Here is a 163972-nt window from a genome sequence, read left to right on the forward strand (position 1 = left end):
GTGGTCTGCACGTCCGGATGGCGCCGCTTCAGCTCGCGGATCGACTCGATCGTGGCGATGCCGTCCTTGCGGGACTCCTCCTGACCCGTGCAGATGGTGAAGGTGAGGGTGTCGATGAGGATGTCCGACTCATGGATGCCCCAGTTGCCCGTGAGGTCGTCGATCAGCCGCTCGGCGATGGCGACCTTGTGCTCGACGCTGCGGGCCTGGCCCTCCTCGTCGATGGTCAGGGCGATCAGGGCGGCGCCGTGCTCCTGGGCCAGCCGGGTGACCTTCGCGAAGCGGGACTCCGGGCCGTCGCCGTCCTCGTAGTTCACCGAGTTGATGACCGCCCGGCCACCCAGCTTCTCCAGACCCGCCCGGATGACCTCCACCTCCGTGGAGTCGAGCACGATGGGCAGGGTGGAGGCGGTGGCGAACCGGCCCGCGAGTTCCTCCATGTCGGCCACGCCGTCCCGGCCGACGTAGTCCACGCACAGGTCCAGCATGTGCGCGCCCTCGCGGATCTGGTCCCGCACCATCTCGACGCAGTCGTCCCAGCGCCCGTCGAGCATCGCCTCACGGAACTTCTTCGAACCGTTCGCGTTCGTCCGCTCACCGATCGCCAGGTACGCCGTGTCCTGCCGGAACGGGACGGTCTGGTAGAGCGAGGCGGCGCCCGGTTCCGGGCGGGGTTCGCGCACACCCGGAGTGAGTCCCCGGACCCGCTCGACGACCTGCCGCAGGTGCTCCGGAGTCGTACCGCAGCAGCCGCCGATGAGGGAGAGCCCGTACTCGCGGACGAAGGTCTCCTGGGCGTCGGCGAGCTCGGTGGGGCCGAGCGGGTAGTGGGCGCCGTCGGAGGTGAGGACGGGCAGGCCCGCGTTGGGCATACAGGACAACGGGATACGGGAGTGGCGGGCGAGGTAGCGCAGGTGCTCGCTCATCTCGGCGGGGCCGGTGGCGCAGTTCAGGCCGATCATGTCGATGCCCAGCGGCTCCAGGGCCGTCAGCGCGGCCCCGATCTCCGAGCCGAGCAGCATCGTGCCGGTGGTCTCGACGGTGACGGAGACGATGAGCGGCACGTCCGCGCCGAGGGCGTCGAGTGCGCGGCGGGCGCCGATGACGGACGCCTTGGTCTGGAGGAGGTCCTGGGTGGTCTCGACGAGCAGCGCGTCCGCGCCCCCGGCCAGGAGGCCCTCGGCGTTCCGCTGGTAGGAATCGCGCAGCAGCGGGTAGGGGGCGTGGCCGAGGGTGGGCAGCTTGGTGCCGGGGCCGATGGAGCCGAGGACCCAGCGCTGGCGTCCGGTGGAGGCGGTGAACTCGTCGGCGACCTCGCGGGCGATGCGCGCACCGGCCTCGGACAGCTCGTGGACCCGCTCGGGGATGTCGTACTCGCCCAGGGCGGCGTGGTTGGCGCCGAAGGTGTTGGTCTCGACGCAGTCCACGCCCGCGGCGAAGTACTCCTCGTGCACCGAGCGGACGATGTCGGGCCGGGTGACGTTGAGGATCTCGTTGCAGCCCTCGAGGTTCTGGAAGTCGTCGAGGGTGGGGTCCTGGGCCTGGAGCATGGTGCCCATGGCTCCGTCGGCGACGACGACCCGGCTGGCGAGTGCCTCACGGAGGGCTGCGGCGCGGGTCCGGCTGTCAGCGGAAGGGGTCGGCAACGAGGCCATGGATGAGCTCCCTGGGATGCGACGGCTGTCGGCTTTGCGCTCCCGGTGGAGGGCGCACGGGGCCAGCCTAACCGCGCCGGGGCCGGGGCGGACACGGTGTCCCACGGGGCGGACGGCATCCTGTGTCCGGGGACTCCCGGTCCGGCCCGTTCTTGTCCGACACTGTCATGTGTGATGCAAGGTCGGCATGGACCGATAGTGTTCAGCATTGTCGAACAAGGTAAGAGGGAGAAGGGCCGGGCGATGGCGAAGAACATCCAGTCGCTTGAACGGGCGGCGGCCATGCTGCGACTGCTCGCGGGCGGCGAGCGCCGGCTCGGCCTGTCGGACATCGCGTCCTCGCTCGGGCTCGCCAAGGGGACGGCCCACGGCATCCTGCGCACCCTCCAGGCGGAGGGCTTCGTGGAGCAGGAGGCGGCCTCGGGCCGCTACCAGCTCGGCGCGGAGCTGCTGCGGCTCGGCAACAGCTATCTGGACGTCCACGAACTGCGGGCGCGCGCCCTGGTCTGGACGGACGACCTGGCCCGGTCCAGCGGCGAGAGCGTGCACCTGGGGGTGCTGCACCAGCGGGGCGTGCTGATCGTGCACCACGTGTTCCGGCCGGACGACAGCAGGCAGGTCCTGGAGGTGGGGGCCATGCAGCCGCTGCACTCCACGGCGCTGGGCAAGGTCCTCTCGGCGTACGACCCGGTGGCGCACAGCGAGGTCGTGGAGGTCGAACGGGAGGCGTTCACCCCCCGGACCACGACGGCGCTGGCCGATGTCGAGGCGCTCCTCGACCTGACGCGGGCCCGGGGCTGGGCGGCGGACGTGGAGGAGACCTGGGAGGGCGTGGCGTCGGTGGCGGCGCCGATCCACGACCGGCGGCGGATGCCGGTGGGGGCGGTGGCGGTGACGGGCGCGGTGGAGCGGCTGTGCCCGTCGGGCGAGCTGCGCCCCGAGCTGGTGGCGGCGGTGCGGGACTGCGCCCGCGCGGTCTCGCGCGATCTGGGGGCCCGCCGCTTCTGACGATCCCGGGGGCACCGCTCCTGACGATCCGGCGTCCCCTCGCTCCCGATGATCCGGGGCCCGCCGCTCTCCGCGGCGCGGCGGCCCGTCACTCCCCTCGGTACGGCGTCCCTCACTCCCCGCGGCGCGGCGGCCCGTCACTCCCCTCGGTACGGCGTCCCTCGCTCCCCGCGGCACGGTGGCCCACCGCTCCCCGTAGCCCGGCGTCCGGCCGCTTCCGACGACCGGCGGACCGTCGGCTCCCGACGCTCCGGGGCCCGCCGCTCGCGGTGCCCGGGGCGCCCCGGACTCGCTGTCCTTTCCCACCCGACCCGCCGGTAACGATCCCGCCATCGGCGGGTTTTTCCCGTCCGGGAACCTTGACGCGCTGTTGACCCGAGGGAAAACTTCCGTTCATCGGTCGGCATTGCCGAACAACTAACGGCAATAAGCGCTAGAGTGTGGCAATGCCAAGGGCCGGTGACGCCCTCATACGAGGGTGCGGACCACCGGAGGGACCCGGGGTCCGCCTTCCCCTGGACGAAGGACAAAGGAGTCGCGGGTGTCCAGCTCCGACATCTTCTTCGGCGAGACCATCGGTACCGCCGTACTCATTCTGCTCGGCGGCGGCGTGTGCGCCGCCGTGACGCTCAAGGGCTCCAAGGCCCGCAACGCGGGCTGGCTCGCGATCACCTTCGGGTGGGGCTTCGCCGTCATGACTGCCGTCTACATGACCGCTTCCCTCTCGGGAGCCCATCTGAACCCCGCCGTCACGGTGGGAATCGCCCTCAAGGACGGGGAGTGGGGCGACGTCCCCGTCTACTTCGCGGGGCAGCTGCTCGGCGCGATGATCGGCGCGACCCTCGTCTGGCTGGCCTACTACGGACAGTTCCAGGCCCACCTCACCGACCCCGAGGCCGCCGCCGGGAAGCCGATCGAGGGCCCCGGCCCGGTGCTCGGCATCTTCTCCACCGGCCCCGAGATCCGGAACACCTGGCAGAACCTCACCACCGAGATCATCGGCACCACCGTGCTCGTACTGGCCGTGCTCACCCAGGGCCTCAACGACAGCGGCAAGGGCCTCGGCGTCCTCGGCGCCCTGATCACCGCGTTCGTCGTGGTCTCCATCGGCCTCTCGCTGGGCGGCCCGACCGGCTACGCGATCAACCCGGCCCGCGACCTCGGCCCGCGCATCGTGCACGCCCTGCTCCCGCTGCCGAACAAGGGCGGCTCCGACTGGAGCTACGCCTGGATCCCGGTCGCCGGTCCCCTGATCGGTGGCGCCCTCGCCGCGGGTATCTACACCCTCGCGTTCGCCTGAGCCGTCCTCCCCCAGACTTCCCCAGGAGCACACCGTGACCGACGCACACACCTCCGGCCCCTTCATCGCGGCCATCGACCAGGGCACCACCTCCTCCCGCTGCATCGTCTTCGACAAGGACGGCCGGATCGTCTCGGTCGACCAGAAGGAGCACGAGCAGATCTTCCCGAAGCCGGGCTGGGTCGAGCACGACGCCGCCGAGATCTGGGCCAACGTCCAGGAGGTCGTCGCGGGCGCCCTCACCAAGGGCGGCATCGCCGCCGCCGACGTCAAGGCCATCGGCATCACCAACCAGCGCGAGACCACGCTGCTCTGGGACAAGAACACCGGCGAGCCCGTCCACAACGCCCTCGTCTGGCAGGACACCCGCACCGACGCCCTCTGCAAGGAACTCGGCCGCAACGTCGGGCAGGACCGTTTCCGCCGCGAGACCGGACTCCCCCTCGCCTCGTACTTCTCCGGCCCCAAGGTCCGCTGGCTGCTCGACCACGTCGAGGGGCTGCGCGAGCGCGCCGAGCGCGGCGACATCCTCTTCGGCACCATGGACTCCTGGGTCATCTGGAACCTGACCGGCGGCACCGACGGCGGCGTCCACGTCACCGACGTCACCAACGCCTCGCGCACCATGCTGATGAACCTGCACACCATGGAGTGGGACGACAAGATCCTCCAGTCCATGGACATCCCGGCGGCCCTGCTGCCCGAGATCCGGTCCTCCGCCGAGGTCTACGGACGGGTCAGCGGCGGCGTCCTCGACGGCATCCCGGTCGCCTCCGCGCTCGGCGACCAGCAGGCCGCCCTGTTCGGGCAGACCTGTTTCGCCGAGGGCGAGGCCAAGTCGACGTACGGCACCGGCACCTTCATGCTGATGAACACCGGCGACAAGATCATCAACTCCTACAGCGGCCTGCTGACCACCGTCGGCTACCAGATCGGCGAGCAGAAGCCGGTCTACGCCCTGGAGGGCTCGATCGCCGTCACCGGTTCGCTGGTGCAGTGGATGCGCGACCAGATGGGCCTGATCAAGTCCGCCGCCGAGATCGAGACCCTCGCCTCCTCCGTCGAGGACAACGGCGGCGCCTACTTCGTACCGGCCTTCTCCGGCCTGTTCGCCCCCTACTGGCGCTCGGACGCGCGCGGTGTCATCGCCGGTCTCACCCGGTACGTCACCAAGGCGCACATCGCCCGTGCCGTCCTGGAGGCCACCGCCTGGCAGACCCGCGAGATCACCGACGCCATGACGAAGGACTCCGGCGTCGAGCTGACCGCCCTCAAGGTCGACGGCGGCATGACCTCCAACAACCTGCTGATGCAGACCCTCTCCGACTTCGTGGACGCCCCCGTCGTGCGCCCGATGGTCGCCGAGACCACCTGCCTCGGCGCCGCCTACGCCGCCGGTCTCGCCGTCGGCTTCTGGCCGGACACCGACGCGCTGCGCGCCAACTGGCGCCGGGCCGCGGAATGGACCCCTCGCATGGACGCCGACAGGCGCGACCGCGAGTACAAGAGCTGGCTCAAGGCCGTGGAGCGGACCATGGGCTGGATCGAGGACGAGGAGTAATTCACATGACCACCCTGCAGAGCGTCCCTGCCCTCGGGACGCACCCGGCGTCCGGCTCCCTCCCGAGCCGCGCCGAGACCCGGGACCGGCTTTCCAAGGCGACGTACGACCTCCTGGTGATCGGCGGCGGCATCCTGGGCATCTCCACCGCCTGGCACGCCGCGCAGTCGGGCCTGCGGGTGGCCCTGGTGGACGCCGGCGACTTCGCCGGCGCCACCTCCTCCGCCTCCTCGAAGCTGCTCCACGGCGGTCTGCGCTATCTGCAGACCGGCGCGGTGAAGCTGGTCGCGGAGAACCACTTCGAGCGGCGTGCGGTCTCCCGACAGGTGGCACCGCACCTCGCCAACCCCCTCACCTTCTACCTGCCCGTCTACAAGGGCGGCCCGCACGGCGCCGCCAAGCTCGGCGCGGGCGTCTTCGCCTACAGCGCCCTGTCCGCCTTCGGCGACGGCGTCGGCCACCTGCTCTCCCCCGCCAAGGCCGCGCAGGACGTGCCGGAACTGCGCACGGACGACCTCAGGGCCGTGGCCGTCTACGGCGACGACCAGATGAACGACGCCCGCATGGCCCTGATGACGGTCCGCGCGGCCGCCGACGCCGGAGCCACCGTCCTCAACCACGCCGAGGTCACCGGGCTCCGCTTCACCCGGGGCCGGGTCACCGGCGCCGAGCTGAGGGACCGCACCAGCGACGACGAGTTCGGCGTCACCGCCCGCCTCGTCCTCAACGCGACCGGCCCGTGGGTCGACCACCTGCGGAAGATGGAGGACCCCAACGCGGCCCCCTCCATCCGCCTCTCCAAGGGCGCGCACCTGGTCCTCAAGCGGACCTCACCGTGGAAGGCGGCCCTGGCCACCCCGATCGACAAGTACCGGATCACCTTCGCCCTCCCCTGGGAGGACATGCTGCTCCTCGGCACCACCGACGAGGAGTACGAGGGCGACCCCGGCCAGGTCGAGGTCACCGAGAAGGACACCGCCCAGATCCTGGACGAGGCCGCCTTCTCCATCCGCGACCAGCAGCTGTCCCGCGATCTGATCACCTACGCCTTCGCCGGTCTCAGGGTGCTGCCCGGCGGCCCCGGCGACACCTCCAAGGCCAAGCGCGAGACGGTCGTCACCGAGGGCCGCGGCGGCATGTTGTCGGTGGCCGGCGGCAAGTGGACGACCTTCCGCCACATCGGCCGTACGGTGATGAGGAAGCTGGAGCAGCTCCCCGGCCACCCGCTCGGCGAGGATCACGAGCCGGTGTCGGCGCTCCCGAAGCGGCTCCCGCTGCCCGGCATAGCCAACCCGAACGCGGTCGCGCACCGGCTGCTCGTCGACGGTCCGGCCCCCGGCCCCCGGATGGCCGCCGACACCGCCCGCCACCTGGCGACCCACTACGGCTCGCTCTCCTTCGACATCGCCCGGATGGCGAACGAGAACCCGGACCTCGCCCGCCGCGTCCACCCGGACGCGCCGGAGATCTGGGCCCAGGTCGCCTACGCCCGCGACCACGAGTGGGCGGAGACGGCGGACGACGTGCTGCGCCGACGGACCACGCTGACCGTCCGCGGTCTCGCCACCGACGAGATCCGCGCCGAAGTCGAGGCGATGCTGCGGAAGTAGCCTCCGGCGGCAACTCCCGCACACCCAGGGGCGGTTCCTCGTCGAGGAGCCGCCCCTGCGGCACGCCACACGCCGTCCACACGCCCGCAACACTCCGCGCGCACAGTGGGAGCCATGAAATTCCAGGTGCTCACGATCGTCCACCACTCGCCGCACCCGCTGACCGGCGAACTCCTTTCCCCGGCCGACCGCGTCGAGCAGGTCGTCACGCTCGGCGAGGCCGCCGAGCGGCTCGGCTTCGACGCGTACGCGGTCGGCGAGCGGCACGCGGGCCCGTTCCTCTCCTCCGCCCCGACCGTGCTGCTCGCCGCGCTCGCCGCCCGCACCACCCGCATCAGGCTGCTCACCGGTGTCACGGTGGTCGCGATCCTCGATCCGGTCCGGGTCGCCGAGGACTACGCGACCCTGGACCAGCTCTCCCGGGGCAGGCTGGAACTCGTCGTCGGCAAGGGCGCGGAGGCCGGTCACTTCGACCTCTTCGGTCTCGACGAGGAGCGGCAGTGGGACCTCCAGAAGGAGAAGTACGAGCTGCTGCGCAGGCTCTGGTCGGAGGAGGGCGTCGACTGGGAGGGCGAGTTCCGGCCCGCGCTGAAGAACGTGACCACGGTCCCGCGTCCGTACGCGGGTCCGCCCCGGATCTGGCACGGCTCGGCCACCAGCCTCCACTCCCCCGAACTGGCCGCGAAGCACGGCGACCCGCTGTTCACCGCCAACGCGATCCAGCCCCGCGAGGCGTACGCGAAGCTCATCGCGCACTACCGCGAGAAGTTCGAGGAGTACGGCCACGACCCGGCCCACGCGCGCGTGGCGGCCGGTTCCGGGGGGCTGCTCATCGCCGACACCGCCGAGGGGGCGGTCACCCGCTACAAGGAACTGTACGAGGCGAAGGTCCGGCAGAGCTACCGGCCGCACCTCGCGGGGAAGACCGGGTACAACACCCCGTTCCGCACGATCGAGGAAGCCATCGCGGGCGGCCCGCAGCTGATCGGCTCGCCGCAGCAGATCATCGACAAGCTCCTCGGCTACCACGAGCACTACGGGCACGACCTGCAGTCCGTCACCGTCGACGCCTTCGGCCAGTCGACGGCCGAGCAGATCGAGACCCTCCAGCGCTTCGCCGAGGAGATCGCGCCCGTGGTCCGGAGGGAGGCGCCCAGCACTCTCTGGGAGGAGTGATCCCGCCGTGTGCGGAGCCGGGTTCCTGGGTAGTCGATCAAGGCCGCACGGGTTTTCGGGGGTGCCCCGGGGCTGCGGGCGGACCTCCGGAAAGCCGTAAGGTTGGTCCGTTACGACAGGAACTTCGAGAAGGAGGCGCTGGGTGATCGAGCTCGAGGGGGTACCCGAGCTGGTCGACCCGGTCATGGTGGCCGCGTTCGAAGGCTGGAACGACGCCGGCGACGCCGCCTCCACCGCGGTCGCCCATCTGCACCGGGAATGGAAGGGCGAGGTGTTCGCGGCGCTGGACGCCGAGGACTACTACGACTTCCAGGTCAACCGGCCCACGGTCTTCCTGGAGAACGGCGTACGGAAGATCACCTGGCCGACGACCCGCCTCTCCGTGGTCCGGGTCGGCGGCGACAAGCCCCGCGACCTGGTCCTGGTCCGAGGCATCGAGCCGTCGATGCGCTGGCGCTCCTTCTGCAACGAGCTGCTCGCCTTCGCGCACGAACTGGGCGTCGAGATGGTCGTCATCCTGGGCGCCCTGCTCGGGGACACCCCGCACACCCGGCCGGTGCCGGTCAGCGGTGTGACCTCCGACCCGGACCTGGCCCGGACGATGGACCTGGAGGAGACGCGGTACGAGGGGCCGACGGGCATCGTCGGCATCCTCCAGGAGGCGTGCACGCACGCGGGTGTGCCCGCCGTCAGCCTGTGGGCCGCGGTGCCGCACTACGTGTCGCAGCCGCCGAACCCGAAGGCCACGCTGGCGCTCCTCAACCGGCTGGAGGACCTGATCGGGATGCGCGTGCCGCTGGGCGAGCTGCCCGAGGACGCGCGGGCCTGGCAGGTCGGGGTGGACCAGCTGGCCGCCGAGGACAGCGAGGTCGCCGAGTACGTGCAGACCCTGGAGGAGGCCCGGGACACGGCGGAGCTGCCGGAGGCCTCGGGCGAGGCCATCGCCAGGGAGTTCGAGCGGTATCTGCGGCGGCGCGAGCCGGGCGCGGGGCCGGGGTCCGGTCCCGGAGTGGCCACGGACGGCGGCGACTCGGTGTTCCTGCGGGACAGCGGCGGTGGCCGGACGCGCCCGCCGAAGCCCGAGAAGCCGGAGCGGCCGGGCCCGGAGCCGGTGCCGGGCGCCGAGTCCGCGCCGGACGCGAACGCCGGGAACGGCGGCACGGACGCCGGGAACGCCGGGGACGGCCCGGCGGACGGTCCGGGCGGAGCCCCGGAGGGACCGGAGGCGACGGACGGGAGCCCCGGGGCTCCGGACGGAACCGGGGACTCCGGTGACGGGCCGCCGGACGTGCCGGACGGCGGGTCCGAGGAGAAGTAGCCGCCCCCGAGCGGCGGACGTGCGGGAGGGGTGCCCCGGTGGACCGGGGCACCCCTCCCGTCCGTTCGGGTCGGGCGCGTGGAACCGGGCCGCCGCCCGGTCACCGTGGCCGCCGCCCCTCGACGTGGTTCCGTCGGTACCGGCCGTCGCGTGGTGCCGGGTCCGGCGGAGGCCGTGAGGCGACCGCGGCTCTCGGGGTGGCGGGACGGGAAGCGACCGCCCCCGGACTTCGCACGGAAGTCCGGGGGCGGTCGCGCAAAAGGAGTCGAACCCTCCCGGCGGCTGTCGGCGGGGCTACAGGGCGACGCCGAGGAGCGCGTCGACGGCCCGGGAGACCAGGCCGGGGGCGGAATCGTCGGTGCCGCCCCCGGACTCCTGGAGCGCGGCCCAGCGGTCGACCGCGGCGAGCGCGGCCGGGGCGTCGAGGTCGTCGGAGAGCGCCTCGCGCAGCTCCTCGACGAGCGCGTCGGCGGACGGGCCGTCGGGCCGGGAGACGGCGGCGCGCCAGCGGCCGAGACGCTCCACGGCGTCCTGGAGGACCCGGTCGGTCCACTCCCAGTCGGCGCGGTAGTGGCGCGAGAGGAGCGCGAGGCGGATGGCGGCCGGGTCGACGCCGTCCCGGCGGAGCCGCGAGACGAAGACCAGGTTGCCCCGGGACTTGGACATCTTCTCGCCGTCGAGGCCGACCATGCCCGCGTGGACGTACGCCTTGGCCATGGGGAACTCGCCGGTGAGCGCCTGGGCGTGGGAGGCGCCCATCTCGTGGTGCGGGAAGATCAGGTCGGAGCCGCCGCCCTGCACGTCGAAGCCCATGCCGAGGTGGTCGAGGGCGATGGCGACGCACTCGATGTGCCAGCCGGGGCGTCCGGCGCCGAGGCTGGCGCCGTCCCAGCTGGGGTCGCCCTCGCGGGCGGCCATCCAGAGCATCGGGTCGAGCGGGTTCTTCTTGCCGGGGCGGTCGGGGTCGCCGCCGCGCTCGGCCGACAGGTGCCGCATCAGCTCGGTGCTGTAGTGCGAGACCCCGCCGAAGTGCGGGTCGGCGTCGACCGAGAAGTAGATGTCGCCGTCGAGCTCGTAGGCCGCTCCCGCGTCCCGCAGCCGCTCGACCAGCGGAACGATGCCGGGTATGGCCTCGACGGCCCCGACGTACTGCTTCGGCGGGAGCATCCGCAGGGCTGTCATGTCCTCGCGGAAGAGGGCGGTCTCGCGCTCGGCGAGGCCGACCCAGTCGACGCCGTCGCGGATCGCGCGCTCCAGGAGCGGGTCGTCCACGTCCGTCACGTTCTGGACATAGTGCACCTGCCGCTTGGTGTCGAGCCACACGCGCTGAACGAGGTCGAACGCGTTGTAGGTCGCCGCGTGACCCATATGGGTCGCGTCGTACGGCGTGATGCCGCAGACGTAGATACGGGCGACGGGGCCGGGGGCGAGGGTCACTCGTCCGCCGGTCGCGGTGTCGTGGATCTGGAGGTCGCGGCCCTTGCCAGGAAGGGCGGGGACCTCAGAAGCGGGCCAGGCATACATGACCCGAGCGTAACCGGACAGGTGTTCCGGATACGAACCGGATGCGGGATCTTGACCGATTAGGCGCTCTTGCGGGTCAGAGGCGCTCATGCATACCCCCCAGGGGTGCCGGACGCCTCCACGCGTGCTGGCTGAAACGTTTCGGTCGGCTCAGACCGGCGGCCAGGGGATCGCGGGCCACTCCCCGGAGGGCTCCGGGTGCCGCCCCGAGGCCCGCAGGGCCGCCACGCGCGCGCGTACGGCCGCCACCTCGGCGCCGGTCAGCAGTTCCGCCAGGCGGGTGGCGAGCGGCGCTCCCGGCGCGAGGGAGCCGTCGAGCCCCGCCAGTACCCCGGCCGTCTCGGCGGGCAGTTCCTCGCCCGCCCAGCCCCACAGCAGGGTGCGCAGCTTGTCGTCGACGTGGAAGGTGACCCCGTGGTCGATGCCGTAGAGGTGCCCGTCGGGGGCGGGCAGCAGATGTCCGCCCTTCCGGTCACTGTTGTTGATGACCGCGTCCAGGACGGCGAGCCGCCGCAGCCCGGGGGTGTCGGCGTGGACCAGGAGCGCGGTCCGGCCCTCGCCCACCTGGGCGGGTCCGACGCCCTTCCAGCCCTCGCCCGGCTCGTCGTCCTCGGTGAGGGCGAGCAACCGGGCCGCCGGGTCGGCCTCGATCCACAGCTGGACCATGCCCTCCCCGTAGGGCCCGTCACGGAGCACGGTCGGCGGGACCAGGCCCCAGCCGGTGGCCTCGGAGACCTCGTACGCGGCGACCTCCCGCTGCGCGAGGGTGCCGTCGGGGAAGTCCCACAGCGGGCGCTCCCCGGCGACCGGCTTGTAGACGCAGGCCGCCTCCCGGCCGCCGTACGCGACGGAGCAGTACAGGACGGCGTTGGACGCCTCGCGGACCCGGCCGCGCACGGTCAGCTCACCTCGGGCGAGCAGTTCGGCGTCGTCGGGCGGCGTCGGGGTGCTGCTCATGCTCCGCGGCGGTATCCGTTCTGGCGCGGGCAGACGTGGCCCTCGGGGTCGAGCGGGAGGCTGCACAGCGGGCACGGCGGGCGGCCCGCGTTGACGACGTCCAGGGCCCGCTTGGCGAAGGCCCGCGCCTGGCCGCCGCTGAGGCGGACGCGGAGCATCGGCGGGCCGTTCTCCTCGTCCTGGAGCAGCCGCTCCTCGGCCTCGGCGAGGTCCTCCTCGGACTCCACGTCCAGCTCGACGAGCGCCTGCGCCTCGACGATCATGCGCTGTTCCTCGCCGTCCCAGGCGAGGGCCATGGTGCCGACCCGGAACTCCTCGTCGACGGGTACGTCGAGGGGGGCGGTGTCCGTCACCTCGGCGGGGGCGACGGCCGGGACCGGGGCGTTGCCCCCGGTGCGGCGCACGACCTCGTCGAGGAGTTCGTCCATGCGCTCGGCGAGTGCGGCGACCTGTGTCTTCTCCAGGGCGACGCTGGTGACCCGACCGCCGGCCGAGGCCTGGAGGAAGAAGGTACGGCGGCCAGGCAGCCCGACCGTACCGGCCACGAAACGCTCCGGTGGGTCGTAGAGGAACACCTGACGGGACACGTTCCCGGCTCCCTTGCGGCTCGACGGTCGTAACGACAACGGCGCGTCCACCCTACTGCGCGGAAGGATCAGGGTGCGCCCGCACCGCCCCCGACGGCGGCCGTCCCGCTGTGATCCGTGTGCTCGCGGGGCCCGAATCCGGCGAAGTCGCCCGTGTCTCCGAGGCGGAGGAGGAAGGGGCGGGTCCGGGTCCAGCGGATCACCGTGACCGAGCAGGGGTCCACGTGGACGCGCTGGAAGAGGTCGAGGTGGAGGCCGAGGGCGTCCGCCACGACGGACTTGACGATGTCGCCGTGCGAGCACATCAGGTAGCAGGCGTCCTCGCCGTGCTCGGCGTCGATCCGCGCGTTCCAGTCGTGGACGGCGTCGACGGCCCTGGCCTGCATCGCGCGCATGGACTCACCGCCGGGGAAGGCGGCGGCGGAGGGGTGCGCCTGGACGATCTCCATCAGGGGTTCGTCGTTCAGCTCGGCCAGCTTGCGGCCCGACCAGTCGCCGTAGTCGCACTCGTTGATCCGGTCCTCGACGTGCAGGGGAAGGCCGGGGCGGGCTTCCAGGAGCGGCCGGACGGTCTCCCGGCAGCGCTGGAGGGGGCTGGAGACGACGGCGGCGAGCGGGACGTCCGCGAGGCGCCCGGGGAGCGCGGCGGCCTGCGCGGCCCCGCGCTCGTCGAGGGCGATCCCGGGCGTGCGCCCGGCGAGGAGCCCGGAGGTGTTGGCGGTGGAGCGTCCGTGCCGGACGAGGATCAGCGTGGCCATGACCGCCAGCCTAGGCGGTACCCGGCCGGACCGGAGGCGGGTGCCCGGAGGGCGGTTCCGGGGCCGTACGGGAAGGGGTACGGGTCCGGCCGGGGTGACCGCACGAGGGCCGCACCGGGCCGCCGTGACGGCGGCGCGGGTCCGGCCGCGCGTTCCGGGCGGGGCCCGTCCGTGCCGGGCACGCGCGCGGCGGAGACGACGGATCCGAGCGGGGCGGCGCGCGTATGCCCGGCGGAGACGGTTCCCCGATGTTCCGCATGTTCCGCTGGACCCGGGCCCGCGCGGGCCCGGGTCCAGCGGGCCGTCGTACGCGCGCGTGGCCGGGACCGCGTGAACTCCCCTCCCGGCTCGGAGAGGCGGTCGCACGCGCGCGGGGCGGGGGGCGTCCGTCGTACGCGTGCGTGGCGGGGACGTTTCGGGGGAGAATGCCCCGCGTGATCGTGGACTCAGCCATCTACCGCGACGGGCACCGCACGGACGGGCCCGCCGACCTCTCCGACGCCCTGGCGGAGGCGCGGGCCGCCGGGGACGCCTTCCTGTGGGTGGGGCTCCACGAGCCCACGGCGGCGGAGTTCGGCCATGTCGCCTCGGAGTTCGCGCTGCACCCGCTGGCCGTCGAGGACGCCCTCAAGGCCCATCAGCGGCCCAAGCTGGAGGTCTACGACGACTCGCTGTTCGCGGTCCTCAAGCCCGTCGTGTACGAGCCGGAGAGCGACCGGGTCACCTCCGGCGAGCTGATGCTGTTCATGGGCGACTCCTTCGTGGTGACCGTCCGGCACGGCTGCGGCGCGCCCCTCACGGAGGTCCGCCGTCGGCTGGAGGACGACCCCGGCGTCCTGAAGCACGGCCCGACGGCGGTGCTGTACGCGGTGAGCGACGCGATCGTGGACCACTACCTCGACGTGGCGACCGAGCTCCAGGTGGACCTGGAGGAGCTGGAGACGGACGTCTTCGCGCCCTCCGGGAACAGTCCGACGAACAACACCGCCGAGCGGATCTACACGGCGAAACGGCAGGTCCTGGAGTTCCGCCGGGCCGCCGGGCCGCTCGCGGGACCGATGGCCCGGCTGACGGCCGGTTCGGTGCCGTTCGTGAACGAGCCCGCGCGGCCCTTCTTCCGGGACGTCGACGACCACCTGCTGCGGGCCAACGAGCAGGTGGAGGGACTCGACCGGCTGCTCTCGGACATGCTGTCGGCGCATCTGGCGCAGATGGGGGTGCGGCAGAACGACGACATGCGGAAGATCTCGGCGTGGGCGGCCATGGCCGCCGTGCCGACGATGGTCGCGGGCGTCTACGGGATGAACTTCGACCACATGCCGGAGCTGCACTGGGTGTGGTCGTACCCGGCGGTGCTCTGTCTGATGGCGGGGATCGTCATGGGGCTGTACCGGACGTTCAAGCGGCGCGGCTGGATGTGAGGCGCCCGGCCCCGGGGTCTCAGCAGGCGGGCGCGGGGACGGCGGGACCGCCGAGGGCGTCGAGCCGCTCGGGCGTCCTCAGGCCGACCATCCGGTGCCATCCGGCCGCCCGCTCGTAGGCGTACATCGCGTGGATGCCCGCGGCGAGGACGGCCGCCTTGGGGCGGGACCAGCCCAGGACCCTGCCCATGTGGCCCATCACGGCGAGGCTCACGTCCCGGTAGACCCGGATCTCGACGAGCGCGGACTCGCGCAGGGTCCGCTGGATGAGGCGCCCGTGGCCCGCGCGCGCGAGCCGGAGCAGTTCCTCGTGGCAGTAGGCGAGGTGGTTCGCCTCGTCGTCGTCGATCATGCGGATGGCCCGGCCCAGTTCTGGGTGGTCGCCGAAGTACGCGACGAGCATGTCCATCTGGTCGGCGGCGCGCTGCTCGGTGACCCTGCTGTGCGCGAGGTAGACGATCACGTCCTCCTCGGTCAGCGGCTCGTCCCGGCGCAGCTTGTCGTGGGTGAGCCCGATGCCGCGCCGTTCGAGGAGCATCGTGTAGTCGGTGTCCGGCGGTACGGGGACGGGTTCGAGGCCGCGCTTGCGCATCAGCGCGCGGAAGATCCGGCCGTGCTTGTCCTCGTCGGCGCCGTGCCGGACGATCTTGGGCGTGAGTTCCGCCATGCCGGGGGCGACGAGGGCCGCGATCCGGGCGTTCTCCCAGCCGCCCTGCGACTCGCCGCTCGCCGCGATCGAGCAGAAGAGCCGGAACGACTCGTCGTTGCCGATGATTTCCTGGAACAGGCCCTTGGCCGTGAGCATCGCCGCCACCTCCGTGCGGACGTCCGCGTTCCGTACGTCCGGAGGACCGAGTCAAATGCGGTCGGCACCCACGGGCAACAGGAGGGTTCCCGGGCTCGGCCGAAAGAGTGAGGCCCGGGGGCCGTAACCGGGGGCGCCGTGGAGCGTTGTGCTGGATGACGGCCGTGGCGGGGAAGACCCCCCGAGCCCCCACCACGGCCGCGGACCTCTCCCGCGCTCCCCGGTGTACGCGTACGCCGGGGAGCGCGGTGTGCCGGGGCCCGGGTCCCGCCGGACCCGGCCGATCCGCACCCCCTACGCCAGGCCCGCTCGCTCCATCGCCGTCACGCCCGCCCGCAGCGCCGTCAGCCGCTCGTCGAGGGTGAATCCGGCGGGGGCGAGGGTGAGGGTGGTGACGCCCGCCTCGGCGTAGGCCGTCATCCGCTCCGCGATCCGCTCGACCGGGCCGAGCAGGGCGGTCTGGTCGATCAGGCTGCGGGGCACGGCCGCCGCCGCGCCCGCCTTGTCGCCGGCCAGGTACTTGTCCTGGATCTCGGCGGCCTCCTTCTCGTACCCCATGCGCCCGGCGAGCTGGTGGTAGAAGTTCTGCCGACGGCTGCCCATGCCTCCGACGTACAGCGCCGTGTACGGGCGGAACACGTCGGCGAGGGCGTCCACGTCGTCGCCGAGGGCCAGCGGCACGGTCGGGCAGACGTCGAAGCCGTCCATCGTCAGACCGGCCTTCTCGCGGCCCGCCCGCAGCGGTCGCAGGGCCGTCTCCTCCAGGTGCTCGGCCGACGGGAAGATCAGCAGGGCGCCGTCGGCGATCTCGCCGGTCTGCTCCAGGTTCTTCGGGCCGATGGCCGCGATGTACAGCGGGATGCGCTCCCGCTCCGGGTGCACGGTCAGCTTGATGGGCTTGCCGGGCCCGCCGGGCAGCGGAAGGGTCCAGTGCTCGCCCTCGTGGGTGAGGCGCTCGCGGGACATCGCCTTGCGGACGATCTCGACGTACTCACGGGTCCTGGCCAGCGGCTTGTCGAACTTGACGCCGTACCAGCCCTCGGAGACCTGGGGGCCGGAGACGCCGAGGCCGAGGCGGAACCGGCCGCCGCTGAGCGAGTCGAGGGTGGCCGCGGTCATCGCCGTCATGGCGGGCTGCCGGGCCGGGATCTGCATGATCGCCGAGCCCACGTCGATCCGCTCGGTCCGCGCGGCGACCCAGGCGAGGACGGTGGGGGCGTCGGAGCCGTACGCCTCGGCGGCCCAGCACACGTCCAGGCCGAGCCGGTCCGCCTCCTGCGCGACGGCGAGGTTGTCGCCGTCCATGCCCGCACCCCAGTAGCCGAGATTGATGCCGAGCCGCATGTACACGCACCCCTTACCCATCGGTAACGTACCTGTGCGCCGGACTCTAGCGCGCTGCCGGGGCATCCGTCAGGGCGCGTTGTCCACAGGCTCTCTCCGCGTGGTGCCCTGGCCAGTACTCTCGCGCCCATGGAGCAGAGGCATCTCGGACGTACCGGCCTGCGCGTGTCGCGCCTCGGACTCGGCACCCTCACCTGGGGCCGGGACACCGACGAGCACGACGCCGCCGAGCAGTTGAAGGCGTTCTGGGACGCGGGCGGCACGCTCGTCGACACCGCCGACGTGTACGGCGGGGGCGAGGCCGAGTACCTGCTCGGGCGGCTGATGGAACGGCTCGTGTCCCGGCAGGACCTCGTCCTGTCGACCAAGGCGGGCAGCGTGCCGGACCCCGACCGGCGCACCGACGGCTCCCGGGGCCATCTGCTCGCCGCTCTCGACGCCTCCCTCGCCCGGCTCGGCACCGACCACGTGGACCTGTGGCAACTGCACGCCTACGACCCGCACACGCCCCTGGAGGAGTCGCTCCAGGCCCTCGACATCGCCGTGCGCAGCGGGCGGGCGCGGTACGCGGGCGTGGCCAACTTCTGCGGCTGGCAGCTCGCCAAGGCGGGCACCTGGCAGCTCGGCGGCGACCGGACCCGGCTCGCCGGGGCGCAGCTGGAGTACTCGCTGCTGCAGCGGGGCGTGGAGCGCGAGGTGCTGCCCGCGGCCCAGGACCTGGGCATAGGGCTGCTGCCCTCGTCGCCGCTCGGGCGCGGGGTCCTCACCGGCAAGTACCGGGGCGGGACGCCGACGGACTCGCGGGGCGCGTCGGAGACGATGGGGCCGTTCGTGGAGCCGTACCTCGACGACCCGGCGAGCCGGATCGTGGACGCGGTCGCGACGGCCGCCGACGGGCTCGCCACCACCCCGCTGCACGTGGCGCTCGCCTGGGTCCGCGACCGGCCGGGGGTGACCGCCCCGATCGTCGGCGCGCGCACGGCACGCCAGCTCACGGCCGCGTTGTCGGTGGAGACCCTTAGTCTTCCTGACGAGATCTGTCGGGCGCTGGACGATGTGTCGGCGCCCGTGCACCGCTATCCGGATCACGACTGGAGCACCTTGTGACCGAGCCTTCCGGGGAGACCGCACCCGAGGCACCCGAGTCCCTCGACGACACGGCACCCGCCGAGCACGCGCGGGAGACCACCGGGACCGGGGACACGCCGTCGGAGACCGAAGCCGGGGACGGACCGGGGTCCGCGCCGCCGGAGGCCGGACCCGAGGACGCGTCCTCGGAGGCCGACGCCCTGGACGGGGACGTGTCCTCGGTCCCCTCGGCCGAGGAGCCCGCGCCCGCGGGGACCGACACGGCGCCGAGGGACGGGACCGAAGAGGCACCGCCCGGGGGCGGGGCCGGGAGCGGGGACGCCCCGCCGGAGGCCGGGAGCGAGGGCGACGCGGGGAACGGGACCGGCGCGGCGGACACCGTTCCCGCCGGGGAGTCCGTCGACGTTCCCGCCGGGGAGTCCGTCACCCCGTCCGAGGGCACGGGCCCGCCCGAGCTGAGCGAGGCGCAGGCCGAGCTGGCCGCCCAGCGTGAGCTGCGGGCCAGGATCGAGGCGCGGAAGGCGGGCAAGGAGGGGACGCTCACGAGCGGCACCGGCCTCAGCGGCACGGCGGCCGACCTCCTCGCCGCCGTACGGGCCGTCGAGGGCGGCAAGGCCTCGGGCAGTGCCTTCTACGAGTCCCCCGAGCCCGCCCCCCGGCGCCCCGCCGCCGGACCCGGACCGGGCCCCGGCCCCGGCCCGACGGCCGCCCGCCCGCCCGCGCCCGCCCGCCCGTCCGCACCGGCGCCCGGCACCACCGACGCCGTCCGGGAGGTCCTGGCCAGGGGCGGCGCCCCCGAGGCGCTGGCCGGGCAGATCGCCGGGGCGTTCGGCGAAGGAGCAGCCGCCGCGCTGCTCGACGACCCCTGGCAACTGCTCGCCGTGCCCGGGGTGCGCCCCGAGCAGGCCGACGGCTTCGCGCGGGCGCTGCTCGGCCCCGCGTGCGCCCCCGACGACCCGCGCCGCGCCGTCGCCCTGACGGTGTGGCTCCTGGAGCGGGCCGCGCTCCGGGGCGACACCGCGCTGGAGGCCGGAGCGGTGCGCGCCGGGCTCGCCGGGCACCGGGTGCCCGATCCGGACGCGGCGGTCGAGGAGGCGGTCTCGGCGGGCGCGGTCCTCCTCTTCCAGGAGGAACCCCCCGAGGAGCCGGAGGGGGACGAGGAGCACGAGGACGGGGAGGGCGAGGAGTCCGCCGCGCCCCCCACCGAGGAGCCCGCCCCGCCCGCGCTGCTCGGACTCGACCGGTACGCGCTCGCGGAGGAGAGCCTCGCGGAGGGCCTCGCCCGGCTCGTCCGGACCGCGACGGCCGCCCCCTGGGACGGCTCCGAGCTGGAGCGCGCCGCCGGGGCGCACGGCCTGGTCCTGCACACGGGTGGCGAGGCCGCCCGGACCGAGCCGGTGGCCCTCGCGGCGGCGGCCCGCGCGCGCGGGCTGCGCGCTCTGGTCGCCGTCCACTCCGACGGCGGGCGCCGGGCGCTCGGCGACGGGGCGGCGGACGCGGTGACGGTGGCCGCGCTGCTCTCGGGGACGGCGGGGCCCGGCCGGGACGAGGACGGCGCCCTCTCCCTGGACCTCCTGGTGGTCCTGGACGCCCCGCAGCTGGACGTGGAGACCGCCGCGCTGCTCGTGGAGTCCCTCCCGGACGGCTGCCGTCTGGTGCTGGGGGGCGACCCGGAGGTGCTGGGCGCGCCCGGTGCCGGGCGGGTCTTCGCCGATGTGCTCGCGGCCCGGGTGTGCCCCCGGGTCGCCTCGCGGCTGCCCGACCCGGGGCCGCTCGGGGAACTGGTGTCGGGCATCGGCGCGGGCGAGCTGAACCAGGTGGAGGCGCCCGGCAAGGAGATCGTCATCGTCCCGGTGCGGGACGCGGGCGAGGCCGTGCACCGCACGGTCCAGCTGGTGGCCGACTCGGTGCCCAGGGCGATCGGGGTGCCGACGGAGCAGACGCAGGTGGTCACGGTCGGCCACGGCGGCTCGGCCGGTACGCGCGCGCTGAACGCCGCCCTGAAGCAGCGGCTCAACCCCGGGCCCGGCCGGTTCGGCGGCTACGACCCGGGCGACCGGGTGGCGTACGCCCCGGCGCCCGGCCTGACGGTGACGGGCACGGTCGTGGGAGCCGAGCCGGAGGGCCTGCGTCTGCGGTGCGGGGACGGGACTCCGGTGGTCCCCCGGGACCGGCTGGAGTCGGAGCTGCGGCACGGCTGGGCGCTCACGGCGCACCAGGCGGCCGGGGCGCGCTGGCCCGCGGTGGTCGTGGTGCTGCCCGGGGACGCCACCGGGGGGCTGAGCCGCCCGTGGGTGTACACGGCGTTCGGCCGGGCGGAGCGCCATCTGTCGGTCGTGCACGGCGTGGAGCAGGCGCTGCCCCGCGCGGTGGCCGAGGGCGTGGCCCCGGAGCGTACGACTCGGCTGCGACCGCTCCTGGAAGCGCTGCTGGCCGTAACGGAGGAGTAGGCCGCTCTTCCGGCCGCTCTTCCCGATCCCGGCCGGTCCGGGGCCCGGCAGGACACCCCGGAGCCCGGACCGGACGGGATCCGGCACGACACCCCGGGGCGCCGCCTGAGCGGCCGGGCACGGTCCCTCCGCCTCGCCGGGCACCCCACCGGACCCCCGGGGCCTGACCGGCGGAAGCCGGAAGGGCCGGGGCGCGGAGCGGCGGAGGGCCGGGACACCATGATCGGTGTCCCGGCCCTCCGCCGTCTCCCCCGGTCGTCCCGGCTCGCTCCGTGTCAGCCCGTGTCGGTCCGTGCGGTCGGCGTACGGCCGACGGGCCCTGAGGCCGGTCAGACGCCGGAGCGGCGGGCGTCCACCACCTCGGCGCCGTCGTCGTGCTCGGCGCCGTGCTCCTCGGCGTCGCCGTCCTCTTCGTGCTCGGCGTCTTCTTCGTGCTCGTCTTCTTCGTGCTCGTCCTCGTCGTCCTCGGCGTCCTCGTCGAAGACGGCGCTGACGTCGAAGCGGCAGACGATCCGCTCCGGGTCGACGTGCTCGAAGGGCGCGTCGAGCCACTCCCCCGCTTCGGGAAGCTCCTCGGCGGCGGTGACCCAGAGAGTGGAGTCGCCCTCCTCCAGGCCGAACTCCTTGTGCCGCGAGGCGATCTCGTCGGGTTCGTACTCGCCGAAGAGCACGCCGAGCGCGGCGAGCGGCGAGACGCCCGCCCTGGCTCCCGGCCCCGTGGGGTCCGCGGGTCCGTCGGCCCCGGCGACGCGACGCGCCTGGGCGAGCAGCCGCTGGGGTTCCGCCACCGCGTAGTCGCGGCGGATCAGGAGGCTGAGGGCATGGGGTTCGTCAGGTCCGGAGTACGGCGGCAGGGCGCCGTCGGCTCCGGGGATCTCGAAGGGAGTGACCTCGTCGTAGCGGTCGTAGAGGAGTTCGTCGTAGGCCTCGGCCGCCGTGGCGAGGGCGTTGAAGGCTTCGTAGACGGCCGTGTCGTCGTCCCCCGAGCGGCGTTCGACCGCCGCGAGGTGACGGTCCAGTGCGGCTTTGACCGCCTCGGCGGCGGCGCGTACCTCGGCAGCGGTGGGCTGCGCAGCATCAGACATGGGACAGACGCTATCCGTACCAGGGCGGTGCCCGCACAATAGATGCGATGCCGGAATACGAATTTGTCGACGTGTACGTGCCGCGGGGTGTCTCCCGTGGGGAGGCCGCACGACTGCTGACGGACCACGCGGAGTACGGGCACTGGGAGTTGGACCGTCTCAGCCTGCACCGGGACGGGAGTCGCAGGGTGCGTCTGAAGCGGCGGATCATCCGCCAGGTCCGAGCGACCTGGTGAGAGGACGCGCAGGGGCCCCGCGGTGTGCGGGGCCCCTGCGCGTGGTGCGTCGGACGGGTCTTCCGGGGTTCCGGAGGGGTCAGGCGGCGCGGCGGGCGCGGCGGTAGATCAGCGAGCCCGCGAGCAGCAGTCCCGCTCCGGCGGGGACGATCACGCCGAGCGGTCCCGAGCCGGTCTCCGCCAGCGCCTCGAAGGCGCGGGGCGGGGTGGCGCCGGGCTCGCCGGGGGTGTCGGTCCCGCCCTCGCTCTTGGGCCCCTCGGGAGTGCCGGGGTTGCCCGGGGTACCGGGAGTGCCCGGGGTACCCGGATTCCCGGGGTTGCCGGGGTTGCCGGGGTTGCCGGGGTTGCCGGGGTTGCCGGGGTTGCCGGGGTTGCCGGGGCGCGTCGGCTCGGCGCCGTTGGCGCAACTGTTGCCCGCCGCCGGGTTGCCCAGACCGACTCCCGTGACGCTGTTGCCGCACACGTTCACCGGGACGTCGACCGGCACCTTGACGGTGTTGCCGGAGGCGATGCCCGGAGAGTGGTTCGCGGGGCCGTCGGCGGAGGAGCCGCCTCCCGGATTCCCCGCGGTCTTCCCGGGCTTGGAGGTGTTGGCGCACGTGTTGCCCATCGCCGGGTTGAGCAACCCGACGGCGTTGACGGTGTTTCCGCAGGCGTTCACCGGCACGTGCACCGGGACCTGGACGGAATTGCCGGACGCGATGCCCGGGGAGTTCGTGGCCGCGCCCTGCGCGCCGGAATCGGCGTGGGCGTAACCGCCGCCGATCGCGGCGAAGACTCCTCCGGCTGCCGCAACGGTGACGAGACCCTTGCGCGTGACCTGTCGCATAGCTGTTTTCCCTGCCTGCTCGGCTTCGAGGAGAGCCACCGGGCAGTGGACCCGGGGCGGAAATGACCACCGGCCCCGGAGTGCATGGCACGCACTCCGGGGCCGGACGGACTCACGCCCTCAGGGGGCGAAGCCCGATGTCAGGCGTTGACGCAGGTGTTGCCGAAGGCGGGGTTCAGCAGACCGATCACGGAGACCGTGTTGCCGCACAGGTTCACGGGAACGTGAACCGGCACCTGGACGACGTTGCCCGAGAGGACGCCGGGGGAACCGATGGCGGCACCCTGGGCACCGGCGTCGGCGACGGCCATGCCCGCGCCCGCGAGAACGAGACCGCCCGTGGCAGCCGCAGCGGCGACGACCTTCTTGATCATTATTCCTCCTAGTTGGCAATGCGGTCCCAGCCGCGGACCGCACACCTGTAACGAGGGGGAATGGTGAGGGCTACGAGCCCCTGTGTTCATTCACTCTTTCCGGTCACGTGCGAACGCACGGACGAATCGGGCGGCCGTACGTGAGGTGTCCTGCTCAGCAGGCGTCGATGAACCGGTCCAGGACCCGGACGCCGAACTTCAGACCGTCCACCGGTACCCGCTCGTCCACGCCGTGGAACATCCCGGCGAAGTCGAGCTCCGGCGGCAGCTGGAGCGGCGCGAAGCCGAAGCAGCGGATGCCGAGGTCGTCGAAGGACTTGGCGTCGGTGCCGCCGGAGAGCATGTACGGCACGGCGCGGGCGATCGGGTCCTCGGCGCGCAGCGCCAGCTGCATGGCGTCCACCAGGGCTCCGTCGAAGGTGGTCTCCAGGGCCTTGTCGCCGTGCACGTCCTCGCGCTTCACTCGGGGGCCGAGGATGCGGTCGAGGTCGGCCAGGAACTCCTGCTCGTAGCCGGGCAGGAACCGTCCGTCGACGTGCGCGGTGGCCTGGCCGGGGATCACGTTGACCTTGTACCCGGCGCCGAGCATGGTCGGGGCGGCCGAGTTGCGGAGGGTGGCGCCGACCATCTTGGCGATCCCGCCGAGCTTGGCGAGGGTGCCGTCCATGTCCTCGGGGTCGAGCGGGGTGCCGAGCGCGTCCGAGAGCTCGTCCAGGAAGGACCGTACGGTCTTGGTCACCCTGACCGGCCACTGGTGGCGGCCGAGGCGGCCGACGGCCTCGCACAGCTCGGTGATGGCGTTGTCGTCGTTGGTCATCGAACCGTGGCCGGCCGTGCCCTCGACGGTCAGGCGCATCCAGTGCATACCCTTCTGGGCCGTCTCGACCAGGTAGAGCCGCAGGTTCTCGTTGACGGTGAAGGAGAAGCCGCCCACCTCGCCGATGGCCTCGGTGACCCCGTCGAAGAGGCCCCGGTGCTTGTCGACGAGGTGCCGGGCGCCGTAGGTGCCGCCCGCCTCCTCGTCGGCGAGGAAGGCGAGGACGATGTCGCGCGGGGGCTTGCGGCCGCTGCGCAGCCGGTCCCGTACGACCGCGAGGGTCATCGCGTCCATGTCCTTCATGTCCACGGCGCCACGGCCCCAGACACAGCCGTCGGCGACCTCGCCGGAGAAGGGGTGGTGGGTCCAGTCCTCGGCGTTGGCCGGGACGACGTCGGTGTGGCCGTGGATGAGCAGGGCGGGGCGGGAGGGGTCCTCGCCCTCGATGCGGGCGACGGTGGAGGCCCGGCCCTTGTGCGACTCGATGATCTTCGGTTCGAGGCCCACTTCCGCGAGCTGCTCGGCGATGTACTCCGCCGCGGCCCGCTCCCCCGGCCCGGAGTGGTCGCCGTAGTTGCTGGTGTCGATGCGGATGAGGTCGCGGCAGAGGTCGACGACCTCGTTCTCCGCGGTGACGCTCCGGCCGGTGTTCGACTCGCTCACGCTGCTTCCTCCCACTAGGTGCCCCACGTGAATGCTTCGGTGCTCGCCCCCATCCTCCCGCGCACCCCCTCCCCCGCCCAAGGGCGGCCCTCCTCCGACATGCTCCCGTCACATGACGGGGGCCCACCGGGGGTGGTGATCGGCCACCTCGGATCCTGGTATTGTTTTCCACGTCGGAAGGGCCGAGCGGCCAGGAAGACAGACACCTTGTCCGGGTGGCGGAATGGCAGACGCGCTAGCTTGAGGTGCTAGTGCCCTTTATCGGGCGTGGGGGTTCAAGTCCCCCCTCGGACACCACATGAGGCTCCGGTCGAGTTCCTACTCGGCCGGAGCTTCTGCGTGCGTACGCACTGACCCGAGGCGGAGCGGTGAGAAGGAGAGCGAAGGCGCCTGTCTCGCCGCTGCCCCAGCGGGAGGGGGTCGATCCCGTCCGGGTGCGACTTCCCGAGGACTCCGCCGGTGCCTGGGGGACCGTACGGGACCATCTGGTCGAGCGGTACGGGGCCGCCGTCGGGGAGCGGCGGGTCGAGGAGATGCTGCGGGAGGGCCGGTTCGTCGGGACCGACGGGCCCGTCTCCGGGGACGAGCCGTACTCCGTGGGGCGCCACCTCTGGTTCCACCGGGACTTCCCCGTCGAGGAACCCGTGCCCTTCCCGGTCGGCGTCGTGCACCGGGACGAGCGGATCGTGGTCGCGGACAAGCCGCACTTCCTCGCGACGATGCCCCGGGGACGGCATGTGACCGAGACCGCGCTCGCACGGCTGCGGCGGGAGCTGGGGCTGCCCAGGCTCCAGCCCGCGCACCGGCTCGACCGGCTGACGGCGGGGCTCGTGCTCTTCGTGGTGCGGGAGGAGGACCGGGGGGCGTACCAGACGCTGTTCCGGGACCGGCTGGTGCGCAAGGAGTACGAGGCGGTGGCGCCGTACGACCCGGCGGTGGCGCTCCCCGCGACGGTGCGCAGCCGGATCGAGAAGGAGCGGGGGGTGATGGCCGCCCGGGAGGTGCCGGGCGAGCCGAACAGTCTGAGCCGGATCGCGCTGGTGGAGCGGCGGGGCGGGCTCGGTCGCTACCGGCTGGTGCCGGAGACCGGGCGGACGCATCAGCTGCGGGTGCACATGAACGCGCTGGGGCTGCCGATCCTGCACGACCCGGTCTATCCGGTGGTCCGCGCGGACGGGCCGGAGGACCACCGGCGTCCGCTGCAACTGCTCGCGCGGACGCTGGAGTTCACCGACCCGTTCACGGGTGTGCCGAGGAGTTTCGGGAGCCGTCTCGCCCTCAGTGGCCTCGGCTGATCCATTCCTGGAGGTGCGGGGCCTCGGCGCCGATGGTGGTGGTGTCGCCGTGACCGGTCCTCACCACCGTCTCCGGCGGCAGGGTGAGGAGCTTCTCGCGGATCGAGCCGACGATCGTCGGGAAGTCCGAGAAGGACCGGCCGGTGGCTCCGGGACCGCCCTGGAAGAGGGTGTCCCCGGTGAAGACCGTGCCGAGGTCGGGGGCGTACAGGCTGACCGCGCCGGGGGCGTGGCCCGGGGTGTGCAGGACCGTGAGGTCGATGCCCGCGATGGTGAGGACCTGGCCGTCGGCGAGGTCGCCGTCGGGGCTGTGGTCGGGGTGGGTCTGCTTCCACAGCGGCTGGTCGGCGGGATGGAGCAGGATGCGGGCGCCGGTGGCGGCGGCGAGCGCCGGGGCCGCGTCGACGTGGTCGTCGTGGGCGTGGGTGCAGACGATGGCGCGCAGGGCGCGGCCGTCGAGCGCGGCGAGGATGGCCCCGGCGTCGTGCGCGGCGTCGATGACGATCGCCTCGGTGTCGTCGCCGACGATCCAGACGTTGTTGTCGACGTCCCAGGTGCCGCCGTCGAGGCTGAAGGTGCCGGAGGTGACGAGGTGGTCGATGCGGGCGGCCATCACAGCACCACCACCGAGCGCAGGACGTCGCCCTCGTGCATCCGGGCGAAGGCCTTCTCGACCTCGTCGAGGGCGATGGTCTCGGTGACGAAGGCGGCGAGGTCGATGCGGCCCTGCTGGTGCAGGTCGATCAGCATCGGGAAGTCGCGGGAGGGCAGACAGTCGCCGTACCAGGAGGACTTGAGGGCGCCACCGCGGCCGAAGACGTCCAGGAGGGGCAGTTCGAGCTTCATCTCGGGGGTGGGGACGCCGACGAGGACGACGGTTCCGGCCAGGTCGCGGGCGTAGAAGGCCTGCTGGTAGGTCTCGGGGCGGCCGACGGCCTCGATGACGACGTCGGCGCCGAAGCCGCCGGTGAGCTCGCGGATCGCCTCGACGGGGTCGGTGGAGCGGGAGTTGACGGTGTGGGTGGCGCCCATCATCTTCGCCGTCTCCAGCTTCCGGTCGTCGATGTCCACGGCGATGATCTTCGCGGCTCCGGCGAGGCGGGAGCCGACGACGGCGGCGTCGCCGACGCCGCCGCAGCCGATGACGGCGACGGTGTCGCCCCGGCCGACGTTCCCGGTGTTGATCGCGGCGCCGATGCCGGCCATCACGCCGCAGCCGAGGAGGCCCGCGACCTCGGGGGCGACGGCGGGGTCGACCTTGGTGCACTGTCCTGCGGCGACCAGGGTCTTCTCGGCGAAGGCGCCGATGCCGAGGGCCGGGGAGAGTTCCGTCCCGTCCAGCAGGGTCATCCGCTGCTTCGCGTTGTGGGTGGCGAAGCAGTACCAGGGGCGGCCGCGCAGACAGGCGCGGCAGGTGCCGCAGACGGCGCGCCAGTTGAGGATCACGAAGTCGCCGGGGGTGACCTCGGTGACGCCCTCCCCGACCGACTCGACGATTCCGGCCGCCTCGTGGCCGAGGAGGAAGGGGAACTCGTCGTTGATGGCACCCTGTTTGTAGTGCAGGTCCGTGTGGCAGACGCCGCAGGCCTGGATCTTCACGACGGCCTCGCCGGGGCCTGGATCGGGGATGACGATCGTCTCGACCCGCACCGGTTCGTTCCTGCCGGGGGCGATGACCCCCTGTACGTGCTGCGGCATCGCGAACTTTCCTTCCTCCGAACGGATCTTGTAAGGCTCCTGCGTACCACTATCTCCTGACAAAAGGCGAGACCCCCACAGGACGTTCCTGCGGGGGCACGCACGGTGACCGGGGCGTTCGCCGGTTCCGGAGGTCAGTCGAGCAGCGCGGTCGCCTCGATCTCGACGAGCACGTCCGGCTCGAAGAGGTGCTCGACGCCGATGAGGGAGGAGGGCGGCAGGGGGAGGCCGAGCCCGATCTCGTCGGCGACGGCCGCCACGCCCGCCATGAGGTCGTCGGTCCTCTCCGGGCTCCACCGGGTCACGTAGAACGTCAGGCGGAGCACGTCCGCGAAGGAGGCGCCCGCGCCGGCGAGTCCGGTGGAGGTGTTGCGCAGGGCCTGGGCGACCTGTCCGGCCAGGTCGCCGGGGGCGACCGGGGTCCCGTCGGCGCGGCGGGCGATCTGCCCGGCGACATGGACGTGCCGCGTCCCGGTGCCGACGGCCACATGGCGGTACGGGACGGGACGCGGCAGACCTTCGGGGTCGAGATGGCGAACGGTCATGGTGTTCTCCTCGCACTAGGTATCCGTAAGCTACTTAGTGGCAGAAGGACACTTCAACGAGACCAGGTATCGCCATGGACACCGCCGACGAGCTCCGCATCGACCTTCCGCACCGCGAACTGCTCGACCAGGTCCTCGACAAGTGGTCGCTCAGCGTCCTCAACGAGCTCTGCGAACGCCCGTGCCGCTTCAACGAACTGCGCCGGGCCGTCCCCCGGGTCACGCAGAAGTCGCTGACGGCGACGCTCCGGCGGCTGGAAAGGAACGGCGTGGTCGAGCGCGAGGTCCTCGCGACCCGTCCGGTGGCGGTCAGGTACCGGATCACCCCGCTCGGCAAGACCCTCCGGGGGCCCGTCGACGTCCTGCTCGCGTGGGCGTCGGAGCACCTGCCCGCCGTCTCCCGCGCGCGGGAGACCTTCGACGCGCGGGAGGACGGGGAGGCCCGCTGAGCCCGGCGCGGGCGGTCAGGGGGCGAGGACGTCCAGCTCCTGGAGGGCGCCGACCGCGATCTGCCGGGTCAGCTCCTCGGCACGGACCGCGTCCCGCTCCCGTACCGCCTCGGCGACCTGCACGTGCAGGGTGACGGCCGCGGGATCGGGGTCCTCGAACATCACATGGTGGTGGGTGCGGCCGGTGAGGACCTCGGCGACGACGTCGCCGAGGCGGGCGAACATCTCGTTGCCCGAGGCGTTGAGCACGATCCGGTGGAAGGCGACGTCGTGGACGAGGTACTCGTCCAGGCGCCGCCCGCGTGAGGTCGCCACCATGCCGAGGGCCTGTTCGGTCAGCTCGCGGCACTGCTCGGGGGTGGCGTGCGCGGCGGCGAGCCCGGCGGCGACCGGCTCGACGGCCGACCGGAGCACGGTCAGCGAGCGGAGCTGACGGGGACGGTCGGCGCCCGCGAGCCGCCACCGGATGACCTGGGGGTCGTACACGTTCCAGCTGCCGGTGGGGAGCACGGTCACGCCGACGCGGCGGCGGGACTCCACGAGGTGCATGGACTCCAGGACGCGGACGACCTCGCGGACCACGGTGCGGGAGACGTCGAAGCGCTGGGCCAGCTCGTCGGTGCGCAGCACGGTGCCGGGGGGGTACTCCCCCGCCGTGATGGCGAGGCCCAGGACGGCCAGGACGTGCGAGTGGAGGCCCTGGGCCGGTGTCGTCATGACGGCAAGCCTATGCGGGGCACCGGAACGATCACATCTCCGGCCGCCTTCACCGTCACCTCTTCGATCTCGTCTCGATTAAAAGTACTACTTTTTCATCACAGACTCTTGAATACGTCGTACCCAATGGGTTTCATGAGCCCGACGGATCGATGTCGAAGAAGACAGCGAGGCACCACCTCATGAGCACCACCCCCCACCCCCAGGTCGTCGTCGTGATGGGCGTCTCGGGGACCGGCAAGACCACCATCGGTCCGCTGGTCGCCGAGGCGCTCGGCCTCCCCTACGCGGAGGGCGACGACTTCCACCCGGCGGCCAACGTGGCCAAGATGTCCGCCGGCACCCCTCTGGACGACACCGACCGGGCCCCCTGGCTGGACGCCATCGGGGCCTGGGCGCACGGCCGGGCCGGGCTCGGCGGGGTGGTGAGCAGTTCCGCGCTGAAGCGCAGCTACCGGGACCGGCTGCGCGCCGCCGCGCCCGGGGTCGTCTTCCTCCACCTCACCGGTGACCGGAAGCTCATCGAGGAGCGCATGGCCGGGCGCAAGGGGCACTTCATGCCGACCGCCCTCCTCGACTCCCAGTTCGCCACCCTGCAGCCCTTGCGGGACGACGAGGCCGGCGTCGCCGTCGACGTCTCCGGCACCCCCCAAGAGATCACCGACCGGGCCGCCGCCGCGCTGCGCCGGCTCACCCACTGACCCCCGAGGACCCCACCGTGACCAGTCTCAGCGTCGAGATCCTGGCAGCGGACGCCGCCGAACCGATCACCTCGGCAGGCAACGCCCAGCTCGGCATCGCCGTACTCGCCGGCATCGCCGTCATCGTTCTGCTCATCACCAAGTTCAAGCTGCACCCGTTCCTGGCGCTGACCATCGGGTCGCTCGGGCTCGGCGCGTTCGCCGGGGCTCCGTTCGCCGCGGCCATCAAGTCCTTCAGCACCGGACTCGGCAACACCGTCGCCGGGGTGGGCGTGCTGATCGCCCTCGGCGCGATCCTCGGCAAGCTGCTCGCCGACTCCGGCGGCGCCGACCAGATCGTCGACACGATCCTGGCCAGGGCGAGCGGCCGGGCCATGCCGTGGGCGATGGTGCTCATCGCGTCGGTGATCGGTCTGCCGCTGTTCTTCGAGGTCGGCATCGTGCTGCTGATCCCGGTCGTGCTGCTCGTCGCCAAGCGCGGCAACTACTCCCTGATGCGGATCGGCGTCCCGGCCCTCGCCGGTCTCTCCGTGATGCACGGGCTCATCCCGCCGCACCCCGGGCCGCTCGTCGCGATCGACGCGGTCGACGCCAACCTGGGTGTCACCCTCGCCCTCGGTCTCGTCGTGGCCGTGCCGACCGTGATCATCGCCGGTCCGCTCTTCTCCCGGTACGCGGCGCGCTGGGTGGACATCCCCGCCCCCGAGAACATGATCCCGGTGCGGCCCTCCGAGGACCTGGAGAAGCGTCCCGGCTTCGGCGTCACCGTCGCCACCGTGATGCTGCCGGTCGTCCTGATGCTGGTGAAGGCGCTCGTCGACATCGTCGTCGACGACCCGACGAACGGGGTGCAGAAGGTCACCGACGTCATCGGCTCGCCGATGATCGCGCTGCTCGCCGCCGTGATAGTCGCCCTCTTCACGCTGGGCCGCGCGGCCGGGTTCGGCAAGGAGCGGCTGTCGACGATCGTCGAGAAGTCCCTCGGCCCCATCGCGGGCGTGCTGATGATCGTCGGCGCGGGCGGCGGCTTCAAGCAGACCCTGATCGACATCGGCGTCGGCCAGATGATCCTGGAGTTCTCCGAGGACTGGGCCATCCCGACCCTGCTGCTGGCCTGGCTGATCGCGGTCGCGATCCGGCTCGCCACGGGTTCGGCGACGGTCGCGACGATCTCGGCGGCCGGACTGGTGGCCCCGCTCGCGGAGGGCATGTCGACCAGCCACACGGCGCTGCTCGTGCTCGCCATCGGCGCGGGTTCGCTCTTCTTCAGCCATGTCAACGACGCCGGGTTCTGGCTGGTCAAGGAGTACTTCGGGATGGACGTCGGCCAGACGATCAAGACCTGGTCGGTGATGGAGACGATCATCTCGGTCGTCGGCATCGTCTTCGTGCTGCTCCTGTCGCTGGTGTTGTGACCCGGGAGGACCCGGGGCACCGCTGAGGGCCGGTCATGGCTGACACACTGTCGGCCATGACCGGCCCTCACGCGCTCAAGCCCTTCCTCCTCGCCTTCCCCGGCCCCCTGCGGGACCGGCTGGTCGCGGCGGTCCTCTCCGGCGAGAAGGTCGCCACGACGGGGCTCCTCGTGGAGTACGAGATCGAGGACGAGGACCTGCCCGAGGTGGGCGAGCGGTCGGCGCTGATCGACTCGGACGGGCGCGAGGTCGCGGTGGTGGAGGTGACGGCGGTCCGGGTGCTGCCCCTCGGCGAGGCGGATCTGGCCCTCGCCCTGGACGAGGGCGAGGGGTATCTGTCCGTACCCCAGTGGCGCGCGGCGCACGAGCGCTTCTGGCACGGCGAGGAGATGCGGGAGGCCCTGGGCGACCCGGCCTTCACGGTGGACGACCGGACGATGCTGGTGGTGGAACGGTTCCGGGTGGTGGCGCGGACGGGGGACGCGGGCGGGGCGGCGGGGGCCCGGGGCCGTGAGCCGAGCGGGGTCTGAGGGCGGGGCACGGGCAGGGGCCCGGGGTGCGGCGGGTCAGACCCGTGCTCCCGGATCCGTACCCCCGGGCCTGGGTCTCGGCCCCGCGCCCTCGGATCCGCGCCCCTGACCTCGTCCCGGCCCCGCGCCCTCGGATCCGTACCGCTGGGGCCGCGCCCTCGACCCCGTACCTCTGGCGCCGCGCCCTCGGGCCCCGTGTCCCCGGGCCCCTTCTCGGACCAGCGCCCCGGCAGTACGCCTCAGCCCAGCGCCCTCGCCGCCGCTCGGCCCGCCGCCCGGCCCGAGAAGACGCAGCCGCCGAGGAAGGTGCCCTCCAGGGAGCGGTAGCCGTGGACGCCGCCGCCGCCGAACCCGGCCGCCTCGCCCGCCGCGTACACGCCCTCCAGGGGTGCGCCGCCGTCCGTCAGGACCCGGGAGTCCAGGTCGGTCTCCAGGCCGCCGAGGGACTTGCGGGTCAGGATGCTGAGGCGGACGGCGATCAGCGGGCCCGCCGCGGGGTCGAGGACGCGGTGCGGGGCCGCCGTACGGATGAGCTTGTCGCCCAGGTATCTGCGGGCGCCCCGGATCGCCGTGACCTGGAGGTCCTTGGTGAAGGGGTTGGCGATCTCCCGGTCGCGGGCGGTGATCTCGCGGCGCAGCGCGGTCTCGTCGATCAGGTCCTCGCCGGTGATCCGGTTCATGCCCCGGACGAGGGCGGAGAGGTCGTTCTCGACGACGAAGTCGACGCCCTTGTCCATGAACGCCTTCACGGGACCCGGCACGTCGGCGCGGGCCCGGCCCAGGACGTCACGGATCGACCTGCCGGTGAGGTCGGGGTTCTGTTCGGAGCCCGAGAGCGCGAACTCCTTGCCGATGATCTTCTTGTCCAGGACGAACCAGGTGTGGTCGTACCCGCTCCGCATGATGTGTTCGAGGGTGCCGAGGGTGTCGAAACCGGGGAAGAGCGGGACGGGAAGCCGTCTGCCGGTCGCGTCCAGCCAGAGGGAGGACGGTCCGGGCAGGATGCGGATGCCGTGCCGGGCCCAGATCGGGTTCCAGTTCTCGATGCCCTCGGTGTAGTGCCACATCCGGTCGCGGTTGATGTGCCGGGCGCCCGCCTTCTCCGCGACGCCGAGCATCAGCCCGTCGACATGGGCGGGGACCCCGGAGAGCAGCCGGGCGGGCGGGGTGCCGAGCCGCTCCGGCCACTGGGCGCGGACCAGGTCGTGGTTGCCGCCGATGCCGCCGGAGGTGACGATCACCGCCTGGGCGCGCAGCTCGAAGCTTCCGGTGACCGTGCGGGTGCTGGCGGTGCCCCGGGCGGTGTCGGAGGGTTCCAGGATCTCGCCGGAGACGGTGTCGACGGCTCCGGCGGTACGGCCGAGGGCGGTGACCCGGTGGCGGAAGCGGAAGCGGACGAGACCCCGGGCGGCGCCCTCGCGGACCGTGCGCTCGAAGGGGGCGACGAGGCCGGGGCCCGTACCCCAGGTGATGTGGAAGCGGGGGACGGAGTTGCCGTGGCCGTTGGCGTCGTAGCCGCCGCGCTCGGCCCAGCCGACGACGGGGAAGAAGCGCACCCCGCGCGCGTGGAGCCAGGCGCGCTTCTCGCCCGAGGCGAAGTCGACGTACGCCTCGGCCCACTTCCGGGGCCAGTGGTCCTCGGCACGGTCGAAGCCCGCGGTGCCGTACCAGTCCTGGAGGGCGAGGGCGTGGCTGTCCCTCACCCGCATCCGGCGCTGCTCGGGCGAGTCGACGAGGAAGAGGCCGCCGAAGGACCAGTGGGCCTGGCCGCCGAGGGACTGTTCGGGTTCCTGGTCGAGGAGGATCACGGTGCGGCCCGCGTCGACCAGTTCGGCGGTGGCGACGAGTCCGGCGAGACCGGCTCCGATCACGATCACATCAGCGTCGTAGGACATGGACCGCATCTTGGATACACGGATGTATCGAGTCAACCGTCCGGACCGACCCCGCCCCTCCCGCTTTCTAATGCCGAGCATTAATATGAACGTATGGCGAGAACATCCGGACCCGGGACCCGGGACAGACTGATCCGAGCGGCGGAGGAGATCTTCGCCGCCCAGGGGGTCCACGGCGCACAGCTGCGGGACGTGGTGGCGCTGGCCGGACAGGCCAATCCGTCCGCCGTGCAGTACCACTTCGGCTCCCGCGCCGGGCTCCTCGACACGGTGATGGCGGGCCGCCAGGCCCGTACGGAAGCTGTGCTCGCCCCGCTGCTGACGGCCGCCGACGACGAGACGCGCGCCCTGGTCGGGGCCCTCGTCACCGCCGAGGCGAGCGAGCTGCGGACCGAGCGGGGGCGGCGCTGCCTGCGGATCTCCGCGCAGCTCAGCCACGAGAGCGGAGTCCGTGCCCGCACCCCGCACCCCACCCTCGCGGGCACCGCCTACTGGCGTCTGATCGAGCGGATCGCCGACCGGCTGGCCGCCGACGGACTGCCGGGACCGCTGCTCCTGGAGCGCCTCGACCTGGCGCTGACCGTGGTGGGCGCGGCGCTCGCGGACCGGGCCCGGCAGTACCTCGACGGCGTCGAACCCCTCACCGGAGAGGCGCTCTTCCTGGCCGATCTGGTGGAGACCACCACCGCCCTGCTGCGCGCCGCACAGCCGGAGCAGGCGCACCACCGAAAGGAACTTCCATGAACGACCTCACCGGCAGGACCGTGCTCATCACCGGCGGAGCCCGTGGTCTTGGCGCCGAGGCCGCCCGTCAGGCGGTCGCGGCGGGGGCGAACGTCGTCGTCACCGACGTCCTGGACGAGGAGGGCCGGGCGACCGCCGAGGCGCTCGGCGACCGGGCCCGCTTCTTCCACCACGACGTGAGCTCCGAGGAGGAGTGGACGGCGGCCGTCGCGTACGCGGTGGCGGAGTTCGGCGGGCTGCACGGTCTGGTGAACAACGCGGGCATCTCCACCGGCACGCTCCTGGAGACCGAGTCCGTCGAGCACTTCCGCAAGGTCCTGGACATCAATCTGACCGGTGTCTTCATCGGTATGAAGGCCGCGGTCCCGGCGATGCGGGAGGCCGGTGGCGGTTCGATCGTCAACATCTCCTCGGCCGCGGGCCTCATGGGTCTGGCGCTGACCGCCGGGTACGGCGCCTCCAAGTGGGGCGTCCGGGGTCTGACGAAGATCGGCGCGGTGGAGCTGGGCACGTCGAAGATCCGGGTGAACTCCGTCCACCCGGGCATGACGTACACCCCGATGACCGCCGCCGTGGGCATCCAGCGGGGCGAGGGCAACTACCCGAACACGCCGATGGGCCGGGTCGGCGAGGCCGACGAGATCGCGGGCGCGGTCGTCTTCCTGCTCTCGGACGCCGCCTCGTACGTGACGGGCGCGGAGCTGGCGGTCGACGGCGGCTGGACCACCGGGCCGACGGTCAAGTACGTCATGGGCCAGTGAGGGCGGCCGGGCGCCTCGGGGGCCGGTGAGCCCGGCGGGTTTGCTTGGATGGCGGCATGAGCGCCGCTGAAGAGATCCTCGACGTCGTCGACGAGCACGACCGGGTGATCGGCCGGGCCCCGCGCGGTGAGGTGTACGCGCGGGGTCTGATCCACCGCTGTGTCTTCGTCCGGGTCAGGGACGCCGGGGGCCGGATCTTCGTGCACCGCAGGACACCGACGAAGCTGGTCTTCCCCTCCCTGTACGACATGTTCGTCGGCGGGGTCGTCGGAGCGGGCGAGTCCTACGACGAGGCCGCCCTGCGCGAGGCCGAGGAGGAACTCGGCGTCCGGGGTCTGCCCCGGCCCGAGCACGTCCTCACCTTCCTGTACGACTCCGGGGGCGTGGCCGGGAAGTGGTGGTCGGCGGTCTACGAGGTGCGGTGCGAGCTGCCGGTGGACCCGCAGGCCGAGGAGGTCGCCTGGCACGGCTTCCTCACCGACGAGGAGCTGTCCGCACGGCTCAGGACCTGGTCGTGGGTGCCGGACGGGCTCGCCGCGTACGAGCGCCTCCGGGCCCGCCGGGCGGGCTGAGAGCACCCGGGCGGGCCGGGCATCCGGCCGTTAGGGTGCACATGTGAGCGATTTTGTGCGAAGTCTGCGGCTGTGGTTCGCGCCGCAGCGCGTCCGGGACGAGGGGGAGACGCCCGACTACCGTTTCTCCCTCGCCAACGAACGGACCTTCCTGGCCTGGATAAGGACCGCGCTCGCCCTGGTCGGCGGCGGTTTCGCGGTGGACCAGTTCCTGCCGGACCTGCGGTGGGGCGTCCGGGTCGGGCTCGCGCTGGCGCTGCTCGCCGCCGGTGTGCTGTGCGCGCTGCGCGCGGTGAACCACTGGGTGCGCTGCGAGCGGGCCATGCGGCGCGGTGAGGACCTGCCCGGCTCCCGCTTCCCCGCGGTCCTGAGCCTGGTGGTGGCCGTGGTGGCGCTCACGATGGTGGTGGTCGTGCTCTTCGGCTGGGCGGGGCGGTGACGGCTGCCGGTGACGGGCGGCCCGCCGGGGACCCTCCCGATCCGGTGATCCCGCCCGCCGGGGGCCCGCGCGATGACGGGCTCCCGCCCGCCGGGGACCCTCACCGTCCGGCGCTCCGGCCGCCGGTCGGGTCCCTCCGTGATCCGGGGCTCCAGCCGGAGCGGACCCGGCTCGCCTGGCGGCGCACGACGCTGTCCTGCACCGTGGTCGCGGTGCTCGCGGTCAAACTGGGCGTCCAGGACGGGACCACCCCGCTGGGGGTGGCCGGTTTCGCGCTGTCGGCGCTGGTGTGGATCGCCTTCCTGGCCGTCGCCCACCGCCGCATCCGGTCCCTGAGCGAGGCCCGGCCGGAGCCGCTGTCGTACCGGGGGGCCTGGCTCACGGCGCTCATCACGGTCGCGCTCGCGGTGTTCGGCGCGGCGATGATCTGGTGAGGAGCGCGGGCGCGCGGGAGACGTGCGGACGGCCGGACACCCTCACCCGGTGTCCGGCCGTCCCCGTGTCCGCGCGTCCTCGTGTTCCCCGGGTCCGCGCGTCCTCGGGCGTCAGTCCTCTTCGTCGCCCTCGACGACTCCCATCAGGGCCTCGATCGCGTCGACCGCGCTGCCGTCGTGGTCGCTGCCGACGGTTCCGCTGCCGCCGTACTGGACGTTGGCCGCCCGGTCGACCTCGAGGATCGAGTCGGCCTCGGAGTTGTCGATGACGGTGATCAGGCTGCCGCCCGCGACGGCGGGCGCGGTGGCCGCCCCCAGCAGTACCACGGCGAGCCCGAGGGCCCTGAGCGGGACCACCGGATTCACACCCCCACCGACTGGGGGGTCTCGTGGTGGCGGGCGATGTTCCGCTCCAGGAGACGGGTCGACGCGGCCACCCCGATGCTGGCGGCGGGGTCGAAGGACGGCAGCCGCCCGTCCGCCCGCTTCAGCTCGGTGAGCGCCGAGTCCATGGCCTGGTGCGCGGCGAAGAGGCAGGGGGTGCTGTAGATCGCCACGTCCACGCCCAGCTCGGAGAGCTCCGCGAGCGAGAGCCGGGGGGACTTGCCGCCCGCGATCTGGTTGAAGAGCAGCGGCTTGTCGCCGACGACCTCACGGATGCGCTTGATCCACTCCACGTTCCGCACACCGTCGACCAGGACCACGTCGGCGTCGGTCGCGGCCAGGCACTTGGCGCGTTGGAGGATCTCCTCCTCGTCGGTCGCGTCCGTACGGGCCACGACGACCATGTCCCGCCGGGTCGCGAGGACCATCTCCAGCTTGGCCAGGTACTCGTCCAGCGGCAGCACCTGCTTGCCGTCCGCGTGCCCGCACCGACGCGGCCGCTTCTGGTCCTCCAGGATCACTCCCGAGGCCCCGATCCGCTCCAGCCCCTCCACGACGTGACAGGCCACCTCGGGGTCCACGTAGCCGTCGTCGATGTCCACGAGCAGGTGCTGCTTCGGGAACGCGCCCCGGAGCCGCTGCACGAACCCGATCATGTCCGGCCAGGCGATGAAGCCGACGTCCGGCAGCCCGTAGTACGAGGCGGAGAAGCCGAACCCGGAGACGAACATCCCGTCGTAGTGGTCGGCGGCGACGGACGCCGAGTACATGTCGAACACGCCGATCAGCGGGGTCGTGCCGGGCGCGGCGATCCGCTCGCGCAGTTTGGTTCCGTAGCTCTCGTGACGTGTGTCGCTCAACGTCTGACTCCTGGTCTTCTCGGGAACACAGAAAGGGCGTCGGGGCCGTCGCGACACGACGGCCTCTTGCCTAAACCTGATGTTTTCGTGGGAAGTCGTTGAACTTCCCCATACGAACGCTTTACTCACTCTCCAGGCTCAGCGCATTCACCACAGAAACGTCACTGCCGAGGGTGGACCCGGACTCCACGACGCCCTCGCCAACTGGCACTCTTCCTCTGTCCAGTTGGACTTCGAACGGGGGAACCCCTTGTCCGCGACCGACCCCTACGTGGTCACGCTCGCCCCGCACGTGCACGCCTTCGTCCAGCCCGACGGGGGCTGGTGCCTGAACAACGCCGGGTTCCTCGGCGACGCGCGGGAGTCGCTGCTCGTCGACACCGCCGCCACCGAGCGCCGGGCCCGGCTGCTCCGCGGGGCGGTCCTCGCCGAGGGCCTGCCGCTGCCCCGCACCGTCGTGTCGACCCACCACCACGGCGACCACACCTACGGCAACGGGGTGTTCATGCCGGAGGCGCGGATCGTGGGGCACGAGAACTGCCGGACCGAGCAGCTGGAGGCCGGGCACCAGCTGCATCTGCTCTGGCCCCGGACGGACTTCGGCGAGGTCGAGATCCTGCCGCCGTCGGTCACCTACCGGGACCGGATGACGCTGCACGTCGGAGGGACCGAGGTGCGGCTGATCCACCCGGGGCCCGCGCACACCACGGGCGATTCCGTCGTGCACCTGCCCGAGCAGGGCGTGGTGTTCACCGGCGACCTGGTCTTCCAGGGCGGGACGCCGTTCCTGCCGATGGGTTCGCTGGCGGGTTCGCTGCGCGCCCTCGACCTGCTGCGGTCCCTGGACGCGCCGACGGTGGTGCCGGGGCACGGCCCGGTGACCGACCCCTCCGCGTACGACTCGACCGAGCGGTATCTGCGCTGGGTGCGGGAGCTGGCGGCGGAGGGGTACGCGCGGGGGGCGGCGCCGCTGGAGACGGCCCGCCGCGCGGACCTGGGCGAGTTCGCCGCCTGGCGGGAGAGCGAGCGTCTGGTGGCGAACCTGCACCGGGCGCACGCGGAGCTGGAGGGCCTTCCGGAGGGCTCGCCACTGGACCCGGTGGCGGTCTTCGGCGACATGGCGACGATGAACGGCGGGGTGCCGGTGGCCTGCCACGCCTGAGCCGCGCCCGTGCCTCACGGGGAGCCCGTACGGGCCGACCCACCGAGTTCGCGTACGGGCTCCGCCCCGCGGGGAGCCCGTACGGGAGAGGGGGCGGCGGGCGCGGGACCTGCGGGGCTTCGGCTCCCTCCCGCGCCCGGAGGGCACCCCGCGGGTCCCTCTGGACGACATACCGACTGGTCGGTCATCATGGGCGGCGACCGCAGCCGATCCGGAGGTAGCCCATGAGTTCCGCCCCGCCGCCAGGTCTCGACCCCGAGCGGCTGCGCCGCTTCCTCGACGCGGAACGGCCCGGCCTGGTGACCGGCCCCCTCGAAGCCGGGCTGATCGAGGGCGGGCGCTCGAACCTGACGTACACCGTCACCGACGGCACCGGCCGCTGGGTCGTCCGCCGTCCGCCGCTCGGCCATGTCCTCGCCACCGCCCACGACATGCGGCGCGAGCACCGCGTCATCAGCGCCCTGCGCACCACGGACGTCCCCGTCCCCCGGACACTGCTGCTCTGCGAGGACGAGTCGGTGCTCGGAGCGCCGTTCTACGTCATGGAGTTCGTCGACGGGACCCCGTACCGCTCGGCCGACGAGCTCGCCCCGCTCGGCCCCGGGCGCACCCGCGCCACCGTCCTCGGTCTCGTCGACACCCTCGTCGACCTGCACTCCGTGGACCCCGGCACCGTCGGGCTCGGTGACTTCGGGCGTCCCGAGGGCTTCCTCGACCGGCAGCTGCGCCGCTGGGGCAAGCAGCTCGACGCCTCGCGCGGCCGTGAACTGCCCGGGATCGAGGAGCTGCACACCGCCCTCGGCCGGGGGCTGCCCGGCTCCCCGCCGCCCACCGTGATCCACGGCGACTACCGCCTCGACAACGTCCTCGTCGGCGCCGACGACCGCGTCCGGGCCGTCCTCGACTGGGAGATGTCCACCCTCGGCGACCCGCTCACCGACCTGGGCCTGCTGGTCATGTACAGCACCCCGCTCGACCTGCCGGACTCCCCCCTCTCCAGCACCGCCACGGCCCCCGGCCATCCGGGCGCCGCCGAGCTGGTCGAGCGCTACGCCGCCCGTTCCGGCCGCGACACCTCCGCCCTCTCCTGGTACACGGCCTTCGCCTGGTTCAAGCTGGCCGTGATCCTGGAGGGCATCCACTACCGCTGGACCCTCGGGCAGACGGTCGGCGCGGGCTTCGACCGCATCGGCGAACTCGTCCCCGTCTTCATCGAGCACGGCCTGACCACCCTCCAGGAAGGCTGACCCGCCATGGACTTCGCCCACGACGCGCGCACCGAGGAACTCCGCGCGAGGCTCCTCGCCTTCATGGACGCGTACGTGTACCCGGCCGAGCGGACCGCCGAGGAACAGCGCGCCCGGCTCGCCTCGCCCTGGGACACCCCGCCGGTCGTCGAGGAACTCAAGGCCGAGGCCAAGCGGCAGGGGCTCTGGAACCTCTTCCTCCCCGACAGCGCCTACGGAGCCGGTCTGACCAACCTCCAGTACGCGCCGCTCGCCGAGATCACCGGCCGCAGCCCGCAGCTGGCCCCCACCGCCCTCAACTGCGCCGCCCCGGACACCGGGAACATGGAGCTGCTCGCCCAGTTCGGCGACGAGGAGCAGAAGAAGCGGTGGCTGGAGCCGCTGCTCTCGGGCGAGATCCGCTCGGCCTTCGCGATGACCGAACCCGAGGTCGCCTCCTCGGACGCCACGAACATCGAGACCCGCATCCGGCGGGACGGCGACTCGTACGTCGTCGACGGCCGCAAGTGGTACATCTCCGGGGCGATGAACCCCGACTGCCGGATCTTCGTCGTCATGGGCAAGACCGACCCCGACGGCGCCGACCCGCGCCGCCAGCAGTCGATGGTCCTGGTGCCGCGCGACACCCCGGGCGTCGAGGTCCGGCGCGCGATGCGGGTGTACGGGTACGAGGACCACTCCCACGGCGGCCACGCCGAGGTGCTCTTCGACGGCGTCCGCGTCCCCGCCCCGTACCTCATCGGCGAGGAGGGCGGCGGTTTCGCCATCGCGCAGGCCAGGCTCGGCCCCGGCCGCGTCCACCACTGCATGAGGCTCATCGGCATGGCCGAGCGGGCCCTGGAACTGACCTGCCGGCGCGCACTCTCCCGTACCGCCTTCGGGAAGCCGCTGGCCCAGCAGGGTGTGGTGGGGAACTGGATCGCGGACGCCCGGGTGACGATCGAGCAGCTGCGGCTCCTCGTCCTGAAGACCGCCTGGCTCATGGACACCGTCGGCAACCGGGGTGCTCACACCGAGATCCAGGCCATCAAGATCGCGACTCCGCGCGCGGTCGTCGACATCATCGACAAGGCGGTGCAGGCGCACGGCGCGGGCGGGGTCTCGCAGGACTTCCCGCTGGCCGAGCTGTGGGCGGCGGCCCGGACGCTGCGGCTCGCGGACGGCCCGGACGAGGTGCACCAGCGGTCACTGGCACGGCGGGAGCTGAAGAAGTACCTGTAGGGACGGGCGGGACGGGGCTTTCGGCGGGCCCGTCCCGCCGGGGCCTGAGGGGCCTCGGGGGCTGAGGGGCCTCAGCGGGTGCGGGGCCTCGGGGCCCGAGAGCCCTCGGGGCGGGCGTGTCTCAGGGCCGGAGGGCCCTCAGCAGCAGGTCGGCGAGGTGGTCGGCGACCTGTCCGGGGCCGAGGGGGCCGTCGGGTCGGTACCAGGTGGACAGATGGTGCACGGAGCCGAAGTGGTAGTCGACCACGAGGTCGGCGGGGGTCGCGGCGGAGAACACCCCGGTGCGCTGGCCCTCCTCGACCAGCGCCCGGAAGCGCTCGTGGTAGCGGCGGCGCTCGGCCCGTACCTGCTTGTTCTTCTCGGGGCTGAGGTGGTGCATCGAGCGGAAGAAGATGGCGGCGTCGTCGAGGTTCTCGATGGTGGTGACGACGACGTCGGCGGCGGCGGTGCGCAGCCGGTCCTCGACGGGCGCGTCGGCGTCCGCGTGGGCGTCGAGCCGTTCCTGCTGGAGGCGCAGGACCCGGGCGTAGACCTCCTGGAGGAGGTCCTCCTTGGAACCGAAGTAGTGGTAGAGGGCGCCCTTGGTGACCCCGGCGGCCTCCACGATCTCCTGGACGGAGGTCCGGTCGTACCCCCGCTCCGCGAAGAGCCGGGTGGCGGCGGCGAGGAGCCTCTGGGGGACGGGCGTAGCGCTTTCGTCCGTCGTCCTGGCCATGCTCCGCCGCCTTTCCTGGTGATCGTTCTCGGCCGGGGACTTCTCCCCGCCCGGTAGATCTTCCCATCCGCCGGGCCCCGGGGCGTCCGCCGAGGCCCGGCGGGCGCCCGTGGGCGGTCAGCGGGGGCCGCTCTCCCAGGTGCGCTGGAGGTGGTTCATCGTGGTGAGCCAGCGCTCGGGGTCGGTGGCGCGGTTGCGGTAGTACCCGGCGACCTCGGGGTGGGGCAGGACGAGGAAGCGGTCGGCGGCGACGGCGTCGAGGAGGGCGTCGGCGACGGCTTCGGGCTCGATCGCGGTGGGCGCGAGGACGAGTTCCCCGGCCGATCCGGCGGCGGTGAGCATGTCGGTGCGGACGCCCTGGGGGCAGATGGCGTGCACGGAGATGCCCCGGTGCCGGTAGGTGAGCGAGAGCCATTCGGCGAAGGCGTACGCGCCGTGCTTGGAGACGCTGTAGGGGGCCGCGCCGATCATGGTGAGCAGCCCGGCGGCGGAGACCGTGGAGACGAACCGGCCGCTGCCGCGCTCCAGCCAGGCGGGGAGGAGGACGCGTGCGGCGCGGACGTGGGCCATGACGTTGACGTCCCAGGCGGCGGCCCAGACGTCCTCGTCGGCGAAGGCGTCGCCGGGCGAGGAGAGTCCGGCGTTGGCGCACCAGATGTCGACGGTGCCGCCGAGGGCCTCGCGGGCCTCCTCGACGACGGCGGAGGCGTCGCCGGGGACGGCGAGGGCGCCGGTCTCCTCCGCGACGGCCTTCAGCCGGACGGGATCGAGGTCGTTGACGACGACCCTGGCGCCCTCGGCGGCGAATCTGCGGGCGAGGGCGGCGCCGATGCCGCCGCCCGCTCCGGTGACGACGACTCCGGCGCCCCGGACGGCGTCGATGCCCGTGCTCCCGCTCGTGTCCGCGTTCATGTCCACCTCGTCGATGTGACGGTCCCGACCTTCCGGACGGCAGACTAACCGGTCGGTATGTCATGGGGGAAGAGGCGGGGCGGGAGCCGACGGGGGCCTGGCAGGACCGAGTCGACAGCGGGTCCGGGGCCGGGCACCAGCGGTCGGGCAGGGCCGAGCCGGGCCGGGGTCGGGTCGAGGGCCAGGGCCGGTCGGCGGTCGGCGGTCGGCGGTCGGGCCGGACGAAAGCCCCGTCCGGGTGGCGGCGGCGAACGGGAGCGCCCGGCCGAGCGGCGGTCGGGCACGGCGAAAGCCCCGGCCGAGCAGCGGCGGCGACCGGGAGGCCCCGCCCTCCCGATCCCGCCCTCCCGGTCCCGCACGCCTCGTTCCCCGGCAGCGCCAGGGGCGCTAGCGTGCGTGCCCATGTCACGCACCCCGGCCGGGGGCGGCGAACGAGGAGGTCTGCGCATGGGTCTGACGCGACGGAGTCTGCTGGCCGCCGGGGGCGCCCTCGGGGCGGTGGCGGCCACCGCCCCGGCCGCCACCGCGACGGGCCGCCCCCCGGGGCGCGGCCGGGTGCGGACGGGCTTCGACCGGCTGGCCGCCGACGGGTACGCGCTGCTCGCCGGGGAGCGCGTCGGCATCGTCACCAACCCCACCGGGATCACCGCCGACGCCCGGCACGTGGTGGACGTGATGCACGCCGACGACCGGGTGGAGCTGACCGCGGTCTTCGGCCCCGAGCACGGTTTCCGGGGCACGGCGCAGGCGGGCGGTTCGGAGGGCCGGTACGACGATCCGGCGACCGGACTGCCCGTACACGACACCTATCTGAAGAGCGGGCAGCCGCTCGCGGACGTCTTCACCGCCTCCGGCGTGGACACGGTCGTCTTCGACATCCAGGACGTCGGCGCCCGCTTCTACACCTACATCTGGACGCTGTACGACTGCATGGCCGCCGCCGCGCTCGCCGGGAAGCGGTTCGTGGTCCTCGACCGGCCGAACCCGGTGACCGGGCGGGCGGCGCTCGGCCCCGTACTGGACCGGGCGTTCGCCACCTTCGTGGGACGCGAGCCGATCGCGCAGGCGCACGGGATGACCGTGGCGGAGCTGGCCCGTCTCTTCGCCGCCGAGTTCCTGACCGCGCCGGTCGACCTGGAGACCGTACGGATGACGGGGTGGCGGCGCACGGACTTCTTCGACGCCTGCGGGCTGCCCTGGGTGCCCCCGAGCCCCAACATGCCGACCCCGGAGACCGCGCTCGTCTACTCCGGCACCTGTCTCTTCGAGGGGACGAACCTCTCGGAGGGCCGGGGCACCACCCGCCCGTTCGAACTGCTCGGCGCCGAGGGCGTGGACCGCCGGTGGGCGGAGGCGGCGAACGCCCTCGGGCTGCCAGGGGTCCACTTCCGGGAGGCGTACTTCGCGCCGACCTTCTCCAAGTTCCAGGGCAGGACCGTGGGCGGGGTCCAGCTGCACGTCCACGACCGGGAGTCGTTCGACCCGGTGCGGACCGGTGTCGGACTCCTCGTCACCGCTCGCCGGTCCTGGTCCGGCTTCGCCTGGCGGCCTGACCACTGGATCGACAAGCTGACCGGGTCGGCCCGGGTACGGACCCTGATCGACGCGGGGGCGGGCACCGACGAGGTGGTGGGCGCCTGGGAGACGGACCTGGGGGCGTTCCGGGCGGTGCGGGAGGAGCATCTGCTCTACCGCTGACGGGGGTTGTCCCCCGCCGACGGCCGGGGGACGGCTGGATGTCGCCCGGCCGGTGCGCCGACCAGGCTGGTCCCATGAAGCCCACCACCCTCCCCCTCCGCCGACGCCTCCCCCTCGTCGGGCTGCTGGTCGCCGCCTGCCTCGGCGCCCTGACACCCGCCGCCGGGGCGGCCGGTCCCCCGGCCGGTCCCGATCCCGCGCGCGAACTCGCCCGTACAGCGGTGCCGTTCACGGATCTGGCACCCCTCGACCGGATGATCGGCTCGGCCAGGGTCGTCGGTGTCGGCGAGGCCACGCACAGCTCGGCCGAGTTCTTCACCGCCAAGCACCGGATCTTCGAACACCTGGTGGAGCGACGGGGCTTCACCACCTTCGCCCTGGAGGCCAACTGGTCCACCGGACTGCTCGTCGACACATGGGTGCGCACCGGCCGGGGTGACATCCGGGCGATCATGCGGGACGAGTTCCAGGAGTCGTACCGCCTGTGGAACACCGAGGAGTACCTCGACCTGTTCCGCTGGATGCGGCGGCACAACCAGCTCCACCCCGGGCACCAGGTCCGCTTCATGGGCAACGACCTGGGGTACGCGGGCCCGAACCTCTTCGACGCCGTGACCTCCCACGTGGCCCGTACCGATCCGGCGCTCCTCCCCCGGCTCCGGGAGCTGTACCGGGCCTCGCGGCCCACCGGGAGCGTCGAGAGCTGGATGAAGGGGTACATGGCGAGGCCCCTTCCGGAACGGCGGCGGATGGCCGCCGAGGTGAACGGGGCCCTGGCTCTCCTGGAGCGCCACCGCCCGGCCACCGATCCCGGCGCGCGCGAGGCCGCCGCCTGGGCGGTCCAGCACGCGCGGGCCATCGCCCAGGTGGGCACCGAGATGGCGCACGACTTCGGGACCGACGAGGGGATCGCGGCGGCGATGCTCTACCGGGACCGGACCATGGCCGAGAACACCGTCTGGTGGCAGCGGCGGACCGGCGACCGCATGGTGCTCTCCGCGCACAACGGGCACGTCGGCTACGAGACCACCTCGCCGGAGCAGTACCCGAGGCTCCAGGGCGCCTTCCTCAGGGACGCCCTCGGCGACGACTACGTCAGCGTCGGCGCCTCCTTCGGACAGGGCTCCTTCAACGCGCACGAGATCGGGGTCCCCGGCGAACCCCTCCGGTCCTTCACCGTCGGCCCGCTGGGACCGGACAGCACCTCCGCCGTCCTGGACCGCGTCTCGCCCGGCGCCTTCTACCTGGACCTGCGGCGCGCGGGCCCGGCGGCGCGCGACTGGCTCGGCGTCCACCGGCCGACCCGGAACATCGGCACCGCGTACCCCTGGCCCGGCGACCTCGTCCCGGTCCGGCTCGCCACCTCGTACGACCTCCTGGTCCACTTCCCCCGGGTCACGGCGGCGCGACTGCGGTGAGGCGGGCCCGCCACCACCTCCCGACGCGCCTTCCGGCTCCGGCGGCGATTTCCGGACACCGTCCAGGTCTGACCGGGGCCCGGCACGGGAATGCTCGCCGGGGAAGCCGCCGCCCGCGCACCGCGCGCACCGGGCGCGACGGCCCCCTCGACGCGGAGGGACGGTCGGGCCGTGACCGGGATGAGTGTGGAGCCGTACCGGGAGCTCGTCTTCGACAAGGAGGGTGACGGTCCCGCCGGGCAGGCCGGCGCCCTCGCCTCGCTCGCCCGGCAGGGGGTCGGCGACCTGATCGTGTTCGCGCACGGGTGGAACAGCTCGCCGTCCGGCGCCACCCGGCTCTGCTCCGACTTCTTCGCCCCCTTCCCCGAGCTGCTCGCGCCGGGCGTGGAGGCGGGGTACGCGGGTCTGATCTGGCCGTCCATGATGTTCAGCGGCGAACCGGCCCCGGACTACCGGGCCCTGGTGACCGTCCTGCCGGAGAAGGAGCAGGTCCTCGACCGGATCACGGACCTGCTGGTGGCGGCGGCTCCGGAGGAGACCGCGTTCGCCCGGTTCGGGGCGCTGCTGCGGGAACTCGCGGACGTGCCGCCGGGGGAGGGCGCGGCCGGACCCGCGGCACGGGTCCCCGAGTTCCTGCTCGCGGATCCGGTGGAGACGTGCGCGCTGTTCACCGCCGCGCTCGACGCGTGCGGGCGGGGCGGGACGGGCCGGGCGCCGGAGGGTCTCCGGGTGGACCTCGGGGCGTACTGGCGGGGCGCGCGGGAGGCGCTGCGGCAGACCACGTACTACCTGATGCGGCAACGGGCCGGCCGGGTCGGCGAGTTCGGGCTCGGTCCGCTGCTCGGCGAGGTGGCCCGCGCCGCGCCCGGACTACGGGTGCACCTCGTCGGCCACAGCATGGGCGCCCGGCTCGTCGCGTACGCGCTGAAGGGGCTGCCGCCGGGGGCCCGGCCGGTGGCCTCGGTGACGCTCCTCCAGGGTGCCTTCTCCCACTACGCGTTCGCGGAGCGGCTCCCGCACGATCCCCGGCGCTCCGGCGCGCTGTGGGACGTCCGGTCGCGGGTGCGGGGGCCGGTGGTGGCCTGCTACTCGCGGCACGACACGGCGCTGGGGGTGATGTATCCGCTGGCGTCCCGGCTCGCGGACGAGTCCGCGTCGCTGGCCGCCGCCGTCGGGGTGCCCGGCCCTTCCCCGGCCGGGGTCGCCGCCGGAGCCGCCGCCGGGGTGCCCGGCGCGGCCCTCTCCGGCGCCGCCCGGCTGGCGGGCGTGGACGACCCGCGCTGGGGGGCGATCGGGCACGACGGTGTGCGGGCCGTCCCGGGGACGGCGGAGCGGACGCTGGCGCGGGTGCTGCGCGAGGGGGTGCCGGGGTCGGGGTGCGTGAGCGTGGACGCGGCGGAGGTGGTCCGCTCGCACGCGGACATCTGTCACGAGGAGCTGGCCCGGGTGGTGGTGTCGGCGGCGGGGGCGGGGCGGTAGGGGGTCGGTGTCGGCGGCCGGGAGCGGGGTCGGGGATCGGGGATCGGGAACAGGGGCCAGGGGCCGGAGCCAGGCCGGGGGCAGGAGTCAGGGCCAGGCCGGTCCCGGAGTCAAGGAGTCGGGGCCGGGGCGCCGGGGCCGGGGTCGGGCCGGGGCCGGAAGCACACCGGACGCCGTGGTTCCGGTGGTCGCTTTCGGCCTCTCCCGCCCCGCTGATGCCTGCCATCCGAATTCCGATGGAACACCCGGGGCCGCTCGTTCGTCCCTCTGATACCGCGGAAGGACCAGCGACGGAGGTGGCGGGAGATGGCCGGTTTCCGGAGTCTCGCGAGACAGGTGCGCGATCCGGGGTGCGACACCGCGCTGCGCAGGTACTCCCTGCGCAAGTGCCTGGAGCGGTTCGCGCCGTACGGGCACCGGGCCACGTGGGACCACTTGTGCCGCAGGCACGGGTTCGGTCCCGAGGACCGGGAGCTCGACCCTGGGCGGCTGACGGCCGCGCTCGACGAACTGGAGGAGGCGCGGGCCGTGTGGCTCGCGTACGAGGAGGGGTTCGCCGCCCGGCGGCGGCGCGAGAAGCAGGAGGGGCTCCGGCGGCTCGGGGCCCTGGACGACTGGCACCGGCGGGTCTGGGGCGGCAACGGGGTGGTCCGGTGCGGCGACCCGTCCGTGCACCCCTCGGCCCCGCTGCCCGAGGTGCTGCGGCGGCTCGTCACCGCCCTGGAGGGCGAGCCGGGCGAGGACTGTCCGGTGTGCGCGGGGCCCCGCGTCGCCTGGGCCGCCCCCGGTGACCCGTACGAGCCGAGGCTGGGCCCGGTGTGCGGGGACTGCGGGGTGGACGTGCCCCGCGCGGTGCTGACGCCGGGAGCGCTGGCACGGGCCAGGAGGCGGGACCACACGCTGGCCTCCGCCGCGTGAACCGGGCGGTGACGCGCCGCTCCAGGTCCGTCCGGACGGGGCACGGGGGAACGGGGGACCCGCCCACCGTGCCGAGGCCGTCGAGGCGCCCGCCGGGGCGGCGGCGCGGTCGATCACGGCCGGAGCGGGAAAACGCGGCCGTACGCCCGTACGTACCGGGGTGCCCCCGTCGCTCCCACCCCGCGCGCTCGACCCCTGCTCGACCGGGTCCGTACGGCGGTCGGCGCGGGGTGCGGATGCGGGCGGCGGACGCGGAGCTGGTCGGGGCCGCCCCGGGAGAGTCCGGGGAGGTCCGGGGAGGTCCGGGGAGGTCCGGGGAGGTCCGAGGAGCCGCTCGTCAGCAGGAGATGTCACCGCCGCCGACGTCGGTGCCCAGGACGCCGACGAACTGCCGGTACAGGTCGATGCGGTCGTTGCGCTCGTCCGGGTTCTTCCCGTCGCACTCCAGGGCACCGTTGATGCTGCGGATGGTCTGGCCGAAGCCCTTGCCGTCGACGATGGCGTTGTGCGGGGTCATCGATCCTGCTCCGGACTGGGTGTTCCAGAACCAGAGACCGGTCTTCCAGGAGGTGGCCGGGTTCTTCTCCGCCTGCCAGGGGTCGTTCAGCAGGTCGATGCCGAGGGAGTCCCCCGCGGCCTTGTAGTTGAAGTTCCAGCTCAGCTGGAGGGGCCCGCGACCGTAGTAGGCGGACTGTCCGGCGGGACAGCCGTACGGCTGTGAGGTGTCGCAGTAGTGCGGGTAGTTGGCGGTGTTCTGCTCGACGACGTAGCGGAGCCCGCCCGTCTCGTGGCTGACGTTGGCGAGGAACGCCGCGGCCTCCCGCTTGCGGACGGCGTCGCTGCCCGCGGCGGCGAACTGCGGGTAGGCGCCCAGGGCGTCGACCAGTCCCTGGTAGGTGTAGAAGGAGTTCCGGTTCGGGAACATCTGGTCGAACTGGCCCTCGCTGACCACGAAGGAGCCGGCGGCGGCGGCCGGGGCCGTCTGGCCCGCCAGGGAGAGGGAGCCGAGCAGAACGGCCGAGGCCGCGGTCGAAAGGGTGCGGAAGAGCTTCATGGTTTCCCCGGGGAATCGACGGGACGGGCGAGCCGGCGCTCGGGCGGGACGACCGCACCATCATGATCGACAAATCGGCACCCCTCGCGCGAAATCCCACAAAAGCACTCTTTCGTGTCAATTTGTGCTAATCGAGCAGGAAGAGACCGCTTCCCCCTCAGCGGTCCGGACCCTTCCCCGAATCCGGGACTCCGGGGCTTCCGGGACTCACGGAGCCTCCGGGGCGGGATGACTGACCCCGAAGAGGCGGGAACCCGCCATCCGCTCGCCGAAGGCGTCGCCGGGGTTGGACAGGACGCAGGTCTCCAGGGACAGACAGCCACAGCCGATGCAGTCCGTCAGATGGTCGCGGAGCCGCCCCAACTGCTTGATGCGATCGTCGAGTTCGGCGCGCCAAGCGACGGAGAGCCGGGCCCAGTCCTCGTTGGTGGGGGTGCGCTCCTCGGGGAGCCGGGCGAGCGCGTCACGGATCGTGGCGAGCGGGATGCCGACCCGCTGCGCGGCCCGTACGAAGGCGACCCTGCGGAGGGTGTCGCGGCCGTAGCGGCGCTGGTTGCCCGAGGTGCGGCGGCTGTTGATGAGCCCCTTCGCCTCGTAGAAGTGGAGGGCGGAGACGGCCGCCCCGCTGCGGGCGGAGAGCTGGCCGACCGTGAGCTCGTGGATCTTCTCTGGAATCTGCGGCACCCGGTGCACCCTACTGGTCCGTTGACACCGCATCCCGTGCCCCACATGCTGAGCAAGCGCTTGGACAGCGCGACCGGGAGCCGCCCCCGGGGAGCCGGGAGGGCGGTACGCGAGGTACGAGAGGGAGCAGGGACATGGCTGAGCCGAGGATCTTCACCTCCGCCGAGGAGCTGCGCGCGGGGGTCGGCGAGCAACTGGGCCACAGCGACTGGCTGGAGATCGACCAGAAGCGCATCGACCTCTTCGCCGAGGCCACCGGCGACCACCAGTGGATCCACGTGGACCCGGAGCGGGCCGCCGCGGGACCGTTCGGCGCGACCATCGCGCACGGCTATCTGACGCTCTCGCTGCTGCCCGCCCTCGTCCCGCAGGTGATGTCCGTGGAGGGCATGAGGATGGGCATCAACTACGGCACCGAGAAGGTGCGGTTCCCCTCCCCGGTGCCGGTCGGCTCACGGCTGCGCGCCACCGCCGTCCTGACGGAGGTCACGGAGGCGGGCGGCGGCGTCCAGGTGACGGCGCGGGTGACCGTGGAGCGCGAGGGCGCGCAGAAGCCGGTCTGTGTCGCCGAGTCGGTCTCGCGCTACTACTTCTGACCGCCGACCATCCGCAGCACGAGGTCGGCGTAGAGCGCGCCGACCTCGTCGGGCGTCCGGCGGCCCTGGGTGGTGAACCAGCGGGAGACGTCGATGCACAGCGACAGCACCGCGACCGTGGTGCCGGGCACGTCCGGCACGTCGAACTCGCCCGCCGCGACGCCCTCGGCGATGATCCCGCGCACCGCCGCGTCGGACTCCCGGCGCAGTTCCACGATCTCGGCGCGGTGTTCGGGGCCCAGGGCGTCCAGCTCGTACTGGACGACCCGCGCGGTGGCGTGCCGCTCGGCGTGCCAGCGGACGAAGGAGCGGACGGCACCGGCGAGCCGCTCGGCGGCGGTGCCCTCCCCGTCCGCGGCGGCCCGGAGGATCTCCAGGGCCTTGTCGTGCCCGATCCGGCTGATCCGGTGGAGCAGCTCTTCCTTCGTCTTGTAGTGGATGTAGAGCGCGGCGGGGCTCATCCCGGCGCGGCCCGCGATGTCCCGGGTGGTGGTGGCGTGGTAGCCGCGCTCGGCGAAGGCCTCGACGGCGGCCACGAGCAGCCGGCGGGCCGCCTCGGGCGTGACCTCGCCCCAGGGCACGTCCTCGCCCCCGGGCGTCTGCTCCGCCGTGCTCATCCCACTGCTCCTTCTCGGACCCCGTCAGGACGAACACCATACAACGAACCTGAGCAAGCGCTTAGAGGCGGTCCGTGAAGTGGGCACTTCAAAGGTGGCCTCCCCGGGGCCGGGGTCTCCGTGCGGGGCCGTGGATCAGAGCTTCTGGAAGGGGTCGTGCTCCGCGAGGAGCTTCTCCAGGCGCGCCTGGTCCACCCGGCTGACGATCTGCCCGGCCTCCTGCCGGTCCCGGACGACCTTGGCGAGCGTGAACGCCGAGGTCGTGAGGTAGAGGGCCGAGACGGCGAGGAAGGCCCGCACCCAGGCGCTCGCGTCGAGCTGGTAGACGCCGATCGCCACCGCCGCGACGGCGATCCCGAAGGAGATGACGGCCTGCGCGTAGTAGGCGGCGGTGTTCTGCTGCTTGACCGGTGTGTCGCTCATGCGGTCCAGCATCGGGCGGATGCGGCGGGCGTCATATCCGTCCGGCTACTCAGGCGGGCGCCCCCGGTACTCAGAAGGCCGAGACGCCCGTCAGGGCCCGTCCGATGATGAGCTTCTGGATCTGGCTGGTGCCCTCGTACAGGGTCATCACACGGGCGTCGCGCAGCAGTTTCCCGACCGGGTACTCGTCGATGTACCCGTAGCCGCCGAACACCTGGAGGGCGTTGTTCGCGGCGCGGACGGCCGCCTCGGAGGCGTACAGCTTCGCCTGGGAGGCGGCGGTGGCGAAGTCCTGGCCCCGGTCGATCAGATCGGCGACCCGCCAGGTCAGCAGCCGGGCCGCGGCCACGTCGACGGAGATGTCGCTGATCAGCTCCTGCACCAGCTGGTACGAGGCGATGGGCTTGCCGAACTGCTCGCGCTCCCCCGCGTACCGCACCGCGGCGTCGAGGGCCGCCTGCGCGATGCCGACACAGCCCGCCGCGACCGACATGCGCCCCTTGGCGAGGGCGGACATGGCGACGGAGAAGCCCTTCCCCTCGGGGCCGAGCAGCGCGGCGGCGGGGACCCGGACGCCCTCAAGGACCAGCTCGGCGGTGGCCTGGCCGCGCAGCCCGAGCTTGCCGTGGAGCGGGCGGCGGGTGAGTCCCGGGGTGTCCGTGGGGACCAGGAAGGCGGAGACGCCCTTGTGGCCGGGGGCGGCCCCGGTCCGCGCGAAGAGCAGGACGACATCGGCCCAGGTGCCGTTGGTGATGAACATCTTGGTGCCGTCGATGACGTAGTCGCCGCCGTCGCGGACCGCGCGGGTGGCGAGGTTCCCCGCGTCCGAGCCGGTGCCGGGTTCGGTGAGACCGAAGCAGCCGAGCGCCTCGCCGGAGGCGAGCCGGGGCAGCCACGCGCGCTTCTGCGCCTCGTCGCCCCAGGCCGCGATCGTCTTGGCGACCAGCCCGAGGGAGACGGAGACGATCCCGCGCACGGAGGAGTCGCCGCGCCCCAGCTCCTCGGTCACCAGGCAGTAGGCGAGGTGGTCGCCGCCCGAACCGCCGTACTCCTCGGGGACGGTGAGCCCGAGGAAGCCGACCGCGCCGAGCTTCCGCACGATCGCCCGGTCGACCTCCTCGGCACGGTCCCAGGCGACGGCGTGCGGGGCGATCTCGCGGGCGACGAACTCCTCGGCGAGCCGCCGCACGGCCTCCTGTTCCTCACTGAGTGCCAGATCCACCGCGCCCACCCCGCCCACCGTTAATTACCACTGCTAGTTTTCGATGTCCGGGCCTACTATGTGCGCCATGGCCCGACCGCGCAAGCCCCTGCTCAGCCGAGACCGCATCGTCGAGACGGCGGGCGCGCTGGTGGACGCGGAGGGTCTCGCCGCGCTCTCCACCCGGCGGCTCGCGGCCGGACTCGGGGTGAGCGGACCCTCGCTCTACAACCACTTCCGCACCAAGGACGAGATCCTCGACGCGGTCGCCGACGCGGTCAGCGCCAAGGTCGATCTGTCGATGTTCGACGAGGACGACGGGCGCGACTGGCTGACGGCACTGCGCGACTGGGCGGTGTCCTACCGCGCCGCCCTGGCCGACCACCCCCACATCGTGCCGGTGCTCGCCCGGGGGCCCGGCCGCCGCCCGGCGGGCCTGCGGGTGGCCGACGCGGTCTTCGGCGCGATGGTCCGGGCGGGCTGGCCACCGGCCCAGGCCACCTCGATCGGCGCGCTCATGCGGTACTTCGTCACCGGCTCCGCGCTCGGCTCCTTCGCGGGCGGGTTCGTCGACGACGAGACGGCGTACGACCCGGCGTCCTACCCCCACCTCGGCCGGGCCCACCTCCTCGCGGAACACCGCCAGAAGGTGGACCAGGGCGCCTTCGACACGGGCCTGCGGGCCCTGCTCGACGGCCTCAGGCTCCAGTACGAGGCCCGGGAGCCGCGCACACGACGGGACGGCACGGACACGGCTCCGGACGGTCCGGGGCGGAGCGCCGGTGCGGGCGGGGGTCCGGCACCGGCGGGTCCGGCGCGGGCGAGTGCCGGGGACGACGGTTCCGTACGGGATGTTCCGGCGCCGGACGGACCCCCCGCAGGTGTTCCGGCTCCGGGTGGTTCGGTTCCGGACCATTCCGGTCCCGACGGTTCCGGTCCCGACGGTTCCGGTCCCGACGGTTCCGGTCCCGACGTTTCGGCGGCGGCCGAAGCGTGAGTGCGGCAGCCTGGGAGCATGGCTGCCAGTGACCTCGCCGCCCTCGCGGCGCTCTTCGCGGACGAGACCCGTGCCGCGTTCCTCCTCGCGCTCCTCGACGGCCGGGCCTGGACGGCGGGCGAACTCGCCCGGCACGCGGGCGTGGCCCCCTCCACCACCAGCGAACACCTCGGCAGACTGGTCGGCGGCGGGGTGCTCACCGAGGAGCGCCAGGGCCGTCACCGGTACGTCCGCCTCGCCGACCCCGGGGTCGCGCACCTCGTCGAGGACCTCGCCGCCCGCTCCGAACCGGCCGTTCCCCCGCCGCCCCGTTCCTTGCGCGCGGCGAACGCCGGACGGGCGATGGCCAGGGGCCGGACCTGTTACGACCACCTCGCCGGGCGCCTCGGCATCACGATCACGGAGGCGATGACCGGGCGCGGACTCCTCCGCCAGGACACCGGGTTCGCCCTCACCGACCGTGGTCTGGCCTGGTACGACGGGCTCGGCGTCCCGCTGACGGGCCGGGGTCGCAGGCCCCTCGCGCGCGGCTGCCTCGACTGGACCGAGCGGCGGCCGCACCTGGCCGGGCTCGCGGGCGCCGCGCTGTGCGCGCACGCGCTCGACGCCGGGTGGTGCGTACGGATCGGGTCCGAGCGGGCCGTACGGGTGACCGAGGAGGGCGAGCAGGCGCTGTACGCGTCCCTGGGCATCGCCCCGGAATCCCTGCGCTGACGCGGGCCCGCACCTCACTCCCGGGGCCCGCACGTCACCCCGGACCCCCTGGCGGGCAGCGGCCCCGCCCGGAACTCCGCGCCGACTCCGCCTGTACCCGTGCCCGGGTCCGGGTCCGGGTCCGGGTCGATGCCCGGGGCCGTGTCCGTGTCCGTGTCCGTACGACATTGCGGCGGGCGCCGAAACGTCCGCCGCATAGCGTCGGGGACATGCAGAAGCCAACCTCGCGTCCGGCGGTCGCCGCCGCCTGCGTCACCGTCGTCCTGTGGGCGTCCGCCTTCGTCTCCATCCGCAGCGCGGGCACCGCCTACTCCCCCGGCGCGCTGGCGCTCGGGCGGCTGCTCACCGGCGCCCTGGTCCTCGGGGCCTTCCTCCTGATCCGCCGGGAGGGCCTCCCTCCCCGGGCCGCGTGGCCGGGGATCGTGACCTCGGGGCTGCTCTGGTTCGGGGTGTACATGGTGGCGCTCAACTGGGGTGAGCAGGAGGTCGACGCGGGCACGGCGGCGATGGTGGTCAACATCGGCCCGGTCCTGATCGCCCTGCTCGGCGCCCGCTTCCTGCGGGAGTCGCTGCCGCCCAGGCTGCTGGCGGGCATGGCGGTGTCCTTCGCGGGCGCGGTGACCGTGGGCCTGTCGACGTCCGGTTCCGCCGGGCACGCCTCGCCGCTCGGGGTGCTGCTGTGCCTGCTCGCCGCGGTGGCGTACGCGGGCGGGGTCGTGGCGCAGAAGCCCGCCCTCGCGCACGGCAGCGCGCTCCAGGTGACCGCGTTCGGGTGTCTGGTGGGCGCGGTGGCCTGTCTGCCGTTCACCGGACAGCTGGTCCGGGAGGCGGCGACGGCCCCTTGGACGGCGACCCTGAACATGGTCTACCTGGGGGTCTTCCCGACCGCTCTCGCGTTCACCACCTGGGCCTACGCCCTGGCCCGTACGACCGCGGGACGGATGGGCGCGACGACGTACGCCGTACCCGCTCTGGTCGTGCTGATGGCATGGGGGTTCCTGGGGGAGCTGCCGGGAGCGCTGACCCTTGTCGGGGGCGCGCTCTGCCTGGCGGGCGTGGCCGTTTCCCGGTCACGCCCGAAGTCCTCGCCGGACGCCGGAACGGCCGGATCCACCTGACAGGCCATACCCCCGGTTCCGGACACTTCGCCGCCGTACGGTGGCGAGGAAGCGTCCCTCGCCAGGAGGGGAGGAGCGCGTCAAGCCCCAGTTTCGGCCCGATCGCCGGGAGTCCACGTTTCGCGGCCTCCCGGCCGGATGGTTTCGAGGCGGTCACAGGCGCGGGCCGGAACATGACGCTCCGGCACCTTCTCGCAAGCCGACGGGGGAGCTCATGGCGATTCAGCAGCGGGCCGAGCGGACGGGACGGGAGATCCTGTCGGCGGCCGCGCGGGTCTTCGACGGACTGGGGTACGAGCGGGCCTCGCCAGCCCGGATCACGGGCAAGGCGCGGTTCACCACGGGAGCCCTGGTCTTCCGCTTCGCGGCGAGGGCGGACCTGGCGACGGAGGTACGGGGGTGCGGAGAGCCCGGCGTCCCCTGCGTGCGGGAGGGTCCGGCGGGGCCGGAAGGCTTCGAGGTGGAACCGCGCCGGAGCGGGCTGACCCTGCGGGTGGAGCCCGGCCGGACGCTCCTCGACGTGGTGCGGGAGGCGGTGCCCGGGGTGCCGCACCAGCCCTCCTGTGAGGAGGGCTGGTGCGGCACCTGTGAGACGAAGGTGCTCGCCGGGGCGCCCGCGCACCACGACTCGGTCCTCGGCGAGGACGAGAGGGTCTCGGGGACGACGACGATGATCTGCGTGGGCCGTGCGCACGGTCCCCGCCTCGTCCTGGACGGGTGAGACGCGGGGAGCCCGTACCGGCGGGGTGGCCGGTACGGGCTCCCCGCACGCGTCCGCGCGCCGGGTCCGCTCCCGTGCTCCTGGGGCGGTACGGGCTCCTCCCGGGGCCGGTCCGTCAGGTGGGGAAGACCACCAGGGCCCGTCCTCCCTTGCCCGCGAGCATGTCGGCGAAGGCGCCGGGGATGCCGTCCAGGGTGATGCGTTCGGTCACGAGGGCGCCGAGGTCGAGCCGTCCCGCCCTGATGTGCCCGGCGAGCACGGGCAGGTCCTCGGCGGGGTTCGCGTTGCCGTAGACGCAGCCGGAGAGGGTGCGGCCCCAGTGGAAGATCTCCAGGGCGTTGAAGGTGACCTGCTGGTCCTTGCCTCCGATGCCGACGACCGTGGTCCGGCCGCCGCGCCGGGAGGATTCCCAGGCGGTGCGGATGGTGACGGCACGGCCGACGCACTCGACCGCCACGTCGACGCCGTGGCCGCCGGTCAGCGCCCGGATCTCCCGGGCGGTGGTGCCGGAGGCGACGACGTACTCGGTCGCGCCCGCCGCTCGGGCCAGCGCCTCCTTCTGCGGGGAGACGTCCACGGCGACGATCGTCCCGGCGCCCGCGATCCGGGCCGCCTGGAGAGCGGCGAGGCCCACCCCGCCGACGCCGAACACCGCGACGGTCTCGCCCGCCCTCACCCGCGCGGAGTGGTGGACCGCGCCCCAGCCGGTGAGCACGGCGCAGCCGAGCAGCGCGGCTTCGGCGAGCGGCACTCCTTCGGGCAGCGGCAGGACACAGCCCGCCGGGACGACGGTCTCCTCCGCGAAGGCGCCGACGTTGAGGCCGGGGTGCAGCGCGGTGCCCTCGGCCGTGTGGGCGTGGATGTTCCCCGCTCCGGTCAGGGCCTCGGCGCAGAGCCAGACCTCGCCGAGCGAGCAGGCGTGGCAACGGCCGCAGGAAGGGGCCCAGTTGAGGACGACCCCGTCGCCGGGAGCGACGTGTGCGACGCCCTCGCCGACGGAGACGACCGTGCCGGAGCCCTCGTGGCCGAGGACGGCCGGGACCGGGACGCGCATGGTGCCGTCGGACAGGGAGAGGTCGGAGTGGCAGACCCCGGCGGCGGCGAGGCGGACCCTGACCTGTCCGGGGCCGGGCTCGGGAAGCTCGATGCCGGTGATCTCCAGGGGAGAGCCGACGGCGGGCAGGACTGCGGCGCGGATCACGCTCGTTGCTCCTTCTGCGTCCGGGACCGGGGGATCAGAACTGGAGGGACTTGGTCTGAAGGTACTCGGCGAGGCCGTGCGCGCCGAGTTCCCGGCCGACGCCGGACTGCTTGTAGCCGCCGAAGGGTGCGAGGGGGTTGAACCGGCCCCCGTTGATGTCGACCTGGCCGGTCTCCATCCGGCGGGCGAAGGCGACGGCCTCGCCGGGCTCGCCCCAGACGGCTCCGGCGAGACCGTAGACGGTGCCGTTGGCGATGCGGAGCGCCTCCTCCTCGTCCTCGTAGCGGAGGAGCGAGACGACCGGCCCGAAGATCTCCTCCTGGGCGACGGTCATCTCGGGGGTGACATCGGCGAGGACGGTCGGGGAGACGTAGTAGCCGGTCCCACGGGGGGCCTCGGGGCCGCCCGCGACCAGCCGGGCGCCCTCTTCGAGGCCCTTCTCGATGTAGCCGCGGACGCGTTCCAGCTGCTTGGCGCTGACCAGCGGGCCGAGGCGCTCGCCGGGGACGTACTTGGCGGCGGCCTCGGCGGCGAGCGCCACCGCCTCCTCGTACCGGTCTGCGGGGATCAGCATCCGGGTCCAGGCGCTGCACGTCTGGCCGGAGTTGGACATCACGTTGGCGACTCCGGCGGCGACGGCCTCGGCGAGATCGGCGCCCGGCAGGATCACGTTGGCGGACTTGCCGCCGAGTTCGAGGGCGACGCGCTTGACGGCGCCGCCCGCGAGGGCGCCGATGCGGCGGCCGACGGCGGTGGATCCCGTGAAGGAGACGAGGTCCACGTCGGGGTGCTCGGCGAGCGCCTGTCCCGCGACCGGGCCGACCCCGGTGACCAGGTTGAAGACTCCGGCGGGCAGGCCCGCGTCATGGACCGCCTCGGCGAAGAGCTGGGCGGTGAGCGGGGTGTCCTCGGCGGGCTTGAGGACGGTCGTGCAGCCTGCGGCGAGGGCCGGGGCGACCTTGGCGACGATCTGGTGGAGCGGGTAGTTCCAGGGGGTGATGGCCCCGACGACGCCGACCGGCTCGGCGTACACGGTGGAGTTGCCGATCCATTCCTCGAAGGGGTGGGTGGCGGCGAGTTCCGCGTACGAGCCCGCCACCGCGATCGGCAGTCCGGTGTGGACGGCGGCGGCGAGCCGCGGCGGGGCACCGAGTTCGGCGGTGACGGTGGCCGCGATCTCCTCCGCACGGGCGACGAGGGCGTCCCGCAGGGCGGCGATCCGGGCCGCGCGCTCGGCGGGCGGGGTCGCGGCCCAGCCGGGCAGCGCGGCGCGGGCGGCCCGTACGGCGGCGTCGACGTCCTCGGCGGTACCGGCGGGGACGTGGCCGATGACCTGTTCGTCCGCCGGATTGATCACGGCGATGGTGCCGGAGCCCAGGGCGGGACGCCACTCCCCGCCGATGTACATCGCGTCGTGCGCCTTCATCCGCTGTCTCCTCACACTGCCGGCAGGTCCGTCGTCGCCCCAAACTAGCGCCGTTAGTTTTTGGGCGCCAGAGCCTTCGGGGGTGCCCCCGGTCTCATGCGCCGAGGCCGCTCGCGCCGCGCCCGCGGGGGCCCGCCCGCGTCCGGCGGGAGTGCCGCACCCGCCCGGTGGGGGCTCTCGGTCCTCCGTCCGGCGGAGGTCCGCCCACATCCGGCGGAGGTCCGCCCACGTCCGGCGGGGGCTCTCGGTCCCGGGCCCGCGGGGGCTCCGTGCGCCTCCGGCGGGCACACGGCCGCGCCCGGCGGGCACGCACCGGACGGCGCGGCCCGCCGGGCGCGGCGGGAAGGGGCCGACGGAACGGCTGGAATCCGTCGGAACCGGGTCGCGTGGTGCGGGGTCGGCCTCCTGGGGGTTCGGCCCTTCCGGGGTCGGGTCTGCCGGGGTCGGGTCTGCCGGTTCGGCGCCTCGGGCTCGGGCCTTCTGGCTCGGGCCTTCCGCTTCAGACCTTCCGCTTCAGATCTTCTGGGCGATGTCGGTGAGATGGGCGAAGACGACGATGTTCGCCTCGTAGCCCGTTCTGCGGTCGAAGGATCCGCCGCAGGTCAGCAGGCGCAGTTCGGGGCGCCCGGTGGAGCCGTAGACCTCCTTGTCGGGGAACTCGGCCTTGGTGTACGTCTGGACGCGATCGACCGTGAAGACGGCGACCCGGCCGTCGGCGCGGGCGATCCGGACCGTGTTGCCGGGGCTGAGCGAGTTCAGGTTGAGGAAGACGGCGGGGCCGGTCCGGGTGTCCCGGTGGCCGACGACGACCGCGGTCCCGCGCTCCCCCGGTGTCGCTCCCTTCGCGTACCAGCCGACCGCCCGGGGGTTGTCGACCGGAGGGGTCGCGAGCCGCCCCTGACCGTCGAGGCCGAGTTCGACCACCGGTGCCTCGATGGTGATGGCCGGGACGGCGACGGCGGTGGGACGCGAACGCGCCAGCGGGGCGGGCGGGGGTCCCGGACGGGGCGGGGGTACGGTCTTCGCCCGTTGCGCGGGCACGCCGTTCGGGCCCTTCGCGCCGTCCGTGCCGTGCGGCGGGACCCCGAGGTGTTCCCTGGCCTTCGCCTTGTGGTCGAGCGCGGTCGCCGCACCGGCCGCCACGGCGTTCAGACCGGGGGCCGCCGGTCCGACGGCGAGCTGCGGCTCGGCCGGTTCCTCGCCCCCGGCCCACCAGGCGCCTCCGCCCACCAGGACCACCGTCACCGTCACGGTCCTCGCGAGCCGGAAGAGGCGCCGCCGTCGGCGCGAGAGCCGGGCGGGCCTACGCGACGCCATCGTCGCGGCGGCGGGAGCGGCGGATCAGGAGCAGTCCGGTCGTACCGGCGAGAGCGGCGGCCACGGCCGTCCCGATCCCGAAGAGGGAGGAGTCGCCATCGGCGGCGAGCTCCGCGCTGCCGCCGCCGCCCGCACCGACCGGGCCGTGCGGGGGCTTGCCGGGGCCGTTCCCGCCGGTCGTCGGAGAGCCGCTGGTGGCGCAGTCGACCTTGAAGACCTTCTGCTTGGCCGCCCCGGTCTCGCCCAGGAAGGTCCAGACGAGCTTGTACTGCCCGTCGGGCAGCGACAGCGGGGCGGTGTGTCCGGTCCCGATGCCCAGGTTGATGAGACCGCTGAGCTGCGGGACGGCGACCCTGGACGACTGGGCGGTGATCGCCCAGCTGACCTGCTGGAGCGTGTCGAAGTCGAAGGCCGCGAGGTAGAACCTGCAGACCTTCGGCTCGTCCTTCGAGTCGCCGAAAGGTGTGCCGACCGCGTGGATCTTCACGTCGCCGTTGTCGCCGGGGGCGGCGGACGCGGTCTGCGCCCCGGTCAGCGCGAGGCCGCCGACGGCGAGCACGGTGGCGGTGGCAGTGGCGGCGAGGGGCCGGACGGTACGAGGGGACATGCGGGGGTCCTCCGGAAGGGCAAAGTCAGATGGATGATCCGATAATCGGACTATCTGTCATGACATGACCACGGAGGGTGGCAACATGCCCGCACCGCCCCCCGATGTCGCCCGTCCGGCCGCAGGCCCGCCCCGAGGAGGGGCGGGCCTGGGTTCTTCCGGGGCCGGGGTGCTTCCAGGACCTGGGGCCTCCCGGGGCCTGGGTCTTCCGGGGCCGGGCGGGGGCCCGGCATCCGGGTCCGGATCAGATGATGCCGAAGACCATGCCCGCCGCGAGGACGACCAGCGAGGTCAGCGCGGCCCACTTCACGGTGAACCTGGTGTGGTCGCCGAACTCCACCTTCGCCATGCCGACGAGGACGTACACGGCGGGCACCAGCGGGCTCGACATGTGCAGCGCCTGGCCGACCAGCGACGCCCGCGCGATCTCCAGGGGCGAGACGCCGTGGGCCGCGCCCGCCTCCGCGAGCACCGGCAGCACGCCGAAGTAGAAGCCGTCGTTCGACATGAAGTAGGTGAGGGGGAGGCTCAGCAGACCGGTGACCAGCGCCATGTGCGGGCCCATGCCCTCGGGGATGGTGTTGACCAGCCAGTCGGCCATGTGCTTGACCATGCCCGTACCGGTGAGGACACCGGTGAAGACGGCGGCGGCGAAGACCATGCCGGAGACGTTGAGGACGTTCTCCGCGTGGGCGGCGATCCGCTCCCTCTGCTCGCTCATCTTCGGGTAGTTGACGGTGAGCGCGAGCGCGGCGCCGAGGAGGAAGAGGACCGGGATCGGCATCAGTTCGAGGATCATCGCGGTGAGCAGCGCGAGGGTCAGACCGGCGTTGAACCAGTACAGCTTCGGGCGGAGCGTCGGCCGGTTCGGGTCGAGCCCCTGGAAGCCCTCGTCGCCACCCAGGACGGCGACGGAACCGGCGGGACCGGCGGAGCCGGAATCGGAGGCGGCTGCGGAGCCGGAATCGGAGGAGCCGTGGGCGGCGGCGCCCGAGGGGGAAGCAGCGCCGGAACCGGCGGCCGACTTCCCGGCCTCACCCGTCTTGCCGGACTTCCCGGCCTTGCCCGACTTCGTGGAGGTGTCCGAGCCGCCGCCACCCGCGCCGACCAGCACGGTCTCGGTCTCCGGCGTGAGGGCCTCGTCGAGCGTGAGGTAGCCGACGCGCTTGCGCTCCCGCAGACCGAGGACGTACGCGAGGACGAAGACGAAGAGCAGGCCGACGCCGAGCGCGGGGATCATCGGGACGAAGATGTCTCCGGCGTCCAGCTTCAGCGCGGTCGCCGCGCGAGCGGTGGGGCCACCCCAGGGCAGGGTGTTCATGACGCCGTTGGCGGTCGCGGCGACACCGGTCATGACGACCAGGCTCATCCCGAGCCGCTTGTAGAGCGGATACATCGCCGAGACGGTGATCATGAAGGTGGTGGAGCCGTCGCCGTCCAGCGAGACGATCGCGGCGAGCACCGCCGTACCGACGACGACCCGCATCGGGTCGGCCTTGCAGAAGCGCAGGATGCCCCGGACGATCGGGTCGAAGAGACCGACGTCGATCATGACGCCGAAGTAGACGATGGCGAACATCAGCATCGCCGCCGTCGGAGCCAGCTTGCCGACCCCTTCGATCACGTAGTCGCCGAGCTGGGCCCCCTGGCCGACCGCGACACAGAAGATCGCGGGAATGAGTACGAGCGCTGCGATCGGCGACATCTTTTTCATCATGATCAGAACCAGGAAGGTTGCGATCATGGCGAAGCCGAGGACGGTCAGCATGGAGGACACCTCACGTTCACCCTTGAACTGCCGCCGAGCGGCGGTCCGGATGACCGTAGGTGCCCGCTTCCGTTGTTAACAAGATGTTGACGCGTGAGCAATACGAGCAAAACCCCAGGTCAAGGCAGGGGTGATAGCTCCACGGGGAAGCCGTTCAGGACGGCGGTCCCCGACAGGGGGTCGATCCGGGAGCCGTCGAGCAGCTGGTTGACGTTGACCCCGGGGCGCGCGGACGCGACGGACAGCCGGGTCCCGGGCCGGTCGTGGCCCCAGCCGTGCGGGATGCTCACGACCCCCGGCCGCACCCCGTCGCTGATCTCCACGGGGACCTCCAGCTCGCCGCCCTCGCCCTTCACCCGGGCGAGCCCGCCGTCGACCAGCCGCAGCCGGGCCGCGTCCTCGGGATGCACCTGGAGGGTGCACCGGTTCGAACCTCCGCCGAGCGCCGGGGTGTTGTGCAGCCAGCTGTTGTTCGAGCGCAGGTGGCGGCGCCCGACCAGCCGGAGGGTGCCCGGGTCGGGTACGGCGTGGAGCGCGGCCCGCAGCCGGGGCAGGTCGGCGGCGATCGGCTCGGGGAACAGCTCGATCCGGCCGCTCCGCGTCCTGAGGACCTGCGGGAGGCGCGGGCGCAGCGGGCCCAGGTCCAGGCCGTGCGGGTGCGCCCGGAGCTCGTCGAGGGTGAGCCCGTACGGGCCGAGCCGGAGCATGAGGTCGAGCCGGCGCTCGGGCCCGTCCTCCCCGTGGAGCCGGGCCGCGAACTCCCGGGGGTCGGCGCCGTGGGCGGGTGAGTGCTCCTGGGTCACGGCCCTGGCGAGGGTGGTCTCGACGGCCCGTTCATCGACGGCGGACGGCGGTGCGCCGTGCAGGCCCGACACGGCGAGGATCAGCCGGGCGTGGATCTCGCACTCGTCCATGCGGTCCGCTTCCAGGGGTACGGCCGCCGGGGTGTAGCGGACCTGGTTGCGGACGGCGAAGCCGTTCAGCGCGTAGTCGAAGTGGGCGCTGCGGGACGGCGGGGGCGGCGGCAGCAGCACGTCGGCGTGGCGGGTGGTCTCGTTGAGGTAGGGGTCGACGGCGACCATGAGGTCGAGGGTGGCGAGGGCCGCGTCGAGGCGGTCGCCGTCGGGGGCGGACAGGACGGGGTTGGCGGCGACAGTGATCAGGGCGCGGACGCGGCCCTCCCCGGGCGTCTCGATCTCCTCGGCGAGGGCGACGAGCGGCAACTCGCCCTTGACCTCGGGGTGGTGCGAGACCCGGCTGTGCCTGCGGCCGAGGACGAAACCCTTCCCGGGTCCGGCGGGACGCGGGGCGGGTGCGGTGGCGGAGAGCGGGAAGAGGGCGCCGCCGGGCCGGTCGAGGTTGCCGGTGAGGATGTTGAGCACGTCGACGAGCCAGTTGGCGAGGGTGCCGTACTCGACGGTGGAGCTGCCCATCCGCCCGTAGACGGCGGCGGTGGGCGCCGAGGCGAGTTCCCGGGCGAGGGCGCGGAGGGTGGCGGCGTCCACGTCGCAGACACCGGCGACCGCTTCGGGGCTGAACTCCCTGAGCGCGTCCCGGACTTCCTCCACCCCTTCCACCTGGGCGGCGAGCGGTCCGAGGCCGGTGAGCCCCTCCTCGAAGAGGGTGTGGGCGACGGCGGCGAGGAGGAGCGCGTCGGTGCCGGGGCGGACGGCGACGTGCCGGTCGGCGAGGCGTGCGGTGCGGGTCCGCCGGGGGTCGACGACGGTGAGGGTGCCGCCGCGTCGGCGCAGGGCCTTGAGCCTGCCGGGGAAGTCGGGGGCGGTGCACAGGCTGCCGTTGGAGTCCAGCGGGTTGGCTCCGAGGATCAGCAGATGGTCGGTGCGGTCGAGGTCCGGCACGGGGACGGCGAAGGGGTCACCGAACAGCAGACCGCTGGACACGTGCTTGGGCATCTGGTCGAGCGTGGACGCCGTGAACAGGTTGCGGGTGCGCAGCGCGCCGATCAGCAGGGGCGGGTAGAGGGCTCCGGCGACGGTGTGCACATTGGGGTTGCCCAGGACGATACCCACGGCATCCGGCCCGTACTCCTCGATCAGCGGACGGATTCGGGCGGCGATCGTGTCGAACGCCTCCGTCCAGGTGGCTTCCCTGAGCTGCCCGCCCGTGCGGACCAGCGGGCCGCGCAGCCGGTCCGGATCGGCGTCGATCTCGGGGAACGCGGCGCCCTTCGGGCAGATGAACCCGCGGCTGAGGACGTCCTCGCGGTCGCCCCGGGCCCCGGTCACCCGGGTTCCCTCGATGGTGAGGGCGAGTCCGCAGGTCGCTTCGCAGAGGGGGCAGATGCGCAGGGCGGTGGACATGGCGGCTCCCTGGGGCGTCGGGTGGCGCCGAGCATACCGACCGGTAGGCACGTACGGGAGGGGTGCGTGAGGGAACGTGCGGGGCCCGGGGTCCGCCTCGGAGGCACCCCGGAACCCGGGGGCCTTCCGGATGCGTCACGCCAGCGAGGGCGCCAGGTAGGCGTGGAGGAGCAGGCGGGTCTCGTCGACGAGCGCGGGGTCTCCGGCGGGATCGGTGCGGAAGGCGAGCCGGACGAGGGCGTCGGCGGTCTCGACGCCGACCAGGACCTTCCGGCGCAGATCGGTGTCGGCGGGCCGGTCCAGATGGGCGGCGAGCAGGACGCAGATCCGCTCGGCGACGAGCCGGTTGGGGTCGTCGACTTCGCCCCCGGTTCGGGCGGTTCCGGTTCCGGCGCTTCCGGCCCTGTCGCCCCCGGCACCTTCGCCCGCGACCCCTTCGGCTTCGGCGTCCTCGGCGCCTTCGCTTCCGGCGCCTTCGCTTCCGGTCCCGGCGCCCCCGCGGGTGCCAGCGCCTTCCGCCCCGGCTCCCTCGCGCTCGCCCTCCCCCTCCGCGTCGCCGCCCCCGCCGGGGCCCTCGTCGTGCTCGCCCGCGTGCTCGCCGGGGGCGGAGGCGGGGACGCCGAAGTCGACGAGGGCGAAGCCCGGGACGGTCCGCTTCATCGCGATGAACTCGTCGAGTACGCCGTCGATGGCCCCGTGCGCGTCGAGGGCCGGGGTCTCGGCGAGGCGGCGCGAGACCCGCCGGGCGTACTCGTCGAGGTTGCGGTGGGCCAGGGCGGCGACCATCGCCCGCTTGTTGCCGAAGAAGCGGTAGACGGAGCCGATGGGGACCCCGGCGCGGCCCGCGACGGCCCGGGTGCTCAGCTGCTCGTAGCCCGTCTCGTCGAGGAGCGCGGCGCAGGCGTCGAGGATGCGGGCGAGCCGCTCGGCGCTGCGCTGCTGCACGGGGGCGCGGCGGAGGGCGGGCGGGGTCTGGGGTCGCGTCTGGTGCACGGGGACCATGATGCCGCTCCGGTCGGGGGTCGGGCGAGGACCGCCCCTCAGGCGATCAGCAGGCCGATGCCGCCGAGGGTGTACGCGATCATCAGGACGAACAGCGGGAGTTGACCGGCGACGGCACGGTCGGGCGGGAACAGCCGGACCGCCCGGTCGTGCGCGGCGATCACGCCGAGGACGTGGCCGGTGACGATCGCGGAGACCTGGAGCGTGGCGAGGCCCGCGGGACCCAGGAGCGGGGCGGGTGGAAGGGCGTTGTCAGCGCCCCCTGCCATCATGACTGTGCGTGGTCCTTCGGTGACGAAGAGCGAGAAGTAGTGGGCGACGAGATAGCCGAGGGCGATGGGCAGGAGCGAGTGGGCGAAGGAGGTGAGGGGGGTGGTGACGGCGCGGTGCATCAGACGCAGGGCGCCCGCGCAGAGTCCGTAGCAGGCGGCGGCGAGGGCGACGGCGGCGAGGAAGCCGAGTGTGGCGGTGGGGGTGGGGCCGAGGGGCGAGGTCTGGAGGGTGGTGATCCAGCGGGGGTTGTCGGAGAGGCCGTCGTAGGCGGTGGAGCCGAGGAGGACGCAGACGGTGGCGACGAGTCCGGGGGTCTGCGGGGTGGCGTCGAGACCGTGGAAGGGGGAGCGCAGGACCAGTCGGCCGTCGGTGCGGCGGCCGAGCGGTGAGAGCCGGGCGAGAAGGGAGGAGTAGACCTCGAAGGGGTCGGCATGGGCGAACCACCGGTCGCCGTAGCGGGCGGCGCCCAGGAGCTGCACGCCGGTGTGGACGGCGAGGGCGACGAGGAGGGTGACGGAGGAGGTGTTGTCGGGGGCGACGAGTTCGAGCCAGGTGAAGAGGAGGAGCCCGGCGGCGGCCGGGCGGATGCCGACGGCGGCGGGAAGGGGGCGTGGCGTTCGGGGCGGGCGGAGGGAGTGGAGGGCGCGCAGGGGGTTGAGGAGGCGCCAGACGGGGCCGAGGAGGAGGGAGGCGGGGACGAGTCCGACCCAGAGGAGGACGTAGAGGGCGCCGGGGGCGGGGTTGTGGTCCGGGTCGTCGGGACCGAGGAGGAGGTGGAGGAGGACGACGAGAGCGGCGGCGCTGCCGAGGAGGCGGAGCGCGGTGCGGGTGGTGGGGGCGTCGGCGGCCCGTTGGAGGGCGGCGGGGAGCGGGCGGCCCGCGAGGTCGCCGCGGAAGCGGGAGGTGGACCAGAGCAGGCCGAGGGCGAGGAAGGAGACGAGCAGCGCGGCGAAGGCGCCCGCGTAGGCGTAGAACGGCGAGAGGGGGAGGTCGTGCTGTGAGCCCACGCCATGGGCGAGGGAGATCCCCGGGCTGAAGGGCGTTCCGGTGCCGAGGGGCGTTCCGGCGGTGAGGCCGGACGCGGGGGCCGGGGCCCAGACCGCTTGGGCGGTCTGGGCGGCCTGGGCGAGGGGGCCGGTCATCGGACGACGAGTTGGGTCAGCACGAGTCCGGACTCGTGGGTCTCCACCTCGAAGAGACCGGTGCGGTCGACGGTGAGGGTGAGGGTCGCGGGTGTGCCGGGGGCGAGGGTCAGTTCGCGGTCGTAGCCGTGTACGTGGACGGTGTCGGCGCGGTCGGCGGTGACCCGGAGGGTGAGGCGGTCGCCCTTCTTCAGTTCGATGCGGGACGGAGGTGGTGAGACGGTCTTGCCGGTGACGGTGAGGGTGACGGTCCGGCCGGGGTCGGGTGTGGCGGCGGTGGGGCGCGGGGTCCCCGAGGTGGTGGAGCCGGGGGTGGCGGCCGGGGGCTTGCCGGGGTCCGACGCGGCGGGCGCGGCGCCCAGGCGCAGGGTGGTCTGGACCGGGGCACCGGCGACGGCCCAGACGGTGTGGTCGTCCGCGTGGAGCCGGACGGTCAGGGTGTGGGCGCCCGGGGGCACGTACCCCCAGGGGCCGTAGAGGCGGCCGGTCTCCCGGCCGTCGACCAGCAGACGGGCATGGCCGCGGCCCGGGAGGGCCCCGCCGCCGGTGCTCTCGGGGGTGAAGCGGAACCTCTCCACCGTGAGGTGGACGTTCCAGCCGCCCTCGCTGTCGGGGACGGTCTCGGCCCGGACGGTCGGCGCGTCGGCCGCGGGCAGCTCCCGGAGCCGGTGTCCGCCCTCGTCGCGGGCCGGGAGCAGGGTGCCGTTGCTTCCGGTGGCCTCCTGGTGGCTGGTCCCCGGCTTGTGGTGGGTGGTGGCCCGGCCGCCGCAGCCCACCAGGGCCAGGGCGGCGACCAGGACGCCCATGACGAGCGCCCGGGGCGCCACGGGTGCCCGCCGCACCAGGGACCCGCGGGCGACCCCTCCGGTGGTGGGGAGGACAGGGGTACGGACAGCGGCACGGACGGGGTTGCGGACGGCTGTACGGGCTGCGGTGCGGATGGGGTTGCGGATCAAGGTCACGCCGTCCCCTCCTCGCCGGGCCGGGCCTGCGCGGTGCCGGTCGGGGGCACGGACCCGGACCCGGGGCCGGAAGTGGAGCCGGGGCTGGCGCCCATGCCCATGCCAGTACCGGGACCGTCCGCGAGGCCGGAGCTGTGCCGGGACACCGAAGCGCCCCCGGTGCCGGGGCCGGGGCGTGAGCCGCCCCCGGCTCCGACGACGCCCCCGCCACCGGCGGCGGCAACCGCGCCAGCGCCTGCGCCTGCGCCCTCGTCAGTGTCCTCACCGGGTCGTGCTCCGCCGGGGCCCGTGGGCGACGGCGGTTCCGGGGACGGGGAGGCGGAGCTGCGCCCGCCCGCCGCCACGACGGCCCAGAGGACCCAGATGACGCCGAGGAGCAGACGGAGCCAGGCCGGGCTCAGGGGGATGCCCGGGACCATCAGGATCGCCTTGTCGAAGGCGTCGAGGAGGGTGAGGGCGCCCAGGACCACGGTGGTCCAGGCGAAGACGGGGCGGGTGGGACGGAGGGCGAGGCCGAGCAGGGTCCACCAGGCACCGGTGAGGAGCAGCGCGAGGGCGGGGACGACGGTCGGCGTGAGGGCGAGGGTCGAGCCCGCCACGTCGAGGGCGAGGCCCGCGAGGCCGAGGAGGGAGGCGACGGCGGCGGGGCGGCTGCCGCGGAGGCGGCGCCACCAGACGGCGAGGCCCGCCAGGGCGAGGACGAGGGCGCTGGCGAGGGCGAGCTGGGTCTCGACGCGCTGGACGCCCCGGGCGCCGTACCAGTCGCAGCCGGCCGGGAGACGGCGGGCCTGGACGTTGTAGTCGGCGCAGACGAGGAGCTGGGCGAGTTTGACGGGTTCGCCGACGAGCCGGTCGGTGTCGCCGGAGACGTCGCCCCGGCGGGCTCCGCAGCCGGGGAGGGCGCCGGGGGTGGTGGCGCCGGTGTCGGTCTGCCAGCAGTTGCCGCTGCCCTGGCCGTCCCACCAGACGTCGGTGCGGTTGGGGCGGGAGACGCCCGCCCTGTCGACGCCGAGGCGGTTGCCCGCGTAACGGTTGCGGTGGGAGGTGTCGGCCTGCTTGGCCCAGGCGGACTCGCCCCGGATGAAGGCGGGGACGGCGTTGAGGAAGAAGGCGGTGCGCTGGTGGCCGTAGATCCAGTTGTCCTCGTAGAGGTTCCAGTTGCCGCCCGCGGTGATGATGCCGGTGCCGGGGGGCATGGAGATCTGGGGGCAGACGACGCCCTGTTCGTAGCCCCGGTCGACGGGCGGTCTGGCGCAGGTGCCGTCGGCGACGTACGGGTAGTAGTTCGCGTTGTTGTCGTGGATCAGGTTGCGTTCGAAGCGGGCGTGGTTCTGGGGCAGTCCGGGGTGGCCGGGGAAGGCGGAGTCCATGGAGGCGCCGCCCATGTTGTTGTCGAACTCGTTGTCGTGGACCCAGACGGAGTCTCCGGCGGTGCCGGAGTAGCCGACCATGTTGTGGTGGCTGCGGCAGCCGGTGATCTCGATGGAGTAGCGGGGGACGTCGTAGCCGCGCCCGTCGTTGATGTTCGAGGCCGAGCCGGGGTAGATGCCGGAGTCGCCGTTTCCGTAGGACTCGCAGTTCTTGTAGAGGCCGTGGTCGGAGGCGAAGGTGAGGAAGCCGTACTCGTCGTTCCAGCGCGTGAGCACGTCGTCGATGACGAAGCCGTCGGCGGCGAGGACGTACAGCGAGTTGAAGGTGGTGCGCTGGGCGGTGAAGTTGCGGAAGTAGATGCCGTCGGTGCCGTCGGCCCGCAGGGCGTTGAGCTTGCGGTACTTGGCGTCGATGACGACGTCGAGCCGGGAGGCGCCGGTGCCCTCGATCTGGAGGTCCTTCTTGCCGAGGATGGCGACGAGGTTCTGGTTGTGCGGGCACCGCAGCTGCTGTTCGTAGCTGAGGATCTGGTAGCCGAGGGAGGACTTGGGGGCCTTGAGGGTGGCGCAGGCTCCGGTGGGCGGGGGCTGCGAGGGCTCCTCCTCGTAGAGCCCGGGGAGGATCGCGATGGTGAGGCCGGGCCGGTCGACGGCGTCGACGGCCTGCTGGAGGTGGCGGTAGCCGTCACGGACGCAGCGCTCGAAGAGGGCCAGGTTGCGGGTCCTGAGGGTGGTGGGGAAACCGGAGACGCGGCGGGTGAAGTCGGTCCGGTCGGTCTTGCAGACGAGGAGGTCGGGTTCTCCGGTGCGGAGCTTCGGCACACTGCCGGAGCCGTCGGGGAAGGTGACGGGCCGCTCCTCGTGGGCCTGGGCCCCGGGTGCGGCGAGCAGGGTCGCGGCGAGTGCCGCGAGCACGGCCGAGAGCGTGAGGACGAACCTTCGGGTCCAGGACATGCGCGTGAGAGTAGAGCAATGTTCATCTTTTTTGACCCCCTCGTGCGGACATCCGGACGGACGGCCTTCGCCGGGCGCTCCGCCGACCGCGCGGGCATCCGGGCGGACGGCCCTCGCGGGGCGCCCCGTTGACGGGAGGGCGCGCGGAATCCTACGGTCATGCATAGGATTCCCTTGGGGACTCAGGACAGGAGCGGGCGATGACCACGGAGCAGGCCAGGAAGACGGCCGAGACGCTCGGCTACACCACGGGCTTCGGCAACGAGCACGGCTCGGAGGCGGTCCCCGGGGCACTGCCGGACGGCCGCAACTCGCCGCAGCGCGCCCCGCTGGGGCTCTACGCGGAGCAGTTGAGCGGCAGCGCCTTCACCGAGCCGCGGGCCCACAACCGCCGTTCCTGGCTCTACCGGATCCGCCCCTCGGCCGCGCACCCGCCGTTCACCCGCACCGACAACGGAGGACTGCGCGGCACGCCGTTCACCGAGACCGTGCCCGACCCCAACCGGCTGCGCTGGGACCCGCTGCCCGAGCCCGCCCCGGGCACCGACTGGCTGGCCGGCCTGTGGACGCTGGGCGGCAACGGCGACGCGACCCAGCGCACCGGTATGGCCGTGCACCTCTACCACGCCAACGCCACCATGGAACGGGTCTTCGGGAACGCGGACGGCGAGCTGCTGATCGTGCCGGAGCGGGGCGGTCTGCTGCTCCGCACCGAGCTGGGCCTGCTCTCGGTCCGTCCCGGCGAGATCGCGCTGGTCCCGCGCGGGGTCCGGTTCCGGGTGGAGCTGCTCGACGCGACCGCGCGCGGTTACGTCTGCGAGAACCACGGGGCGCCGTTCCAGCTCCCCGACCTCGGCCCGATCGGCGCCAACGGCCTGGCCAACGCGCGGGACTTCCGGGCGCCGGTCGCCGCGTACGAGGACGTCGAGGGCCCGGTGGAGGTGGTCAACAAGTACTGCGGCAACCTCTGGTCGGCGACGTACGGCCACTCCCCGCTGGATGTCGTCGCCTGGCACGGCAACCACACCCCGTACGTGTACGACCTGCGCCGCTTCAATGTCATCGGGACGATCTCGTACGACCACCCGGACCCGTCGATCTTCACCGTGCTCACCTCTCCGTCGGACACCCCGGGGCTCGCGGGCGTGGACTTCGTGGTCTTCGCACCGCGCTGGCTGGTCGGCGAGGACACCTTCCGGCCGCCGTACTTCCACCGCAATGTGATGAGCGAGTACATGGGCCTGATCGAGGGCGCGTACGACGCGAAGACCGCCGGGAAGGGCGGGTTCGTGCCGGGCGGCGGCTCGCTGCACAACATGATGTCGGCGCACGGTCCCGACCGGGAGACCTTCGACCGGGCCAGCGCCGCCGAGCTGCGTCCGCAGAAGATCGACGACGGTCTGGCCTTCATGTTCGAGACCCGCTGGCCGCTGGTCACGACCCCGCAGGCGGCGGAGAGCGACCATCTCCAGCGCGGGTACGACGACGTGTGGCAGGGTCTGCAGCGCCACTTTCGGCCGTAGTGTCCCGGCCGTGAGCCCGTAGCCCCGTACGGAGAAACCGTGACCGCCTTCGCTCCCGACTCCCTGGTCCTGAACCGCAAGCTGCCGCTCTGGTATCAGGTCTCGCAGTCGCTGCGCGCCTCGATACTGGGCCGCGTGCCCGACGCCCCGCTTCGGCTGCCCACCGAGGAGCAGCTCGCGGCCCACTACGGCGTGAGCGTGCTGACCATGCGCCAGGCCCTGAAGGAGCTGGAGGCGGAGGGCCTGATCAGCAGGCACCGGCGGCGCGGCACCTTCATCGAGCCGGGCGCCCGGCGCTCCACTCCGCGCAGGCTGCTGGGCTCGATCGACGCGATCGTGGCCCAGCAGTCGGGCGAGCTGACGACGGTCCTCGGGCACGGCGTCGAGCCGGTGCCCGGGGAACTGGCGGAGCACTTCCCCGGCGTGCCGGAGGTGATGGCGTACCGGCGGCTGCGCCGGGACGGCGAGAGCGGCGAGCCGACCAACTGGGCGCAGAACTCCGTGCTTCCGGAGCTGGGCGCCGCGATCGACCCGGCGGACCTGGAGCGCTGGCCGATGACGAAGGTCCTGCGGGACGTCGTCGGGGTGCGGATCAGCCGCATCACGGACACGGTCGAGGCGCGGCTCGCCGATCCGGAGACGGCGGGGCTGCTCCAGGTCCCGCTGCTCTCGCCGATCCTCCACTACACCGGCGTCACCTACGACGAGGACGGCCGGGTCGTGGACGTGGCCCGCATCCGCTACCGGGGCGACCGCTTCTCCTTCACGGTCACGGTCGAGGCCCGATGACGACCGACCGCGAGGCACCCGCCCCGGCTCCGGCCGGGCACCCGTGGCCGTGAGGGGTCCGGCGGGCGGACGGTGGAAGCGCACGGAACGCCCTCGTTAGCATACGGGGCGTGACGGAAGCCCCCGGAGCGCCCGACGACGACCTGCCCCTCCTCGACGACCTCATGCCGTGGTCCGTCGCGCCCCTGCGCCTCGGCCGCCCGTGGATCACGGCACCGGACGCGCGGACGCTGCGCGCCCGGTGGGACCGGCTGGCCTCGGCCGAGGGACCCGAGCGGGAGGCCCTGTTCCGGCCCAGCCGGGCGCGCACCCCGTCGAGCGCGGTCGCCGCCCTTCCCGGCCAGCGGACCGGAACCGCCCGCTGGTCCCGCGAGCCCGGCCCGTGCCCGGAGCCCGTGCGGGTCGCGCGGGAGCCGTTCGACGAGCAGTGGCTGCTGCCCGACCACCGGCTGATCGACACCGCGCGCCCGGAGCTGTGGCGGGTCGCCGGGCCGCCGCAGCTCTTCGTGGTGGAGCAGGGGTACGTGCCCGGGGCGGCGGGCCCGGCGCTCGTCGTGACGGGCGTGCTGCCCGAGGGCCGCTCACCCTCCGGGCGGCCGGGCCGCATCCGGCCGCTGTTCCGGCGCCCGGACGGCCGGGAGCCCAATCTGGCGCCGGGCCTCCTGGCCTTCCTCGGGGCGCGGTACGGGCCCGGGGCCGACGCCCACGCGTGGCTCGCGTGGACCGTGGCGGCGGCCCTGCCCTCCCCCGCCGGGTGCCGGGTGCCGCTGCCCGGGGACCCGGGAGTGTGGGCGGCGGGGGTGGCCCTGGGCCGGGAGCTCGTGGACGCGCAGACGCGGGGCGCCCTCAGCGGGACGAAGCCGCGGCTGCCGGGCGGGCGGCGGCCCTATGTGCGGGCGGCGGTCCCGGCACGGCCGGAGACGATGACGTACGGGGCGGGGGACGAGACGCTGTGCCTCGGCGAGGGGCGCGTCTCACCCGTCCCGGCGGAGGCGTGGGAGTTCCGGGTGGGCGGGGCGCGGGTCCTGGAGCGCTGGTTCGCGCACCGCACGGCCCGCCCGGAGCCCGGGTCGCTGGAGGCGATCGGCCCGGCGGAGTGGCCGCAGGAGTGGACCTCGGAGCTGCTCGACCTGATCACGGTGCTCGCGCTGCTCGGCGCCCGGGAAAGGGAGCGGGAACGCCTCGCGGAGGCGGCGGTCCTTACGGCGGGCACGGTGGGGCGGGCCGCGCTGCGGGCGGCGGGGGTCCTGCCGCCGCCGGACCGGACACGCCGCCCCGCTTCCGTACTGGACCATCAGGAGGAGGGCCCGGAGGGCCAGTTCATGCTGCTGTGACGGCCCGGCCCGAACGGCTCCCGACCGGACCGCCCCGGCCTGAACCGCCCCAGGTCGGAGCGTGCCCCACCGGGACCACGGGGACCACCGGGACCACCGGGACCACCGGGACCACCCTCACCCCGGCCACCCCGACCGCACCAGCCACCTCAGGCTGAACCGCCCCCGGCCCGAGCACCCCCACCTGAACCGCCCCCGCCGTGCGCGGGGTCGAAGGAGTCGAGGAGGCGTCGGATGGTCAGGTCGAAGATCTGCTCCGTGTCGGCCGGTACGGGCGACCCGGCGAGCAGGGCGGCCAGCCGCGGGTACCGCCCGCTCGCCATCTGCCCCTTGAGGTAGGTCCCGCGCACCGTCTGTTCCTCCTCCTCGGTCCAGGGCAGTCCCCTGGCCCGTTCGGCGACGGCGTGCTCGTCGCCGACGGTCGCCATGACCGTGCCGTTGACCATGGCGATCAGCTGCATCTTCACCCCGGCGGGGACGTCGAGGGGGGCGAGACAGCCCAGGCACCACTCCAGGAAGCGCAGGGCGTTGGGGGTGAAGCCGTAGGCCGTGGTCGTCATCCGGGGGAGCCAGGGGTGCCGGTGCATCATCGCGCGGGCCTGGTGGGCGACGGCGGTCATGTCGGCGCGCCAGTCACCGCTGGGCTCCTCGGGCAGTTCGTACTCGCCGCTGACCGCGTCGACCATCAGCTCGTGGAGGTCCTCCTTGCGGGGGACGTAGTTGTAGAGCGACATGGTGCCGCAGCCGAGTTCGGCGGCGACGCGGCGCATGGAGACCGCTTCGATGCCGTCACCGTCGGCGATGCGGACGGCCGCGTCGACCACGTCCCGCCTGCTGTACGCGGGTCTGGGGCCCCGGCCCGCGCGTTCGGGCCGGGTCCAGATCACTTCCGGTTCGGCCGCTCGGCCCGTCATGGATCATCACCTCGCCCCCCATCGTAGTTACGTACGGCGTACGTAATGGGGTACGGTCACGCCATGACAACTACGTACGCTGTACTTAGTGAAGGTCTGCGGAAGCGCTACGGCGACGTCCAGGCCCTGCGCGGGCTCGATCTCGCCGTACCCGAGGGCTCGGTCTGCGGCGTCCTCGGCCCCAACGGCGCGGGCAAGACCACCGCCGTCCGTGTCCTCACCACCCTCGTCAGGCCCGACGCGGGAAGCGCCCGGATCGCCGGGCACGACCTGGTGCGCGACCCGGCGGGGGTGCGGAGGGCGATCGCGGTCACCGGACAGCACACCTCCGTCGACGGCGATCTGACCGGCGCCGAGAACCTGCGGCTCTTCGCCCGGCTGCTGCGCGCCCCGCGCTCCCGCGCCGACGAACTCCTGGACCGGTTCGGCCTCACGGCGGCGGCCGGACGCCCGGCCCGTACGTACTCCGGCGGTATGCGACGGCGCCTCGACCTGGCCGCCAGCGTCCTCGTACCGCCCCGGGTCCTCTTCCTCGACGAGCCGACGACCGGGCTCGACCCGCACAGCCGCAACGGGATGTGGGACGCCGTACGGGAACTGGCGTCCGGCGGCACCACCGTCCTGCTGACCACCCAGTACCTGGAGGAGGCCGACCGGCTGGCCGACGACATCGTCCTGATCGACGGGGGACGGGTCGCCCAGCAGGGCACCCCGGCCCAGCTCAAGGCACTGGTCGGCGGCTACGCCGAGGTCGCCCTCGCCCCCTCGGCCCCGCTCGACGCGGCAGCCGCCGTCCTCGACCGGCTGACCGGCTCGGCGCCCGTCCTGGACCCGGAGCGGCGCACGGTCGGCGCGGTGACCACCGATCCCACGCTCACCCTCCCCCGGATCGTCCGCGAGATCGACGCGGCCGGGGTGCTCATCGTCGACGCCTCCCTGCGCCCGCCCACCCTCGACGAGGTGTTCCTGCGCCTCACCGACCGGAAGGAACCCGCCGCGTGAGCACCGCCCTCGTCCACGACGGTGCCGCCGTCCTCGGCCGCCACCTCCGGCGCGTCCGGAACGCGCCCGCCCTCACCGTGATGACCCAGACGATGCCGATCGTCATGCTGCTCTTCTTCGGGTACGTCTTCGGCAGCGCCCTCGCCCTCCCCGGCGCCGAATACCGCGCCCGGCTGGTCCCGGGACTCCTGGTGGCGACGGCCGCCGGCGGGCTCATGACCGGTATGTTCCAGGCCGCCCAGGACGCGCACCGGGGCGTCACGGACCGCTTCCGGACCATGCCGGTCAGCCGGGCCGCCGTCCCGCTCGGACAGGCCCTCGCCGACCTGGTGACCTGCGCGGTCGGCACGGTTCCGCTGGTCCTGGCCGGGCTCGCGATGGGCTGGCGGATCGAGGGGACGGCGGTGGAGGCGGCGGCGGCGTTCGGCCTGCTGCTCCTCTTCCGGTTCGCGGCGACCTGGGTCGGCATCCTGCTCGGTCTGGCCTCGAAGAGCGAGGAGGCGGCAGGACAGCTCGCCAGCGCCACGTTCGTGCTCCCGCTGCTGTCCAACGCGTACATCCCGACGGACAACCTGCCGGGATGGCTGCGGACCCTCGCCGAGTGGAACCCGATCTCGGCGGTCACCACGGCGGCCCGGCACCTCTTCGGCAACGCGCCGGTACCCGCCGACGGCGCCTGGCCGGTGACCCACCCGGTGACGGGGGCGCTCCTCTGGTCGTTCGTCCTGATCGCCGTCGCCGCCCCGCTCGCGGTGCGCCGCCACGCACGGGGCTGACCGCGCGGCCCCCGGGGCGACCCGGCCCCTGATGACAAGGGCGCCCCGGCACGGTAGGCAGGGCTGCCATGAGCACTCAGCCACTCCCCCTCGAAGGGATCACGGTCGTCGCCGTCGAGCAGGCCGTCGCCGCCCCCTTCGCCACCCGGCAGCTCGCCGACCTCGGCGCCCGGGTCGTCAAGATCGAGCGCCCGGACGGCGGGGACTTCGCCCGGGGGTACGACACCACCGCCCGTGGTCTCGCCTCGCACTTCGTGTGGTGCAACCGGGGCAAGGAGTCCGTGGCGATCGACCTCAAGGACCCCCGGGGCCTCGCGCTGGCCCGCCGCCTCGTGGCCGGGGCGGACGTCTTCGTACAGAACCTCGCCCGGGGCGCGGCGGCCCGGCTCGGGCTCGACGCCGTCACCCTGTGCGCCGCGCATCCGCGCCTGATCGCCGTGGACGTCTCGGGGTACGGGCCCGGGGGGCCGTACGCGGACCGGCGGGCGTACGACATGCTCGTGCAGTGCGAGGCGGGCCTCGTGTCGGTGACCGGCACCCCGGAGCGGCCGGTCAAGTCCGGGATCCCGGCGGCCGACATCGCGGCGGGCGTGTACGCCTTCTCCGGTGTCCTCGCCGCGCTCGTGCGGCGCGGCACGACCGGAGGGGGCGGTCCGGTGGAGGTCTCCCTGCTCGATTCGCTCGCCGAATGGATGGGGCATCCGCTGCACCACGGGATGCACGGGGGCACTCCCCCGGCGCGTACGGGGCTCGCGCACGCGGTGATCGCCCCGTACGACGCCTATCCGACCGCCGACGGGGGGCTGGTGCTGCTGTCGGTGCAGAACGACCGGGAGTGGCGGCGGCTCGCGGAGCAGGTCCTCGGGCGTCCGGAGCTGGCCGACGACCCCGGCTTCGCGACGAACACGGCACGGGTGGCCGGGCGGGCGGCGACGGACGCCGTGGTCGCGGCGGCGCTGACCCCGTTGTCGGCGCCCGAGGCGCTGGCGCGGCTCGACGCGGCGGGCATCGCCTGCGCCCGGCTCAACTCGGTCGCGGATCTGGCCGAGCATCCGCAGCTGACGGCCCGTGACCGGTGGCGGGAGGTGGAGTCACCGGTGGGACCGCTGCGCGCGCTGCTGCCGCCGATCGTCTTCCCGGACGGCCCGGAGCCCCGTATGGACCGGATTCCGGCGCTCGGACAGGACACGGACACGGTCCTCGCCGGTCTGGGCGTGTCGGAGACGGAGGTGCGGGAGCTGAGGGACGCGGGCGTGGTCGCCTGAGAACGCCCCGGCGGCGGGCGGCCGGGGACGGGCCGTCGGGTCCTTCCGGGGGAAGACCGCCGGAGGCCGCCCGGGGAAGGGCCGTCAGGGGAAGGGCCGTCAGGGGAAGGGCCGTCAGGGTCCTTCCGGGACGGGAAGGGACATCCCGCACGGAGGGGCCGGGCATCGAGCCGACGGCCCCGGCCCGGCGGCCTCCGGGCGGGCATGGCGAAACGCCGGACGGGCGGGGACACGTCCGGCGCTTTCACTGGCGTCTGCGGAGATACGGTGCCGGGGCGGCCGGGCGGGAGCGGGCGGGAACCTCGGGGTCTCGCCCGCCCGGCACGCCCGGTCGTCAGCGGCGCGTGCCGAAGAGGGAGCGGCGGAGACGGCGGAGCGGGGCGAAGAGCGAGACCCGCGCACTGCGGCTGCGGTGACCGTGCACCGGCGCCTCGTGCGTACGTGTCGTCAGTTCCCGCATCAGCAGGGTCGCCTCGGCCGCCTCGCGCTGCGGTATCGCCGGTCCGCCGAGGACCGCGAGATGGCGGTCGAGGCGCGAACTGGTCGCACCGCTCCCGCAGGTGATGGCAGGCACTCGCGGCCTGCCACGCATCGCTGTCTGTTCCATGTCACTCCCCACCCGTACAAGGGCACCCGACCCAGGGCAGGTTAACCCTATCGCCCCGCCATGACACCCGTGTATCCCGGCGGGAGGATCCGTCGAACGTGTACGGGGATTGACGCCCACTGTCCGAATCCATCTGATTTCAGGGCGACTTGGACAGGAGCGGGCAGGTTTCGAACACCTGCCGAACCGTCGCACACCATCCTGCCCCCGGTGTGCGCCCTTGCGGAGACCCCGGCGGGTGTGATCTCCGCCACCAAGATCGTTCGAGTGGCGCCGGACGGCCGGACGGGGTTTCGAACGGCCCCCTTCGGGCTACGTCTGGATCCATGACGGTGATCGCGGGCCGGTACCGGCTCCTGGACATCCTCGCCGAGGGGGCGACCGGCACCGTCTGGCGCGCCCTGGACGAGACGGACGGCCGGGAGGTGGCCCTCAAGGAGTTCCGGGTGCCGGACGGACTCCCCGCCGACGAGGCGCCCCTGTTCCACGCCCGGCGGGAGCGCGCGGCGCGCGCCGCCGCCCGGATCGCGCACCCCTCCGTCGTACGGACCCTCGGCGTGGCCACCGAGGACGGCCGGCCGTGGCTGGTGACGGAGCTGGTGCGCGGACTCACCCTCGCGGAGACGCTGGAGGCGGCCGGACCGCTGCCGCCGCGCGAGGCGGCGCGGATCGGGGCGGAGGTCCTCGGGGCGCTGCGGGCCGCGCGCGGGGAGGACGTCGCGCACCGGGGCGTGGAGCCGGGGCACGTCCTGCTCGCCAACGACGGACGGATCGTCGTGACGGGCTTCGGTACGGCACCGGAGGAGGCTCCCGGAGAGGCGGACGACCTGACGTCCGTGGCGGAACTCCTCGCCGGCGCCGGGGCGAAGACACCCCCGGAGGACGCGGAGGCGCTGCGCGCCCTGGTCGAAGAGGTGCGCCGACCGGCCCCCGGGCGGCCCCCGACGGCGGAACGGTTCGAGCGGGAACTGCGACGGCTGGCCACGGGCGGGGCCCGGGACCTCCCCGAGGAACAGGGGACGGGCGGGACCGCGCCGGGCGGGACCGCTCCCGGCGGCCGGACCCCGGAGGGCGGCGCCGACGGGACGCGGGGGCGGCGGGAGACGGACGGCGCCGGGAGCGGCGGCGCCCGTACGGCTCCGCGCGGAGGCGGACGAACGGGCCGAGGGACGGGGCCGCGCCGGGCGACCGTACTGCTGGCCGGTCTGGTCGGCGCCCTGCTGATCGCGGGGGCACTGGTGTACCACGCGGTACGGGGCTGACGCCCGGCCGGGACGGGAGGCGGGAGGCGCGGCGCGGGGCCGGACCGCGCGCCTCGGGGCCGGAGCTGACGGCCCGGGGGCCGGTGCTCCAGGCCTGCGGGCCACCGCCCCCTGCCGGAGTCCGGATCGATCCTCATGGCCCGCGGGCCGGGGCCTGTGGGCCGCTACTCGCGGGCTCCGGCCCGCGGACCGGTCCGCACGGTCGCGGGGTCGGCCCTCACCGTCGCGGGTCGGCTGTCGCCGGCGCGGGTCGGCACGCCGGGCCCGGTCCTCGGGGTGCGGGGCGCACCCGTCGGGCCGGGTCCGGCGCGGGGGACGAGCCGTCCGGTCAGGCCGCGTTCCTGAAGGTGGGGAGGTAGCCGCCGGACTGTCCGGCGGCCGTCGGGTGGTAGGACTCCCCGATGTTGAGCCAGTTGACGCTGTTCAGCCAGGGGGAGCTGGAGCAGATCTCATGGCCGGTGAAGGCCGGGACGACGCCGGCGAAGGTGAAGCCGTGGTCGGCCGCCCGCTTGGCGACGGCGGCGTTGAGGTAGTCGGAGGCTCCGTTGATGGCGCTGCGCTCGGCCTCGCTCAGCCCGGCGGCACAGCTGCCGCCCAGCTGGTAGAAGCGCGGGTAGCCGAGGACGACCACGCGGGCGGAGGGCGCCTTGCCGCGGATCGCGGTGTAGACGGCGTCGAGCTTGCCGGGCAGCGTGGTGTCCACGTACCCCTTGGCCTGATTCACACGGTTGATGCAGTTGGCTTCGGACTGGAGCACACAGGTGGTCATGACGTCCGAGAATCCGGCGTCATTTCCCCCGATCGTGAGGGAGACCAGGTCGGTGGCGGCCGAGAGCGGTCCGAGCTGGTTGGCGGTGACATCACCCGTTCGGGCGCCCGAGCAGGCGGTGAACGCGAACGAGGAGGGGGCGTTCGCGTTCTTCCACAGCACCGGATACGCCTTCGTGGAGCGCTTGCAGTCGCCGCTCGCGCTGTCGTAGCTGCCGGAGCCGACGCCGGAGGAGTACGAGTCCCCCAGCGCCACGTAGTCGATCGCGGCGGTTCCGGCGGCCTGGGCGGCACCCGCCCCGGTGAAGGCGAGGGCGGCGCCGAGCAGGAGCGAGGCGGAGAGGGCGGTGATTCTAGGCAGTCTCATGGAATCTCCCTTTAGCAGGATCTCTGCGTTACCAGGTAGTAGCAGCGGACACGCCAGACCGGAAGTGTTCATGTCAAAACTGGGGGTGAAGATCTTCCGGCCATCGGACAAAACGCATCACCTTTCGGCCAGTTGGGGAAGCGGAGGCTCCGCCCCCGTTCGATGCCCGGACGGGAACGCGACAAACCACCCGCGAAGACCACGGAAGCCCCTCGTCACCGACCGCCGCACACAACCGGATTGACCCGATCCGATCGGGGCCGTTGCCCAACTGACCATAGAAGCTTCGTCAAAGTTCGGAAAAGCGGACCATGCATCCGGTCCTTGCCCTACAGTCCCCCTCATCAATACCGTCGTACATATCACCCGCACCGGCCCATCGCGCGAAAGCGGCTCAGGGGAGGGCTCCGGCATCGCCGGTGGTTCCGTGGCGGGGCGCGGTAGGGGGGTGCCGTGACCGGTGTCCGCACATGTGCCGGGGCGCGGGTACCGCGCGGCCGGACACGCCAACTCGCTGATCCCGCAAGGAGATCGATCCCGCGCGGGCGGAGCGGGCACCCCCCTTTCGCACCGGACACACCGTCGGACCGCCCAAGGGGTGGGCGGTCCACCGGACGAGAGGGAGACCGGACCCATGAGCTCGTTCCCGCGCCCGACAGCCACGGATCAGGAACTGACCGAGCCGAGTCGAATAGCCGCCGAATACCGGGCGATCACCTCTCATCTGGCGATCACTCCGCCGGTGAGTGTCGTCATTCCCGCGATGAACGAGGCAGCGAATCTTCCGTACGTCTTCCGGACGCTTCCGGAATGGATTCACGAAGTCGTCCTCGTCGACGGAAATTCCACCGATGACACCGTGGACGTCGCACGGGCGCTGCGGCCTGACGTCAAGGTCGTCAAGCAGGTCGGCAAGGGCAAGGGCGACGCCCTGATCAGCGGTTTCGCCGCCTGTACCGGCGACATCATCGTCATGGTCGACGCGGACGGCTCGGCCGACGGCCAGGAGATCGTCTCCTACGTCTCGGCCCTCGTCGGGGGCGCCGACTTCGCCAAGGGCTCCCGCTTCGCCAACGGCGGCGGCACGGACGACATGACGACCGTCCGAAGACTCGGCAACTGGGCCCTGTGCACCCTCGTCAACCGCAAGTTCGGGGCCCGGTACACCGACCTCTGCTACGGATACAACGCCTTCTGGCGCCACTGCCTCGACAAGATCACCCTCGACTGCACCGGTTTCGAGATCGAGACCCTCATCAACATCCGGGTCGTCAAGGCCGGACTCAAGGTGCAGGAGGTGCCGAGTCACGAATACCTCCGCATCCACGGCGTCAGCAACCTCAACGCCGTCCGCGACGGGATACGGGTCCTCAAGGTCATCCTCAGGGAGAAGTCCCCCGGCAAGGCCGACCGCCGCCGCCCCGCCCCGTTCTCGGTGAACGTCCCCCGGGGAGAGACGTCTTGAACGACCGCACGACCCCGCCCGGCTTCTCGGTGGTGATCTGCGCCTACACGGAGGACCGCTGGGAGGACACCCTCGCCGCCGTCGCCTCCGTACGGAACCAGTCGCTGCCGCCGCTGGAGATCCTGCTCGTGGTCGACCACAACGAGCGGCTCCGCTCCCGGCTCGCCGGGGAGTACGCCCGGCGGCGGCTCACCGAGGAGGTGCGGGTGCTCGCCAACACGGGCCCCCGCGGTCTCTCCGCCGGACGCAACACCGGCATCGCCGCCGCCCTCGGCACGTTCGTCGCCTTCCTCGACGACGACGCCGTCGCCGAACGGGACTGGCTCCACCACTTCGCCGCCGCCTACGCCGACCCGCGCGTGCTGGCCGTCGGCGGCCGGACCCTGCCCGCCTGGGCGTCCGGCCGCCGCCCCGCCTGGTTCCCCGAGGAGTTCGACTGGGTCGTCGGCTGCACCTACCGGGGGCTGCCACCCGGCCGCGTCCGGGTACGGAACGTGCTCGGCGGCAACGCCTCCTTCCGCCGTACCGCCTTCGACGCGGCGGGCGGTTTCGCCACCGGCATCGGCCGGGACGGCGACCGGCGGCCCCTCGGCGGCGAGGAGACCGAACTGTGCATCCGGCTCGCCAGGGCTCTGCCCGACGCGGTCCTCCTCATCGACGACCGGGCCGTCATCCACCACAAGGTGCCCGCCGTCCGCGAGCGCTTCGGCTACTTCCGCACCCGGGTCTACGCCGAGGGCCTCTCCAAGGCCCTGGTCGCCCGCAGCGTCGGCGCGCAGAAGGGCCTGGAGTCCGAACGGCGCTACACCACGAGGGTGTTGCCCGCCGGGGTCCTGCGCGGGGTCCGGGACGCGCTGTACGGCCGTCCCGGCGGCGCGGGCCGGGCCGGGGCCATCGTCACCGGCGTCGCCCTGGCCGCGGGCGGCTACGTCCTGGGCGCCCTGCGGGCCCGGCGCGACGCGACGGCCTTCGCCTGGGGCCCGATCGGGGCCACCACGAACGCGGTCGCCGGAACCGTCCCGACCGGAGCCGCCGGAGCCACGGCGGCCGGGACCGAAGCCACCGGAGCCGGAGCCGTCCCGACCGGAACCAGCGAAGCCGGAGCCGTCCCGACCGAAGCCACCGCGACCGGACCGGGAGCCGGGACCCACGGGGCCCGGCCCGCCGGGGCTTCCACCGCCGAGGGGGCCTCCCGATGAGCGGATCCGCGACCACTCCCGGTACCGACCCCGCGCCCGGCCCCGCGCCCCGGACCACGACCGGCACCGGCACCTCCGCCAGGTCCTTCTCCGGCCCCGGCCCCGGCCCCCTCACCGACTCCGGCTCCGTCGCCGTGCCCATCCTCATGTACCACGCCGTCGGCCCCGACCCGGCGCCCGAGACCCTGGGGCTCTCCGTCACGCCCGAGGCCTTCGCCGCGCAGATGGAGATCGTCGCCGAGCGCGGATTCACCCCGCTGACCACCGCCGCCCTGGCCGCCGCCTGGCGCACCGGCGGCCCGCTGCCCGCCCGTCCCCTGCTCCTCACCTTCGACGACGGCTACGAGGGCGTGCACCGGTACGCCCTCCCGGTCCTGGCCCGGCACTCCTTCAGCAGTACCGTCTTCGTCTCCACCGGCTGGCTGCCCGGCCCGCACGGCACCGGCGGCGCGCCCGACACCATGCTCGACTGGGCCCAGGTGCGCGAACTCGCCGACGCGGGAACGGAGATCGGCGGACACAGCCACACCCATCCGCAGCTCGACCAGCTCGACGCGCGGCGGCTCCGCTTCGAGGCCCTGCGCTGCCGCGAGATCGTGGCCGAGGAGGTCGCCGCCGCCCCGGTCTCCTTCGCGTACCCCTACGGCTACTCCAGCCGCCGGGTCCGCCGCGCCGTCCGGGAGGCGGGCTTCACCCAGGCGGTCGCGGTCGGCAACGCGGAGGCCGGACGCCACCAGGGGCCGTACGCCCTCCAACGGGTCACCGTGCGCCGCTCCACCGGCACCGAGGAGTTCACCAGGCTCGTGGAGGGCCGGGCGATCGGACGGAACTTCGCCCTCGACCGGGCCATGACGAAGGGGTACGCGGTCGTCCGGCGCGCCCGGGGCGCGCTGCGGGGCCACTGGATCTGACGTCCCCGGCCGGGGGCGCGGCCCCGGCAAAACCCGGTGCGCGGCCCGACCCCTTGCCGGATCATGGACGCCATGGCTGACACCCCACCGGTCCCCTCGGCGCCGCAGCACGCGCTGCCGATCCGGCTCAACCTCGACGACAGCGACTCGCCCTCGGACGTCGTCGACGCGCTGTTCCTCGGCCGCTTCGCGACCGGGGAGCAGCCGCACGCGCACAGCACCACCCTGGACCGGGTCCGGCCCGAGGCGACGCTGCTCCCGGCCGGTGCCACCGTGCTGCGGGCCGCGAAGGACGACGGCCGCAGCGCCCTGCTCGCCGAGGGCGAGGGCTGGACGCTGCTGGTCACCCGCTGGAACCGGGGCGCGGACGTCACCGTGACGGCCGTCGACACCGACCTCGCCGAACGCGTCCTGAAGGAGGCCACCGACGGGGCCAAGGACGAGCCGGAACCCCAGCCGGAGAACGTGACGATGGGCTTCTGGTACATGTCGCCCCGGCGCGGCCCGCACCGGACGACCCGCCAGATCAGCGCCGGGACCTGGGACGAGGTCCGGCCGAACTACTCGGCGCCGGTGGCCGATTCCATGGACCGGCTGATGAAGGTCACGCCCGACTCCGTCAGCGGCCGTCTCCTGCTGCTGCACGGTCCGCCGGGCACCGGCAAGACCTCCGCGCTGCGGTCCCTCGCCCGGTCGTGGCGCGACTGGTGCCAGGTGGACTGCGTGCTCGACCCGGAGCGTCTCTTCAACGACGTCGGCTATCTGATGGACATCGCCATCGGCGAGGACGAGGGCACCGAGAAGGGACGCTGGCGGCTGCTGCTCCTGGAGGACTGCGACGAGCTGATCCGGGGCGAGGCCAAGCACACGGCGGGGCAGGCCCTGTCGCGGCTGCTCAACCTGACCGACGGGCTGCTCGGGCAGGGCCGGAACGTCCTGGTCGGGGTCACCACCAACGAGGACCTGGAGCGGATGCACCCGGCCGTGGTCCGGCCGGGCCGCTGCCTGGCCCGGATCGAGGTCGGGCCGCTGACCCGGGACGAGTCGGTGCGGTGGCTCGGCCGGGAGGAGGACGTGCCGCGCGAGGGCGCGACGCTCGCGGAGCTGTTCGCCCTGCGTCGCGGCACGCCCCCGGTGGAACTCCCGGAACCCCGCACGGCGGGGGCGGGCCTGTATCTGTAGGCCCTTTCCGTGCGGGGCCCGGTCCCGTGGAGCGGTCGGTGGGGCCGGGGAGGGGTCAGTCGTCGTAGGCCGCGCGCAGTGCCTCGCTGAGCGCCGCCTCCGCCGCCTCACGGCTGAGGCCGAGGCGGTGGGCCTCCTCGGCGTACTGGGCGGCGGCGGTGGCGGCCCGGCGGGTCGCCGCGTCCCCGGCGGCGGCGACGAAGGTGCCGTGACGCCCGCGCGTCTCGATCACCCCGTCCGCCTCCAGGGCCTTGTACGCCTTGGCGACCGTGTTCGCGGCGAGCCCCAGTTGCTCGGCGAGCCCGCGTACCGTCGGCAGCTTGTATCCGACCGGCAGTCCGCCCGACCGGGCCCGCTCCGAGATCTGGGCACGCAGTTGTTCGTAGGGCGCGGTGGTGGATGCGTGGTCCACGGCGATGGTGAGTGTCACCCCGCCGATTCTGCCCCCATGCCACCCGAAAATGGGAGGCGGCGGAGCGTCCCTCGCCCGTAGCGTCCGGCCACATGACTGTGATCGTCCGTGATGTGTGCTCCGAAGACGCCGAGGGGTTCGCCCGGGTCCGGCGCACCGCCCTCCCCTTCATGCTCACGACCGCCGCACAATGCGCCTTCGACTGGGCGCGCGCCCATCCCGATTCCCATGCCCGTCCGCTCGTCGCCGTGACGGAGGACGGCGAGGTCGTCGGCACGGCCCAGCAGGGCATCGCCCATGACTCCCCCGAGCCCGGCGTCGGCTTCGTCAACGTCTACGTCGACCCCGCGCACCTGGGCCGGGGAGCGGGCACGCTGCTGCTGCGGGCCGCCGAGGAGCACCTGGCCGAGCGGGGCGCGACGACCCTGTACAGCTGGGTCCTGGACGCGCCGGAGAACCTGGCCTGGGCCGGGCGCCGGGGCTACTCCCCCAGCCGGTCCGCGTACTTCCTCCGGCTCGACCTGGCCTCGGCCGGACTGCCGCCGCTCCAGGCGCCGCCCGCCGGGGTCGAACTGCTCACCGGCGAGGACTTCGCGGCCGATCCCCGGCCGCTGTTCGAGCTGGACGCGGTGACGACCGCCGACGAGCCGGGTGACGTGGGGACGGAGCTGGCCGACTTCGACCACTGGCGGGCGACCACGTGGGAGCATCCGCTGTTCGACCGGGCGCTGACGACGGTCGCGGTGGTGGACGGCGTGCCCGCCGCGTTCAGCGCGGCGCAGACGGACGGGCTCGGCCGCTTCGGCAGCGGGATGACGGGCACGGCACCCGGGTTCCGGGGGCGCGGACTCGCCAAGCTCGCGAAGAACGCCTCGCTGCACCGGGCCCGCGCGGCGGGCTGTACGGAGGCGTTCACCGGGAACGACACGGAGAACGGGCCGATGCTCGCGATCAACGAGTGGTTCGGCTACGAGGTCGTCGCGAGGGAGGTGCGCCATGTCCGGACGCTCGGTTGAGATCACCCTGACGAAGGGCGGCCGGACGAAGATCCGTTACCCGGCCGAGGTGCTCGGGGAGGACGGTGACCGGCTCTCGGTCCGTGCCCCGTGGGCCGCCGAGGGGATACGGGACTTCGGCTTCGTGCGGTTCGAGCCGGGCGACGTCTTCGTGGAGCACTACTGGCGCGACCGCTGGTTCACGGTCAAGGAGGTGTGGTCGGCCGACGGCACCCGCAAGGGCTGGTACTGCGACATCACCCGGCCCGCCGTGATCGGGGACGCGGGGGTGGTGGTCGAGGACCTGGACCTGGACCTGTGGGTGTCGGCGGACGGGAGCGAGGTGCTGCGGCTGGACGAGGACGAGTTCGCGGCGAGCGGGCTCGCCGCCTCCGACCCGGAGGCGGCGGAACGCGCCGTCGCCGCCCTGGACGCGCTGGCGTCCCTGGGACGCGAGGGCCTGACGGAACTCCTGAGCTGAGCGGGGGGGCAGGGCGGGACCCGTCGCCACGGCGGGGCGGATGCCGAGTGCCGTACGGCCTCCGGGACTCGCCGGGGGCGGGGCGGGGCGCGTACCAGCGCCGCCCCGGCCCCATCCCGGTCCCGCCCCGGTCCGGGGCTTCCGGCGTTCAGCCCAGCGTGACGGGGGCCTCCTGTACGGCCCTGATGGTGGGGACCGGGAGGCCGTCCGGGCCGGTGGCGATCTGGGTGAGCGTGGCGCGCACCCGGGCGGCGCCGGGCCGGTAGGCGGGGTCCTTCACGACCCCCGTGTTGGTCCATGGGTGCGGTCGGCCGTCGCAGATCGCCCGGGTGCCGCCGATCCCGGCGGAATGGCCCGCCTGTGTGAGGTTGGAGCCGACGAGGACGGGGCCCGCGCCGTCGTCGAGGCAGCGGTAGGTCCCGGACAGGGTCACCGTGGCGTCCGCGCCGAGGGTCCCGTGGCCGTCGACGGTGATCGCGTCGGCGGCGACGGACGCGTGGCCTCCGAGTCCGGCCGGGGCGGCGGGGACGACCGTGCCGGGGGCGAGAAGGCCCTGGGCCGTTCCCCGGCCGGGCGGACCGTCGTGGCCGGAGAGACGGTCGTGAACGGGAACGCCCTCCCGGACGGAGGGGCCGTCGTGGCCGGAGAGACCTTCCAGGACGGAAAGGCCCTCGTGGGCGGAAAGGCCGTCGGCCCCTCCCGCGTGGGCGAGAGGGGCGACGGCTGCGGAGGCGGCGAGCAGGGCGCCGGTGACGAGGACGCGTCGTACGCGCATGTGCGGGTCCCTTCGGGGGTGGGGGGTGGTGCTGCCCGCCAGGGATATCGGATCCGGCCGCCAGGTGTCTGAAACTCACCCCTTTGCGGGCGAGTTGGCCGTATCCGCCACACATACCGTCGTACGGTCAGCTCGCGGAGCGGCGGCTCACCAGCTTCCGCACCAGCGGCCAGGCGAGCAGCAGCACGACGACCGCGTACACGGTGATCGAGAACGGCGTGTTCACCAGGCCCGTCACGGCGCCGTCGCTGATCTGGAGCGCGCGGCGGAGCTGCTGCTCGGCGGCCGGGCCGAGGATGACCCCGATGACGGCCGGGAGCACCGGCAGCCCGTAGCGCCGCATCCCGAGCCCGATCAGACCGACGACCAGCAGGATGACCAGGTCGAGGGCCTCGCCGCCGACCGCGTACGCGCCGACCGCGGCGAAGAACAGGATGCCCGCGTAGAGGTACGGACGCGGGATCCGCAGCAGCTTCGCCCAGACCGGGGCCAGCGGCAGGTTGAGCGCGAGCAGCAGCACCATGCCGACGAACAGCGAGGCGATGAGGCCCCACACCAGCTCCGGCTCCCGCTCGAAGAGCAGCGGGCCCGGCTGGATGCCGTACTGCTGGAACGCGGCCAGCATCACGGCGGCGACGGCCGTCGTCGGCAGTCCGAGGGTCAGCATGGAGACGAGGGTGCCCGCCGCCGAGGCCGAGGCCGCCGCCTCCGGTCCCGCGACGCCCTCGATGGCGCCCTTGCCGAACTCCGCCTTGTGCTTCGACAGACGCTTCTCCGTGACGTACGAGAGGAACGTCGGGATCTCCGCGCCACCGGCCGGGATCGCGCCGAACGGGAAGCCGATGAGGGGACCGCGCAGCCAGGACTTCCAGGTGCGCCGGACGTCGTCCTTGCCCAGCCAGGGGCGGCCGACCGGGATGGCCTCCCCGGTGGAGCGGCGCAGGTGCGCGGCGACCCACAGGGCCTCGCCGATGGCGAAGAGACCGACCGCGACGATGACGACGTCGATGCCGTCGGCGAGCTGGAGCGAGCCGAAGGTGAGGCGCTGCTGGCCCGTCATCTGGTCGAGGCCGACCAGTCCGATGGTGAGGCCGATGAGCAGGGAGGCCAGGCCCCGGATGCGGGAGGAGCCGAGGACCGAGGTCACCGCGATGAAGGCGAGGACCATCAGGGCCAGGTAGTCGGGGGCACCGATGTCGACGGCGAGCGCGGCGACGGTCGGCGCGAGCACGACGAGCAGGATCGTGCCGATCATGCCACCGGCGAAGTGGCCGATGGCGGCGGCGGCGAGCGCCTGGGCGCCCCGGCCCGACTTGGCCATCGGATTGCCCTCGATGGCGGCGACGACCGCCGCGCTCTCCCCGGGGGTGTTGAGGAGGATCGAGGTGGTGGAGCCGCCGAACATGGCCCCGTAGTAGATGCCGGCGAACATGATGAACGCGCCGGTCGGGTCGAGCCCGTAGGTGACGGGGAGCAGCAGGGCCACGGCCATGGCGGGGCCGATGCCCGGGAGGACACCGATGGCGGTGCCGAGGAGCACGCCGAGGGCGGCCCACATCAGGTTCATCGGGCTCAGGGCGGTCCCGAAGCCGTCGATGAGGGAGTTGAGGGAATCCATGGGTCAGATCACTCCCATCAGCGGGCCGCCGGGCAGCGGTACGCCGAGCAGCTTGTCGAAGACGCCGTAGGCGAGGAGCGAGAGGCCGGCCGCGATCAGCGGGTCACGGTGGTAGTGACGGCTGCCGAGTGCGTAGGCCGAGCCCCAGAAGAGCAGTGCTCCGGCGACGGGGAAGCCGACGGGTCCGATGAGGACGGCGAAGGCGAGGAAGGCTCCGGCGAGGAGCAGGACGGTGCGCCAGTCGGCGGGTTCGGCCAGGTCGACGTCCTCGCCCGCCTCTGCCTCGCCCCGGCCGCCGCGCAGGACGTCCACGGAGAGCAGGACGGCGACGATCAGGAGTCCGAAGCCGACGACGAGGGGGACGGTGGCGGGGCCGACGGGGCCTCTGCCCGCGAGGTCGGAGTCGAGGGTGAGGGCGTCGACGAGGACGAGGACACCGAGGAGGAACAGGAGGACGCCGACGCCGAGTTCGGAGCGTTCGCGCAGCCAGGAGCCCTTGGCGGCCCCGGCCTTCGCGCTCCCGGCCCCGGAGGTCTCGTTCGCCGGGGTCTCCTTCGCCGAGGTCTCGCTCCCGGTCCCGTCCTCCGTGCGGACGGGCTCGTCGCGGACGGCCTCGGCCTTCGCGTGGCCGGTGGTCTCGCGGCCGGTCTCCGCGGTCTCGTTCTCCACGGCACCGCCGTTCGCGGGGTCGTTCTTCGCGGGGTCGTTCTTCGCGCTCACAGGCCCAGCTCCTTGAGGACGGAGCCGACGCGGCGGTCCTGCTCCGTGAGGAAGGCGCCGAACTCCTCGCCCGGCAGGAAGGCGTCGTTCCAGCCGTGGGTCTTCAGCGACTCCTTCCACTGCGGGGAGTCGCGCAGCTCGGTCACGAGGGTCACGAGCTTCTCGCGCTCGGCGTCGGAGAGTCCGGGCGGGGCGACGATGCCGCGCCAGTTGGTGAACTCGGTGTCGAGCCCGGCCTCGCGGAGGGTGGGGGCGTCGAGTCCGGGGACGCGCTGGGGGCCGGTGACGGCGAGGAGCCGCAGCTCCCCGGCCTTGATCTGGTCGAGGTACTCGCCGACGCCGGAGACGCCGAAGCCGACCTTGTTGCCGAGGATGGAGGCGAGGAGTTCGCCGCCGCCGTCGAAGGGGACGTAGTTGACGTCCTTCGGGGCGATCCCGGCGGCCTGCGCCATCAGCATCGGGGCGAGGTGGTCCGGGCCGCCGGGCGAGGAACCGCCGCCGACGGGCAGCTTGCCCGGGTCCTTCTTCCAGGCGGTGAGCAGTTCCTGGATGGTCTTGTACGGGGAGTCCTTGCCGACGACGACGATGTCCTGCTCTTCGGTGAGCCGGGCGATCGGGGTGGTGTCGGCGAGGGTACGGGGGGTGGCGTTGGTGTGGACGGCGCCGACGACGCCGAGCCCCATGGACATGGCGAGGCGGCCGTTGCCCCGTTCGCCGACGAGCCGGGTGAGGCCGACGGTGCCGCCCGCGCCCGGCAGGTTGAAGACCTCGATGTCGTCGGTGAGGCCCGCCTCCTCGGCGTTCTTGGCGGCGGTACGGGCGGTGATGTCGTAGCCGCCGCCGGGGGTGTTGGGAACCATGAAGCGCAGGCCGGGTATCCGGGTGCCGGAGTCGGAGCCACTGCCGATGCTGAGCAGTGGGGGACCCACCAGCACCAGGAGCGCGGCCCCGAGGAGGGCGAGGGGGGTGCGCAACCGCACGTGTGCCGCCTCTCAGGTAGAAGGGGAAGGGGGGTGTGAGGTGGCCCACATGTTGCCTGCGCGTTAAGAAGCTGTCTCTCTTCCGCAACCAACGGACGTTGTGGTCGTTGTGGTCGCGACCTAGCGTGGGTAGCTGTGACGAACGTGCTGGTGGTGGACGACGACTTCATGGTCGCCAAGCTGCACTGCCGCTATGTGTCGGTGGTGCCCGGATTCAGAGTGGCGGGGGTGGCGCACAGCGGGGCGGAGGCGCTGCGGGCGGCGGAGCGGCTGCGGCCCGACCTGGTGCTGCTCGACGTCTTCCTGCCCGACATGGACGGCATCCGGGTGCTGCGGGAGATGCGGGCCGCGGGCCTGGCCACGGACGCGCTGTTCATCACGGCGGCGCGGGACGTGGGCACGATCCGTGAGGCGCTGCGGGCGGGGGCGCTGCACTATCTGATCAAGCCGTTCAACCAGGCGGCGCTGCACGAGCAGCTGCGTCACGTGGCCTCGCTCCGCAACCGCCTCGACGAGCTCGACGAGGCGCGCCAGGAGGACGTGGACCAGATCTTCGGCACCCGGCCGCGCGGCTCCCGGGAGCTGCCGAAGGGCCTGGCCGCGCACACCGCCGACCTGGTCGACTCGATCCTCCGCGCCCACCCGGCGGGACTCTCGGCCACGGAGTGCGCGGAGGCGGGTTCCCTCTCCCGCGTCAGCGCCCGCCGCTACCTGGAGTACTTCGCGCAGACGGGCCGCGCGGAGATCACCCTGCGCTACGGCGGCACGGGCCGCCCGGAACGCCGGTACCGCCGCCTGGGGTGAGGGGGGGACCCGGGGGGGGGAGCGCGTTCCCTGCCGGGCCCGGGGACAGCCCGTGCTCCGGACGAGGGGCGGGCGGTGCTCCCCGGCCGTCTCCCACCGGCGAGCCGATCGGAGATCCGCCCGTACCGGGCGGGACAGCCACCACCTCATCCGCCGGGTCGGATCCCGGGCCGGACGCCCGGGACCCGACGCGCACCGCTCCCGGCACCGTGGCCCCGGGAGCGGCGAGGGTCAGCGCTTCTTCGTCTTCCGCCGCTGCGGCAACGTCCACTTCCCCCGATGCTTCTGGCACCGGGAGTAGCCGATCATCGCCGGGTTCTTGCACGGCTTGCCCGTCGCGGTCTCCGTGGATCCGCACTTGACCTGCTGGCCCACACACCCTCCCTGGAACTGGAGCGAACGGGGAGAGCGTCCCGTGGACCGGGCGGCCCCGGAGCGCCACTCCCCCGGACAGGCCGGATCCCGGGCGCATACGGCCGGATCCGGTCGTCGACGCCGAGGAGGCGGGGCGGAAGCGACCGACCGGCGAGCCGCCCCGTGCTCCCGCGCACGGGGCCTCAGCGGTCTTCTCTCAGTCCGGTCTTACCTGCGCCTTAAAGCGACCCTAAGGATCTCCTTGCGCCCCGTTCCCGGGGCTCCTTCGCGTGGTCGCGGGGCTAGCTTGCTGGTCAACCCCCCATGTCGTCCCCCTGAAGGAGCTGTCCCCCCATGACCTCTCGCCGTACCTCCGCCGCCGCCACCACGGTCGCGGTGTTCGCCCTGGCCGGGCTCTCGTCCGGGCTCTCGTCCGGGCCCGCGTTCGCGCACGGGTCGATGACCGATCCGGTGAGCCGGGTGTCGGCCTGCTACGCGGAGGGGCCCGAGTCCCCGAAGTCGGCGGCGTGCAAGGCGGCGGTGGCGGCCGGCGGGCCCCAGGCGCTTTACGACTGGAACGGGGTGAACATCGCGAACGCCGCCGGGAAGCACCGGGAGCTGATCCCGGACGGCAAGCTGTGCAGCGCCGGGAACGACAAGTACCGGGGGCTCGACCTGGCGCGGGCCGACTGGCCCGCCAGCCCGCTGACCTCGGGGGCGCACACCTTCCGCTACAAGGGCACGGCGCCGCACCGGGGTTCGTTCGCGCTGTACGTGACGAAGGACGGGTACGACCCGGCGAAGCCGCTGAAGTGGTCGGACCTGGAGGCGAAGCCGTTCGCGAAGGTGACGGACCCCCGGATGGAGAGCGGTGACTACGTCTTCCGGGGGACGGTGCCGAAGAAGTCCGGACGGCACCTGATCTACTCGGTCTGGCAGCGCTCGGACTCCCCCGAGGCGTTCTACACCTGCTCGGACGTCGTGTTCGGGAAGGACAGCGGCGGTACGGCCCCGGCGCCGACCGCCTCCGCGCCCACCGAGGAGCAGATCGAGGACGGCCAGGGCCAGTCCACGGTCGAGCACGGCGGGCACGGCGACGACGACGCGGCGACGGGCGCGGGCGCGACCGCCCCGCAGCGGACCGTTCCGGCGGGCGGGGAGGACGGCGGTCCGGCCACGTCCGCGCCCAACGCCCCCGCGCCCGCGGCCGGTTCGGGCACGGGCTCCGGCGAGGTGCTCGCCGAGACGGGCGGCGACGCCACCACCGCGTACCTGGCGGTGGGTGGCGCCGCCGTCCTGGCGAGCGGGGCGGCCCTGCTCTTCGCCGCCGCCCGCCGCCGCCGTTCGTAGCGGGTAGCGGCCGGTCGCGGCCGGTCGCCCTAGCCGACCACGGACAGGCAGGTCGTCGGTGTGGCGCGGGCCGGGTCGAGGGCGTTGGCCACCTCGTGGAAGGCGACCCGGTCCACCGTGCCGATGGCCACGTGCTCGGAGAGGTCGAGCGCGCACTTGTCCTGGATGAGGACGTTGGTGACGTTCGGGCCGCTCAGGAACTGTGAGCGGTAGGGCGTGACGACCTCGTCGTACCGGGTGGCGATGACGTGGTAGCGGACGCCGGGCACGGTGTCCCCGCCCTCGTTGAGCCGGGTGAGGAACGGCGAGCCCGCGATCTGGTCGGCGAGGCCAGGCGTGGCGGAGCTGATCAGGTCCTTCGCGCCGGGGAAGTACGGGAGCAGTCCGGTGAGGCCGAGCAGGGTGGTGCCGTGGTTGTCGGGCGCGATGCCGACGAGCGCGTTCACCTTCTCGGCCCCGCCGAGGAACTTGAGGTACCAGCGGGGCATCATCCCGCCCTGGGAGTGTCCGACGAGGTCGGCCTCGGGGGCGCCGGTGGCGGCGAGGACCCGGTCGACGTACGTCTTGAGCTGCCCCGCGGACGCGGCGATGGGCCCGAGTCCGTTGAAGAGGGGCACGCCCGGCAGCTGGCCGTAGTCGAGCGAGAAGACGCAGTAGCCCCGGTCGACCAGGTAGGGCGCGAGGCCCAGCCAGTTGTCGACGGAGTTGCCGAAGGTGCCGTGGACGAGGACGACCGGGCGCGGATGGGCGGCGGACGGCTTGCAGGAGAAGTCGTTCCAGCCCCGGCCGGTCGTCGCGGCAGCGGGCTGGGCGGAGGCGGCGGCGGTCGGCGCGAGCGTGGCGGCGGCGGCCAGGAGCAGGACGGACAGCGCTCTGACGGCCTGCTTCCAGGGAGTACGGGACAGCATCGGGCGTTCTCCTCGCGGCTCAAGGGGATGGTGGGGGTACGCCCTGCGGTCCGGACCACAAGTGGGGATGCGCGGTGGGGCCGCGCTCCCGCCAAGCTACGCACCGGTAGTCTCGACCGGAAGTTACGCGTCGGTAAAAAATGACGTGTCGTCATGAACGATCAGGACAAGGCCCGTTGGGCTCACCCCGGGGGCGGGCGTACGGGAGCCCCGCCGGGTGCGGACCCGCCCCCCGGGGGACACCCGCTCCCCTCCCCGTTCCTCTCCCCGCTCCCCTCGCCGCCGCCCCGCGCGACTCACCCGTTCGGGCCCTTCCCGACTGCGGGCGGGGGCATCGGGGCGGAGCCTGGGGGGCATGAGTCTCGTCGATGAGCTGAGAAGCGCCGTCACTCCCCGAGCCGCCCTCCTGGTGATCGGCGTCTTCGCCCTCCAGTTGCTGTTCATCACCTCTTACGTCGGGGCGCTGCACCATCCGAAACCGAGGGACGTGCCTTTCGGCGTGGTCGCGCCGCAGGCGGTCTCCGGGCGGCTCGTGACGCAGTTGGACGCGCTGCCCGGCGGGCCGCTGGACGCCCGTCCGGTCGCCGACGAGGCCACCGCGCGGGACCAGATCCTGAACCGGGAGATCGACGGCGCACTGCTCTTCGACCCGGTCGGCCGCACCGACACCCTGCTCGTCGCCTCGGGCGGCGGTACGGCGCTGTCCACGGCCCTGGACAGGATCGTCACCCGGGTGGAGGAGCTCCGGGACCGCTCGGTGCGGACGGTGGACGTGGCACCCGCCTCCCGGGAGGACTTCAACGGGCTCTCGTCCTTCTACCTGGTCGTCGGCTGGTGCGTCGGCGGCTACATCTGTGCCGCGATCCTGGCGATCAGCGCGGGTTCCCGGCCCGCGAACCGGGAGCGGGCGGTCATCCGGCTCGGGGTGCTCGCGCTCTACTCGGTCCTCGGCGGGCTCGGCGGCGCGCTCATCGTCGGTCCGGTCCTGGGCGCCCTGCCGGGCAGCGTCGCCGCCCTGTGGGGCCTGGGGGCCCTGGTGGTCTTCTCCGTCGGCGCGGCCACGCTCGCCCTGCAGTCGGTCTTCGGGATCGTCGGCATCGGTCTGGCGATCCTGATCGTGGTGGTCGCGGGCAATCCCAGCGCGGGCGGCGCCTTCCCGCTGCCGATGCTGCCGCCGTTCTGGAGCGCGATCGGGCCCGCCCTGCCACCCGGCGCGGGCACCTGGGCGGCGCGCTCGATCGCGTACTTCAAGGGCAACGACATGACCGCGTCGATGCTGGTGCTCTCGGCCTGGGCGGTGGTCGGCACGGTGGTGACGCTGGTGGTGACCTCGGTGAAGCCGCCGCCGGAGCCGGAGGCCATCGCGGACGAGGTGGCCGCCCCGGGCGGGGCCCGGCCCTGATCCCGGCGGGGCCCGGTCCCGCTCCCGTACGGGCCCGGCCCCGATCCCCGTACGGGAAGCGGGTCCGCACACCGCGAAGGGCCCCCGGCGCTCGTCAGCGCCGGGGGCCCTTCGCCATGGGGTGCTACTTGCCGTAGTACGCCCGGGTCATCAGTTCCTTCATGTCGTCGATCATCGGCATCCGCGGGTTGGCGGGCGCGCACTGGTCGGCGTAGGCGTTGACCGCCTGCTGGGGCAGGGCCTCCAGGAAGGCCGCCTCGTCGACGCCCTCCTCCTGGAAGGAGGCGGGGATGCCGCAGCGGGTCCGGAGGTCCTCCACCGCGCGGGCGTAGGACTCCACGCCCTCCTCCGGCGTCTCGGCCGGGAGGCCCAGCATCCGGGCGATCTCCTGGAAGCGCTCGGGCGCCCGGTAGACCTCGGCCTTCGGCCACGGCACGGCCTTGTGGGTGACGGTGCCGTTGTGGCGGATCACGTGCGGGAGCAGCAGCGCGTTGGTGCGGCCGTGGGCGACGTGGAAGGTGTTGCCGAGGGTGTGGGCCATGGCGTGGACCAGGCCGAGGAAGGCGTTGGCGAAGGCCATGCCCGCGATGGTGGAGGCGTTGTGCATCTTCTCGCGGGCCTCGGGCGCCTTGGCGCCCTCCGTCACGCAGGTCTCCAGGTTCTGGAAGATCAGCTTGATGGCCTGGAGGCACTGGCCGTCGGTGAAGTCGTTCGCGTAGGCGGAGACGTACGCCTCGGTGGCGTGGGTCAGGGCGTCGAAGCCGGAGTCGGCGGTGACCGTGGGCGGGAGGTTCATCGGCAGCACCGGGTCGACGATGGCGACGTCGGGGGTGAGCGCGTAGTCCGCGAGCGGGTACTTCTGCGCCGCCGCCGGGTCGGAGATGACCGCGAAGGGGGTGACCTCGCTGCCGGTGCCCGAGGTGGTCGGGATCGCGACCAGCTTGGCCTTCTCGCCGAGCTTCGGGAAGCGGTAGGCGCGCTTGCGGATGTCGAAGAACTTCTCCTTGGTGTCCGCGAACTCGACCTCGGGCCGCTCGTACATCAGCCACATGATCTTCGCCGCGTCCATCGGGGAGCCGCCGCCGAGGGCGATGACGGTGTCCGGGCCGAACGCGCGCATGGCGGCGGCTCCGGCCTGCACGGTGGCGAGCTCCGGGTTGGGCTCGACGGAGTCGATGACCTGGATGGTGACCGGCTCCTCGCGTCCGTTGAGGATGTCGGTGATCTTCTGGACGAAGCCGATGGCGCTCATCGTCCGGTCGGTGACGATGGTGACCCGGTGGATGTCCTCCATCTCGCCGAGGTAGCGGATCGCGTTGCGCTCGAAGTAGATCTTCGGCGGCACCTTGTACCACTGCATGTTGTTGTTGCGCCGTCCGATCCGCTTGACGTTGATCAGGTTGACCGCGGTCACGTTGTTCGACACGGAGTTGTGTCCGTACGAGCCGCAGCCGAGCGTGAGCGAGGGGAGGAAGGAGTTGTAGACGTCGCCGATGCCGCCGAAGGTGGAGGGCGCGTTGACGATCACGCGGATCGCCTTGACCCGCTTGCCGAACTCCTCGGCCAGTGCCTCGTCCTCGGTGTGGATGGCGGCGCTGTGGCCGAGGCCGTGGAACTCGACCATGCGGGCGGAGAGTTCGAGGCCGTGCTCGGTGGAGTCGGCCTTGAGGGCGGCCAGGATCGGGGAGAGCTTCTCGCGGGTGAGCGGTTCGGCCTCGCCGACCTCGGCGCACTCGGCGAGGAGGATGGAGGTGCCCTCGGGGACCTCGAAGCCCGCCTGCTCGGCGATCCACCGGGGGGACTTGCCGACGACGGCCGCGTTGAGCTTCGCGCCGCCGCAGTTGGTGGCGTGGGCGGTGGTGCCGAAGACGTACTCCTCCAGCTTGGTCTTCTCGGCGGCGCTGACGACGTGCGCGCCGAGCCGTTCGAATTCGGCGATGCCCTCCTCGTACACCTCCCGGTCGAGGACGACGGCCTGCTCGGAGGCGCAGATCATGCCGTTGTCGAAGGCCTTGGAGAGCACGATGTCGTGGATCGCGCGCTGGAGCTTGGCGCTGCGGGTGACATAGGCGGGGACGTTGCCCGCGCCGACGCCGAGGGCGGGCTTGCCGCACGAGTAGGCGGCCCTGACCATCGCGTTTCCGCCGGTGGCGAGGATGGTGGAGACGCCCTCGTGGTTCATGAGGAGGCCGGTGGCCTCCATGGAGGGCTCCTCGATCCACTGCACACAGCCCTCGGGGGCGCCCGCCGCGACGGCGGCGTCACGGACGATCCGGGCGGCCTCGGCCGAGCAGTGCTGGGCGGAGGGGTGGAAGGCGAAGACGATCGGGTTGCGGGTCTTGAGGGCGATGAGCGCCTTGAAGATGGTGGTCGAGGTGGGGTTGGTGACCGGGGTCATCGCGCAGACGACGCCGACGGGCTCGGCGATCTCGGTGATGCCGTTCAGTTCGTCGCGGCGGATGACTCCGGCGGTCTTCAGGCCGGCCATCGAGTGGGTGACGTGCTCGCAGGCGAACAGGTTCTTGACGGCCTTGTCCTCGAACAGGCCCCGGCCGGTCTCCTCGACGGCGAGCTTCGCCAGGTCGCCGTGCGCGCTCAGCGCGGCGAGCGAGGCCTTCTTGACGATGTGGTCGACCTGCTCCTGGTCGAAGGTCTCGAACCGGTCGAGCGCCCCGAGGGCGTCCCGTACCAGTCCGTCCACCATCTCCTTGGCCTCCATGGCAGGTACTCCTTCTTCGGTCCCTTTTCGCTGATGTCTCCATTCGACACCCGTTGACCTGCGAAAAGGGGCGGAAAAGGACCCCTGGGGAGGGGCCGGAAGTCCCTTTGTGAATGGATTCACAAGGATTTCCGGCCCCCGTTCACCCCTTCGCTCAGAAGACGCTGACCCCGTAGGCGCTCAGCGCCTCCGTCACGGGCTGGAAGTACGTCGTGCCGCCCGTGGAGCAGTTGCCGCTGCCGCCCGAGGTGAGGCCGACGGCCCGGCTGCCCGAGTAGAGCGGGCCGCCGGAGTCGCCGGGCTCGGCGCAGACGTTCGTACGGATCAGACCGGAGACGATGTCGCCGCCGCCGTAGTTCACGGTGGCGTTGAGACCGGTCACCGAGCCGCTGTGGATGCCGGTGGTGGAGCCCCGCCGGGTGACGGAGAGGCCGACCGTGGCGTTGACGGCACTGGTGATGTCCACGCTGCCGACCGATCCGGACTTGACGATCGACGCGTTGGTGTAGCGCACCAGACCGTAGTCGTCACCGGGGAAGCTCGATCCGGCGGTGGTCCCGAGCACGGTGGCGCGGGAGGAGTCGGCGTACCAGCTCCCGGCGCCGTCGGTGCAGTGCCCGGCGGTCAGGAAGAAGTAGTTCCCGGCGCCGTCGCGGACGTTGAAGCCCAGCGAGCAGCGCCAGCTGTCGGCGTAGGTCGCGTCGCCGCCGGAGATCAGCTTGCTGAGCTTCCCGGGGGTCCGTTCGACGCGGAGGGCGTCCGCGTTCGCCCCGGCGCGGCCCTTGATCCTCGCTATCTCCGCCGGGGTGACGGTGGAGTCGGCGGTGACCACCAGCCGGTCGGTGGCGGTGTCGACGTACCAGGCGGTGCCCGCCACGTCGGCGGCGCGGACGGCGTCACCGGTAGCGGCGAGCGCGGCGGCGCCGAAGGTACGGGGGCCGGTGTCCGCGGTGCCCGCGCTCGCGGTGGGGACGGCGAGTGCCGCGACGGCGGCGAGACCCGCCGTGACGGCGAGCAGCCGGATCGTTCTCGTGGGGGTGGTGCGCGTGGTCCTCACTTTTCGTTCCTCCAGAGGGGAATCGGGGGCCCGCCGTGGGGGGTCGGGCCCGTGAGGCGCGGCCGGGGGCCTGCGCTGTGGGGGAGTGTCGACGCGCACGACTTCACGTCGCAAGGGCGCATTCCAGCCGTGGACTTCTCAACTACCGCCGTTCACAACGGTGTTGGGGAGAAGAAAAGCCGACCGGGAGGAGATCCCCCCGGTCGGCCCCCGGTCGGCTCGCGTTCGGCCCTCGGTCGGCTCGCGGTCAGCCGGTGAGCTGTCGCCGCTCCCCCGCCGCCACGGCGGTGTCGAGCGTGTTCCCGGGCGGCGGGAACGGGCAGATGAAGTGGTCCGCGAAGGCGCACGGCGGCAGCAGCGCGCGGTTGAGGTCCACCGTCACCGAGCCGTCCGCCGCCGGGGCCGCCGGGCGCAGGAACCGGAAGCGGTAGCTGTCCCGTCCGCTGGTGGCGTCCGCGAAGACCGCCCACAGCGAGCCGTCCTCCTCGACGGCCACCTGAAGGGTGTGCTCACCGCCGTGCAGCTCGAAGACCAGTTCCCCGGCGAGCCCGAGACCGCGCTCGCGTCCGTCGGCGTTCTCCACCCGGACGCTGCGCTCCGCCCCGTACGGGCGGTAGACACCGGGCACCACCCAGCTCTCGTCGTACGGGGTGGCCTCGATGCCCCGGAAGGCGCTCCGGGCCTCGGAGCCGGGGTCGAAGTCGCGTACCGCCCACAGCCCCTCGCGGCGCAGCACCACGAGCCGCCTGCCGCCCGTGGCGACCCGCGAGGCGTGCACCGGGCCGTGGTCGGCGGTCAGCCGGACCGTGCCGCTGAGGGGCTTGTCGTCGACGGTGATCCCGTCCTCGGCGCGGGCGCTGAGGAGCACCTCGCCGCCGTCCTCCCGCCACTCCCCCGGAACGTCTGGAATTCGCCCCTCCGGGAAGTCCGAGAGCCAGTGGGTGCCGGTGAGGGAGAGCGGACCGTACGAGGAGGAGACCGCGGCCTCCCGCTGCTCGTGCCAGTGCCGCCACCGCTCCGCCGCGTCCGGCGGTGTCTCCGGCGCCGGGTCCCGCTGTCGATCCGTGCTCATGGTGCTCAACCTTTCCATACGGGCTCGGGAAGCCCGAGGTGCGACCGCAGCGTGGTGCCGGAGTACTCCGTACGGAAGACCCCGCGCTCCTGGAGCAGCGGGACGACCCGGTCGACGAAGCCGTCGAGGCCGCCGGGGGTGAGGTGGGGGACGAGGATGAAGCCGTCGGCGGCTTCCGACGCGACGAACTCCGTGAGGGCCGCGGCGACCGTCTCCGGGCTGCCGACGAAGGACTGCCTGCCGGACGCCTCGATGACGGTCTGCCGGATCGACAGGCCCTTGGCCTCGGAGAGCGCCCGCCACTTCCGGGCCACCGCCACCGGGTCGGCGACCCGCACCCGGCCCTGGACGAGCCCGGAGTCGGGGTCGGGGTCGATGTCGGGGAGCGGCCCGTCCGGGTCGAGGGCGGAGAGGTCGCGGCCCCAGATCTGTTCCAGGGCGAGGAGGGCGTTCTGCGGGGAGACCTGGCGGAGCCGGATCTCGGCGGCGTGCTCCTGCGCCTCGGCGTCGGTGTCGCCGAGGACGTACGTCACACCCGGCATGATCTTCAGATCGCCGGGCTCCCTCCCGTACCGGGCGAGCCGTCCCTTGACGTCGGCGTAGAACTCCCGGCCCGCCTCCAGGGTGGAGTGCCGGGTGAAGACCACGTCGGCGGCGGACGCGGCGAACTCCCGTCCCTCGGCGGAGTCCCCCGCCTGGATGACGACCGGGTGGCCCTGCGGGGAGCGCGGGACGGTGAACTCCCCCTCGATCCCGAACTGCGGGCCGTCGTGCGCGAAGGCGCGCGGGGTCCCGTCCGGGGACCAGGAGTTCCACAGCTCACGGGCGGTGGCGAGGAACTCGGCGGCCCTGGTGTACCGGTCGGCCCGGTCCAGGAAGCCGCCGCGCCGGAAGTTCTCCCCGGTGAAGGCGTCCGAGGAGGTGACGACGTTCCAGGCGGCCCGGCCCGCGCTGAGGTGGTCGAGCGAGGCGAACCTGCGGGCCAGCTCGAAGGGTTCGTTGAAGGTGGCGTTGACCGTGCCTGCCAGACCGAGGCGTTCGGTGACGGCGGCGAGCGCGGTCAGCACGGTGAGCGACTCGGGGCGGCCGACGACGTCGAGGTCGTGGACGCGTCCGTTGTGCTCGCGCAGCCGCAGCCCCTCGGCCAGGAAGAAGAAGTCGAAGAGCCCGCGCTCGGCGGTCCTGGCCAGGTGGACGAAGGAGGAGAAGTCGATCTGCGAGCCGGAGCGCGGATCGGCCCAGACAGTGGTGGAGTTGACGCCGGGGAAGTGCGCGGCGAGGTGGATCTGCCTGCGGCCGTTCGTGGTGCTCACGGGGTCGCTCCCGTCGTCGTGTACTGGCTGACCGGGCGGGGCAGCCCCAGGTGGTCGCGGAGGGTGGCGCCCTCGTGGGCGGTACGGAAGAGGCCCCGGGCCCTGAGCCGGGTCACCGTCTCGCCGGTGAACCGCGCGAGGTCCCGTTCGGGGACCTCCGGCACGAGGTGGAAGCCGTCGATCGCGCCGCCGCCGTGCCAGCCCGCGATCAGTTCGGCGAGCGCGCCGGGCCCGCCCTCGTGGGTGTCGGGGCCGACGGTGGCCGAGAGCAGGACGCGCAGCCGGTCCGGGTCGCGGCCGTGGGCGCGGGCGCCCTGCCGCAGTTCGGTGCGCAGGGCCGCCGCCTCCTCGGCGGACGTGGCCCTGACCAGGGCCACGTCGGCGTGCTGGGCGGCGGTGTCCCGGGCGGCGGGGAGGGTGGCGTCGACGACGGTCACCGGGTTGCCCTGCGGGGGCCGGGGGACGATCGAGGGGCCCTTGACGGAGAAGGCCGAGCCCTGGAAGTCCACGTGGTGCAGCTTGCGGCGGTCGACGAACCGGCCGGTCGCCACGTCCCGTATCTCGGCGTCGTCCTCCCAGCTGTCCCAGAGCTTCCGGGAGACCTCGGCGACCTCACCGGCCTCCTGCCACAGTTCGGCGGCGGGCGGGGCGGGACGGCGCCCGAAGAGCCGGGCCTCGGTCCCGGTCGGGGAGACCGCGATCCGCCAGCCCGCCCGGCCCCGGCTCACCCAGTCGAGGGTGGCGACGGCCGCCTGGACGTGGAAGGGCTCGGTGTGGGTGGTGGTCACGGTCGGCACCAGGCCGATGGAACGGGTTTCCGGGGCGACCCGGGCGAGGACGGCGAGCGCGTCGAGGCCGGGCCGGGTGAAGGAGTCGTCATGGGTGAGGAAGTCGAGCGCGGCGGCCTCGGCGAGCCGGGCGAGCGCGACGGTCCGGGCGGCGGCCGTCGCCGCACCGGCGGCGGTACCGGCGGCGGAGGTCCCGGCGGCCGGGGTGAGTTCGGCGGCGAGATGCAACGGCCGGACACGGGGCCCTGGACCGGGCCGGGAAGCGGAAGGAGGTGCTGTGGTCATGCGGTCTCTCTCGGTACGGGGCGGGCCTGGCGGTCGGGACGGGGGAGCGGCCCCCGGGGGGGTGGGTGTGGGCCCGGGGAGGGCCTCGGGGCCGGGGGCCCGGGACCCGAAGTGGTTCGGGTGATCCCGGGGGCCTGGTGGTCTGGAGTCCTGGTGGTCCGGAGTCCTGGTGGTCCGGAGTCCTGGTGGTCCGGGGGCCCAGGGACCGGGTGGTCCCTGAGTCCTGGTGGTCCCGGGGATCGGGGCCCGGGGATCGGGGCCCAGGGATCGGGGCCCGGGGTGGTCCCGGTGGTCCCGGTCCCCGAGCCCCGGTGGTCCCAGGTGTTCCGGAGTCCCGGAGGGTCGGGGCCCGGGGTGGTTCCGGAGTCCCGGGCGGGTCCGGGACCCCGGGGCCGGAGGTCGGGGGCCCGGGGCCGGAGGTCGGGGGCCCGGGGCCGGGGCCTAGCTCCGGACCAGGAGCGGAGTCCACATCGGGCTCGGGGTCCGGCCCCGGAGTCGGAACCTGACTCAGGGCCGGGCCGGGACCAGAGCCGGTCCCGGGACCAGAACCAGAACCGGAACCGGAACCGGAACCAAGGTCAGGTGCAAGATCCGGCCCGGGACCAAAGCCTGGGCTGGGGGGCTGGGACCCGGGCCTGGGCTCGGGCCCCGACCCGGGACCCTCAGGACTCGGGCTCATGCCCCGAGGTCCAAGGCCCCGGATCCAGGGCCCCGGGCTCGGACGGCCTGGCGCCGGGCGGGCGCCCAGGGGCGGGAGGCCCCCCGCCTCCCCGCTCCTGGGCGGGACGTGCCCGGGGCCTTGAGCCCGGCCCCGGACTGACCCGCGCCCGTCATTCCCCGGTCCCTGAGCCCGGCCCGGCCCGGCCCCACCGGCCCCCGGCACCGGCGGCGCGGAGCCCGACCGGCGCGGAGCCCCGGTCAGCGCCGGGCCCCGCCCCGCCCGGTGTCCACCGCTCCCCCGGGCCCCGCGCGCGGGTCAGTTCTTGGTGCGGGGCAGGCCCGGGGGGTTGATCTCCGACTTCGCCACGGCCTCGCTGTCCAGGCCCCAGCGCTTGAGGACCTGGGCGTAGGTGCCGTTCTCGATGAGGTGGTCGATCGCGGCGGCGTAGGCGGCGACGAGTCCGCTGTCCTTCTTCGTGGTCGCCGCGATCTTGCCCTGGAGTCCGGCGCCCGCGCCGGAGAACTTGCCGACGGCCTCGGTCTGTCCGGCGGTGGCCACGTGGTAGGCCACGGTGGGGTTGGGGCCGAGGTAGCCGTCGATGCGGCCGGACTGGAGGGCGAGGTAGTAGTCGGTGGTGTTGTCGTAGTACTTGATGTCGACGCCCTTGCGGCCGGCCTTCTCGTTCTGCTGCGACCAGTCGACGAGGATCTTCTCCTGGTTGGTGCCGGTGCCGACCGCGATCCGCTTGCCGGAGACGTCCTCAGGTCCCTTCACCTTCCAGCCGGACCCCTTCTTCGCCTCGAAGGCGAGGTCGTCGAGGCGGTAGGTGGCGAAGTCGTACTTGTCCTTGCGCTCCTCGGTGACGGTGACGTTGGACAGGACGCCGTCGTACTTCCCGCTGTCGAGGCCGACGAAGAGGTTCTCCCACGACACCGCGTTGAACTCGGGCTTCAGACCGAGGGCGTCGGCGATCAGGGTGGCGAGGTCGAGCTCGACGCCGATCAGCGTCGTGTCGTCGGTGGCGCGGAAGGCGAGCGGCGGGTTGCTCTTGGCGGAGACGCCGAGGATCAGGGTGCCTCTCTTGCGGACGGACTCCGGGAGCTTGGCGGCGAGGGCGTCCACCTTGGCGGTGTGGACGCGCTTCTGGTCCGGGCCCAGGTTGATGCCCCCGCCCTTGTGGCCCTCGGGCTTGACGGTCTCGATGGCGGCGTCTCCCGAGCCGCAGGCGGTGAGGACCCCGAGGGCGGTGAGCGAGGCGAGGGCGGTGAGAACGGTGCGACGGGTCTTCACGGCAGTGCTCCTGTACTGGGAAAAGGGAAACGCGGAGAGCGGGAGGGACAAGGGGGTGGAGAAGAGGAGGTCAGAGGACCTTGGAGAGGAAGGCGCGGGTGCGCTCGTGGCGCGGGCTTTCGAGGACCTCGGCGGGCGGGCCCTGCTCGACGATCCGGCCCTCGTCCATGAAGACCACCGTGTCGGCGACCTCGCGGGCGAAGCCGATCTCATGGGTGACGACGATCATGGTGGTGCCGGAGGCGGCGAGGTCCTTGATGACGTCGAGCACCTCACCGACCAGTTCGGGGTCGAGCGCGGAGGTCGGCTCGTCGAAGAGGAGCAGTCCGGGTTCGAGGGCGAGGGCGCGGGCGATGGCGACCCGCTGCTGCTGTCCGCCGGAGAGCTGCTTGGGGTACGCCCGCGCCTTGTCGGCGAGCCCGACGCGTTCGAGCAGGGCGAGGGCCGCCGCCTCGGCGTCCTTGCGGGGGCGCCCGAGGGCCGAGACGGGCGCCTCGACGATGTTCTCCAGGACGGTGAGGTGCGGGAAGAGGTGGAAGTTCTGGAAGACGAAGCCGATGCGGGTGCGCTGCTTGAGGATGTCCCGTTCCCGCAGCTCGTACAGCTTGTTCCCGGAGCGGCGGTAGCCGACGAGGGTGCCGTCGACGCTGACGGTGCCGCTGTCGACCTTCTCCAGGTGGTTGATGGTCCGCAGCAGGGTGGACTTGCCGGAGCCGGAGGGGCCGAGGACGACGGTGACCTCGCCCGCGCGGACGTCGAGGTCGATGCCCCGCAGGACGTGGAGGGCGCCGAAGCGCTTGTGGACGGAGCGGATCTCGACCTTGGCGGTGGTGCCGGGAACCGTGGTGCCGGGGGCGGTCCCGGTCGCCGGTCCCCCGGTGGTGGCGTCGGCTGTGGTGGCGTCGGCGGTGACGGAGCTCATCGGGTGCTCCCCTTCGCGTAGTGGCGTTCGACGTAGTGCTGGACGACGGAGAGCGCGGTGGTGAGCAGGACGTACCAGGCGGTGGCGACCATCAGCAGCGGGACGACCCGGCCGTTGCGGCCGTAGACGACCTGGACCTGGTAGAAGAGTTCGCCGATCGCCATGACGGAGACGATCGAGGTGCCCTTGAAGAGCGAGATGATCTCGTTGGCGGCGTTGGGCAGGATCGAGCGCATGGCCTGCGGGAGCACGATCCGGCGCAACTGCCGGAACCTGGGGATGCCGAGCGAGGCGGCCGCCTGGAGCTGGCCCTCCTCGACGGCGAGGACTCCGCCGCGGACGATCTCCGCCGCGTACGCCGCCTGGTGCAGGGCGAGTCCGAGGACGGCGGCGCTCATCTCGCCGACCAGGCCCATGGTGTCGAAGGAGAGGAAGCTCGGCCCGAAGGGGATGCCGATGCTCAGCTCCTTGTAGAGGTACGCCAGGTTGAACCAGAAGAGCAGCTGGACGATGAGCGGGATCGAGCGGAAGGCCCAGATGTAGCCGAAGGCGACGGTCCGCAGGAACGGGCTGGCCGACAGGCGCATGAAGGCGAGCACCATGCCGAGGGCGAAGCCGAGGGCGGTGCCGTAGAAGGTGAGCTGGAGGGTGACCCAGACGGCCCGCAGGATGGTCTCGGTGGTGAAGAACGCGGCGAAGACGTTCCACTCCCAGCCGGGGTTGGTGACCAGTCCGTGGACGAACTGGACGAGCAGGACGGCGGTGACGGTCACGGCCACCCAGCGCCAGGGGTGGCGGACGGGCACGACGACGAGTTCCCCGGGTGCGGAGGGCCCGGAGGGTGCCGACGGGTCCTCCGCACGGAGGTCGGTGGCGGGCGGATCGCTGGTGAGAGACATGGCGGTTCCTCGGAGGGATGGGGTGCGGGCGGCGCGGGATCAGGCGCTCAGCGGGACGGGGAGCCGGCGTTCCCGGTCGCGCAGGAGGGTCAGGGCGGCCCGTGCGGTGACGTCGTTCTGCCCGAAGGCGACCCCTCCGGTACGGGGGCGGCTGAAGGCGCTGCCGGTGCGGGCGGTGGTGTGCGGGCCGAGGGCGAAGCGGCGCGGGTGGGGGCGGCCGTCGCGTTCCAGGAGGCGGCCGTCGACGGGGTCGACGACGAGGAGGCCCGCTCCGGTGACACGTACCCCCTCCTCGTACAGGCCCCGGAGCAGCGGGCTGCCGGTGTGTTCGAGGGTGGGGTCGGGTATCCGGGCCTCGACGAGGGCGCGGGCTTCGGTCCACTCGCCCGGCAGGGCGCGGGACGTGGCGCGGAAGAGGCCGCGTTCCTCGTCGGCCTCGACGGTGACGCCGGGGCCGAGGAAGCGGACGAGTCCGGCGCGGGAGAGCGCGAGGAGCTGGTGGAGCCGGGGGCCGGGCGGGCCGGAGGCGAGGTAGCTGAAGAAGCCGTGCCACCAGGGGCCGGGGTCCAGCTGCTTGCCGAGCCGCAGGAGCTGTCCGTAGACGGAGAGGAGCCCGGCGAAGACGGCGGCGTCGGCGCTGTGGGCGGGGTCGTGGCGGCGGGTGACGTCCTGGGCGATGTAGGCGCGCAGACCGTCCTGGAGGGCTTCGTCGGAGTCGTAGCGCAGACCGGCGAGGGGGTGGTCGAGGGCGTCCGGGTCCAGTCGGTCGGCGGGGTCGGGGACGGCGGCGGCGACGAGCGCGGTGACCTCCGCGCCGCGCGGCGGGGCTTCGGCGTAGGCCCGTTCGAAGTCGCTCCAGGCGAGCGCGGTCCGCTCGGGGTGGGTGGAGAAGAGCCGGTGGTAGTGGGCCCAGCCGAGTTCCTTGGCGATGAGCGGCCACACATCGCGCCGGAAGTCGACGGGGCCGCCGCGCCGGAGGAGGGCGTCGGTCTGTTCGGGCCCGAAGAAGCGGGGCAGCGGGGGCCGTTCGCCGTCGAGGCGGTAGCCGATCTTGGAGTGGTACGGGACTCCGCGCCGGGAGCCGACGTGCAGGACGGGTTCCTTGCCGGAGGGCACGTAGACGAGCGCCTCGCCCTCGCCCTCGTAGCGTCCGCCGCGGCCCTCGGTGAGCAGCACCATCAGGTCGACGAAGGCGAGGCCGAAGCCCCGGACGAGGACGGGTTCGCCCGCGGGCAGGGCGGCGAGGTCGGTGTCGGCGGTGAAGTCCGGCGGCAGGTGGAGGAGCCGGTGCCGGGCGGCGAAGTCGGTCAGGGCGCGCTGTTCGGCGTCGGGCCGGGCGTCGAGGTGGCCGACGGTGAGGACGACGAGGTCGGCGAGGAGGGGGGCGGCGTGGCCGTCGAGCCAGACCCGCTGGCGGCCGTCGCGGGGGCCGCCGACGCGCAGCGCGGTGGTGCGGTGCTCGTGGACGGTGACGGAGGCGGGCAGGGCGGCGCGGGCCCGCTCGTACACCCAGCGCAGATAGGCGCCCTGCTGGGGGCGGCTGGCGAAGTGCCGGCCGTCGAGACCGGCCCATTCGGCCAGGGTGGGTCCGGGGCCGACGGGTCCTTCCATGGCGACGGTCTCGTCGGTGAACATCGTGACGTCCTCGGCCTGGGAGTTCATCCAGAGCAGCGGGGACTGCGCGGTGCGCCAGATGCGGCCGGGGCCCGGCGGGTGCGGGTCGACGAGGTGCACGTCGAGGGGGGTGTCGCCGTACAGCTCGGGCAGGTTGGCGGCGAGCCGTTCGAGGAAGCCGGTGCCGCGCGGCCCGGCGCCCACGATCACGATCGAGGCGCGGGGGCTCATCGGGCACCCGCCGTACCGCGGGCGTAGCGCTTCTCGACGTAGTGCTGGCCGATGCCGAGGACGGAGGTGACGGCGACGTACCAGAGGGTGGCGACGAGGAGCAGCGGGACGACCTCGTACGTGCGGTGGTAGATCAGCTGGGTGGAGTACAGCAGGTCCTGTACGGCGATGACGGAGACGATCGAGGTGCCCTTGAGGGTGCCGATCAGCATGTTCCCGGCGGGCGGGACGATGGCGGGCATGGCCTGCGGGAGCACGATCCGGCGGAGCCTGCGCCACCGGCCGAGGCCGAGGGACTGGGCGGCCTCCACCTGGCCCCGGTCGACGGAGAGGATGCCGCCGCGCACGACCTCGGCGGCGTAGGCGGCCTCGTGCAGGGTGAGGCCGATGACGGCGACGGAGACCGGACCGAGCAGGTTGACCGTGCTGACGCCGAGGATCTGCGGGTAGAGCGCCCCGATGTTGAACCAGAAGAGGAGCTGGACCAGGATCGGGGTGGACCGGAAGAACCAGACGTAGCCCCAGCTGACCGCGCGGAGCACGGGGTTGGCGGAGAGCCTGAGGACGGCGAGCAGGGTGCCGAGGGCGAAGCCGAGGGCCATCACGAGGGCGGTCAGCCACAGGGTGAGGCCGAGTCCGCGCAGGACGGAGGCCGAGGTGAAGTAGTCGGCGACGACGTCCCACTGGAAGGCCCTGTTGTTGACGACGGAGACGAGTCCGAGGGCGAGGAGGACGAGGACGGCTCCGGCGGCGGTCCACTGCCCGGCGCGGCGGGCGGGGACGATCCGCGGGGCCGGTTCGTCGGGGGGCGGTTCCCCGGCCGTCCCGGCGGGGGTGGTGAGCGTGGCGAGGGGTGTCGACATGCGAAGGCTCCGTGGATGCCAGGGGGCGGATCGAACACGGGAGTGCGAACGGGAACGCACGGTGGCGTTCGTCCGGAATCCGGATGGCGACGCACGACGGCGCCGGTCCGGGAGTGCGCCTTCACACGCACGGCGAGCGATGAGCGCGGAGCCGGGCCCCTCAGCCCGATGTCCGCCCTGTGAGGCTACGGCCGTCGAGCGGAGGCTTGTCAAGTCCGTCCGGAATATGAGCTGTTCGTCTCGCGCCGGTTGACGGGGAAACGGATGCCTGTTCCACTGGGCCCATGCACTCGCAGCAGCTCGTCACGCGCTCCCACATCGACTTCGGTCGCGTGTGGTCCTCTTCCTGTTGAGCCGTCCCGCTGCCCTGCCCTGCTGTTCCTCCTTCTCCGCGACGTCCTTCGTGACGCCTCTCGCGGCTCCTTCACCTGCGCGGCACTGAGCTCCGACTCCCCTCGCCCCACCTTTTCCGGCTCTCTTCAGCTGAAAGAGACCCATGCCTCTCACACCCCACCGTGAGTCCGCGCTGTCCGTGCGCAGGACCACGGCCGACGACCCCTTGGCGCGCCCGCTCCTCGACGAACTGGCGCACGAGTACCTGTCCCGGTACGGCTCCGCGCACGATCTGAGCCGTTATCCGGCGGCGGAGTTCGCCCCTCCGCACGGCGCCTTCCTGCTCCTCCTGGAGCGGGGCGGACCCGTGGCGGGCGGTGCGTACCGCCGTTACGACGACCGGACCGCCGAGCTGAAGCGGATCTGGACCCACTCGGCGCACCGCAGGCGCGGTCTCGCCCGCCGGGTCCTGACCGCGCTCGAACGGGACGCCGCCGACCGCGGCTACTCCCGTCTCTATCTGACGACCGGACCACGTCAGCCGGAGGCCAAGGGCCTCTATCTGGCGAGCGGCTACCGCCCGCTCTTCGACGTGTCCGCGGATCCCGAATCGATCGGCCCGCTGCCGTTCGAGAAATTCCTGGAGAACCCGAAGCCATGAGTACGCGTACGAGTTCCGGCACCACCCGCACCGCCCTCGCGTTCGGTCTGATCACCGCGGCCGCGCTCGGTCTCACGGCCTGCGCCGGCGGTGAGCCCGCGACGGCCCCCGCCGGGGCCGCGGGCGCTCCGGCCGCGGGGAAGGGCGCGCTCCCGACCGAGGACGTGGTGGCGGGGGTCCGGCGGAACGAGGCGGCGGCGAGGCTGCTCCCCGCCGATGTGCGCGGGCGGGGCAGCTTCACGCTGGCCTCCTCGGTGGCGACTCCGCCCAGCTCGACGTACCTGCCCGACGGGAGGACCGTGGTCGGGGTGGACGCCGACTTCGCGGCGGCCGTGGGGAAGGCGCTCGGCCTTGAGGTGAAGCGCGAGGTGGTCGGCTTCGAGGCGATCCTGCCCGCGCTGGGCAGCGGCAAGTACGACGTGGGGACCGGGAACTTCGGTGTGACGGAGGAGCGGCGCAAGGCCATCGACTTCGTGACGTACATCAACGACGGCCAGGGCTTCGCGAGCCGGGCGGACAGTCCTCTGAAGGCGGTCACCGACCTGACGCAGCTGTGCGGTCTGAAGGTGGCCGTGAACGCGGGCACCACCTTCGAACGGACCCTGGAGCAGAACAAGGGCCGGTGCGCGCGGGCCGGGAAACCGGCGTACGAGGTGAACGTCTACAGCGAGACGGGGGCGATCTGGATGTCGCTCCAGCAGGGCCGCAGCGATGTGGTGATGAACACGATCAACGGCGTGCGGTACGCGGTGACACAGCAGCGGAACGTGAAGTTCCTCAACGAGTACCGGCGGCTCGACGTCGGTTTCGCCTTCAAGAAGGGCACCCCGCTCGCGCCCGCCTTCCAGGCCGCGGTCAACGGCCTGAAGGCGGACGGGACGTACGACCGGATCCTGAGGAAGTGGGGGGTGACGGGGTCGGGCATCGAGACCTCGCGGATCTCCCCGCCGGAGATCCCGGCGCCGACGAAGTAGCCGGAGCACCCGGCCGGGGGGCGGCCCGGCCCTGGACCCCACCCGGTCCGGGACCCACCAGGCCCTGGACCCACCCGGTCCGGGACCCGCATGACCCCGCGCCCGCCCGGTCCGGACTTCACCTGCCCGGGACTCACCCGTCCGGGACCCGCCCGGTCCCGGACGTCCCGCCCGCGCCCGTCAGCAGCTGCAGCCGCAGTCGCAGCCGCCGCAGTCACCGCAGCAGCCGTCGCCCTCGCAGCACGAGGAGCAGTTGCTGCAGCAGTCACAGCAATCGCAGCAGCCGCTGGGGTCGCACTGACGGCAGAGCCCCTCGCGCCGCTGTCCGCTCCAGGGGTCCTCGAAGGCCCCGCAGCACATCTGGCAGGTGCAGGCCATGCCGATCCAGAGGGCGCACCCGGCTATGAGCCCGCGCCGGTCCGGCGGTCCGGGCGGCAGCGGCCCGCCGGGGCCACCGGGACCGCCGGGACCGGGCGCCCAGGGCCCGCCGGGGCCCTGGGGTGCGTACGGGTTGCCCGGGACGGGGCCGCCCGCCCCCGGGAAGGCGTACGGGTCCCCCGCGACCGGTCCGTGGGCGTGGCCGGGCCCCTGGGCGTGCCCGTGCTCCCGGCCCGCTCCCCGGGCGGTGTGGGAGCCGCTCGTGGTGCCGAAGGCGCGGTCGACGGAGGTGCGCAGTTCATGGGCGAGCAGGACGTGGACCAGCTTGCCGTCGGTGAACTCGGCGTCCCTCAGGGCGAGCCGGACGCCGCGCAGGGCGTCGTCGGCGAGCCTGCGGGCCTCCGCGCGGGAGGTGCCGGTCGCGGTGAGCGGGTTCCAGGCGCCGCGCGCCGCGTCGGCGCTCTGGTCCTCGACGGCGTCCAGGAGGTGGGCGAGGCGGCCGAAGAGCCGTCCCGCCTCGGCGAGCGGTCCGGCGTTCCCCGGCCGTCCGGCGAGGACGGCGGTGTGCGCGAAGGCGGCGGCGGTGGCGGTCTCGGTGGGTTCGGTGACGGCGAGGAGAGGGGTGCCGGGTCCGGCGAGGGTCTCGATGCCGGTCTGGCGGTCGACGGCGTCCACGAGGACGGCGGTGTCGAAGCCGAGGGTCCGGCCGGTCCGCGCGCCCGCCCGGTCCCAGGAGCGGGCGACCCGGCGCGCGGCGGCGGCGACCGGGCGGCGGGCCAACAGGCCGTCGCGGTCGGCGACGTGGTCCCGCACCTTCGCCGAGGCGAGGACGAGGGAGACGGCGGCGGCGAGCCGGGCGCCCTCGCCGCGGGCGACGGGCGCGGTGCGCATCCCGCGCAGCGGACAGGGTCCTGCGGTGCGGCGTCCGGCGTCCGTCGTACCGGTCTGAGCCTCCGTCAGGACCGAGACGATGAGCCCGTCGTAGTTGGTGACGATCCGCGCGAACTGCCCGTGATCCGCGCGCAGGGCGAGGCAGAGACCGCAGAGGTGGGCCATCCACTCGGTCCTGAGGCCGTCGGTGAGGCGGTGCGGGCAGGGTCTGACGATTCCGAACAAGGACTCCCCCGTGAGTCTTGGTCTGGCCGATTCCGAGTGGCCGGTGAGCGGCCACGCGGCATCGTAGCGAGCGGGCCGTTCACCCGTACGCGCCCACCGTCACCCTTCCGGACCGACTTTCATATTTTCATCTGCATGGCCCTCCCTCAGGGGTCGCATACCGTATGTTTTCTGACGATTCGCCAGCAAATGTCGCTCACGTTCTGCACCAGTACCGTCACGAATCCCCTGCGCGCCGACTATCCACTTGGCGCGCGATCCGCATCATGGACGACGATAGGGATTGCGGAACCACAAGTGACCGCGCTGAAAGGAGGCGTCCATGGGATCGGTGCGCAAGGCGAGTGCCTGGCTGGGACTCGTCGAGGACAACGACGAGCGTTACTACGACGACGAGTACGCCGACGGTGCCGAGAGCGGCGAGGCCTGGGTGACGGACCCGCGGGTCCGGGTGGCCACGGACACCGCCGAGGACCGGGGCCGCCGGATCGCCACCGTCTCCCCGGACGGCTTCCGGGACGCCCGGGGCATCGGCGAGCTCTTCCGGGACGGTGTCCCGGTGATCGTGAACCTGACCGCGATGGAGGGGAACGACGCCAAGCGCGTGGTCGACTTCGCCGCCGGTCTCGCCTTCGGCCTGCGCGGTTCCATCGAGCGGGTGGCGACGCGGGTCTTCCTGCTGACCCCGGCCGACACCCGGATCATCACCGGCGAATCCGGCCGCCGCCGCGAGGACGGCTTCTTCAACCAGAGCTGAACGGGTCCGCCGGACCGGCCGGACACCCCTTCGGGGTCAGTGTCCCGGACGCCCCGAGCCGGCGGGCTCGATCGCTTCCCGGGTCGCGGGCACCCGCGGCCCGGCGACACCGTCCACCACGCCCGTCGCAGCCGTCACCGCCGTCCCACCGGTCACGGCCTTCCCGCCCGGCACGGTCTTCCCGCCCTTCGCGTCGGCTCCGGCCGCCGCGTCCGTCCCGGAGTCCGGCGCCCACGCCGACTCCGGTTCCGCCCCGGCGGGCTCGGGTTCGGTCTCGGCCGGACACTCCATCGCCAGGGGCAGCCGCAGGGCCATCAGCGCGCCCAGGAGCAGCAGTCCCGCGCTCACGAAGAGCGTGACGTGCAGCCCGTCCACGAAGGCGTGCCGGGCCGCCTGGTGCAGGGCCCCGCCCGCCGTGCCGCCGAGCTGCCCGGCGACCTGGTAGGCCTCGCCGAGCGAGTTCGCGGCCGCCCTGCTCGCCTCCGCCGGGACCCCGGGGACCGAGGCAAGCCCGGGGGCGTAGGCCGCGTTCATCACACTGCCGAGCAGCGCGATGCCCATGCCCGCGCCGAGCTGGTACGAGGTCTCGCCGATCGCCGCGGCCCCGCCCGCGCTCCGCTGCGGCGCCTCGCTGAGCATCGACTCGTACGCCGAGAAGAGCGTGGTCTGCAGGCCGAAGCCGAGCAGCACGAAGCCGGTGGTGAGCAGCAGCGGCCGGTCGTGCTGTCCCATCAGGGTGAGCAGCAGCACGGCGACGGCGGTCAGGACGAAGCCCCAGCCGACCATCCGCCGGGGCCCGATCCTGCGCAGGGTGTACGAGCCGGTGGCACCGGCGGCCATGGCGGCGAAGGTCAGCGGGAGCAGCCGCAGCCCGGTCTCCAGGGGGCTGAGGCCGAGGACCAGCTGGAGGTACTGGACGGCGATGAGTTCCAGGCCGACCAGGGCCAGCATGGCGAGCACGATGCAGCCGACCGAGGTGGTGAAGGCCGACCGGGAGAAGAGCCGCATGTCGATGAGCGGGTGCGGGCGCCGCTTCTGCCGCCGGGCGAAGAGGATCAGGAGGGCGGCGCCGATCAGCAGTGGACCGGCGGTCGGCAGGGCCAGGACGGGGTCGCCCGCGCCCGCGCGCTTCACTCCGAGGACGCAGCCGAGGACGCCCGCGGCGGCCATGAGGGCGCCGAGGACGTCCCAGGGGCCGTCGGCGGAGCCCCGGGACTCGGGCAGGAGGCGGCGGCCGAGCGGCAGGATGAGGGCCATCAGCGGGATGTTGATGAGGAAGACGGAGCCCCACCAGTAGTGCTCGACGAGGAAGCCGCCGAGGACGGGCCCGGCGGCGGCGCCTATGGCGGCGACGGCGGTCCAGACGCCGATGGCGGTGGCACGTTCCCTGCGGTCGGGGAAGACCGCGCGGAGGATCGAGAGCGTGGCGGGCATGATCATGGCGCCGCCGACACCGAGCAGCGCGCGGGCCGCGATCAGCACCTCGGGGGTGGTCGCGAGCGCGGCGACCGCCGAGGCGATGCCGAACAGCCCGTAGCCGAGCAGGAGGACCCTGCGCCGTCCGACCCGGTCCCCGAGGGTGCCGAAGAGGATGAGGAGGGAGGCGCAGATCAGGGGGTAGGCGTCGACGATCCAGAGCAGCGCGGTGGAGCTGGGGCGCAGGTCCTCGGTGAGCGAGGGGACGGCGACATGGAGGATGGTCGCGTCGAGGGCGACCAGGAGGAGGCTGACGCAGAGGACGACGAGGACGACCCAGCGGTTGGCACCGCCGTCGGCGGCACGGGGTCGTGCTGGGGCCGTGTGCGTCCGCGACATGTACGTACCTCCCAGTGAAACTCTCGCACTCGGCGGGTCCTGACCAGGGCGTATGACCCGGGGGCGGCCCGGCATCGACGGGCGAGCGAGCCGTCAGCGTACGCGAGTTCAAGCCTCGGGCGCGTGGTGCAGCTCTCACCCCGGCGGGGCTCGTGGTGTGGCGTGCACCACTCGGACCCGCCCGCGCTTCGCATGGAATTCCGTACGGACATGCGTTTGAAGAGAATTCCGTACATTCAAACACCCTTCCGGATTCACCCCTCCGGCATTAGGGCGGAAGGTCATCCGATTTCCTGACGGACGCCAGGAATAGGCCGCCCGATGAGACCCGTTCCACATCACATCAACATCACGAAGGGAGCGGATCGACCGGGTCTGCTTCTCACTCCCTGTAACGTCGATTGGGTGCGTACCGACATCTTTGCCCGGCTGGACCGGGAGCCGGAACCGCCGAAGATAGAGGTCCCGGGGATGACCCGCACGCGTCTCGCCCTCTTCGGCGGGACGTCGGCGTTCTATCTCGCCATCGTCGTCGCCGTCCTGCTGTCGACCTGGCTGGTGACCCTGGACTGGAAGATCATGCTCTTCCGGCCCTACCAGCAGTGGCCCGAGCTGCACGGCTTCCTCGACTACTTCGTCGTCCTCGGCCAGCGCGGCCCCACGGCCGTCATGGTGGCCGCCTGGCTCGGCTGGCGCTCCTGGCGCCAGCACAGACTGCGCCCGCTGCTCTGCCTCGGCGCCGCCCTGCTGCTGCTCAACGTCTCTGTGGGCGCGGTCAAACTCGGACTCGGCCGCCTCGGCCCCCACTACGCGACGCAGATCGGCTCGGCCGAACTCTTCGCCGGCGGCGACATATTCCCCTCGGGTCACACCGCCAACGCGGTCGTGACCTGGGGCATCCTCGCCTATCTGGCCACCACCCCCCGGGCCAGGCGCTATCTGTCGGCGCTCTCCGCCGTGGTCGCGCTCGGCGTCGGCCTGACCACCGTCTACCTGGGCACCCACTGGCTGAGCGACGTCCTGCTCGGCTGGGCCGCCGGGCTGCTCGTCCTCCTCGCACTGCCCTGGTGCGAGCCGGTCATCGCGGTGGCGGAGTCGTGGATCCTGGCCGCGCGCGACCGGATCGGGGAGCGGCTGCGGGACCGCCGCCGTCTCGTCCCCTCGCTGCCGGTGGCCTCCGGCGGACCGCGTCCCGGGTTCTTCCCGCCGCGTCCGCAGGGTGCGGAGGAGCCGGTGGGAGTGGCCGGCGGGCGCCGCACCTCGGCGACCCGGGGCTGATCCCGCCCCTCGTACGCGGAAGGGCCCCGGCCGTCATCGGCCGGGGCCCTTCTCCGTGCCCGCCGGTCAGCCCGCCCAGCAGCGGGTGACGGCGCCGCCCTCGACCTCGAAGTTGAGGCGCCCCTTGAGGTACTCCATGGTGATGATCGAGCCGGGGGGCAGGGACCTGACCGTGGTCCACCCCCGGGACCTGGCGAGCCGCTCGGCTCGGTCGGCGTCGAGGCCCACATAGGACTCGGGGGCGTCGCCGGACGGACGGGGAGTGCGCGGTGTGGGTGCCATGACCCACACGTTAGTCCTTCGGCGGTCACGCTTGTGTCACAAGTTCTCGACATATGTTTGGTTCACCGCCGGTCACCGGGAAGGGCGGTTTCCAGCCGCTTCTCCGGCAATTCCGCGCACGGTCCGCCGGTACGCGCGAAGATCACGGAAAGCGGGCCCGAACACGTGTAATTCTCCGTTTCCGCGGGGCCCTCACCGAATTGCCCGACGGCTTCCCCCGCGAGGCGCTCACGCTTCCCTTACAGAATGCTTACGAGGAACGGGAGTTCACCGCGCGCGGACGAAGGCGGCTCACCCGTCCCCGGCGGGCCCGTCTCCGGACCGGCCGAAGGCGCCGCCGGACCGGTCGAGGGCGCGGGACAGCAGATCCCTGAGCGCCCGTACCCGGTCGGCCAGTTCCGGCGGATCGATCACCTCGAAGTCGAAGCCGATCATCGACACGTGGATCACCATCACGTCCAGGCTGTGGGCACCGGTCCGCAGCAGACAGCTGTTCCCGCCCTCCGCCGTGAGGACACCGTCGGCCGCGCCGACCGCCTCGGCGGCCACCGCGAGCGGCACGTGCAGCCGTACGGTCGCCGTGGTCGGGTACACGGCGGTGGACACGCCCTTCGCCACATAGGCGGCCAGGTCCTCGGCGGGCGGCTCGCGCGGCGGGAAACGGGGACCGTGCGGCGGGGTGGGCACGATCCGGTCGGCCCGGAAGGTCCGCCAGCCCTCCCGGTCCACGTCCCAGGCCACCAGGTACCAGCGGCGTTCGCTGCACACCAGGCGGTGCGGCTCGACGGTCCGGCGGGTGACCGTCCCGCCGTGGTCGCGGTACTCGAAGCGCAGCCGCTCCGCGTCCCGGCAGCCGTGGGCGAGTTCGGTGAGCACCGCCGGGTCGATCCGCTCGCGCGGGGTGCGCAGCATGGGCACGGTGAAGGTGTTGAGGGCGCTCACCCGGCGCCGCAGCCGCCCCGGCAGGACCTGCTCCAGCTTGGCCAGGGCCCGTACGGAGCTCTCGCCGATGCCCTCGACGCCCTGCCCCGCGGCGGCGCGCAGGCCCACCGCCACCGCCACGGCCTCTTCGTCGTCGAGGAGCAGCGGCGGCAGTTCGGCCCCGGCGCCGAGCTGGTAGCCGCCACCGGTGCCGGGACTGGCGTTGACCGGGTATCCGAGGGCGCGCAGCCGGTCGACGTCCCGCCGGACGGTCCGGGGCGTGACCCCGAGCCGTTCGGACAGCGCGGCCCCGGACCACTCCCGGTGGGCCTGGAGCAGCGAGAGCAGACGCAAGAGGCGTGCCGAGGTCTCCAACATGGCACCGAGTCTCCCAGCCCTCGCGGACAGATCCGGTCCGCGAGGAGCACGGGGCTGCCCCGGGACGGCAGGCGGCCGGGCACCGAGGTCCCACCGGGCGGGCACCGCCCAGGTTCCCGGTGGTCGCCCCCGGACGGGAACGGCCCCGGACGGGAACGGCCCCGGTCGGGACCGGTCCCCGGCGCACACGGACCCGGCGTACGGGCGGGACGTCCCCGGCTCCGAGTCGGCCGGTGGTCCCGGCACACCCCGGCCGGGACCCCTCCCCGGTCAGCGGAAGCGGCGGACCTGGCGGCCGGTCTTCGCCTTCAGGGTGTAGACGGCGTCCACGGCCCGGCCGGTCAGCCGGTGGGCCGCCGCCCGCCCCGGCCCGTGGGTGCGGGCTCTCGCGCCCCGCTCGACCAGTTCCGTCCACAGGGCCTCGTGCCGGGCGGCGATCCTGGCCGGGTCGAACCGCTCGGACGCGGCGAGCGCCGCGCGCGCGGTCCTGGCGCGCAGTTCCCCGTCCTCGACGAGCCCGCGCAGCGCCCGCGCGAAGGCGGCCGTGTCGTCCACCGGCACCAGGAAGCCGTCCACCCCGTCCTCGACGATCTCGCGCGGCCCGTGCGGGCAGTCGGTGGAGACCACCGGCAGTCCGCAGCGCATCGCCTCGACGATGGTCATGCCGAAGGACTCGCGCTGCGAGGTCACCGCGGCGATCGAGCCCTTGGCCAGCTCCGGTTCGAGCGGGGTCACCGAGCCCATGAGAAAGACCTGCCCGCCGAGGCCCCGGCTCTCGATCTGCCGGGTCAGCGGCCCTTTGAGGTCCTGCACGGCGTCCCCGGAACCGTAGATCCGCAGCTTCCAGTCGGGATGGTCGGCGGCCACCTCGGCGAAGGCGTCGATCAGCAGGTCGTACCGCTTGACGCGGGTCAGCCGTCCGGCGGCGACGACGGTCCTCGACGCCGGGTCGGCGGGCCCCGCCGAGGGCGCGGGCACGCTGTTGGGCACGGACTCGATCCGTACGCCGGGCAGCCCGAGCCGCCGGTACGCGCGGGCGTCCGCCTCGGTGACGGTCGTGACGGCGTCGAGGAGCCGGTACTCGTGGCGGATGTCCCGGCGCAGCCGGTGGCTGTGCCCGTCGAGGATCAGGTGTTCCTGGCCGACGAGGACAGGACCCCGCCGGGCCTGCCGGGTGAGGTGGACGTTCAGCCCGGGGCGGGTGGCGACGAGGACGTCGGCCTCGACCCCGCGCAGGTGCTCGCCGATCCGGGCGTCGGTGAGGGCGCTGTACTGCTTCCAGCGTCCGTCGCCGCGCGGGAAGACCTCGGCGGGACGGTGGAAGTCGGGGTGCTCGCCGTCGTACCCCGGGCTGTCCTTGCGGACGTCGACGAGGTGACGCAGGGTCACCCCCGAGGGGAGCCCGAGGAGCGGCCGGTCCCGGTGGCGGAACACCGAGACGATCTCTACCTCGTGACGCCCCGCCAGTTCCTCGGCGAGGGTGAAGGTCGTCCGGATGGTGCCGCCGTAGTGGTAGCCGTTGTGGAGCAGAAAGGAGATTCGCATCGCGCTGCCGGTTCCCCCCGGTCAGTTGATCGGTCGCCCGACTGTACTTGCCAGTGGCGGACGGCCGCCCGGGGCGGTGGCCGGAGCTCCTCCGTACGGCCCTGAGCGGGGGCCGGAAACGGCCCGGCGCCGTCAGAGGGGCGCGATCCGCAGCATGGCTCCGACGACGAGCCGGTCCGGATCGGCGCCGATCAGCTCCCGGTTCGCCGCGTAGAGGGCCTGCCAGCCGCCCTCGACGCCGAAGCGGCGGGCGATCGAGCTGAGGGTGTCGCCGCTCCGCACGGTGTGGACCCGCCCGCTCAGGCCGTACCTCTTCGAGCAGACGGACCACGCGCCCCAGCCCTGGGTACGGAGCACCTCCTCCGCGACGGTGATCTGCTGCGGGCGGGTCGCCAGGTCGGCGCGCCGGGCGTACGTCAGGCCGCCGTGCTCGACCCACGTCGGCTGCCAGAACTGGAGTCCGCCGTAGAAGCCGTTGCCGGTGTCGGCGTGCCAGTCGCCGCCGGACTCGCACTCGGCGACGCACCCCCAGGGCCACTGGTCGGCGGCGCAGGGGTAGGAGGGGGCGGGCCCGCGAAGCCCGTCGGAGACGTGCCGCGGCGCGCCGGGCGCCTCCCCGGCCGGGCCCCCGGCGCGGGCCGGAGCCGGGGCCAGGGCCAGCAGCGCGGCCACGGACGACACCACGAGGGAACCGGCTGCACACCATCGGATCTTCGACATCGAGGCAGGCTAGGCAGCCTTGGACGGCCCCGGTCCGTGGCGCGCGGAACACCGCGCGCGCCCCACCCGGTCGGAGTCACCCGCCCCGGCGCACGCGCCCCGGGCAAGTTCCCCGGCTTCCACGCGTGACCCCCGCCGAGCCTGACCCGTTGAACTCGGCATGGGACGCCCGGGATCGGCCCGGCGTCCCCCGTGTCTAGTCCAGGGAGTCCCCCGTGCCGCGCATGCTCGACGTCAGCGAGGACGTACGCGCCGAGATCGGCGACGAAGAAGCGGACCGGCTGCTCGCCGGTGACAACACCCCGGGCAGTTACGACTGCACCTCCTGCCGCACGCCGGGCGACTCCGACCAGGAGCGCACCAGCACGGTGCTGTTCGTCGGCGACGAGACCGCGGTCCTCGCGTTCGCCCACGCCAGCTGCATCCCGTCGCAGGTCGTCCGGGTCGCCGAGGAGCAGCTCCAGGGCGCCGTGGCCTCCATCACGGCGGCGGACACCGCCGACGCGCTGTCCGCCGCCCACCCCGAGCAGGCGGTGCTCGGGGTGACCAGCGGTCTCGTCCTGATCGATGGCGAGCTGCACCCGGCGCTGGTCGTGGAGCCGACCGCGCCGGTCGCCCGTCCGGGTGCGGACGGTCTGACCGACGAGTTCCTGCCGCTCCTGGCCCAGCAGGGCTTCCATCCCGTCATGGACCTGAACGAGAAGCCCGGGGTGCTGCCCGGCTGGTCGGTCCTGGTCGCCATGGGCCAGTTGCACTCCGTGCTCCAGCCCGGTCCCGGCGGCTCGGGGCAGGCCGCCTGGTGGCAGGCGCACCAGCCCCTCCAGGTCACCGAGGGCTGGCGCGCGGCGGCCAACAAGTCGCACACGGTGCTCGTCTTCGCCGCCCCGGTCGGTTCGATCGGCCAGCAGCCGCGCGAGGACCTGCTGCGTGACGCGCTGGAGAAGGCGGCGGCGAACGGGCGGCTGGTCGCCGCCGCGATGCCGCTGGCCGGTACCTGATGGAGGACGGCCGCCCCGGCATAGGGCGGGCAGGGGGTTCCGGGCCACCGCTCGATCCCGGACCCTCGGGACCGGCGGGACCCTCAGGACCGGCGGGCGAAGGCGCGGGCGGTGCGTCGGCCGGACGACGGGGAGGACCGGTGGGGGGCGGGACCCCGACCGTTCCGCGCCCTCGGCGTGCGCCCCTTTCGGAGAGCCGCCCGCATCCGACGGGCGGCGGGGTCGTTGGCACCTACGTGCACTCATACGACCCGTTCCGCCCCCCGTACCCGAATCCGATCCCCGCGATGCGCCCCGCGCGGGACGACGCCCCGGGCGGCTCTCCCACCCCGATCTACGACGCCCTGTACTCGGAGTACCGCAGATCGTTCCGCACCCTGCCGGGTGATCACAGCAACGAGGAGGAGCTGAGATTCCGGGCCTTCGGGACGCAGGTGAGCACGGGCCTGTACGGGACCGGGCAGCCGTACCACCGGTACGCGGCGCACCCTCCGGCGTGGTCCGCGCAGCCTCCCGCACAGGCGGCGCTGCCACCGGGGCCCCGCCGGGGTTACTGAGGGCACCGGGGGGACGACGGCCGAGGGCCGGGGCGTGTCGTACGCCCCGGCCCTCGGCCGTGTCCGGTTCCCCGCCGTCTACTTCTTGCGGCTGCGCTTCTCGCGCACCCGCACCGAGATGTGGATCGGGGTGCCCTCGAAACCGAACTCCTCGCGGAGACGGCGCTCGATGAAGCGGCGGTAGCCCGCCTCCAGGAAGCCGGAGGCGAAGAGCACGAAGCGGGGCGGCTTGGTGCCCGCCTGCGTACCGAAGAGGATGCGGGGCTGCTTGCCGCCGCGGACCGGGTGCGGGTGGGCCGCGACGATCTCACCGAGGAAGGCGTTGAGCCGGCCGGTGGGGACGCGGGTCTCCCAGCCCGCCAGCGCGGTCTCGATGGCCGGGACCAGCTTCTCCATGTGACGGCCGGTCTTGGCGGAGACGTTGACCCGGGGAGCCCAGGAGACCTGCTGCATCTCGGTCTCGATCTCGCGCTCGAGGTAGTAGCGGCGCTCCTCGTCCAGCTCGTCCCACTTGTTGTAGGCGATGACGATGGCACGGCCCGACTCGACCGCCGTCGTGATGATGCGCTGGTCCTGCACCGAGATGTTGTCGGTGGTGTCGATGAGGATGACGGCCACCTCCGCCTTCTCGATGGCGGCGGCCGTGCGCAGGGAGGCGTAGTAGTCCGCGCCCTCCTGGAGGTGGACCTTCTTGCGGATGCCCGCGGTGTCGACGAACTTCCACGTCACGCCGCCGAGCTCGATCAGCTCGTCGACCGGGTCGCGGGTGGTGCCCGCCAGCTCGTTGACGACGACCCGGTCCTCGTTCGCCACCTTGTTGAGGAGCGAGGACTTGCCGACGTTGGGGCGGCCGATCAGGGCGATGCGGCGGGGGCCGCCGACCGCGTCGCCGAAGCGCTGCTCGGGGGCCTCGGGCAGCTTCTTGAGGACCTCGTCGAGGAGGTCGCCGGTGCCGCGGCCGTGCAGCGAGGAGACGGGGAACGGCTCGCCGAGGCCCAGGGACCACAGCATGGTGGCGTCGGCCTCGCCGGACTGTCCGTCGACCTTGTTGGCGGCGAGGACGACCGGCTTCCCGGCGCGGCGCAGCAGCCTGACGACGGCCTCGTCGGTGTCGGTGGCGCCGACGGTGGCGTCCACGACGAAGAGACAGGCGTCGGCGGCCTCGATGGCGTACTCCGCCTGGGCGGCGACGGAGGCGTCGATGCCGAGGACGTCCTGCTCCCAGCCGCCGGTGTCGACGATCTTGAAGCGGCGGCCGGCCCATTCGGCCTCGTAGGTGACGCGGTCGCGGGTGACGCCCGGCTTGTCCTCGACGACGGCCTCACGGCGGCCGATGATGCGGTTCACCAGGGTCGACTTGCCGACGTTCGGCCGGCCGACGACGGCGAGGACGGGGAGCGGGCCGTGACCGGCCTCCTCGATCGCGCCCTCGACCTCGTCGATGTCGAAGCCCTCTTCGGAGGCGAGCTCCATGAACTCCGCGTACTCGGCGTCGCCAAGTGCCCCGTGGTCGTGCTGGTCGTTCATGAAGTCCGTTCCTTGATCATTCGTGGTCGGTGGGTCCCCGGGCCGCGGGGCCCACTACTGAGAGTCTCGCTCAGCGCCCGGTGAGGCGCCTGGCGTTTTCCAGGTGGCCGGTGAGCTTCCCCTGGATGCGTACGGTGGCCTCGTCCAGCGCCTTGCGGGTGCGGCGGCCGGAGCCGTCGCCCGCCTCGAAGGCGTCGCCGAAGACGACGTCGACGCGGCCGCGCAGCGGAGGCAGGGCCTTGACCAGCCGTCCTCTGCGGTCGGTGCTGCCGAGCACCGCGACCGGGACGATCGGCGCCCCGCCGCGGACGGCGAAGTACGCCAGGCCCGCGCGGAGCGAGGCGAAGTCGCCCTCGCCCCGGGTGCCCTCGGGGAAGATCCCGAGGACGCCGCCCTGCTCCAGGACGCCCAGGGCGCCCGCTATCGCGGTGCGGTCGGTGCTTTCACGGTCCACCTTGACCTGCCCGATGCCCTCCAGGAAGCCGCCGAGCGGGCCGACGAACGCCTCCTTCTTGATGAGGAAGTGCACGGGCCGGGGGGAGGTGCCCATGAGCATGGGGCCGTCGATGTTGTGCGCGTGGTTGACGGCGAGGATGACGGGGCCGGAGGCCGGTACCCGCCAGGCGCCGAGGACGCGCGGTCTCCAGAAGCCGTACATCAGCCCGATGCCGATGCGACGGCCGACGACGGCGCCCTTCTCCGAGGGCGGGGTCACTGGGCGGCCGCCCGCTTCCGCGCACCCGCGCGCCGCTCGTCCACCAGGGTGACGACGCACTCGACGACCTGGTCGAGGGTGAGCTCGGTGGTGTCCACCTCGACGGCGTCGTCGGCCTTGGCGAGCGGGGAGGTCTTCCGGCTGGAGTCGGCCGCGTCCCGCTTGGCCAGGGCTTCCCTGGTGGCGCTGACGTCGGCGCCCTTCAGCTCGCCGGAGCGGCGGGCTGCACGGGCCTCGGGCGAGGCGGTGAGGAAGATCTTCAGGTCGGCGTCGGGCAGGACGGTGGTGCCGATGTCCCGGCCCTCGACGACGATGCCGTGCGCGGCGCTCTTCGCGATGGAGCGCTGGAGCTCGGTGATGAGGGTCCGCACCTCGGGGACGGCGCTCACGGCGCTGACCTTGGAGGTGACCTCCTCGGTCCGGATGGGACCGGCGGCGTCGGCGCCGTCCACGGTGATGGTGGGCCGCGCCGGGTCCGTACCGGAGACGATGACGGGCTTGGCGGCGGCGTTGGCCACGGCGTCGGCGTCGTGGACGTCCACCCCGTTGCTGATCATCCACCAGGTGATCGCCCGGTACTGGGCGCCGGTGTCGAGGTAGCTCAGCCCCAGTTCGGCGGCGACCGCCTTCGAGGTGCTGGACTTGCCCGTGCCGGAGGGCCCGTCGATGGCGACGATCACGGATTCCACGGTGGGAACACCTTCCTGGGGTGAGCGGCGGGGCCCGGCGGAGTCGCGGGAGCCTCCACAAGGTTACCGAGTCCCACGCACCCGTTCGGCCCAGGCCGTGTCCGGCCGGGCCGGGGCCCGCCGACGGCGCCCGCCGTCCCGGCGGCGGGGCCGGTGGCCGGGCCCCGCCGGACCGTGCTCTCAGCCCGTCCGCAGGGCCCAGCCGCGCTCCTGGAGCGCCTTGCCGAGGACCGGGGCCTCCGAGGGCTCCACCATGAGCTGGACGAGACCCGCCTGCTGCCCGGTCGCGTGCTCGATGCGGACGTCCTCGACGTTGACCCCGGCGCGCCCCGCGTCGGCGAAGATCCGGGCCAGCTCGCCCGGCTGGTCGCTGATGAGGACGACGACGGTCTCGTAGAGGGTGGGGGCTGCGCCGTGCTTGCCGGGGACGCGGGCGCGTCCGGCGTTGCCCCGGCGCAGGACGTCCTCGACGCCCGAGGCGCCTTCCCTGCGCCGGTCCTCGTCGTCGGACTGGAGGGAGCGCAGGGCGCGGACGGTCTCGTCGAGGTCGGCGGCGACGCCGGAGAGGACGTCGGCGACCGGGCCCGGGTTGGCGGAGAGGACGTCGATCCACATGCGCGGGTCGGAGGCGGCGATCCGGGTGACGTCCCGGATGCCCTGTCCGCAGAGCCGTACGGCCGACTCCTCGGCCTCCTCCAGGCGCGCGGCGACCATCGAGGAGACCAGCTGAGGGGTGTGCGAGACGAGGGCGACCGCCCGGTCGTGGGCGTCGGCGTCCATGACGACGGGGACGGCCCGGCAGAGGGCGACGAGTTCCAGGGCGAGGTTGAGGACCTCGGTGTCGGTGTCCCGGGTGGGGGTGAGGACCCAGGGGCGGCCCTCGAAGAGGTCGGCGGTGCCCGCGAGGGGCCCGGAGCGCTCCTTGCCCGCCATGGGGTGGGTGCCGATGTACGAGGTGAGGTCGAGGCCCCGGGCCGCGAGCTCCCGCTGGGGGCCGCCCTTGACGCTGGCGACGTCGAGGTAGCCGCGGGCGAGCCCGGCGGTCATGGCCTCGGCGAGGCTGGTGGCGACGTGCGCGGGGGGCACGGCGACGACGACGAGGTCCACCGGGCCCTCGGGGGGCGCCTCGGTGCCCGCGCCGAGGGCGGCGGCCGTGCGGGCACGGGACGGGTCGTGGTCGCGGAGGTGGACGGTGACGCCCCGGCCCGCGAGGGCGAGGGCGGCGGAGGTGCCGATCAGTCCGGTGCCGATGACGAGCGCTGTTCTCACGGGGTGATGTCCTTGCGCAGGGCGGTCGCGGCGCCGGGGCGGGCGGGCGCGGTCCGGGGCTTCGGGAGGTCGGCCCCGACGCGGGCGAGGGGGCGGGCGGCCGGGGGCGTCAGGCGTTCGGCGCGGGGGGCTCGGGCGGGGACCGGAGGGGCTGCGCCGGTGGTCCGTACGCCTATGGTCCGTACGCCTATGGTCCGTACGCCTATGGTCCGTGCGGCGGCGGTCCGTGCGCCCGCGGCGCGCGCGGCGGCCGGACCCGCGCCTGTGGTGCGTACGGCGGCCGGACGGCCCCCTGGGCGCCCGGGAACGGCGGTGGGCAGGGGGCCGAGGGGGCCGCCGGTGACGGGCGCGCCGCGTACGGGGAGGCCCGCGAGCGGCTCCCCGCCCTGCTCACAAGGGTGTCCGGCACCGCCCAGGTCCCGCCGGACGGCTCCTCGGACCGCTCGTACCGCCACGTCGTGACTCCCTCGTCTGCGTCAGTGCTCCGTTCAGCCTAGTCAGGGCCCGGTCCGGGGTCGCGCGGTGCCCGTCCCGCGAGACACGGCGGACGGGCGGCCCTGTGGCGCCGCTGCCGCCGGACGGCGTCCTCCGGAGAGCTCTCGGGCAGCGGGCCGGTGGGGGCGGATCCCGTCGACGGTCCCGGGGCCTCCTGAGGGCCGGTCCCGGGGTCCCGGGCGGACCTGGCGCAAGATGGTCACCGGGCAGCGCCTCGGCGGTCCGGGCGCCGCCGACGGGCCGGTCCTCGCCGCCGACGGGCCGGGCGCGGGCCTGGCCGGTGTCGTCCGAACCGGTGTGCTCCGCCATCGGACGGCGGTGCGCCCGGCGGCTCGGCCGCGCGGTAGAACTGTCGACATGCTCCTGCACGTCGTACCCCTGGCCGACTGGTCGGCCGCCCCCGAGGGCCCGTACTCCCCCGCGTCCCTCACCGCCGAGGGCTTCGTCCACTGCTCGGCGGACGGACCGGCGGCCCTCGCGGTCGTGGACGCCCACTACCGGGAGGTGCCGGGGCCGCTGCTCGTCCTGGTGATCGACGAGGAGCTGCTGACCGCCGAGGTCCGCCGGGAGGGATCGGGCGGGACGCTGTTCCCCCATGTGTACGGGCCGGTGGAGCGGACGGCGGTCACCTCGGTCCTGGAGGTGCGGCGGGACGCGGACGGCCGCGCGCGGGAGCTGGTCCCCCGGACGTAGGCCGTCCCCTCCGGGCCGGGCAAGGGCCAGGCGAGGGCCGGGCAAGGGCCAAGGCCAGGGAAGGGGTCAGGGAAGGGGCCGCCCCTGGCCGGGCACGGGACCGGGCGGGGCCTTCCGGGCGCGCCCCGGGGCGTGTCGCCCGGTCCGCCGCCGGTCCGGCGCCAAGCTGGCCGTATGACTTCACACGCCACCGGCCGCCGTACCGTCCTGTTCACCGCCGCCGCGCTGACGACGGGCTGCGGCACGAGCGGCGGGGGCGGGGGCGGTACGGACGCCGGGACCCCGGAGGCCAGCGCCCCGGCCTCGACGGGCGGCGCGTCGGAGGCTCCCGGGGGCGCCGCCCTGGCCAGGACCTCCGAGATCCCGGTCGGCGGCGGCACGGTCTTCGCCGACCGGAAGGTGGTCGTCACCCAGCCGAAGGCTGGGGAGTTCAAGGCGTTCTCCGCGGTCTGCACCCATCAGGGCTGTCTCGTGGACAAGGTCGCGGACGGCACGATCGACTGCCCCTGTCACGGTTCCCGGTACCGGATCGCGGACGGTTCGGTGGCGGGAGGACCGGCGCCCCGGCCGCTCCCGGCGGAGCGGATCACCGTCTCCGGGGAGGAGATCACGCTCGCGTAGCCTGAGCCGCATGACCCCGGACGAACTGGTGCGCGACCACACGATCTACTCCTGCGTCATGGGCTCCCGCGCGTTCGGTCTCGCGACCGAGGACAGCGACACGGACCGCCGGGGCGTCTACCTCGCCCCGGCGCCGCTGTTCTGGCGCTTCGACAAGCCCCCGGCGCATGTGGAGGGGCCCGCCGAGGAGCAGTTCAGCTGGGAGCTGGAACGGTTCTGCGAGCTGGCCCTGCGCAACAACCCGAACGTCCTGGAGTGCCTCCACTCCCCCGTCGTCGAACACTCCGACGCCCTGGGCCGCGAGCTGCTCTCGCTGCGCGGCTCCTTCCTCTCCCGGCAGGCCCACACCACCTTCGTCCGGTACGCGCAGGGCCAGCGCCGCAAGCTGGAGGCGGACGTGCGCCAGTACGGCCGTCCGCGCTGGAAGCACGCCATGCACCTGCTGCGGCTCCTGGCGAGCTGCCGGGACCTGCTGCGCACCGGCGAGCTGCGGATCGACGTCGGCGAGGACCGCGAGGCACTGCTCGCGGTCAAGCGCGGCGAGGTGCCCTGGCCCGAGGTGGAGGCCCGGATGAACCGGCTCGTCGAGGAGGCCGACCGCGCCCGGGACACCACCCCGCTCCCGGCCGCCCCGGACCGCGCGAGGGTCGAGGACTTCCTGGTCCGCGCCCGCCGCGCCACGGTCTGAGGGACCGGGAGCCGCTCCGGGCGCGCCTCAGGAGGCCGCGAGCCGGGCCCGTACGACGAGGTCGTGCAGCAGGTCGTGGGCGTCCGGTGCCTCTTTCAGCGCGGACGCGTCCCGGGCCGCGTCGAGGACGGCGTGCAGGGCCTCCGTCTCGGCCCTGACCTCCTCGACGTCCACTCCGGCGGGCCCGTGTTCCGCCGCCGCCTTCGCGGCGACGAGGCCGGGCAGCCGGGCGGGCGCCTCGGGGACCTCCTCGACGAGGGTCGGCAGATGGGCCTGCACCTCCCCCGCGCGCATGAGGTGGATGCCGGTGAGCAACGCCCGGTAGGTGTGGAGCAGCGGCTTGAGTTCGCCGCCGCTCTCGAACAGCCGCCACTGCGTCCCGGCGAATCCCCGGTAGTGGTGGGCGTGGTGACGGGTGAGCACCCGGGGCACCAGGGAGACCAGTTCCGCGTGGACGTCCGTGGTGTGCGCGACGAGCGGGGAGGTGAGCTGTTCCAGGACGTAGCCGTTGCGGCGGAGCATCAGCCGGACGAACTTCCGCAGGTCGTGGGTGACCAGGTCCATCTCGACGCCGTCCCTGTCCCCCATGAGGCCCCGGGTCTCCTCGGGTTCGCGGAGCCCGATGAGGGCGTCCACCGGGAGCAGGTGGACGCCCCGCAGGTCCACGTCGGAGTCGTGGGACGGGAAGCCGTACAGATGGGCGCCGGAGACCGTCACGAAGAGCAGCGGATCGGGCTGTTCGGCCACGACGGCGGCGAGGTCGGTGTCGAGGGCCGTGCCCGCGATGCCCGCGGTGTCCAGGGTGAGCGTCATGGATCAAGCGTCCCAGAGCGCGCCGAAGCTCAGCAGGTCGCTCCGGTGCTCGATGTGCTCCTCCCACTCCTTCGGCCAGGCGTCGCCACCGAGGTGGGCTCCGGCGAAGGCCCCCGCGAGGGCGGCGATCGAGTCGGAGTCGCCCCGGGTGCAGGCGGCCCGGCGCAGGACGGTGAGGGGTTCGCCGGGGAAGAGGAGGAAGCAGAGGAGGCCGGTGGCGAGGGCCTCCTCGGCGATCCAGCCGTCACCGGTGTACGTACAGGGGTCGAGCTCCGGGTCCGCCGTGCGCTGGACGGCGTCCAGGCGTTCCAGGACGGCCAGGCACTCGTCCCAGCCGCGCCGGACGAAGGACTCGGCGGAGGCGTCGTGGGAGCGGGTCCACAGGTCGCCGAGCCAGTGCTCGTGGTAGCGGGAGCGGTTCTCGTAGGCGTACGAGCGGAGTTGTCCGACCAGTCCCGCCGGGTCGGCTCCCCGGGCGAGGAGGTGCACGGCGCGGGCGGTGAGGTCGGAGGCGGCGAGCGCGGTGGGGTGACCGTGGGTCAGTCCCGACTGGAGCTGCGCGGCACCGGCCCGCTGCTCGTCGCTGAGCCCGGGGACGAGCCCGACGGGCGCGACCCGCATGGTGGCGCCGCAGCCCTTGGAGCCGATCTGGCTGGCGTCCTGCCAGGGCCGGTCGCCGTCGAGGAGTTCACAGCCGCGGAGGCAGGTGTTGCCGGGGGCGCGGTTGTTCTCCGGCGAGTGGTACCAGGCGACGAACTCCTCCCGCAGGGGCCGGATCAGGCTCGACGGGGCCAGCACGCCGAGGTCCATGGCGGTGCGGACGGCCCGCGCGAAGGCGAGGGTCATCTGGGTGTCGTCGGTGATGTACGCCGTGCCGTTGCTGACGGGCAGGGCCATCTCCCGCCAGGGCCCGGTCTTCGCGAGGATCGCGGGCACGTCGTTGAACTCGGTCGGGAAGCCGAGCGCGTCGCCCAGCGCGAGGCCGATCAGGGCGCCGGTGGCGGCGCGCTTGGTCGCGGGGTGGGTGGGGTTCATTCGGTCGGTCCTTCCGGTCGCAGCAGTGGCGGGTGGAGGGCGGTGGCCCCGCCCGCCCGGTAGAGAGCGGCCGGTTTCCCCCGTCCGCCGGTGAGGCGCGGAGGTCCTTCGACGGCCCGGACGAAACCGGGCGTGGCGAGGACCTTGCGCCGGAAGTTGGGGCGGTCGAGCGGGACGCCCCAGACCGTCTCGTAGACCTGCCGCAGCTCGCCGAGGGTGAACTCGGGCGGGCAGAAGGCAGTGGCGAGACAGGTGTACTCCAGTCGGGCGCCGACCCGCTCGTGGGCGTCGGCGAGGATGCGGTCGTGGTCGAAGGCCAGCTCCCTGACCGTGTCGTACGGCATCCAGCGCGCCTGGGCCGCGTCGCCCCCGCCGCGCGGTTCGGGCGGGTCGGGGACGAGTGCGGTGAAGGCGACGGAGACGACCCGCATCCTCGGGTCGCGCTCCGGTGCGCTGTAGGTGCGGAGCTGTTCGAGGTGGAGTCCGGCGACGGTGGTGCCGGAGAGCCCGGTCTCCTCGGCGAGTTCACGGCGGGCGGCCAGCTCGGCGGACTCGCGGGGCAGGACGAAGCCGCCGGGCAGCGCCCAGGCTCCGGCGTACGGCTCCCGGCCGCGCTCGACGAGCAGGACGTGGAGGCGTTCCTCGCGGACGGTGAGGACGGCGAGGTCCACGGTGACGGCGAAGGGCTCGAAGGCGCGGGGGTCGTACCCCTGGGGTGTCAGGTGGCCGTTCATCGGGGTTCCTCCGGCGGTTCGGTCAGGCCCCAGCCCTCGGCGAGGAGGGCGTCGACGGCGGCGACCGCCGCCGCGAGCCGCTCCTCGTGCGGGCCGGTGAGGACGGCCGTACGGCGGCCGGTGCGGGTGAGCTGGGTGAGGAAGCGGGCGGTCATCCAGGGCCGCAGCCGGTCGCCGTCCCGGCGGGCCGTGTCCCCGGTGGGCTCGTACGGGACGCCCCGGTGGTCGGTGAGCAGCCAGAGGTGCTGGCGGCTCCGGGCGGCGATCTCGCCGACTGCGGGGCTGGTGGTGCCCGTGTGGCGCTCGTGCCAGATGGTGGTGGCGAAGGCGTCGGCGTCGCAGAAGAGGACGGGTGCGCCGTCGCGGGCGGCCTCCTCCTCCCGCTCGGCCCGGCACTGGGCGAGGACGGGGAAGTCGACGGAGCGCGGTGGGCCGTCGTGGTGGCGGGCGCCGGGGGTGTCGGGCTCGGCTACGTACCGAGTGCGGGCCCAGACCCCGCCGCGCCGCCGGTAGTGGCCGGTGAGGGCGAGGGTCATGGTGGTGGCGCCGGTGGACTCGGCGCCCAGGACGACGACCCGCCGGGTGAGGGCGGCGCGCACGGGTGGCGCGAGGTGGTCCCAGCAGCCCGCGGGGTCGGCGCGGACGGCCGCGGAGGCGGGGAGGCCGAGGTGTCCGGAGTCGACGCGGACGGTCGCGGCGCCGAGGCGGCGGCCCGGCTCCTCCGGGTGGGTCGCGGAGGTGAAGACGGCGTCGACGCGTTCGGGCACGGCGGCCCGGAGCGCGGCCCCGTCGTCGCCGTCGTCGACGAAAGTGCCGAGGACGAGGGCGTCGGGGTGCGTCTCGCGCATCCAGGCGACGCGCTCGTCGAGGGGCAGGGAGTCGGCGGCGGAGGCCCGGACGAGGACGGTGAGCCGTTCACAGCGCTCGCGGGCGGTGTCGACGAGGTGGTGGTGACCGGCGTGCGGCGGATGGAACCTGCCGACGACCAGCCCGTGCCCGTAACGCTTCACGCCTCGGCCCTCGCGGGGGCGGCCGGGCGGCGGCGGGGGCGGGTGACGGCCCGGCCGGACAGCGGGCCGGGGACGCGGGCGCGGTGGACCCCGGGGGCGGGGCACGGGCACTCGGCGGTACCGCCCCGGCGGGCGGCGCCCAGGAGGCCGGGGACGGTCCCGGTCCGCCGAGGGCCGGAGGCGGGCCCGGTCCGCCGGGGCCCGGCGGCGAGGGCGGCCCCACGGGTGGCGGCGGGGCCGAGGGCGCGTACGGCTTCGCGGGCGCGGGAACCTTCGAGCGTGCGTACGACTCCGAGCGCCCCTGCGCCTCCGGAGGTCCGTAGGTCTCCGGAGGTCCCTGCGCCTTCGAGCGCACGGGCGGCTGCCGGTGTCCTCACCGCTCCCGCCGCGCACGGCCGTGCCCTTCCGGGGCGCGTGGTGCGGCGCCCCGGAAGGGGGTCGGAGCCTGGTCCACCCCCGTGGGTCCAGGTCCACCGGCCGCGCGGGGCGGGGGCGGTGAAGACGGTCCGGGGGCGGGTGCCGACGCGGGACCCGGCCCGGTGAAGGAGCGGGGTCCGGGATTCCACCGTGTTCACGAGCCGCACACCCCCTCCTTAAGAGTCATGATGACTATAAAGGTGGGTGGAGCGCGGCCACAAGACCGGGAGCACCTGTGCCCCGGATCGGCCGACGACTCCCTCGCCTCCCATCGAGCGACCGGCTCCCACCCCCGGACCACCCGGCGGCCCCTCCCCTTCCGGATCTGCTGCCCGCCCGTCCCGCCGGACCGGCCGCCCGCTCACGCCCTCCGGAGCGGGCGGGCCGATCGGCCCGCCCGTGCGTTCGGATCAATCGGTCGGCCTCCGCTCGCCCGGACCGGCGGCAGGTACACCGTCGCCGGTGGGACGCCGACGCCGTTCGAGGACTGCGCGGGGCGGGCCGACGGCTTCGGCGGGCGGCGGCGCCGGGGGGCGCCTTCGTCACCGGAGCCGGGACGAAGTTCATGAGCGAGGGGTTCCCGCCCCGCCCGGTGACACCGTGGACGAGCGGGTGCCGGGGCCGTTGCGGCCCGACGGGCGGTGGACCGGATCGCCGGGCCCGGCGGACGGGTGAACGCACTCCTCGCCGAGGCGGTGGAGGTGGCAGCGGCAGCGGCAGCGGCAGCGGCAGCGGCAGCGGCAGCGCGGTCGAACGGCGTCCCCGTACGCGACGAGACGGGTCGGGCGGTGCTCGTGTCCGCGAGCTCCTGGAGGTCTTCGACGCCGAGGACGTCGGCAGCACCTCGTGTCCGCCTTCGCGCTCGCCGACCACGGGCGTCACCTGTCCGGGGCTGCCGTGGAGGCGGAGGAAGGCGTTCGCCGCCGTCGCGCGTAGCCGCGAGCACCGGGCCACGGCCCCGCGCGGAAGGCAGGGCCCCCGCACACGGGGGAAGCCCGTGACCGCCTGGCGGTCACGGGCTTCCCCATGTCGTTCCTGTCGTACGGGTCCTCCGTGCGACGGCACGGGTCCTACATGCCGACTTCCTTCATCAACATGCCGACCTCCGTGTTGGTGAGACGGCGCAGCCAGCCCGACTTCTGGTCGCCCAGGGCGATCGGGCCGAAGGCCGTACGGACCAGCTTCTCGACCGGGAAGCCCGCCTCGGCCAGCATTCGGCGCACGATGTGCTTGCGGCCCTCGTGCAGCGTGACCTCGACCAGGTAGTTCTTGCCGGTCTGCTCGACCACGCGGAAGTGGTCGGCTCGCGCGTAGCCGTCCTCCAGCTGGATGCCGTCCTTGAGCCGCTTGCCGACCTCGCGGGGCAGCGGGCCGGTGATGGCGGCCAGGTAGGTCTTCTTCACGCCGTACTTCGGGTGCGTGAGGCGGTGGGCCAGCTCGCCGTGGTTGGTGAGCAGGATGATGCCCTCGGTCTCCGTGTCGAGACGGCCGACGTGGAAGAGCCGGGTCTCACGGTTGTTGACGTAGTCGCCGAGGGACTGGCGGCCGTCCGGGTCCTCCATGGTGGAGACGACACCGGCGGGCTTGTTCAGGGCGAAGAACAGGTGCGACTGGGTGGCGACGGTCAGGCCGTCCACCTTGATCTCGTCCTTCGCCGGGTCGACGCGCTTGCCCTGCTCCAGGACGATCTCGCCGTTGACCTCGACACGGGCCTGCTCGATCAGCTCCTCGCAGGCGCGTCGCGAGCCCATGCCGGCGCGGGCGAGGATCTTCTGCAGGCGCTCGCCCTCCTGCTCGGCGCCGGGGAAGGTCTTCGGGGTACGGACCTCGGGGCGCCCCTCGTACCGCTCGCGGTTGCGCTGCTCGATCTTGGCCTCCAGCTCGCGCGAGCGCGCCGGGGCCTGCCGCTGCCCGTGCGGGCCACGACGGGGCGGGGTGCCGCCCTGGGGGGCCTTGGGGCCGCCCTTGGCGCCGCCTCGGGCCGCCGTGCCCCGGCCCTTCTTCGGGGGCTCGACGGGGGCGCTCACGTCGTAGGAGCGCTCCTCGGGGCGGGGTCGGCGCGGGTTGCTCGGGCGCTTCTGGTCGTCCCGGCCGCCACCCTGGTAGCCGCCACCGGAGCCGGAGCCACCCTGGTAGCCACCACGGGAGCCGGAGCCCCCACCGGAACCACCCTGGTACCCGCCACGAGAGCCGGAGCCGCCACCGGAGCCGGAACCACCCTGGTACCCGCCACGAGAGCCGGAGCCACCGCCGGAGCCGGAACCACCCTGGTAGCCACCACGAGAGCCGGAGCCACCGCCGGAGCCACCCTGGTAGCCACCGCCGCCGGAGCCGGAACCGCCCCGGCCGCCGCCACCACTGCCGCTGCCGGAGCCCCGGTAGCCGCCGCCCCCGCCGGAGCCGCCCCGGCCGGAGCCGCCGCTGCTGCCGCCGCGGCCGCCGCTGTTGCCACCACGGCTCCCGCCGTTGTTTCCGCTGCTGTTCCTGCCGCTGCTGCTTCGCATCAAACTTCCGTCTTGTCGTCGTCCTCACGATCCGGCATGTCCGGATCGAACGACGGGAGCCCTTCCAGCGAGTCCGGCTCCACCGCCTCCGCGTCGGGGAGGAAGGGCGCCAGCTCGGGGAGCTCGTCCAGGCCGCGCAGGCCCATCCGCTCCAGGAAGTAGTTCGTCGTCCTGTACAGGATCGCACCTGTTTCGGGTTCCGCGCCCGCCTCCTCCACCAGACCCCGCTGGAGAAGGGTGCGCATCACGCCGTCGCAGTTCACCCCGCGCACGGCGGAGACCCGGGAACGGCCCACCGGCTGGCGGTACGCGACGACCGCGAGCGTCTCCAGGGCCGGCCGGGTGAGCCGGGCCTGCCGGCCCTCCAGGACGAAGGCCTCGACCGCCGCCGCGTGCTCGGGGCGGGTGTAGAAGCGCCAGCCGCCGGCGACCCGCCGCAGCTCGAAGCCCCGGCCCTGCGCGGTGTACTCGTCGGCCAGCTCGCGCAGGGCGTCCGCCACCTCGGCGGGGGCGCGCTCCAGGACCTTGGCGAGGTGCTCCTCGGCGACGGGCTCGTCGACGACCATGAGGACGGCTTCGAGGGCGGGCTTGAGGTCGCTCATGCCGGTTCCTCCGGGACGGGGGTCGGGTGGTCGAATTCGTCCGTGACGCGGGCCTCGGCGTCGCCGCCGGTCCAGGAGACCGTGAGGTCCCCCAGGGCGGTCTCCTGGTCGAGGGCCACGGCCTTGTCCCGGTAGAGCTCCAGGAGGGCGAGGAAGCGGGCCACGACGGTCAGGGTGTCGTCGCCGACGTCCTCGATCAGCTCCCGGAAGAGCGCGGCGCCGCGCTCCCGCAGCAGGGCGACCACCACGGCGGCCTGCTCGCGGACGCTGACCAGCGGGGCGTGGACGTGCCCGATGTCCACCCGGGGCTCGGGCCGTGGGCGCATGGCCTCGGCGGCGAGGCGGGCGAGTCCTTCGGCGCCGAGGGAGAGGACGACCTCGGGGAGCAGCGCGGCGTGGTGCGGTTCGAGTCCGGCGGTACGGGGGTGGCGGCGGCCCCCGTCCTCCCAGCGGCCCGCCAGGATCGCCGCGACCTGTTTGTACGCGCGGTACTGGAGGAGCCGGGCGAAGAGCAGGTCGCGGGCTTCCAGGAGGGCGAGGTCGGCCTCGTCCTCCACCTCGGCGGCGGGCAGCAGCCGGGCGGCCTTGAGGTCGAGGAGGGTGGCGGCGACGACCAGGAACTCGGTGGTCCGGTCGAGGTCGCCGTCCGGTCCGAGGGCCCGCAGATGGGCCATGAAGTCGTCGGTGACCCGGGAGAGGGCGATCTCGGTGACGTCGAGCTTGTGCCGGGCGATGAGCTGGAGGAGCAGGTCGAAGGGCCCCTCGAAGTTCGTGAGCCGGACGGTGAACCGCCCGGCGCCGTCCTCCCCGGTCCCGGTCCTTCCCGCGGTCCCGGCGGGCCCCGCCGGGGCCGGGACGGCGGTGGGGGCCGGTGGCCGTGCGGGGCTGCCGGGAGGCGGCGGAACGGCCTCTCCCGGTCCCCCCGGGCCGCCGCCCGGGGGGCTGCGGCGCGGCGGGCGGGACGTTTCGTCAGGAGCGTGGTGCATGGAGGTCCAGGGGGAACGGTGAGCGCGGCAGCCCGCAGGCTACCGTCAGCGACCGCGCAGGCGGCGCACCAGGATGCTCGCGTCGCCCCGGGACTCCAGGTCCGCCAGGACGACCGCGACGGCCTCCCGGACGATCCGGCCCCGGTCCACGGCGAGACCGTGCTCGCCTCGGAGCACCAGCCGGGCGTGCTCCAGGTCCATCAGCTCCTCGGCGGAGACGTAGACCGTGATCTTCTCGTCGTGACGCTCACGGCCGCTGGGCCGCCGGTTCGGGGCCCTGCCCCCGCGCCGCCGCGCCGCCGGTGCGGGCACCGGGGCGGTGGTCGCGGTCCTGGGCCCGGTGGCCTCCTGCTCCGCCGTCCGGGCGCGCGGCTCGGCCGACTCGGATTCCGCGGCCGTGTGCTCCGAGGAGCCCTCGGCCGCCGCCGGGTCACCCCCGCCCGAGGGGGCCGGGACGGTCCGGCGGGGTGCGGACGCCTGGAGCGCCGTCCCCCCGGTCGTACGGAAGAGTTCGTCGGCCCCGGGCAGACTCACTCGGCGTGACACCGGGCGAGCACCTCCCTGGCGAGCTGGCGGTAGGCGGCGGCACCCACGGAGTTGGAGGCGTAGGTGGTGATGGGCTCGCCCGCGACGGTGGTCTCGGGGAAGCGCACGGTCCGCCCGATGACCGTGTGGTAGACGTGCTCGTCGAAGGCCTCGACGACGCGTGCGAGGACCTCGCGGCTGTGCACCGTGCGGGAGTCGTACATCGTGGCGAGGATGCCGTCGAGCTCCAGCTCGGGGTTGAGCCGCTCCTGGACCTTCTCGATGGTCTCGGTCAGCAGCGCCACTCCGCGCAGGGCGAAGAACTCGCACTCCAGCGGCACGATGACCTTGTGAGCCGCCGTCAGGGCGTTCACGGTCAGCAGGCCGAGCGAGGGCTGACAGTCGATCACGATGTAGTCGTAGTCGTTCATCAGGGGCTTCAGGGCCCGCTGGAGCGTCGACTCGCGCGCGACCTCGCTGACCAGCTGGACTTCGGCGGCCGAGAGGTCGATGTTGCTCGGCAGCAGGTCCATGTTGGGCACGGCGGTCTTGAGGAGGACCTCGTCGGCCGACATGCCCCGCTCCATGAGCAGGTTGTAGACGGTGAGGTCGAGCTCCATCGGGTTCACGCCGAGGCCGACCGACAGGGCTCCCTGCGGGTCGAAGTCGACGAGCAGCACCCGGCGGCCGTACTCGGCGAGCGCGGCACCCAGGTTGATGGTCGACGTGGTCTTGCCGACGCCGCCCTTCTGGTTGCACATCGCGATGATCTTCGCGGGGCCGTGGTCGGTCAGGGGACCGGGGATCGGGAAGTACGGCAGGGGCCGTCCGGTCGGGCCGATCCGCTCGCGGCGCTGGCGGGCAGCGTCGGGTGCGAGGGTGGCCGCGTACTCCGGGTCGGGCTCGTACTCGGCGTCGGGGTCGTAGAAGTGCCCCTCGGGCACCTCGTCGTAGGCGGCGAAGTGGGTGGACTCTCGGCCCATCTCGTTGCCGGCCGTGGCGTTCACGTGTAGGCCGTCCATCGTCTTCATCGTGTGGGCTGTCGTCATGGGCTGGTGCGTCGCGAAGGTCCGCACCGCGACGGAGCCGATCGGAGCACCTGGCGCACCGCTCCCGGGAGTAATTGTCGACTCATTCACAAGTCGTCTTACCTCCTTGGATGTCACCAGGAACATTTATCGATAGGTCAGCGTGGCACCATGCCGACGGTTGGCGACTCTATGGCGTGTCACCGCTCCGCAGCAACACAATCCGCCGGACCCGGCCCGATGTGTCGGCAACCGAACACGTCTCTGTCAAGGGTGCGCAGCCATGCATCCACACGTTTCGGGGATGCGCGAATCGGTTAAAGGGTCACGTTCGAGGCGAGTCGGCCGAACGTTCCGGCAGGTCCGCAGACACGACCGGCCGGACCTTGTCGAACAAGGTCCGGCCGGGTGCGTGGCATTGACGGCACGCGTTGACGGCGGCGCCGCGGGGGTCAGCCCAGGAGGCTGCTCAGCTCGACGTGGTCGAGGCCGTGCGCCTCGGCGACCTCCTTGTAAACCACCTTGCCGTCATGGGTGTTGAGGCCCAGAGCGAGGGCGGGGTCGCGGCGCAGCGCCTCGGCCCAGCCGTTGTTCGCCAGCGACACGATGTAGGGCATCGTGGCGTTGGTGAGGGCGTAGGTGGAGGTGTTCGGGACCGCGCCCGGCATGTTGGCGACGCAGTAGAAGACCGAGTTGTGGACCTGGAAGGTCGGCTCGGCGTGGGTGGTCGGGTGCGAGTCCTCGAAGCAGCCGCCCTGGTCGATCGCGATGTCGACAAGGACACTTCCGGGCTTCATCTTGGCGACGAGCTCGTTGGTGACCAGCTTCGGGGCCTTGGCGCCCGGGATGAGGACGGCGCCGATGACGAGGTCGGCCTCGACGACGGCCTTCTCCAGCTCGTAGGCGTTGGAGACGATCGTCTGCACCTTGGTGCCGAAGATCTTGTCGGCCTCGCGGAGCTTGTTGATGTCCTTGTCGAGCAGGGTCACGTGGAAGCCCATGCCGACGGCGATCTGGGTGGCGTTCCAGCCGGAGACGCCGCCGCCGATGACCACGGCCTTGCCCGCGTGGGTGCCGGGGACGCCGCCGGGGAGGACGCCTCGGCCGCCGGCCGAGCGCATCAGGTGGTACGCGCCGACCTGCGGGGCCAGCCGGCCCGCGACCTCGGACATCGGGGCCAGCAGCGGGAGCGCGCGGTTGGCGGTCTCGACGGTCTCGTACGCGATGGCGGTGGTGCCGGAGGCGAGCAGCGCGTCCGTGCACTCGCGGGAGGCGGCGAGGTGCAGGTAGGTGAAGAGGGTCTGGTCCTTGCGGAGGCGGTGGTACTCCTCGGCGATGGGCTCCTTGACCTTGAGCAGCAGGTCGGCGGTGGCCCAGACCTCGTCGGCGGTGGGGACGATCTCGGCGCCCGCGGCGACGTACTCCGCGTCCGTGATCGAGGAGCCGACACCGGCGTTCTGCTCGACGAGCACCTGGTGGCCGTGGCGGACGAGCTCGTGGACACCGGAGGGGGTGATGGCCACGCGGAACTCGTTGTTCTTGACCTCGCGGGGGATGCCGACCTTCATCGTCGATCACGGTCCTTGAATCAGGGGGATAACTGGGGCATGGCGACACATACCCGGAGGCGTCACGGCACACCGGGGCAGACCACGTTCACACGCGGCGGACCCAGTCTAATGAAGGACTTCCCGCTGTCTAGCCTTTCAAAGTACTAATCTTTCATGGACCCACTACGGATTTCGTAGGCAGGGGATTCCGTTTCCAGCAGTCTGTCCGCCGCGGCCCGGTGCAGCCGGGCCGCGGCCGGGTCGCCGAGCCGGTCGAGGGTGTCGGCCAGCCTCAGCCGGAGCGCGGCCTGGAGCCGGACGTCCTGCGCGCGCCGCGCCCACTCCACCGCCTCCTCGCAGGTCCGCAGCGACTCCTCGGGACGTCCCGCGTACTCCTGGACCCGGGCCGCCTCGCTCAACGCCCGTGCGTAGCCCGGGAGATCGTCGAGCCGCCGGTGTCCCGCCGCGGCGGCCCGCCAGTTGCGCAGGGCCTCGCCGTACCGGCCCGCGTAGGTCTGCACGGCGCCGAGGCGCCCGTACAGCCGGGCCTGGTCGGCGCGCTCCTCCCGGGCGAGCCGCTGGGCGAGCGCCCGCCCGTACCAGTCGGCGGCCCGATGCCAGTCGCCCAGCTCCTGGTAGGAGCCGCCTACGGATTCCATCGCGCGGCCGGTGGCGTACGGGTCGTTCGCGGCCCGCCCGGCGTCCAGCGCGGTCCGGTAGCGGGCCAGGGCGTCCCGGGTGCGGCCGGTGCGGGCGTCGAGATCGGCCAGGTTCAGCAGGGCGGCGGCCCGCTCGCGGTGCAGTCCCCGCCGCTCGGCCACGTCCAGGACCAGTCGGTGGAGCCCGTACAGCTCGGGTGCGGCGGCCTCGGCGCCCCGGTGCGCGGCGAGGGCCCTGACCAGGGAGGCGACCAGGCGGCGCGCCAAGGTGTCCAGCTCCCCGTCGGCGACGGCGAGCCGGGCGCAGGCGAGCAGGAAGGACTGCCGGGTGCGCAGCCAGACGGCCGCCTCGGCCGTGTTCGGGAAGCGCAGGGCGCGGGGCAGACCGGCCAGTTTCCGGCGGGCGGGCGAGTCCTCGGGCTCGGTGACCGCACGGCACGACTGGAGGAGCCGTACGGTCCGCTCCAGCATCCGGGCCCGCGCGAGCTGCACCTCGGCGGGCCGGTCGTGCTCCTCCAGCTGGGCACGGAGCAGGGGGACGAGGTGGCCGGGCACCTCGTACTGGCCGTCGCCGACGTCCCGGACCACGCCCAGGGCGGCGAAGTCGGCGAGGGTGGTCGCGGCGGCCGAGACCGAGCAGCCGGCCAGCGCGGAGGCGGTGTGGGCGTCGGCGCGGCCGAGCGGGGCGAGGACCAGGAATCGCAGTATCCGGGCGGCGGTCCCGGGCAGCGCCTCGTGGGCGAGGAGGAAGGCCCGGGTGAGCGGGTCGCCGTTGCGGGACCGGAGCCTCTTGGCCAGGTCGGCGACGGAGATCTTGGGGTGGGTGGCGAGCCAGCCACCGGCCAGGACGACGGCGGCGGGCAGTCCGCCGCACTCCTCCACGAGGGTCTCCGCGGCCTGCGGGTCGACGGTGACGCGTACGGAGCCGGTGTAGGCGGTGAGCAGTTCGATGGCCGACTTGGGATCGAGCCCGCCGAGGGTGCAGGGCCGTACGTCGGGGATGCCGGTGAGCGGGCCCCGGGCGACGCCGATCACCAGGCTGTCGGGGTTGTCGGGGATCAGCGGGTCGGCCTGCTCGGCGTCGACGGCGTCGTCGAGGACCAGGACGGCCCGGCGCCCGGCGAGGGCGCCGCGGACGAGTTCGGTCAGTTCGTCCTCGGCGGCTCCCGGGGGCTCGGCGACCGCGAGGGCGGCCAGCAGCTCCCGGGCGACCCGGGCGGTGGGGACGGGGTCGCCGCCGGGTTCGGTGAGCCGGGCCCGGAAGACCCCGTCCGGGTAGCGGTCCCCCAGCCCGGCGATCAGTTCCTCGGCGAGCGCGGTGCGTCCGGAGCCGGGGCGGCCCGCGATGAGCAGGACGCGGGCGCGGGGTGCCTTGCGGCCGGTGAGGGTGTCGAGGCCGGTCCGCCCGATGTCGGCGCGCAGGGCTTTCAACTCCCGCTGCCTGCCGAAGAACTGCCGGCTGCCGGCCGCTGCCACAGCCTGATCCGTCACGGGCCACGCTCCCGTCCACCTGCGCACGAGCCGATCCCGCGGGGGACTCCGCACGGGCGATTCCGAGCGTAGTTCAGGGGGTGGCACGGACCCGGCGGAGCAGGGCGGGCACATCGCCCGATCGGATCAGCGGATGGTCACACCGCACCGCCGTTCGACGGAGCCGGGGCGGGACCGGGGACCCGCACAGGGGGCCCGGTGCGACCGCCCGCCGCGAGGTGCCGGGCGCGGGGTGCGACCGCCCGCCGCGAGGTGCCGGGCGCGGGGTGCGATCGCCCACCGCGAGGTGCCGGGCGCCGGGGCCCGGCCGTACACGGTCGAGCGTCCACGCCCCCGGCGCGGAGGCATGGACGCTCACGGTTCAGGTACCGGAGGCCGGGCGTCAGCCGTTCACCGCCAGGCCCCGTACGCCGACACACCGTCCCCCAGGCCCAGGGAACGTACGCCGCGCCTCCCCCGTCCCCCGCCCCACCGGGGCGCTACGCCTCGAAGGGGCGGGCGGGCCACGGCGCGTCGGCCGGGCGGAGGGCGTCCAGGCCCTCGCCCGCCCGTGCGGCGGCCAGTGACAGGACGCCCACGGCCAGGCAGTTGTTGTGCAGCTCTCCGGCGAGGACGCCCCGGACGAGGTCCGTGAGCGGCACCCGGGCCAGCTCCATGTCGGCCTCCTCGTCGGAGACCTCGAAGCGCTCCCCCTCCGCCTCCGAGACGCCCCGGGCGAGGAAGATCCGCACGGCCTCGTCGGAGCCGCCCGGCGTGGTGTAGACGTCGGCCAGCACCCGCCAGTCCTCGGCCTTGACGTGCGCCTCCTCGTACAGCTCGCGCTCCGCCGCGCGCAGCGGGTTCTCCCCGGGCACGTCGAGGAGTCCGGCCGGGATCTCCCAGAGCTTGTGCCGCACGGGGTGGCGGTACTGACGGAGCACCAGCACCCGGTCCCGCTCGTCAAGGGCGAGCACGGCCACCGAGCCGGGGTGGACCTGGTAGTCGCGGCGCGCGACCGTGCCGTCCGGCATCTCGACGTCGTCCGTACGGACACTGGTCTTCTTGCCCGTGAAGGGGGTCGTGGTGGCCGTGACCCGCCACTCCTCCGGGGTGTCCTTCACCTGCATGAGCTGTCCTCCCACATACGAAAACCGGGGTACGGGCCCCCGAAGGGCCCGTACCCCGGCAACGGTAACGCCAGGAACCGACAGGTCGGTTACTTCGCCGGACGGCCCGTCTTGCGCTCGACGGCCGCCTTGACCAGGCCCGCGAAGAGCGGGTGCGGGCGGGTCGGGCGGGAGCGGAGCTCCGGGTGCGCCTGGGTGGCGACCAGGTAGGGGTGGATCTCGCGCGGGTACTCGACGTACTCGACGAGCTTGTTGTCCGGGGAGGTGCCGGAGAAGACCAGACCGGCCTTCTTCTCCAGCTCCGCGCGGTAGGAGTTGTTCACCTCGTAGCGGTGCCGGTGGCGCTCGTCCACGTAGGGCTGGTCGTCGTAGACCTCGCGGACGATCGAGCCCTCGGCGAGCTTCGCGGGGTAGAGGCCGAGGCGCATGGTGCCGCCCAGGTCGCCCGCGCCCTCGACGTACGCCAGCTGCTCCTCCATCGTCGAGACGACGGGGTGCGCGGTGGCCGGGTCGAACTCGGTGGAGTTGGCCTCGGGGATGCCCGCCAGGTTCCGGGCCGCCTCGATGACGATGCACTGGAGGCCCAGGCAGATGCCGAGCAGCGGCACCTTGTTCTCACGGGCGTACTGGATCGCGCCGACCTTGCCGCTCACACCGCGGTCGCCGAAGCCGCCGGGGATGAGGATCGCGTCGACGTCGCCGAGCTGCTTCTCGGCGTCGGCCAGGGTCTTGCAGTCGTCGGAGGTGACCCACTTGACCTTGACGCGCGCCTTGTTGGCGAAGCCGCCCGCCCGCATGGCCTCGGTGACCGAGAGGTAGGCGTCGGGCAGGTCGATGTACTTGCCGACGAGCGCGACGGTGACCTCGTGGTCGGGGTTGTGGACGCGGTCCAGGAGGTCCTCCCAGACGGTCCAGTCCACGTCACGGAAGGGCAGGTCGAGCTTGCGGACGACATAGGCGTCCAGGCCCTCGGAGTGCAGCACCTTCGGGATGTCGTAGATCGACTTGGCGTCGATCGCCGCGACCACGGCGGCTTCGTCGACGTCGCACATCAGCGAGATCTTGCGCTTGATGGCGGTCGGGACCTCGCGGTCGGCGCGCAGCACGATCGCGTCGGGCTGGATGCCGATGTTGCGCAGCGCGGCGACGGAGTGCTGGGTCGGCTTGGTCTTCAGCTCGCCGGAGGGGCCGATGTAGGGCAGCAGCGAGATGTGCACGACGAAGACGTTGTCCCGGCCGACCTCGTGGCGGACCTGGCGGACGGTCTCCAGGAACGGCAGCGACTCGATGTCGCCGACCGTGCCGCCGACCTCGGTGATGACGACGTCGACGTCGTCGGCGGCCATCCGGCGGATGCGGGACTTGATCTCGTTGGTGATGTGCGGGATGACCTGCACGGTGTCGCCGAGGTACTCGCCGCGCCGCTCCTTGGCGATGACCTGCGAGTAGACCTGGCCGGTGGTGACGTTGGCCGAGCCGTCGAGGTCGACGTCGAGGAAGCGCTCGTAGTGGCCGATGTCCAGGTCGGTCTCGGCGCCGTCGTTGGTGACGAACACCTCGCCGTGCTGGAAGGGGTTCATCGTGCCGGGGTCGACGTTCAGGTACGGGTCGAGCTTCTGCATCGTGACCCGCAGGCCGCGGGCCTTGAGGAGCGCACCCAGGCTGGAGGCGGTCAGGCCCTTGCCGAGGGAGGAGGCGACACCCCCGGTGACGAAGATGTGCTTGGTCGTCGTGGTTTTGGGCGGCATCGCCAAGAGGGGGCTCCCGTGGTCGCGTTTGGAGGTGCGTACCGGCGTGCCCTCCGGAAGAATCGGGGGGTGCCGTCGCTGCGGTTTCGGTGTCCTCGGCTCTCGCCGTTTCCCACCGGTCCACGGGGTACCAGGGTATCAGCGACATCGGGAGACCGCTTCCGGCCACACGGGGCAGTCGGGTGCACACGGACCGCGACACGGATAGCGGCTCGGGGCCCGTTCCGGAGGGGAGGATCGCATTCGTTCACCCGAACGGAGCAACGGCGTTACCGGTGTGATCACCAGGTCACTAGGGTGCGACGTATTCTGCTCGGACGTTCCCCACCGAGCCGACCGGCCAGCGGCACCACCCCGCCCGTCACCCGGACCAAGAGCTCGTCGAAGACCCCTTGACCGCTGACAAACGGCGCCGGCCGACATCCCCCGGCGCGATTCCAAGCAAGCGCCCCGTCGGGGCGGACATGGCCGTTCGACTGGAGTGAAGCACGTGGCCGGGCGCATCGAGGATTACGCACTCATCGGAGACATGCAGACAGCCGCGCTGGTCTGCCGGGACGGCAGCGTCGACTGGCTCTGCCTCCCCCGCTTCGACTCGCACGCGGTCTTCGCGGGACTGCTCGGCACCGAGGAACACGGGTTCTGGCGGGTGGGACCCGCCGGGCCTCCCGACGCCGACCCCGCCCCGGCCGACCGGCGCCGCTACGTGGGCGACTCGCTGGTCCTGGAGTCCGAGTGGGACACCCCGCGCGGCACGGTCCGGGTGACCGACTTCATGCCCCCGCGCGAAGGGGCCCCGCAGCTCGTCCGGATCGTGGAGGGCGTCTCCGGCCGGGTCCGGATGCGGTCCGCGCTGCGGATGCGGTTCAGCTACGGCCGGATCGTGCCCTGGGTCCACAAGGTCGGCGACCGCACCGTCGCCGTCGCCGGACCCGACTCGGTCTGGCTGGACACCGAGGCCGAGACCCACGGCAAGGAACTCACGACGTACTCCGACTTCACCGTGGGCCCCGGCGAGCGGATCGCGTTCACGCTGTCCTGGCAGCCCTCCCACCGGGAGCCCCCCGCGCTGCCCGACCCCGAGGGCGCCCTCACGGCGACCACCGACTTCTGGCGCGACTGGGTCGAGCACTGCACGTACCACGGCCCCTACCGGGAGGCGGTGGTCCGCTCCCTGATCACCCTGAAGGCGCTGACGTACGCGCCGACCGGCGGGATCGTGGCGGCACCGACGACCTCGCTGCCCGAGGAGATCGGCGGCGTCCGCAACTGGGACTACCGCTACACCTGGCTGCGGGACGCGGCGATCACCCTCTCCTCCATGCTGCGCACCGGTTACCGCGAGGAGGCCCGCGCCTGGCGGGACTGGCTGCTGCGCGCGGTCGCGGGCGACCCGGAGAACCTCCAGATCATGTACGGCATCGCGGGCGAGCGGGAGCTCGGCGAGGCGGAGCTGGACTGGCTGCCGGGGTACGAGAACTCCGGCCCGGTCCGGGTCGGCAACGGCGCCGCCAACCAGCTCCAGCTGGACGTGTACGGCGAGGTCACCGAGGCCCTCCACCTCGCGCACATGACGGGCCTCTCCCGCAACGACTACGCCTCGCTCCTCCAGATCAGGCTGATCAACTACCTGGAGAAGCACTGGAACCAGCCCGACGAGGGCATCTGGGAGGTGCGCGGCCCGCGCCGCCACTTCGTCCACTCCAAGGTGATGGCCTGGGTGGCCGTCGACCGCACGATCAAGCTCATCGAGTCCGGTGACGCGGACGGCCCGCTGGAGCGCTGGCGCGAGCTGCGCGACGAGATCCACCGGGACGTCTGCGAGAAGGGCTACGACCGGGAGCGGAACACCTTCACCCAGTCGTACGGCTCCAAGGAACTGGACGCCTCACTGCTGCTGATCCCGCAGATGGGCTTCCTGCCGCCGGACGACAAGCGGGTCATCGGCACGATCGAGGCGATCCAGCGGGAGCTGTCCACCGAGGACGGCTTCGTGCTCCGCTACCCGACGTCCGGCGAGGAGGCGGGGGTCGACGGTCTGGAGGGCGACGAGGGCGCGTTCCTGGCCTGCTCGTTCTGGCTGGCGGACGACCTGGCGATGATCGGCCGGGTCGACGAGGCCCGCACGCTCTTCGAGAAGCTCCTCGCGCTCCGCAACGACCTGGGGCTGCTCGCCGAGGAGTGGGACCCCGTGCTCCAGCGGCAGGTGGGCAACTTCCCGCAGGCCTTCAGCCATGTGCCGCTGATCGACACGGCCCTGCGGCTCACCGCGAGCGGTGCGTACGGCGGCTGATCCGAGGCCGCTGCCCGGGGTGGTCCGGGCAGCGGCACCACCCCGGGAGTGACGCAGGACACACTCGACAGAGGGTCGAGCAATTCCCCTCCCGGCTGGACGAGTTGCCACCCCCGTGCACGAAGGGTCCGGACCCGTGACCGTGGGGTGATGTCACCGGAACAGGGACGCGGGTAGCGTCCGGCCCCATGGACAATCAGGGCGGGATCACCGTGCAGCGGGCGCTCGAACTCCCGGGCCTGCGCGGCGGACTCCCGGAGGTGATGGCCGGGGCGGACCGGCTGCACCGTACGGTGCGCTGGGTGCACGCCGGTGAGGTGCCGAACATCGCGTCGCTGCTCAAGGGCGGCGAACTGCTGCTGACCACCGGACTCGGCCTCGGCACCAGGCCCGCCGAGCAGCGGGCCTTCGTCCGGCGGCTCGCCGACCGGGGCATCGCCGCCCTCGTCGTCGAGCTGGGACCGCGCTTCGCCCGGCTGCCCGCGACGATAGTGGAGACCGCGCGGACCACCGGCCTCCCGCTGGTGCAGCTGCACCGCGAGGTCCCCTTCGTGGCCGTCACCGAGGAGATCCACACCGAGATCGTCAACGGCCACTACGCCCTCCAGCGGCAGGCCGAGGAGGTCCACCGGCAGTGCACGGAGGCGCTGCTCGGCGGCGGCGGCATCCCGCAGGTGCTGCGCATCCTCTCCGACTTCGCCGCGAACCCCGTCTTCCTGGAGACCCCCGACGGACAGCTGCTCTACGCGGCGGGCACCGAGTCGGCACCCGCCGACCCGCTCCAGGTCTGGGACGGGCTGCGCGGCAGGCGGGCGGCCCGCGAGTCGGGCCCGCCGACCGGAACGGTCCTGGTCGACGTCCCCGGCGGCGGCCCCGGCACCTCGTCCGTACGGGCCCGGCTCGTCCTGCTCTCGGTCTCCGGCGCCCTCTCCCCCGTGCACCGGATGGCGGCCGAGCGGGCGGCCGGACTCCTCGCGGTCGTCCTCATGCAGGCACGGCAGGAGGAGGAGCTGGCCGCGCGGGGCCGGGGCGACTTCCTCACGGACCTCGCGGAGGGCCGGATCACGGCCGAGGACGCCCCGGCCCAGGCCCGCGTGCTCGGCTTCAAGCCGGGCGAGGGACCGCTCCTGCCGGTGGTGATGCGGCTGGCGGCGGAGTCCCCTTCGGGGAACTGGGCGCTGCTGGCCCGCGCCGTCCTGGAGGAGCTGGCGTCCGTCGGCGTCCCGGTCCTCCTCGGGGTCCGCCCGGTCGAGGGCCGGGTGCCGCTGCTGCTCGGCCTGCGTTCGGAGTCGGAGCGCACGGCGGTCGCCGACCGGGTCGCGGCGGCGCTCCGCGCGGGCGTGGAGCGGGCCGGTCTCGAACGGGCCGGGGCGCACCCGCCGGTGGTCGTCGTGGGCGTGGCGGGCAACTGGGCCGCCGCCTCGGCGGGCCTGCGGCACGCGGCGGAGACGGCGACGGCCGCGCAGGGCCTCTCGGACCGCCCCTGGTACGACGCCCGGCGGCTCGACATCGACCTGCTGCTGTGGCGGCTGCACTTCCACGGCGACACGGTCCTCGCGGCGTTCGTGGACCGGGCGATCGGGCCGCTGCGCGAGCACGACCGCACCTCCCGGCCACCGCTCCTGCCGACCCTGGAGACGTATCTGGCGCACGCGGGCCGCAAGGCGGAGACCGCCCGGGAACTGCACCTCAACCGCCAGACCCTCTACAACCGGCTGGCCCGGATCTCCGAACTCCTGGGCACCGACCTGGACGACCCCCAGACGGTCCTGGCCCTCTCCCTCGCGCTCAGGGCACGACGACACACCCCTTAGCCACCGGTGGGGGCGGAGCGGCTACCCGTGGGGGCTCGCTGCCCATGGGGGGGGCTCGCTACCCCTGGGGGCGGCTACCGGTGGAGCGGCTACCGCCCCGCCAGCTCGTCGTACACGCTCAGGACGTGCGCCACCGTCTCGTCCTCGGTGGGCCAGGTCCGCGCCTGCCGCAGGCCCGCCGCCGCCAGGTCCATCCGGCGGTCCACGTCGTCGAGCAGCCCGCGCACCGCCCCGGCCAAGGCCTCCGCGTCCCCGTACGGCACGAGTTCCGCCGCGTCCCCGACGAGTTCGGGCACACCGCCGACCGCCGTGGCGACCAGCGGGACGCCGAGCCTCAGCGCCTCCTGGGCCAGCAGGGACCGGGCCTCCCACCGGGACGGGAGCACCGCCACGTCCGCCGCGGCCAGGAGTTCGGCGACGTCCTCGCGCCGCCCGATCAGCCGCACCGGCAGGTCCTCGTCGACGATCCGCCGCTGGAGACGGGCCCGTTCGGGACCCTCCCCCGCGATCACCAGGAGGGGCTGCGGGTCGAGGTCCCGCCACACCCGCGCCGCGTCGAGCAGCGTCCCGTAGCCCCGCCCCGGTTCGAGCGCCCCGACCGCCATCAGGAGCGGGCGCGCCACGGCACCCAGCTCGGCGCGGGCCTTGCCGTCGTGGAGGCAGACCGGACCGCGCGCGGGCGGCACGGTCACGGGGGCCAGCCGGGCGTCCCGCGCACCGCGCCGGCGCGCCCGGTCGACGAGTTCGGAGGAGGTGCCGAGCACGACGGTCGCGGCCCGCGCGGCCCTCCGCTCCAGGAGGCGCAGCACCCCGCCGCGCGCCCCGGCGGTGTCGACACGGCTGTCCCAGGTCGTCACCAGCGGCACCCGCCCGGTCCCGCCGCCCGCCAGCGCCAGCGCGACCCTCACCGAGGCCTGGAAGCCGTGCGCGTGGACCACGTCCGCGCCGATGCAGGTGTTGCGGAGCAGGGCGACCGTCGAGGGGTCGCCGAGGCGCGGCAGCGGCACGAAGCGCGCGCCCGCGCCGAGGTAGTCGTAGACGCGGTCGAGCTCGGCGGGGGCGCACACGGTCACCCGCACGCCCCTCGCCACCAGCCCCGAGGCGAGTGAGCGCACGTGCGCGCTGCTGCCCGCGCTGCGGCCGCCCAGCACTTGGACCGTACGGAGCTGTGTCACGCGCCCAAGGATGCCAGTCCGGGGGGCCGTCCGTACGCACGTTCCGCCACCGAAGTGACGTGTCTCGCACCGCCGTTGCCCCGTACGAGCGGTCCCGGACACTCGGACCGACCCTCCCGGGGTTCACCCACCCGGGTGAGCGTACGGCGGGTTCGCGCCCTCCGCCCAGCAGGCGGCGGCGACGAGACCGGCGGCGTGGACGGCGAGTCCGAGCCGCCCGTTGCCCTCGGCGATCGCACTGCCGACGGCGGCCCCCAGGGCGTACGCGCCGGTGTCGCCGAGCATGGTGCGCTCTCCGAGATCGTCCCCGAGGACGGCCGCGACGGCCCCCATGGGGGCGGCGGCGAGGCTCCCGCGCAGCAGTCCGGGGGCGCCGAGCGCGAGCACGGTGAGGCCCGCCCGCCCCGGCCGGACGTCCACGAGGTTCACCAGGTGGGCGGTCCCCGCGACGACGACGGCGGCGAGGACCTTGTCCACCGGCCGCTCCTTGAGGAGCGCCCCGGCCACCAGCGAGGCGGCCCCGATCCCCAGGAGCTTGACGGTGCCGCTGGTCACCTGGCCGTCGCGGAGCGCCGCGAGGTGCGCCCGGAACCCGCGCCGGTGGCCGCCCCGGACGTCGTCGTACGCCCCGCAGGCCCCGGCGGCCAGGACGGCGAACGCGGCGGGCCCGCGTCCGGCGCCGACGGCGGCGCCGAGGGTCACGGCGGGCCCGGCCCACAGGCCGACGTCCCGCCCGGCATGGTTCGGCCGGACCCACCGGTCACCGCCGAGCGCCCGCAGCCCGGCGTACCCGGCCCGGCTCGCCCCGGCGGCAAGGACGAAGGCGCCGAGGCGCCCGCCGGTCCCCCGGGCGGGGCGGCTCATCCGTCGGCCCGCGCCGCCGCCAGGAGTTCCTCCGCGTGGGCCCTGGCCGTCTCGGAGTCCTCCTGTCCGGCGAGCATCCGGGAGAGTTCCCGGACGCGGTCCTCGCCCTCCAGGACCGTGACGCCGGAGCGGGTCACGGAACCGTCGCTGGTCTTCTCGACGAGCAGTTGCCGGTCGGCGAAGGCGGCGACCTGCGGGAGGTGGGTGACGACGACGACCTGCGCCGTCTTCGCGAGCTTGGCGAGCCTGCGGCCGATCTCGACCGCCGCCTTCCCGCCGACGCCCGCGTCGACCTCGTCGAAGAGGTACGTCGGCACCGGGTCCGTCCCCGCGAAGACGACCTCCACCGCGAGCATCACCCGGGACAGCTCACCGCCGGACGCGCCCTTGGCGATGGGCCTCGGCGGGGCGCCCGGGTGGGGGGCCAGCAGCAGCTCGACCTCGTCGGCGCCGGACGGGCCGTACGCGACCCGCCGCCCGCCGACCTCGACGCCGTCGGGGTCGGCGGTCTGCCGGATGTCGAAGGACACGCGCGCGTGGGGCATGGCGAGCGAGGCAAGTTCGGCGGTGACGGCGGCGGCGAACCGGTCCGCCGCCTCCGTACGGGCGTCGGTCAGGCCCTGGGCCAGCTCCGACAGCTCGTCGCGGAGCCGGTCCCGCTCGGCGGTGAGTTCCCCGACGCGCTCGTCGTCGCCGTCCAGCTCGCCGAGCCGTCCCGCGCTCTCCTCCGCCCACGCCAGGACGGCGGCGACGTCCTCGCCGTACTTCCGGGTGAGCTGGGTGAGCGCCGCCCGGCGCTCCTCCACGGCGGCGAGCCGTCGCGGATCGGCGTCCAGGGCGTCGGCGTACCCGGCCAGCTCGGTGGCCACGTCCCCGAGCAGGATGGAGATCTCGCCGGTCCGGTCGGCGAGCGCGGCCAGCACCGGATCGTGCGACCGTACGGCCTCCAGGGCGCGGCCCGCACCGGCGACGAGCGTGGTCGCGTCGATGGACTCCGGGTCCTCGGGGACACCCGCGAGCGCGGCGTGCGCGAGCGCGGCGGCGGACGCCAGGGCCTCGGCGTGACCGAGCCGCTCCGCCTCGGCGGCCAGTTCGGTGTCCTCTCCGGCGCGCGGGGCGACGGCCTCGATCTCGGTCAGCCCGAACCGCAGCAGATCCGCCTCCTGGGCCCGTTCCCGGGCCCGGGTGGTGATCTCGTCGAGTTCCGTCGCGACGGCCCGCAGCCGCCGGTAGGCCTCCCCGTAGGCGGCGAGCGGCCCGGAGACCGCCCCGCCCGCGTACCGGTCGAGCGCGCCGCGCTGCCGGGCGGGCTTGAGCAGCCCCTGCTGGTCGGTCTGGCCGTGGACGGCGACGAGCTCGTCGGCGAGTTCGGCGAGCAGCCCGACGGGCACCGAGCGCCCGCCGAGGTGGGCCCGTGAGCGCCCCTCCGCCGAGACGGTACGGCTGACGAGCAGCACGCCCTCGTCGAGCTCCGCGCCCGCCTCCTCGGCGCGCACGGCGGCGGGCGTGCCCGCGGGCACGCTGATCCGCCCCTCGACGACGGCCGACGCCGCGCCGATCCGCACCAGGGCCGGGTCGGCGCGACCCCCGAGCAGCAGCCCGAGGCTGGTCACCACCATGGTCTTGCCCGCACCGGTCTCACCGGTCACCGCGGTGAAGCCGGGCGACAGCTCGACCACCGCGTCGTCGATGACCCCGAGCGACCGTATCCGCATCTCCTCCAGCACGCCCCAGACCATACGAGGTTTCCCCGCCGCGATGCGACACGGGCCCCGGGCGTAACCCTCCGGCGCGCCGATCGTTCGACCCGCCGGAGCCGTGTCAGCGGGGTGCGCCCCGCCACCCCGACACGGGCAGGGCGAACTTGGCGACGAGCCGGTCGGTGAAGGAGGCGTGGTGCAGCCGGGCGAGCCGCACCGGTACGGCGCCCCGCCGCACCTCGACCCGCGCGCCCGCCGGAAGCTCCACCGTGCGCCGCCCGTCGCACCACAGCACCCCGTGCGGGGTGTGCGGCTCGATCTCGACGGCGAGGATGGACTCGGGGGTGGTGACCAACGGCTTGGCGAAGAGGGCGTGGGCGCCGATCGGCACCATGAGCAGCGCCTCGACCTCGGGCCAGATGACCGGGCCGCCCGCCGAGAAGGCGTAGGCCGTGGATCCGGTGGGTGTCGCGCAGATCACCCCGTCGCAGCCGAAGCCGGTCACCGGACGTCCGTCGATCGCGAGGACGACCTCCAGCATCCGTTCCGGGGAGACCTTCTGCACGGCCGCCTCGTTGAGCGCCCAGTCGCGGTGCAGGACGTCGCCGTTCTCGTACACGACGACGTCGAGGGTCATCCGCTCCTCGACCTCGTACGCCCTCGTCACGACCCGGTCGACGACCTTGTCGAGGTCGTCGCGCTCCGCCTCCGCGAGGAAGCCGACCCGGCCGAGGTTGACGCCGAGCATCGGGACGCCGGAGGCGCGGGAGAACTCGGCGCCGCGCAGCAGGGTGCCGTCACCGCCGAGGACGACGAGGAGTTCACAGCCGTCGAGCGCGTCCGAGCAGGCTTCGGGCACCTTCTCGACGGACGGCGGCAGCGGCAGGTCCTCCGCCTCCGCCTCCAGGACGCGGACGACGATGCCGCAGCGCAGCAGTCCGAGGACCACCAGCTCGGCGCTGCGCACAGCGGCCGGCCGGCCGGTGTGCGCGAGCAGGAAGACGGTACGTGGTGCGGTCTCTGGTGCTGCCTCTGGTGCGGTCTCTGGTGCTGTTGCCCTTGAGCTCAACGAGGTCCTTCCGCCACGGCGCGGTCGACATCCGCCGGATCCAGCGCGGGCGCGCCCGCCCGCAGCCACAGAAAGTACTCGACGTTGCCGGAGGGGCCGGGCAGCGGGCTGGCGGTGACGCCCAGGACACCGAGTCCGAGCTCCGCGGCCCGCCGGGCCACGTTCTTCACGCTGTCCGCGCGGAGTTCGGCGCTGCGGACGACCCCACCGCTGCCGAGCCGCTCCTTGCCCACCTCGAACTGCGGCTTCACCATGAGGACGAGGTCGGCGCCGGGCGCCGTGCAGGCGGCGAGGGCGGGCAGGACGAGGCCGAGCGGGATGAAGGACAGGTCGCCGACGACCAGGTCGACGGGGACGCCGTCGATCGCGTCGAGCGTCAACTCGCGTACGTTCGTACGGTCCTTCACGGTGACCCGCTCATCGCTCTGGAGCGACCAGGCGAGCTGTCCGTAGCCGACGTCGACGGCGACGACATGGGCGGCACCGGCCCGCAGCAGGACGTCGGTGAAGCCGCCGGTGGACGCCCCGGCGTCCAGGGCGCGCCGCCCCTCGACCGCCAGACCGAGGGGGACGAAGGCGGCGAGGGCCCCGGCGAGCTTGTGGCCGCCGCGCGACACGTAGTCGGGGTCGGAGCCGTCCTGGACCACGACGATGGCCGCGGCGGTCTCGACCTGGGTGGCGGGCTTGGTGGCGACGGTCTTGCCGACGGTCACCCGGCCCGCGGCGATCAGCTGGCTGGCGTGTTCGCGCGAGCGCGCCAGCTTGCGCCGGACCAGCTCGGCGTCGAGTCGGCGGCGTGCCACTCCTGCCACGGTGGGTTCAGCTCCTGTTGTCGTGCGGACGGGGGTCGGGACGCGTGTCGAGCGAGGTCAGCTCGGCGCGCAGTCCTCGGTGTACATCCTCGTACACCTGCGGGTGTCCGTCCGCCGGGAGGTCGTCCACCTCGGCGAGACGCGCCAGGTGCGCGTCGACGCCGGGGTGCCCGGTGGGCCGCCGTCCGACGCCGAGCGGGGCCGCTCCGGGGGGTTCGTGGGCGTCCCGCGGGCCCGTCTCGTCCAGGGGCTCCGGTGCGGGCGTCGCGTCGTTCATGGCCCCGACGCTACCGCGAACGTCTGGGGTACGGTCGTCCCGATGGCGACGATCACCGAGTGCCGCGGCGCACTGGACAGACTCTCGGACGGCCTCGCGCGGGCGGACGGCGACGTGCGCGGGGCCGCCGCGCTCGACCGCACGCTGAGCTGCCATGTCACCGACCTGGACACCACGTTCACGGGACGTCTGACCGGGGGCCGGATCGTGGTCGGGTCGACGGTGGCGGGCCCGCCGCCGTCGAAGGCCCAGATCCGCCTCGCGATGACCGGGGACGACCTGCTGGCGATGGTGGGCGGCGAGCTGAACTTCGCGAAGGCCTGGGCCTCGGGCCGGGTCAGGCTGGAGGCGGGCTTCCGCGACCTGCTCAAGCTCCGCGCGCTGCTGTAGGGCCGGAGCCCCGGGCGCGGCCGGGACCTGCTCACTTCCGCAGCGCGGGCTCCTGGGAGGCCTCGGGCTCCACCGGGGAGCCGGCCGGAGCCGCCTCGGGCGCGGTCCGGACCTGCCGGGGCGCACGGCCCCGGCGTCCGGCGGGGACGACCAGCGGTGTGCCCGTCTCCGGGTCCTCGATGACCTGGCAGCGCAGTCCGAAGACCCGCTCGACGAGTGCGGCGGTCACGACCTCGGCCGGCGGGCCCTCGGCGACGACCTGACCGTCGCGGACGGCGATGAGGTGGGTCGCGTACCGGGCCGCGTGGTTCAGGTCGTGCAGGACGGCGACGAGCGTACGGCCCTGGGTCTCGTGCAGCTCGGCGCAGAGGTCGAGCACGTCGATCTGGTGCTGGATGTCGAGGTACGTCGTCGGCTCGTCCAGCAGGAGCAGCGGGGTCTGCTGGGCGAGCGCCATGGCGATCCAGACGCGCTGGCGCTGGCCGCCGGAGAGCTCGTCCACGTACCGCCCGGCCAGTTCGGCGACACCGGTCGCCTCCATGGACTCCTGGGTGATCCGCTCGTCCTCGGGGGACCACTGGCGCAGCAGCCCCTGGTGGGGGTAGCGGCCACGGGCGACGAGGTCGGCGACGGTGATGCCGTCGGGGGCCACGGAGGTCTGCGGCAGCAGGCCGAGGGTCTTGGCGACCTTCTTGGCGGGCAGCGAGTGGATCGACTGCCCGTCGAGCAGGACGCGGCCCTCGCTGGGCTTCAGCATCCGGGAGAGGGCGCGCAGCAGGGTGGACTTGCCGCAGGCGTTGGGGCCGACGATGACGGTGAACGAGTGGTCGGGGATCTCGACGGACAGCTCACGGGCGATGACCCGCTGCTCGTACGCCAGAGTGACCGATTCCGCGCTCAGTCGCTGCTGCCGACCGTCCATGCCCGTGCTCCCGTATACCCTCGCCCCAACAAAGTTAGGTTAGCCTACCCAATTTACGTGCCGGGGCGTGCCAGGACGCACTCCGGCCAGGGGCGTACGGGCCCGCACCCGGCCGTCCGGGGGCGGGTCGGGTGCTGTCCGGAGCCCTGCCCCGGGCCGCTTCGACCCTGACGGCTCGGACGGCCAGGGCGACTCGGACGGTCTGATGACCTGACAACCCCGGGCCGGTGTCCCGCCCCGTCCCGAGGCCCGTGTGCGGGCCGACCCGAACCCCGACCCGAACCATTCCGAGCCTCCGCAGCCCCGACCGAAGCTCCCGCCCCCCCACCCGCTCGGAGAAACTCCCGTCCGGGCCTTTCAGAACCCCGGCCCGACCCGACCCGTTCCGGACCCCGCGCCCCTGGGACGGTCCCGAGGTCCCGCCCCGGACCGTCCCAGGTCGCTCCTGACCCGACGCCCCTGGCAGCCCTCACGGCCCTCACGGCCGACAGCCCCGGGCCGGTGTCCTGCCCTGACCCAGGCCCGGACTCCCCGTCCCAGGCTCACACCCCCGACCGACCAGGACCCGGCCAACCCGTCCCGAACCTCTCCGCCCCGGCATCCCGCCCGGACCTCCCGCCCGAGCACCCCGTCCGGGCCTCCCGAAACCCCGGCCCGACTCCTTCCGGACCTCGCGCACCCGACCGGCCGAGGTCCCGGGACCCCGGGACCCGGGACCGACCGGAGCCCCGGCCCGACTCCTCACCGAGGCCCCGCCCCGCACCCGCCCCTACAGGCCCAGCCGCGCCAGGGCCTTGCCCGCGTCCGGAACACCCTTCGAGCCACCGGTGGAGCGCCCCCGGGAAGCACCCGCATCGCCACCTCCGGAGGCGTCCCCGGAACCACCCGCGTCGGCCGCCGCCCAAGCGGCCCCGCAGAGCGCCCGCACCGCGTCCATCACGTCCGCCGCACCGCCGTCCGGCCCGTCGAGAACCAGCTCGCCCCCGCGCACCGAGGCCCGCCATTCCCCGCACGCGAAGCCGCCGTCCCCGTCCGCGACGACCTCCGGCTGCGGGACGAGCAGCCCCCGCAGATCGGCGGCGACGTACGTCGGCCGGTGCGCGGGCACGGCCCCGAGCAGTTGCGGAACGTCCGTCACCCCGGTGAGCACCAGCAGCGAGTCGACCCCGCCGTTGAACGCCCCCTCGATGTCCGTGTCCAGCCGGTCCCCGACGACCAGCGGCCGGAGCGCCCCGGTCCGCAGCACCGTCTCCCGGTGCATCGGCGGCAGCGGCTTGCCCGCCACCTTCGGCTCGAACCGGCCGCCGGTGGCGATCCGCACGACTTCCACCGCCGCCCCGTTGCCCGGCCCGATGCCCCGCGCCCCGGGGATCGTGAGGTCCGTGTTGGAGGCGTACCAGGGCAGCCCCCGCGCCACCGCGTAGCCCGCCTCCGCGAAGCGGCTCCAGGGCGTCTCCGGCCCGCCGAACCCCTGGACGACCGCCACCGGCCGGTCGTCGGCCGAGTCCACCGGTACGAGCCCCCGCTCGCGCAGCGCGACCCGCAGCCCCTCGCCGCCGACGACCAGGACCCGGGAGCCGGGGGGCACGTCGTCGGCGATCAGCCGGGCGACGGCCTGCGCGGAGGTGATCACGTCGCCGGGCTCGGCGGGCACCCCCAGCTCGGTGAGGTGGGCGGCGACCGCGTCCGGCGTCCGCAGCGCGTTGTTGGTGACGTACGCGAGCCGCATCCCGCCCGCCCGTGCCGTACCCAGCGCCCCGACGGCGTGCGGAACGGCCTCACCGCCCGCGTACACCACCCCGTCCAGGTCGAGCAGCGCCGTGTCGTACGCCTCGCTCAGCGGCAGCGCGCTGCTCCCCGGCAGCACTCCGCCGTCGTTCCGCCGTCCCTGGCCGTTCCGCACCGTCACCGCACGCTCCTCGTCTCACCGGGGTGTGAATGCCCCCGCTCCCCCGATCATCGCTCATGACTGCCCGCCACATAGGATGACGAGATGAACACCTCAGGTCACGCGGCCGACGCCGTCCGCGACGACACCGGAGGGCTGCGCCTCGCCCCGTTCCGCGGACTGAGATACGTCCCCGAGCGCGTCGGCAGCCTCGCCGCGGTGACGTCTCCTCCCTACGACGTCGTCGTACGACCTGACGGACTGCTGGAACTGGAATCCGCCGATCCGTACAACATCGTGCGGCTGATCCTCCCGCAGGCGATCACGGCGGGCACCCGTCACCGCAAGGCCGCCGTCACCCTCGACCGCTGGCTCGCCGACGGCGTCCTCGCCCCGGACCCCGAGCCCGCGCTCTACGTCTACGAGCAGCAGGGCGACGGCATCCTCCAGCGGGGTGTCATCGGGGCCCTGGAGCTGTCCACCCCCGCCGAGGGGGTCGTCCTCCCCCACGAGGACGTCATGCCGCACGTCGTCGAGGACCGCGCCGCCCTGATGCGGACCACCGCCGCGAACCTGGAGCCGCTGCTCCTGACGTACGTCGGGGAGGGCGACGGCGTGGACGCGGTCGTCGACCGCACGGTCCGCCGCGAGCCGCTCCTCGCCACCACGACGGAGGACGGGTTCCACCACCGTCTGTGGGCGGTGACCGACCCGGCCGAGCAGGCCGCGGTGGCGGCCGAGCTCGGCCGCCACCAGGCCCTCATCGCCGACGGCCACCACCGCTGGGCGACCTACCTCCGCCTTCGCGGGGAACACGTGTCGCCGGGCCCGTGGAACTACGGTCTGGTCCTGCTCGTGGACACCGCCCGCTACCCGCTGCGGGTCCGCGCCATCCACCGGCTCCTCAACCGGCTGCCGGTCGCGGAGGCCCTCGCCGCCCTGGACGGCTCCTTCCGCGTCCAGCGCCTCGACCGGCCGCTGCAGGCCGCCCTGGAGGCCCTGGCAGCGGCGGCGGCCGGGGGGAACGCCTTCCTCCTCGCGGGCGACGGCCCCTTCCACCTGGTGGACCGCCCCGATCCCGCGCTCCTCGACCGCACGGTCCGCGCGGACCGCCCGGAGGCCTGGCGGACCCTGGACGCGACGGTCCTGCACTCCACGCTCCTCGAACACGTCTGGGGCATCCCCGACGCCCCCGAGGACATCGCCTACATCCACGACGCGGCCGCCGCGGTCGACCAGGCGGAACGCCGTGGCGGTACGGCGGTCCTCATGCACCCGGTGCGCGAGGACGTCGTACGGGACCTGGCCCGCCAGGGTGTCACGATGCCCCGCAAGTCGACCTCGTTCGGCCCGAAGCCCGCGACGGGCCTCGTCCTCAGGAGTCTGGCGCTCGACTGAGCGTCCCGGAGACGACGAAGGGGCGGCACCCGGGTGGGTGCCGCCCCTCAGTTCATGCGAGAACCGCGTCAGTTCTTGTCGCCGACCTTGTCGTCGCCGTCGCTGTCCTCGTCGTCGTCCTCGTCGTCCTCGTCGAGGTCGAGATCGACGTCGTCCCCGGCCGCCTGCGCGTCCTTCGCGAGGTCCTCTTCGGCGTCCTCCTCGGAGTCGTCGAACGCGTCGACGAACTCGACGCCGTCCAGCTCGGCGAGCCGGTCCGAGGCGTCCGTGACGCCGTCCTTGTCGGCCTCCAGAGCCTTGGCGAACCACTCCCGCGCCTCGGTCTCACGCCCGGCGGCGAGCAGCGCGTCGGCGTAGGCGTACCGCAGGCGCGCGGTCCACGGGTGGTTGGCGCTGGACGCCAGCTCGGGGCTCTGCAGCGTCACGATCGCCGCGTCGAGCTGCCCGAGGTCACGGCGGGCACCGGCGGCCACCAGCCGCATCTCGACCTGCCCGGCCTTGTCGAGCTTCTGCACCTCGGACTCGCCGGCCATGGCCAGCGCGCGCTCGGGACGGCCGAGACCGCGCTCGCAGTCGGCCATGACGGGCCACAGCTCGACACCACCGCTCATCCGGCGGGCGGCACGGAACTCGGCCAGCGCCTCGGAGTACTTCTGCGTGGCGTACGCGGCGAAGCCGGCGGCCTCGCGCACCGCGGCGACACGGGAAGCGAGCCGCAGCGCGACCCTGGAGTAGCCGTACGCCTTCTCCGGGTCCTCGTCGATCAGCTGGGCGACCATGACGAGGTTGCGGGCGACTTCCTCGGCCAGCCCCTTGGGCAGGCTCATCAGCTCCTGGCGTACGTCCGGGTCGATCTCCTCACCGGTGACCTCCGGGGGGATCGGCAGGCGCTTGATGGGCGCGCGGTCGCTCCGCTCCCGGTCGTCACGGCCCTGGTACCCACCGCGGTCGCCACGGTCGTCGCGCCCCCGGTATCCACCCCGGCTGTCGCCACCCCGGTCGTCACGCCGGAAGCCGCCGCTGCCGCCACGGTCGTCACGCTGTCCGTAGGAGGGACGGTCACCACCCCGGTTGTCGTCACGACGGAACGACGAAGGACGCTCGCCACCCCGGTCGTCACGCCGGAAGCCACCGCCACCGCCACGGTTGTCGTCACGGCGGAAGGACGAGGGACGCTCGCCACCACGGCTGTCGTCACGACGGAACCCGCCGCCACGGTTGTCACCGCCACGGTCGTCACGCTGCCCGTACGAGGGACGGTCATCGCGCCGGAACCCGCCGCCACCGCCACGGCTGTCGCCGCCACGGTTGTCGTCACGACGGAAGGAGGAGGGACGGTCGCCACCGCGGTTGTCGTCACGGCGGAACCCGCCGCCACCACCTCGGTTGTCGCCGCCACGGTCGTCACGCTGTCCGTAGGAGGGACGGTCCCCACCCCGGTTGTCGTCACGACGGAAACCGCCACCACGGTTGTCCCCGCCACGGCTGTCGCCACCGCGGTTGTCATCACGACGGAAGGACGAGGGACGGTCACCACCGCGGCTGTCGTCACGACGGAAACCGCCACCACGGTTGTCGCCACCACGGTCGTCACGCTGCCCGTAGGAGGGACGGTCGTCACGACGGAACGAGGGACGGTCCCCACCCCGGTTGTCATCACGCCGGAAACCGCCACCACGGTTGTCCCCACCGCGATTGTCGTCACGGCGGAACCCGCCGCCACCACCACGGCTGTCGCCGCCACGGTTGTCGTCACGACGGAAGGAGGAGGGACGGTCACCACCACGGTCGTCACGCTGCCCGTACGAGGGACGGTCATCGCGCCGGAACCCGCCACCGCCACGGTTGTCGCCGCCACGGTTGTCGTCACGGCGGAAGGAGGAGGGACGGTCGCCACCGCGGTTGTCGTCACGGCGGAACCCGCCGCCACCACCTCGGTTGTCGCCGCCACGGTCGTCACGCTGCCCGTAGGAGGGACGGTCGTCACGACGGAACGAGGGACGGTCCCCACCCCGGTTGTCATCACGACGGAAACCGCCACCACGGTTGTCCCCGCCACGGCTGTCACCACCGCGATTGTCATCACGACGGAAACCGCCACCACCACGGCTGTCACCACCGCGATTGTCATCACGACGGAAACCGCCACCACCACGGCTGTCACCACCGCGATTGTCATCACGACGGAAACCGCCACCACCACGGCTGTCGCCACCGCGATTGTCGTCACGGCGGAAGGAGGAGGGACGGTCGCCACCGCGGTTGTCGTCACGGCGGAACCCGCCGCCACCGCCACGGTTGTCGTCACGTCGCGGGCCTCGGAAGCCGCCCCGGTCGCCACCGGCACCGTCCGTACGACGCGGCTCGCGCTCCGGACGGTCGTCGGGAGAGTTGGTGGACATCGGTGTGACTCCTGTCTTCGGGTACTGCAGTCATTCTCGCGCAGCCGGCACTCGGCCGCGCATCGGAAAAGTCAAGCAAAAAACAAAAGGACCCCTGGTCCCAGCGTGAACGCTGGGACCAGGGGTCCTGAAGAATTGTTCGGCGGTGTCCTACTCTCCCACAGGGTCCCCCCTGCAGTACCATCGGCGCTGAAAGGCTTAGCTTCCGGGTTCGGAATGTAACCGGGCG

General features: G+C 73.4%; 149 protein-coding genes, 1 tRNA gene, 1 rRNA gene and 1 pseudogene. 62 read left to right on the forward strand and 90 right to left on the reverse strand.

Annotated elements, in window-relative coordinates; all coding sequences use genetic code 11:
* Nucleotides 1–1655: homocysteine S-methyltransferase family protein (locus ACIO92_RS29035; protein ID WP_401241079.1), on the reverse strand; the 1655-nt coding region annotated here is incomplete at its 3' end.
* Nucleotides 1656–1898: 243 nt separating this feature from the next.
* Here ACIO92_RS29035 and ACIO92_RS29040 point away from each other — a divergent pair.
* The 6 genes from ACIO92_RS29040 (at nt 1899) to ACIO92_RS29065 (ending at nt 9628) form a co-directional block, all read left to right on the forward strand.
* A complete protein-coding gene (locus ACIO92_RS29040; RefSeq protein ID WP_351796588.1) occupies nt 1899–2663 on the forward strand; it encodes an IclR family transcriptional regulator in 765 nt (254 codons plus the stop codon).
* Nucleotides 2664–3204: 541 nt separating this feature from the next.
* The gene (locus tag ACIO92_RS29045) at nt 3205–3963 is read left to right on the forward strand and encodes an MIP/aquaporin family protein (RefSeq protein ID WP_366444155.1); all 759 of its coding nucleotides are present in this window, start codon (nt 3205–3207) and stop codon (nt 3961–3963) included.
* Between the two features lie 34 nt (nt 3964–3997).
* Nucleotides 3998–5524: a glycerol kinase GlpK gene (gene glpK / locus ACIO92_RS29050; RefSeq protein ID WP_366444154.1), complete on the forward strand. Its 1527-nt coding sequence runs from the start codon at nt 3998–4000 to the stop codon at nt 5522–5524.
* A gap of 5 nt (nt 5525–5529) precedes the next feature.
* On the forward strand, nt 5530–7134 hold the full coding sequence (locus ACIO92_RS29055; protein ID WP_402283370.1) for an FAD-dependent oxidoreductase: 1605 nt from the start codon (nt 5530–5532) through the stop codon (nt 7132–7134).
* Between the two features lie 114 nt (nt 7135–7248).
* Nucleotides 7249–8310, forward strand: a complete 1062-nt coding sequence (locus tag ACIO92_RS29060; protein WP_366444151.1) for an LLM class flavin-dependent oxidoreductase — start codon at nt 7249–7251, stop codon at nt 8308–8310.
* 142 nt (nt 8311–8452) lie between these two features.
* Nucleotides 8453–9628, forward strand: a complete 1176-nt coding sequence (locus ACIO92_RS29065) for a PAC2 family protein (RefSeq protein ID WP_402283372.1) — start codon at nt 8453–8455, stop codon at nt 9626–9628.
* Between the two features lie 294 nt (nt 9629–9922).
* Here ACIO92_RS29065 and mshC read toward each other — a convergent pair whose 3' ends face one another.
* The 4 genes from mshC to ACIO92_RS29085 form a co-directional block, all read right to left on the reverse strand.
* Nucleotides 9923–11152 carry a cysteine--1-D-myo-inosityl 2-amino-2-deoxy-alpha-D-glucopyranoside ligase gene (gene mshC / locus ACIO92_RS29070; RefSeq protein WP_402283374.1) on the reverse strand — a complete coding sequence of 410 codons (1230 nt, stop codon included), beginning with the start codon at nt 11150–11152 and terminating at the stop codon, nt 9923–9925.
* A 150-nt stretch (nt 11153–11302) separates the two neighbouring features.
* Nucleotides 11303–12109 (reverse strand): SCO1664 family protein, encoded by an 807-nt coding sequence (locus tag ACIO92_RS29075; protein ID WP_366444148.1) that lies wholly within the window; start codon nt 12107–12109, stop codon nt 11303–11305.
* Entirely contained in the window at nt 12106–12696 is a 591-nt protein-coding gene (locus ACIO92_RS29080) for a DUF3090 domain-containing protein (protein ID WP_366444147.1), read from the reverse strand. Before ACIO92_RS29080 ends, ACIO92_RS29075 begins: the two co-directional genes overlap by 4 nt.
* Nucleotides 12697–12764: 68 nt before the next feature.
* Entirely contained in the window at nt 12765–13454 is a 690-nt protein-coding gene (locus ACIO92_RS29085) for a histidine phosphatase family protein (RefSeq protein WP_366444146.1), read from the reverse strand.
* A gap of 425 nt (nt 13455–13879) precedes the next feature.
* Here ACIO92_RS29085 and ACIO92_RS29090 point away from each other — a divergent pair, with 425 nt between their 5' ends.
* Nucleotides 13880–14875 carry a magnesium and cobalt transport protein CorA gene (locus ACIO92_RS29090; protein WP_366444145.1) on the forward strand — a complete coding sequence of 332 codons (996 nt, stop codon included), beginning with the start codon at nt 13880–13882 and terminating at the stop codon, nt 14873–14875.
* 19 nt (nt 14876–14894) lie between these two features.
* On the opposite strand, the gene ACIO92_RS29095 is transcribed toward ACIO92_RS29090, so the two are convergent.
* Both ACIO92_RS29095 and ACIO92_RS29100 read right to left on the reverse strand, forming a co-directional pair.
* Complete coding sequence (locus ACIO92_RS29095) at nt 14895–15680, reverse strand: ferritin-like domain-containing protein (protein ID WP_366444144.1); 786 nt, start codon at nt 15678–15680, stop codon at nt 14895–14897.
* Between the two features lie 294 nt (nt 15681–15974).
* Nucleotides 15975–17024, reverse strand: a complete 1050-nt coding sequence (locus tag ACIO92_RS29100; RefSeq protein ID WP_351796622.1) for an LLM class F420-dependent oxidoreductase — start codon at nt 17022–17024, stop codon at nt 15975–15977.
* A gap of 129 nt (nt 17025–17153) precedes the next feature.
* Here ACIO92_RS29100 and ACIO92_RS29105 point away from each other — a divergent pair, with 129 nt between their 5' ends.
* Both ACIO92_RS29105 and ACIO92_RS29110 read left to right on the forward strand, forming a co-directional pair.
* Nucleotides 17154–18131 carry an aldo/keto reductase gene (locus tag ACIO92_RS29105; RefSeq protein ID WP_366444143.1) on the forward strand — a complete coding sequence of 326 codons (978 nt, stop codon included), beginning with the start codon at nt 17154–17156 and terminating at the stop codon, nt 18129–18131.
* On the forward strand, nt 18128–20563 hold the full coding sequence (locus ACIO92_RS29110) for a helix-hairpin-helix domain-containing protein (RefSeq protein WP_402283378.1): 2436 nt from the start codon (nt 18128–18130) through the stop codon (nt 20561–20563). Before ACIO92_RS29105 ends, ACIO92_RS29110 begins: the two co-directional genes overlap by 4 nt.
* A gap of 329 nt (nt 20564–20892) precedes the next feature.
* Here ACIO92_RS29110 and ACIO92_RS29115 read toward each other — a convergent pair whose 3' ends face one another.
* Nucleotides 20893–21648, reverse strand: a complete 756-nt coding sequence (locus ACIO92_RS29115) for a hypothetical protein (protein WP_402283380.1) — start codon at nt 21646–21648, stop codon at nt 20893–20895.
* Nucleotides 21649–21695: 47 nt separating this feature from the next.
* Between ACIO92_RS29115 and ACIO92_RS29120 the strand changes: the two genes are divergently transcribed.
* Nucleotides 21696–21884, forward strand: coding sequence for a DUF5703 family protein (locus ACIO92_RS29120; protein WP_366444140.1), 189 nt, complete (start codon nt 21696–21698; stop codon nt 21882–21884).
* A 79-nt stretch (nt 21885–21963) separates the two neighbouring features.
* On the opposite strand, the gene ACIO92_RS29125 is transcribed toward ACIO92_RS29120, so the two are convergent.
* The 3 genes from ACIO92_RS29125 to ACIO92_RS29135 form a co-directional block, all read right to left on the reverse strand.
* Nucleotides 21964–22713: a chaplin gene (locus ACIO92_RS29125; protein WP_402283382.1), complete on the reverse strand. Its 750-nt coding sequence runs from the start codon at nt 22711–22713 to the stop codon at nt 21964–21966.
* 140 nt (nt 22714–22853) lie between these two features.
* On the reverse strand, nt 22854–23087 hold the full coding sequence (chpH, locus tag ACIO92_RS29130; protein WP_030218232.1) for a chaplin ChpH: 234 nt from the start codon (nt 23085–23087) through the stop codon (nt 22854–22856).
* Nucleotides 23088–23241: 154 nt separating this feature from the next.
* Nucleotides 23242–24567 carry a M20/M25/M40 family metallo-hydrolase gene (locus ACIO92_RS29135; RefSeq protein WP_366444138.1) on the reverse strand — a complete coding sequence of 442 codons (1326 nt, stop codon included), beginning with the start codon at nt 24565–24567 and terminating at the stop codon, nt 23242–23244.
* Between the two features lie 209 nt (nt 24568–24776).
* On the opposite strand from ACIO92_RS29135, the gene ACIO92_RS29140 reads away from it, so the two are divergent.
* Together ACIO92_RS29140 and ACIO92_RS29145 are read left to right on the forward strand one after the other, a co-directional pair.
* Nucleotides 24777–24864 (forward strand) — tRNA-Leu (locus ACIO92_RS29140).
* A 71-nt stretch (nt 24865–24935) separates the two neighbouring features.
* Nucleotides 24936–25862: a pseudouridine synthase gene (locus ACIO92_RS29145; protein WP_366444137.1), complete on the forward strand. Its 927-nt coding sequence runs from the start codon at nt 24936–24938 to the stop codon at nt 25860–25862.
* Here the strand turns inward: ACIO92_RS29145 and ACIO92_RS29150 are convergent.
* The 3 genes from ACIO92_RS29150 to ACIO92_RS29160 form a co-directional block, all read right to left on the reverse strand.
* Nucleotides 25846–26475, reverse strand: a complete 630-nt coding sequence (locus ACIO92_RS29150) for an MBL fold metallo-hydrolase (RefSeq protein WP_366444136.1) — start codon at nt 26473–26475, stop codon at nt 25846–25848. The two genes, ACIO92_RS29145 and ACIO92_RS29150, sit on opposite strands and share 17 nt — an antisense overlap.
* The gene (locus ACIO92_RS29155; RefSeq protein WP_402283385.1) at nt 26475–27560 is read right to left on the reverse strand and encodes an S-(hydroxymethyl)mycothiol dehydrogenase; all 1086 of its coding nucleotides are present in this window, start codon (nt 27558–27560) and stop codon (nt 26475–26477) included. The genes ACIO92_RS29150 and ACIO92_RS29155 overlap by 1 nt, the downstream gene beginning before the upstream one ends.
* A 134-nt stretch (nt 27561–27694) precedes the next feature.
* Nucleotides 27695–28105, reverse strand: a complete 411-nt coding sequence (locus tag ACIO92_RS29160; RefSeq protein ID WP_401241049.1) for a RidA family protein — start codon at nt 28103–28105, stop codon at nt 27695–27697.
* 74 nt (nt 28106–28179) lie between these two features.
* Between ACIO92_RS29160 and ACIO92_RS29165 the strand changes: the two genes are divergently transcribed.
* Nucleotides 28180–28554 (forward strand): winged helix-turn-helix transcriptional regulator, encoded by a 375-nt coding sequence (locus ACIO92_RS29165; protein ID WP_401241046.1) that lies wholly within the window; start codon nt 28180–28182, stop codon nt 28552–28554.
* Nucleotides 28555–28569: 15 nt separating this feature from the next.
* Here the strand turns inward: ACIO92_RS29165 and ACIO92_RS29170 are convergent, their stop codons facing one another.
* Nucleotides 28570–29271, reverse strand: a complete 702-nt coding sequence (locus ACIO92_RS29170; protein WP_351788727.1) for an FCD domain-containing protein — start codon at nt 29269–29271, stop codon at nt 28570–28572.
* Nucleotides 29272–29453: 182 nt separating this feature from the next.
* Here ACIO92_RS29170 and ACIO92_RS29175 point away from each other — a divergent pair, with 182 nt between their 5' ends.
* The 3 genes from ACIO92_RS29175 to ACIO92_RS29185 are packed head-to-tail and all read left to right on the forward strand — an operon-like array spanning nt 29454 to nt 31917.
* The gene (locus tag ACIO92_RS29175; protein WP_366444132.1) at nt 29454–29972 is read left to right on the forward strand and encodes a gluconokinase; all 519 of its coding nucleotides are present in this window, start codon (nt 29454–29456) and stop codon (nt 29970–29972) included.
* Nucleotides 29973–29989: 17 nt separating this feature from the next.
* Nucleotides 29990–31387, forward strand: a complete 1398-nt coding sequence (locus ACIO92_RS29180) for a gluconate:H+ symporter (protein WP_366444131.1) — start codon at nt 29990–29992, stop codon at nt 31385–31387.
* A gap of 56 nt (nt 31388–31443) precedes the next feature.
* Nucleotides 31444–31917 (forward strand): ASCH domain-containing protein, encoded by a 474-nt coding sequence (locus ACIO92_RS29185; RefSeq protein ID WP_402059486.1) that lies wholly within the window; start codon nt 31444–31446, stop codon nt 31915–31917.
* Between the two features lie 239 nt (nt 31918–32156).
* Here the strand turns inward: ACIO92_RS29185 and ACIO92_RS29190 are convergent, their stop codons facing one another.
* A complete protein-coding gene (locus ACIO92_RS29190) occupies nt 32157–33812 on the reverse strand; it encodes an FAD-binding dehydrogenase (protein ID WP_402283389.1) in 1656 nt (551 codons plus the stop codon).
* Between the two features lie 93 nt (nt 33813–33905).
* Here ACIO92_RS29190 and ACIO92_RS29195 point away from each other — a divergent pair, with 93 nt between their 5' ends.
* The 5 genes from ACIO92_RS29195 to ACIO92_RS29215 are packed head-to-tail and all read left to right on the forward strand — an operon-like array spanning nt 33906 to nt 36762.
* On the forward strand, nt 33906–34556 hold the full coding sequence (locus tag ACIO92_RS29195) for a TetR/AcrR family transcriptional regulator (protein WP_401241035.1): 651 nt from the start codon (nt 33906–33908) through the stop codon (nt 34554–34556).
* Nucleotides 34553–35317 (forward strand): glucose 1-dehydrogenase, encoded by a 765-nt coding sequence (locus tag ACIO92_RS29200; RefSeq protein WP_366444127.1) that lies wholly within the window; start codon nt 34553–34555, stop codon nt 35315–35317. Before ACIO92_RS29195 ends, ACIO92_RS29200 begins: the two co-directional genes overlap by 4 nt.
* A 56-nt stretch (nt 35318–35373) precedes the next feature.
* Nucleotides 35374–35889 carry an NUDIX domain-containing protein gene (locus ACIO92_RS29205; RefSeq protein ID WP_366444126.1) on the forward strand — a complete coding sequence of 172 codons (516 nt, stop codon included), beginning with the start codon at nt 35374–35376 and terminating at the stop codon, nt 35887–35889.
* A gap of 43 nt (nt 35890–35932) precedes the next feature.
* Nucleotides 35933–36328 carry a DUF202 domain-containing protein gene (locus ACIO92_RS29210; RefSeq protein WP_351788746.1) on the forward strand — a complete coding sequence of 132 codons (396 nt, stop codon included), beginning with the start codon at nt 35933–35935 and terminating at the stop codon, nt 36326–36328.
* A gap of 44 nt (nt 36329–36372) precedes the next feature.
* The gene (locus tag ACIO92_RS29215; protein ID WP_366444125.1) at nt 36373–36762 is read left to right on the forward strand and encodes a DUF202 domain-containing protein; all 390 of its coding nucleotides are present in this window, start codon (nt 36373–36375) and stop codon (nt 36760–36762) included.
* Between the two features lie 111 nt (nt 36763–36873).
* Here ACIO92_RS29215 and ACIO92_RS29220 read toward each other — a convergent pair whose 3' ends face one another.
* Nucleotides 36874–37119, reverse strand: a complete 246-nt coding sequence (locus ACIO92_RS29220) for a hypothetical protein (RefSeq protein ID WP_366444124.1) — start codon at nt 37117–37119, stop codon at nt 36874–36876.
* A 5-nt stretch (nt 37120–37124) separates the two neighbouring features.
* A complete protein-coding gene (locus ACIO92_RS29225) occupies nt 37125–38006 on the reverse strand; it encodes an isocitrate lyase/PEP mutase family protein (protein WP_366444123.1) in 882 nt (293 codons plus the stop codon).
* A 250-nt stretch (nt 38007–38256) separates the two neighbouring features.
* On the opposite strand from ACIO92_RS29225, the gene ACIO92_RS29230 reads away from it, so the two are divergent.
* The 3 genes from ACIO92_RS29230 (at nt 38257) to ACIO92_RS29240 (ending at nt 41636) form a co-directional block, all read left to right on the forward strand.
* Complete coding sequence (locus tag ACIO92_RS29230; protein ID WP_402283393.1) at nt 38257–39168, forward strand: MBL fold metallo-hydrolase; 912 nt, start codon at nt 38257–38259, stop codon at nt 39166–39168.
* Between the two features lie 224 nt (nt 39169–39392).
* Complete coding sequence (locus ACIO92_RS29235; RefSeq protein ID WP_366444121.1) at nt 39393–40415, forward strand: phosphotransferase; 1023 nt, start codon at nt 39393–39395, stop codon at nt 40413–40415.
* A gap of 6 nt (nt 40416–40421) precedes the next feature.
* Nucleotides 40422–41636: an acyl-CoA dehydrogenase family protein gene (locus tag ACIO92_RS29240; protein WP_401241024.1), complete on the forward strand. Its 1215-nt coding sequence runs from the start codon at nt 40422–40424 to the stop codon at nt 41634–41636.
* Nucleotides 41637–41757: 121 nt separating this feature from the next.
* Here the strand turns inward: ACIO92_RS29240 and ACIO92_RS29245 are convergent, their stop codons facing one another.
* Together ACIO92_RS29245 and ACIO92_RS29250 are read right to left on the reverse strand one after the other, a co-directional pair.
* Nucleotides 41758–42351 carry a TetR/AcrR family transcriptional regulator gene (locus ACIO92_RS29245; RefSeq protein WP_402283396.1) on the reverse strand — a complete coding sequence of 198 codons (594 nt, stop codon included), beginning with the start codon at nt 42349–42351 and terminating at the stop codon, nt 41758–41760.
* Between the two features lie 117 nt (nt 42352–42468).
* Nucleotides 42469–43263 carry an SDR family oxidoreductase gene (locus ACIO92_RS29250; protein WP_401241020.1) on the reverse strand — a complete coding sequence of 265 codons (795 nt, stop codon included), beginning with the start codon at nt 43261–43263 and terminating at the stop codon, nt 42469–42471.
* A 447-nt stretch (nt 43264–43710) separates the two neighbouring features.
* Between ACIO92_RS29250 and ACIO92_RS29255 the strand changes: the two genes are divergently transcribed.
* The 4 genes from ACIO92_RS29255 (at nt 43711) to ACIO92_RS29270 (ending at nt 48776) form a co-directional block, all read left to right on the forward strand.
* A complete protein-coding gene (locus ACIO92_RS29255; RefSeq protein ID WP_402283398.1) occupies nt 43711–44961 on the forward strand; it encodes an exo-beta-N-acetylmuramidase NamZ domain-containing protein in 1251 nt (416 codons plus the stop codon).
* A gap of 74 nt (nt 44962–45035) precedes the next feature.
* Complete coding sequence (locus ACIO92_RS29260; protein WP_402283400.1) at nt 45036–46379, forward strand: erythromycin esterase family protein; 1344 nt, start codon at nt 45036–45038, stop codon at nt 46377–46379.
* 180 nt (nt 46380–46559) lie between these two features.
* The gene (locus ACIO92_RS29265; protein ID WP_402283463.1) at nt 46560–47858 is read left to right on the forward strand and encodes a serine-threonine protein kinase; all 1299 of its coding nucleotides are present in this window, start codon (nt 46560–46562) and stop codon (nt 47856–47858) included.
* A gap of 306 nt (nt 47859–48164) precedes the next feature.
* Nucleotides 48165–48776, forward strand: a complete 612-nt coding sequence (locus tag ACIO92_RS29270; protein WP_366444115.1) for a hypothetical protein — start codon at nt 48165–48167, stop codon at nt 48774–48776.
* Nucleotides 48777–49113: 337 nt separating this feature from the next.
* Here the strand turns inward: ACIO92_RS29270 and ACIO92_RS29275 are convergent, their stop codons facing one another.
* Both ACIO92_RS29275 and soxR read right to left on the reverse strand, forming a co-directional pair.
* Entirely contained in the window at nt 49114–49830 is a 717-nt protein-coding gene (locus ACIO92_RS29275; protein ID WP_402283402.1) for a chitinase, read from the reverse strand.
* A gap of 207 nt (nt 49831–50037) precedes the next feature.
* Entirely contained in the window at nt 50038–50514 is a 477-nt protein-coding gene (soxR, locus tag ACIO92_RS29280; RefSeq protein WP_366444113.1) for a redox-sensitive transcriptional activator SoxR, read from the reverse strand.
* Nucleotides 50515–50648: 134 nt separating this feature from the next.
* On the opposite strand from soxR, the gene ACIO92_RS29285 reads away from it, so the two are divergent.
* Nucleotides 50649–51110, forward strand: a complete 462-nt coding sequence (locus ACIO92_RS29285) for a MaoC family dehydratase (protein WP_351788782.1) — start codon at nt 50649–50651, stop codon at nt 51108–51110.
* Here the strand turns inward: ACIO92_RS29285 and ACIO92_RS29290 are convergent.
* The 3 genes from ACIO92_RS29290 to ACIO92_RS29300 form a co-directional block, all read right to left on the reverse strand.
* The gene (locus ACIO92_RS29290) at nt 51101–51727 is read right to left on the reverse strand and encodes a TetR/AcrR family transcriptional regulator (protein WP_366444112.1); all 627 of its coding nucleotides are present in this window, start codon (nt 51725–51727) and stop codon (nt 51101–51103) included. The genes ACIO92_RS29285 and ACIO92_RS29290 overlap by 10 nt on opposite strands.
* A gap of 135 nt (nt 51728–51862) precedes the next feature.
* Nucleotides 51863–52150, reverse strand: coding sequence for a YiaA/YiaB family inner membrane protein (locus ACIO92_RS29295; protein WP_366444111.1), 288 nt, complete (start codon nt 52148–52150; stop codon nt 51863–51865).
* 70 nt (nt 52151–52220) lie between these two features.
* Nucleotides 52221–53372 (reverse strand): acyl-CoA dehydrogenase family protein, encoded by a 1152-nt coding sequence (locus ACIO92_RS29300; protein WP_366444110.1) that lies wholly within the window; start codon nt 53370–53372, stop codon nt 52221–52223.
* A 67-nt stretch (nt 53373–53439) separates the two neighbouring features.
* Between ACIO92_RS29300 and ACIO92_RS29305 the strand changes: the two are divergent.
* From ACIO92_RS29305 to ACIO92_RS29320, 4 genes and pseudogenes are all read left to right on the forward strand, one after another.
* Nucleotides 53440–54099: pseudogene (locus tag ACIO92_RS29305) on the forward strand (TetR/AcrR family transcriptional regulator); the annotation flags it as partial.
* Nucleotides 54100–54366: 267 nt separating this feature from the next.
* Nucleotides 54367–55062 (forward strand): winged helix-turn-helix domain-containing protein, encoded by a 696-nt coding sequence (locus ACIO92_RS29310; RefSeq protein WP_366444109.1) that lies wholly within the window; start codon nt 54367–54369, stop codon nt 55060–55062.
* Nucleotides 55063–55271: 209 nt separating this feature from the next.
* Nucleotides 55272–56180: a DMT family transporter gene (locus ACIO92_RS29315; protein WP_366444108.1), complete on the forward strand. Its 909-nt coding sequence runs from the start codon at nt 55272–55274 to the stop codon at nt 56178–56180.
* 214 nt (nt 56181–56394) lie between these two features.
* Nucleotides 56395–56901 (forward strand): 2Fe-2S iron-sulfur cluster-binding protein, encoded by a 507-nt coding sequence (locus ACIO92_RS29320; protein ID WP_402283406.1) that lies wholly within the window; start codon nt 56395–56397, stop codon nt 56899–56901.
* 115 nt (nt 56902–57016) lie between these two features.
* Here the strand turns inward: ACIO92_RS29320 and ACIO92_RS29325 are convergent, their stop codons facing one another.
* The 10 genes from ACIO92_RS29325 to ACIO92_RS29370 form a co-directional block, all read right to left on the reverse strand.
* Nucleotides 57017–58102, reverse strand: coding sequence for a Zn-dependent alcohol dehydrogenase (locus ACIO92_RS29325; protein WP_366444106.1), 1086 nt, complete (start codon nt 58100–58102; stop codon nt 57017–57019).
* 34 nt (nt 58103–58136) lie between these two features.
* Nucleotides 58137–59528, reverse strand: a complete 1392-nt coding sequence (locus ACIO92_RS29330; protein WP_401241004.1) for an aldehyde dehydrogenase family protein — start codon at nt 59526–59528, stop codon at nt 58137–58139.
* Nucleotides 59529–60041: 513 nt separating this feature from the next.
* The gene (locus ACIO92_RS29335; RefSeq protein WP_401241001.1) at nt 60042–60845 is read right to left on the reverse strand and encodes a class F sortase; all 804 of its coding nucleotides are present in this window, start codon (nt 60843–60845) and stop codon (nt 60042–60044) included.
* The gene (locus ACIO92_RS29340) at nt 60832–61452 is read right to left on the reverse strand and encodes a hypothetical protein (protein ID WP_402283409.1); all 621 of its coding nucleotides are present in this window, start codon (nt 61450–61452) and stop codon (nt 60832–60834) included. The genes ACIO92_RS29335 and ACIO92_RS29340 overlap by 14 nt, the downstream gene beginning before the upstream one ends.
* A gap of 244 nt (nt 61453–61696) precedes the next feature.
* Complete coding sequence (locus ACIO92_RS29345) at nt 61697–63220, reverse strand: citrate:proton symporter (protein WP_366444102.1); 1524 nt, start codon at nt 63218–63220, stop codon at nt 61697–61699.
* 119 nt (nt 63221–63339) lie between these two features.
* On the reverse strand, nt 63340–65541 hold the full coding sequence (locus tag ACIO92_RS29350; protein ID WP_366444101.1) for a molybdopterin-dependent oxidoreductase: 2202 nt from the start codon (nt 65539–65541) through the stop codon (nt 63340–63342).
* A gap of 135 nt (nt 65542–65676) precedes the next feature.
* Nucleotides 65677–66534, reverse strand: a complete 858-nt coding sequence (locus ACIO92_RS29355) for a TetR family transcriptional regulator (RefSeq protein ID WP_402283411.1) — start codon at nt 66532–66534, stop codon at nt 65677–65679.
* 47 nt (nt 66535–66581) lie between these two features.
* Nucleotides 66582–67841 (reverse strand): hypothetical protein, encoded by a 1260-nt coding sequence (locus ACIO92_RS29360; RefSeq protein WP_402283465.1) that lies wholly within the window; start codon nt 67839–67841, stop codon nt 66582–66584.
* A gap of 113 nt (nt 67842–67954) precedes the next feature.
* On the reverse strand, nt 67955–68920 hold the full coding sequence (locus ACIO92_RS29365) for a hypothetical protein (RefSeq protein ID WP_402596793.1): 966 nt from the start codon (nt 68918–68920) through the stop codon (nt 67955–67957).
* On the reverse strand, nt 68917–71244 hold the full coding sequence (locus ACIO92_RS29370) for a right-handed parallel beta-helix repeat-containing protein (protein ID WP_402059507.1): 2328 nt from the start codon (nt 71242–71244) through the stop codon (nt 68917–68919). The genes ACIO92_RS29365 and ACIO92_RS29370 overlap by 4 nt, the downstream gene beginning before the upstream one ends.
* Before the next feature lie 200 nt (nt 71245–71444).
* On the opposite strand from ACIO92_RS29370, the gene hmgA reads away from it, so the two are divergent.
* The 3 genes from hmgA (at nt 71445) to ACIO92_RS29385 (ending at nt 74890) form a co-directional block, all read left to right on the forward strand.
* Nucleotides 71445–72767 carry a homogentisate 1,2-dioxygenase gene (gene hmgA / locus ACIO92_RS29375; RefSeq protein ID WP_401240987.1) on the forward strand — a complete coding sequence of 441 codons (1323 nt, stop codon included), beginning with the start codon at nt 71445–71447 and terminating at the stop codon, nt 72765–72767.
* Between the two features lie 39 nt (nt 72768–72806).
* Nucleotides 72807–73556, forward strand: a complete 750-nt coding sequence (locus ACIO92_RS29380) for a GntR family transcriptional regulator (RefSeq protein ID WP_366444097.1) — start codon at nt 72807–72809, stop codon at nt 73554–73556.
* A 101-nt stretch (nt 73557–73657) separates the two neighbouring features.
* On the forward strand, nt 73658–74890 hold the full coding sequence (locus ACIO92_RS29385; protein WP_402283469.1) for a type ISP restriction/modification enzyme: 1233 nt from the start codon (nt 73658–73660) through the stop codon (nt 74888–74890).
* A 149-nt stretch (nt 74891–75039) separates the two neighbouring features.
* Here ACIO92_RS29385 and ACIO92_RS29390 read toward each other — a convergent pair whose 3' ends face one another.
* Nucleotides 75040–75804: a TetR/AcrR family transcriptional regulator gene (locus tag ACIO92_RS29390; RefSeq protein ID WP_402283414.1), complete on the reverse strand. Its 765-nt coding sequence runs from the start codon at nt 75802–75804 to the stop codon at nt 75040–75042.
* A 63-nt stretch (nt 75805–75867) separates the two neighbouring features.
* Here ACIO92_RS29390 and ACIO92_RS29395 point away from each other — a divergent pair, with 63 nt between their 5' ends.
* From ACIO92_RS29395 to ACIO92_RS29405, 3 genes are all read left to right on the forward strand, one after another.
* Nucleotides 75868–76806, forward strand: a complete 939-nt coding sequence (locus ACIO92_RS29395) for an ATP-binding cassette domain-containing protein (protein ID WP_402283416.1) — start codon at nt 75868–75870, stop codon at nt 76804–76806.
* Nucleotides 76803–77582: an ABC transporter permease gene (locus tag ACIO92_RS29400; protein ID WP_366444094.1), complete on the forward strand. Its 780-nt coding sequence runs from the start codon at nt 76803–76805 to the stop codon at nt 77580–77582. The genes ACIO92_RS29395 and ACIO92_RS29400 overlap by 4 nt, the downstream gene beginning before the upstream one ends.
* A 68-nt stretch (nt 77583–77650) precedes the next feature.
* Nucleotides 77651–78847 (forward strand): CaiB/BaiF CoA transferase family protein, encoded by a 1197-nt coding sequence (locus tag ACIO92_RS29405; protein WP_402283418.1) that lies wholly within the window; start codon nt 77651–77653, stop codon nt 78845–78847.
* Between the two features lie 334 nt (nt 78848–79181).
* Here ACIO92_RS29405 and ACIO92_RS29410 read toward each other — a convergent pair whose 3' ends face one another.
* Entirely contained in the window at nt 79182–79454 is a 273-nt protein-coding gene (locus ACIO92_RS29410) for a hypothetical protein (RefSeq protein ID WP_366444092.1), read from the reverse strand.
* Between the two features lie 326 nt (nt 79455–79780).
* Here ACIO92_RS29410 and ACIO92_RS29415 point away from each other — a divergent pair, with 326 nt between their 5' ends.
* Nucleotides 79781–80716 carry a protein kinase gene (locus tag ACIO92_RS29415; RefSeq protein ID WP_401240976.1) on the forward strand — a complete coding sequence of 312 codons (936 nt, stop codon included), beginning with the start codon at nt 79781–79783 and terminating at the stop codon, nt 80714–80716.
* A 328-nt stretch (nt 80717–81044) separates the two neighbouring features.
* Here the strand turns inward: ACIO92_RS29415 and ACIO92_RS29420 are convergent, their stop codons facing one another.
* Complete coding sequence (locus ACIO92_RS29420) at nt 81045–81851, reverse strand: SGNH/GDSL hydrolase family protein (RefSeq protein WP_366444090.1); 807 nt, start codon at nt 81849–81851, stop codon at nt 81045–81047.
* A gap of 634 nt (nt 81852–82485) precedes the next feature.
* Between ACIO92_RS29420 and ACIO92_RS29425 the strand changes: the two genes are divergently transcribed.
* The 4 genes from ACIO92_RS29425 to ACIO92_RS29440 all read left to right on the forward strand — a co-directional run bounded on the left by ACIO92_RS29425 (nt 82486) and on the right by ACIO92_RS29440 (nt 86608).
* Complete coding sequence (locus ACIO92_RS29425; RefSeq protein ID WP_366444089.1) at nt 82486–83316, forward strand: glycosyltransferase family 2 protein; 831 nt, start codon at nt 82486–82488, stop codon at nt 83314–83316.
* Nucleotides 83313–84515 (forward strand): glycosyltransferase family 2 protein, encoded by a 1203-nt coding sequence (locus ACIO92_RS29430; protein ID WP_402283422.1) that lies wholly within the window; start codon nt 83313–83315, stop codon nt 84513–84515. The genes ACIO92_RS29425 and ACIO92_RS29430 overlap by 4 nt, the downstream gene beginning before the upstream one ends.
* A gap of 146 nt (nt 84516–84661) precedes the next feature.
* Nucleotides 84662–85426: a polysaccharide deacetylase family protein gene (locus tag ACIO92_RS29435; RefSeq protein WP_401241100.1), complete on the forward strand. Its 765-nt coding sequence runs from the start codon at nt 84662–84664 to the stop codon at nt 85424–85426.
* 63 nt (nt 85427–85489) lie between these two features.
* Complete coding sequence (locus ACIO92_RS29440) at nt 85490–86608, forward strand: DUF5925 domain-containing protein (RefSeq protein WP_401240966.1); 1119 nt, start codon at nt 85490–85492, stop codon at nt 86606–86608.
* Between the two features lie 55 nt (nt 86609–86663).
* On the opposite strand, the gene ACIO92_RS29445 is transcribed toward ACIO92_RS29440, so the two are convergent.
* On the reverse strand, nt 86664–87038 hold the full coding sequence (locus ACIO92_RS29445; RefSeq protein WP_366444086.1) for a GntR family transcriptional regulator: 375 nt from the start codon (nt 87036–87038) through the stop codon (nt 86664–86666).
* 74 nt (nt 87039–87112) lie between these two features.
* On the opposite strand from ACIO92_RS29445, the gene ACIO92_RS29450 reads away from it, so the two are divergent.
* On the forward strand, nt 87113–88036 hold the full coding sequence (locus ACIO92_RS29450; protein WP_366444085.1) for a GNAT family N-acetyltransferase: 924 nt from the start codon (nt 87113–87115) through the stop codon (nt 88034–88036).
* Nucleotides 88017–88496 (forward strand): DUF402 domain-containing protein, encoded by a 480-nt coding sequence (locus tag ACIO92_RS29455; protein ID WP_366444084.1) that lies wholly within the window; start codon nt 88017–88019, stop codon nt 88494–88496. Before ACIO92_RS29450 ends, ACIO92_RS29455 begins: the two co-directional genes overlap by 20 nt.
* Nucleotides 88497–88644: 148 nt before the next feature.
* Here the strand turns inward: ACIO92_RS29455 and ACIO92_RS29460 are convergent, their stop codons facing one another.
* The 4 genes from ACIO92_RS29460 to ACIO92_RS29475 form a co-directional block, all read right to left on the reverse strand.
* Complete coding sequence (locus ACIO92_RS29460) at nt 88645–89271, reverse strand: DUF6299 family protein (RefSeq protein WP_366444083.1); 627 nt, start codon at nt 89269–89271, stop codon at nt 88645–88647.
* 127 nt (nt 89272–89398) lie between these two features.
* A complete protein-coding gene (locus ACIO92_RS29465) occupies nt 89399–90889 on the reverse strand; it encodes a tripartite tricarboxylate transporter permease (RefSeq protein WP_366444082.1) in 1491 nt (496 codons plus the stop codon).
* 3 nt (nt 90890–90892) lie between these two features.
* Nucleotides 90893–91375, reverse strand: coding sequence for a tripartite tricarboxylate transporter TctB family protein (locus tag ACIO92_RS29470; protein WP_401241097.1), 483 nt, complete (start codon nt 91373–91375; stop codon nt 90893–90895).
* A gap of 230 nt (nt 91376–91605) precedes the next feature.
* The gene (locus ACIO92_RS29475) at nt 91606–92589 is read right to left on the reverse strand and encodes a tripartite tricarboxylate transporter substrate binding protein (RefSeq protein WP_351788896.1); all 984 of its coding nucleotides are present in this window, start codon (nt 92587–92589) and stop codon (nt 91606–91608) included.
* A gap of 135 nt (nt 92590–92724) precedes the next feature.
* On the opposite strand from ACIO92_RS29475, the gene ACIO92_RS29480 reads away from it, so the two are divergent.
* Nucleotides 92725–93393 carry a response regulator gene (locus tag ACIO92_RS29480; protein WP_351788899.1) on the forward strand — a complete coding sequence of 223 codons (669 nt, stop codon included), beginning with the start codon at nt 92725–92727 and terminating at the stop codon, nt 93391–93393.
* Between the two features lie 231 nt (nt 93394–93624).
* Here the strand turns inward: ACIO92_RS29480 and ACIO92_RS29485 are convergent, their stop codons facing one another.
* A complete protein-coding gene (locus tag ACIO92_RS29485; protein ID WP_366444081.1) occupies nt 93625–93768 on the reverse strand; it encodes a hypothetical protein in 144 nt (47 codons plus the stop codon).
* Between the two features lie 333 nt (nt 93769–94101).
* Here ACIO92_RS29485 and ACIO92_RS29490 point away from each other — a divergent pair, with 333 nt between their 5' ends.
* Entirely contained in the window at nt 94102–95097 is a 996-nt protein-coding gene (locus ACIO92_RS29490) for a lytic polysaccharide monooxygenase (protein ID WP_402283426.1), read from the forward strand.
* A 29-nt stretch (nt 95098–95126) separates the two neighbouring features.
* Here the strand turns inward: ACIO92_RS29490 and ACIO92_RS29495 are convergent, their stop codons facing one another.
* Nucleotides 95127–96005 carry an alpha/beta fold hydrolase gene (locus ACIO92_RS29495; RefSeq protein WP_366444079.1) on the reverse strand — a complete coding sequence of 293 codons (879 nt, stop codon included), beginning with the start codon at nt 96003–96005 and terminating at the stop codon, nt 95127–95129.
* A gap of 355 nt (nt 96006–96360) precedes the next feature.
* Between ACIO92_RS29495 and ACIO92_RS29500 the strand changes: the two genes are divergently transcribed.
* On the forward strand, nt 96361–97407 hold the full coding sequence (locus tag ACIO92_RS29500; protein ID WP_366444078.1) for a DUF3533 domain-containing protein: 1047 nt from the start codon (nt 96361–96363) through the stop codon (nt 97405–97407).
* Nucleotides 97408–97531: 124 nt separating this feature from the next.
* Here the strand turns inward: ACIO92_RS29500 and adhE are convergent, their stop codons facing one another.
* From adhE to ACIO92_RS29550, 10 genes are all read right to left on the reverse strand, one after another.
* Nucleotides 97532–100126, reverse strand: coding sequence for a bifunctional acetaldehyde-CoA/alcohol dehydrogenase (gene adhE / locus ACIO92_RS29505; RefSeq protein WP_366444077.1), 2595 nt, complete (start codon nt 100124–100126; stop codon nt 97532–97534).
* A 154-nt stretch (nt 100127–100280) separates the two neighbouring features.
* Nucleotides 100281–101183, reverse strand: a complete 903-nt coding sequence (locus tag ACIO92_RS29510; protein WP_366444076.1) for a S1 family peptidase — start codon at nt 101181–101183, stop codon at nt 100281–100283.
* Nucleotides 101184–101430: 247 nt separating this feature from the next.
* The gene (locus tag ACIO92_RS29515; protein WP_402283429.1) at nt 101431–102255 is read right to left on the reverse strand and encodes a DUF1684 domain-containing protein; all 825 of its coding nucleotides are present in this window, start codon (nt 102253–102255) and stop codon (nt 101431–101433) included.
* A 5-nt stretch (nt 102256–102260) separates the two neighbouring features.
* Complete coding sequence (locus ACIO92_RS29520; RefSeq protein ID WP_402283471.1) at nt 102261–103541, reverse strand: NtaA/DmoA family FMN-dependent monooxygenase; 1281 nt, start codon at nt 103539–103541, stop codon at nt 102261–102263.
* Between the two features lie 23 nt (nt 103542–103564).
* Nucleotides 103565–104641: an LLM class flavin-dependent oxidoreductase gene (locus ACIO92_RS29525; protein WP_402059527.1), complete on the reverse strand. Its 1077-nt coding sequence runs from the start codon at nt 104639–104641 to the stop codon at nt 103565–103567.
* A 976-nt stretch (nt 104642–105617) separates the two neighbouring features.
* Nucleotides 105618–106592 carry an ABC transporter substrate-binding protein gene (locus ACIO92_RS29530; protein ID WP_366444073.1) on the reverse strand — a complete coding sequence of 325 codons (975 nt, stop codon included), beginning with the start codon at nt 106590–106592 and terminating at the stop codon, nt 105618–105620.
* A gap of 70 nt (nt 106593–106662) precedes the next feature.
* Complete coding sequence (locus tag ACIO92_RS29535) at nt 106663–107514, reverse strand: amino acid ABC transporter ATP-binding protein (RefSeq protein WP_401240944.1); 852 nt, start codon at nt 107512–107514, stop codon at nt 106663–106665.
* The gene (locus ACIO92_RS29540) at nt 107511–108413 is read right to left on the reverse strand and encodes an amino acid ABC transporter permease (protein WP_366444071.1); all 903 of its coding nucleotides are present in this window, start codon (nt 108411–108413) and stop codon (nt 107511–107513) included. The genes ACIO92_RS29535 and ACIO92_RS29540 overlap by 4 nt, the downstream gene beginning before the upstream one ends.
* Nucleotides 108414–108452: 39 nt before the next feature.
* Nucleotides 108453–110258: an FAD/NAD(P)-binding protein gene (locus tag ACIO92_RS29545; protein ID WP_402283432.1), complete on the reverse strand. Its 1806-nt coding sequence runs from the start codon at nt 110256–110258 to the stop codon at nt 108453–108455.
* Complete coding sequence (locus tag ACIO92_RS29550) at nt 110255–111121, reverse strand: amino acid ABC transporter permease (protein WP_366444069.1); 867 nt, start codon at nt 111119–111121, stop codon at nt 110255–110257. The genes ACIO92_RS29545 and ACIO92_RS29550 overlap by 4 nt, the downstream gene beginning before the upstream one ends.
* 496 nt (nt 111122–111617) lie before the next feature.
* On the opposite strand from ACIO92_RS29550, the gene ACIO92_RS29555 reads away from it, so the two are divergent.
* Complete coding sequence (locus tag ACIO92_RS29555) at nt 111618–112115, forward strand: GNAT family N-acetyltransferase (protein ID WP_366444068.1); 498 nt, start codon at nt 111618–111620, stop codon at nt 112113–112115.
* Complete coding sequence (locus ACIO92_RS29560; RefSeq protein ID WP_366444067.1) at nt 112112–113089, forward strand: ABC transporter substrate-binding protein; 978 nt, start codon at nt 112112–112114, stop codon at nt 113087–113089. Before ACIO92_RS29555 ends, ACIO92_RS29560 begins: the two co-directional genes overlap by 4 nt.
* A gap of 180 nt (nt 113090–113269) precedes the next feature.
* On the opposite strand, the gene ACIO92_RS29565 is transcribed toward ACIO92_RS29560, so the two are convergent.
* Nucleotides 113270–114583 carry a DUF5685 family protein gene (locus ACIO92_RS29565; protein WP_402283435.1) on the reverse strand — a complete coding sequence of 438 codons (1314 nt, stop codon included), beginning with the start codon at nt 114581–114583 and terminating at the stop codon, nt 113270–113272.
* A gap of 322 nt (nt 114584–114905) precedes the next feature.
* Between ACIO92_RS29565 and ACIO92_RS29570 the strand changes: the two genes are divergently transcribed.
* Complete coding sequence (locus tag ACIO92_RS29570) at nt 114906–115340, forward strand: cell division protein SepF (protein ID WP_366444065.1); 435 nt, start codon at nt 114906–114908, stop codon at nt 115338–115340.
* A 36-nt stretch (nt 115341–115376) separates the two neighbouring features.
* Here the strand turns inward: ACIO92_RS29570 and ACIO92_RS29575 are convergent, their stop codons facing one another.
* On the reverse strand, nt 115377–117155 hold the full coding sequence (locus ACIO92_RS29575; RefSeq protein ID WP_401240937.1) for an MFS transporter: 1779 nt from the start codon (nt 117153–117155) through the stop codon (nt 115377–115379).
* A gap of 405 nt (nt 117156–117560) precedes the next feature.
* Between ACIO92_RS29575 and ACIO92_RS29580 the strand changes: the two genes are divergently transcribed.
* Complete coding sequence (locus tag ACIO92_RS29580; protein WP_366444063.1) at nt 117561–118433, forward strand: phosphatase PAP2 family protein; 873 nt, start codon at nt 117561–117563, stop codon at nt 118431–118433.
* 66 nt (nt 118434–118499) lie between these two features.
* Here ACIO92_RS29580 and ACIO92_RS29585 read toward each other — a convergent pair whose 3' ends face one another.
* From ACIO92_RS29585 to ACIO92_RS29600, 4 genes are all read right to left on the reverse strand, one after another.
* Complete coding sequence (locus ACIO92_RS29585; RefSeq protein ID WP_366444062.1) at nt 118500–118715, reverse strand: I78 family peptidase inhibitor; 216 nt, start codon at nt 118713–118715, stop codon at nt 118500–118502.
* A gap of 291 nt (nt 118716–119006) precedes the next feature.
* On the reverse strand, nt 119007–120014 hold the full coding sequence (locus ACIO92_RS29590) for a YafY family protein (protein WP_366444061.1): 1008 nt from the start codon (nt 120012–120014) through the stop codon (nt 119007–119009).
* 270 nt (nt 120015–120284) lie between these two features.
* Nucleotides 120285–121559 carry a glycosyltransferase family 4 protein gene (locus tag ACIO92_RS29595; RefSeq protein WP_366444060.1) on the reverse strand — a complete coding sequence of 425 codons (1275 nt, stop codon included), beginning with the start codon at nt 121557–121559 and terminating at the stop codon, nt 120285–120287.
* Nucleotides 121560–121691: 132 nt separating this feature from the next.
* Nucleotides 121692–122279 (reverse strand): transglycosylase family protein, encoded by a 588-nt coding sequence (locus ACIO92_RS29600; protein WP_366444059.1) that lies wholly within the window; start codon nt 122277–122279, stop codon nt 121692–121694.
* A gap of 215 nt (nt 122280–122494) precedes the next feature.
* Here ACIO92_RS29600 and ACIO92_RS29605 point away from each other — a divergent pair, with 215 nt between their 5' ends.
* Both ACIO92_RS29605 and ACIO92_RS29610 read left to right on the forward strand, forming a co-directional pair.
* Nucleotides 122495–123277, forward strand: a complete 783-nt coding sequence (locus ACIO92_RS29605) for a hypothetical protein (protein ID WP_366444058.1) — start codon at nt 122495–122497, stop codon at nt 123275–123277.
* Between the two features lie 287 nt (nt 123278–123564).
* Nucleotides 123565–123834 carry a hypothetical protein gene (locus ACIO92_RS29610; RefSeq protein ID WP_401240931.1) on the forward strand — a complete coding sequence of 90 codons (270 nt, stop codon included), beginning with the start codon at nt 123565–123567 and terminating at the stop codon, nt 123832–123834.
* A 78-nt stretch (nt 123835–123912) separates the two neighbouring features.
* Here the strand turns inward: ACIO92_RS29610 and der are convergent, their stop codons facing one another.
* The 5 genes from der to ACIO92_RS29635 all read right to left on the reverse strand — a co-directional run bounded on the left by der (nt 123913) and on the right by ACIO92_RS29635 (nt 128489).
* Nucleotides 123913–125361 (reverse strand): ribosome biogenesis GTPase Der, encoded by a 1449-nt coding sequence (der, locus tag ACIO92_RS29615; protein ID WP_351788969.1) that lies wholly within the window; start codon nt 125359–125361, stop codon nt 123913–123915.
* Nucleotides 125362–125431: 70 nt separating this feature from the next.
* Nucleotides 125432–126019, reverse strand: coding sequence for a lysophospholipid acyltransferase family protein (locus ACIO92_RS29620; protein WP_366444161.1), 588 nt, complete (start codon nt 126017–126019; stop codon nt 125432–125434).
* A 53-nt stretch (nt 126020–126072) separates the two neighbouring features.
* Nucleotides 126073–126756, reverse strand: coding sequence for a (d)CMP kinase (cmk, locus tag ACIO92_RS29625; protein WP_401241090.1), 684 nt, complete (start codon nt 126754–126756; stop codon nt 126073–126075).
* 189 nt (nt 126757–126945) lie between these two features.
* Nucleotides 126946–128034, reverse strand: coding sequence for a prephenate dehydrogenase (locus tag ACIO92_RS29630; RefSeq protein ID WP_366444056.1), 1089 nt, complete (start codon nt 128032–128034; stop codon nt 126946–126948).
* The gene (locus ACIO92_RS29635) at nt 128031–128489 is read right to left on the reverse strand and encodes a hypothetical protein (protein ID WP_402283439.1); all 459 of its coding nucleotides are present in this window, start codon (nt 128487–128489) and stop codon (nt 128031–128033) included. The genes ACIO92_RS29630 and ACIO92_RS29635 overlap by 4 nt, the downstream gene beginning before the upstream one ends.
* A gap of 397 nt (nt 128490–128886) precedes the next feature.
* Between ACIO92_RS29635 and ACIO92_RS29640 the strand changes: the two genes are divergently transcribed.
* The 3 genes from ACIO92_RS29640 (at nt 128887) to ACIO92_RS29650 (ending at nt 130531) form a co-directional block, all read left to right on the forward strand.
* A complete protein-coding gene (locus tag ACIO92_RS29640) occupies nt 128887–129222 on the forward strand; it encodes a DUF952 domain-containing protein (protein WP_401241087.1) in 336 nt (111 codons plus the stop codon).
* Between the two features lie 174 nt (nt 129223–129396).
* Nucleotides 129397–129843 (forward strand): Rieske (2Fe-2S) protein, encoded by a 447-nt coding sequence (locus tag ACIO92_RS29645; protein WP_402059542.1) that lies wholly within the window; start codon nt 129397–129399, stop codon nt 129841–129843.
* A gap of 10 nt (nt 129844–129853) precedes the next feature.
* The gene (locus ACIO92_RS29650; RefSeq protein ID WP_402059544.1) at nt 129854–130531 is read left to right on the forward strand and encodes a DNA polymerase beta superfamily protein; all 678 of its coding nucleotides are present in this window, start codon (nt 129854–129856) and stop codon (nt 130529–130531) included.
* 27 nt (nt 130532–130558) lie between these two features.
* Here ACIO92_RS29650 and ACIO92_RS29655 read toward each other — a convergent pair whose 3' ends face one another.
* From ACIO92_RS29655 to ACIO92_RS29715, 13 genes are all read right to left on the reverse strand, one after another.
* Nucleotides 130559–131344: a DNA polymerase beta superfamily protein gene (locus ACIO92_RS29655; protein ID WP_402283442.1), complete on the reverse strand. Its 786-nt coding sequence runs from the start codon at nt 131342–131344 to the stop codon at nt 130559–130561.
* 3 nt (nt 131345–131347) lie between these two features.
* Nucleotides 131348–132379: an ADP-ribosylglycohydrolase family protein gene (locus tag ACIO92_RS29660; protein WP_366444052.1), complete on the reverse strand. Its 1032-nt coding sequence runs from the start codon at nt 132377–132379 to the stop codon at nt 131348–131350.
* Nucleotides 132376–133113 carry an NUDIX domain-containing protein gene (locus ACIO92_RS29665; protein ID WP_366444050.1) on the reverse strand — a complete coding sequence of 246 codons (738 nt, stop codon included), beginning with the start codon at nt 133111–133113 and terminating at the stop codon, nt 132376–132378. Before ACIO92_RS29665 ends, ACIO92_RS29660 begins: the two co-directional genes overlap by 4 nt.
* Nucleotides 133110–134123, reverse strand: coding sequence for an AAA family ATPase (locus tag ACIO92_RS29670; protein WP_402283444.1), 1014 nt, complete (start codon nt 134121–134123; stop codon nt 133110–133112). The genes ACIO92_RS29665 and ACIO92_RS29670 overlap by 4 nt, the downstream gene beginning before the upstream one ends.
* A 1487-nt stretch (nt 134124–135610) precedes the next feature.
* On the reverse strand, nt 135611–137044 hold the full coding sequence (locus ACIO92_RS29675; protein WP_402283446.1) for a pseudouridine synthase: 1434 nt from the start codon (nt 137042–137044) through the stop codon (nt 135611–135613).
* Nucleotides 137044–137646 (reverse strand): SMC-Scp complex subunit ScpB, encoded by a 603-nt coding sequence (scpB, locus tag ACIO92_RS29680; RefSeq protein ID WP_366444047.1) that lies wholly within the window; start codon nt 137644–137646, stop codon nt 137044–137046. Before scpB ends, ACIO92_RS29675 begins: the two co-directional genes overlap by 1 nt.
* The gene (locus ACIO92_RS29685) at nt 137643–138632 is read right to left on the reverse strand and encodes a segregation and condensation protein A (protein WP_401240914.1); all 990 of its coding nucleotides are present in this window, start codon (nt 138630–138632) and stop codon (nt 137643–137645) included. Before ACIO92_RS29685 ends, scpB begins: the two co-directional genes overlap by 4 nt.
* Before the next feature lie 45 nt (nt 138633–138677).
* The gene (locus ACIO92_RS29690; RefSeq protein WP_402283474.1) at nt 138678–139166 is read right to left on the reverse strand and encodes a hypothetical protein; all 489 of its coding nucleotides are present in this window, start codon (nt 139164–139166) and stop codon (nt 138678–138680) included.
* Entirely contained in the window at nt 139163–140188 is a 1026-nt protein-coding gene (locus ACIO92_RS29695; RefSeq protein WP_351789048.1) for a ParA family protein, read from the reverse strand. The genes ACIO92_RS29690 and ACIO92_RS29695 overlap by 4 nt, the downstream gene beginning before the upstream one ends.
* 449 nt (nt 140189–140637) lie before the next feature.
* The gene (gene ald, locus ACIO92_RS29700; protein WP_366444044.1) at nt 140638–141753 is read right to left on the reverse strand and encodes an alanine dehydrogenase; all 1116 of its coding nucleotides are present in this window, start codon (nt 141751–141753) and stop codon (nt 140638–140640) included.
* A 146-nt stretch (nt 141754–141899) separates the two neighbouring features.
* Nucleotides 141900–143885, reverse strand: a complete 1986-nt coding sequence (locus ACIO92_RS29705; protein ID WP_402283448.1) for a tetratricopeptide repeat protein — start codon at nt 143883–143885, stop codon at nt 141900–141902.
* 479 nt (nt 143886–144364) lie between these two features.
* A complete protein-coding gene (locus tag ACIO92_RS29710; RefSeq protein ID WP_366444042.1) occupies nt 144365–144991 on the reverse strand; it encodes an NUDIX hydrolase in 627 nt (208 codons plus the stop codon).
* An 89-nt stretch (nt 144992–145080) separates the two neighbouring features.
* Nucleotides 145081–146739 (reverse strand): CTP synthase, encoded by a 1659-nt coding sequence (locus tag ACIO92_RS29715; protein ID WP_366444041.1) that lies wholly within the window; start codon nt 146737–146739, stop codon nt 145081–145083.
* Between the two features lie 490 nt (nt 146740–147229).
* Here ACIO92_RS29715 and ACIO92_RS29720 point away from each other — a divergent pair, with 490 nt between their 5' ends.
* Complete coding sequence (locus tag ACIO92_RS29720; RefSeq protein ID WP_366444040.1) at nt 147230–149032, forward strand: glycoside hydrolase family 15 protein; 1803 nt, start codon at nt 147230–147232, stop codon at nt 149030–149032.
* 188 nt (nt 149033–149220) lie between these two features.
* A complete protein-coding gene (locus ACIO92_RS29725; protein WP_366444039.1) occupies nt 149221–150846 on the forward strand; it encodes a PucR family transcriptional regulator in 1626 nt (541 codons plus the stop codon).
* Between the two features lie 89 nt (nt 150847–150935).
* On the opposite strand, the gene ACIO92_RS29730 is transcribed toward ACIO92_RS29725, so the two are convergent.
* The 6 genes from ACIO92_RS29730 to ACIO92_RS29755 form a co-directional block, all read right to left on the reverse strand.
* Nucleotides 150936–152021 (reverse strand): glycosyltransferase family 4 protein, encoded by a 1086-nt coding sequence (locus ACIO92_RS29730; protein WP_366444037.1) that lies wholly within the window; start codon nt 152019–152021, stop codon nt 150936–150938.
* A gap of 123 nt (nt 152022–152144) precedes the next feature.
* Nucleotides 152145–152885, reverse strand: a complete 741-nt coding sequence (locus ACIO92_RS29735) for a hypothetical protein (RefSeq protein WP_402283451.1) — start codon at nt 152883–152885, stop codon at nt 152145–152147.
* A complete protein-coding gene (gene recN / locus ACIO92_RS29740; protein WP_366444035.1) occupies nt 152882–154624 on the reverse strand; it encodes a DNA repair protein RecN in 1743 nt (580 codons plus the stop codon). Before recN ends, ACIO92_RS29735 begins: the two co-directional genes overlap by 4 nt.
* Before the next feature lie 82 nt (nt 154625–154706).
* Nucleotides 154707–155654 (reverse strand): NAD kinase, encoded by a 948-nt coding sequence (locus tag ACIO92_RS29745; RefSeq protein WP_402059557.1) that lies wholly within the window; start codon nt 155652–155654, stop codon nt 154707–154709.
* Complete coding sequence (locus ACIO92_RS29750) at nt 155651–156466, reverse strand: TlyA family RNA methyltransferase (RefSeq protein WP_402283454.1); 816 nt, start codon at nt 156464–156466, stop codon at nt 155651–155653. The genes ACIO92_RS29745 and ACIO92_RS29750 overlap by 4 nt, the downstream gene beginning before the upstream one ends.
* 7 nt (nt 156467–156473) lie before the next feature.
* Complete coding sequence (locus ACIO92_RS29755) at nt 156474–156743, reverse strand: hypothetical protein (protein WP_366444032.1); 270 nt, start codon at nt 156741–156743, stop codon at nt 156474–156476.
* 42 nt (nt 156744–156785) lie between these two features.
* Here ACIO92_RS29755 and ACIO92_RS29760 point away from each other — a divergent pair, with 42 nt between their 5' ends.
* Entirely contained in the window at nt 156786–157133 is a 348-nt protein-coding gene (locus tag ACIO92_RS29760; protein WP_402283456.1) for an SCP2 sterol-binding domain-containing protein, read from the forward strand.
* Between the two features lie 31 nt (nt 157134–157164).
* Here ACIO92_RS29760 and ACIO92_RS29765 read toward each other — a convergent pair whose 3' ends face one another.
* Entirely contained in the window at nt 157165–158055 is an 891-nt protein-coding gene (locus ACIO92_RS29765) for an ABC transporter ATP-binding protein (protein WP_366444030.1), read from the reverse strand.
* A gap of 769 nt (nt 158056–158824) precedes the next feature.
* A complete protein-coding gene (locus ACIO92_RS29770) occupies nt 158825–159958 on the reverse strand; it encodes an HAD hydrolase-like protein (RefSeq protein ID WP_401241084.1) in 1134 nt (377 codons plus the stop codon).
* A 90-nt stretch (nt 159959–160048) separates the two neighbouring features.
* Between ACIO92_RS29770 and ACIO92_RS29775 the strand changes: the two genes are divergently transcribed.
* Entirely contained in the window at nt 160049–161341 is a 1293-nt protein-coding gene (locus ACIO92_RS29775; RefSeq protein ID WP_366444029.1) for a DUF1015 domain-containing protein, read from the forward strand.
* A 68-nt stretch (nt 161342–161409) separates the two neighbouring features.
* Here ACIO92_RS29775 and ACIO92_RS29780 read toward each other — a convergent pair whose 3' ends face one another.
* The 3 genes from ACIO92_RS29780 to rrf all read right to left on the reverse strand — a co-directional run.
* The gene (locus ACIO92_RS29780; RefSeq protein ID WP_402059579.1) at nt 161410–162168 is read right to left on the reverse strand and encodes a hypothetical protein; all 759 of its coding nucleotides are present in this window, start codon (nt 162166–162168) and stop codon (nt 161410–161412) included.
* Nucleotides 162168–163682, reverse strand: a complete 1515-nt coding sequence (locus ACIO92_RS29785) for a hypothetical protein (RefSeq protein WP_402596796.1) — start codon at nt 163680–163682, stop codon at nt 162168–162170. Before ACIO92_RS29785 ends, ACIO92_RS29780 begins: the two co-directional genes overlap by 1 nt.
* Nucleotides 163683–163880: 198 nt before the next feature.
* Nucleotides 163881–163972 (reverse strand): 5S ribosomal RNA (gene rrf / locus ACIO92_RS29790); the annotation flags it as partial.

The sequence above is a fragment of the Streptomyces sp. NPDC087215 genome, from assembly GCF_044744885.1.
In the GTDB taxonomy this organism is placed as follows: domain Bacteria; phylum Actinomycetota; class Actinomycetes; order Streptomycetales; family Streptomycetaceae; genus Streptomyces.

Excerpts from the sequence above, each read along its gene's own strand:
- ACIO92_RS29040 (WP_351796588.1), top strand. The coding sequence starts at position 1,899 with ATGGCGAAGAACATCCAGTCGCTTGAACGGGCGGCGGCCATGCTGCGA.
- ACIO92_RS29055 (WP_402283370.1), top strand. The coding sequence starts at position 5,530 with ATGACCACCCTGCAGAGCGTCCCTGCCCTCGGGACGCACCCGGCGTCC.
- ACIO92_RS29060 (WP_366444151.1), top strand. The coding sequence starts at position 7,249 with ATGAAATTCCAGGTGCTCACGATCGTCCACCACTCGCCGCACCCGCTG.
- mshC (WP_402283374.1), bottom strand. The coding sequence starts at position 11,152 with ATGTATGCCTGGCCCGCTTCTGAGGTCCCCGCCCTTCCTGGCAAGGGC.
- ACIO92_RS29075 (WP_366444148.1), bottom strand. The coding sequence starts at position 12,109 with ATGAGCAGCACCCCGACGCCGCCCGACGACGCCGAACTGCTCGCCCGA.
- ACIO92_RS29085 (WP_366444146.1), bottom strand. The coding sequence starts at position 13,454 with ATGGCCACGCTGATCCTCGTCCGGCACGGACGCTCCACCGCCAACACC.
- ACIO92_RS29090 (WP_366444145.1), top strand. The coding sequence starts at position 13,880 with ATGCCCCGCGTGATCGTGGACTCAGCCATCTACCGCGACGGGCACCGC.
- ACIO92_RS29095 (WP_366444144.1), bottom strand. The coding sequence starts at position 15,680 with ATGCTCACGGCCAAGGGCCTGTTCCAGGAAATCATCGGCAACGACGAG.
- ACIO92_RS29100 (WP_351796622.1), bottom strand. The coding sequence starts at position 17,024 with ATGCGGCTCGGCATCAATCTCGGCTACTGGGGTGCGGGCATGGACGGC.
- ACIO92_RS29105 (WP_366444143.1), top strand. The coding sequence starts at position 17,154 with ATGGAGCAGAGGCATCTCGGACGTACCGGCCTGCGCGTGTCGCGCCTC.
- ACIO92_RS29115 (WP_402283380.1), bottom strand. The coding sequence starts at position 21,648 with ATGTCTGATGCTGCGCAGCCCACCGCTGCCGAGGTACGCGCCGCCGCC.
- ACIO92_RS29120 (WP_366444140.1), top strand. The coding sequence starts at position 21,696 with ATGCCGGAATACGAATTTGTCGACGTGTACGTGCCGCGGGGTGTCTCC.
- ACIO92_RS29125 (WP_402283382.1), bottom strand. The coding sequence starts at position 22,713 with ATGCGACAGGTCACGCGCAAGGGTCTCGTCACCGTTGCGGCAGCCGGA.
- chpH (WP_030218232.1), bottom strand. The coding sequence starts at position 23,087 with ATGATCAAGAAGGTCGTCGCCGCTGCGGCTGCCACGGGCGGTCTCGTT.
- ACIO92_RS29150 (WP_366444136.1), bottom strand. The coding sequence starts at position 26,475 with ATGGCCGCCCGCATCGACCACCTCGTCACCTCCGGCACCTTCAGCCTC.
- ACIO92_RS29155 (WP_402283385.1), bottom strand. The coding sequence starts at position 27,560 with ATGCCGCAGCACGTACAGGGGGTCATCGCCCCCGGCAGGAACGAACCG.
- ACIO92_RS29160 (WP_401241049.1), bottom strand. The coding sequence starts at position 28,105 with ATGACCGTTCGCCATCTCGACCCCGAAGGTCTGCCGCGTCCCGTCCCG.
- ACIO92_RS29165 (WP_401241046.1), top strand. The coding sequence starts at position 28,180 with ATGGACACCGCCGACGAGCTCCGCATCGACCTTCCGCACCGCGAACTG.
- ACIO92_RS29170 (WP_351788727.1), bottom strand. The coding sequence starts at position 29,271 with ATGACGACACCGGCCCAGGGCCTCCACTCGCACGTCCTGGCCGTCCTG.
- ACIO92_RS29175 (WP_366444132.1), top strand. The coding sequence starts at position 29,454 with ATGAGCACCACCCCCCACCCCCAGGTCGTCGTCGTGATGGGCGTCTCG.
- ACIO92_RS29185 (WP_402059486.1), top strand. The coding sequence starts at position 31,444 with ATGACCGGCCCTCACGCGCTCAAGCCCTTCCTCCTCGCCTTCCCCGGC.
- ACIO92_RS29190 (WP_402283389.1), bottom strand. The coding sequence starts at position 33,812 with ATGTCCTACGACGCTGATGTGATCGTGATCGGAGCCGGTCTCGCCGGA.
- ACIO92_RS29195 (WP_401241035.1), top strand. The coding sequence starts at position 33,906 with ATGGCGAGAACATCCGGACCCGGGACCCGGGACAGACTGATCCGAGCG.
- ACIO92_RS29200 (WP_366444127.1), top strand. The coding sequence starts at position 34,553 with ATGAACGACCTCACCGGCAGGACCGTGCTCATCACCGGCGGAGCCCGT.
- ACIO92_RS29205 (WP_366444126.1), top strand. The coding sequence starts at position 35,374 with ATGAGCGCCGCTGAAGAGATCCTCGACGTCGTCGACGAGCACGACCGG.
- ACIO92_RS29235 (WP_366444121.1), top strand. The coding sequence starts at position 39,393 with ATGAGTTCCGCCCCGCCGCCAGGTCTCGACCCCGAGCGGCTGCGCCGC.
- ACIO92_RS29240 (WP_401241024.1), top strand. The coding sequence starts at position 40,422 with ATGGACTTCGCCCACGACGCGCGCACCGAGGAACTCCGCGCGAGGCTC.
- ACIO92_RS29245 (WP_402283396.1), bottom strand. The coding sequence starts at position 42,351 with ATGGCCAGGACGACGGACGAAAGCGCTACGCCCGTCCCCCAGAGGCTC.
- ACIO92_RS29250 (WP_401241020.1), bottom strand. The coding sequence starts at position 43,263 with ATGAACGCGGACACGAGCGGGAGCACGGGCATCGACGCCGTCCGGGGC.
- ACIO92_RS29255 (WP_402283398.1), top strand. The coding sequence starts at position 43,711 with ATGGGTCTGACGCGACGGAGTCTGCTGGCCGCCGGGGGCGCCCTCGGG.
- ACIO92_RS29260 (WP_402283400.1), top strand. The coding sequence starts at position 45,036 with ATGAAGCCCACCACCCTCCCCCTCCGCCGACGCCTCCCCCTCGTCGGG.
- ACIO92_RS29265 (WP_402283463.1), top strand. The coding sequence starts at position 46,560 with ATGAGTGTGGAGCCGTACCGGGAGCTCGTCTTCGACAAGGAGGGTGAC.
- ACIO92_RS29270 (WP_366444115.1), top strand. The coding sequence starts at position 48,165 with ATGGCCGGTTTCCGGAGTCTCGCGAGACAGGTGCGCGATCCGGGGTGC.
- ACIO92_RS29275 (WP_402283402.1), bottom strand. The coding sequence starts at position 49,830 with ATGAAGCTCTTCCGCACCCTTTCGACCGCGGCCTCGGCCGTTCTGCTC.
- ACIO92_RS29285 (WP_351788782.1), top strand. The coding sequence starts at position 50,649 with ATGGCTGAGCCGAGGATCTTCACCTCCGCCGAGGAGCTGCGCGCGGGG.
- ACIO92_RS29290 (WP_366444112.1), bottom strand. The coding sequence starts at position 51,727 with ATGAGCACGGCGGAGCAGACGCCCGGGGGCGAGGACGTGCCCTGGGGC.
- ACIO92_RS29295 (WP_366444111.1), bottom strand. The coding sequence starts at position 52,150 with ATGAGCGACACACCGGTCAAGCAGCAGAACACCGCCGCCTACTACGCG.
- ACIO92_RS29310 (WP_366444109.1), top strand. The coding sequence starts at position 54,367 with ATGGCTGCCAGTGACCTCGCCGCCCTCGCGGCGCTCTTCGCGGACGAG.
- ACIO92_RS29315 (WP_366444108.1), top strand. The coding sequence starts at position 55,272 with ATGCAGAAGCCAACCTCGCGTCCGGCGGTCGCCGCCGCCTGCGTCACC.
- ACIO92_RS29320 (WP_402283406.1), top strand. The coding sequence starts at position 56,395 with ATGGCGATTCAGCAGCGGGCCGAGCGGACGGGACGGGAGATCCTGTCG.
- ACIO92_RS29330 (WP_401241004.1), bottom strand. The coding sequence starts at position 59,528 with ATGAAGGCGCACGACGCGATGTACATCGGCGGGGAGTGGCGTCCCGCC.
- ACIO92_RS29335 (WP_401241001.1), bottom strand. The coding sequence starts at position 60,845 with ATGGCGTCGCGTAGGCCCGCCCGGCTCTCGCGCCGACGGCGGCGCCTC.
- ACIO92_RS29340 (WP_402283409.1), bottom strand. The coding sequence starts at position 61,452 with ATGTCCCCTCGTACCGTCCGGCCCCTCGCCGCCACTGCCACCGCCACC.
- ACIO92_RS29345 (WP_366444102.1), bottom strand. The coding sequence starts at position 63,220 with ATGCTGACCGTCCTCGGCTTCGCCATGATCGCAACCTTCCTGGTTCTG.
- ACIO92_RS29350 (WP_366444101.1), bottom strand. The coding sequence starts at position 65,541 with ATGTCCACCGCCCTGCGCATCTGCCCCCTCTGCGAAGCGACCTGCGGA.
- ACIO92_RS29370 (WP_402059507.1), bottom strand. The coding sequence starts at position 71,244 with ATGTCCTGGACCCGAAGGTTCGTCCTCACGCTCTCGGCCGTGCTCGCG.
- hmgA (WP_401240987.1), top strand. The coding sequence starts at position 71,445 with ATGACCACGGAGCAGGCCAGGAAGACGGCCGAGACGCTCGGCTACACC.
- ACIO92_RS29390 (WP_402283414.1), bottom strand. The coding sequence starts at position 75,804 with ATGACGGGCCGAGCGGCCGAACCGGAAGTGATCTGGACCCGGCCCGAA.
- ACIO92_RS29395 (WP_402283416.1), top strand. The coding sequence starts at position 75,868 with ATGACAACTACGTACGCTGTACTTAGTGAAGGTCTGCGGAAGCGCTAC.
- ACIO92_RS29405 (WP_402283418.1), top strand. The coding sequence starts at position 77,651 with ATGAGCACTCAGCCACTCCCCCTCGAAGGGATCACGGTCGTCGCCGTC.
- ACIO92_RS29410 (WP_366444092.1), bottom strand. The coding sequence starts at position 79,454 with ATGGAACAGACAGCGATGCGTGGCAGGCCGCGAGTGCCTGCCATCACC.
- ACIO92_RS29415 (WP_401240976.1), top strand. The coding sequence starts at position 79,781 with ATGACGGTGATCGCGGGCCGGTACCGGCTCCTGGACATCCTCGCCGAG.
- ACIO92_RS29420 (WP_366444090.1), bottom strand. The coding sequence starts at position 81,851 with ATGAGACTGCCTAGAATCACCGCCCTCTCCGCCTCGCTCCTGCTCGGC.
- ACIO92_RS29425 (WP_366444089.1), top strand. The coding sequence starts at position 82,486 with ATGAGCTCGTTCCCGCGCCCGACAGCCACGGATCAGGAACTGACCGAG.
- ACIO92_RS29435 (WP_401241100.1), top strand. The coding sequence starts at position 84,662 with ATGTACCACGCCGTCGGCCCCGACCCGGCGCCCGAGACCCTGGGGCTC.
- ACIO92_RS29440 (WP_401240966.1), top strand. The coding sequence starts at position 85,490 with ATGGACGCCATGGCTGACACCCCACCGGTCCCCTCGGCGCCGCAGCAC.
- ACIO92_RS29450 (WP_366444085.1), top strand. The coding sequence starts at position 87,113 with ATGACTGTGATCGTCCGTGATGTGTGCTCCGAAGACGCCGAGGGGTTC.
- ACIO92_RS29455 (WP_366444084.1), top strand. The coding sequence starts at position 88,017 with ATGTCCGGACGCTCGGTTGAGATCACCCTGACGAAGGGCGGCCGGACG.
- ACIO92_RS29460 (WP_366444083.1), bottom strand. The coding sequence starts at position 89,271 with ATGCGCGTACGACGCGTCCTCGTCACCGGCGCCCTGCTCGCCGCCTCC.
- ACIO92_RS29465 (WP_366444082.1), bottom strand. The coding sequence starts at position 90,889 with ATGGATTCCCTCAACTCCCTCATCGACGGCTTCGGGACCGCCCTGAGC.
- ACIO92_RS29490 (WP_402283426.1), top strand. The coding sequence starts at position 94,102 with ATGACCTCTCGCCGTACCTCCGCCGCCGCCACCACGGTCGCGGTGTTC.
- ACIO92_RS29495 (WP_366444079.1), bottom strand. The coding sequence starts at position 96,005 with ATGCTGTCCCGTACTCCCTGGAAGCAGGCCGTCAGAGCGCTGTCCGTC.
- ACIO92_RS29500 (WP_366444078.1), top strand. The coding sequence starts at position 96,361 with ATGAGTCTCGTCGATGAGCTGAGAAGCGCCGTCACTCCCCGAGCCGCC.
- adhE (WP_366444077.1), bottom strand. The coding sequence starts at position 100,126 with ATGGAGGCCAAGGAGATGGTGGACGGACTGGTACGGGACGCCCTCGGG.
- ACIO92_RS29515 (WP_402283429.1), bottom strand. The coding sequence starts at position 102,255 with ATGAGCACGGATCGACAGCGGGACCCGGCGCCGGAGACACCGCCGGAC.
- ACIO92_RS29525 (WP_402059527.1), bottom strand. The coding sequence starts at position 104,641 with ATGACCACAGCACCTCCTTCCGCTTCCCGGCCCGGTCCAGGGCCCCGT.
- ACIO92_RS29535 (WP_401240944.1), bottom strand. The coding sequence starts at position 107,514 with ATGAGCTCCGTCACCGCCGACGCCACCACAGCCGACGCCACCACCGGG.
- ACIO92_RS29540 (WP_366444071.1), bottom strand. The coding sequence starts at position 108,413 with ATGTCTCTCACCAGCGATCCGCCCGCCACCGACCTCCGTGCGGAGGAC.
- ACIO92_RS29545 (WP_402283432.1), bottom strand. The coding sequence starts at position 110,258 with ATGAGCCCCCGCGCCTCGATCGTGATCGTGGGCGCCGGGCCGCGCGGC.
- ACIO92_RS29550 (WP_366444069.1), bottom strand. The coding sequence starts at position 111,121 with ATGTCGACACCCCTCGCCACGCTCACCACCCCCGCCGGGACGGCCGGG.
- ACIO92_RS29555 (WP_366444068.1), top strand. The coding sequence starts at position 111,618 with ATGCCTCTCACACCCCACCGTGAGTCCGCGCTGTCCGTGCGCAGGACC.
- ACIO92_RS29560 (WP_366444067.1), top strand. The coding sequence starts at position 112,112 with ATGAGTACGCGTACGAGTTCCGGCACCACCCGCACCGCCCTCGCGTTC.
- ACIO92_RS29570 (WP_366444065.1), top strand. The coding sequence starts at position 114,906 with ATGGGATCGGTGCGCAAGGCGAGTGCCTGGCTGGGACTCGTCGAGGAC.
- ACIO92_RS29575 (WP_401240937.1), bottom strand. The coding sequence starts at position 117,155 with ATGTCGCGGACGCACACGGCCCCAGCACGACCCCGTGCCGCCGACGGC.
- ACIO92_RS29585 (WP_366444062.1), bottom strand. The coding sequence starts at position 118,715 with ATGGCACCCACACCGCGCACTCCCCGTCCGTCCGGCGACGCCCCCGAG.
- ACIO92_RS29590 (WP_366444061.1), bottom strand. The coding sequence starts at position 120,014 with ATGTTGGAGACCTCGGCACGCCTCTTGCGTCTGCTCTCGCTGCTCCAG.
- ACIO92_RS29595 (WP_366444060.1), bottom strand. The coding sequence starts at position 121,559 with ATGCGAATCTCCTTTCTGCTCCACAACGGCTACCACTACGGCGGCACC.
- ACIO92_RS29600 (WP_366444059.1), bottom strand. The coding sequence starts at position 122,279 with ATGTCGAAGATCCGATGGTGTGCAGCCGGTTCCCTCGTGGTGTCGTCC.
- ACIO92_RS29610 (WP_401240931.1), top strand. The coding sequence starts at position 123,565 with ATGCGCCCCGCGCGGGACGACGCCCCGGGCGGCTCTCCCACCCCGATC.
- der (WP_351788969.1), bottom strand. The coding sequence starts at position 125,361 with ATGAACGACCAGCACGACCACGGGGCACTTGGCGACGCCGAGTACGCG.
- ACIO92_RS29620 (WP_366444161.1), bottom strand. The coding sequence starts at position 126,019 with ATGTACGGCTTCTGGAGACCGCGCGTCCTCGGCGCCTGGCGGGTACCG.
- ACIO92_RS29640 (WP_401241087.1), top strand. The coding sequence starts at position 128,887 with ATGCTCCTGCACGTCGTACCCCTGGCCGACTGGTCGGCCGCCCCCGAG.
- ACIO92_RS29645 (WP_402059542.1), top strand. The coding sequence starts at position 129,397 with ATGACTTCACACGCCACCGGCCGCCGTACCGTCCTGTTCACCGCCGCC.
- ACIO92_RS29650 (WP_402059544.1), top strand. The coding sequence starts at position 129,854 with ATGACCCCGGACGAACTGGTGCGCGACCACACGATCTACTCCTGCGTC.
- ACIO92_RS29655 (WP_402283442.1), bottom strand. The coding sequence starts at position 131,344 with ATGACGCTCACCCTGGACACCGCGGGCATCGCGGGCACGGCCCTCGAC.
- ACIO92_RS29660 (WP_366444052.1), bottom strand. The coding sequence starts at position 132,379 with ATGAACCCCACCCACCCCGCGACCAAGCGCGCCGCCACCGGCGCCCTG.
- ACIO92_RS29665 (WP_366444050.1), bottom strand. The coding sequence starts at position 133,113 with ATGAACGGCCACCTGACACCCCAGGGGTACGACCCCCGCGCCTTCGAG.
- ACIO92_RS29675 (WP_402283446.1), bottom strand. The coding sequence starts at position 137,044 with ATGCGAAGCAGCAGCGGCAGGAACAGCAGCGGAAACAACGGCGGGAGC.
- scpB (WP_366444047.1), bottom strand. The coding sequence starts at position 137,646 with ATGAGCGACCTCAAGCCCGCCCTCGAAGCCGTCCTCATGGTCGTCGAC.
- ACIO92_RS29685 (WP_401240914.1), bottom strand. The coding sequence starts at position 138,632 with ATGCACCACGCTCCTGACGAAACGTCCCGCCCGCCGCGCCGCAGCCCC.
- ACIO92_RS29695 (WP_351789048.1), bottom strand. The coding sequence starts at position 140,188 with ATGAAGACGATGGACGGCCTACACGTGAACGCCACGGCCGGCAACGAG.
- ald (WP_366444044.1), bottom strand. The coding sequence starts at position 141,753 with ATGAAGGTCGGCATCCCCCGCGAGGTCAAGAACAACGAGTTCCGCGTG.
- ACIO92_RS29710 (WP_366444042.1), bottom strand. The coding sequence starts at position 144,991 with ATGCAGGTGAAGGACACCCCGGAGGAGTGGCGGGTCACGGCCACCACG.
- ACIO92_RS29715 (WP_366444041.1), bottom strand. The coding sequence starts at position 146,739 with ATGCCGCCCAAAACCACGACGACCAAGCACATCTTCGTCACCGGGGGT.
- ACIO92_RS29725 (WP_366444039.1), top strand. The coding sequence starts at position 149,221 with ATGGACAATCAGGGCGGGATCACCGTGCAGCGGGCGCTCGAACTCCCG.
- ACIO92_RS29735 (WP_402283451.1), bottom strand. The coding sequence starts at position 152,885 with ATGAGCCGCCCCGCCCGGGGGACCGGCGGGCGCCTCGGCGCCTTCGTC.
- recN (WP_366444035.1), bottom strand. The coding sequence starts at position 154,624 with ATGGTCTGGGGCGTGCTGGAGGAGATGCGGATACGGTCGCTCGGGGTC.
- ACIO92_RS29755 (WP_366444032.1), bottom strand. The coding sequence starts at position 156,743 with ATGAACGACGCGACGCCCGCACCGGAGCCCCTGGACGAGACGGGCCCG.
- ACIO92_RS29760 (WP_402283456.1), top strand. The coding sequence starts at position 156,786 with ATGGCGACGATCACCGAGTGCCGCGGCGCACTGGACAGACTCTCGGAC.
- ACIO92_RS29765 (WP_366444030.1), bottom strand. The coding sequence starts at position 158,055 with ATGGACGGTCGGCAGCAGCGACTGAGCGCGGAATCGGTCACTCTGGCG.
- ACIO92_RS29775 (WP_366444029.1), top strand. The coding sequence starts at position 160,049 with ATGAACACCTCAGGTCACGCGGCCGACGCCGTCCGCGACGACACCGGA.
- ACIO92_RS29780 (WP_402059579.1), bottom strand. The coding sequence starts at position 162,168 with ATGAGCCTGCCCAAGGGGCTGGCCGAGGAAGTCGCCCGCAACCTCGTC.